The sequence below is a fragment of the Dyella marensis genome, assembly GCF_049532885.1.
Lineage (GTDB): Bacteria > Pseudomonadota > Gammaproteobacteria > Xanthomonadales > Rhodanobacteraceae > Dyella_D > Dyella_D marensis.
In genome coordinates this window covers 2,502,864-2,733,549 of record NZ_CP064029.1, presented here as the reverse complement: position 1 = coordinate 2,733,549, position 230,686 = coordinate 2,502,864, and the positions used below count along the sequence as shown (strand labels likewise).

Below are 230,686 nucleotides of genomic sequence, written 5' to 3'. Positions count from 1 at the left end.
TGCAGGCCACCGGCAACGAGCTGCTGTCCTCGCTGTTCGCGGTGATCGATACTGCGCTGGGCACCTTTTTCGTGCTGTCCGCGCGCAACGCCACCGATTTCCGCTATTCGCTGCCGCACCACCAGAAGGTGCTGGAGGCGATCCGCCGCAAGCAGCCCAAGCTGGCGCACGCGGCCGTGCACGCCATGATCGGCGACTCCCTGGCCAATGTGCGGCGCAGCCGCGGCAAGGCGCGCAAGGCCGGAGCGTAAAGCGGCGGGTGCGGTGGCTGGTGATGTAGAGTCCCGGCCCATGCAGGTCTTCGAAACCATCCTGGTGCTTCTGCTCGGCGCGGCGGTTGTCTCCTCGTTCGCCAAGCGCATCAATATTCCCTATCCGGTGCTGCTGGCGGTGGGCGGCGCCTTGCTGGCCTGCCTGCCGGATCCGCCGAAGCTGGAATTCCCGCCCGACCTGGTGCTAGTGCTGTTCGTCGCACCGGTGCTGATGGACGCCGCCTTCGACACCTCGCTGCGCGACCTGCGCGCGATGTGGCTGCCGGTGCTGTCGCTGGTGCTGGTGGCGGTGGTGCTCACCACGGTGGCGGTGGCGCTGGCGGCCCGCTGGCTGTTTCTGGATATGCCGTGGGCGGCCGCCATCGCGCTGGGTGCGCTGCTGGCGCCGCCGGACGCGGTGGCCGCCACCGCGATCCTGCGCCGGCTGCCGGTGCCGCTGCGCATGCGCATGGTGCTGGAAGGCGAGAGCCTGCTGAACGACGCGTCGGCGCTGCTGATCTATCGCCTTGCCGTGAGTGCGGTGGCGGCGGGTGGCTTTCACGCGGCGGATGCCTTGCCGATGTTCGTCCTGGTGGTGTTCGGCAGCGTACTGTTCGGCCTGGCGCTGACCTGGCCGATCACCCGCTTCATGCGGCATTTCGAGGAAGCGCCCAGCGCGGTGATCTTCCAGTTCGGCCTGACCTTCGGCATCTGGCTGCTCAGCGAGCGCCTGCGGCTGTCGCCGATCGTGGCCGTGGTGACCTTCGCGCTGACCATGTCGCGGCTGAGCACGCGGCCGATGCAGACGCATATCCGCACCGCATCGTTCCCGATCTGGGAAACGGCGACCGTGGTGCTCAACGTGCTGGCGTTCACCCTGGTCGGCCTGCAGCTGGGTCCGATCCTGGAGAGGTCGAGCGCAGGCGAGCGGCTGCACTCGCTGGGCATGGCCATGGTGATCCTGGCGGTGGTGATCGGGGTGCGCCTGGCGTGGGTGTTCGTGCACCACCTGCTGGTGCGCCTCAACAGCCTGCGCCGCAGCCAGTCCGGCAAGCCCGGGCCGCCGGCCACCTTGAAGGGCGCGGCCGTGATCGGCTGGTCGGGCATGCGCGGCATCGTCACGCTCGCCGCGGCGATGGCGCTGCCGGTGGGATTTCCGTATCGCGATTTCATCCAGCTGACCGCCTTCGTGGTGGTGCTGGGCACGCTGGTGATCCAGGGCCTGACCTTGGGCCCGCTGCTGAAGCTGGTGCGCCTGCCGTCGGACGGCACCGTGCAGCGCGAACTGCAACTGGCGCGAGCCACCGCGATCCGCGCCGCGATGGACGAGCTGCCCGCGGACCCGACGCCGGCATCGATGCGCGTGCGCGCCGAACTTGCCGCGGCGCTGGAGAACGTGGAACGTGGCCGCGCCCCCGGCAGCCACGAAGACAACGTGCTGCGCCGCTGCCTGGTGGCGAAGTCCCGCCACGCGGTGCAGGACCTGCGCCTGTCCGGTGCGATCGGCGACGATGCGTTCCGGCAGGTCGAGGCCGAGCTCGACTGGGTCGAGCTGAGCACGGGCGAGCCGGAGCGTCCGGCCTGAAACGCCGCCGCGCCGGCGGGCTTCGTCACGCCGGTCGTGATTTTGCGTCATGCATGGCGCGCGATTGCTCTGCCTATGCAAAAGATCGGCGTGAAACGCGGGAATCCGGACCCGACCTCATCAGCGCGCCGCACCGGTCCCGATCGCTTGCCGCCAACCGCAAGTGCACTCACTGGCTGGGACATGGGCGCTCACATCGTCGCGTTCGCCATGCTTTGCATACGGCGCCAGGCGCACTGCCCGCGAAATCAACGTGAATAAGCGGATGCGTAAAGCAGTGACCTTACGCACACCTTACGCGGGTAATATTTTTCGTATGATGGTCCGACAAGGGACAGGGGTGTCTCGCCTTGCTGGCTACCGACACCGGCATCTGCCGGCCGCCGTCCGACGTGTTTGAAGACACTGGCGCTCGCATGGAGCAGCGCCGGAGGGGGATCGTGAGTTCTTCAACTGGCAGGGCCGATGTGTTCAGGCAACCCATGACGCACGCAGCGCGAGCGATCTGCTTCGCGGGCAGCTGTGCGAATCCGCAGCGCCGCTTCGCGCCCATGGCGCTGAGCCGCGTCGACCAGGCGCGGCCGCCGCCGCGCTGCTGAGCCGGCCGCTCCGGCTATCGCCAGGCGCGGCACGCCGCGCACTCCATTTTGTTTCCATCGTCGGTGGCCGTGCGCCGCCGTGCGGACGCTTGCTGCTCCTTACAGGGGAAAACCTATGAATCGTGTATTCCGCATCGTGTGGTCGCGGGCCTTGAACGCCTGGGTCGTTGCCTCCGAACTCACCGGGAAGCATGGCAAGGGGCGTGGCCGCTGCGGCGTTGCGGGTGTGGACGAGCGCGCAGCGCCGGCGCGCTCGAACCTTGGCGCATGGACGCTGCGCCTGGCGGTGCTCGCTGCGCTGGCCGTGCCGCAGGTACATGCCGCCGACCGCTACTGGGACGTCAACGGCGGCTCCAACGGCAGCGGCGGCACCGGCGACTGGGAGCTCGTCTCACCGTATTGGAATGCCGCCAACGATGGCGTGGCGGGACCGTTCTACAGCTGGAACAACACCGCGCTCGACAACGCGATCTTCGCCGGCACCGCGGGCATCGTCACGCTCAAGGCGCCGATCACGGTCAACACGCTCACCTTCAACGTGGCCGGCTACGGCATCAACGGCGGTACGCTGACCCTGGCCGGCACCACGCCGGGCGTGTCCGGCTCGGCCACCATCAACTCGGTGATCGCCGGCACCGCGGGGCTGGCCAAGAGCGGCAGTGGCGCGCTGGCACTGAACGGAGCGAACACCTTCAGTGGCGGCATCAACATCACCGGTGGTTCGATCTCGGTCACCAACGATGCCGCCCTCGGTGCGGCCAGCAATGGCATCACCATGGCCAATGGCGCGGGGCTTTCCGCCAGCGGCGGTCAACTCGCCTCGACTCGCGTGGTCACGCTGACCGGCGGCACCGTGGTGCTGACCGGCAACGGTGTCGGCTATGCCCGTTTCACCGGCACCGGCAACGTCAATGCCGGCAGCGGCGTGGTCATGGGCAATGCCGCCAGCAATTACGACGGGGTGACCAACTTCTATACCGGCGGAACCTATGGCATCACCTCCGTCGGCAATATTGGCGAGGCGAGCGCGGTCGGTGCGCCGACCACGGCGGCCAACGGCCTGATCGTGGTGCAGGCCGGCGGCGGCCTGGGCGGTACGCTCAATTACGGCGGCGCCGGCAATGTGTCCAACCGCGACTGGCGCTTCGCCAACACTTCCAGCGGCGGCAACGCGCTGCGCAACATCGGCACCGGCACGCTGACCCTGACCGGCAATATCGGACTGACCGGCGCATGGACGACCGGCCAGAACTTCCAGGCGGTATCGGGCGACATGCAACTGCTGGGCACGATCAGCAGCACGTCGGACCGCACGGTCTCGTATACCGGCAGCGCGGGCCGCACCATCACCCTCGGCGGCGCCAATACCTACACCGGCCCCTCCACCATCAACACCATCACGGTGGTCGCTTCCGTGCTGGCCGATGGCGGTACCGCCAGTTCGTTCGGCCTGAACAACGTCGGCAACCTCAACCTGCAGAGCGCCACCTTGCGCTATGTCGGCGCGGCCACCTCGACCAACCGCACGCTCACCTCGGACGGCCTCAGCGCGTTCTACAACGACGGCACGGGCGCGCTCTCCTATACCGGCCAGATCGCCTTCGTCAACGGCGGCACCGACACGCTCACCCTTGGCGGCAGCTACGCCGGCGCCAATACGGTAAGCGGCGTCATATCCAACACCGGCAACCTGGTGGTGAACGGCAGCGGCAGCTGGCTGCTGAGTGGCGCCAACACCTACGCGGGCACCACCACCGTGCAGGCCGGCACGCTCACCGCGGGCGGCGCCAATGCGTTCGGCAACTCGAAGGGCCTGGTCGTCAACGGCGGCACGCTGGATTTCAACAACTTCGACATCACCGCGCCTTCGCTCGCCGGCACCGGTGGCACGCTGCAGCTCGGCGGCGGCTCGCTCACGCTCAACGCCGCCAGCGGCACCACCGGTTATGGCGGCGCGATAGCCGGCAGCGGTGGCCTGACCAAGCTCGGCGCGGGCACGCAGACGCTCAGCGGCGCCAACACCTACAGCGGCGCCACTTCCATCGGCGGCGGTACGCTGGCGCTGGACTTCACCGTGGCCGGCGCGCCGGCAAGCCAGATCGTCAGCGCCAGCTCGTCGCTCAACCTGGCCGGCGGCACGCTCTCGATCAAGGGCAAGGCGGGCGCCAACAGCCAGAGCTTCAACGGCCTGAACGTCACTGCCGGCAGCAACCGCATCAGCGCCACCGCCGGCACCGGCGGCACGCTGACGCTGGGCCTGGGCGCGATCAACCGCAGCGGCGGCCTGGTCGATTTCGGCTTCAACACCGGCGGCACCATCACCACCACGCATGCCGACGGCGCGCTCGGCGGCTGGGCCACGGTCAACGGCACGGACTACGCGCAAGTCACCGGCGGCGTGATCACCGCCTTCACCGCGTATGCCAACAAGGACGACGCCAGCACCTGGCTCAACGGCGACATCGTCAGCGACGAAGGCGGCAATGCCAACACGCCGTACTTCGGCACAGTCAACGGCAGTGTCGCGCTGGGTGGCCTCAAGGTCACCGCGCCGTCCAACTCGGGGGTGACCATCGGCGCCGGCAATACGCTGAGCGTGGATGGCAGCATCATCGTCTCGCCGTTGTCGGGTACCGCGTCGCAGGTCTTCCAGGGCGGCAGTATGACCGGCGGAGCCGGTGGCAGTCCGCTGGGTGTGCTGCAGAACGGCGGGGGCGTATTCAGTATCAGCTCCACCATCGTCGATAACGGTGGCGCCACCAGCTTCGCCTCGGGGGGCTCGGGTGCCGGCTCGGTGGCGCTCACCGGCAGCAACACGTATACGGGTGCGACCACGGTCAGCGGCGGCACGCTGAGGATCAACAGCATCGCCGACGGCGGCACGGCGAGTGCGCTCGGCGCGTCGAGCAATGCGTCGTCCAACCTGATCATCGAGAACGGCACGCTGCGCTATATCGGCGCCACCGCCAGCAGCGACCGCGGCTTCACCCTGGTCAATGGCGGCCCGTCGCGCACCATCCAGGTGGACGGCACGGCCAACGTGACCCTCGGCGGCGTGGTCACCAGCCCCGACGACGCCGGCTTCAACAAGACCGGCACCGGCACGCTGACGCTGGCGAATGCGGCCAACGATTTCGTCGGCGTGCTGACGGTGAGCAACGGCACGCTGTCGGTCGGCACGCTGGCCAACGGCGGCACGGCCAGCGGCATCGGCGCCGGTAGCAGCGATCCGGCCAACCTGGTGCTGCAGACCGGCGGCAGCCTGCAATACAGCGGCGCCACCGCATCGACCGACCGCGGCTTTACGCTCGGTTCCGGTGGTGGGCATGTCGACGTCGCGCAGGTGTCCACCACGCTTACCGACAGCGGCACGGTGACCGGCGCGGGTTCGCTCACCAAGGACGGCGCGGGCGTGCTGGTGCTGTCCGGCACCAATACCTACAACGGCGGCAACACGGTCAATGCCGGCATCCTGCGCGCCGGTTCCAACCAGGCGTTCGGCGGCGCCGCCAATGGCTCGGGCGCGGGGCGCCTGACGGTCAATGCGGGTGCGACCGCGGATCTTGCCGGCCACAACGTATGGGTGGGCGGCCTGTACGGCGCCGGCAATGTCACGCTCGGCGCCGGCACGCTGCAGACCAACACCACCGGCAACTTCAGCGGCGCCATCAGCGGCACCGGCGGTGTGTCGATCAACGGCGCCACGCAGACGATGAGCGGCTGCGGCAACACGTATACCGGCGCCACCACGCTCAACTCCTCCACGCTCAGCACCGACTGCCTTGCCAACGGCGGCCAGCCCAGCGGCGTGGGCGCTTCCAGCAGCGCGCCCGCCAACCTCACGCTGTACGGCGGCACGCTGGTTTATACCGGCGCGAGCGTGGCGATCGACCGCGGCATCCTGCTCAGCGGCAACGGCGCTATCAATATCGGCAATGCGGCCACCACGCTCGGCGTCAGCGGCCCGATACAAGGCGGCGGGCAGTTCCAGAAGCAGGGCCCGGGCACCCTGGTGCTGAGCGGCGCCGACACCTACACCGGCGGCACCTACAATCGCGGCGGTATCCTGCGCGCTGCCGCGGCCAACGCGTTCGGCACCGGCTATCTGGCGCTGGACAACACCGCTGGCGTGCTGGTCGACCTCAATAGCTTCAACACCAACGTAAGCTACTTCTACGGCGGCGGCACTACGGGCGGCAATATCGACCTGGGCAGCGCCACGCTCACGGTGACCAACGGTGCCAGCAGCCAGGCGGCAGCCAATTACGCCGGTGCAATCACCGGCACCGGCGGCCTGGTCAAGAATGGCGGCGGCTTCGAATACCTTTCCGGCAGCATCAGCACCTACACCGGCACCAATACGGTCAACGCCGGCTTCTTGCAGGTGTTCAAGCTCGCCGATGGCGGCACCGCCAGCTCCATCGGCGCGTCCAGCGTCGGCGCCGGCAACCTGGTGCTCAATGGCGGCACGCTGATGTACGTGGGCGCCGGCGACAGTACCAATCGCCTGTTGACGCTTGGCGCATCCGCCAGCAGCGCGCTGGATGCCTCAGGTACTGGCGCCGTGCAGTTCACCAACACCGGCGCGCTCGCCTTCAGCAGCCCCAACACCGCGCAGACGGTCACGCTCACCGGCACCAGCACCGGCAACAACAGCCTGGCCCTGCAGCTGTCCGACAACGGCACGGGCAAGACCTCGGTGCGCAAGACCGGCACCGGCACCTGGATCCTGCGCAACCCGGCCAGCACCTATACCGGCATTACCACGATCATCGGTGGCGTGCTGGGCGTGGACAAGCTCGCCAACGGCGGCCAGGTCAGCAGCCTTGGCCAATCCTCCGGTGCCGCCGCCAACCTGGTAATCGGCAGCGGCGCGACGCTGCGCTATACCGGCGCGGGCGACACCACCGACCGCCTGTTCACGCTGTCCACCGGCTCGAGCGTGATCGAGTCCTCCGGCACCGGCGCCATCGTGTTCGCCAACACCGGTTCGGCGGCTTATGCCGGCGCCGGCAACCGCACGCTGGGCCTGGGCGGCACCAACACCGGCCTCAACGTGATGGGCGGCAGCATCATCGACGCCTCCGGCGGCATCACCACGGTGGCGAAGAACGATGCCGGCACCTGGGCGCTCACGGGCACGAATACCTATACCGGCAACACCGTGATCAACGGCGGCATCCTGCAGCTCGGCGCCGGCGGCACCACCGGTTCGATCGCCAGCGCCAACGTCATCGTCGCGGCTGGCACGCTGGCGTTCGACCGTGCCGACACTTCGACCGTGCCCGGCACCATCTCCGGCGCCGGCAACGTGGTGCAGCAAGGCAGCGGCGCCACCGTGCTCACCGCCGCCAACACCTACACCGGCGGCACCACGATTACCGCCGGCACGCTGCAGCTGGGCAATGGCGGCGCCAACGGCAGCATCCTCGGCGACGTGGTGGACAACGGTACGCTGGCCTTCAACCGTTCGGACATCTATACGTTCGGCGGCCTGGTCTCCGGCACCGGCGGCGTGACGCAGCTGGGCAACGGCACTACCGTGCTCACCGGCACCAACACCTATAAGGGCGCGACGACCGTGCAGGCCGGCACGCTGCTGGTCAATGGCGACCAGGCCGGTGCGACCGGCGCCACCACCGTGCAGAACGGCGGCACGCTGGGCGGCAAGGGCATCGTCGGCGGCGACGTGACGGTGGCCAGCGGCGGCGCGCTCAATCCCGGCGATGCCGGCGCGGCGGGCACGCTCACCGTCAACGGCAGCCTGGCCTTGAATGCCGGCGCCGCGATGAATTACCAGTTCGGCCAGGCCAACGTGGTGGGCGGCGCGCTCAACGACCTCACCGTGGTGCACGGCAACCTGAGCCTGGATGGCACGCTCAACGTGGCGGCGACGCCGGGCGGCAGCTTCGGCCCGGGCCTGTACCGCATCATCAGCTACGACGGTTTGCTTGCCGACAACGGCCTTGCACTGGGCACCACGCCGTCCGGCAGCTTCCAGGTGCAGACCTCGGTGGCGCACCAGGTGAACCTGCTCAACAGCGGCGGACTCACGCTCAACTTCTGGGACGGCCCCAGCGGCAATGCCAACAGCACCATCGACGGCGGCAGCGGCGTCTGGCAGAACTCGGCCGGCAATGCCAACTGGGCCGACCAGACCGGCCAGTACAATGCGCCGTATACCGATGGCGAGTTCGGCATCTTCATGGGCGCGCCGGGCACGGTCACGGTGGACAACGGCCTGGGTGCGGTGACCAGCTCGGGCATGCAGTTCGCGGTGAACGGCTACACCGTCGCTGGTGGCGCGCTCACCCTGAGCGGCGCGCCGAACATCATCCGCGTGGGCGACGGCACCGCCGCGGGCGCGGGCATGACGGCGACCATCGCCGCGGTGCTGGCCGGCACCGGCGGTGTGGTGAAGGACGATCTCGGCACCCTGGTGCTGAGCGGCGCCAACACCTATGCCGGCGGCACCACGGTCAACAGTGGCGTGCTGCAGGTGGCGGGCGATGCCAATCTCGGCAACGCGGCGGGCGGTCTGGCCTTCGACGGCGGCACGCTGCGCAATACCGCGGCGATCTCCACTGCGCGCGCGGTGACGATCAACCAGGGCGGCGCCACCTTCGAGACGCAGGCGAACCTGGAGCTGAGCGGCACCGTCACCGGCGCGGGCGGGCTCACCAAGACCGGCAGCGGCAGCCTCACCCTGGACGGCAGCAACACCTATACGGGCGGCACCACCATCAACGCAGGCGGCATCATCGTGTCCAGCGATGCCAACCTCGGCGACGCGAGCGGCGCGCTGACGTTCAACAACGGCGTGCTGGAGAACACCGCCGCCATCACTTCCGGCCGCGCGGTCACGCTTAACGGCGCGGGCGGGCGCTTCCTCAACGATGCCGACCTGACGCTCAACGGCGCCATCGCGGGCGCGGGTTCGCTGAACAAGGACGGCAGCGGCACGCTGATCGTGGGTGCCGACAACAGCTACACCGGCGGCACCCTGATCCAGGCCGGCACGCTGCAGGTAGGCAACGGCGGCGCCAGCGGTTCGCTCCTGGGGGCGGTGGCCAACAACGGCACGCTGGTCTTCAACCGCGCCGACACCCTGGCGTTCGCCGGCCAGATCTCCGGCACCGGCTCGCTGGAACAGCAGGGCGCGGGCACCACCGTGCTCAGCGGCAACAACAGCTACGGCGGCATCACCGCCGTTCGTGCGGGCGGCCTGTTCATCAATGGCGACCAGAGTGCAGCGACCGGCGCCACTTCGGTCGATGCCGGCGGCACGCTCGGCGGCAAGGGCATCGTCGGCGGCGACGTGGCGCTGGCCGACGGCGCCACGCTGAGCCCGGGCGACGTGGGCAGCGCGCCGGGCACGCTCACCGTCAAGGGCAACCTGGGCATGAGCAACGCCAGCAATCTCAACGTGAATCTGGGCCAGGCCAACGTGGTGGGCGGTCCGCTCAACGACCTGGTGCAGGTGAACGGCGACCTCGCGCTGGACGGCACGCTCAACGTGGCGGTGTCTTCCGGCGGCAACTTCGATCCGGGTATCTACCGCGTCGTCGGCTACAACGGCGCGCTTACCGACAACGGCATGAGCATCGGCTCGGTGCCGTCGCCGGATTACTTCCTGCAGACCTCGATCGCGCACCAGGTAAACCTGGTCAACACCGCCGGCCTCAACGTCAACTTCTGGGACGGCAACGGCGCGCGCGGCGATGGCCAGATCCAGGGCGGCGACGGCGTGTGGCAGAACAATGCCGGCAACGACAACTGGACGGTGACCGACGGCAGCATCAACGCGCCGTACCAGGACAACTCCTTCGCCATCTTCAGCGGCACCGGCGGCACGGTGACGGTGGACGGCAGCCTCGGCGCGGTGAACAGCGGCGGCATGCAGTTCGCGGTGGACGGCTATCGCGTGCAGGGCGACGGCATCGCGCTCGGTACATCGCCGACGGTTATCCGCGTCGGCGACGGCACCACGGCCGGCACCGCCATGACGGCGACCATTGCTTCGGTGCTGAGCGGCACTGGTGGCATGACCAAGTCCGATCTCGGCAGCCTGGTGCTGGCGGGCGACAACACCTACACCGGCGGCACCACCGTCACCGATGGCGTGCTGCAGCTGGGCGAGGGCGGCGCGGCCGGCTCGGTCCTGGGCGATGTGGCGAACAACGGCACGCTGGCATTCAACCGCTCGGACAGCTACGCGTTCGGCGGCGTGGTTTCCGGCACCGGCGCGCTGGTGCAGAAGGGCAGCGGCACCACCGTGCTCGGCGGCGCCAACACGTATACCGGCGCGACCACGGTGCAGTCGGGCAGCTTGCTGGTGAACGGCAACCAGTCCGGCGCCACCGGCGCCACCGCGGTACAGAGCGGCGCCACCCTGGGCGGCATGGGCACCATCGGCGGAAATGTAACGGTGGCCGACGGCGCCACGCTGAGTCCGGGCGATGCCGGCGCGGCGGGTACGCTCACCATCAACGGCAACCTCGCACTGGGCGCCAACAGCAAGCTTGCCTACCAGCTCGGCCAGGCCGGCACGCCCGGTGGCGCGCTCAACGACCTCACCGTGGTGCATGGCAACCTCACGCTGGACGGCGCGCTCGACGTGACCGCCACCACGGGCGGCAGCTTCGGCGCGGGCGTGTATCGGCTCTTCAGCTACGACGGCGCGCTGACCGACAACGGCCTCGCGCTCGGTGCGGTGCCGAGCGGCGATGCCTTCGTGCAGACCTCGATCGCCCACCAGGTCAATCTGGTGAACAGCGCCGGGCTGACGCTGAGCTTCTGGGACGGCCCGGGCCACGCCAACGACGGCGCCATCAACGGCGGCACCGGCACCTGGCGCCTGGCCGACAACGACTACTGGACCGACGCCAGCGGCGCGCTCAATGCGCCGTACACCAATGGCACGTTTGCGGTGTTCGGCGGCGCGGGCGGCACGGTCACGGTGGACAACGCCAACGGGCAGGTGAGCGCGTCGGGCATGCAGTTCCAGGTGGACGGCTACCGGGTGACGGGCGGTTCCGTCACCTTGGCCGGCGGCGCCGACACCATCCGCGTGGGCGACGGCACCGCGGCCGGTGCCGGCATGACGGCCACGATCGACGCGGCGCTGACCGGCAACGGCATGCTGGTGAAGGACGATCTCGGCACCCTGGTGCTGACCGGCGTCAACACCTATACCGGCGGCACCACGGTGCGTGCGGGCACACTGCAAGTATCGAACGACGGCAACCTCGGCGACTCCGCCGGCAACCTGTCGATCGACGACGGCACGCTGCACACCACCGGCAACATCCTCAGCAACCGCACGGTCGGCGTAGGCGGCGCCGCCACCATCGACACCGACGACGGCACCACGCTGCAGCTGGCCAACGGCATCGGCGGCAGCGGCAGCCTGACCAAGGCGGGCAACGGCACGCTGGTGCTGGCCGGCACGTCCAACTACGGCGGCGCCACCACGGTGGCGGCGGGCACGCTGGCGGCGGCGGTGGACAATGCGTTCAACGCCGCTTCCGCGTTCACCGTGCAGGGCAATGCCACGCTCGATCTCGCCGGCCACGCGCAAAGCATCGGCGCATTGAGCAACGCCGGCACGGTGCACTTCGGTGCGGCGCCGGGCGCTACGCTGACGGTGCGCGGCGATTACACCGGACAGGGCGGCACGCTGCTGTTCAACACCGTGCTTGGCGACGACAGTTCCGCCACCGACAAGCTGGTGGTCGCCGGCAACACCTCCGGCAACACCGCGGTGCGCGTCAACAACGTCGGCGGCGCGGGTGCGCAGACCGCGCAGGGCATCAAGCTGATCGATGTGCAGGGCACGTCCGGCGGCACATTCGCCTTGCAGGGCGATTACGTGTTCCAGGGCCAGCAGGCGGTGGTGGCCGGCGCATATGCGTATCGGCTGTACCAGGGCACGGCCAATGCGAACGACGGCGACTGGTATCTGCGCTCGGCGCTGGTGAATGGTTCCACCGGACCGACGGATCCGGGCAACCCCGGCAATCCGCAGCCGCTGTACCAGCCTGGCGTGCCGCTGTACGAGGCCTATGCCGGCATCCTGCAGCAGGTCAATACGCTGGGCACGCTGTTCCAGCGCACCGGCGACCGCCTGTGGACCGGCGTGCAGGCCGAGGACAACATGAAACCCGGCGAAGGCCTGTGGATGCGCGTCGAGGGCGGCGACCAGAGCTTCAAGCCCGAGACCAGCACCAGCGCCACGCGCTACGACCTGTCGACCTGGAAAGCCGAGGCCGGCATCGACACCACGCTGAGCGAAGGCGAGGGCGGCAAGCTGGTGGGCGGCGCCACGCTGCAATACGGCCGCTATCAGTCGAATGCGCAGTCGGTATACGGCCAGGGCCGCCTGAAGACGCGCAGCTACGGCATCGGCGGCACGCTTACCTGGTACGGCGAGAACGGTTTCTATGTCGACGGCCAGGCGCGCTGGTCCAGTCTCGATACCGATCTGCGTTCGACCACGCTGGCGCAGTTGCTGGAAGACGGCAACAAGGGCAGCGCGTACGCGCTGGGCGTGGAAGCCGGCCGGCGCTTCCGGCTGGGCGACCAGTGGTCGCTGGTTCCGCAGGCGCAGTTGACGTACGGCAAGGCCAGCTTCGACAGCTTCAACGATGCGTTCGGCGCGCACGTGGCGCAGCAGCAGGGCACCACGACCACCGCACGTGCCGGCGTGATGGCCGATTACCGCAGTGCGCGCCAGGGCGAGTCCGGCTCGGTCGCCACGCACGTCTACGCCATTGCCAACCTCTATCGCAACTTTGGCGGCGATGCGCGCGTGAACGTGGCAGGCACTGACTTCACCTCGCGCAACGAGCGCCTGTGGGGCGGCTTCGGCCTGGGCGCGTCGCTGGACTGGGCGGACGGACGCTATTCGGTCTACGGCGAAGTGCAGGCTTCGACCGGCTTGAAGCACTTCGGGGATTCGCATGCGCTCAACGGGACGTTGGGCTTCCGCATGCGGTGGTGACGGCCCCAAGTCCCTCTCCCGCATGGGAGAGGGACTTTTCTCCGGCTGATGCTTGCGCCAGGCATTCGATCGCGTCTGCTGGCCAGGCGCGACGATCCCCGCCTTTGCGATCCGCATCACGGTCGCTGGCGCGATAACGGCGCAACGATAGACAACGTTGTCATCGCCGTTCGACGGGCGCTGCTGTTCGTATTTTTGGCTTCTTTCATCCAGCCCGGTAAGGGGGTGGATGCGTGAGGCTGCGCGCGGCTGACGGGAAAGAGGGGAATCGTTGTCATACCGGCCGGCGGAGAGCGCGGCCTATCAGCAGCCTTCACTCGGAGACATGTCCATGCCCAGCAAGCAGCATCTGGCGAAGTGGTCCACCCTCGGCATGCGCGCGATCGCCACGGCGACTTTGACCGCGGTGTCCATCGGTGCGCATGCGCAATCGCAACCGGCTTGTTCGGCCGCCTGGAACGCTTCGGCCATTTACGTCGGCGGCGACCAGGCGAGCGAAAACGGCGTCAATTACGCCGCCAACTGGTGGACGCGCGGCGACGACCCGGCCACGCACAGCGGCGCTTCCGACAGCGGCCAGCCGTGGACGGTGGCCGCCAATTGCGGCGGCGGCACCAATCCGCCGCCGCCACCTCCGCCGCCGCCGCCGGTTGGCAGCACTTCCGGCACGATCAACTTCCATCTGCTGCTGGGCGTGGGCAATGCGCAGGACCAGCTGGTTCTCACCGGCGACAACTACACCGACCTGATCGTGTCCAACCTGATCGCCGGCGTGATGTACGGCCATCTGGTGCAGGAGTACTACCCCGGCCTGCAGTTCAACAAGGACTACGTCTACGGCTCGGTGCTGGCGCAGCTGCTGCAGGAAAATATCGCCACGCAGGATTATGTCGGCAGCGGTCCGCTGATCGATCCCTCGCCCGACCAGCAGGCGGTGATGGGCGTGGGGCAGGGCGGTCCGTACCAGATCAACAACTACGCCGCGGACATGGTGTCCGGCAGCTATGCGCCGGCCGGGCATTCGCTGATCAATTACATCGCGATCCAGAAGCATATCGGCTACACCATGGCCACCGCCGCCACGCAGTACAGCAAGCCGACGCCGGCCTCGTTCAACAACAAGTATTACGGGCCGATGCTGACGGCCTATTTCCACTACAACGATTTTGTCGCACTGATCGTGACCGGCACCGGCGAGGGCGGATGGGTCACGCCATGGCAGCCGGCCTTCAACAATGCGCTGGTCAATTTCAAGACGCTGCCGAACAACTTCTTCGACGTGCTGTTGAACGTGGCCTATAACCAGGGCTATTACGGCGGCCTGGTAGGAAGCTACAGCCGGCTGGGGGCGACGGCCACGCCGGCGACGGTGGCATCCGTGGATGCGTACAGCTCGATCTGGGGCGTGCAGGATACGTATCGGCAGTATCCGTACCAGGTGCGTTATTACCTGGACCAGCTGTACGGCAAGCCGATACCGACGACCAGCGCGACCACGCTGGTGGCGCCGGCCAATCACGTGTATGTCAGCGCGGGAACGCTGGGAAGCGTGTTCTCCAGCGTGTTCCAGACCTTGGCTTACGCGAACGCTTCCGGCACTTCGTCCAGCTATATCTCGGCGGCGCAGGCGCAGGCGGCGTTCAATGCGGCGCTGGGGCAGGCGGGTGTGGCCGGCACGGCGAGCCTGGATATCGGCAATGCCGCGGATCGGGCGAAGCTCTTCAGCGTGCTGGAGTTTGCGATCGGGAATCTCGAGAGCAACCTGGGCATGAAGTTCAATGCGACGACGCTTTCGCAGCTCTGACGTGTAGGTTGGGGTGAGCCTGCGGCGAACCCCAACGGGCGCCCGGCCGTGGCGTTCCTGTTGGAGTTCGCTGCGTTCACTCCAACCTACCTTGGGGTGCTGGCTTCGATGTAGGGGGTGGCTGAGAGTGCGGCGTTCACGCCGGCGAAGCCGCGTTCCATCACCCTCGCGAATGCCTCGCGCGCCTTCCGCTTCGCGCGGAAGGCGCGCAGCGCTTCGCCATATGCCACCACCAGCGTGCCGACCAGCATGGTCGCCGCAAGGCGCGCTTCGGGATCGGCGTGCGTGCGGCCGACGGCATCGGCGAGCATCGCCGCCAGATCGTCGGCCAGCGTGCCCTGCAGCTCGCGCGCACGCACGGTGAGTGCGGGGCTGTCGGCGACGGTGCTCCAGAACTGGATGGGGCGCTTGTTGATGCGGAACATCGGGTGCTGCTCATCCAGCAATGCACGCATCAAGGCCTGGAATACCAGCACAGGCGGCTGGTCTCCGTTGGCGGCGATGGCCTGGCGCACCAGCTCACGGCTTTCGTCCTCGCGGTCGAACACCATGTCTTCCTTGCGCGGGAAGTAATTGAACACGGTTTTGCGGGAGACGCCGGCTTCCTGTGCGATCTCGTCCACGGAGACGTTCTCGAAGCCGCGTTCGACGAAAAGCAGCGTCGCCACGTCCGAAATCATCTGGCGCGTGGCTGCCTTCTTGCTGTCCCGCAGACCGGGTGGATTTGACATGTCGATGCTCGTCCCGCAAAACTTACACTCAGTGTAACATTTTGGCCGGGCATCCGACACCTCCTTCAATCCGGCCTCCGCCCAAGGAAATCGCCTTGATCTACGACGTCGTTATCGCCGGAGCCGGCCCGGTCGGCCTGTTCCTCGCCTGCGAGCTGCGCCTGGCCCATGTCTCGGTGCTGGTGCTGGAGCAGGCCGAGGATCCGCATTCGCCGCTGAAGCGCCTGCCGTTCGGCATGCGCGGCCTGTCCGCGCCTACCATCGAAGCGTTCTATCGCCGCGGTCTGCTGGACGGGATTCCCGTGCCGAAACTTTCAAGGGATGGTGCCAACGGCACGGCAGCGGCGCATTGGCTGGGCCAGCCGCGCCAGCCGGCGGGGCATTTCGCCGGCATCCAGTTCTATCAGGACCAGGTCGACACTTCGAAGTGGCCGTACCGCCTGCCCACGCCGGCGGGCACCAGCATGATGATCGAGCTGGAATCCCTCGAAGCCGCTTTGGCCGCGCGTGCGAACGCGTTGGGAGCGGAGGTGCGGCGTGGCTTTGCCGTCGACGGCTTCGAGCAGTCGGATGACGGCGTGGCCATTCGCGCGGGAGGCGAAACTTTTCACGGACGCTGGCTGGTCGGCTGCGATGGTGGACGCAGCAAGGTGCGCAAGCTGGGCGGCTTCGAGTTTGCCGGCACCGATCCGGAATTCACCGGTTACTCGGTCGAAGTCGAACTCGCTAATCCGGACCAGCTCCGCTCCGGGCGCCATTACACCGCCACGGGCATGTACACCTACACGGCACCCGGAACGATCGCGATGGTCGACTTCGACGGCGGTGCTTATCACCGCACCCATCCGGTCGCGCACGAACACGTGCAGGCCGTGCTGCGCCGCGTCTCCGGCGTGGAGGTCACCGTCACCGCCCTGCGCCTGGCAACCACCTGGACGGATCGCGCCAGACAGGCGACGGCATATCGCAACGGACGCGTGCTGCTCGCCGGCGACGCCGCGCACATCCATTCGCCGCTGGGCGGGCAGGGCCTCAACCTCGGTATCGGCGACGCGATGAACCTCGGATGGAAACTCGCCGCCACCATCCACGGCCACGCACCCGAAGGTCTGCTCGATACCTACACCAGCGAACGCCATCCGATAGGCGCCAAGGTGCTGGACTGGTCGCGTGCGCAGGTGGCGCTGATGCGGCCGAGTGCCAGCTCGCGTGCGCTGGAGGCGATCATCCGCGACCTGATCGATACGCGCGACGGCGCGACGTATTTCGCCGAGCGCGTATGGGGCGTGGCGCTTCGCTATGACCTCGGCGAAAGCCACCCGCTGATGGGATATAGCGCGCCGGATTTCGAGCTTGCCGATGGAACCAGGCTTGGGGAATGGCTGAAAGCGGGCAAGGGCCTCGTCGTCGATTTCGATGCAAGCGCACCGCTTCAAGCGTTGGCGGAACGTTGGGGCGATCGGGTCGCCTATATCTCAAGCCATGCGAAAAACAGCCTGGGCGTGAGCGCTGTCCTGGTCCGGCCCGATGGTTTCGTCGCCTGGGCGAGCGAAGGCATGCCGCATTCTGGCGAAGCGGAGAACGCAGCCGCTCGATGGTTCGGTCAGCGCGTCGACTGACAGCCGGGCCAACTCACTTCCACGGCTGCGCTGCCCGCGGAGCCGAGAGGGTAGCGCCTGCCTGCGCTTCGTCATCGAACGCCTTTCGCGCCGCGGTGATGGTTTCCTTGTTCGTCTCCGCCCACATCACCAGGCCCATCACCGGCCCCAGCAAACCCTTCGCCAGTTCCGTCAACTCATAATCCACTCGCGGCGGGATCGTCGGATACATCGTCCGCGTCACCAGGCCATCGCGCTCCAGCGTGCGCAACGTCAGCGTCAGCATGCGCTGCGAAATCCCCGTTACATCCCTGCGCAGTTCATTGAAGCGCCGCGGCCCGTCGCGAAGCATCGCGATCACGAACAAGCTCCATTTGTCGGCGATGCGGTCGAGGATTTCGCGCGTGGCGCGGCAGTTGTCGACGGTGGGACGGGTCGCCTCGGTGATGCCGGTGTGCGTCGGTGACATGCATGTGCCTTCTTGTGGGACGGGGAACGGCGTCCATACCATCCCTGGTGTGGTTCGGTAACTCACGAATCATTAGTTACCTGGTTCCTATTCTACCCTTAAGGAATATTCAATGACTTACAAAAAGACTATCGCCATTTTCGGCGCCGGTCCGGGCCTCGGCGCGTCGCTGGCGGCCCGGTTCGGCAGAGATGGCTATCGGGTGGCGCTGGTGGCGCGCCGGGCAGCCCCGTTGCAGGAGCGCGTGGCCGAGTTGGCAAGCGCCGGCATCGAGGCGGCGGCGTTTACCGCGGACCTCGGCCAGCTCGACGGCATCCCCGCACTGGTCCAGGCAATCGAGCAGCGCTTCGGCGCAATCGACGTAGCCGTCTACGCGCCGGTGCCGTCGATCTTCGACTTCATTCCCGCGGCGGAGGTATCCGCATCGGTCCTGAAGTCGGCCGCCGACGTTTTCATGTATGGGCCTGTGGAAGTGGCGCGTGCGGTTCTGCCCGCGCAACTGAAGCGTGGCGAAGGCGCGGTGGTCATCGTCAGCGGTCTTTCCGCCGTGCTTCCCGTGCCGGGCTTGACCGCCTTCAGTCCCTTGATGGCGGCGGCGCGCAACTATGCGCTCGCGCTGAATGCCGAGGCGAAAGGCCAGGGCATCTATGCGGCCTCAGTGAGCATCGGCGCGATGATCGATCGTTCGGCAGGCAAGCTCGCACTGGAAGCGCAAGGGATCAAGCTCGAAGGCGACCTGCCCACCATGGATCCGGACGACATCGCGCAGGAGATCTGGACGCTGGTCGCCGAGCGCGGGCGCAACGAGGCGATCCTGCCGCCGCTGCCGCAGGCGTGATGTCCACGCGATGAGCATCGGCGCGCCGTGGCGGCCAGGTTGAAAATCTTCCACAAGCAGCGACCGGCCGATTGACCATGGCGCGCCAGCCGGGCGGATAATCTGCCGATTGTCCAGGCAGGAGATCCGCCTTGCTTTTCTATTGCGGCACGAAGAACGCATCGAGCTGGTCGTTGCGCGCATGGCTCGCGCTGAAGGAGGCGGGGCTGGCTTTCGACGAGGTGGACATCGATCTGCGCCAGCCGGCGCGCGGCGAAGCGCTGGCACGCGTCGGGCGCGTTTCCCCGACGGCGGCCGTGCCGGCTCTGATCGATGGCGACACGGCGATCTTCGACTCGCTGGCCATCATGGAATACGCCAACGAGCTCGGTGGTGGCCATCTCTGGCCCGCGGAGGCGAAGGCCAGGGCGGTGGCCCGTTCGCTGCTTGCCTGGCAGCACAGCGATGTCGGACGCATTTGCCCGGCGTTGTCGTTCGAGAGCGTCTTCTACCCGCAAAAAAGGCAGGCCTCCGAGGCTGAGAAAATCGCGGCGGAACGATTGCTCACGGTATGGGGCGATTATCTCGACCGCTCGGGCGGCCCGTTCTTGATGGGTGCGCCATGCCTGGCCGATCTCGGTTTCGTACCTACCGTCATGCGCATTTTCAGCCATGTGGAAGTGCCCGCGCGCTGGCGGCATGTGAAGGCGTGGATGGATGCGCTGCTGCAGCGGCCGGCGGTCGTCGAATGGATGGCGGCGGCCAGGATCTTGCCGCCGGTCCATTTGCCGGATTATCTCGGCGATACCGCGGGGCCGGCTTGAATCCGATGGCGCCCGTGCATCGGTGCTCAGCGCGTGCCGATGCCTCGGGCGAGCTTCGCCAGGGTACGCAGCAACGGCTGGTACAGATGTTCGGGCGTATTGCCGTACCCCAGCACCAGGCCGTTGTCGGCTGAGCCTGGCTTCCTGATGAACGAGGACAGCGCGAGTGCACCCACGCCGTGCGCTCGCGCTGCGCCGACCAGTTCGCGATCCGGATAACGTGCCGGCAGCCGCACCATCAGATGCAGGCCGCAGGGTCCGCCCTCGACCTGATGTTCGATGGAAAAAACGCGTTCCAGTGCCTGTAGCAGCGCCTGCCGCCGGTCGCGATACAAGCGCCGCATGCGCCCTAGGTGGCGCGCGTACTCGCCGCTGTCGATGAAATCGGCGAGCGCCAGTTGCGCATGGCGTTGCGCACCGCGCTGCAGTTCGCGCAGCGCATCGGCGACGACGGGCATCAAGGCACGCGGCAGTACGAGGAAGCCGATCCGCAGCGCGGGAAACATGGTCTTGCTGAAGGAGCCCAGGTACAGCACGGGTGCATCGGCCACGAGGCCTTGCATCGCGCCCACCGGTTCGCCGGTGTGGCGAAACTCGCTGTCGTAGTCGTCCTCGATCACCCAGGCGCCATGGCGGCGCGCCGTTTCAATCAGCGTGAGGCGGCGGGCGACCGAGAGCACCGCGCCGGTGGGATATTGATTGGACGGCGTCGTATAGATGATCCGCGGCGCCGGCGCGTTCGCCTCGGCAGCCTCCACGCACATGCCTTGCGCGTCGACGCGCACCGGTACCACCTCCAGGTCGCCGGCATGCATGGCCGTGCGGGCACCGCGATAGCCGGGTTCCTCGGTCCAGGCCACGTCGCCCGGATTGGTCAGCAACTGCATGCACAAGGCCAGCGCGTCCTGCGCGCCTTCGGTCACCACGATCTGGGCCGGTTCGCAGTGCACGCCGCGGGTGACGGCGAGATGCCGCGCGATCGCCGCGCGCAATGCGGGTTCGCCGGCCGGGTCGCCATAGCCCAGTGCGGCGGGGCCGCGGTCGCGCATGGCGCGATCGAGTGCGCGCCGCCATGTGCCGGTGGGGAATTGCGCGAGCGCCGGCACGCCGGGCCGGAAATGGCCGCCCTCGTGCGCGGGTGGCGTGGCTGCGCGTGGACGCAGGTTCGCCACCCTGCGCGCAACCACCGGCGGCGCCGCCGCCTGCCTGGTGCGCGCCGGCCGGGTCAGCTCGGTGACGCGCGTGCCGCGCCGGTCGGATTGCACGAATCCTTCGGCCAGCAGTTGCTCGTAGACGGCCATGACGGTGTTGCGCGAGATGCCGAGCGCCTCCGCCAGCGCGCGTGTTCCCGGCAAGGGACTGCCGGCCGGCAGCGTGCCGCCGAGCACGGCTTCGCGCAGCCGCAGCAGCAATTGGCGTTGCAGCGATGGAGCGCTGCGGGCGCGCGATAGCGGTGCATCCAATGGCTGCTGGCGGGTCGGACGGTGGGCACGGGGAAGCGTCATCGTGTGGCACCATAAAACTGCCATGATCTGGCGCTTTTCATGGTACCTAGGCCTGCCTACGATCTTCAAACACGCCGGCCCGCCGCCGGCTCCACCCAGCGAGACCGCGCCTTGTCCCACACCGCCAACACCTACGGACAACCCATCGGACTGCCCGTGCCCGGCTGGACCCCACGCCCGCGCCCCGGCCGCGTGACGCTCGACGGCCGCTACTGCCGCCTCGAACCGCTCGATGCGCAACGCCACGGGGCCGAGCTGTATGCCGCCTACGCCATGGCTCCCGACGGGCGCGACTGGACCTATATGTCCGTCGGTCCGTTCGAGGACGAAGCCAGTTACCTGGTCCACGCGCACAAAGTGGAAGCGAGCGCGGACCCGTTGCATTACGCGGTGATCGATCGCGCCAGCGGCCGCGCGGTCGGCACCCTTGCGCTGCTGCGCATCGACCCGGCCAACGGCTCGATCGAAGTCGGCTTCGTGGCGTTCTCGCCGGCACTGAAGCGCACGCCGGTATCGACGGAAGCGCAATACCTGCTGATGACTTATGTATTCGACGGGCTGGGTTACCGCCGCTACGAATGGAAATGCGACGACCTCAACGCGCCTTCGCGCGCGGCCGCCGCACGGCTCGGCTTCCAGTACGAAGGCACCTTCCGCCAGGCCGTCGTCTACAAGGGGCGCAACCGCGACACCGCATGGTTCGCCATGACGGACCGCGATTGGCCGGCGCTGTCGGCGGCTTTCGACGCCTGGCTGGCGCCTGCCAATTTCGACGAGCAAGGCAACCAGCGCCGCTCGCTGGCGGCGATTCGCGCCGAACAGGCGTAACGCAGGGGAGGGGGTGCCCTGCGGAACGGCAACCTTCCTGTGACAAAATCCGCCCACGCGTGCTTCATTCCGAAGCACCCAAGGGCCTGTGCACGCATGAAACACCCAAGCCACGCCTTGCTCGCGCGCTGCGTCGTGCTGGCTGCCCTGCTATGCCTGCACGGCTGCGCCATGGTCGGCGTCAGCCGCATCAATGCCCACGATTCGGTGAGCGAGCAGCGCGGCGACGTGATCAGCACCGGGCGCCTGAGCGACCAGACCGTGCAGTCGCTCAACGTGGTGGCGCTGGCGGCGCGCGATTGCGAGCGGGCCTTTCCGGCCTGCGTGGACACCGTGCTGCATTCGCCGGGCCTGGACGACGAGCAGCGGCTGTCCGCGCTGTCCGAACTGTGGCTGGGCCTGGCCATCCGCACCGACCGCAGCACGCGCGATACCCAGATGAGCGACCAGGCGCTCGATGCCTACCTGCAGGCGGGGCGCTACGCCTATGCCTACCTGTTCTATACGAAGCGCCAACCCTCCGAGCGCTCCTTCGAATTGCGCCAGGTGCGGGTGATCGGCTTCTACAACTTTGCCGTACAGCGCTCGATGACGCGCTTCTTCCAGGAGCTGCCACGGCTGGAGCGGCATGCCAGGCATGCCGAGCTGGCCGGCTGGCATGTCACCGGCAACGAGCCGGCGGTGCGCTGGGCAGGTGCGGCTACCGATCCGGCGGAGCTGATTCCCGCCTCGACGCTGCGCTTCAACGGCGTGCGCAATGTGTACCGGCGCGACGGTTTCGGTTCGGAATTCGTAGCGGTGGCGCCGCCGGACGCGCCATCCAGGGATGTGCCGTGGCGCGATCCCGATTATGTGTCGATGACCGGCGCCATCCTGTTCGACGGCGCCAACCTGGACGAAGTGCGCGCCACCAGGCGGGCGACGGTGCAGGTCGAGGATCCCTATCACGACGACACCATGACCGTGGCCGGGCACGAGGTGCCGCTGGCCGGCAACTTCACCGCGGCCTACGGTGTGTGGCTGGCGCGTTCGGGCTTCGCCACGCAGTCGATCCGTTCGCTGCTGGGCAGGGAAGGCGGCATCCAGACGCCGCGCGTGCTGCTGATGCAGCCTTACGATCCCAGCCGCATGACCGTCGTCATGCTGCACGGCCTGGCCAGCAGCCCGGAGGCATGGATCAACGTATCCAACGAGGTGATGGGCGACGAGGAGCTGCGCAGCAATTACCAGGTGTGGGAAATCTATTACCCGACCAATGCGCCGATCGCGGTGAACCTCGCCAATATCCGCAAGGCGCTCGACGCCACCTTCCAGCATTTCGATCCGGGCGGGCAGGCGAGGGCTTCCCATAACGTGGTGCTGATCGGCCACAGCATGGGCGGCGTGATCGCGCGCCTGCTGGTGTCCTCCAGCGGCGACAAGCTGTGGAGCCTGATGCCGGCGCGCGACAATCTCTCGAAGGCAAAGCAGGCGCGCCTGCGCGAGCGGCTGGCGCCGTATCTGCAGTTCACGCCGATGCCGCAGGTGACGCGCGCGGTATTCCTGGCCTCGCCGCAGCGCGGTACGCCGTATGCGCAGAACACGCTGGCGCGCTGGATGGCCAACCTGATCCGCCTGCCGGCCAATGTGCTGAAGGAAGTGGCGGGCGTGGCCGACCTGCTGAAGGACGGCGAGGGCGGCACGCCGGTGCGCATTCCCAACAGCGTCGACAACCTCAGCGATACCGATCCTTTCATCATGGCCGCGGCGGATCTGCCGATGTCGCCCGCGGTGCGCTACCACACCATCGTCGGCGTCTATACGCCGCCGGGGCCATTGGCTGACAGCAGCGACGGCGTGGTGCCGTACAAGAGCGCGCACCTGGAAGGTGCCGAGTCGGAGTTGGCAGTGCCTTCGTGGCATAGCGTGCAGGAGACGCCGGCGGCGATTCTGGAGTTGCGGCGGATCCTGCGCGTGCACATGGCGGCGACCGGAGCGCAGCGCTGAAGCCAGCGCGAACCCGCCTGGGCTGCCCGGCTTACGCATAGCTGTCTTTTAAGCGCTGTTCCCGGCCTTATGGACGATGGCGCCGATCGGCCGATGCGCCTATCGTCCCCGCACGCATATGCAACCTATGCGTACTTGCGCGAGCGCTGGTCGGCGCAGCCGATCTGGGCGTTCTACCGGGGGCGCGGTCACCTATCGATACGAACGGGAGACCCAGTGCTATGCAGACTCGATTGCTTTTCGCCATGGCTTCCATGGCGTTCGCCACGTGCGCCCTGGGCGCATCGCCAGCCACGCTGAAACTGCAACGCGGCGGTACCACGGTGCCGGTCACCACGCCGCTGGGCGGCGCACCGATCACCAGCCTGGAACTGGACCCGGCGACCAGCGCCGGCGATGCCGATTCGGGCGACGTGGGTGACGTCGGCTCGAAACCGGTGATCAACCGCGGCCTTCCGCACAGGAATGCCGGCAGCAACCGGCAGGCGAATGCGAAGCGGGCCAAATCCAGCCCCGAATTGCTCGGCGGCTTCGACGGCCTGAATTTCCACGATCAGCGCTATGCCAATGGCGGCAACCAGTTTTCGATCGAGCCGCCGGATCAGGGCCTGTGCGCGGGCAACGGCTTCGTCGTGGAAAGCGTCAACGACGTGATGGCCATCTACGGCAGCGCCGGCAACAAGCTGGTCGGGCCGGTCGATCTCAACACCTTCTATCACTATCCGGCGGCGATCAATCGCGCCACGGGCGCCTATGGACCGGAAATCACCGACCCCAGCTGCTACTACGATGCGGGCACGCGGCGCTGGTTCCATGTCGTGCTGACGCTGGACCGCTTCGGCACCACGTCGTCCTTCGCCGGCACCAATCACCTGGACATCGCGGTCAGCCAGACCGCCGACCCCACCGGCGCCTGGAACATCTACCGCTTGCCGGTGCAGAACAACGGCACGCAGGGCACGCCCGATCACGCCTGCGCGGGCGGCTTCTGCCTGGGCGACTATCCGCATATCGGCGCCGACGCCAACGCGATCTTCCTGACCACCAATGAGTTCGCGCTGTTCGCCGACGGCTTCTATGGCGCGCAGATCTACGTGCTTTCCAAGCAGGCGCTGGCGTCGGGCCAGCCGGCGAATGTGGCGATGTTCAACGGCGGCGATCCGGATATCCCGGCGCCCGCATTCACGGTATGGCCGGCCATCTCCTCCGGCGGGCAATACGCCGGCGGCCAAAACGGCACCGAATACCTGCTGAGTTCCGATGCCGTGTTCTACGACTCGGGTACGTCCAACACCTTGTGGCTGTGGACCGTGACGAATACGCGGGCGATCGACACCACGCCGTCAGCCGTGTCGCTGAACGTGGCACCGCTGACCGTGCAACCGTATGCCGTGCCGAGCAGTCTTGCGAAGCAGAAGCCAGGCAGTACGCCGTTGCGCGATTGCTTTGCGCTGACCGGTTGCGCACCGGCCTACCTCGGCTATCCGAACTTCGTCTATCCCGCGCCACGCGACCTGGCGGTGAACGACTCGCGCATGCAGCAGGTGAGCTATGCCAACGGCAAGCTGTGGGGCACATTGGATACCGACGTGCTGCTCGGCGATGGCAGCCATGGTTCGGGCATCAACTACTTCGTGATCAATCCGGATTCCGGCGGCATCTTCGCCAACGGCACCCTGGCCTTGCCCGATGCCAACCTCACCTACGGCGCGGCAGCCGTGACACAGAGCGGGCGGGGCGTGATCGCGTTCACCGTGGTCGGACCGAACGATTATCCGAGCGCGGGCTATGCCAGCCTGGATGCGAAGGCCGGCGCGGGCGACGTGCATATCGCCGCGGCGGGCGCGGGTCCGTGGGATGGCTTTACCGGCATTCCCTACCTGGGCGACAACCGTCCGCGCTGGGGCGATTACGGCGCGGCCGCGGCCGACGGCAATACGATCTGGCTGGCTTCGGAGTACATCGCGCAGACCTGCACGCTGGCGCAGTACCTGACGCCGCCGCTGTTCCAGTGCGGCGGCACGCGCGGCGCGCTGGGTAATTGGGCGACGCGGGTTTCGGCGATCGGGCTCTGAGTTCCAAGAGGAGAAAACAGCGGGCGCGGTGAAAATACTTCACCGCGCCTGTTCCATTTCCAAGCGCTGCTTATCGCAATTCAGTAAAAACGCGGCTCGTAGATAAGCAGATCGACCTGGTAAGTGCCGCCGAGCTGCTCGGGCCTGAGATCAGGGAAGCGCGCCCATAGCCCCTCCGCGAGTTCGAAGACCCCGGCCATCGCGCTGCCCACGGCCTGGCGATAAAGGTGCCACTCCGTCTTGTCGCTTTTTTCCTGCACAAAAGCCGCGGTTTCGTCCAGCCGGCCGACGATCTGCAGGAACACCACGTTCAAGCGCTCGGCGTCATCCCTGGTCATGGCGTTTCTTCTCCGTTTCAGGTTTCGATCCATGACCTCAAGCTTATGCTCTTTATCCCCGCCGCACCGCCAGAAAGCGGCTGTTGCGCAGCAACCCCGCCGAGACCAGCGACACCAGCACCCCGATCGGGAAGATCTCCGCGAAGGTCATCGGCAGGCGGTACATGGGGTTCGCGTACTGGACCTTGAACGCCTCCATCTCGGTGGTCAGTTTCGCCAGCGCCTCGGCGCTCGCGCCCTTGGCCTTCTGGCTGGCGATGATGGCCTGCGCGTAGGAGCTGGCGAAATCCATATGCATCATCGACTGCACCGCTTCCCACGCGGCCACGTAGAAGATGCCGGCGATGAAGCTGATGCCCAGCCCGACCCCGAGCGCGGGCCAGAAGCCGATCACCCCGCCGCGGTCCACGTCGCGGTGCCTCTTGATGCCGACGAACACCGCGCTCAGGGCGATCAGCATGGTGGTGTAGCCGACCACCATGCCGTACTTCAGCGGCGGCATGCCGGAGAACAGCACGAAGGTGGCGAGTTCGAAGCCGCCGACGACCAGGCCGGCGATCAGGCCGTACTTCAGGATGGTGCGCAACACGGTGCTGCTCCTCAGCGATGGATGGTGGCGCCATTGGCCGCGATCCGGCGTCCTGCGGCAATCGCCCGAATGGATGATTCGGGTGTTTTCACCTCAAAAGCAGCGGCCTCAGGGCACGATGCCCAGCTCGCGTGCCCGCCGGATGGCGTCGGTGCGACGCTTTGCCCCGAGTTTTTCGAACAGCCGCGCCACGTGGGTCTTCACCGTGTTCGGCGATACGTGCAGGTGCGCGGCGATCTCCTTGTTGGAGTGGCCGGCGGCCAGTTCGTGCAGCACTTCCAGCTCACGGCCGCTGAGGCCCAGCGCCGTCTGCGCCTTGGGGTTGCCGTCGAAGGCGGGGGCTTCGGCGGGCCTGGCGAATACCCGTACCCCCAGCACGATGCCGAGCACCAGGAAGGCCGCGGCGATCAGGAACACATAGATGTCGCCGGAGTGCAGGCGCGCCATGCGCTGGTAGTCCAGCCACTGCAGGGCCAGCGTTCCCGCCGCCAGCAGTGCGCCGTAACCTGCCACCCGCTTCCACATCGCTGCCCCCGGCTCCCCTTGAGAGGGGCATCTTAGCGCCGGGGCGCGAGCGGCAGCGGGGCGCCGCGCTTACTTCTCCAGCGCCAGCAGCAACTGCTGGCGTCCGGCTTCCAGGATCTCCTCGGCCAGCGCCGGATCCGCCTCGGCCACCGCGCGCGACAACACCAAGGCGCCCACCAGCTGGCTGAAAAGCGCCACCGCCAGCTGGCGTTTCGCTTGCGGGTCGCCGTTGTCGATCAGGCTTGCCAACTGCTCGATATTCCATTGCAGGCCGTGCGCATACGACTGCCGCGCCTCCGCGCCGAGGCGGCGCACGTCGCCGGCATACGCGGTGAGCGGACAGCCCTGCTCGATATTGGCCAGGTGCTCCTTCGACAGGTACCACTCCACGTGCCGCTTCACCGGCGCGGCCTTGGCGGCTTTGGCGGCCTGCAGGCCGCAGTTGAACAGGGTGGCGCCGTCTTCCATCGCCTTGTCGATCACGGCGGCGACCAGGGCGTCCTTGGATTTGAAGTGGTTGTAGAAGCCGCCCTGGGTAAAGCCGGCGGCCTTGGTGAGCTCGGCCAGGCCCACCGCGGCGACGCCGCGTTCGCGGAACAGCTTCTCCGCAGCTTCGACAATAGCCTTTTTGTTTTCAATGGCTTGCTGCTTGGTGACGCCCATGGGCGTGCTCCTTTCCGGTGGCCGTCTATCGGACCGATTAAAAAATACGATGGTGATCGCCATTGACAATCATCCGGGCGCGAGCGGATTCTACGCCCCGTCAATGGTGATCGCCATTGTGAATCCCCTCCTGCAAGGACACCTCTCATGAAACTCAGCGGCAACACCATCTTCATCACCGGCGGCGCCTCCGGCATCGGCCGCGGCCTGGCCGAAGCGCTGCACCGGCGCGGCAACAAGGTAATCATCGCCGGGCGCCGGCGCGGGCATCTCGATGCCGTGATCGCAGCCAACCCCGGCATGGAGGCGGTCGAACTGGACATCACCGATCCGGCCAGCATCGAGCGCGTCGCCGCGCAGCTGGTGCGCACGCATCCCGATCTGAACGTGCTGATCAATAACGCCGGCGTGATGCAGATCGACAGCGTGGGCGGCAAGGTCGACGACGCCATGCTCACCGCAACTGTCGACACCAATGTGCTCGGTCCGATCCGCATGACGTCCGCACTGATCGAGCATCTGAAGACCAAACAGAACGCGGTGGTTGCGTACACCAGCTCGGTGCTGGGCTTCGTGCCGCTGGCGGTGTCGGGTGTCTATTCGGCGACCAAGGCGGCCTTGCATTCCTATGTGCTGTCGCAGCGCTTCATGCTGCGCAACACTGGCGTGCGCGTGCTGGAGATCGCGCCGCCGTGGGTGCGCACCGAGCTGCTCAACAGCCAGGAGGCGGAGCAGGCGATGCCGCTGGACGAGTTCATCGCCGAGACCATCGAGGTGCTGGGCACCGATGTGGACGAAGTGCTGGTGGAGAACGCCAAGGCGTTCCGCGCCAACGTGGGGCCGAACGAGCATGGCTTCGTCAACGGCTTCAACGAGCAGGCCATGGCGCTGTTCGGCGCTGCCTGAAAGACATAAACGCTGAAGCAGGGAAGGGCCGGTTTCTCTTGCGGGAGGATCCGGCCCTTCGCCGTTTTATCCGGATGGCGATATGGCCAACCGGTTGCCGCCACTGACTTCTGGCCCATAGGCAGCGGCGGCGGGCGGGTAGTCCAATGCCGGCCTTGGCTTCCCCCGATTTCCGTTCCCGATTTTCCGGCTCGTCGTGCTCGTGAACATCCACTTGGGAGGGGATATGCGTACATCGCTCGTACTCGCATCGATCTGCGTCGCCTTGATCGCCACCGCGGCACAAGCCAAGGAAATCGGCGACTACAGCAAGCTGCCCAAAGACCTCGCCGCCGCGGCTACCGCTTACGACGTCGCGCAGTTCAAGGCCGACAAGGCCGAACTCGAACGCGTGCTCGCCGACGATTACACGCTGGCCGGCACCGCCGGAAAGAACCTGACCAAGGCGCAGTTCATCGCCGACCAGACCGCGCCCGGCAACAAGACCATCTCGGTCAATCTCTACGATCAGGTCAGCAAGGTGTGGAGCGATGGCGCGGTGCTCGCCGGCATGGTGGATGCGAAGGGCAGCAGCCAGGGCAAGGAGTTCACTTTCCGCGGACGCTTCGTCGATGTGTGGGCGAAACGCAACGGGCAGTGGCAGGTGATCTTTACGCAGATCCATCCGGTCAAATAAGCACGCTTGAAGCGGCATGCGCAGTGCGAAGGCCCGCGGCAGACGCGGGCCTTTTTTAATGCGCCGATGCCGTGGTTCCGGCGGCCCTTGCGTTTACATATACAGCATGTATAGTCAATGTATCCGCCACGCTGGGGCCATCCGATGTCATACGTATTAGTCGTCGCCATCTCTCTCCACGTTCTCGCCGCCGTGTTCTGGGCAGGCAGCACCGCCGCGCTGGCACGCACCGGCGGCAGTGAAACGAAGCGCCTGTTCCGGCCGCAGATGGGAGCTGCCGCGGTTGCCATTCTTACGGGCGGCTATCTGTGGCATACGATCCATCAAGGAGCCCTCGGACCGATGGAGCGCAGCCTGATGATCGGCGCGTTGAGCGCCTTCGCAGCGCTGATCGTGCAGGTGGCGGTGGTGGGCGGCGCCTTGCGCGAGGCGCGCGCCGAAGCTGGCGATGCCGTCTTGCCCGCGCGCGTCCTGATCGCGCATCGCGTCGCTGCCGGCCTGCTGATGATTGCGATCGTGACGATGGCAGCAGCGCGTTACGTCTGATCTGCCTGGCGCTGGTGACCGCGCCGGCTCTCGCATAAATGCGGATACGGCGCTTGGCGATCGGTTGACAACTGCGGCCTGGAAGACGCCATAAGCGGTGCCAGTCCGCCGCAAGAATTTGGATCGCTCCAATCGAAAAAGCAGGTTCTCTCGCCGATTCGTATGATTCACGACCCAGTTCGCACTTCTTTGCGTAAACCGTAGATTGTCACGTTTCATTGACCGCCCCGCGTGATAGCGTCCCCCCGCCGTCGAATAGGGGCTCGGCGGCTATTCCTGTTAACTCGTTTGCACAGAAGCGCATCGCCGGTGCGGCGTAGGTTCTTGCCTGTTTTCCGACAGGCAGGAATGGGGACGGCTTGCTTCTCACAATCGTATTTGCAAGCAAACGTTCCTGTTTTGGGGAGTGTTTCGCGCTGCCCGGTGGTTTCTCATAACCCTTTGGAGAACACCGCAAATGAATAGTGCAAAGATGGGGCAAAAGCGTGCATGTCTGTGGCTCGCCGTGATGGGGCTGATCGGCGTAACCAGCGTGCATGCAGCTGATATGAAGCATCTCCAGGCGCAAAACCTGGGTGCTGCGCCGGGCAATCAGCTCGCCGCGAAGCTGGGCCTGAGCGCCGACAACACCTTCGTCGCGGGCAGTGCGGTCAAGACCGTGCAAGGCACGCAGAAGGTGCGCATGCAGCAGTACTACAAGGGCGTGCCGGTCTACGGCCGCAGCATCGCGGTCGAGCAGGACGCGGCCGGCAACTCGCTGACCGCCGACGGCGCCGTACTGCAGAACGTGCAGGTGGACCTGAGCTCGGTCACGCCGCGCTTGAGCACGGCGCAGGCCTTGTCGGCGCTGCGCGCCACCAAGGGCTTCCTGCCGACCAGCGCGACGGCGCCGCGCAACGAGCGCGCCGACCTGTACGTGTATCCGGATGCCAGCGGCCGCGCGCGGCTGGTGTACCTGACCTCGTATGTGGTCGACAGCCCCAAGGCCTCGCGCCCGACGGCCATCGTCGACGCCAACACCGGGCAGGTGATCAAGCAGTGGGAAGGCCTGACCAATGCCAATGCCACCGGCCCTGGCGGCAACGCCAAGACCGGCATGTACCAGTACAACGGTACGCAGTATCCGTATCTCAATGTCACGCAGTCGGGCAGCACCTGCACGTTCCAGAACGCGAACGTGAAGACCTACAACATGAACCACTCCACCAGCGGCACCGGCACGCTGTGGAGCTTCACCTGCTCCAACAGCGACGAGCCGGACGTCAACGGCGCCTATGCACCGATCAACGACGCCCACCACTTCGGCGGCGTGGTGCATGACCTCTACCAGAGCTGGTTCGGCGCACCGCCGCTCAACCAGGTGCTGGTGATGAAGGTGCATTACGGCAGCAACTACGAGAATGCCTTCTGGGACGGCAGCTCGATGACCTTCGGCGACGGCGCCACCACGTTCTATCCGCTGGTGTCGCTGGACGTGACCGGCCATGAGATCAGCCACGGCTTCACCGAACAGCACTCCAACCTGGAGTACAGCGGCCAGTCCGGCGGCATGAACGAGGCGTTCTCGGACATGGCCGGCGAAGCGGCCGAGTATTTCGACCGCAACGGCAACAACGACTTCCTGGTCGGCGCCGAGATCTTCAAGTCCAGCAGCGGCGCGCTGCGCTATATGTGCAACCCGACTCAGGACGGCTCGTCGATCGACAACGCGGCCGATTACTACGACGGCCTGGACGTGCACTACTCCAGCGGCGTGTACAACAAGGCGTTCTGCGTGCTGGCCAAGACCAGCGGCTGGAACACCCGCAAGGCGTTCGAAGTGTTCGAAGGCGCCAATGCGGTGTACTGGACCGCGACGTCGGACTACAAGGACGGCGCCTGCGGCGTGGAGAAGGCCGCGGTGGACAAGGGCTACACCAAGGCCGACGTAACCGCGGCGTTCACCGCCGTGGGCGTGAGCTGCTCGGGCGGCGGCGGTGGCGGCACCGCGTTGCAGAACGGCGTGCCGGTCACCGGCCTGTCGGGCTCCACCGGTACGCAGCTGGCCTATACCGTGGCGATCCCGGCGGGTGCGCGCAACCTGAAGATCGCGATCTCGGGCGGCAGCGGCGACGGCGACCTGTACGTGAAGTTCGGCTCCGCGCCGACCACGTCCAGCTTCAACTGCCGTCCGTACCTCAACGGCAACAACGAGAGCTGCAGCTTCAGCACGCCGTCGACCGGCACGTACTACGTGATGATCCGCGGCTATACGTCCTTCTCGGGCGTGACGCTGAAGGCAACCTGGACTCCCTGACCAGCATGCCGAAACCACCGCTGCGGCGGTGGTGAATCGTGCAGGGAAGTGAGTGCGAAGCCGGTGGGCGCGATGCGTCCACCGGCTTTTTCATGAAGTGGCCGCCGCCACCGCGGCGGCGACATTGTCCAACCGGTGGTCATCCACGGCGATGGCGAGGCCGTCGAAGCTGCTCCCGGCCAAGCGGGTCAGCGTTCGGCCCGGCGGCATTTCGACGGCCAGCCGCGCGCCGCGCTCCCAGGCCGCGCGCATGCTGTCCAGCCATAGCACCGGACGCGCCATATTGGCGGCAAGGTCGGCGGCGATGTGTTCGGGACGGAACATCGGGCGGGCCAGGTTGCCGCTGAGACAGGCGATGCGCGGCCGCGCCAGCGGTACGCCGTCGAAGGCGCGCGCGAAGGCGGCGGCAGCCGCGTCGAGCAGGGCGCAATGCGACGGCACGGCCACGCGCAGGCGCTGGCTGCGCCGCGCGCCCAGCTTGCGCGCCTGTTCGGCGGCGATGGCCATCGCCTCGTCGCTGCCGGCGATGACCAGCTGGGTGTCGCTGTTGATATTGGCGAGGTGGACCGGCCATCCATCCGCACGCAGCCCGGCGAGCAGCGATTCCAAGGCGGGAGCGGCGAGGCCATCGATGGCCGTCATGCCGTAGCCGTGCGGATAGGCCTGCTCCATCAGGCGCCCGCGCAGCGCGACCAGGCGCAAGGCATCGCCAAAATCCAGCGCCCCCGCGGTGACGGCTGCGGGAAACGCGCCGACCGACAAACCGCACACCATGGTGGGCAGCGCCCCCAGGGTGGCGAGCAGGCGCGCGGCGGCAACGCCGGCGATCAGCAGGCACAGCTGCACGGCCTCGGTGGAGCGCAGGCTGGCTTCGTCGTCCAGCGCATCGATGGAGCGGCCCAGCACGTCGGCGGCCTGATCCAGCGTCTCCCGCACGCCCGGCGTATCCGGCAGGCGATGCAGCATGCCGGGCCGCTGCGCGCCCTGGCCGGGAAAGGTGAAGAGGACGCTCATGGCGCCGCCGCGCCCCAGGGATCGGCTACCAGCCGCGGGCCATCACCGGTCTTCAGCAGCACCGGGCCGCCGCGCAGCCACTCGGCCAGCGCGAAACCGCCGTGGCCGGTATCCACCTGCGCATCCACACGCATCGGCATTGCAGCGAAATGATGCGACAGCTTCTGCAGCGCTGCGGGATCCGGCTTCCGCGGGATGCGCAGCAGCAGATCCAGGTCGCTGCTTTCGCGCAGCACCGGCAGGCCGCTCGCGATCGCAAAGCCGGCTCCGCCGGTGATGCCCCAGGCCCAGGGCAGTTCGTCGAGCAGCGGTGCCAGCACGCGCAGGGCAAGGCGGCAGCGATGGCCGGCGGCATCGCCCCAAGGTTCCCACGCGCGCGTACGCGCCAGGATTTCCGGCGGCGTGCGCCTTGTCATCGCGCTCGCCGGCAGATAAGCGGCATGCCGTTGATGGCGCTGCTCGCCGCGCAGGCCCACCGGCACCAGGCCCGCTGGCGCACGTTCGCGGCGCACCACCAGCGGCGCGGCCGCAAACCAGGCCGCATCGACCCAGCCCGGAAGCGGCGAGGGCGAGCGCAGCACCTCGAGCGTGTCGCTTGCCCACAGCAGGTCGTGCGGACGCGGTGCTTCCCGTTCCGCCATCACCGCCAGTGGATTCGGCACGGCGGCCACGCGCTCAACCCACCAGGGCCTTGGTCGCCAGGAACAGCACCGACGGTCCAAGCAGGCAACCGAGGCCCGTATGGAACGTGGCGATCAGCGCGCCATACGGCACCAGCCGCCGGTCGGTCGCCGCCAGGCCGGCGCTGACGCCGCTTACCGTTCCCGCCAGGCCGCCGAAGATCATGGCCGAGCGCGGCGTCGACAAGCCCAGCGCACGCGCCGCCACGGGGGTAAAGACCATCACGATGATCGCCTTGACCAGCCCGGTGGCGATGCTCAGCGCCATCACGTCGGAACTGGCGCCGATCGCCGCACCGGTTACCGGCCCCACGATATAAGTGACCGCGCCGGCGCCGATCGTGGTCATGCTCACCGCGTCGCGATAGCCCATCGCATGCGCGATGGACGCACCGACGATGAACGGCAGCAAGGTGCCGAGCAGCAGCGAGATCGCGCCGATCAGGCCCGCCTTGCGCGCCTCGTCCACCTGCACCTCGAAGGCGGTGGCGACGATGGCGAAGTCGCGCAGCATGGCGCCGCCCATCAGCCCGATGCCGGCGAACTGGGTCAGGTCCGCCAGGCCGTGCTGGCCGCCGGTCTGCACGCCGCCCCAGTACGCCAGCAGCAGGCCGATCAGGATCGCGATGGCCGAGCCGTGCACGCGCCCGAAAGTGAGCTTGCGCGACAGCAGCACGGAGGCCCACATCACCAGCCCTACCATCGCGAATGCCGCGACCAGCCCGTTCTTGTTGAGCATCTTGTCCAGCATTTCGAGCATGGGTGCGTCCTCAGCTCAGCGCTTGTTCGGTGGTGGATTCGGGCAGCGAGGTGTCGTCGCGGCCCGTGCGGGTGAGCAAGGCGATGCAGCCGCCGCACACCAGCACCGCGCCCAGCGCGGCCATCAAGGCTACGGGACCGCCGCGCAAGGCGGCGACCACATCCTGCTGCGCGGCCATCGCCACTACCACGGGGATGTACATCGCGCCCCAGTAGCCGACGCCGGCCTCGGTTTCCCTGGGCAGCGCGCCGCGGCGGTGCAGATAGATGCGCGCGGCGATCAGCAGCAGCATGGCGATGCCGACGCCGCCGACATTGGTGCCCACGCCGATCAGTCGGCCTAGCCCCTCGCCCAGCAGCAGGCCGGCCAGATAGCACAGGGCGAGCAGGGTGGTTCCGTAGACGATCACAAGCACCTCCACGCGCCGCGGCGCGCCATGAGTGGAAGACGATGCGCTAGCGCCATTGCGCGCGCAGGCGTGCGCGCACGTCGGCCGAGGCCTTGCGCAGCGGGCCGTGCAGACGGCTTTCGAGGCCGCGGGAGGCGTCGCCGCGAATATCGGCGACCGCTTCGCGCAATACGTTCGCCACCTTGGCGATGGCATCGGCGCCGGGTGCCGCCGGGTTGTCGACGGCGAGCAGCCTCCACAGCAGGCCGAGCGAGGCATAGCTGTGGATGTCGTAAGCCATCGGGGGGATATCCGCGGCGAGCGCGTCGAGTTCGTCGACGCTGCGCAGGGTGATGCGCGCCGCCGCGTCGCGGCCCATGGCGTGCACCATGACCTGCGGGTCGTCGAACGCAATCAGCCGGTTGGCCTGATAGCCGTGCGCGAGGAAGGCGCCGGACATGGCCTTGCCGGCCAGCAGCGCGATCACCGGATGGCCATCCAGCCGTGCCGTGGCATAGGCGTCCGCGGCGGCGGCCAGCGCCTGGTGGATGCCATAGGCTTCCTCGTTGCGTCCGTAGGCCTGGCTGGGCGTGTCGACCACCGCGACGATCGGCCGGCGCAGGCCGCGGTCGCGGTCGGCTTCGATGGCGTCGCGCACTGCCCGCGCCAGCGACCAGCCTTCGATCAGGCCGGTTTCGCCGCGGCGGGCGCGCGGGAACGGATTGTGCGGATCGGGCACCACCGCGATGTAGCGCGCCATGTCGTCGCCGAGCTTTGCATCGGCCACGCGCAGCGAAGCCGCGTAGCCGGCCAGTGGCTCGGTGCCGCCAGTCAGTGCCTGCCACCACACGAGGCCGCGTTGGCTGGAGGTATTCATGCGCGCAACTCCTCGCCGAACGCGGCGATGACCTCGGCGGGCCCCGCCGGACGGGCGCCGTCGGCCTGCGACAGCGGCGGCAGGAACGCATCGTGGCGTTCGCTGCGGCAACGCCCGGGCCGGCCCGCGCGCATGCAGGCCAGCAAGGCCTGGCGGATCTGCGCCGCATCGTCTTCCACGTAGCGGTCGGCCAGGCCGCTGCGATAGCGCTGCTCGCCGCCGCTCAGGCCCCAGATGGTGGCGCGGTCGCGCGAGTCGAACTCGGCGATGCCGGCTTCCTGTTCGATCACCGCCGGGCCGTTGAGGCCGAGCCGCGCTTCGCGCGTGACCAGCAGATAGCTGCACAAGCCGGCGGCGATCGACATGCCGCCATAGCAGCCGACCGGCCCGGCAACGATGCCGGCCACGGGCTGGTAGCGGCGCAGATCGACGATGGCGGCCTGGATTTCCGCGATGCCCGCCAGCCCGAGGTTGGCTTCCTGCAGGCGCACGCCGCCGGTTTCGAACACGATCGCGGCGCGGGTAGGGATGCCCTGGCGGTTGTCCTCGGCCGCCAGTTCCAGGCTGCCGGCGATCTTCGCCGCGGACACTTCGCCCATGCTGCCGCCCTGGAACGCGCCCTCGATGGCAAGCACCACGGCCGGGTTGCCATCCAGGAGGCCGCGCGCCACCACCAGGCCATCGTCGGCCTGGGTGACGATGCCTTGGCGCGGCAGCCATGGCGACGCCAACCGTTCGAATGGATCGATCAGCTCGCGGAAGCTGCCGGGATCGAGCAAGGCCTGCGCGCGTGCGCGGGCATGGAGTTCGGTGAAGCTGCGGCGGGCCAGCAGGCGTTGTGCGTCCATCGTTCAGTGCTCCTGCGCCAGTGCGTCGAAGGCTTGCGCGATGCGCAGGCTCACCACGCCGGGCGTGGCGCCGGAATCGTTGATCTGCAGCCGCACCGCCGGCCGCGTCGGTTCGGCGAACAGGCGTGCGAACAGCGCCGCCCAGGTGCGCTCCATGCCCTCGACCGAGGTGGTGACTTCGATGCTGATGTGCCGGTCGGCCGCCGGTTCCAGCAGCACTTCGAGGTCGCCGGAGGCGACCACGCCGGCCAGCGCGCGGCCATGCGCCGGTGCGGCGGCAGGGAAGGTGAAGGCGAGGGTTTGCATCGGCAGTCCTCTTAAGCGCGGGAGATGCGGTCCAGCAGCAGGCTGGCGGCAAGAAGGTCGGCGGCGCCGCCGGGGGAGATGTGGCGGCTCAGCAGTTCGCGGTCCAGGCGGCGCAGTTCGCGGCGGCCGGCCAGCGTGGCGCAGCCATGCGTCAGCGTGCGGCGGGCGCCCGCCTGCAGTGCCTGCAGCGCTTCCGGCCCGCCGCGCGACAACACGCAGGTGTCGTCCAGCGTGGCCATGATGGCGAGCAGGGCATCCAGCCGCGCCGCGTGTTCGGTGGCGCCTTGCGCCCGCGCGCCGCGCAGGGTCGGCAGGCCCTGTCCGAGCACGTGCGGGAAGCCGGCTTGCGCCTGGCCGCGTGCGCCGCCGACACCGTAGCGGCGGCAGGCGCGTTCGCCCGGGTGGCCGGTGTGTTCCGGCGCAAGGCGATCGGGCATGCGCGCGAGCGAACCGGCGCGCGCGGCGATGGCCGCCGGTGTCAGCTCGTCCGGCGCTTGCGCCGCGGCCACGGCCAGCAGGCCCAGTGCCCAGATCGCGCCGCGATGCGTATTGATGCCGCCAGTCGCGGCCAGCATCGCGGCCTCGGCTTCGCGTCCCAGCGCGCCGATGCGCTCGCGCAGTGCGCTGCCGGCCGGTTGGCGATACGCGGCCAGCGCCATCGCCTGAAAGCCTGGGCGCAATGCATGCGCGGAGCGGCTCAGCAGTTGCCAGTGCATGTCGCTGTGCGCGCCGCGATGGCGCGGATCGACCAGCCCCGGCTTGGGCGCAAGCATCACTTCGTCCAGCAGCGCGCCGGTGACCTGGCCGGCCAGCCAGGCGGCGAACTGCGCCTGCTCCGTGACGGCTGCCGATGAGCGGACGGCGGTTTCCATTACCAGCTCCGGTAGCGCGCAGGCGGCTGATACAGCCCGTCGGACCAGGCCACCAGCTCCGCCATGTTCTTCGCGGCAAGCAGCGAACGGTCGGCTTCGCCGGGATGGATGCCCAGGTCCTCGGGCAGCGCGACCAGCCCGTCGCGGCGGAATTGCGCCAAGGCCTTCGGGTCGCGCTGCAGGCCGATCGGCGTGACGCCGGACACCGCGGCGATCATTGCCTTGCGCTGCTCCACCGACTCGGCCCTGTAGAGGTAGGCGATGCCTTCTTCGGTCAGCACGTGGGTGACGTCGTCGCCGTAGATCATCACCGGCGCCAGCGGCATGCCGGCCTCGCGCCCCACCGCCACCGCATCCAGCGATTCGACCACGCTGGGCTTGCCGCCGGCCTGGAACGTTTCCACTACTTGCACCACCAGCTTGCGGCCGCGTTGCAGCGGATCGTCGCCCTGGATCAGGTCCAGCCACGCCGGCGTGGCATGGCGGCGGCCGTGCGGATCGTGGCCCATGTTCGGCGCCCCGCCGAAGCCGGTGAGGCGGCCGCGCGTGACGGTGGACGAATTGCCCAGCCCATCCATCTGCAAGGTGGAGCCGATGAACAGGTCGACCGCATACTGCCCCGCCAATTGCGACAGCAGGCGGTTGGAGCGCAGCGAGCCGTCGCGTCCGGTGAAGAACACATCCGGACGCGCGGCCACATAAGCCTCCATGCCCAGCTCGCCGCCGAAGCAATGCACGCTGTCGACCCAGCCGCTCTCGATGGCCGGGATCAGGGTGGGATGCGGATTGAGCGCCCAGTGCCGGCAGATCTTGCCCTTCAGGCCCAGGCGCTCGCCGTAGGTGGGCAGGATCAATTCGATCGCCGCGGTATTGAAGCCGATGCCGTGGTTGAGCGATTGCACCTGGTGGCGTTCGTAGACGCCGCGGATCGCCATCATGGCCATCAGGATCTGGATCGGCGTGATCAGGCGCGGGTCGCGGGTGAACAGCGGCTCGATGAAGAACGGCTTGTCCGCCGGCACCACGAAATCCACCCAGGAGCCGGGAATATCCACGCGCGGCAGCTGGTCGACGATCTCGTTGACCTGGGCGATCACGATGCCGTCGCGGAAGGCGGCCGCTTCCACCAGGGCGGGCGTGTCCTCGGTGCTGGGGCCGGTATAGAGATTGCCTTCGCGGTCGGCGCTGTACGCGGCGACCAGCACCACGTTCGGCGAGAGATCGACGTAGAGCCGCGCGTACAGCTCGATATACGTGTGGATCGCGCCGATCTCCAGCAGCCCGTCTTCCAGGCATTGCGAGATGCGCAGGCTCTGCGTGCCGGCGAAAGCGAAATCCAGCTTGCGCGCGATGCCGCGCTCGAACAGGTCCAGATGCTCGGCGCGGCTGACGCTGGGAATGATCATGTGCAGGTCGTGCAGCCTGGCCGGGTCGGCCTGGGCCAATGCACGGGAGAGAAAATCCGCCTGCTTCTGGTTGTTGCCTTCCAGCACCACGCGGTCGCCGGGGCTGATCAGGCGTTCCAGCGCTTCGGTCAGCCGCGCGGCCGGCAGCTGGTTGCCGTGGGCCAGGCCGCTCACGGCGGCGAGGCGGCGCTGCTTCTCGGTGCGGCGGGTGGTCCAGCGCGCGGTGGCTGCGGAGGGGGCCGTCATCGGGTGGCTCTCGCGGAAAAGGCGAGGGCGACTCTAGGCGGCGCCCGGTTGCGCTTCAATCAAGCTAAGCGTAATTTCATTAGCTTCAGGCTAATGATTGCCGGTGGCTGGGAGCGTGGCATGGCCATCGACGATGGCTTCACCCTGAAGAAGCTGGAGGTGTTCCTGGCCTTCATGCAGCTGGGCAACATGCCCAAGGTGTCGGAGCGGCTTTCCTACAGCGTGGTCAGCGTGCACCGCGCGCTGCATTCGCTGGAGCAGGCGGTGGGCTGTCCGCTGTTCAAGCTCGACGGGCGCAAGCTGATCCCGCTGCAGACGGCCTATGCGCTGGCCGAACATGCGCAGCGCGCCCTGCATGAGGCGGAGGAGGGCGTGCGGCGGGTGCGGGAGATCGCCGGCTTGTCCGCGCCGCGCCTGAAGGTGGGGTCGCTGTATTCGCTGACCACGCGCACGATGCCGCCCTTGCTGGTGCGCATGAAGCTGCGCAACTCGGCCCTGGACATCGACCTGACGCTCGGCTCCAACCGGTTGTTGCTGGAGCAGCTGCGGGAAGGGCGGTTGGATGCCATCGTGATCGCGCTCAGCGAGCCGGTGGACGACGACCAGCTACTGGCCGTGCCTTTGTTCGAGGACAGCATCTTCTTCGCCGTGCCTGCCGATTCGCCTTACGCGCGGCGGAATTCGCTCGATCTGGCCGAGGTGCGCAACGAGAAGTTCGTCTGCCTGGAAGACGACTTCGCCACGGCGGCGAGTTTCCAGCAGGCGTTTCGGCGCGCGGGCTATCAGCCGCAGGTGGCGATGCGTGTAGGCGACATCTTCTCGCTGACCAACCTGATCAGCGGCGGCGTCGGCTACAGCCTGCTGCCGGGGCGGATGGAGTCGTTCAATGCACGCGTGCGGCTGATCCCGCTGGTGCCGCCGTATACGTCGCAGCAGACCATCACCTTGCTGATGCTGCGCAGGCGCGAGGGCGATCCATACCTGGTGACGTTGGCGGAAGAGTGCCGGCGCCTGGCCGCGCTCGGCGGGGCGTAAGTCCCTGCCTCAAACCTTTAAGGCAGTTGCTATGAAGGCTTGGCGTGCAAGGCCGGAATCTTGGTTGTTCCCCGCTATTTCCTGGTCTTTCCGACAAACCCGAGTGCGCGCACCCACTCCGCATCCCTCCGCGTCGTTTCCACCCGTTGCTTCCGGTAATGCCGCTCGGCCCGGTCCTGCACATAGGTGACCCAGCGCCGGAACCATCGCTCGCTGTGCTGCATATCGCGGATCAGCAGCGCCATCAGGCGGCGCCCGGCAGCAGGTGCGAAGCGCTTGAACAGGTCGTCGTCCACGCTGACGATCGCCTCGGTCGTGCCGGGATCGCCCTGGCGCGCACTGCGCCCGAACAGCTGCCGGTCCACCCGTGCCGATTCGTGGAACTCGGTGAGGATCACATGCAGGCCGCCGCCGGCTTCGACCTCCTTGGTGAGCTTGATGTCGGTGCCGCGGCCGGCCATGTTGGTGGCGACGGTGATGCGGCCGGGCTGGCCGGCGTCGCCGACGATCTCCGCCTCGCCCTTGTCCTGCCGCGCGTTGAGCACGATGTGCTCGACGCCTTCTTGCTCGAACAGGCGCCCGAGTATCTCGGAGGCCTCGACCGATCGCGTGCCCACCAGCACGGCGCGCCCGTTCGCGGCCAGCTCGATCGCCCGCCGCGCCACCTCGCGCCAGCGCTGCGCGCTGTCGGCGCAGATGCGGTCCGCCAGCCGCCGGCGCCGGCTCGGCTTGTGCGTGGGAATGCGCGTGACTGGCAGGCCGTAGGTCTGCTTCACCTCCAGCGCCACTTCCTGCGCGGTGCCGGTCATGCCGCTCAGCAGCAGATAGCGCCCGAAGAACCGCTGATAAGTGATCTGCGCCAGCGTCCGCCGCTGGCCGGTGATCTCGCAGCCTTCCTTGCACTCGATCATCTGGTGCAGGCCGCGCTCCCAGGTGCGGTCCGGCATCACGCGGCCGGTGGATTCGTCGACGATCTGCACCTTGTCCTCGGCCAGGATGTAGTCCTGGTCGCGGGTGAAGCAATGCACGGCCGACAAAGCCTTCTGCACGAACTCGTCGCGCCACAGCGGCGAGCGCCACAGGCCGCCGAACGTCGAGGTCAGTTCGCGCACGCGTTGCCGGCCGGTTTCGGTCAGCCAGATATCGCGGCGCGGGCCCTTGATGTAGTCCGTGCCTGCGAGCAGCGTCCGCGCCAGCTCCACCGACTGCGTATACACCGCCGGATCGAGATCGTCCGGCAGCGTCTCGGAAATAATCAGCGGCGTGCTGGCCTCGTCGATCAGCACGCTGTCGGCCTCGTCGATGATGGCGAAATGCAGGCCGCGCAGGATCGGCGGCTCCCCGCGCGCGCCGCCGGCCAGCTCGCGCAGGCGCTGCTGGGTTGCCGAGATTTCCCCCAGCGCAATGCAGTCCTTCAGATAGTCGAACGTCAACTCCTTGTTCGACACATAGGCGATGTCGCAGGCATAGGCCTTGCGCCGGTCCGCCACCGCCATGTCCTGCAGCACCACGCCGGCGCTCATGCCGAGGAAATCAAACAGCGCGCGGTTGTGCTCCGCATCGCGCTCGGCGAGATAGTCGTTCACTGTCACCACGTGCACCGCCGCGCCCGTCGCGGCCGCGGCGCAGGCGGCGAGGGTGGCGGCCAGGGTCTTGCCTTCGCCGGTGGACATCTCCGCCAGCCGCCCTTGCAGCAGCGCGCGGCCGGCGAGCAGCTGCACGTCGTGATGGCGCATTCCCAGGGTGCGGCGCGAGGCTTCGCGGATCAGCGCGAATGCCTCCGGCAGGATCGCATCGGTAAAGCCTTCCAGATGCATGCGGTGGGCGGCGGCACGCAGGCGTTCGCGCACCTGCTTGTCGCTGGCCGCACGCGCAGCCTCCTCGCGTGCCGCCGTCGCGGCCAGAAAACCGCGCACGCGCCGCCGGTCGAAGCGCGGCAGGCTGTCGAGCATCGCGCGCAGCCGGTCCTCCCAGCGCGAGCGCCTGGCATCCAGCCGTTCCAGATAAGGCCCATCGCCCAGCCGCAGATCCCGGTCCGCCAGCAGGGCGCGCACGTCAGACACCGAAATGCCCCAGGAACACCTGCCGCAGGCGCCGCAGGCCCTGGCGCGCCAGCGATTCGCTGCCATGGTCGAAACGCACGTGCACGCGCTCGCCGAACGGCGGCGCGATGCCGGCGGGCAGGGCGACGTCGACGATAAACACGCGCTGCAGCGTCTTCACGCCGTTGTTGTCGTTCGGGTTGGTGGGAATGGCGCCGCCGCCGTTGAGCCCCAGCGCCGCGGTGGGCAATTCGTCCACCGCGCCGGGGAAGCTGCGCACCACGCGGGAGGCGCGTTCCTCGCCCAGCGAATCGGCCAGGCGCAAGCGCACGCCGTGCAGGCGCTGGTGCACCAGGTCGATATCGTCCTGCTGCACCACCACCCGCACCATCAGGTCGCGCGGCGCCAGCACGTAGCCGAGCAGCTCGCCCTTCTTGTAGTAGTGGCCCGGCATGTCCTGCGGCGTGGCGGCGATCAGGCGGCCGTCGCCGCCGGCATGGCCGATCAGGCGCGCGGCGCGCAGTTCCGCCCGTTCGAGCACTTCGCGCGCTTCGGCCAACTGGCGCCCGCTGACCTGGGCTTTCACCGGGTCGATGAAGGCATCCGCGTCGTAGCGCGCCTGCGCTTCGTCCAGCTTGGCCCGGTCGACCGCGAGCTCCGCCTGCAGCTGCGGGTTGTCCATCAGGTAGACGGACTGGTCGCGCCGCACGGCCTGCTCCGGCGCCGCCATCCAGGCATGGAAGAAGCCGTTCTCCTGCGCGTGCAGCATGGAGCGGTCCGGCAGCCACACCACGCCTTCGGCGCGCGTATGCAACGGCACCGGCACGAACAGCAGCACGGCGAGCAGGACGCCAACCGCGACGGCGGTGCGGCGATAGGCACGGGCACGCACGCGATGCAGCGCACCGGCGGTGCGCAGATGCTTCAGCCCCTTGCGGATCGGCCCCACCAGCAGGCCATACGCGCTCCAGCACGCCATCAGCGCGCCGACGATGAAGTACTTGCCCGCCACCAGGAAGATCACCGACAGCGTCACCGTGGTGCGGTAGAACCACGCCAGCGGTGCATAGAAGAACAGCCAGCGCTGCTCGGCCGGCGTCTCGTCCGGCTTCACCGCGTCGGTGGAGCCGAAGGCATGGCGGTCCAGCAGCCAGGTCCACCAGGCGGTGCCGCGCTGGGCCAGGTTGGGCATCTCGATCAGGTCGGCCAGGATGTAATAGCCGTCGTAGCGCAGCAGCGGGTTGCCGTTGACCAGCAAGGTGGACACGCCGCCGATCACCATCACGTTGAACGCCACCGCGCGCAGCACGCCGGGTTCGGCCGCCAGCCACACGTAGAGCGCCACCGCGGCGAGAAACAGCTCCACCAGCATGCCGGCGGCGGCCACTAAGGCGCGCCGGTACTTCGACGGAAACGCCGCGGACGACGACGCCTCCACGTACGGCACCGGCGCGAAGATCAGGAACATCACGCCCAGCTCGCGCACCGCGCCGCCCCAGCGTTTCACCGCAAAGCCGTGCCCCAGCTCGTGCAGCAGCTTCACCACCGGATACACCGCCAGCATCACCAGCAGGTTGCTCGACGACAGCACGCGGTCGGAAAGGTTATGCGTCAGCTCGCCCCAATGCTGCGCCGCCAGCACCATGGCCGGCAGCATCACGGCCAGCCACAGCAGCGCGCCGACCGGGCCGAAGCACCACGAGAGGTAGGGCGACAGGCGGGTAAGGAAGCGGTCGGGATTGAGCAGCGGCAGCTTCACGCTCATCGGATTGAGCAGCCACTGGCGGATGGTCTCGGTGCGCTTGCGCTTGTGGCGGTCCAGTGCTTCGGCGGAATCCGGCGCCACGTCGGTCTGCAGCAGATCCGCGCCATGCAACTGCACCAGCAGGTCGACCACTTCCGGCTGCGTGCATGCATCGCGCGATTCGGAGGTGTTGGCGCGCTCCCACAAGGCCTGCACGGTCTGGCGCCCATCCATGCCCGCGATGAATGCATACGCCGCGGTGGACAGGCGATAGACGCGCCCGCCGGTCTGGTCCTGCACCACGTACCAAGGCTTGCCGCGGAACACCACGCGCTGCACCGTGGCATACGGCATCAGCCGCGGCCGCAGCTGCGCCACGCTATGCCAGGACGGACTGAACGGACTGCGCGCCATGGGCTACAGGCCCCAGCTCCACAGATTCAGCCGCAGCCAGTCGAACAGGCCATGCAGCAGCACCCAGCCCAGCTTGCGCCGGCCCGCGCCGATCTTGCCGACGCCTTCCATGCCCGGCAGCAGCAGCGGCGAATCCTGCTTCAGGCGCGCCTCGACGCGGTAGAAGTTGCGGCCGTCCTGCGCGGTGGCCACCGGCATGATCTTGGCGACGGTGAACGGCATCGGCGCGCCGGCCAGGCCGGTGATCACCAGCTGGCCGTCCTGGCCTTCGCGCACCTGGGCGATATCGCGCTCGTCCACTTGAAGAATGATGCGGTAGCTGTGCAGCGGCGCGATCTCGAACAGCTTCTTGCCGGCTTCCAGCGGCGTGCCGATCTGCTGGCTCAGGTCGCCGGTGACCACCACGCCGTCGTACGGCGCCAGCACCTTCACCCGCGACAGCTTGTCGTCCAGCAGGTCCAGCTGCGCCTGCGCCTCGCGCAACTGCGCGCCGACCACCTGCATGGCGGTGAGGTCGTGCCCGGCCATCGCCTCGCGCAGTTTGTTGTCGTACTGATCGCGCTCGCTGGCCCACTTGCTGCGTTCCACGCGCAGATCGTGGTCGTCGAGCTGGGCCAGCGGCTGGCCCTTGGCGACGGTGTCGCCGGCACGCACGAAGCTGGCGGCAAGAAAACCTTCGAACGGCGCGGCGGCGACGCGCTGGATCTCGCCTTCGGTGACGGTCTTGGCGGAGACGCGGTACGGCACCGGCAGGAACAACAGCACGGCCAGCAGCAGCGCCGCGGCCAGCGCGCCGGCCTTCCACAGCAGATAGCGCGGGCCGAGCAAGGCGGCCAGGAAACGGCGGCCTTCGTCGCGCAGGCGCTGCCACGAGCCGCGCTCCGCATCCACGCGCTGGGCGATCACCGGCGCCAGCAGCGCGCCGAAGGTGTCCATCCATTTGCGCTCCTCCTCGCCGAACGGCGTCGGCGCTTCGCGCTCGATCGTCACCACCGCCACGCACCTGGCCTGCTGCGCGATCGGCAGCGAGAGCAGGCGGCCGGCGCCGGTGCGCTGCAGCAGGGCGGTATGCGCGCGGAAGCTGTCCGGCGCATCGTGTTCGGGCGCCGCCGCTTCCACCGGTTGGGCCAGGTCGCAGCACTCGTTCATCGCGGCGGCATAGGCGTGCACCAGCGGCGAGGATTTCTCGAACGTGGCCGCTTCCGACAGCGCCGTGAGCCTGACTTCGCCATGGCGCATCAGGCCGATCGCCACGCGCGTGCCGCCGAAACGCCGGCGCAATTCGTTGCTGAGGTCGAACAGCGCCTGCTGGAAGCGTTCGTGGCGCAGCGCAATCGCTATGGCTTCGAGCACGCCCAGCGAGCGCACGCTCGAAGCGAGCGCGGCATCGTGCTCGCGCCGCGCGAACAGATTGCTGAGCCAGGCGCTGCCCCAATGCAGCTCGCGCAGCAGCAGCGGCAGGCTTTCGTCGTGCGCGCTCAGCTCCAGCACCACCGCGCCGGCCACGCGGTCGTGCACCGACAGCGGCGCCGCCACGTGCCACAGGCCGGCGGGTTCCGCACAGGGCTGCACCACCACGCGGCGCTCGGCCAGCGTGCGCTGCACCGCTTCGCCCATGCGCGCCATATCGCTGTTGGCCTGCGGAAACACCGCGATCGGCACGAAGTTCTGTCCGTCCGCGGATTCGACCAGGATCGCCGCCTGCGCGATCACCGCGAACTTGTCGCGCAGCACCGCCAGCCACGCGTCGCAGAATTCGGCCGAGGTGCGCGCGGTGATGAAGCGCGTCCAGCCGTCCAGCGGCAAGGGCGTGGGCGCGGAAGGATCGGGTGTGGCGGGCAGGGCGTTCATCGCGGCGCGCGCTCCGGCTTGAGCGAGGCGGTAGCGTTCATGCGCGCGGGCACGAAGCACTGATCCAGCTCGTCGATATCGGCGATGCTCAGGTCGCCCAGGGTGGCCCGCAGCTTGATGTATGCAGTGAGCTGCTGGTAGCGGCCCTTGCGCATGTCGCGCTGGGAGGCGGCGATCTGCTGTTTCGCGGCAAGGGTGTCGGCTTCGGTCTTCAGGCCGCGGTCCGTGCCGCGCTCGGCCACCGCCAGCGCGCGTTGCGCCGAGGCGATGGCGATGCGCGCGGCATGCGCCTTGGCCAGGCCCGCGCGCCAGGCGAGAAAGGAAGTTTTCACGTTGAGGACGGCCTGCCGCCGCGCGGCTTCCAGGTCGTCGCGCGCCTTGTCGCGCAGGGCCAGCGCTTCGGCGACCTTCGCCGACTGCGTGCCGCCGGAATAGATCGGCACGTTGAGCTGCAGGCCGACGGTAAAGGTGCGGATGCGATAGCCGGCCTGGCCGGGAAAGTTGCCGACGTTCTGGTCGGTGTTGCCGTAGCTGGCCACCATGTCCAGGGTCGGCTGGTGGCCGGCGCGCTGCTTGCTCACTTCGTCCTCCGCCGCGGCGACCGCGCGCGCGGCGGCGCGCAGGGAGGGGCTGCTGGCGTCGATCTGGCCCAGCCAGCTGTCGATGTCGTTGCCGATCAGGTCGGGCAGTTCGAGCTGGTCGTCCAGATACGGCTGCTGCAGGTCTTCCGCCGGACCCACCCACTGTTCGAGCGCGGCCAGCTTGGTGGCGTGGTCGGCCTGTGCCGACTCCGCATCGGCCGCGGCTTCCTCGTACTTGGCGTGCGCGTCCTCGGCCTGCGGTTCGCCTTGCGCGCCCAGTTCCACGGCGCGGCGCGCGATATCCCACTGCGCGCGCAAGGCGTCGCGCTGCGCGGCGGTGAACTCCACCGCGTCGCGCGCTTCCATCAGGTCGAACCAGGCGGAGGCCAGCTTCTGGTACAGCTGCTGCTCGGTGTCCTTGAGCTGGTATTCGCTCTGCCGCTCCACTTGTTCGGCCTGGTGCAGGCTGGCGGTGTTGGCGGGGCGCCACAGCGGCTGGGTCAGGCTGAGCTGGCCGGTGTCGCCGTGATAGCGGTCGTGCAAGGTGTGGGTGACGCGGTCCAGCGTGTCGTAGCGGCGGCGGTTGCCATTGCTGCTGGCGGTGGCGGAGATCTGCGGCAGCATCGCGCCGAAGGCCTGGCGCGTGCGCGCCTGCGAAGCATCGAGGCTGGCCTTGGCGGCGCGATAGCCGGGCTCGCTGTCGTGCGCGATGGAAAACAGTTCGCCGAGCGAGGTGACGGTGTCGGCGGCAAGCGCCGGCACCGCCACGAGCAGGCTGGCGCACAGCAGCGCCAGCGGCAGGGCGCGGCGGCGCACCGGCGATCCTCCGGGACGTACCGGAACCTGCTCCCTCGCGTAAAGACTTTCGCGTCGCACCTCAAATCCCTTCGTAGTGCCCGGAGGGAGAGGCCGGTCCGTCGTGGACCGCAACGACTGGACACGCACCGGAAACCGCACGGTGCGCGCTGGCGTCAGTTCCGACGATTTCCCCCTGAAGCGCAGGCATTCTGGCATCGGGCCGGGGGTGTGCCAAGGGCTGGCGCGTTCAGGTTTTCCGCAAGGTTTTGCGAGTGGCGCGGCGCCTCGCATTTCGTCATCCCGGCGCAGGCCGGGATCCAGTAGCGGCGATATCCGGTTGTCGCGAAAAGGCTTAAGAGCCTTGCTCTTGTCTGCTTTTGCATCGACAAACGTTTTCGCCACTGGATGATTCGCTTCGCTCACCCCTTCGGGGCCGCCCTGCGGGCGTTCTTCGCACTGCGCGCTCGTCCGGCCTACGCCGGGATGACGGCTCTGATGTGAGGCTTCGAAGCATCCAAACTTGCGCTACCATCCCGCCTCGTTCACCAGCGCGCGGCGCATCCAGCGCCAGTCTCAGGGGGAGTCATGAAGCGCATCATGGGAGCGGCCGTACTGGCGGCCGCCTTGCTGGCCGGCTGCCACACTACCGGCCAGAAAATCACCACGCTCGATCCGGGCAACAGCCGCGACCAGGTGGTCGCCACCCTGGGCCGTCCGGACGCCTTGAGCACGATGGGCGATTTCGAGGTCTACACCTATCTGGCGCGCCACCGCTCGCGCATGTCGGTGACGCACACCGACTACACCGTGGTGATGAAGGAAGGGCACGTGGTGCAGTTCGGGCCGGGGCTGGCTCGGCGCGAAGGGCTGCACAATGTGGTGATCGTGCCGCCGGAGTCGTAAGGGCGCGGCGCGGTCTCGCGCCGCGTTTCCTCAGGGCGTGGGTTGGGCAGGCGGCTGTGGCGAAGGCTGCGCGGATGCCTGTTCGGGCGGCTGCGCGGATGTCTGGTAGGTGGGAAAACCCTCCGGCACGCGGTTGTCCCGCGGCACCGCCTTGCCGATCAGCTTCTTGTCCGACAGGCCCCCCACCTGCGCGGGCGTCTGCCCGTCGCACAGATGGGTTTCGGTATGGCCGTGGTTGTCGACCAGCACACCGCTGCTTTCGTAACCGACCGCGCCCTCCGCGGGCGAGCTGGTTTCCGAGAACACCGTGAAGCTGGAGCGGCCGTCGCTGAGGCGCAGATAGGTCAGCGTGCCGCCAGCGCCATTGCTGGCCTGGTTGCCGCTGGCGAACAGGCGCGGCGGCACCGGTTCCGCTTCGTTGGGGAAATCCGCTTCCAGGTTGCGCTCGGTGCCGTAGCGGTAGCGCAGCTCGTCGTAGGTGTCATTGCCCGGCGTGCCGCACACGGCGATCTGCTTCTGGCCGGAAGAACACGCGAACAGCGTGGTCTGGTTGGCGGGGCAGAGGCTGCCTTGCGTGGGCGCTTCGGACGACGATGATTGCGCGCGCAAATCCGGGGCGGTTGCCGCGGCAAGGCAGGTGAGGGCGACGGCAAGCAGTGCGATGGGGCGATCCGGTGACATGGCGTTCGAACCTCTCCTTGGTGACCGGGCGAGCATACGCCGGTCGGCTGGCGGCCTTCGTGATCCAGGCGGCGGCGCCGCGGATCTATGGCGTATTCATCAGCTGATCGGCGGGGGTTCCATCGGCGGTCCGCATGCTTGCCGCGCAGCTGTAGAAATCGAAGGCGAAATCCTCCAGGTAGCACGCGGGACCACGCGCTACGGCCTCGGCGGGGCGGGTATCGCCCATGCGCTTGAACAACATCTTGCCGGTCGCCAGGTTGAAATCCGTGTCGACCACGGCCGTCGTATCGTGATCGGGCTCGCCGCTGTTGTCGGCACGATGCAGTTTGATCCCGATCAGGCGGAGCCGCCCGTCGACCTGGCGCTTGTACTGGTAAGTCCCCCAGGCGCCGCCCGTGGTCGAGTCCATGCGGATGAACAGGCTTCCGCGTTCGATACGGACGGACGCTTCGATGTCGCTTGCGCTCACGGTCTTGGACAAGGCCTGGACGATCGTCTGGCCATCGGTCCGGCGCGCGATGAGTACGACCTGGAGCCCAGCCGCCGGATGTCGATGCCGGATGATGGCAGCCTGTATCTCGCCGATGCCCGTGAGTTCGCCGGCGACGAGGCCGGTCATCTCATCTTCGCCGCCGGCCAGGGCCTTCTGGAATGCATCGAGGCTGGCGAAGACCCTCCCAGGTTGGACACTCACGGGAGCATTGTCCGCGAGGGCCGGGCAGCTCAAGGCCGCGGCGCCGATGAGCAGCATGGCGGCCAGGCAGGGAAGGGCGCGCTTGGCACGACTTGTCGGTGGCATGAATACGATTTCCTGCAAGGGATCTGGCGAGCCGACCGCACTCTTCGGCAAGCTCCGCTTTAGCTGGTGTGTGCCGCCCACTCGCGCCCGGACCGAAGGCGCGAGTGGGCGGGCTGCTCAATGGGGCTTGGGTACGCTCAGCCCCGTACGCTCCGCCAAATCGTCCTGCACCGGCAACGCTCCGTCCAGCAGGGCATTCCACCAGGTGCCGCCGACGTTGGCTGACGTACCGATGCCACCCTCCGCCGAACCTTGCCAATCGATGGCCGCCGCGCTGTCGTCGGCCGCGCTGCGCCGCACGATGATGTAGCCGCCGCTGCCTGCCGACCACCCGTACACCGCCGCATCGGCCGACACCATCACGCTTTGGCTGTTCCAGCAACCGCCGCCGGCCACCACGTTGAGGCTGATGGTGGCGGTGGCGCTGAGCTTGCCGTCGCTGACCATGTACACGAAGCCGTCGGTGCCGGTATAGCCATGCGCCGGACGGTAGGTGTAGCTGCCGTCGTAGTTGCGCGTCAGCGTGCCGTGCGCGGCCTTGCCCAGGGTGAGCGTCAGGCAGTCGCCGTCCACGTCGCCGATCAGGCAGCCGAAGTCGATGCACACGCTGCCATCCTTCTGCACCTGGAAGCTGGCGTTGCGCGCGGTGGGCGCGTGGTTCACCGGCGCCACCGTGATGCACACCATGGCGGTGTTGGAGTCGGCCGTGCCGTCGCTGTCGCGGTAGCTGAAGCTGTCGGTGCCGTACCAGCCCTTGTTCGGCGTGTAGGTGTAGCTGCCGTCCGGGTTGAGGCTGAGCGTGCCGTGGCAGGGGCCGCAGACGATGCGGGCGGCGAGCTTGTCGCCGTCGGCATCGCTGTCGTTGGCGAGCAGGTCGATGCGCACTGGCGTGCCGGCGTTCGTCGTGGCCTGGTCGTCGCGCGCCACCGGCGCATGGTTCGGCGCCAGCACCGTGATGGTCACGGTGGCCGGAGCCGACTTCAGCTGGCCGTCGTCGGCCACGTACACGAACGTGTCGGTGCCGACGAAGCCCGCCTGCGCGGTATAGCTGAAGCTGCCGTCCCAGTTACGCGTCAGCGTGCCGTGCTTCGGCGTGGCGGTGAGCGTGGCATGCAGGCTGTCGCCATCCACGTCGCTGTCGTTGGCCAGTACGTCGATGCGCGTGGCCTGGCCCGCGCGGGCGGTCACGGCATCGTTGTTGGCCACCGGTGCCTGGTTCACGTGCGCCACGTGGATCCACACCATCGCCGGGTTGGAATCGAACTGGCCGTCGTTGGCGGCGTAGGTGAAGCCGTCCAGGCCGTACCAGTTCGCATCCGGCGTGTAGGTGTAGGTGCCGTCGGCGTTGAGCGCCAGGCTGCCGTGGCTGGGGCCGCACAGGATGCGCGCGGTGAGCGGGTCGCCGTTGATGTCCCAGTCGTTGGCGACCGGATCGATCTTCACCGCTCCGTTCTCGTTGACCCAGGCGCCGTCGTCGAAGGCCAGCGGCGGCAGGTTCGGGCCGAGCACCGTGATGGTGACGGTGGCAAGGTTGGAATCGGCCTTGCCGTCGTTGGCCACGTAGGTGAACGTGTCGGTGCCGGTGTAGCCGCAGTCGGCGGTGTAGCTGAAGCTGCCGTCGGCGTTGTGCACCACGCTGCCGTGCTTCGGTCCCGCCACCATGCGCGAGCTCAGCGCGTCGCCGTCGGCATCCGTGTCGTTGGCAAGCACCCGGATGTTGGCGGTCTGGTTGTTGTGCACGCGTGCCGTATCGTTGGCCGCCACCGGCGCCTGGTTGGCGGAAGCCACCACCAGCCGCACCGTCGCCACGTTGGACAGCGACTTGCCGTCGCTGGCCTGGTAGGTGAGCGTGTCGGTGCCGGTCCAGCTGCCGCTGGAGATATAGCTCAGGCTGCCGTCCGCATTGCGCGTCAGTGTGCCGTGCGCGGGGCCGGACACCAGCACCAGCGACAGCGCATCGCCATCGGCGTCGGTGTCGTTGGACAGCGGGTTGAAGTTCAGCGGCTGGCCCTGCTTGCCGTTGAACGTGTCGTCGTTGGCGACCGGTGCATGGTTGGTGGCGCGCACCGTGATCGTTACCGAGGCAAGCGCCGAATCGACCACGCCATCGTTGGCGACGTAGCTGAAGCTGTCGGTGCCGCTGAAGGCCGCGTTCGGCTTGTAGGTCAGCGTGCCGTCCGCATTCACGGTAAGCGTGCCGTTGGCCGGCTGGCTGACGATGCGCGCGGTGAGGCCGGCGTTGGCGGCGCGGCCGGAACCGGCGTTGACGCCCGTGCTGTTGTCGATGTCGCTGTCGTTGGCCAGCACGTCGATGGTCACCGGCACGCCCTGGTCGGTGGCGGCGGTGTCGTTCACCGCCACCGGCGCGTGATTCACCGGCGTCACCGTCAGCACGATGGTGGCCACGTTGGAATCGGCCGTGCCGTCGTTCACCTTGTAGGTGAAGCTGTCGCCGCCGGCGTAGTACGCCGTGGGCGTGTAGGTGAAGCTGCCATCGGCATTGCGCACCAGCGCGCCGTGCGCCGGACCGCTGACGATCACCACCGACAGCGGATCGCCGTCGACATCCCTGGCGTTGCCGCGCGGGTCGAGCACGATGGCGCCGTCCTCGGCCACCGTGGCTCTGCCGTCCTGGGCCGTGGGCGCATGGTTCACCGGCGTCACGGTCAGGGTGATGGTGGCGACGTTGGAATCGGCGGTGCCGTCGTTGACCTTGTAGCTGAAGCTGTCGCTGCCGCGGTACAGCGCGTCCGGCACGTAGGTGAAGCTGCCGTCGGCGTTCTGCGTGAGCGTGCCATGGGCCGGGCCGCTGACGATGACGGCGGTGAGCGCATCGCCGTCGACGTCGCTGGCATCGCTGCGCGGATCCAGCGTCAGGCTGCCGTCCTCCGGCAAGGTGGCATCGGCATTGGCGGCGGTCGGCGCGTGGTTGATCGGCGTCACGGTGATCTTCACCGTGGCGACGTTCGAATCCACCGTGCCGTCGTTCACCTTGTAGCTGAAGCTGTCGTCGCCGCGGTACAGCGCATCCGGCACGTACTGGTAGCTGCCGTCGGCCAGGCGGGTAAGGGTGCCGTGCTGCGGGCCGCTGACGATCACCGTGCTCAATGCATCGCCGTCGACGTCGCTGGCGCCGCTGCGCGGATCGATCGCCAGCAGGCCTTCCTCGGCCACGACGGCGTTGAGGTCGGCCACCGTCGGCGCGTGGTTCACCGGATCCATGGTGAAGGTCAGCGTCGCCACGGCCGAGGTGAGCTGCCCGTCGCTCAGCTGGTAGCTGAAGCTGTCGGTGCCGCGGTACAGCGCGTCCGGCGTGTAGGTGAAGCTGCCGTCGGCGTTGAACTGCAGGCTGCCGTGCTGCGGGCCGCTGACCAGCACCGCGGTGAGCGGATCGCCGTCGACGTCGGTGCCGTAGCTCAGCACCTGGCCGCTGTAGGCCTGTTCCTCCGGCGTATGCACCTGCGCATTGATGGCGATCGGCGCGTGGTTGACGTGGATCACCACCAGGCTGACGGTGGCCACCGGCGAATCCGCGGTGCCGTCGTTGGCGACGTAGGTGAAGCTGTCGTCGCCGTAGAACAGCGCGCCCGGCGTGTAGGTGTAGGTGCCATCCGCGTTCTGCGTCAGCGAGCCGTGCTGCGGCTGGTTGACGATGCGGTAGGTGAGGGCGTCGCCATCCGCGTCCGAGCTCAACGGACGCAGGTCGACGATCGCCGTGCCGTCCTCCTGCAGCGTCACCGTCAGGTCGTTCGCACCCGGCGCATGGTTCACGTGCGCGATGGCGAGGTTGACCGTGGCGAGGTTGGACTGCGCCTTACCGTTGTCGAGCAGGTAGGTGAAGCTGTCGTTGCCGTAGTACAGCGCGTCGGGCACGTAGGTGAAGCTGCCGTCGGCGTTGAAGGTGAGCGTGCCATGCGCCGGGCCGGTGACCACGGTGGGCGTGGCGCCGGCGGCGTTGACGTCGTTGCCGAGCACGTTGAAGTTGACGGCGGTGTCTTCCTGGTCCTGCACCAGGTCGTCGTTGGCCTGCGGCAGGCCCATCAGGGCCACGTCGCTGACGGTGACGTGGCTGCCGGCGGGGCCGAAGCCGAGCAGGTCGAACGACAGGTTCACCGCGGTGCCGGCGGCGATGCCGCGCAGGTCGACCAGATACGTGCGGCTGCCGTCGGCATTCGTCACATAGCTGACGCCCTGCGCGACGTGCGCCCGACCGTCGCCCTGCAGGTTGAGCAGCGCGTCGGTGCGGCTCAAGTCGATGCTGCCGCCGAGCGAAGCGCCGGTGAGCGCATCGAGCAGGGCTGCCTCGAACGCGTCTTCCGGCATGTCGCCCGGGTTCTGCAGAGTGACGCCGCTGACGGTGAAGCGCAAGAACTGGTCGTTGGCGCTGACCACGAAGGCCTGGCTCAGGCGGGTCTGGCTCGTCGGGCTCTCTTCCAGCGTGGCGCCTGCGGTGTCCGCGTGTACGTTGCCGCCGCTGCTCCAGCCCTGCAGGCTGCCCATGCCGCCGTTCTCGAGCGTGGGATTGGCCACGATCGAGGCGGTTGTGTCGCCGGCTGGGCCTTGCGTCGCCGCGGCGATGCCCTGGGTGACGGTTACTGCCGTCGTGCCGGTCGCTTGCGCTTGCGTCGTGGTGGTGCCGGCCGCCTTCATTTGGCTGATGAGCTGCATCATCTGCGTCAGTTCGGCCGCCGTCGGCAGCCTGCGTTCACCGACCTTCAGCTCCGCGCCCATGAAGTCCGCGGCGTCGGCGCTGTGCTGCATGCCCAGCGCGTGGCCATATTCGTGCAGAAGGACGCTGAGCAGATCCATCTTGTTGGCCGCCGCGCTGCCTGCCTTGGCGATCCAGACGTTGGGATCGGCGGTCGGCAGGTAGTCGTCGTTGCTGCCGATATTGCCCAGGTACCAGCCGTTGCCCGCCGCACTCAGGTCGAGCGTGATGACGGCCTGCGCGTCCGTGCCCTGGGTCTGTCCGACGACGCCACCTGCGAGGTCGTCCAGCGATCCCAGAGCGCCGACCGCAGCCTGGACCACGCCGGCCAGGTCCGTGCCCGCCGCCGTCTGCGACCAGCTGCTGACGTCCGCCAGGGATGGCGTATTGACGATCGTGCCGCCGCCGGCGTCGGCGCTGTTCCCGGCGACCGAATCCTCGGTCAGCGGCGCGATCGTGACGATACTCTGCCGGGTCGGCGGGCGTAGCGAGATGCCGAACTGGTTCTCGTAACCCTTCTGGCTAGTGGCCTTGATGCCCAGGGCACTGAGGACGTCGGTCATGTTGCCGTAGGCGTTGCCGTTGAAGATCGCCTTCTGCGCATCGCGCCAGTCTTGTTCGCGCTTGTCCTCGTTCTTGGCCTTGGCGTTGATCGGCAGGGTGATGTCGCGCTTGAAGGCGGCGTTGTCGCCGAAATTCACCGAATCAGCAGCGACGGCGAGGTTGTGGCCGTTGTGCATGGTAAAGAACCATGCGGCCGACAGGACGGCCAGGCGTGGATCGCTGGCGATCGCCGACGGATCGCTGATCAGGGTGCTGCTGGCAGGGCGGACGAGGACGTCGGCCTGCGCCTGCGTGATGAGACCCGCGGTCACCAGGCCGTTCACGGCGGCCTGGTAGTTGTCTCGCCCGGTGAGCTGGATCAGGCCGCGTCCCCGGAATACCCAGGCGTCCTGGTCCTTGGCTGCGCGCGTGGGATTCCAGACGTTGCCGTTGGTGGTCTTGTACACGACGTTGGCGATGTCGATCTGGCCGGCTTCGTCCACCGCCGGTCCGGTGGACAGTTTGATCCGGTGTCCCTTCGCATCGCGCTTGATCGTGCCGTCGGCATTGCGCGAGTAGACATCGGTGCGACCATACGAGTCGCCCAGGGGCGGATTGCCGGCGGCCATGACCGAATAGGTGTCCTTCAGGCCCTCGTGGTCGTAGTTGAAACCTTCGGTCTGCGCGTGCAGTCCGCCGGATTCTTCCTTCACCTGGCCAAGGAAGGCCGCGATGCGCTTGGGCGTATTGATGCCGAAGGCCTTCATGGCCTCGTTCAGCGGATCGACGTAGGGGGTGACCTCGGCCTCCGAGCGCCCCATGATCGCGGCCAGCACTTTGGGGGTCATCTTGTAGCTAATGCCTTCGCCGCCCAGCAGCAGGCTGCTGGCATCGATCAGCCCGGTCGCCTGCTTGCCATCACCGAACAGGGCGGCGCGGATCAGGTCCTGGTTGCCCGAACCGGAGAGCTGGATGTTGTTCCATGCCCCCGCGCTGGTGCCCTGCTGCGTGGCCGTATAGACCGCGAGGAAGTCGCCCAGGGCATATTTCTGGTTATTGGCGCCCTGCGAGTTGTCGGTCGCGCCGTTGGTATTGGTGCGATTGGGGTTGACCAGCAGATTGGCCAGCGCCTGGGCGTTGTCCTCGTTCCATTTCTTGGTGTTGAGCGCGTCCGTGATGCCGCCGTTGTTCTGCATCAGGCCGAACAACAGCTCGTCCGGATCGACCTGTTGCTGGTTGCCCTTGTCGTTACCGGTCGGCTTGGACGACACGTACTGCGGATCGATGCCGAGGTTGAGCGCCATGCCCAACTCGCCGGCGCCGTTGAACAGCAGGGGTTGGCCGCCGTGCATCGCGCTGCCGGCCGCCGAACCGGTGGCCGCACCGGCCGAGGCGATCATCAGGTCGAAGGTCCAGCTGGTGCCATACACCGAGCCGGTCGCCGCCGTCTGCAGGTTCTTCCACTGGGTTGCCGTGCCTAGGCGCGCGTTGCTTTCCTGGAAGCCGCCGGCCGGATTACTGGCGAAGAACTGCATCCAGTGCGGGGCGTTGTAGGAGTTCAGCCACTGCACGTCATCGCCGTTGCTGTCCAGGGTCTTGAACGTGTAGTTGCCGAACTTGTTGTTGGTGGCGCTGTAGTGGACGATCTTGTCGAACAGCTGCAGGGCGCGGCCTTCCGCTTCGCCGAGCACGCCGTCTTCCACGAACTCCACCGGCTGATTGAGCGCGGTCCCGTTCATGCCCATGGCCGGTATGCCCAGATACTTCAGGCGCTGCTCGACCCTCCACACATCCAGCGCCTGGGCATCGGTGGTAGCGGGTGCGCCGACCTTGACGTCGGCGGACAGGGTGAAGGCCGAATAGCCCGGATTGTCCAGGTTGCGGTCGCCGGTCAGGGCATTGACGCCCACTCCCGGCGCATCCGTGGCGTTGACGGTGAGCTTGATGCTGTGACCGCCCTGCGCGATGCCTGCCAGATCCTTCTTCAGCGTGTAACTGATTTCGAAGGTGCCGGACTTCGCCGCCAGAGCCATGCCCAGGCGCAAGCTGGTTTCGTCGGCATCGGTGAGGTTGGGCGCGACATAGAACAGGCCGCTGCTGGCGAAGCCGCTGGCATCGCTGACGATGCTCTTAGCTGCGCCGCCGCCGCGAGTGACCAGGGTCACGCCGCGGGAGGCTGCGGTATCGGCGCCGCTGTAGCGGTCGATCTCGGCGGGCAGGAGCGAGAACTGGTCCAGGTTGACCATGAGCTCGGTGATCTGGCTTTGCTTGGCCGCGACCTGAGCCTGCTGTGCCGGGGTCAGCTTCGCATAAGGCGAGGGCAGGCCGAGGATGGCGTAGGCGATCACCTTCTTGGCGTCGATATTGATTACGTCACCCAGGCGGTCATAGTCGACCTTTGCCTCCGTAGGCGGCGGATCGAAGGTGGTGCTCGCCGGCGGCGCTGCCGTGCCGCCGGGCGGCGGGATCAGCTGTTCGGCGTCGCCGGGCAGGGTGATGTGCTTGGACTGGCGGTCCTGGTCGGGCAGGGCGAGCGCGGCCTGGATCAGTTCGTCCACGCTCCAGGCATGGTTCTGGTTCGGGTTCTGCTGGCTTTGCGTGATGTCGCTGCCGAAGCCGCCCTTGAGCTGGCCGAGCAGCACCTTGCCATCGGCCGATACGCTCAGATCGATGATGCCGTAGCCGTCGAGCGGCAGGGTTGCGCCGAGGAATTGCGGCGTACCGCCGATGCCAAAGGGGTCCTTGATGATGCCGAGCTTGCCGCCGACGTTGACCTTCTTGGCGCTCGCGCTGCCGCCGACCGCCACCGGCGGGCCGAACGGCGAGAAGATGAAGTCCGGTGCCTCGAACATCGCCTTCCAGTACGGATCGTTGAAGTTGTAGTTGTCGTCCGCGACGATCGCGTACTCCACGCCATCCACTTTCACCAGCACGGCGCTCTGCGCGCGCTGGATGTCCAGGCGGTCGATCTGGACGGCATTGTCCGGCTGCGACATCTGGATCGCGGTCATCGTCGCCGACAAGATATGGCCGTTGCCGTCGCGCGTGATGACCAGGGTGGACAGGCCACGGTTGTAGTCGGCGATATCGGTGACCAGATAGCGGTTCGGATCCGCCGTGGCGCTGACCGTCTGCGGCGACTTGCCGCTGATCCCGTCGCCGGGCAAGGCCGCGACGATGGGCGGCGCGATCTGGCCGGTGCGGAAGTTGAGAGTGGAAAGATCCAGCACCAGCACATTGCCGCGCTTGTTCGGATCGCCCAGCGAAACGCTGTTCGGATTGACCGGCACCGCAACCACCAGGGTCTTGCCATCCGGACCGATAGTCATGCCGCTGATGCCCAGCGGCGAGGACTCCACGCCGGTGCCCTGGATCGACACGCACTGGTTGTAGGTGGGGCTGGCCGGATCGATGTCCATCACGCGCAATTGGTTGCCCGCGGCGCCGCTGCCGAAGCTCTGGCCTTCGGCGATGAACAGCAGGTCGCCGGAAGAGATCAGGCTGGTGATGTTGTGGCCGCCAGGGATGGCGATCGTGCTGATCAACCGGAAGGTCACGGTGTCGATGACATAGACGACACCGTTGCCGCCGACGTAGCAGCGCGAAAGATCGCCGGAGAATGCGATGTCCTGGACTTTGTTGCCGGTGAGGTAGGTGCCGTCCAGGTCATTGGGCGAGCCGAGCAAGTCGAGCAGAGCTACCTGCGCGATCGTGCTCTGGTCGTGCTCGCGCACGAATTGCACGCCGGTGCGGGTGAGGATGGCCGCCATGTTGGGCTGTGGCCGGATCGACACGACGTTGCCGGCGAATTCCAGCGGAGCGCTGTCGGTGAGCGTGCCGGAGCCGCCCATGGTCTGCGTGGATATCTTGCGGACCAGCTGCCAGCGCACGCTGCCGACGGCAATGTCCTGCGGCGGCGTGATGCTGATGTCGCCCTGGGTGCCGCCGGGCAGGGTCTGCACGTCGCGATGCGAGCCGTCGGGGAACAGCACGCGCAGTACCAGATCGCCGGCGAAGGCGCCGGGATCGGCGCTGGCGATGGTGAACTTCAGCGTGCCCTGGTCGCTGTCCGCGCTGGCGCTGCTGATGTTCGGCACCACCACGTGACCATAGGGCGTCGTCGCCGGCGGCAGCGCATCGCTGACGTCTAGGTGGTAGGTATCGCCCGGGGCCACTTGCGGCAACGGAATGTCGGCGAATTGCGGCACGCCGAAGTGGTAGCTGCCGGCGGTGATCGTCGTGGCCGCGCTGGCGATGATGCCGATGATTTCCGAAGACACGTCGATGCCGGCCAGGCCGCCGGCGAGGCTGATGCCCAGGCCGCCGAACGTGGCCCAGTCGCCGATGCCGACGCCCAGGTCGAAGCTCGAACCCACCACGCCCGGCAGGCGGCGGCACACCACGTACTCGCCCGAGCTGTCCAGGCCGCTGTAGGGCGGGCTGGCGGTGCGCGCGATGCCGTCGCTGCCGACGTGGCCGTTGTCCACCAGCCACCAGGTGTCGTGATAAAGACCGTCCGCGCCAAGCACGCTGCCCTTGCGCAGGAAGATCACCTCTTCGCCCGGTTGAACCAGTGCGCTGTCCTGCACGGGGATCGCGAGCTGCAGCGGATACCTGGTGGCGGCGTCGCCGATGTCGAGGCGGAACGCACCCAGCGCCTGCAGCACGCCCGGTGCCGGCGGCGCGAGCCCCGTGCTCTGCTGGATCTGTCCGATGTCGATGCGACGGATCGCGACCGCTGCGTCGGCAGGCAGCACGCCGGCGCCGATCATCACGGTTTCGCCGCTGGCGGCGCTGACGTTGCCGCCCAGTGCGTGATCGACCACCACCTGTTGCGGTGCCGCCGTGCCATCGTCGTCGTCGGTGAGCTGCGCGGCTTCCACATGCAGGGTTACCGTGGCCTGGCCGATGCGTTGTGCGGCGATGGTGCCGTCGATATCGACGCTGCTGCCCAGGAAGATCACCGTGATGGTGACCGTGCCCGGCCGCAGGGCCGTGATCAAGCCCGTGGTGCTGACGGTGGCGATGCTTTCGTCGCTGGAGACGTAGCGCGTGCCGCTGCTGCTGTCCGGCCGGGCCTGGCTGATGTCCTGTACCGCGTGGCCGGTGACCGGGTCGGTCAGCTGCACCTTGAGCTGGCGGGTGCCGTCGGGCACCAGCGACAAGGTGTCGGGATAGACGTCCGGAGTAACCACCAGGTCGGCTCCGGGCACGTCGCCGTCTTCGTCCGGGAGCGCGATGCCATTGACGGCAAGCACGGCGCTGACCGTATGCCCGCTGGCATCGGTATGCGTGGCCACGATCAGGCCGGGGCCGGCGCCGCGGCATACGAGCAGATCGCGGTCGTCGCTGACGCTGAACGCGCCGGTGAAGATGCCACCCATGGCCGTGAGGTCTTGCGCGGCGAGCGACAGGTAGGCGGGATCGTCGCTTACGTCGACGCCAGCCTGGTCTTCGAAGTCCACTGTCATGCGCACCGGCACGGTCTGGCCGGGGGCCAGGTCGGGCAGGGGCTGGATGTGGATGGCGGTCAACCTGGCGCTGCTGATCGCCACGTGGATCTCGATCGGAGCGCTCGCGCCGTAGCCGTCGTCGGCCCGCACGAAGATGCTTGCATCGCCGCTATAGCCCGGCTCCGGCACGAAGATCAGGGTGTGGCCATCGGCGCCCAGCCGCGCCGTCCCGTGAGTGGCGCTGAGTACGGTCCAGAACAGCGCGTCGCCATCCTGGTCGCGCGCGACGTCGGCCAGCGAAATGCCGGCGGCCAGGCCGGTATGCGTGGACAGGATCGCTGTCGTGGCGGCGGGTGCCGGCGGCAGGTTGGCGTGGAAGCCGTAATTGGCATAGAGCAGCTGGCGGTCGGCCTGATCGACCACGCCATTGCCGTCCAGATCGCCGGCCAGGTTGCCGCTGGCGGCGTCCTGCGCCCACAGCGCACTGTCGGCGCCGTCGATCGTTCCATTGCCGTCGAGGTCGCCGGCGATCGTGACGCGCACGTTGGCGGCCCCGTCGCCGTGCAGGCGCAGCAGTTTCAGGCCTGCTTCGGTGATGCGTACGATCCAGGTGTGCACGCCATCGTGGATGGTGCTGCCAAGGACGTCGCCGCCTACCACGTCGAGCGTAGCCTGCGCGTCGCTCCATTGCGCGCTCACTGCCACCAGCACTGCGCCTTGCGCCCCAGGCGTCTTCACCGTGGAGGCGAGCTCGCTTTCGCGAACCTGGAACGCCAGCGTGGTCTGCGCGCCGGCCTGCAGGTTGCCGCTCCACTGATTGGCGCCGCTGTTGCCCATCCAACCTGCCGCGGTGCCGAGATTGGCGGCGATCGGATCCGCATACGGCAGGCCATCGGTGCCGTAGCCGTAGGGGACGCCGGTGCCGTTGCTGTTCACCTCGCGCACCAGGACCAGCTGGCCCTTGCTGTCGTAGCGATAGGCGGTGCTGCGAGTGCCGTCGACGCCGGGTCCGGTGACCAGGACCACGCGCCCCTGCGCATCGCGGATGAAGTCCACGCGGTCTTGCGCGTTGCCGTTTACCAGCGCGACGCCAGCGTCGGAAATCTGCCATTGCGTGCCGTCGGCGAATTGCGCGCCGGTCAGCCGTCCATCGCTGCCGAGCAGGTAGCGGGTACCGTCCGGCGCAACCAGGATAAAGCCACCGGGACGCCAAGGCAGTCCGCTGTCCTGGCCGAACAGCTGGCTACCGAGCTTCTGCAGTGGCGGTGCGTCCTGCACCAGCAGCTGCCAGCCCTGATCGCCCGTGAAGCTCGCCTGATAGGCGCGCGGTGCGCCCTGGCCGCCGGCGACGGCGACGGCGAGCGGAGCAGTGCCGAGGGTGAAGGACAAGTTGACGAGCGGCGCGGTTGGATTGGCCAGATCGGCCGGCATCTGCAGCCATACTCGCGCGCCGACCATCCAGGCCGCGGTGGCGCCGGTAGCCGTCTGCGCCAGTTGGTCGGTGCTCAGGTCGGACTGGAAGCCCTGCCATGTCCAGTTGCCGAAGTCGCCGGTGCTGGTGCCGTCGGTGCCACGCGTCAGCGCGAGCTGATGGCCGCCGAGCTGGTACACGCCATCGCTGACCTGCGTGTACGGGTACGACTTGGTCGCGCTGTCTACCACCAGGCGCGCATCGATCTCACTGCTGCGGCCGCTGAGATCCCACGCGGTGAGGCGCAGGCGATAGACGCCATTGCGGTAGAGGGCCGGGTCGAACATGGCCAGATCGAGCTGCTGGTGCATGGCGATGCCATCGGCATCCTGCGCCGCGATGGTCTGCCATGCGTCCGAGCCGTCGATGGCGATCTGCAGCCGATAACCCATGCTTTGCAGTTCGTCGATGCTCGCCTGCAACTGGGCTGCGGAGGAAAGCACCAGCGGCTGGCCGCTGGCCGCGGCGCCGGCCAGCGCGCCTGTCCAGGCCAGCGCAGGCGCCGCCGTATCGGCCGGATCGCGGATCAGGATGAGCTGCGATCCGGTGCCGACGAAGCCGTCGGCATCCGTCGCCACGGCGCGCACTTCGATCACGCCGGGCTGCGTCGCCTGGATGCGAAAGCGGCCGGAGGCATCGAGCGCCACCGTCTGCCACTGATCGTTGCCCAGGCCTGTGCCGCGCACCTGCACCGTGGTGTAGGCGATCGCGCTGAAGCCGCTGGCGCGCACGGTGACCAGCACCGACTGGCCGGGCAAGGCCGGCGTTCCCGGCACGACGTCGACCAGCACGTCGGGCGCATTGGCGCTGGCGTCGGCGGCTACCCGCAGGGTGAAGGTCTTGCGCACGGTGGCGTTAGCGTCGCTGGCCACGAAGGTGACCACGAAATCGCCGACCTGGCCGGGGCCGGGTGTCCATACCAGCTGTTGCAGAGGGGCGTCGTAGACGGCGCCTTCGGGCAGGCCGGTGAAGCTCACCGCGAGCGCCTGGCTCTGGGCAGCTCCATCCGGGTCGGTCGCCTGCAGGCCGCCGGCCACCGGTGCGCCGCCCAGCTGCACGGGAATGGTCAGTGTCTGGCCGACCGTCACGGCATGGCTGCTTACGCTTACCGTCGGCACGCGGTTGGTGTCGAACACGCGCACGCTGACGGTCTGGGTCGTGGCCAGCGTGCCGTCGGTGGCGCGGAAGGTGAAGGTGAAATCCTTGCTCTGGCCAAGCGCGTTGTCGACCGTGCCGAAGCCCGGCGACCATTCGAAGTAACCGGTGGTGCTGTTGAAGGCCACGCCGGCCGGCGTGGTGTCGTCATAGACCATGCTCAGATGGATCGGATCGCCGTCAGGATCGATGCTGCGCACGTTGAACGACAGCGTGCCGCCTTCGTTCACCAGCTGCAGCGGCAGCGGCAACAGGGCGGGGGCCTGATCGACGTCGGTCACGTGCAGCTCGAAGCTGCGGGTGAAGCTGGCGGCACCATCGCTGGCCGTCACGGTGAAGCGATAGGTGCCAGGGCTCGCGCCGTTGAGATTGTCGCTTTGCGCCGCGAACAGTCCGGGCGTCCAGCGCAGGACGGCGTGGGCGCCGCCGGAGGCGGCCGGCACGTCCAGGCTCATGCCCGGCGGCAGGCCGGCAACCGTCCAGTTGATCAGGTCCGCGTCGGCGTCGCGGGCGAACACGTCCAGCGTCAGCGGCGTTCCTTCGCTGGAAGACAGCTTGATCGGCGTATCCGCGCCGGCGTCCGCCACCGCCGTGCCGTTCAACTGCACTCCGAGTACCTGCGGCGGCGTGTCGGCCGCGCGCACGATGATGCGAATGGTGTGACTGACCACGTTGGGCACCGGATGGTCCGGCGTGGGATAGCCACCGTCGCGCGGGGGCAGGCCGCTGTCGGAAACGGTGATGGTGATGTCATGCGGACCGATGTCGTCGGCGTCCGGCGTCCAGCTCAGCAGCGCGTGGCCGTACTGCGCCTGCATGGTCAGCGACGCACCCAGCGGCAGGCCGCTGGCGGCCAGGCTGAGCTGGTCCTGGTCGGCGTCGCTGATGAGCACGGGCAGGCTGACCGGCTGGCCGGCAACGGCGACGATCTGGCTGGGCAGGACGAATACGGGCGGTTCGGTCTGGCTGCGCACCGTGACCACGAACTGCACCGAGGAAGCCAGCACGCGGGACGGATCGCCATTGCCGTCGTCGAGCGCAATGACGGTCAAGGTGTAATCGCCACGGTCATTGTCGCCGGGAGCGAAATGGATGGTTCCGGTGACGTGGCCATCCGTGCCGGTTGAGTTCTGCGTGAACGTGGCGAAGCGTGGCAGGCCGTTCACCGTGATCTGGAGGGCATTGCCGTCGACGTCGCTGATGTCGACGGGGAGGTCGAGCGTGGCGCCTTGGTTGATGATCGCCGCTGAGATCGGCGCGATGACCGGGGCGCGATTGGTATCCGCCACAACGATCGGAATGACGACCTGCGAGGTTGCCGGAGTACCGGTACCGTCGCCATCGTCGGTGGCGATCACGGTGATGTGGTACGTGCCGGCCTGCTGGTAGCCCGGAGTCCAATCGATCTCGAGCGTATCGGCATCGAAGCTCGCCCCATCGGGAAGGCCAAGCACGCGATAGCTCACCGTTGCCGCGGAAGACGAACCCTGGTCGGTGGCGGGCTTGTCGGTGCCCAGGCGCAGCTTGGGCGCGAAGCCCGGGTTGTCCGGATCGAAGGCGAACACACTGATGCGCAGCGGCTGCCCCTCCATGGTGTTCCACGGGCTGCCGAGGTTGTCGTCGAAGCGCGGTGCGCCATTGGCATTGAGCACGTGCAGCGCGATCGTCTGGGTGGTCGAACGGACCACGGTCGCGCCGCCGGGAAGGGCGAAGGTGGCGGTGAGCGTGACGGCCACACTGTAATCGCCGTGCTGGTCGTAGCCGGGAGTCCAGGCCAGCCAGCCGGTTTCGCTGTTGATGCTCATGCCGCCGGGAAGCGAGGCGGCGCTATACGACAGGGCGATCGTGGTGCCGTCCGCCTGAGTCAAGCCGCCGGGCATCGTGCCGGCCAGCTGGAAGCCGAACGCATCGCCTTCGCGCAGCGTCTGCGGTGCGGGAGGCAACAGCACCGGCGTGGCCCAGGCCTGCTTGACGATGATGTCGAAACGCTCGGTGACCGTGCTGATGCCGTCGCTTACCACGATGGTGACGTCGCGATAGGTGCCGGCCTGGTCGTAGGTCGGCGTCCAGCTCAGCAGGCCGGTGCGCGCGTCGAACGAGGCGCCGGGCGGCAGGTTGCGGATGCTCAGGGTGAGTGCGTCCGCGTCGGCATCGGCAGCGCTCACCGGCAGGGTGAGCGACTGGCCTTCATCCAGCGTGACCGTGCCCTGGTTAGCCAGGATCGGCGCGCGGTTGCCGTTGCTGACCGGAATATGCAGGGTGCGGAGCGCCACGCCGCCGCGGCTGTCCTGCACGCGGATGATCACCAGCGTATCGGCCAGGGCGCGTGTGCCGGGCGTCCAGGTGAGTGTGGCTGTCGAGTGGTAGACGCCGCCATCATCGCGCGCATAGCCGTCGGCTACCTGCAGGGTCATGCCCTCCGGCGCCTGCACCACCTGCCAGTAGAAGCGGGTGCCGTCGCTGTCCGCGGCGTCGAGTTGTGCCTGCCACGGCTGGCCGACGGTCGCCGGCGTATCGAAGCTGTCGGTGTCGTAATCGACTGCCGTCGTCGGGCTGGCCGCTTCGCCACTGTCGTCGCCGCTGTCCTCGGCATCGCCATTGGCGGGCGCCGCCGGGATCGTGACGACCACGCCCAGCCGTGGCGGCATGTTGGCTTCGGGCACGGCGTAGATGCCGTGGCCGAGATTGAACTTGGCCAGGTCGGCCAGGCCGCCGGTGAAGTGGCTCGCGGGCACCACGCTCACGGTGAGATCGGCCAGGGAAGCCCCGACCGCCAGCTTGCCGCCCAGCGCCTGCAGTGCGGCCGTGAGATCGATCACCCACAGGTCTGGGTTGTCGCTGGCGCCCTGCGTGGCGCCCACGATGGCGCCGCCGAAATAAGCGCCCGGATCCAGCAGCAGCATCAACGGACCATGCAGGTCGTCGCTGCCGATATTGGTGAGCTTGATGTCGTAGCTGACCTCGCCGGTAACGTGGTCGGCGCGCGTATTGCTGAAGGCGATCTGCAAATGGCTGCTCATGTCCAGCAGCGCCGTGAAGCCGCTGACGCTGTCCTGCCCAATGCGCAGCTGCGCGGCGCTGCGCATATTGCCGTTGATGGTGAGCTGGTAATGGCCGGCGGGCAGGCCGGTGACGTCCAGGTACGCGGTATGGGTGGCGGCATCCCAGCGCACGCTGTTCGGCGTGATGGTGGTGCCGCTGCCGATCAGCTGGAAGTTGTCCGCATCGAGCACGCTCGACGCGTCGCTCAGCGCCGACTGCGCATCCGTGCCCAGCCACATGTCCTGGTCGAACTGCACCGCGATCTGCCCCACCGGCAGCGGCACCAGTGCGCCGTCCGGCACGCTGGTGGCGATCACCTTCGGCGCGCGCGCCGGGGCGATCTCGTCGATGTGGTGCGTTTCGGCGACCAGGATGCGGCCGTCGGCGGTGGTGAGGATCGCCTCGCCCTGGGTGCCGCCGCCGGCCAGCTGCAGCACGCGGCGGGTGGCCAGTTCGATGGTCCACACCGAGGAGCCGCTGGTGGTGTCGGCCACGCCGGCCACCTGCACGTGCTGCGGCAGCGCGCCGGAAGCGACCAGCATGCCGTCGAGCAGCGAGCCGGGTGCGCCGAAGGCGATGCTGTCGACCACGCCCTTGATGCGGTATTCCAGCTCGGCGCGGCCGAGCGTGATGCCGCTCATCGGGAAGCTGACGATGTCGGTCGTGCCGTTGGGGTCCGCCGCGGTGATGTCACTGCCGGTCCAGCGCACGCCCCACAGGCGGCCGTCCGGACCGAACGCGAGGTCGCCCACGCGGGTGTTGCTGAAGTGCTGCCAGGCCTTGTTCGGGTCGGTCTGGTTCGGGTGGAACACCTCGATGCCGGCGCCGTCGGAGACGTAGATGTCGCCGGTGCCGGGCTGGATCGCCAGCGCATGCGTCAGCGGCTGCTGGCTGGGGCCCTGCATGCGGCGCACGATGGCGCCGCTGCCGGCATCCACCTGCAGCAGTTCGTTGCCGGTCATCACCCACAGCTGGCCGTACGCGTCCACCGCCATGTCGAGCACGGGCTGGTCGAGCACGAACAGCGGCGTGGTGCCGTGGCCGCCGTCCTTGCCGTAGCGGTACACCTCGTTGCGCTGCTGGCCGGCGCTGACCAGGATCGACTGATCCGGCAATTGCACCATGGCCATCGCGCCGATGTCGGCCGCGCCGGTGGCGAAGCCGTCGGCGAAACCGCGCACGGCGAACGGCGCCAGCACGTTCTTCAGATCGCCGGCATTCACGCCGGCCACCGCGCCCGGCAGCATCTGCGTGGCCTGCTGGAACAGCGGGTTGGCCGGGTAGTCGCGGTCCTGCGGCGCCTGCGGCACCTGCGCGGTCTGGTCCACGCCCGGGGTGACGCCCAGGCCGTCGAGCACCTGCTGGCGCGCGCCGTCGTCCGGCAGCACCGCATTGCTGACCGAAGCCGCCTCGCGGTTGCCGGCCAGATCCGTGGCCACGGCGAGGAACTCGTAGTGGTTGCCGGCTTCGCCGGTGAACACCGCCTCGTTCGTGCCCGCGGCGACCTGGCGCTGCCAGATCTTGAAGTCGCCGCCGTTGGTGGCGACGTAGACCGTGACGAAGCGGATGCCGCTGGCATCGTCCTGCGCGTTCCACTTCACGTCGTAGGTCGGCGCACCCTGGGCGTTGTTGCCCAGCGAGGTGACGGCGACCGTGGTGCCGGGCGCCTTGGCGTCCAGCGTGACGTTGAGCGTGGCGCTGTCGATCGGCGGCGTGTCGTCGAAGAACACGCGCGCCTGCATGGCGATCTTCGCGCCGGAAGCCGCACCCGGCGCGGCGGCCACGGTGAAGCTGACGAAGCCGCCGGCATTGCTGCCGGCGAGCAGGCCGCGACTGGCGTCCTGCATCGCTTCGCCGGTGATCGGATCGATCGCCTGCAGCAGCCAGGTGGCGATGCCGGTTTCGGCGTCGACGCCCGCGCTGACGCGCAGGATGTAGCCCTTGCTGCCGGTGAAGTCGAAGTCGCCCTGGAAGTTGGCGCGGTCGGCGGGGATATGGATGTTGATGTCGCCGATCTTCAGGTCGCCCAGGCGCACCGAACGCGGATCGAGGTCCGCATCCAGCGGCGACACGATGCGGATCTGGCCCACGCCCTGGCCGGTCGGATTGCTGAAGGCGAAGGTATACGGCAGCGGCGTGGCCGCGGGCACGTACACGCTGCCATCGGCGGCCACGGCCTGGCCCTGCGGACCCTGCACGCTGATCGCCGCATTGGTGGCGCCGGCCTGCTGCGCAACCAGCTGCAGGTACTGCGTGAGGTTGAGGCTCTTGCCCGGCAGCGGATTGAACTTGTCGTCGAGCAGGCCCTGCGCGCGCAGGTACTCCAGCTCGGCCTGGCTGCCGACGAAGATCTGGAAGTTCTCGAACTGCAGCGTGCGGCCGGCGTGCTGGTCGTAGTCGGCCGGATCGGCCAGCGCGGGCACCGGCACTTCGATCTCGTCGCCGTCGTCGTCGGTGCGCGTCTCGTAGTGGTCGATCGGCCCCTTGGCGGCATTCGGATCGCCGGCATAGGTGGACGTATCGCCGTACCACTGCTGCACCTTGGCGAAGAAGCCGAGGAGGTCCGCCTGGGTGCGGTAGCTGTCGCCGCCCTTGGACATCAGAATGCCGGCGGCGAGCGTGGCGTTGAGGCTGACCACCTGAGGGTTGGTGGTGATCGGCGGCGCCTGGTCGGCCGGCAGCAGCATGCCGGCGCTTTCCAGCGCGGCCAGCCAGCCGTTCACCCACTGCGAGGCGTCGGCGGCGAGCGTGGCCAGGTTGCTCGGTGCGCCGGGGTCGGCCAGCACGGCGGTGCGCAGCTTCAGTGCGTAGGCGGTCTGCTCGGCGATGAACTCGTCGCGGGTGAGCGCGGTGGCGGCGGCCACCACGTTCAACTGGAACGACTCGGACAGCGCTTCGATCTTGTAGATGATGTCTTCGGGGTCGGTGGACAGGAAGCGCGCGGTCAAGCCTTGCGAAATCTTGTCCAGCCCGCTGACGCCGGCATCGAGGATGCCCTGCGCCTTCCAGTCCGGATGAGTGGCGTACAGCGCGTCGCGCAGGCCGGCGAAGTCGCGGTTGATCCAGGCGGTGAGGCCCGGGTAGGTCTGCAGGCGGAAGCTCATGCCGACGAAGCCGTGCGCGGCCACGTCGAAGGCATAGCCCGGCGCCAGGTTGTAGCCGGCGGTGTTGAGCGTGCCGTCCAGCGCAGCCCACGGGATATCGGTGCGCGGCAGGGTGGAGCCGGTCTGGCCGTAGGCCTGGTTGTTGGCGGGCGAGCCGCCGACGTTGCCGAACGGCGAGCCGCCGACGTTGGAGCCGAAGATCGCGTAGGGCAGGTTGAGGCCGTCGAGCAGGTACTGGTTGTAGCCCATCTCCACCGCGCCGACGTCGAAGCGCACGTACGGGGTGTCGACGTTGGTCAGGCTCTGCAGCGAGACCGAGTAGGTCGCACCGTCGCCCGGGTTGAGATTGCGCGGGCCGCCGATGCCGATGGTGACGTCGTCCTCGATGCCGCGCTCGACCCGATAGCGGTTCGCCTCGGTGACGCTCTGGCCGTTCGGATTGATCACGCTGACGTCGTACAGGCCCAGCGGGAAGTTGCGCGTGTCGAAGATGGCCCGGATGTGCGTGGCGTCCAGCACCTGCCAGCGGTCCGGTTCGGCCTCATAGACGCCTGGACGGCTGAGTTTCACCAGCGCGCCGGCCTGGAAGGCCGAGCCGTAGATGTCCAGCGTCACCCAGCGGTGGTCGTCGTCGCTGACGCCGCCGTTGTCCGGCGTGATCCTGGTGATCGACAGCGGCAGCAGGTCGGCGCGCAGGGTCGCCGGCACCGCGTTGCCGCTGCGCGAGCGCACCAGGATGTAGTAGTCGCCGGCCAGGGTGCTGGGAATCAGCGCCTGCTGGTCGGCCGCGGACGGATTGCTGTAGGCCGCGTCGTAGGCATAGGTGGTCGGGATGTCGCCATAGCGGATGTACAGCTCGTTGTCGCCGCTGGCGGCCATCGCGTCGAGCATCACGCGCAGGGTCTGGCCGGCCGCGACGGTCACCTTGTACAGCTGCACGTCGCCGCTGGACAGCGTGGTCTGCAGCGGGCTGGCGATGGCCAGCGGCGGCACCTGGGTCTGGATGGTGGCGGCCGAGGCGGTGAGGTTGTTGGCCTCGCCCGGCGCCATCACCAGGCCGTTCGGGCCGTAGCTGATGCCGCCTTCGTAGACCTCGTTGTACAGGTCCGGACGCACGATGATGCGCCAGTGGCCGTCCTTCAGCGGCGGCAGCTGCGCGGTGAGCTTGCCGCTGTAGCTGGCGCCGCCGGCCAGGTCGCCGCTGTGCGTGACCTTGCCCAGCAGGATGTCGTCCAGGCCCCACACGTTGTCCATCGACAGATAGATCGCGTCGGTCCACTGGCCGTAGGCCGGATTGGTGGAGTCGTTGACGATGGTGTAGTTGACGGTGACGGTGTCGCCCACCTGCGCCTGCGGCGGCACGGTCACGTCGGTGACCTTCAGGTCCGCCGGCGGCGGCGTCTGCACCAGCATCGGCTGCGGCGCGGCGGTGGCGTTGTTCTGGTCGTTGCCGAATTCCAGCACCTGGCCGTACGGGCCGGCGCCGAACGCGCGCGCCGGATCGGTGATCACGAACACGTAGTACGGGCCGTCCAGGTCGCGCGGCGCGGTCACCGAGAAGTGGCCGTCGTAGCCGCCGCCCGCGGCGAGGCCGCCGCTGTGGCCGAGGTAGCCGAGGTAGCGGTCCTGGTTGACGTCCAGGAAGCGGTCGCGCGAGAGATAGATCAGGTCGTTCCACTGGCCTTGGTCGCTGGGCGTGTCGCCGCCCGCGTTGGTCACGTGGTAGTCGACGCTGAAGCTCTGGCCGGCCACCACCGAGGCCGGCGCGCTGACCAGGCTCACCTGCAGGTCCGGCGGCGTGGCCAGGGTGATCGGCAGCGCGATCGAGGAAACGTTGTTGCCTTCGTTCTGGAATTCCAGCACGGCGCCCGGGCCGTTGCCGGTGACCACGTCCAGGCCGTCGCGGATCGAGCTGGGCTCGCTGTAGTACCAGTCCTTGGTGGTGGCGGTGTCGGTCTTGACGATGACGTTGTAGTTGCCGCTGATCGACTGCGGCAGGTGGAACGTGGCCGACATCGTGTACGACTCGCCCGGCTGCAGGAAGCGCGGCTTGCCGTTGGCGTCGAGCAGGGAAACCGGCTGCACGCGGCCCGGGTTGCTATACAGCGAGCCTTCCACCAACGGGTAGTCGGTGGGATCGAGCGAGCTGTCGTTGGACAGGTACACGCCGTCGTTCCAGCTGCTCACGCGGGTGGCGCGATTGCCGCGGTTGGTCACCACCCAGGTGACGGTGATCTGGTCGCCGGACTTCGGCGCCGAGTTGGAGACCTGGATGCTGTCGATCTGCAGGTCGGCTTCGCGATAGGTGATGTCCAGCGGGCTGCTGCCCACGTTGTTGTTGTTGGCGCTGCCTTCATAGACCGAGCTGGCGTAGAGGTTGAGCCCCCAGGTGTTTTCGCCGCCGCCGAGCAGTTCGTCGGCGGCGCGCGGCGGCAGGCCGGAGCTGTCCGGACGCGCGCTGTCGGTGATGACGTAGATGTAGTAGCGCCCGTTGGTGCCCGGCGGCAGCGCCACGTTGGCCGTGGTGGTGTAGCTGGCGCCGGCGGCCAGGCCGTTGGTGTTCTGGTGTTCGAACTTGCCCAGGGCGATCGCGCGGCTGGGGATGAAGGTCGGGTCGGTGCTGATGAAGACCGAGTCCTGCCAGCTGACCGTGCCCGGCCATACGGACTGGCCGAAGTTGGTGACGGTCCAGCTGATCGGGGTCAGCTCGCCGGAGTAGTTCTGCGGCTGTACCTGCACCGCGGTCACCTGCAGGTCGGCCGGGTGCGGAATCACCGCCGCGGCGAAAGGCGTGGCGTTGTTGGCTTCGTTGAGTTCGCGCACCTGGCTGAGCGCGTCGGTCTTGACGATGATGTAGCTGCCGACGATGTCCGGCGCCAGCTGCACGGTCTGGTTGACCGTGTACTTCTCGCCGTTGTTGAGCGTGCGGCTCTGCGTGTAGCTGCCGATGGTCCAGATGCGGGTGGCCTTGCTCAGGTCCGCGTTGTCGGCCACGTAGATGGTGTCGGTCCAGCCGCCGGTGAACAGGTCGCCCTGGTTCTGCACGGTGTAGCTGAAGCTGACCGGGCCGCCGGCGTCGATGCTGGCCGGCGCGTTGACCTGGGTCACTACCAGGTCGGGCGGGGTGATGCCCAGCACGCTGATCGGGCGGCCCTTGTAGTCGTTGTTGTCGATCTGGGTGGCGTCGTCCTGGTTGATGTTGGACGCCAGCGTGTCTTCCAGGATGGTGCCGTAGGTGTTGGTCCAGACAGTGATGTAGTACTGGCCGCTGAGCGTGCTATCCGGGATGGCGACCTGCATGTCGCCGAGATAATCCTCGCCCACGGCGAGATTGCCGGTGTGCACCATCGAGCCCAGCAGCACGTCGCCCTTGTTGGCGCCCGGACGCTTGGGATCCTTGGCCAGCCACACGGTGTCGGTCCAGCTGTTGACGTCGGCGGTAAGGCCGCGCGTGGTGGCGCTGCCGAGGTTGCTGACCTTGTAGCGCACGTCGATGGTGCCGCCGTGCACGGCCTGGTCCGGCGCGGTCACGCCGCTGGTGACCAGGTCGGAGAACGGCACCGGGTCGATGTAGAAATGCACCGCCTTGGCGTTGTTGCCGTCGCTGGGGTACTCGTCGACGTTGTTGTCGGCGTCGGCCACCACGATCAGGTACGCATCGCCCGGGAAGCGGATCGGGATGCTGATGCTGCCGGTGATGTTGGAATAGCTCTGGGTCGGCGCCAGCGCGCTGCCGTTGTCGAAGGTGCCGACCAGCTGGTCGTCGCCGCTGAGCGTGCCGTCGTGCGACAGGTAGACCTTGTCGCGCCAGTGGCCGCTGGCGGGCACCGTGCCCAGGTTGGTGACGGTGTACTGGATGCCGACGGTGGTGCCGGCGGTGACGTGGTCGGGAATGCTGACCGCGCCCACCTGCAGGTCCGGACGCGGCTGCAGCGCGATGGGGGTCGGGTTGCTGGCCAGCAGCACGTCGTTGCCGGCGGCCGCGCCGTACTCGTAGACCTGCGCGCCGGCACCGCCGAAGTTGGCATTGGTGGTGATCTGCAGGCGGTACAGCCCTTCGATCTTCGCCGGCAGGCGGATCTGCTCGGTGCGCTTGTAGTTTTCGCCGGCCTTGAGCGGGCGGTCGTAGGTATAGCTGCCCAGCACGATGGCCGCGCCGGTGCCGCTGGCGGGCACCAGCTTGACGGTGTCGGTCCACGGGCCGAGCGCATCGGCCTGGCCCTGGTTGCTCACCGTCCAGGTCACGTCGGCCAGGCTGCCTTCGAGCAGGCTGGTGCCGTCCGCCGCGAGGCTGTCCGGCGCGGACGGCGCGATGCTGGCGGAGTTGACGATCAGGTCGGGCGAGGGCGCCAGCGTGACCGGCACGGCCGCGCTGTGGCCGGTGTCGTTGTCGCCGTAGATGAACTCGAACGGCCCGCCGGTGCGCACATTGACGTAGTAATTGCCCTGGATGCCGTTGGGCAGGGTGACGGTGATGCTGCGCGTGTAGCTGTCGTTCACCGCCAGCTGGCCGATATGGCTGGCGCTGCCGAACTGCGCGATCACGCCGGTGCCGTCCGGGTTGGCGCTGAGCCACACCTGGTCCGACCACTCCGAGCTGTCGGTGATGCCGATGCCCTGGTTGCTCACGGTCCAGGTCAGGGTCAGCGGCTGGCCGCTGACCGGGGTGCCCTGGGTGGAAACAGAGTTCACCTGCAGATCGGCGTACGGCTTGGGCATCACGTCGACGTTGTGGCCGAGCAGGGCCGTGTCGTTGGCGGTGTTGCCGTTCTCGAACACCTGGTGCGTGGCGTCGGTCACCACGAACAGCTTGTAGCGGCCGGTGGTGCCCGGCGGCAGCATCACGCTGAGCGCGCCGTTGTAGCTGGCGCCCGCGGCGAGCGCGCCGTTGTGCGCGACTTCGCCGATCACGCGGTCGTCGCCGTTGCCGAGCACGCCGTCGGTGGACAGGATCACCCGGTCCACCCACTGCGACGTGCTGCCCGCGCCGGTGCCGTTGTTGCTGACCGTCCAGCTCACGTCGATGGTGGCCGGGTCGGCGATCAGCGTGGACGGCGCCTGCACGGCGCTCACCGCAAGGTCGGCATAGGGCGCCAGCTGCACGGTGAGGTCCTGCTGCGCGGTGTTGTTGGCGCGGCTGTGGTCGTCGATGGCGCTGGCGGCGTCGGTGACCACCACGATCTCGTAGTCGCCATTGGCATCCAGCGGCAGCTGGATATCGGCCGCGGCGTCGTAGCTGCCGCCGGTGGCGAGCGGGCCGCTGTGCGCCAGCTCGGCGACCTGGGTCAGCGTGCCGTTGTGCGACAGGTAGACGCGGTCGAGCCAGTTGCCGCTGGCGTTGCCGCCGTTGTTGGTCACCGTCCACTGCACGTGCAGGTTGCTGCCGGACAGCACCAGGGTGGGGCCGCTGACCTTGCTGACCGAGAGATCCGGACGCGCCACCACCACCGGCGTGGCGGCGGAGGCGCTGTTGTCGTTCTCGCCGTCGCGTTCGTACACCGTGTTGTCGGTGTCGGTGCGCACCACGAAGGTGTAGGTGCCCTCGGTGAAGCCGGCGGGCAGGCTGAAGGCGATGCTGCGCGCCGCGCTGGCGCCGGCGGCGAGGCCGCCGGTGAAGAACTGGTTGGCCACTTCGATCTGGTGGCCCTGGCCGTCGTCCAGATACACGCGGTCGCGCCACACGCCGGTGGCGTCGCCGGTGCCGGTGTTGTGCGCGGTATAGCTCAGGCTCACCGCATCGCCCGGACGCACCGCGGCCGGGCCGCTGACGTCGCTGACGGTGAGGTTGGCCGAAGGCGCCAGGGTGATGTGCAGCGGCACCGTGGTGGCGCCGGCGTTGTTGCCGGTGTGGCCGTTCTCGGTGACGGTGTTGTTGAGGTTGGTGGTGACCAGGATGTAGTAGTCGCCCACCAGGTCGCGCGGCAGGGTCAGCGTCGCGGTGGCGGTATAGGTGGCGCCGCCGTTGGCGAGCACGCCGGCATGCGTGACCGAGCCGGCCAGCACGATGTCGTCGGCCGAGGGCACGCCGGTGCGCGACAGCACCACGCGGTCGTTCCACAGCGCCAGGTTGGTGGGCGCATTGCCGGTGTTGGACACCGTCCAGCTCACCTGCACGTTCTCGCCGCTGAGCGCGGTAGCGGGCGCGCTCACCGACACCACGCCCAGGTCCGCATACGCCGCGGCCACGGTGATCGGCTTGGCCACGCTGGCGTTGTTGCCGCGCGTATCCGGTTCCAGCACTTCGCCCTGGCTGTCGGCGCGCACGGCCAGGTAATAGTGGCCGTCGTTGAGCAGGGGCAGGTTGAGGGTGGCGCTCTGCGTATAGCTGCCGCCCACCGCCAGTGCGCCGTTGCGGCGCACCGTGCCGATCACGATGTCGTCGGCATTGCCGATGATGGCGTCGGAGCTCAGCACGATCTCGTCGGACCAGGCATCGCCGGTCGGCGCCTGGCCGTGGTTGGCCACGGTCCAGCTGATCGTCACCGGCTGGCCGCCGATCGCGTTCGGCGGCGTGGCGATGCTGTCCACGCGCAGATCCGCGTACGGCACGGCGGCGGAGACCACCGCGGTGGCGGCGCTGTTGTTGCTCTCGGCGTCGTGGGTGAGATTGGTTTCGTAGAGCACGCCCACGCCGGCCGCGTTCTGGTCGGCGGTGACGGTGATGCTTAAGTTGCCGGTGCCCTTGAGGCCGTCCGGCAGGCGGAAGGTGAAGCTGCGCAGACGATGCTCGCCGGGGCCGATCGGGCCGTTGACCTGGCCGTTGACCAGCGCGGTGGGGTCGTACACCAGGCTGGTGTCGAGCACGCTCATGCCGTTGTCGACGCGGCTGACCGTGATGCGGTCGTTGAACGCGGTGCCGGTGGCGCTGGCGCCCTGGTTCCAGTCTTCCCAGGTAATGGTGACCAGGCCGCCGGCCTGGACGGTGGTGCTGACCACCTGCAGGTTCTGCACCTGCAGGTCGGGGCCGACCGCCTGGTCGATCTCGGCGACGTTGTTGCTCTCGCCGGTGCCATTGGCATTGGCCTCGGGAATCTCGCCCAGGCTGTCGGCGATCACGCGGATGGCGAAGTTGCCGGAGGCATCCACGCCGGTCGGCCAGGTGAAGCTGGCCGTGCGCTGGCGCGTGGCGCCGGCGGCGAGCGGGCCGTTGTCGAGCAGGTCGCGCAGGGTGACGGTGGCCACCACCTTGCCGGTGGACAGGTTGCGCACCTCCAGCGTTTCGCTCCACGGCTGCGCCACGGCGACGTTGCCCTGGTTGCCGACGCTCCAGCTCACGTTGACGCTCTGGCCCGGCTGGAAGGCGCTCGACGGCTGCAGGCTCAGGTCCTGCACGGTGAGGTCGGCATACGGCGACAGCTGCACCGTGGCGGTGATGCTGGCGGCGTTGTTGCTTTCCGCGTTGCCGGCGCTGTTGCTCTCCTTGACCACGTTGTCCGCGTCGGTGAGCACGGTGATGCTGATGGTGCCGGCGGCGTAGGAGCCGTCCGGCAGGCGGATCTGCTGGTGGCGCGTGCGCGCATCGCCCACGCCGATCGGGCCGTTGGCCGCGTCGGAGGCGTCGTACGGCACGCTGATGTCGGCCAGGATCACGCCGGTGGCGACGTTGCGGATGACGATGCGGTCGTTCCAGCTGCCGCTGGCCGGCAGCACGCCCTGGTTGGCGACCACCCATTGCACGTCGACGGTCTGGCCCGTCTGCAGGGTGCCGGCGGGCGACACGTTCACCGAGGTGACGGTGAGGTCGGGCGCCGGGGTGACGACGAGCGTGTCCAGCACGGTGACCGGCGTGTCGGGCACGCGCACCACGTTGAACGAAACGTTCGGCGTGACATTGCCGCCGCTGTTGTAGCTGGAGTTGGCCAGCACCAGGGTGTAGCGGCCGCCGACCAGCAGGTGGCCCAGGTCGATGCCGCTGCCGTTGAACTGGTAGGTGTAGTTGCTGCCGTTCCAGCTGCCGTAATCGTTGCCCATGCTCTGCTGGTAGAACACGGTGCGGCCCTGCGGATCGAGCAGGGTCCAGGTCGGCACGTAGCCGCTGCTGGTGGCGCTCAGGCCCGGCAGCGCGTCGAGGAAGTAATGCGCGCCGGCCTCCACGTCGAAGCTGTACAGCTGCAGGCCGCCGGCGGTGTCCATGGTGGTGCTGACCGGCGTGCCGGGCGTCACCGCCGTGGCATGCGCGGCGTCGAGCATGCGGAAACTGAAGGGGTTGGCGCTGCTGTTGTTGCTCCACACCGTCAGCAGGTAGTCGCCGGCGGCGAGCAGGCCGTTGAAGTCGTAGCTGTAGTTGTAGGAGTAGGTGTAGCCCATCTGCTGGTAGAACACCTGCGAGCCGCTGGCGCTGGTCAGCTTCCAGTAGGCGCCGTTGGGCAGGTTGAGGGCGTCGAACGCCACCACCGAGTCGTGGTCAAGGTGCACCGTGTACTGCAGCGGCACGCCGGAGGCCGGCGCGGTGCCGCTGACGGCGGTGTTGGGCTGCAGCGCGGTATAGCCGGCCTTGATGGCGAAGCTGTAGTTGACCGAGCTCCACGGCACGTAGCCGGGGTTGTCGATCACCAGGTAGTAGTTGCCCGCCGCCAGCGGCAGCGCGCCGCTCTGGTAGTACATCGAACCGTAGGCGACCTCGCTGCCGTAGGGCGAGACCAGGTGCCAGTTCAGATAGCTCTGCTGGCCGGTGGTGTTGATCGGGTCGAACCAGAACTCGCTGGCCTGGGCCAGGTTGAGCTGGAACACCTGCGGGCCGTTGCTCGGCGTATAGGTGCCGGTGGTCAGCACGTCCGGCAGCAGCGCGGGCACGGTGGACAGGTCCAGCGCGTTGAAGTTGATCCAGCGCGTGCCGGCATTGCCGTTGAGATCGACGAAGCGGAAGGTGTAGTTGCCCGCGCCCGGCAGGATCACCGCGCGGTTGGCGCTGTGCGGATCGAAGGAGTAGAGCAGGGTGCCCTGGCCGTCGTAGACGTCCATGCGTACGTTCTGTTCGGACGGCATGGTGACCAGGAGCGACGTGCCCTGGCTGGCCTGCAGCTGATAAGCCAGGCTGCCGTTCTGCAGCAGGCCCTGCACGGCGCCGCCCACCGGCAGCGCCGGCAGCAGGTGCGAGGTGGTGAGGGTGAAGCTGTAGTTCTGCGCGGCGGCGCTGCCGTCGTCCTGGGTCTCGCGCACCAGGTAATAGCTGCCGGTGCGCGGCAGGTTGGCGATGCTGCCGGCGCCCTGCACCTGCTGCAGGTAGTGGCCGAACTCGTCGTACAGCGTCCAGCTGAAGTTGTCGCTGCTGTCCAGGGTGACGGTGTCGCCGCTGTTGGCGTCGAAGCGGAACAGCTCGGCATTGCCGGCGACGGTGTCGCCGGTGGTGGCAGCGCCTTTCGTCAGCGCGGTGGCGGTGCCCAGGTCCAGCAGGCGCAGGCGCGCGTTGTCGAAGCCGTACGGCATGCTGTCGATGACCAGCTGGTAGTCGCCGCCTTCCAGCTCGAAGGCGGCGTCGGGCTGGGCGGCGTCGTCCTGGCTGTCGAGCAGCGTCTGGCCGTGCCGCGCGATGTGCCAGTTGAGGTAGCCGTCGTAGTTGAGATAGCCCAGGTCCAGCAGCAGGTGGGTGGCGCGGTCGAGGTGGAAGCTGTACGTGGCCGGGCCGGTGGGGCGCAGCACGTCGCCGAGCTGCACCCGCACGTGGCTCAGCTCGAACTGGAACGCCACCGGCGTGGTGTCGCTGCCGGCATCGGCCTGGTAGAGCAGCACGTAGCGGCCGTTCGCATTCAGCGCCACGTCGGTGGCGCTGGTGAGGTCGCCGCTGGCGGCGATGCTGCCGTTCGGGTCGAGCAGGATCCACTGGCCGCTGAGCGTGCCGTGGTCCAGCGACGCCAGGTGCAAGGTGTCGCCCGCGTTGCCGTCGAACGCGTAGGCCTTGGCCTGGCCCGGGGCGATGCTGTCGTTGAGCGGTGCATCGAGCGGCAGCGGCGCCGCGGCGGCGGCGTCGAGCAGCGCCAGCGACAGGTGGCTGGCATCGGCGCCCTTGGCGCGCAGGGTCAGGCGGTAGCTGCCGGCGGCGAGGGTGATGCCTTGCACCGCGGCATTGCCGGGCATCCAGCTGCCCCAGCCGAGGTAGTTCTCGTTCTGGGTGAGCTGCCAGTCGTAGCCGGCGCCGGTGTTGGCGAGCGCGTCGAGCAGCAGGCGCGTGGGCGCCGCGACGTTGAGGTCGTAATAGACCGTGTCGGACGTACCTTGGGTGTCGACCTGCAAAGTGTCGCCGAGCTGCGCCGTGCCGTTGGCGGCCGGCTGCGTGCTGTCCAGCGCAAAGCCGTAGCTGGCCGGACCGGCGGCATCGCTGGCGGCCGACCACACCAGGTAATAGGTGCCGCTGCTGGCGAAGGCCGGCAGCGCGTCGTTGCTGGAGGAGCTGTCGCTCCACACGTTCTGGCCCTGCGCGTCGAAGATCTCCCACGCGCCGTCGCCGCTGCTGCCGGCCTGCGGCACGAAGTGCAGGCGCTGTCCGGCCTGCGCCTGGAAGGCGTAGGTCTGCAGCTGGCCGGGGTTGAGCGTCACGGTGGCCGGCGTATCCAGCGGCAGTGCGATGGCGTCGGCGAAGCTCTGGAACATCAGCGTGTAGCTGGCGTCGCCAGGGTTGGCGCCTTCGCTCGTCGCCGCGGCGAAGGATTCGCCGCCGCCACCGCCGTTGCCACGGCTGGTGACGGGGATGACGTAATGGCCCTTGCTCAGGAACAGCGTGTAGTAGCCGTTGCTGTTGAGCTGGTAGTTGCGGCCCGGCAGCTGGAATTCGGCGGAGACGCCGTCGCTGTAGCTGGGCATCCACAGGCTGATCACCTGGTCGTGGTCCAGGTCGAAGCTGTACAGCTTCACGCCGCCTTCGGCCGGCAGCGTGTCCGCCAGGCTCTGGCCCGACAGCAGCGGCGTGGGCGCCGCGATGCGCAGCGCGGTGGCCGTGTTGTCGTTCAAATAGGTGTTGGTGAGCGCGGCGTACCAGGTGCCGTCGCTGTCGGCGTGCACCACGTAGTAGCCGGTGTTGTCGTTGAACCAGTACGAGCCTTGCGTGTTGAGGCTGGCGTCGTAGAGCTGCACCTGGCTGCCGGGCGCGCCGGTGACGTAGTAGTCCTGTCCGGCCTTGACCTTGAAGCCGTACAGGCCGAGCACCGCCGGCGCCGCGAGTGCGCCGTCGGCGACGGTGGCCTGGGCTTGCGTGGCGACGCTGAAGTCGAGATCCGCCGAGCCGTCCAGCGAGGCGTCGATCTCCAGCGTGTAGTCGCCCGCCGCCAGCCGCACGGGCTGCATGAAGTTGCCTTCGTAGCCGGGGAAGTTGCCGGACAGCACCTGGCCGTTGGCATCGAGCAGGCGCCACTGGATGCCCCAGCTGGTGGCCCAGCCGTTGACCGAGACCAGCGCGGCCTGGTCCAGCGTGAAGGTGTAGGCGCGCGCGTCGTTGTTGGTCAGCGTGACGCTGCTGGCCTGGCCCAGCGTGAGCGGCGCGGTCGGCAGCACCGGCGGATCGATGTGGCCGGTGAGCGTGTTGCCGGCGGTGATCGTCAGCGGACCGTTGGCATGGGACAGCACCAGCGCATAGTTGCCGGTGGCCGACAGGTCGAGGCTGAGCTGGGCGAGGCCGGTGCCGACCCAGCCCGAGGAGATGACGCTGCCATCCGGCGCGAACAGGTACCACAGCGCCTGCGGCGAACCGATGCTGGTGCTGCTGGCCTGCAGCGACAGACCGATGCTGTCGCCCGCATGGCCGGTGAAATGCCACACCTGCGCGCCGGAGGTGTCGGCCAGGTCGGCGCTGGCGGTGGTGCCGGGCGACAGGTCCGCCGCGGCATCCACATCGATCAGGCGGAAGCTGGGCGACGAGCTGCTGTCGGTGCCGACCGGGCCGTAGCTGTACATGCGCAGCGTGTAAGTGCCCTTCGGCAACTGCAGCAGCGTGGTCTGGCCGTTCGACAGGTAGACGGTGCCGTTGCTCCACATCTGGCCGGTGGCGTCGACGACGTCGAAATAGATCGCTTGGTTGGGCAGGTTGGCGGCTACCGCGATGAAGCGGCCTGGCGCGTCCAGGCTGAAGCTGTAGCCGGCGTGGTAATTGCCTGCCTCGTCCAGCACGATCGGCTGGTCGGCGCCGGGCGTCAGCGCGTACACCGGTACTGCAACCGGTGCACCCTTGACCGTATAGGGAATCGGATCCGTGCCGCCGACGGTGTCGGGGTAGGCGAGCAGGGTGTAGGTGCCGGAGGACAGCTGCTGGCGATGGAAGCCGCTGCTGCCGGAGGTGACCGCGTAGCCGTTTTCGTCGTAGAGCACCCACTCGACGCCGACAGCCTCGTCGCCGCCGGCGACGCCGAAGTCGTAGGCGGACTGGCCGTCGCTGGTGAAGGTGTAGGCCGCGGTGGTGTGGCTGGCGTCGAACTGCGCCTGCGCGCTGCCGGCGCCATCGAGCGACGGCGCCTGCGACAGGTCGGTCAACGCGAAGGCGTAGCTCTCGCCGCTCCAGTTGCCGGTGACGCGGATGTCGTAGTCGCCCGGCGGAAGGAAATAGCGGTCGCCCTGGACCTGCGCGTCGTAGGGGTAACCGTTGTAGTAGATGCTGTACTGGATGTTGCCGCCGTCGACCAGCCGGCTCAGCAGGAGGCTGGCGGCGTGATCGAGGCTGAGGCGGTAACCCTGGGGGTTGTCCGGATTGCCGCTCAGCGTGCCGTTGACGTACTGGCCCGGCTGGATCTGCGGCAGCGTGGCGGCGCTCTGCGCCAGTGTGTAGGCGACGTCCGCGCCCTCCGGATCCTGGCCCTTCAGCACCAGCACGTAGTCGCCGCCGGGCAGGGTGGCCAGGTCGGTGTCGCTGCCGTCGACGGCCTGCGCGATCAGGTTGCCGTAGGTGTCGAACAGGCTCCAGCGCAGCGACGAGGCGTCGGCCACGCCGAACGCCAGGTGCAGTGCGCTGGGCGCGGCCAGCGTGAAGCGATAGGCCACGGCGGCCGCGCCGCCGGCGATGCTGCCCGGCACGCCGCCGGCCGGCAGCGCCGGCGCGTCGGACAGATCGAGCAGCTGCAGGGCGTAATGCGCGCCCGGACTGTCGCTGCGGATCCATAGCTCGTAGCTGCCGCCGGTGAGCTGCTGCAGCGAGGGCGCGCTGTTTTCCACATCCAGCGAACCCGGATTGTTGTTCTGCAGCCACGCCAGCGCAGGCTCGCCGCCGATCGGCGTCAGGCCCCACTGGATGTCGCCGTCGGAACCGAGGTTGTGCAGCAGCACGCGCATGTCGTGGTCGAGCGTGATGCGGTAGACCGCGAAGCCGGTGACCGGATCGGTGCTGCCGGCGAGGCTGTCGCCGGGTTGCGCGGCCGGCGGCGCCACGGCGTCGACGTGCAGCGCGAACGCGGCATCCGTATTGCCGGTGCGCGCGAGCAGCAGGCGGTAGGAGCCGGTGCCCAGCACAGGCGTATCCACCGCGGTGCCGGCCGCGCCATCGGCGACCAGGTTGCCGCCCAGGTCGTACAGCGACCAGGCCAGCGAGCTGTCGCCGCTGGCGTCCAGCGCGATATGCAGCGCGCCGGAGCCGTTCGCTTCGTAGCGGTAGACCACGGCCGCCTGGCCGGCGGCAAGCTGGCCGCTGCTGGTGCCCGTGGGCAAGGCAGCGGCGGCGGCGGTGTCGACGGTCTGGAACGCGTAGCTGGCCTGGTCCGCGGTGGCGGCGATGGTCAGCACGTAGTCGCCGGCATAGGGCAGCGCGGCGTAGGCGCTGGCGTCCTCGTCGGACCACGGGTTCTCGCTGGAAGCGCCGGCCGGCGTCAGGCGCCAGTGCACGCCGTGCGAACCGAGGTCGCGCAGCAGGTTGGCGATGGCAAGGGTCTGCGCGTAGCCGATCGTCACCCGGTAGCTTGCGCTGTCGCCGACGAAGTTGAAGCTGCCATTGACCGAGCCGCCCCAGGCCAGCGGCGGCGCCGGCGGCGCCTGCGTTTCGCTGGAGGTCACCGTGTAGTCGGCGGCGGCGCCATCGATCACCAGGTAGCGCTGCGTGCCGGCGGCGACGCTCTGCGCGATCGAGGTGGCGGCGAGCGCGCCGCTGCCGGAAGCGACCAGCCGGCCGCCGGCGTCGTACACGCGGATGCTGGCGCCGCTGCCCTGCGCGGTGCTCACCGCGAGCTGGATCGCCGACTGGTCCACGCCCGCGGTGAGGCGGTAGACCAGGGCGTGGCTGTCGGCAGCGCTGACGCTGGACGAACCGATGGCGAGATCGGTCGCGCTGGCGAAGTCGACGATACGCACGCCGTAGGCGCCGAGCTGCGACGCATCGTCGGCGAGCACTTCCAGCGTGTAGGTGCCCGGGCCGAGCAGGCAGGCGGATGCCGTGCCGGTGTGGCCGGTCTGCACCAGGCTGCCGTCGGCGGCGCGGATGTTCCAGCGCTGGCCGGCGTCGCCGAAGCCATCGACCAGCACGGTGGTCGGCGCGGCGATGGCGAAGGCATAGCTGTCCGGCACGCCGGCCACGCTGCTGTGGCCTTGCACGTCGGTGCCGAGCGTGAGACTGGCATGCGCAGGCGTGGTCAGCGCGGCGCTGTAGCCGATGTCGGTTTCGGCGCCATCGCCATTACCGCTCAGCTGCAGCTGGTAGCGGCCGTCGTGCGGCAGCTTGAACAGCAGGTCCTGGCCGGCGGCCACGTTGCCGAAGTTCAGCACCACGTTGCCGCTGGCATCGAGCACGCGCGCGGATGCGCCGCTGCCGGTGATGCTGTCGAAGTGGAACGTGAGGTAATCGCCGGCCGCACCCTGCACGGCGTACAGCACGCTGCTGCCGGACGGTGCGATGCGCGCCGTCTGCGCCGCGCCGAGGCTGAGCGCGGCCGTGCCGTTGAAGTCGAACAGGTTGAAGGCGAAGGCGCCGGTGGCCGCGCCATTGGGGATGACGGTGAGCCGGTAGTTGCCCGCGGCGGGCAGCTGCAGCAGCAGGTCGCCGCTGCCGTCCATCGCCGCGCTGCTGACCACGTTGCCGAGCGGGCCTTGCAATTGCCAGCTGAGGTCGCTGCGGTGGGCCAGGCTCTGGAACAGCACCGCGCCCGGCGCGCCGAGCGCGAAGTCGTATGCGTAGCGCTGGCCTGGCGTGGCGATGGCGGCCGTGGCCGGCGTGCCCGGCACCAGCGGCTGCACCGTGGTGACGACGTGGCGCAGCACGAAGTTCACCGCGGCGTCGGTGCTGGCGTTCCATGCGTTCTGCCAGCTGAGCACATAGCTGCCGGCGGCGAGGTGGAACGGCGTGGGGTTGTCGTAGTTGCTGTTGCCGCTGGCGATCACCTGGCCTTGCGCGTTCTGCACCTGCCACTGCTCGGAGTTGCCGTCCTGCGGCCCTTCCAGGCGGAAGTCGCCGTCGGCGGCCACGTCGAAGCGGTACGGCGCCGGCAGGCCGGCGGCCGGCAGCGTGGCGGTGGTCGGCGTGTCGGCCGCCAGCGCGGGCATGGCGGCCTGGTTGAGCAGGCTGAAATGGAAGTTGCCGGTGGAGAGATCGCCATAGGCCACGGTCAGCACGTAAGTGCCGGCGGGCAGGTCGAGCAGGTTCTGGCTCGAATAGCTGAAATCGCGCTGCGACACTTCCGGGCCGCGCGGGCCGGTGAGGCTCCAGCGCAGGTAGGAGCCGTTGTTGACCGGCGTGTTCATCAGCACCGAGGTCGGCGCGTCCAGGGTGAAGCTGTACTGGATGCTCTGGCCGGGCTGGGTGATCGCGCCGGCGGTATCGGCGCCGAGCGTGAGCGCGGCGTTCTGCGCGCTGCGCAGGCCCAGGGTGAAGTTCAGCGGCTGCGACTTCGGCGCGCTGTTGCCCACATAGGGCGAAACCACCAGCAGATACTCGCCGGTATAGGTCGCGGCGATGTCGGCGTTGTCGTAGCCGTTGTAGATCGAGCCCGACGCGATGACGGCGCCGCCCGGCGCCAGGATGCGCCAGTCGGCATTGTTGGTCTGCGCGCTGGGGTCGCTCTGCAGGTAGAAGTGGTCGCCCGCGCTGGCGTTGAAGCGGAAGAGCTGCGTCTGGTCGGTGACCAGGGTGGTCTGCACCGGCGTGCCGGGCTGCAGCTCCTGCGCGATGCCGCGGTCGAGCACGCGGAAGGACAGGTCGGTGGGCGTGTCGTTGCTGCTGCGGAACAGCAGCGTGTACTGCCCCGGCGGCAGCAGCTGCATGGTGCCCTGGTCGTAGCTGGCCCACTGCCAGCCGACGATGGTGCCGGCGGTGGAGCGCAGCATCCATTGCAGGTTGGACGGATTGCCGTTGGCGCCGGCGAGGAAGTCCGGCACCACGGTCTGCGCGTGATCCAGGGTGAAGCTGTACTGCGCGATCGACTGGCGGCCGGCCAGCGTGGCGTGGGCGACGTCGTTGAACGACAGCGGCGTGGTGCTGGTGTCCGTCGCGCTGAGGGTGAAGGTGTCGCGGTCGGTGGCGTAGCTGTCGTAGTAGTAGCCCAGGTCCAGCAGCGTGTAGGTGCCGTCGGCCGGAACGCGGAACAGCGTGCCGATGTTGTCGCCGGACTGCGCCGGCAGCACCTGTCCCTGCGGGCCGACCAGGCGCCAGGTCGGGCTGTAGCCGGAGATGTAGTCGGTGTTGAGCAGCAGGGTCTGCCCGGCGCTGGCCTGCACGCGGTAGCCCGCGGCGGCGCTGCCCGGCGAACGCTGGGCGATGGTCTGCTGGCCCAGCTGCAGGTTCGGCAGGGTGGACAGGTCCACCGCGCTGAAAGCGTAGGCGCCGGCGCTGTAGCCGCTGGACGGCGCGCCCTGCAGGGTCAGCGCATAGTCGCCGGCGGGCAGGGTGAGGATCTGGTCGCCGCTGGAAACCCAGGTGTTGAATTCGGTGCCGCGCGGACCTTGCAGGTTCCAGTAGGTGTTGCCGGACTGCTGCGCATCCAGCAGCAGCTGAGTAGTCGCACCGAGCGTGAAGCGGTAGGTCTGCGTGCTGTTCCACGCCGCCAAGGTGCCGGCGGTGACGCTGCCGAGCGTGAGCGGATCGCCTGCCGGCAGCGGCGCCGGGGCGGTGTTGCCGGTGTTGTCCAGGCGAGCCTGGAAATTCACCGGCGCGGTGTTGCCGGCATAGCCTTCGATCAGCAGCGTGTAGCTGCCCGCATTGGCCAGGCTCACCGCCGCGCTGTCGCCGGACAGATTGCCGGTGCCGATGGTGCGGCCGAACATGTCGACGATCCGCCACACCGCGCTGCCGCCGGTGGCGCTGGCCGCATGCACGGCGACGCTGTCGCCCGCCGCGGCGGTGAACTGGTACGCGCTGCTGCTGTTGCCCGGCGACAGCGTGCCGGACAGCGGCGCGCCCTGCGCCAGCGCCGCGGCGGTGGACAGGTCCAGCAGGTTGAATGCGAACGCACCGGTGGCATCGCCGGAACCCTGCACGGTGAGCGTGTAGTCGCCCGCCGGCAGCGCCAGTACGTTCTGCCCCGAGTTGCCGTCGGAGGAATTCAGCGAGCGGCTGTTGACTTCCTGGCCGCGCGGGCCGGCCAGCGACCACAGCATGTCGCCGCGGCTGGACAGCGCATCGAAGGCCAGCTGCGTGGCCGCGGCCAGATGGAAGGAGTACACCGCCGACTGGCCGGCCAGCGGGATCGAGCCGTTCACCGCGGTGCCGATGCTCAGCGCGGAAGTGAGATCCGGCACCTGGTTGAGCTGGAAGTTGTAGCCGATGGCCGCGGTGGGCGAGTTGTAGATATAGCCGTCCAGCATCAGCCAGTAGGTGCCGGTCGAGGCCACGGTGAACGGCGCCGTGCCCGAACCCAGATAGCTGCTCTGCACCGGGTTGCCGTAGGCATCGAGCAGCCGCCAGTAGACCGTGCCGCCGGTGGGCGACTGGCTGCCGAGGTACAGCTTCTGGCCCTGGGTCAGCGCCACCTTGTAGATGGTCGAGCCGGTGGGCTGGTCCAGCGTGCCGCTGATCGGCGTGTTGACGGCCAGCGTGTGCGCGGAGGCATCGGTGAGCATGCGGAAGGCATAGCTGCCCGCCTGGCCGTTGTAGCCGCGCACCGCCAGCGTGTAGGTGCCCGCCGACAGTTCGAAGGCGTTGCTGGTTTCGGACTGGTTATGCGGCGCGACGATGTCGCCGTTGGGGCCGCTCAGGCCCCAGTTGAAATTGTTGCTCAGCGCGTCGAACGCCATCTGGGTGTCGGCGTTGAGCGTGAAGCTGTAGTAGTTGGTCTGGCCGGGCTGGGTTACCGCGGTGGTGACCTGGTCCAGCGTCAGCGGCAGCTGCGGATTCACCACGGGGTTGAGCGTGAAGCTGTAGCTCACCGGCGCGGTGTTGTACGAGGCGCCTTCCACCAGCAGCAGGTATTCGCCGCTGCTGGGCACGCTGAAGGTGTCCGGGTCGCTGCCGATGCTGTAGTGCGGGCCGACCTGGCGGCCGTACGGATCGATCAGGCGCCAGTAGGCGGAGCCGCCGCTGACGCTGTTGCTCTTGAAGAAGAACTGCTGGCCGGCGCTGGCGTCGAAGCGGTAGACGCTGGTCTCGTTGCCCTGCACCAGAGTGTCGGACACCGCCGTGCCGGGCGTGAGATTGGCGGCCGCGGTGGCGTCGACGATGCGCATGGCATAGCTGCCGGTGGCATCGGCGGAGCCGGCCACGGTCAGCGTATAGGTGCCGCTGCCGAGGTCGAACGCCGGCATGCTGCTGCTGTTGCCGTCGTCGGAGAACTGGCGCCCGTTGACCACGGTGCCGTTCGGGCCGGTCAGCGTCCAGTTGAGATCGGAGCGGTTGGTCAGGCTGTCGAAGACGACGCGCTTGGTGTCCTGCACGGTGAACTGGTACTGCTTCTGCTGGCCGGGCGCATCGAGCGCGCCGTTGATCGACAGTGCGGCGGGATTGACGTCGCCGGACAGCAGCACGCGCGGTTCCAGCGCTTCGAAGCGGATGGCCGGTGTGTTCGAAGCAGGTGCGGTGTCGATCGCTTCCGCGGCGGAGGTTTCGTTGAGCTTGCCGTTGCTGTTGCCGTGCGACTGTTCCATGTTGCCCTCTTGGCAGGCCCTGCCGCGCATGCGCGGTGGCCGATCGACGTTGAGATGAATAGGGTGCGTGCGGTGCTGCATGCCGGCGCCGCGCTGGCGTCGCCGTTTCGAATCGGTGCTGGCTTACTTGGCCAGGGTGGCCTTGCACTTCACGCCCGACGGGATGTCGAGCTTGGGATTGGGCAGGTCCATGAAGACCACGAAGGTGCCGCTGGCGGCGTCCACCATGCGGTCGACGCTGGCCACCTTCGCGCTGTAATGGCTGCCGGCGGGAATCTCCGGTGCGATGCTGGCCTCCATGCCGGCCGCGGGTTCGCCGAACGCGCGCAGCGGCATCACCACGCGCACGCGCAGCGGATTGAGCTGCGCGACCTTGAGTACGGCGTGCTTGGTGGCGCCGGGTTCGAAGATTTCGCCGGGCCACATCATCTGGTCCACCACCACGCCGTCGAACGGGCTGCGGATGGTGCGCAGCGCGAGCTGGCTGCTTTGCTGGACGTATTCCAGGCGCGCCACCTCGCGGTTTTCCCTGGCGGTGACCAGTTCGGCCTGGGCTTGTTTCAGCTCTGCCTCGGCATCGTCGCTGTCCTGCCTGGACATGAGTTTTTCCGCCGCCATGTCGCGGCGGCGGGCGAACTTGCGCTGGGAAAATTCGATCTTGCTCTGCGCCTGCTGGCTGGGACCGGCAAGTTGCGACTTGTAATGCGCAAGATCTGCCGCCGCCTGTTCGGCATGCGATTCCAGCGTCGCCAGGACCTGGTTGTGCGCCACGCGGTCACCGCGCTTGACCAGCACGCGGTCGATCAGCCCGCTGACCGGCGCGCCCAGCTCGACGGTCTGGGTCGGCTCGATCAGGCAGTCGTAGGACGGCGGATTGGCGGCCTGCGCGGAACCCGCGGACCAGGCCAGCAGGGCGCACAGGGGCAGCGGATGGCGGTGGCGTTTCGCAGGCGCGCAAGCGCGCGCCATGCACGGGCGGTTCCATGCCCGGCGGCGGCCCGAAGGCCCAGCCGTAAGAGTCATTCCTTTGTCCCCCTTCAGTCGCGGACGCCGCCGACGAGCCCCCTGTGACCCGTCCAAGCGTGTCCGCGCTCACAAAAATTAGCGGCTCGTTCCTGCGCCGGCAAGGGCCTGATCGACGTAAGTTTTTGCGGCTTCCGGGGCGCCCGGGGATGTGCCTGAAAGGCTTGGATTTGTCGTTTCGGGCCAGCCGCGGGCGGCGCTTCGGCGGCTTGGCCAGCTGCTGACGGCCAGAAATATTCCTAGGCGCCGGGCGGCCCGGTTTCACGCCCGGCTATCGATTTCTGTGTTATTCGACCGCGGCCATTCCATCAGGGGGAATGCCTTGTTCAAGCTGCGCGACTGTCCGCGCCTTCGGGTGCGGGCCTGGGCCGTGCGCCTTGCCGTGCCTGCCGTATGCGTCGCGCTGGCGGCCTGCACCCAGGTGCGCGTGGTGCAAGGGGGCAAGACCACGGTGTCCTACCGGCTCGGCGTGCTGCGCCTGGAGCCCGATCCGGGCGCGTCCCTGCTGCTGGTCGAAACCTCGGGCTTCGGCATGGTGCCGGTGGCCTACGGCACCTCGCTGGGCTGGGCGCGGCAGCTGGTGGTCAGCAGCAAGGAGCCGGACCAGTGCCGGCTGATCGTGATCATCCGCAGCGCCGAAGAGGCGGCAGCGATCAGGGAGCAATTGCGCAAGGGCGGTGGTTCGTTGGAGCACGTCTGTGAGGTCAACACACATCAAGGGGGATGACATGGATCTTCGTGCAAGGACGGCAGTGGCATTGAGCCTGTTGGCGCTGGCGGCGTGCGCGCCGTTGCCGCAGGCGGCATTGGTGTATTCGTCGCGGGTGAGTTTCGGCGTCACCGTCACGTCCAATCCGGCGAGCGCGTCGGGGGCGACGCTGAGCATCGGCTACGACCAGCTGGATGCGGCCTACGTGCCGGTATCGGTGGCGGGCGCGAACAAGGCGGGCACCTCGGATCTCGTGCTGGAGCAGGTCCGCGCCAAGTATTCGAACTCCAACGACCTGGAACCGCAGAGCGCGGACGCGGCGAACCTGGCCAAGGTCAACGACTATCTAAATGCGGCCAAGGCAGCGGAGACCACCAAGGGTTCGATCCAGGCACTGAGCAGCCAGAAGACGCCGATCGAGCCGCTGAAAAGCCAGCTTGCCGCGGCGTCGTCGCGGCTGACGCAATTGAAGGCCTCGCGTCTGGATACCAAGGAGGCCGCCAGCCAGCTGCAGGAAGCCAAGGGCCAGCTGGCCAGCGCGCAGGCGACCAACCAGACCATCGACAGCAAGATCCAGCAGCTGACCCCGTCGCTCACCGCGGCCGAGCAGGCCGCTTCCGCCAAGCGGCCCGCCGCATTGGAAGCCGCCAAGCAGTTGGGGCTGGTGCGGGAGGACGCCTTGTCGGTGTACGGCCGTTTCGACGGCAAGAGCGATGCGGGTACGACCGCGGTGGGCCTGGCGATCGGCAAGGTGTTCTCCACCGGCATCGCGGCGCAGAGCCTGGCCGAAGGCGCGGGGCGCGCGGCGGCGACCGATGCATACACCAATTGCCTGGGTGCGGCGCTGGCGGCAGGCAGCGATGCCGACAAGCAGGCGCGTGCGAAGAAGTGCACGGAGTTGAGTTTTTCCCAGACGGGCGGGGCGCGCTGATACCGCCAGCGCCATCGGCGCAGCACGCGGGTCGGGGCGCAGCGAACCCCGGCCCGCGCGCCGGCGCGGGCCTGACTTCTGGGGGAGGGCGACCTTTGGCACGGGGCAGGCGGCGCTGCGCGTCTTTATCTTCGGCGCGTTGCCCGTCGACGCGAGTGCGCCATGGAAGTTCGCCACCTTTTGCTGCTGTCCGTTGCCGCGCTCGTGCTTGCGGGGTGTTCCGGCGCGGCCAGGCGCGATATGGAAGCGGACCGTATCAAGATGCACCAGGAGCCGCTGGAACTGCGCGGCGACAAGGACGTGCCGAAGGCCTATATCGACGTGACCGGCGGCGTGACCATCGACAAGCAGCCGCTGGCGCTGACCGCCGATCAGCGCGCGGCCGTTCTCGATTACCGCGAAGCCTCGCTGGAAGTGATCGACATCTCGTTCGATGCCGCTTCGCGCCTGACCAGGTATGCGGTGCCGCGGCTGCTGTTCGGCTCGATGATCCACGGCACCGATGGCGCATCGAAAGGCATCGAGGCCGATGCCGAGAAGATCCCGCATTCGCCGCAGTTCTGCGCCTCGCTGGAGAAGATGCGCCAGACGCAGGACGTGATGGTCGCCAAGGAGGAAAGCCTGCGTCCGTATGCGCGGCTGACGCAGGAGGACGTGCAGGATTGCCAGTCCGGGAAGCCTTACCGGCATTCCATCTGAGGGGCGAACGTCGTACCCCCTCTCCCCTCTGGGTGACCCGAAGGTAGTCCCCGTGGGAGAGAGGGTTGGGGTGAGCAACGGTCTTGCCTCATCGTCTCAACTTCGTCATCCCGGCGTAGGCCTCGCTCGTCATTCCAGCGAAAGCTGGAATCCAGGGACTTTGTCGCTCGGTTGTTGCGTTGACGGTTGGGTGTCTCGCCGTTGGCGAGGGTTTCGCCCCGCTGCCGCGGGGCGAGTTACTTCTTCTTTGCGTGCCCAAAGAAGAAGTAACCAAGAAGAAAGGGCACCCTGCTTGGCGCCCTCAGCAGCGCAGCTGCTGAGGGTCCGTGAGGGCTGGCCGGGCTTTTTGACAGGGCATCCTTGCCCTGATCAAAAAGGCGGGGACGTTCTGTCCCCGCCCCCCTGCGGGGGCCTTTTCGTCCAGCCCTCACCGCCGGCGCCAAGGGGACCCGGTGGATCAAGAGCAGAAGCGCGCAAGCGGAACGCTGCGGCTACGCCGCATGCTCTTCGTTCGATTGTCGCCCCGCCCGTCATCCCCCTCTCCCCGCTGGGGAGAGGGTTGGGGTGAGGGGCCGGGCGGAGCCGTGAGCTGAGGGCCGAGAAAGCCTATGCTTAGGTTCTATCGCCGCAGCGCCCGATCGCCTCGTGCCGAAGAAAATCCACCAGGTAGTGCAACTCCGCTCCGTCCTTCCCGGCGTGGAAGCGCTGTCCCTGCTCAGCGAGCACAGCTTCCCCCGCCATGCCCACGATCAATTCGGCCTCGGCGTGATCACCGTGGGCGCGCAGAAGTCCTGGAGCGTGGTCGGCGCGGTGCAGTCGGTGGCGGGCGACGTGATCATGGTCAATCCCGGCGAGGTGCATGACGGCGCGCCGATCGATGGGCCGCGCGGCTGGCGGATCGCCTATCTGGAGCCCGCGCTGGTGGCGCGGGAACTGGCAGCGGAATTCGGCGGCAGCGACGTCGTGCTCCAGCCGGTGGCGCACGACCGCGGCCTGGCGCAGCAAGTGACGCAGCTGCTGGAAGCGCTGCCATCGCCGGACGGCCACGCCGACGAACTCCTGCTGGCCTGCCTGGTGAGGGTGGTGAAGCAGCATCGCCTCAGCGGGCCACGGCTGGCCTGCGCCTCGCCCTCGGTGGCGCGTGCCTTGGCATGGATCGACGCCGAGCCCGCTGCTGCCGAGACCTCGCTGTCGGAGCTGGCGGCCGCGTGCGACGTGAGCCGCTTCCAGCTGATCCGCGGTTTTCTGCGCGACGTCGGCACCACGCCGCATGCTTACCGCATCCAGTGGCGCGTGCGCCTGGCGCGCCGCTACCTGCGCCAGGGCCATGCCTTGGCCGAAGCCGCGCAGCTCGCCGGCTTTGCCGATCAAAGCCATCTGACCCGCGCCTTCCTGCGCCAGTTCGGCATCACGCCGGGGCGCTACCGCGACGCGCTGCGCTGAGCGCGCAATTTTCTTCAAGACCGTCCGCGCTTCCTTTGCGATGGTCGCGCCTCCCTCATTCAAGGAGAGGCTGCATGAGCGTTGCATTCCTGCTCACTTCACTGCTGGTGGTGGTGTCGCCCGGTACCGGCGTGCTCTACACGGTGTCGACCGGACTGTCGCGCGGTACGCGGGCCAGCCTGCTGGCCGCGCTCGGCTGCACGCTGGGCATCGTGCCGCATATGGCGGCCGCGGTATGCGGCCTGGCGGTGGTGTTCAAGGCCAGCGCCGTGGCGTTCGAGCTGCTCAAGTACGCCGGCGCGGCTTATCTGCTGTACATGGCGTGGCGCACGTGGCGGGATCGCAGTGCGCTCGATCCTGATAACGCCACCGCCGCGCGCTCGCCATTGCGCATCGTGGCCTCGGCGATCCTGCTGAACCTGCTCAACCCGAAGCTGCCGATCTTCTTCCTGGCCTTCCTGCCGCAGTTCATAGCCAGGGACGATCCATCGCCGGTCGCCAGCCTGCTGCAACTCGGTGGCATCTTCATGCTGATGACCCTGATCGTGTTCGTGATCTATGGCGCGTTCGCGTCCTTCATGCGGGCGCACGTGCTCGAGCGCCCGCGAGTGACGACGTGGTTGCGACGCGTGTTTGCCCTGGGTTTCGCCGTCCTCGGATTGAAGCTGGCGCTTGCCACCACCCGGATGTAATCGACGGAAAAATGCGCTTCGCGGAATGTGTGAGCGCGTCGACAGCCAGGCCGCCCGGCCCCACATATACACTATGTATAGTCATTTTGACTCGGGCTTCACCAAGCCCGCGGGGGCCATCCATACCGCTCATATCGCCTTGCCTGTCACAGGCAAGGCCGCTGTCTCGTCCAGTCATCAGTTTCGCGGCAGCCGCTTGCCGCGAAGCGCCGTACATCCGTGGTTGGAAGTCTTCATCCAAGGCCGGCGGTTCGCCGCGCCGTGTTCCCATCTTGAAGTCCACAAGGAATCAGCCATGCATTCAGCGCGTACCGTTGCCTGTTCCCAGCTGTTCACCGCCGTTCTGCTGACGCAGATACCCTTCGCGGCGCATGCGGCGTCGCCCGGCTCCGATCCGCTGAGCCGCTACGCCACTGCCGCCACCGCGCTCACGGCGCGGCCCAACGACGGCTCCGGCTACTGGCCCGACTTCTCCAATACCGGCTATGCCAATACGCCCGCGAATACCGGCGGCCTGGGGCTGGGCGCGTATCCGGGACACCTCACCGACTACGCCGCGAGCATGAGCGCGAGCAAGCCGATCATCGTCACTTATCCGGATCACAGCGTGATCGCCTTCACCCGCTTCCTGGCCTCGAAAGTGGTGATCTACGGCGACGACCTCACCTTCGTCGGCTGCCTGTTCGAGGGCAAGAGCCCGAACGACAACCTGGTGCAGCTGTATGCGGCCAGCAGCGTCACCTTCCGCTATTCCACCTTCAAGCCCAGCGCCTATGCGCTGCCGCCGGGCAACGACGGCACGGTGTCCTCCTCGCACACCACGTCCGGCACGCCGTTCAAGCAGTCCTGGCAGCTGGTCACCACCATGAACGAAGCGGTGGCGACGATGGATCACAACGATATCTGGGGCAATGCGGGCCTGGAGATGACCACGGGCTTTCCGGACCGCCCGTCGACGTGGACCAACAACTACATCCACGACGCGGCCGACACCTCGCACAACGTCTACCACCACGACGGCATCGGGCCGCAGAGCGAGGGCGACGGCGGGCCGATGATCATCGACCACAACACCATCGCCTCGCTGGGCAATACCAATGCGCTGGCGCTGCAGGGCGATGGCGTCTACGACCGCATCAGCTTCACCAACAACTATGTGTCGGGCTATGGCTATGCGCTGAGCTTCGGCGTGAAAAACAATGCCACCAACCTCACGGTGACCGGCAATGTGTTCTCGGCGGAGCTGAAGGAACTGTGGGGTCCGGTGTACGGCGGGCTGTGGGGCGGCACGGCGCAGGGATCGGTGTGGCGCAACAACGTCTACCAGGCGCGGCCCGGCGACGGCAATACCAACCTGTCGCCGGCTGACAACGGCCGCTATTGGTGGCCGACCGACGACGTGAGCCACGCGGAAGACTACGCGGACTGAGACTCCCTCCGCCGCCCGTAGGTTGGGGTGAGCCAAAGGCGAACCCCAACAGGCACCACAGCTTGCCGCAGCGTTGGGGCCCAACCCTAGAGATGCTCGCCGGCCAGCGCGCGCTGCAGGAACTCGTAGCGCGCCGCATCGCGATCGACCTGCGTACGCGTGTCCGCGCCGATGGTCTGGCGCAGCAGGCCGCCATCCTTGTCCGCCGCGGCCGGCCAGTGCGGCAGGCCGGGACCGTTCGGCGTGCCGGTCTTGATGAACTGCGCCCAATAGCCCTGCATGGTTTCGGAGACCTGGCGATCGGTCTGCGTCCACGCATACACGGCATTGCCCGGCAGATTGCCCAGCGCGTATTCGATTTCGCCGCTGTGCACCGCGCCGGCATCCGGGCCGGCGCTGCCGTCGCGCTTGGCCGGGCGTGCCTGGTTGAAGAAGTAATAGAACACCGGCGCCTGTCCGGTCTGGCGATGGGCGCGCATCCACGCCCAGGTCGAGTAGGCGATGAACTTGTCGCCCGCGAGCGCCGTGCCATTGGCCTTGATCTGCGCCTCGTTCGTGCCGGGATAGAGCTTGAGCGCGGCATCGGCGTGTTCGCCGAACTGCTTCTGTACCGCGGCGCGGTAATGGGCCGGATCCGGCGCGGCCTTGTCGAGCAGGTTGACGTAGCTGCCTTCCTGCGAGTTGGCGCCGAGCAGCAGCGGGATATGCGCCTGCTCGCCGGCCGCATAGATGGCCGTGGGCGAGCGGGGGAAGAAATAGCCGTCGACGGTGGGGCCGAATTCCGGCACGTCCTTCTGGCCGGCGGCATCGAGCAGCGACTGTGCGCTGGCTTTGCGCAACTGCGGCAGCGAGCTTGCGTTGACGCGCCGCGCGAATGCGCTGCCTTCCTGCAGCGTCTGCGCCAGCGGGCGCGGTTCGAGATTGCCGAGCACGGAACCGCTTTCGCCGATCGCCCCGCGCATCAGGCCTTTCGACAACGGTGACGCCATCAGCGCCGACACCGACATGGAGCCGGCCGACTCGCCGCCGATGGTGACCTGGTCCGGATCGCCGCCGAACGCGGCGATGTTCTGGTTCACCCAGGCCAGCGCCGCGGCCTGGTCGAGCAGGCCATAGTTGCCGGCGGCGTGCTGCGGCGATTCGGCGGACAGCTCCGGCGTGGCAAGAAAGCCGAACACGTCCAGGCGGTAGTTGACCGTGACGGTCACGATGCCGCGCTGGGCCAGCGCCGCACCGTCGTAGCGCGGCTCCGAGCCGTCGCCGCCGACGAAGCCGCCGCCGTAGAAATACACCAGCACCGGCAGCTTCTTGCCGGCACCGTTCGCGGGCGCCCACACATTGAGGTACAGGCAGTCCTCGCTCATGCCGTCGGAGCGGAACACCATGTCGCTGAAGATCGGGCGCTGCATGCAGCGCGGGCCGAAGCGGTCGGCCTTGCGTGCGTCCTTCCATGCCAGCGCCGGTTGCGGCGGTTTCCAGCGCAGCGGGCCGACGGGCGGCGCGGCGTAGGGAATGCCCTTGAACTCGTTCAGGCCGGTTTTCGCGTCGTGGATGCCGGCAAGGCGGCCGGTGGCGACGGTCGCCACCGGCGGTGCATCCGCGGCAAGCAACGGGGAGCAGGTCAGGGTGAGTGCGAGCGCAAGGCCAAGGCGGCGCGGCAACGAGTAAGCATCGGGCATGTTCGAACCCCTCAGTGGGAAAGGCGAGGCGCCCGATCATCGCGCATCGCCGGCATCTGACGAAGCCCAAGGCTTATCAGATATCGGCCATGCCGCCTTATGTTTTTTCCGCCGGGGCGAGCGCGCGGGGCGCTCAGGCCGCCGAACTGACCAGCCCGCCGCTGCTGCTGCCGCTCTCGGCCATGATCGCCGCGGCCAGCCTGGCCACCGTCTCGGCGATCTGCCCCATGGTGGTGGCCACGGCGGACTGCAGCGCGGCGATGCGCGGCGCATTGGCCGGATCGTTGTCCTTGTCGCGCGCCACCGCCGAGCGCAGCTGGCGTTCCTGCTGCGCGAGCTGCTTCTGCAGGCGTTCGAGCTGCTTGCGCAGCGTCTGCACCGTGATGCTGCCGCTGTCCGAATCGCTGCTGCTCTTGCTGGCCGACGGGCGCGTGCCGGAGGTCGCGGCGCTGAGCGTGGCGGTGACGGAATGGCTCTTCGGGGAGCTGGCGGCCTGCGCCGTGGCGGCGCCGCCGGGTTTGACGGGGAAGGGCGCGATCGCGCCGGACAAACTGAAACTGACGTTCACTCGGGTTCCTGCTCAGGCTACACAGTCTGCATCGGCCGATGCGCGGCGGACTTGAGTACCGCCACGAACGGGCGGCGCGCATCCTTGCGCACGAGCGGTTGCACGACCAGGCTAAACTACATTCAATTATTATTGTAATTTATTGACTTTAAAGATTAAAAAATCCCGGAACTACATGCCGGCCGGCGGTTCCCACAACTCCACCTTGTTGCCCTCCGGATCGACGATCCAGCCGAACTTGCCGTAGTCCGATTCGTCCACCTTGTCCTCGACCTGCACGCCTTCGGCACGCAGCGCGGCGAGCAGCGCATGCAGGTCGTCGACGCGGTAATTGATCATGAAAGAGGACTGGCCCGGGGCGAAGTGATCGGTGTCCGCGGCGAACAGGCTCCACGCCGTGGTGCCGCCGCCATCGGGATTGTCCGGTCCCTTCCAGCGGAAGGCGGCGCCACCCCAGGCCTGCACGTCGATGCCCAGATGGGTCTTGTACCAGGCGCCGAGCGCCTTCGGATCCTTGGCTTTGAAGAAGATGCCGCCGATGCCGGTGACTCGCTTCATGGCTTGCTCCCATGCGGATGGGCAGGAAGGCGCCGCGCGCGTGCGGGCCTCGCTGCAAAGGGCGGCACGATAGCGCCGCCGCCGCGCGGTCCGCAACGCCGCGCACCGCGCGCAGCGGCGGCGCGTGGAGGGCTCAGCTTGCTTGTATGCAGGATTGGATCGTGACAAGTTAGCGTGCGATCGACGCCTGCGCCGTCACCGCCGAGGGGCTGCATGCTTGTCCTGGACTGGATCCGCCATCAGCTGGCCGATTTCTTCGGCCTGGGCGCCTGGCTGGACGTGATTGCGTCCGGCAACTACCGGAGCCTGCTCACCGTCGATGGCTTCGGCAAGCTGCTGGGTCCGATCATCCCGCTGCTGCTGGTGTTCGAGCTGGTGCGCGGCGTGATCCTGCGCCGCACCCGGCGCGAGGATTACCAGGTGCCGCTGCTGGTGATGGTGCTGAACCGTTTTATCGGCAGCTTTCTCACCATCGCCATGGTCGGTTTCTGCATCGGCCTGTTCAACCGGTTCGCGCCCTTCCAGGCGGGCTTGACCTGGTACGGACTGATTTACGGCTATGTGGTGTGGGAGCTGGCGCATTTCGTCTATCACTTCCTGGCGCACAAGGTGCGGCTGCTGTGGTGCCTGCATTCCACGCACCACGCGCCGGTGGCCATGAACCTGTCGGTGAATTACGCGCATATCTTTCTGGAAGGCCCGTACGCCGATTTCGTACGCACCAGCATCTGCATGCTGCTGGGGGTGAGCCCGCCGCTGCTGATCCTGATCATGATCATCGACAGCTTCTGGGGCCAGCTGATCCACCTGGGCGAGAACGTACTGCCCAAGGGCAAGCTGGGCCCGCTGCATCGCGTGCTGCTGACGCCTTCGCATCACCGTGTGCACCACGCGCGCAACGTGCTCTACATGGATACGAATTTCTGCAATCTGCTGCCGATCTGGGACCGCGTGTTCGGCACCTACATGGATGCGCGCGACGATATCCGGATCGAATACGGCATCACGCGGCCGGTGAAGCGCTACAGCGTGCTCGATGCCTATCTCGGCGAATTCTGGCTGCTGGGCCGCGACGTGTGGCGCGCGCCAGGGCTGCACAACAAGCTGCTGTACCTGATCATGCCGCCGGGCTGGAGCCACGATGGCGACCACCACACCGCGAAGGTGGCGAAGGCTGCGCTTTTGGCCAGGGGCGAGTGATCGACCGGCGCCCGCAGGGGCGCCGATCACCGGACGACTTACGCAGCCGGGCAGGGCGAACCGCCCGGCTTCAGCGCATGGAATTCCACCGACAAGCCCAGATCGTCCACGGTCGGCGCCAGCACCGACTCGCCAGACAAGCCGCGATACGTCGTCAGCTTCTGCTGATACCCCCGCTCCACCCACCGCTGCGCACGCCCAAGATCGGTCACCCCATAGCTGACGCCGAGAATGCGCGGCCCCGCAGCCATCGCCTGTGCCGCCAGTCCGGCGCCATCCGGCTGCAACGCCAGCAATGCCGTCGGCCCCACCGGCACGCAGAACCCCTTCGCACCCAGCTCCGGCAGCTTCACCGGCACCGCATGGCCGAAGCCCATGTTCTCCAGCTGCTTGCGATCGGCATCCGCATCCGCCGACACCAGCCAGATCGAGGAAAGCTCGCGCGCGCCGTTGGGGTGTTCGCGCGTTACCCGATAATCCGCGGTATTGGCGGGGTCGAACTGGTCCGGCGCGTAATCGGCCTTGTAATCGATAAAGAAGGTATTGCTCGACAGCGGCGCCTTGTCGAAGGCGAACAGCCGCCAGCCGGGCTTGGCGCTGTCGGGGCCGGAGAAGAACGGCGTCACCGCATATTGCTTGGCCTGCAGCGTGCTGCGGATGGCGTCGAGCCGGGAGCTGCGGAAACCGAAGGCGCGCGAACCGGGGCCGCCCTTCAGCGCTTCCTGGTCTTCCTTCATGCCCGGATCGAACTTGGGGTTCGGCCTGGTGATGCCGAGGATTTCGATAAAGCTGCTGTCCGCCAGGCGGATATAGCGGTTGGCGACGCCGTCGGGATCGCGTCCGGGGCGGACCTGGAAGCCCAGCTTCACCGCCATTACCGAGGTGATCTGGTCGATGCCGTGCCCCCACAGCAGGATATGGTCGAGCCGGGTCGGAGCCGGTGCGGGTGCGGCGTGGGCAAGGCCTGCCGACAGCAGGCAGGCCGAGGCGATCAGGGTCGGGCGCATGCGGAACCTCATGGCGAAGAATGGAGCGATGCTGCGGGCGCGCCGCCTTATCGGGGCCGCCCGGTGGCGCTCTTTATGGTCGGTCCGGCCGGCACCGGCAAGGACAATTTCCGGACAAAAACCGCCAGCGGCTTTCAGGCGCCCGCGCTGCGGCGCAGCGACTGCGGCGACATGCCGAAGCTGCGCACGAAGGCGCGGCGCATGCGGCTGGAATCGCCGAAGCCGGTGGAAGCGGCGATATGGTCCAGCTGCATATGGCTGGTCTCGACCGCGACGCGCGCGGCTTCCAGGCGCAGGCCTTCCACCACCTTGGCAGGCGTGGCGCCGATCTCCGCGGTAAAGGCGCGGGCGAAGTTGCGCGGGCTCATCGCGGCCCGCGCGGCCAGGCGTTCCACGGTCATCGGCTCGGCCAGGCGCTTGCGCATCCAGCCGATCAGGTCGCCGAAGCGGCCGGTCTTGCCGCCTTGTTCGACCAGCACCGAGTACTGCGATTGCCCTGCATGGCGCCGTTGATGCACCACCAGCTGCTGGGCGGCACGCCGCGCGATGCCGGGGCCGAGGTCGTCTTCCACCAGGGCCAGCGCCAGGTCGATGCCGGCGGCGATGCCCGCCGAGGTCCACACTTCGCCGTCGCGGACGAACATGCGGTCCGCATCCAGCTTCACCTGCGGATACAGCCGGCGGAAGCGCTCGGCGGCGGCCCAATGCGTGGTGGCGCGCCGGCCATCGAGCAGGCCGGCCTGGGCCAGGAAGAACGCGCCGGAACAGACGCCCGCCACGCGGCGCCAGGCTTCGGCGCCCAGGCAGGCGACGATGTCGGCGTGGCTTTCCTCCACCTGCGCCAGGTTGCCGCCGGAGACGATCACCGTGTCGAAATGCCGGGGCTCGATCGGCGTGGCCGCCAGGCTCACGCCGGACGAACTGCGCACCACGCCGCCGCCGGGAGAAAGCACGCTGATCGCATAGCTGTCCGGCCGGAAGCGTTCCGCCATCTCGAACACGGCCACCGGGCCGGCCGCGTCCAGCAGCTGGAATCCCGGAAAAACGACGATGGCGATCTCGCGGCGCATGGCGGCAGTGGCTTGGCTTCGATGCAATGGCCGGAAAGTGGCCCAAGGGTGCGGCGGGCGTCAAGTCGACGGCCCGCCGCGGCGGCTTATTTCCCGGCCTTGATCGCCACGCCGGTGATTTCGAAATGCGCGCCCAGCAGCAGCTGGGAACTGCCGGTGAAAGTACGCGCCGGGAAACCGTTCTTGAAGTAGGTGCGATAGACCGAATTGAATGGCGGGAACAGGCTCAGGTCGGTGCACAGCACGTCGATCTTCACGATGTCGTCCATGCTCATGCCGGCGGCTTCCACCGTGTGCTTGAGTTCTTCCATGGCCAGCCGGGTTTCCTCTTCCGCCGACTTGGGCACCTGGTTGTGCGCATCCACGCCGATATAGCCGGACAGATACAAGGTGTTGCCGACCAGCACCGCATCGCTCCATGGCGATTTGGCCACTTCCGCCGGCGTGCGGCCGATGACGATGTGCTTGCGGCCATCCTGCTGCGCCAGGGCGGGCAGGGTGGCCAGCAGCAGGATGGTCGAAGCGACAACGTGGGTAGCTAGCTTCATCGCAAACTCCTCGGGGGTGGGGTTGAAGCGCAGGCATCGAAACGCGGCACAGGTTGGGGTGAGCGCAGCGAACCCCAACGTGGCGCCGGCTGGCGATCCGGCGGGGTCCGTTGGGGTTTGCTGCGCTCACCCCAACCTGCGGCGGTGGCTTGAATTCGATGCTGCCGCAGGCGCTTCGCCGCCTTCAAGTCCCGGTCGGCCTGGTCTCCGGCGCCGGTCTCAATCCGTGAGACGCGAAGGCATTCGAATGCGGCGGCTTTCCCCGGAGACTATCCATGCGCGCCCCCTTGCCGGCCCCCATCGTGGACGAGGACGACCAGCGCCTGCTGCGGCTGAGCGGCGCGGAGCTGGCCGGGCGGCTGGTCCAGCGCTACGGCGACCGCGTCACCGGCCAGTTCGTGGTCGAGGGCAAGGAGGGCCGCTATGTGCCGCTGCCCGAGGACCTGCCCGCGCCGCTGGCCGCCGCGCTGCGCGCCCGCGGCGTGGCCCGGCTGTACGAGCACCAGGGCCGGGCCTGGGCGGCCGCCTCGCGCGGCGAAAACATCGTGGTGGCCACGCCCACTGCCTCCGGCAAATCGCTGTGCTTCACCCTGCCGGTGGTGACTTCGGTGATGACGGCGGGCAAGAAGGCGCTGTACCTGTTCCCGACCAAGGCGCTGGCCCAGGACCAGGTGGCCGAGCTGCTGGAACTCAATGCGGCCTGCGAGCTGGGCGTGCGCGCCTTCACCTTCGACGGCGACACGCCGGGCGATGCGCGCCAGGCCATCCGCCTGCATGGCGACGTGGTGGTGAGCAATCCGGACATGCTGCACCAGGCCATCCTGCCGCATCACACCAAGTGGGCGCAGTTCTTCGAGAACCTGCGCTATGTGGTGATCGACGAGGTGCACACCTATCGCGGCGTATTCGGCTCGCACGTGGCCAATGTGCTGCGGCGGCTGCGCCGGGTCTGTGCGTTCTACGGCGTGTCGCCGCAATTCATTCTGTGCTCGGCGACGATCGGCAACCCGGCCGAGCATGCGGCGGCGCTGATCGAGCAGCCGGTGGCGCCGATCCTGGAAAGCGGCGCGCCCACCGGCCCCAAGCATGTGCTGCTGTGGAATCCGCCGGTGCTCAATGCGGATCTCGGCCTGCGCGCCTCGGCGCGCAGCCAGACCAACCGCATCGCGCGCACGGCGATCCGCGCGGGGCTGAAGACCCTGGTGTTCGCACAGAGCCGGCTGATGGTCGAGGTGCTGACCAAGTACCTCAAGGACGTGTTCGACCACGACCCGCGCAAGCGGCCGCGCATCCGCGCCTACCGCGGCGGCTATCTGCCCACCGAGCGCCGCCAGGCCGAGCGCGACATGCGCGCGGGCGAAGTGGACGGCATCGTCAGCACCTCGGCGCTGGAGCTGGGCGTCGACATCGGTGCGCTGGACGTCACCGTGCTCAACGGCTATCCGGGTTCGGTGGCGGCGACGTGGCAACGCTTCGGCCGCGCCGGCCGCCGCCAGCAGCCTTCGCTGGGCATCCTGGTGGCATCGAGCGAGCCGCTGGACCAGTACCTGGTGCGCCATCCGGAATATTTCCGCGACGCCTCGCCGGAGCATGCGCGGATTGCCCAGGACCAGCCGCTGATCCTGCTCGACCATATCCGCTGCGCGGCGTTCGAGCTGCCGTTCCGCGCCGGCGATGCCTTCGGCGGCCAGTTGGTGGAACCCTGGCTGGAAGTGCTGGCCGAAGAAGGCGTGCTGCATCGCGAAGGCCAGCGCTTCGAGTGGATCGCCGACAGCTATCCGGCCAATGCGGTGTCGCTGCGCTCGGTGGCGGAAGGCAACTTCGTGGTGGTCAACCGCACGGGCGGACGCCAGACCATCATCGCCGAGGTCGACTACAGCGCGGCGCCGCTCACGCTGTACGAAGGCGCCATCCATATGGTGCAGTCGGTGCCGTACCAGGTGGAGCGCCTGGACTGGACCGGGCGCAAGGCCTATGTCACGCGCACCGAAGCCGACTACTACACGGATGCAATCGACTACACCAGGCTGAAGGTGCTGGACCGGTTCGACTCGTCTTCTTCCGGACGCGGCGAATGCCATCACGGCGAAGTGCACGTGGTGCGGCGCGTCGCCGGCTACAAGAAGATCCGCTACTACACGCACGAGAACATCGGCTACGGCAACGTCAACCTGCCGGACAGCGAACTGCACACGACTTCGGTGTGGTGGGCCTTGGCGCAGCGCACGCTGGACGATGCCTTCGAGCGGCGCCAGGACGCGCTCGACGGTTTTCTCGCCGCCTCCACCGCGCTGCATACCGTCGCCACCGTGGCGGTGATGGCCGAGGGGCGCGATCTGCAGAAGGCGGTGGGCAGCGGCGACGGCGCGTGGTTCGCGGTGCCGGACAGCTCGGGGCATGCACGCGTGCATACGGGGTGGGGCGAGGAAGTGCAGGACCCGCACGCGCCGTTTATCCCGACTCTCTATCTGTATGACGCTTTTCCCGGTGGCGTGGGACTCAGCGCGCCCTTGTTCGAGCGCCGCGCCGAGCTGGTGGAAAAAGCGCGCCAGCTGATCGAGCTGTGCGATTGCCGGCTCGGCTGTCCCGCCTGCGTCGGGCCGGTACTGGCTTCGGACGAAACCGCCGCGCGTTCCATGAAGGATCTCGGCGCGATGGTGCTCGCCCTGCTGGCCGACCTGTGACGGATCTCGCCGCACGTTTGCGGCGGCTGCGCGGGCAGGCGGGTATGGCCGGCGGCGCCGCTGCTCCGGCCCCGCGATTGCCCGCCGACCTGTCGCGCCTGCTGGCTGTTCGCCGTTCCACGCCGGCGCGGCAGCGGTCTGTCACGAATACGCCGACTGGTTTGGGCAGTGAGTTGGCACCAGGGCTATGGCTCGCCGAAGCAACGACGGACTGGCCTTCCGTGCCGCTGCCGTTCGATGCCTCGTTCGCCAAGATCCCCGAGCGGATCGACCCCGCGGACATGCTGTTCCTCGACACGGAAACCACCGGACTGGCCGGCGGCACCGGCACCCGCGCCTTCATGATCGGCGTGGCGCGCTGGCACGGCGCGCGGTTCGTGCTGAGCCAGCTCACCATCACCGCGCTGGCCGGCGAGGCCGCGATGCTGGAGCAGCTACGCGCATGGATCACGCCGGCAACGGTGCTCGGCACCTATAACGGCAAGAGCTACGACGCTCCCTTGTTGAATACGCGCTTTCGCCTCGAACGCATGAGCAGCCCGCTGCAAGGGCTGCGGCATATCGACCTGCTGCATCCCGTGCGCCGGCGCTGGCGCGCGCACTGGCCGAACTGCAAGCTCGCCACCATCGAGCGCCAGCTGCTCGGCGTCGTCCGCGAAGACGACCTGCCGGGATCGCAGGCGCCGGCCGCGTGGCTGCGCTTCCTGCGCGCAGGCGATCCCACCGATCTCTATCGCGTGCTGAAGCACAACGCACAAGACCTGCGCAGCCTCGCCGGTGTGCTCAGCCATATGGTGGCGCTCGATCAAACGGCGGGCGGTTTCACACCGTGCGGCGGCGCGCTTGGACATTTGTCCGACAATTAGTCATTCTCCCGTTCTCCAACGCAACCGATGAGGGAAGGGCGGATGACGAACAACCTCCTGGTACGGCGCGCGGGCGCCTGGGTCGGCACGATCGCGGCCATGAGCCTCGCTTCCGCGGCGATGGCGGCGGAGCAGCCGACGAAAGTGTGGAACGGCAAGCCGGCGCTGCTGGCCACGCCGTGGACGGCCGCGGTTTCGCCGAAGAACGCGCTGCCCGAATACCCGCGTCCGCAGCTCGCCCGCCCATCGCTGGAGCATCCGCAATGGATGAGCCTGAACGGGCTGTGGCAATACGCGGCGGATGACGGGCAGGACAAGCCGCCGTTCGGCCAGGCGCTGAAGGCGCAGGTGCTGGTGCCGTATCCGGTCGAGTCGGTGCTCTCGGGCGTGCAGCAGCATGCCGACTACATGTTCTATCGCCGCACGGTGGATATTCCGGCCGCCTATACGGCCAACGGCCAGCACGTGCGGCTGAACTTCGGCGCGGTGAGCCACGAGGCGACCGTGTACGTCAACGGCACGCAGGTGGCCAAGCATACGGGCGGCTATACGTCCTTCGGCGCGGACATCACCTCGGCGCTGCGCGCGAAAGGGCCGCAGGAGATCGTGGTCGCCGTGCATGCGCCGGTGGATGCCGCCAACATCATGGTCGGCAAGCAGCGGCTGAAGCCCGAAGGCATCTTCTACACCGCGGCCTCGGGCATCTGGCAATCGGTATGGCTGGAGCCGGTGCCTGCCACCAGCCTGGCGCAGCTCGAATTCACGCCCGCGCGCAGCCTCGATGCGTTCACCGTCAGCGCGAAGCTGCAAGGCGACGCGAAAGACGCCACGCTGCGCGTCACCGCCTACGCGGACGGCAAGGCCGTGGGCGAGGCGAGCGGCGCGGCCGGCCAGCCGCTGAAGCTGGCCATCGCGCATCCGCACCTGTGGAGCCCGCAGGATCCCTTCCTCTACACCTTCAAGGCCACGCTCACCCTGGGCGACCAGCATGACGAAGTCACCAGCTACGCCGGCCTGCGCACCGTCGCGGTCGAAAAGGTCGGTGGCCGCAACCGCATCGTGCTGAACGGCAAGCCGACCTTCCTGCTGGCCACGCTGGACCAGGGCTATTGGCCCGACGGCATCCACACCGCGCCCACCGACGCGGCGCTGAAGTTCGATATCCAGAAGACCAAGGACCTCGGCTTCAACACCATCCGCAAGCACATCAAGGTCGAGCCGGCGCGCTGGTACTACTGGACCGACCGCATCGGCCTGATGGTGTGGCAGGACATGCCGGCGCTGCCCACCGACCGCAACGACAAGCTCAGCGAAGCCGACAAGGCGAGCTTCCGCGCCGACGTCTCCGCCATCGTCGAACAGCTGCGCGGCGTCACCTCCATCATCGGCTGGATCCCGTTCAACGAAGGCTGGGGCCAGTGGAGCATCCCCGCCGCCGCCGAGCTGTCCGCGCAGATCAAGCAGCTCGATCCCTCGCGCCTGGTCGACGCGCGCAGCGGCGCCAACTGCTGCGACATGAAGGGCGACCCGCATGCGGGCGACGTCTACGACGTGCACGACTACCAAGGCCCCGGCCTGCCCAGCCCCGATGCGGAACGCGCCGCCATCGACGGCGAGCATGGCGGCCTCACCCTGGGCGTGCCCGGCCACGTGTGGCCCAACACCGCCATCAATCCGTACGGCGCGGTAAAGGACCGCGATGCGCTGAACGCCGGCTACGTCGCCAACACCGCGGTGCTGCGCGACAAAGGCGTGCCCAAGGGCATGTCCGGCAGCGTGTATACGCAGATCACCGACGTGGAGGGTGAGCACAACGGGCTGTACACCTACGACCGCAAGGTCGAGAAGGTGGACGAGGCCATGGTGCGCGCGATCAACGAAGAAACGATACGTGCGGGCGCCAGTCCCTGAAGCCTGGGGCTTGGCCGTCATCCCGGCCTGCGCCGGGATGACGGCCGCCGATGGCGGCCTTGGGCTTCATGCAACGTGCGCAAGGCGATTTGTGCGCTACTCTTCGCCGCCAAGAACTCAAAGGTCCCCACCTATGCAGCCCAAGGCCGCACTGCTGCTGGCACTTTCCGCTTCCCTCGCTACGCTTGCTCCCGTCGCCGCCAAGGCGGACGACAGCGCGAAAGTCATCGCGCCCTCCGAGCTGCCTTTCATCAAGGTCTCCGCAGGCGTCCGGCTGAAGGAACTCACCGGGCGCGCCGCACCGGCCGGTGCACGCTCCACGCTGGGCAGCGTCGCGCTGTTCGAACTCGATCCGGGCCATGCCAGCGCATGGAGCCACAACAAGGCCGGCGAGGAATCGTTCTTTATCCTCGAAGGACATGGCGAAGTGTGGACCGGCAGCGTCGCACACGCGGTAGGCCCCGGCGACTACATCCTGATCCCGCCCGCCGTCGTGCGCTCCATCCGCGCCAGCAAGGGCGAAGTGCTGAAGTTCTACGCCATCACCACGCCGGCGTGGAGCAAGGACGACGACGTGCTGGTGCCGGCACCCGAGGGTGCGCCCAAGTAAGCGGCGCGAAAGCGCCGGCATCGCTCCCGCCGCGCAAACGCCATATCGCTGCACTGCCGTCTTGACCCGGCGTGCACGGAACCGCGTTACATCGCCACAAAGCACTAGCAAACAAGGCCAGGGAGTAAATGCACACCAGCGCACACTCCTATAACTTTCTACCGATGGGAAACGCTGCGCGCCGCCATGCATACTCGCCGAGGTGGCCGCCCAAGCCCTTGATCTCCGGGGAGTAAAACTCATCGGGCGGCGCGACGTGTCGACGGCGATGGGATCCTAGGGAGAAGGGACGATGCCGGCCATGCTGGGGCAATCCAAGGCGTTCGAGCTGATGCGTGCGCAGCTGCATCGCTACGCCGGCTGCGATGTGCAAGTGCTGATCGAAGGCGAGACGGGTACCGGGAAGGAGCTCGCCGCGCGGGAAATCCATTACGCCAGCGCGCGCAGCGAGCGGCCGTTCGTGCCGGTCAACTGCGGCGCGCTGCCGGACAATCTGATCGAGAACGAACTGTTCGGGCACGAGCGCGGCGCCTATACCGACGCCAAGAGCGCGCAGCCCGGGCTGATCGACCATGCGCGCGGCGGCACCCTGTTCCTGGACGAAGTGGACTCGCTGTCGAGCAAGGCGCAGGTGACCCTGCTGCGCTTTCTGGAAAACAACGAATACCGTCCCGTCGGCGGCGGCGCGGCGCGCGTGTCGAGCGCGCGCGTGGTGGCGGCCACCAATGCCTGCCTCGAAACGCGCGTCGCGGCCGGCCTGTTCCGGCGCGATCTGCAATACCGGCTCAATGCGCTGCATGTATGCCTGCCGCCGCTGCGCGAGCGCGCCGGCGACATTCCGATGCTGGCGCAGCATTTCCTCGCCCAGCTGGCGCAGCGGCTGGATCGTCCGGCCAAGCGCTGGACGGACGAAGCCCTGCGCGTGCTCGACGCGCACGGCTGGCCGGGCAATGTGCGCGAGCTGGAGAACGTGGTGCTGCGCGCTTATCTCGGTACCGAGGGCGCGATGATCGGCGCCTCCATTCTCGACGGGCTGATCGCGCCCGCGGCTTATGTTTCATCCGAGGAGTCGGCGGACATCTTCCTCGAAGACGGTGACCTGCATTACCTGTCCGCGAAGAAGAACGCCATGTGCGCGTTCGAGCGCAGTTATCTGCTCGGGCTGATGAAGCGCACCGCCGGCAATATCAGCGCCGCGGCGCGTCTTTCCGGTACGGAGCGCAGGCAGCTCGGCAAGCTGCTGAAGAAGCACGGCATCGAGACCGGCGGCTTCCGCTAGCCCGCGGCATGCCGCGGAACTCGGGTGCGCTTTGACCCACCCGCGCCCGCGGACCGGGGCAAAGCTCACCCGGCTGGCATCCGGGTCCACGCGCAAATCCCTTGTTTCAAGCCATTTTCGAGCAGGGCGAACGCTGGCACGGCGCTTGCCTCAGTCCTCCTCGACGTGGAGGTGACGCATGAATCCTCGGCAGAACCCGGAGAACGGCTGGCGCGAAGTGGAAGGCGCGGTGCTGGCTTATCTCACGCAGCATCCCGATGCCGCCGACACGCTCGACGGCATCGTGAGCTGGTGGCTGCCGCAGCAGCGCTACGTCACCGAACGCCGACGCATCGAGCAAGCGCTGAGCCACCTGGTCGAGCGCGGCCAGCTGCGGCGCGACCGCCTTCCCGGCGGCGCCGTGCTGTACGCGCTGAACCGCGCGGACCCGGCGCCGCTGCATTGACCGACGCATCCCGCCAACCCTTGAGGAAACAGCCATGCCTGCCACCCTGAGTTATCCAGGCGTCTATATCGAGGAGATTCCCAGCGGTGTCCGCACCATCACCGGCGTGGCCACCTCGATCGCCGCCTTCGTCGGCCGCGCCGCGAAAGGACCGGTCGATGCCGACGCCGACGGCCCGGTCACCATCAACAGCTACGGCGACTACGAGCGCATCTTCGGCGCGCTCGATCCGGCGTATCCCATGGGCTACGCGGTGCGCGACTTCTTCCTCAACGGCGGTGCGCAGGCGGTGATCGTGCGCCTGTACAAGGCCGGCGCGGCCGGCGCCAAGGCGCAGATCACCGCGCCCGGCCTGACCCCGCCCGCCGTCGCGCTGCTGCTGGAAGCCGCCTCGCCGGGCGCCTGGGCCAACAAGCTGCGCGTGCGGGTGGACAACCACGTGTCGGCCGACGTGGCCGCCTTGTACGGCCTCACCCCGGCCGACCTGTTCAACCTCACCGTGCGCGACACGGCCAGCGGCGCGCAGGAAAGCTTCCTCAACGTCACCGTGGTGGAGAGCCCGCGCCGCGTCGACCGCGTGCTGAAGGCCAGCTCCGCGCTGATCCGCCTGCAGGCCGGCGCCACCCTGGGCGCGAAGCCGCCGTCGGCGATGTCGGACACCACCGACGCCGGCAAGACCATCTGGGACGACAACGGCAGCACGCCCGCCGCCGCCACCTCGGTAGCCGTGACCACCGTGGCGCAGGACAGCGAGAAGCTCTCCGCCGATGCCGATTACCTCGGCAACCAGGACGCCAAGACCGGCATCTATGCGCTGAAGAAGGTGGATCTGTTCAACCTGCTGTGCATCCCCGCCGACGTGCGCGGCGGCGATACCAGCAATGGCGTGTACCAGGCGGCGATGGCCTTGTGCGTCGACCGCCGCGCGCTGCTGATCGTGGATGCGCCCGGCGCATGGACCACGCCCAGCTCGATCAATGCCGGCACCGTGTCCGGCCTGGGCCTGACCGGCACCGCCGCGCGCAACGCGGCGCTGTTCTTCCCGCGGGTGATCCAGTCCGACCCGGCGCGGCAGGGCCAGCTCGACACCTTCGTGCCCTGCGGCATCGTGGCCGGCATCATGGCGCGCACCGACACGCAGCGCGGCGTGTGGAAGGCGCCGGCGGGGCTGGATGCATCCTTGAACGGCGTGCAGGGCCTGTCCACGGTGATGACCGATGCCGAGAACGGCATGCTCAATCCGCTGGGCGTCAACTGCCTGCGCAACTTCCCGAACGCGGGGCCGGTGGTGTGGGGTTCGCGCACCTTGCGCGGCGCCGACCTGCTGGCCGACGACTACAAGTACATCCCGGTGCGGCGCCTGGCGCTGTACATCGAGGAAAGCCTGTTCCGCGGCACGCAGTGGGTGGTGTTCGAACCCAACGACGAACCGCTGTGGGCGCAGATCCGCCTCAACGTCGGCGCCTTCATGCAGAACCTGTTCCGCCAGGGCGCGTTCCAGGGCAAGTCGCCGACCGACGCGTACTTCGTCAAATGCGATGGCGAAACCACCACGCAGAACGACATCAACCTGGGCATCGTCAACATCGTGGTCGGCTTCGCGCCGCTCAAGCCCGCCGAGTTCGTGGTCATCCAGCTGCAGCAGATGGCCGGCCAGATCCAGACCTGAGGACAACACCATGGCTCAGTTCAGCGTCAATGCCCAGCGCTTCGATCCGTACAAGAACTTCAAGTTCAGGCTGAAGTGGGACGGCCGCTACGTGGCCGGCATCAGCAAGGTCTCGGGCCTGAAGCGCACCACCGAAGTGGTGAAGCACCGCGAAGGCGGCGACCCCAGCAGCAGCCGCAAGTCGCCGGGGCGTACCGAATACGAGGCGATCACCATCGAACGCGGCGTCACCCACGATCTCGAATTCGAGAAGTGGGCGAACAAGGTCTGGCACTTCGGCGCCGGCCTGGGCGCCGAAGTGTCGCTCAAGGACTTCCGCAAGGACCTGATCCTGGAGGTCTACAACGAGGCCGGCCAGCTGGTGCTGTCCTATCACCTGTATCGCTGCTGGGTGTCGGAATACCAGGCGCTGCCGGACCTGGACGCCAATGCCAATGCCGTGGCCATCCAGCATCTGAAGCTGGAAAACGAAGGCTGGGACCGCGACGTCAGCGTGCAGGAACCGACCGAACCCAGCTTCACGGTGCCGGCGGGCTGAGGCCGTGCGCATGCCGACCGCCGCCGACTGGTTGCGCGCCTGGGAACGCGGCGGGGATGCCTCCGCCGCGGCGCGCAGCCTGTATCTGCTCGGCGCGGCCGACCAGGCCACGGACGAGGACGCGCTGCTGCAGTTGCCATTGGGGCGGCGCGATGCCTTGCTGCTGCGCCTGCACGCGAGGCTGTTCGGGCGGCGGCTGGATGGCGTGGCGCACTGCCCGGCGTGCAAGGCGGTGGTCGAGGTCAGCTTCGATGCGCATGCGCTGCTGACCGGGCCGGATGCCGGCGACGACACCTCCGCCGGTGTATTCGAACTGCAATCGGCGGCGCACGACCTGCGCGTGCGTTTTCGCCCGGTGAACTGCGCCGACCTGCTGGCACTGCAGGATTGCGCCGACCTGATCGATGCCCGCGGCCTGCTGCTGCAACGCTGCGTGATCGAAACGACGAAGCTGTCGAGCGCTGCCCCGGCCAGCCTGCCGGAATCGCTGCAGGCGGAACTGGCCCAGGCCATGGCCGCCGCCGATCCGCAGGCCGACCTGCAGCTGGCCTTCCATTGCCCCGAATGCGCGCACGACTGGGAACCGGCCTTCGATATCGCCCGCTTCCTGTGGCAGGAACTGCACGCCTGGGCGCTGCGCCTGCTGCGCGACGTGGACACGCTGGCACGCCACTACCACTGGAGCGAAGCGGACATCCTCGCGATGACGCCGCGCCGCCGCCAGGCCTACCTGGAGCAATGCGCGCCGTGAGCGACTTCCTCGACCGTGTGGCTACGCGCGCGCTCGGCAGCGAATCGATGCTGTCGCCGCGGCTGCCGTCGCTGTTCGAGCCGGCGGGACGGGGTGGGGCGGCCGTCACCGAGGAGTCGGTGCAGATCCAGGCGGCGCCGGCGGTCGAGCGAACGCAGGAGCAGGCCGTGCCGAACGTGCGCCGGATCGAGAGCAAAGTGCTCGCGCAGGCACCGGAACTGGCGCCGGCGCGCTCATCTGCGCACGCTTCTATGGCGCAGGCCGACAGGCACGAGCACAGCATCGTCACGGAAGAAGTGCGCTTGTTTTCTTCGAGCAAGCCGTCCGTGCGCGAAGCGGCCATCGAGCCGGCATCGCCGCGGACGGTTTCGCGCCAGGAGCCTGCCTCCACCGGCGAGCTTCAGCCGCTGAAAGAAACCCGCATCCTGCGCGAACGCACCACCATCGAGACCTCGCACGAAGAAGCACCCGGCGAACTGTTGCCGCCGGGCCAGCCCGTCTTCGCCACCCGGCCCGAAGCCGACGCGCGGCGCACGAACGCATCGTCGCCCGCACCGGCGAAAGCACTGGCCGGCACGGCGCAGCCGTCCAGCGAACCGGCCGTGCACGTCAGCATCGGCCGGCTGGAAGTGCGCGCCGCACCCACGAACGCCACGGCGCCGCGCGCTGCGGCGCCGTCACGTCCCAGCGCGCTCGACGACTACCTGCGCCAGCGCGGCGGAACCAAGCCATGAGCAATGTCCTCGCCATCGCCGCCGCCACCCGCACCCTGCGCAATGTGCTGCTGGCCCGCATGCCGCTGCTGGATACCGACCTGGGCGACCTGGAGGTGACCCTGCAGCCGCTGGACGTCGCGCGCAAAGGCATCACCAAGGCCCAGCTCAACCTGTTCCTGTACCAGGTCATCTACAACGCCGGCTGGCGCAATATGGACATGCCCGGCCGCGTGCGCCCCGGCGAAACGGCGCAGCCGGCGCTGGCGCTGAACCTGCATTACCTGATCACCGCCTGGGGCCGCGGCGACAGCGACAACGACGCGGTCAGCCACCGCGTGCTGGCGGCGGCGATGAGCACGCTGCACGACCGCCCGCTGCTCGACGCCGACGACATCCGCAACGCCTTGCTCGGCAACGACCTGGCCGACCAGATCGAACGCGTGCGCCTGACGCCGCTGCCGCAGAGTGTGGAAGAGCTCTCCAAGCTGTGGACCGCGTTCCAGACCAACTACCGCGTCTCCGCCGCCTACGAGGCGACCGTGCTGCTGATCGACAGCCAGGCGCCATCGCGCGCCAGCCTGCCGGTGCTGCGCCGCGGGCCGCAGGATCGCGGCGTGACCAGCACGGCATCCACGGCGCCGGCACTCAGCAGCGTGGCGCTGCCGAATGCGCAGGCGGCGGCCAGGCTCGGCGACGATCTGGTGCTCAGCGGCAGCCAGCTCAGCACCGCCAACGCGGTGGCGCGCTTCAACAGCCTGCGGCTCGATGCGCCGGTGGACGTGGTGCCGGCCGCGGGCCCGGCAGCGGGCAGCTTGCAGGTGCATCTGGCCGACAGCGCCGAGGATGCGCAGGCGCCGTCGCGCTGGGCGCCGGGCATCTACACGCTGTCGCTGCTGGTGCAGTCGCCGGGCCTGCCCGCGCTGCTCAGCAACGAACTGCCGCTGGCGCTGGCGCCGGCGATCACGCTGACGCCGCGCACCGGTTCGCCCGGCACGCAGCATCTGAATCTGACCTGCCTGCCGCGCATCCGCGACGGGCAGCGCGTGTTCCTGCTGTTCGGCGACCAGCTGGTGACGCCGACCAGCATCACCAACCCGGCCGATCCGGCCCAGCCCACCGCGCTGGTTTTCGATGTGCCCGGCGTGGCTGCCGGCACCTATACGGTGCGCCTGCGCGTCGACGGCGCCGACAGCATTCCGGTCGATTTCAGCGGCCCGTTGCCGGCCTTCGACAGCCTTCAGCAAGTGGTGGTGTCATGAGCGATTACGCGCAATGGCTCGCCGAGAACGATAAATACCTGGCCGATGCGCTGGCCGACCTGCGCGCGCGGCTGCAGCGCGCCGCGGGGCAGGAGGCGGCGCCGTCGAATGGCGCGCGCAACGTGCCGGCGATTCCCGCGACGGTGGCGCCGGCGCCCGAAGCCACTGCAGCTCGGCATACGTCATGGTTGTCCCGCGTGTTCGGCGAGCACCCGGCGGCGCAGGCTGCGCCATTGGCAACGACGGACACGGTGCCACCGGAGGTGCAGGCGGCCGAACCGCCGCCCGCGGCGATCGCCGTCGACACCGCGGCCGATCCCGCACAGGCGCCGGCCTTCGCCCCTGCGCTGCAACTGCTGGCCCAGCGCCTGGGCCTGTCCGACTTCGAACGCGATCTGCTGCTGCTGTGCATCGGCATGGAACTGGATACGCGCATGCCCGCGCTGTGCGCGCAGGCCCAGCACGATCCCGCCAAGCCCTGGCCGACCTTCGCGCTCGCCTTCGCCGTGCTGGACCAGCCGAGCTGGGACGCGCTCTCGCCCGAACGCCCGCTGCGCTACTGGCGCCTGCTGGAGATCCACCAGCCGGGGCCGCAGCCGCTGATCGGCGCCGCGCTGAGCGCGGACGAGCGCATCGTCAATTTCGCCAAGGGCCTGAACTACGTCGACGACCGCCTGATGCCGCTGCTGACGCCGTTGAACACGGACAGCCTGCCGCCTTCGCAGCAAGCCGTGGCCGACCGCCTGCTCGACAACCTGCGCCACATGCCGTTCGGCGAACCCTTGCCCACGGTGCAGCTGGTCGGCGTGGACAGCACCAGCAAGCAGGCGATCGCACAGACGGTGGCGGCCGGCTTCGGTGCGCAGGCGTTTCGTCTGTCGGCGCAGCTGCTGCCGCAGGGCATCGCCGAACAGGAGGCCCTGGTGCGCCTGTGGCGGCGCGAGAGCCTGCTGATGCCGGTGGCGCTGTATATCGACGCTTCCGCCATCGACGGCGCGGATGCGGCTTCCGGCCCGATCCGCCGTTTCCTGGCGCGCGCCGGCGGCCTGCTGTTCATCGATACGCGCGAGCCGTGGAACGACAACGGCACACATGCATTGAGTGCCGACGTGACCCGACCCACCTCGCTGGAACAGCGCAGCGTGTGGCAGCACCTGCTGGGCGAAGGCGCGGAGCAGCATTCGCGCCAGCTGGCCAGCCATTTCGATTTCAATCTCGGCAAGATCGGGCAGATCGCGCATACCGCGCTGGCCGCGACCGGACAGAAGGCCGAAGGCCTGGGCGAAGCGCTGTGGCAGGGCGCGCTGGCGCGCACGCGGCCGGCGCTGGACCAGCTGGCGCAGCGCATCGAGCCCAAGGCGGGCTGGGACGACCTCAAGCTGCCGGACAGCGAGAAGAACCTGCTGCGCGAAATCGCCGACCAGGTCGCGCAGCGCAGCGTGGTCTACGACGACTGGGGCTTCCGCGAACGCATGAACCGCGGGCTTTCCATCAGCGCGCTGTTCGCCGGCGAGAGCGGCACCGGCAAGACCATGGCGGCCGAAGTGATCGCCAACGAACTGGGCCTGCCGCTGTACCGCATCGATCTCTCGGCCGTGGTCAGCAAGTACATCGGCGACACCGAGAAGAACCTGCGCAAGCTGTTCGACGCGGCGGAAGAGGGCGGCGCGATCCTGTTCTTCGACGAGGCCGACGCGCTGTTCGGACGCCGCAGCGAAGTGAAGGACAGCCACGACCGCTACGCCAATATCGAAGTGAACTACCTGCTGCAGCGGCTGGAGAGCTTCCGCGGCCTGGCCATCCTGGCCACCAACATGAAGAGCGCGCTGGACACGGCTTTTCTGCGCCGCATCCGTTTCGTGGTGAACTTCCCGTTCCCCGGCGTGGCCGAGCGCAAGGCGATGTGGGCCTCGGCCTTTCCCGCCAAGGTGGCCACCGCCGCGCTGGACATCGAGCGCCTGGCCAAGCTGGCGCTGACCGGCGGCAGCATCCAGGGCATCGCCTTGAACGCAGCGTTCCTGGCCGCCAGGCACGGCGTGCAGGTGACCATGCCGCTGCTGCTGGACGCCGCGCGCAACGAGTTCCGCAAGCTGGAGAAGCCGGTCAACGAAGCGGACTTCCGCTGGCTGGGCAGTGCGGGAGGACAGCCGTGAGCATCGCCCTGCATATCGAGCGGCTGGTGATCGACGAGGCCGTGCTGGGCGGCGAACGCGCCGCCGACGTGCGGCTACTGCTTGAACGGGAACTGGCGCGGCAACTCGCGCAGCCGGGGGCGATGGATGCGCTGCGCCATGTCGGCGCCGTCAGCGCGCTGCCTTCCGCGGCGCTGCCCGCGCCGGTTCGAGGTCAGGAGCGGCTTGGTTCCCGCCTCGCCGCGGCAGTGGGGCAAAGCCTCGCCGCCGCCTTGCCGGCGGTGGAGCGGACATGAACCGGCCTCTTGCCAACGCAAAGCTCGCGCCGGCTCCATCCGCCGCTGTCGCCAGCCCCGTGCTGCGGCGCAAATGCGCCTGCGGCAGCCACGCGGCCGGCGGCGAATGCGAGAGCTGCAAGCAGCGTGTGCATCGCAAGGAGCGCGCCGGGGCATCCGCGCAGCAGGCGGCGGTGCCGGGGATCGTGCACGACGTGCTGGGCACGCCCGGGCGGCCGCTGGATGCCGCGGCGCGCGCCTGGATGGAGCCGCGCTTCGGCCACGATTTCAGCGGCGTGCGCGTGCATACGGATGGGCAGGCGGCGGCGTCCGCGCGTTCGGTCGGCGCACGGGCGTATGCCGTGGGCCAGCACCTAGTGTTCGACCACCGGCAGTACGCGCCGCATACGCCGGACGGCCGGCATCTGCTTGCGCACGAGCTGGCCCACACCATCCAGGACGCGGGCGGCGGCGGACTGCATCCGAAGCTGCAGCTGGGTGCGGCCGACGACGCCAGCGAGCGCGCCGCCGACCGCGCCGCGGATGCGGTGGCGCAGGGCCGGCGCGCCTACGTGGCGCCGGCGGCCGGCGGCGTGATCCGCCGGCAGATCGCCGAGTGCTATGCCAGCGCCGGCAAGGACGACATGCAGAAAGTGGTGCGCTGCCCGGACATGTCGGAAACCGAAGTGACCATGGTCGATTCCACCGACAAGCCCGAGCCCAAGGCCACGATTTCCGCGGTGCCCGGCTACGACTCGCAGAACGTCTTCGTCGACATCACTTACTGCCGCGGCAAGACCAGCGTCACCATCTCGCCCTCCGCCAGCCTGCCCGCCACCGTGGCGCAGGCGATCGGCAACGTGCTGTCGGGCAAGGATCCGGTCAAGAGCGGCCGGCTCACCGCGGGGCTCGGCATCGAGGTCGCGGTCAGCGACAAGGTCACCGTCACCATCGGCCCCACCATCACCGCCGGCGTATCCGGCAAGCCGACCTATGGCGGCGGCGTGCAGGTCAAGACGCCGTACGGCGGCTTCGGCGCGCAGGGCCAGTACGACGCGGAGCAGAAGCAGGGCGGCATCAGCTTCAGCTACACGCCTGGCGACAAGCCGAAGAACGTCGACTGCCACACCGTGCGCCACTACGTGACCCTGGCCTGCGCCAAGGTCACGCGCAAGCCGGCCGACCCCGGACAGCCCGAGCTCAAGGGTCCGGATCCTCAAGTGCGGCGCGTGTACTTCGACTATGCCAAGGACACCATCCGCCAGGATTTCCACCTGCCCGACGACATCGAGACACTGGCCGCCAAGGGCTACCGCGTCACCGCGGTGCAGGGCTTCACCTCGCCGGAAGGCCCGCGCGGGCGCGAGCACGAGCCGTCCTTTATCGGCAACGACCGACTGTCGGTGAAGCGCGCGGAAGCGGCGCTCCGCTGGCTGCAGGATCCGAAGGTATGCCCGCATTGCGATACCTCGGGCGTCAAGGCGGACGGCCAGAGCGAGCTGCCGCCGCTGCAGGGCAAGCAGAAGCCCGAGCCGGTGGGCCGCCCGATGGAAGAAGACGCGGTGAAGGAGTACCTGGGCGAGAAGCCCGGCAGCACGGCCGATCCGACGGCGCCCAAGGCCGGCCCCGAGCGCGATGCGTTCAAGGCGCAGCCGTTCAAGGCGCAGCGCGACCAGGCCTTCGATTTCATGCGGCGCGCCGACATCACCCTGGTCGGCAGCAAGGTGACCCAGGAGTTCAAGCCGGCAAAACCCGAAGAGGTCACGCGCGACCCGGTCGCGTGCGACGAGAAAGTGATCAATGCGGCGCGCAAGGCCTTCGGCATCGCGCCGTCCACCGTGGTCGAAACCACCAAGCCTTGAGAGGGCCGCCACGATGCCAAGCGCCGACAAATCAGCGATCGCCAGGCAGAGCTTTACGCCTGCGCTCACCCGCGCGCCGGTCGGTCTGCACCGCAAATGCGGCTGCGGCAAATCCACGCCGGGCGGCGGCCAGTGCAGCGAATGCGCGCAGAAGAAGGCCAGCCTGCAGCGGCGCGCGCAGCGCGACGTGGCCAGCGGCGTCGCCCCGGCCAGCGTGCATGCGGAACTGGCCCGCGGCGGACAGCCGCTGGATCGCGCCACGCGCAGCTTCATGGAGCCGCGCTTCGGCCACGACTTCAGCCACGTGCGCGTGCATGCGTCGCCGCAGGCCGCGGAAACGGCGGCCGACGTCGGCGCCTCCGCGTACACCGTGGGGCCGCATATCGTGTTCGGTCAGGGCGGCTATGCGCCGTCGACGCATACGGGCCGCCAGCTGCTTGCGCATGAACTGGCGCACGTGGTGCAGCAGGGCGGTGCGCAGAGCCTGCAGCGCTCCGGCGGGCAGGTGGGCGACACGCCGTCGATGGCTGGCGGCAACGGCCTGCGCATCGGCAGCGCGGACGATCCGCTGGAAGGCGAGGCGGATGCGGCGGCGCACCGGGTGATGAGCGGCGCGAATGCGGGTACCGGGTTTGCCGCGGCGCCGCTGAGCCTGGCGCGTGCGCCGATCCTGCGCCGGCGGCTGGTGGTCAATCCCGGCGATTCGATTCCGATGCCGGCGGGCGCGGCGGGGCCGGAGCAACCCTTGACCAATGCGGTGCAGAACCTGATGCATGAAGTCTGCCCCGACGGCCAGTTCGTGGTGGATCCGGCGACCGGCGTGGCCAGCGCGGGCGCGGCCAATTTCTGCGCCACGCCTGCGCCGGCCGCTCCGGCGAAATCGCCGGCCAATTCCAGCACGCCGGTGGGTTGCCGTTGTCTGTGCGACGTCATCAACAACACCGAAACCACCACGATTGCCTTTCAGGCCGGGCCGCCGGGCACCAGCCGCACGGTCGATCAGCAAGGGCGCGTGCAGGGTGAGGCGGGGCGCCGCACCAGTCCGACCGTCAATGTCGATCCGCGCTTCCAGGGCCAGTACAAGATCAACGGACGCTGGGTGGATATTCCGTTCCATCTGATCTTCGCCCACGAAGTCTGCGGGCACGCACTGCCGAAGATGCAGGGCACGCATGCGGCGCGCGGCCCGACGCCGCCGGGCGGCACGCCGCCGTCGGAACAGCACGCCGTCGACGTCGAACGCGATATCGCCGCCGAGCACTCGCCGGCCCTGCCGCGCCGCCCCGACGACTACGGCGGCGACGCGCGCGAGCGGCCCTGAGGCGCAGCCATGAACGCACCGTCATCCATGCAAGCCCGCCTGGAAGTCCTGCGACAGGACCTGCCGGATCCGTTCGCCCTGCGCACGGGCCTGGGTGCCTTCTTCGCGCTGCCCCGCGTGCGCGAGCTGCTCGCCGACGGCACGGCCGGCGAGCAACTGCTCGATTACCTGGAACACCAGCCCGAGCCCGCGCTCGCGCGCGTCGCGGTGATCCTGCTTTCGCGCTGCCTCACGGACGCGTTGTACCGGCGCCTGCTGGCCGTGCTGGAACGCGCGGACAAGGAACTGACCGAAGCCTGCGACGCCGGCCTGTGGCTGCTGCCGGTGGATCAGGCCGCGCTGGCGCGGGAGCTGGTGGGCATGACCAGCACCGGCCAGCCGTTTCCGCTGCTGCTGCTACAGCGTCCCATCGCCGCCGAAGTGCGCGCATCGCTGGAGCATTTCATCCGCCTCGGCAAGCTGCCGCTGAGCCTGTACGCGCTGTATGCGTATGCCTATGTGCCCAGGCCGCGCGACCAGGCGCTGCTGCTCCAGTGGAAGCAGTCCGGCCAGGCCGACGCCGCCACCGTGCGGCTGCTCGACCAGCTGCTGCACGAGGAGGGCCGGCCATGAGCGAGCGCGCCGCCAAGAGCCAGGCTGCGCAGGCCGTGAAGAGCACGGCGGCGAACGGCGCGGCGGCGGGCCACCTGCTGCAGCGCAAATGCGCTTGCGGCACGCATACCCCGGGCGGCGGCCAGTGCCGCGCCTGCAGCGAGCGCGAGGCCGGGCCGCATGCGGAACACGCGGCCGCCGAACCGGTGCCGGCTTCCGTCCACGATGCGCTGGCCAGCGGCGGCCGTCCGCTGGACGATCGCGCCCGCCGCTTCTTCGAGCCGCGCTTCGGCCGGAACCTCGGCGGCGTGCGCATCCATACCGACGGCAGCGCCGCGCGCTCGGCCAGGGACGTGGATGCGCAGGCCTATACCGCTGGCCGGCATATCGTGTTCGCCGACGGCAAGTACGCGCCGGAATCGCTGATGGGCAGCTTCCTGCTCGCGCACGAGCTCTCGCACGTGATGCAGCAGCGCCAGCAGGACGTGCGTCCGCAGGCGATCGGCAACCGCAACGATGCCTTCGAGCACGAGGCCGACCGCACGGCGATGGACGTGCTGACGCGGCCGGTCTCGTCGGTGGCGCCGATGGTCGGCACCGATCCGTCCGCCACCTTGCGCCGCGGCTGGCCGCTGGTGGCGGCCGGCGTGGTCGGCGTCGGCGCCGCGCTCTATGCGGCATGGGCCTATCACTGCCTGACGCCGCTGGAGCGTCCGATGTACGACGCCACCTTCGGCGATCCGGTGAACCGCACCGGCGGCTTCCGGCTCTGGTACTACAACCAGACCCACGCGCCGATTTCGAGCAATGTGTGGGACGCCTTCGGCCACTGCTGGATCGCCTGCGCCTCGACCAAGCGCTGCGGCGCCTTCACCGCCAGGCTGGCCGGCAGTTCGCGCGAGTTCTACCGCGAGTACATCGACAGCAGTCCGCACGACAGCTACGCGCAGGACATCAACAACCAGCGGCTGGGCCGCGGCTTCGGCAGCAATGGCGACGACTGCGATACCGCCTGCCGCAATGCGGCGCTGCCGGGCGGGGCGATGGACCTGAGCGCGCCGGCAGCGACGCATTGGGATCCGGTCAACGGAGATACCGCTTGAAACGCGATCAATCGTGCGCGCTCGCACGCGCCATCGGGATGGAGCATTGAGCATGGACACCTTGCGTAAAGGCGATCAGGGGCCACAGGTCAGCCAGCTGCAGCAGCTGCTGACCCGGCGCGGCTATGCGGCGCCGGGCACGGGCGTGTTCGATACGCGAACCTGGCAGGCCCTGCGCGCGTTCCAGATCCAGAACCTCGACCAGCACGGCCAGCCGCTGGTGGTGGATGGCGTGGCCGGGCCGCTGACCTGGTGGAGCCTGCAGAATCCCAAGCCGGCCATCGTTACGCCGAGCGCGGTGGATTACACCGTGCTGCCCGCCACCGGCGGCAGCGCGCGTGGCAGGGCGGCGCTCGGCTCGGCCATCGCGGAGCTCAAGGCCGGCGCCGGCGAGCAGGGCGGCGACAACCGCGGCCCGTTCGTGCGCAAGTACCTGGCGCCGGCAGGATTGCCGGAAGGCAATCCGTGGTGCGCTTCCTTCGTGAGCTATTGCTTCCTGCAGGGCGCGGGCGGCGACCGGGCGAAGATGCCGTTCCCCTACGTGGCCAGCGCGCGCAGCCTGCTGGCGGAGTTCAAGGACAAGGGCTGGGCCTCGACGCCGGGCGATGGCTACATGCCGCAGCCGGGCGACATCGTGGTGTGGTGGCGGGTGAGCCTGGCCGGCTGGCTGGGCCACACCGGCCTGGTGCACTCGGTGCGGGACGGCATGCTCTACACCATCGAGGGCAACCGCAGCCCCAACGTGCAGGGCTTCTCCTATGTGCTCAGCCGCATGGACAAGCTGCTCGGCTACGGACACGTGCCATGAGCGGATTCCCCGGCTCGCCGCGCATCCTCAAGGGTGGCCTGGTGCTGATCGACCCGGACAGCTCCGCCGTGCTGCGCGTGATCGCCCTGCAGTACAACCCCGACTCGATTACCCGCTCGCTGCAGGTGCAGGCGATCAGCGCCGACGGCGGCGACCGCTCCGAGGTGCTGCGCCTGAAAGGGCCGCCGGTGGAAACCATCAAGCTGGAGGCGGAGATCGACGCCACCGACCAGCTGGAATTTCCCGACCGCAACCGCGTCGCCACGCAGACCGGCGTGTTCGCCCAGCTGGCCGCGCTGGAAACCATGATCTATCCGACCAGCGCGCAGTTGAACGCCAACGATGCGATGTCCCAGGCCGGCACGCTGGAAATCATTCCGATGGAAACGCCGCTGGCCCTGTTCGTGTGGAGCCAGACGCGCATCCTGCCGGTGCGCGTCACGGAGCTGAGCATCACCGAGGAGGCCTTCGACACCGCGCTCAATCCGATCCGCGCCAAGGTCAGCCTGGGCCTGCGCGTGCTGTCGGTGAACGACGTGCCGCCGGGACACAAGGCGGCCAGCCTGTTCATGAGCTATCTGCAAAACAAGGAACGGCTGTCCGGCATGGCGCCGGCCATGCCCTTGTCCGCGCTCGGCATAACGGGAGTGCCCTGATGGCCATCGCCTTTCCTCCGACCAGCCGCTATGCGCTGACCCCAACCGGCACCTTCGTGCGCGCCGACGGCACGCCGATCACCTATCTCAAGCGCCGCTTCGTACCGGCGCCGGAGAAGTTCGCGCTGCTGCAGTGGCATCGCGTGGTGCAGGGCGAGCGGCTGGACAATATCGCCGCGCACTACCTGGGCGATCCCGAGCAGTTCTGGCGGCTGTGCGATGCCAATCGCGCGCTGCGCCCGGACGAGCTGACCGAAACCATCGGCCGCAAGCTCGCCATCACCTTGCCCGAGGGTATTCCGGGGGTGCCGCGTGCTTAAGGGCGTGCACCTGACATTGCTGGTCGGGCCCGTGGTGCCGGTGCCGGTGCCGCAGGTGGTGCTGGATGCGCTGACCCAGATCGAGGTGGTGCAGCCCGACGAGCAGGCCGGCGCTTTCACCTTGCAGTTCACCCTGAGCGTGCAGTCGCCGCTGCATACCTTGTTCCTGCTGAGCGGCGGCGACGTGGTGCCGCTGCTGCGGGTGATCGTGATCGTCACGGTGAACGGCACGCCGGAGGTGCTGATCGACGGCGTGGTGACCAAGACCGAAGTGATGCCCGGCGCCGACCAGCGCCACACCAGCTTGCAGGTGAGCGGCGACGATCTCACCACGGTGATGCAGAAGCTGGAGTTCTCCGGCCTGCCGGGGCTGCCGTATCCGGCCATGCCGGCCGAAGGCATCGTGGCGCTGCTGCTGGCCAAGTACGCATTTTTAGGCGTGGTGCCGCTGGTGATTCCCAGCATCGCCATCGACGTGCCGATTCCCACCGACCGCATTCCCACCCAGCAGGGCACGGACCTGGAATACATCCGCATGCTGGCCAGCCGCGTGGGCTACGTGTTCTATATCGAACCGGGCCCCGCGCCGGGCATGAGCACCGCGTACTGGGGGCCGAAGATTAAAGTAGGCGTGCCGCAGCCGCCGCTGAATGCCGACATGGATGCGGCCAGCAACGTGGAAAGCCTCAGCTTCAGCTACAACGGCAATGCGCGCAGCCTGCCGATCGTCTATATCCAGAATCCGCAGACCAAGATTCCGATCCCGATTCCGATCCCCGACGTCGGTCCGCTGAATCCGCCGCTGGGCCTGCTCGACCCGCCGCCGCAGCGCTTCAACCCGTTGACCGAAACGGCCAAGTATTCGCCGGTGCGCGCGCTGCTGCTGGGCATGGCGGAGGCGGCCAAGTCCGCCGACACTGTCACCGGCCGCGGCAACCTGGACGTGTCGCGCTACGGCCGCGTGCTGAAGGCGCGCCAGCTGGTCGGCGTGCGCGGCGTGGGGCCGGCCTTCGACGGCCTGCATTACGTGAGCGAGGTGCGCCACACCATCAAGCGCGGCGAGTACAAGCAAAGCTTCAGCCTGTCGCGCAAGGGCCTGATCTCCACCGTGCCGCGGGTGCCGTCATGACCAAGTACTACGGCAAATACCGCGGCACCGTGCTGCAGAACATCGACCCCGAACAGCTCGGGCGCATCCAGGCGACGGTGCCGGACGTGTCCGGCCTGCTGCCCTCGAGCTGGGCCATGCCGTGCGTGCCGTTCGCCGGCAAGCAGAACGGCGTGTACGTGGTGCCGCAGATCGGCGCGGGCGTGTGGATCGAATTCGAACAGGGCGATCCGGATTATCCGATCTGGACCGGCGGTTTCTGGGGCATCGCCGCAGAGGTGCCGGCCCTGGCACTGGCGGGCAATCCCGCCAGCCCCAGCGTGGTGCTGCAGTCGGGCCTGCAGAACACGATCTCGATCAGCGACCTGCCGGGTCCTACCGGCGGCATCCTGCTCAAGGCCGTGACGGGCGCCATGATCATGGTCAACGAGATCGGCATCACCATCTCCAACGGGCAGGGCGCCACCATCGTGCTGGCGGGACCCACCGTCACCATCAACAACGGCGCGCTGGTCGTGACCTGAGGAGGATGACGATGCCGGGCTTCCTTATCCATGTCGGCGCCAGCGTGCTCTGTTCGCACGGCGGACAGGCGCAGGCCACGGTGCCGAATCCGCGCGTGACGGTGAGCGGCCAGCCCACGGTCGCCATGCCCGGGCCGTGGGTGGTGGCCGGCTGCACCTTCCCGCCGCCGCCCGCGGCCAACGGCCCCTGCGTCAGCGCGCAGTTCATGACCAGCGCGACCCGGGTCACTTCCAACGGACAGCCGCTGCTGTGCTTCGACAGCCAGGCGCTGTGCGCGCCGACGGCGACGCCGCTGCTGATCGTCGCCAGCCAGATGCGCGTCACCGCCATGTGAGGACGTCATGGATCCCGCCATCAACATCGACTTTCCATTCGCCTTCGACCGCCGCGGCCGCACCGCGCTCACCGATGACGACGACCACGTGCGCGACATGATCGAGCAGTTGCTGTTCACCCGTCCGGGCGAACGGGTGAACCGGCCGGACTTCGGCAGCGGCCTGCTGCAGATGGTGTTCGCGCCGAACAGCCCGGAGATCGCCGCGGCCCTGCAGTTCACCTTGCAGGCGGCGCTGCAGCGCTATCTGGGCGACGTGATCAATGTGGGGTCGCTGGAGGTGACCAGCGACGACGCCACCTTGCAGGTGGATCTCAGCTACACCGTGCTGGCCACCGGCGACGTGCGCACCGCCAGCATCCGCGGGAGCGCGACATGAGCACCGACGCGACGCTGCTTCCCGTTCCCATCGGCTGCGGCCTGCCGCCGTCCTGTTCGCTGGATGCGCGGCGCGAGCGCCTGCGCCTCGGCGGGCAGCTCAATGGCATCGACTTCGTGGAAGTCGGCGATGACGGCGTCACGCTGTGCGTGCATCTGTTCGGGCCGATACCGGAAGGCATTGGCGTAGCCAACGTGCGGATCAGCGGTGGCGACCGCATCACCGGCCTGCGCGTGCTCGCGGTCAGCGAGGAGAACGAGCCGGAGATGCACGACGACGCCTGCCTGCGCGTGGTGCTGGACCGCGAAGGCGACCACTCGCCGTATTGCCTGTGCCTGGTCGACGCCGCGTCCGGCAACGATCCTGCCGGGTGGATGGCCTATCCCGGTTTCGATCCGCGCTATGCCTGCGTGGGCCTGCGCTTCCGCCTGGGCTGCGCCAAGGAGCTGGACTGCGCCGCCGTCGCGCCTTGCGTGGAAACGCCCGAGCCGCCGCCGGAGATCAACTATCTGGCGAAGGACTATGCGAGCTTCCGCCAGCTGTTCCTCGACCGCATGGCGCTGGATGCGCCGGCGTGGCAGGAACGCCACGTGCCGGATATCGGCATCGCCCTGGTCGAGACGCTGGCCTATACCGCCGATTACCTGAGCTATTACCAGGACGCCGTCGCGACCGAGGCGTATCTGGCCACCGCGCGCCGGCGCATTTCGGTGCGGCGGCATGCGCGGCTGGTCGACTACCGCATGCACGAAGGCTGCAATGCGCGCGCGCTGGTGGCCTTGCAGCTGCCGGCGGGCGAGGCGACGCTCGACCTCGACAATCTGCTGCTGCTGGTGCCGCCGCCGGCGCAAGCCGATGCCACGCCGGGCGGCTTGAATGCCGACCAGCTGGAGAAGGCGCGGGCGCAAGGGGCGCTGGTGTTCGAGCCGATGGCGCTGGACGGCGCCACCACGATCACGGTGAGCGCCGCCCATTGCGCGATCCGTTTCTACACCTGGGGCGACGAGCTGTGCTGCCTGCCGCGCGGAAGCACGCAGGCGGTGCTGGTGGATCCGCCGGCGGCGCCGTCGGGTCCCGCGACCACGCCAGGAACCGGCGATGGCGGCAATACGTCGGCGGTGGAGGTGGCACGCGCGGCGGTGGCCGCGCCGCAGCGCGCCTTGACGCTGCAGGTCGGCGATCTGCTGATCTTCGAGGAAGTGCTCGGCCCGGTCACCGGCAATCCGGCGGATGCCAACCCGGAGCATCGCCACGCCGTGCGGCTCACGTCCGTGCAGCCCATCGCCGATCCGCTCGACGGCACCTTGCTGCTGCAGGTGAGTTGGGATCCCTGCGATGCGCTGCCGTTCGACCTGTGCCTGTCGGTGCGCAAGCCATCGCCCGATTGCGCCTGGCTGCACGATGTCAGCCTGGCGCGCGGCAATGTGCTGCTGGTCGATCATGGCGACCACGTGCCCGGCAAGTGCGATTGCTCGGCGCTGTGCACGCCGCCCGGGCAGGGCGACGACGACTATCCGGGGCTGGCCACCGCGCGCGCCGCCATGCCCGATGCCTGCCAGCGCTGCGATGCCTTGGCCGAGGACTGCTGGCTGGTGCCCGGCAGCACCGGGTACGGCTGCTGCCGCTGCGATGGCGCGGTGCTGGACGTGCGGCGCCCGCCTGCGGAGACCGGCCATGTCGTGCCGGGTACGCCGCTGACCTGGGCCGAGCCTTTGCCGGCCACGCCGAATGCGCCGGTCTGCCAGCTGCTGGCGCGCGATCCGCGCGCGGCGCTGCCGCAGCTCGACGTCTACGGCGGTGCGCTCGGCGACATTCTGGTGGCCGGCACACCGGATGCGCAGTGGCGCTGGGATTCGCGCCAGGACCTGCTGGAAAGCGGCGCGGACGACCGCCACTTCGTGGTCGAAATGGACGACGACGGCGCGGCGCATCTGCGCTTCGGCGACGGCGTGCTCGGCCGCCAGCCGCAGGCCGGCGATTTCTTCCGCGCGCGCACGCGCATCGGCAACGGCACCGCCGGCAATGTCGGCCGCGAAAGCATCGTGTGGATAGCGCTGCGCAACGGGGTGGTGCCGGACGGGCTGGTGCCGCGCAACCCGCTGGCGGCCGGCGGCGGGCAGGCGGCGGAAACGCTGGCCGAGGTGAAGCTGTATGCGCCGGGTGCGTTTCGCGCCCACCCGCTGCGCGCGATCGTCGCCGACGACTACGCGCAGTTCGCGGCGCGCGAGCCGGCCGTGCAGGGCGCCGCCTGCGCCATGGCGTGGAACGGCAGCTGGTACGAGGCCGACGTGGTGATCGATCCGCTGGGCCGCGACACGCTGCCGCCCAGCCTCGCCGCGCGCGTGCTGGCCGACCTGCAGCCGTACCGCCGCATCGGCCACGACGTGGCGGTGCTGCCCGCGCGCTACGTGCCGCTGCGTATCGAACTGTTCGTCTGCGTGCTGCCGGATTTCCTGACGGCACACGTCGAGGCGGCGCTGATCGAGCGCTTCAGCGCCGGCCTGCGCAGCGACGGCACGCCGGGCTTTTTCCATCCGGACCGGCTGCGCCTGGGCGCCGCCGTCAGCGTCAGCGCGCTGATGGCCGAGGCGCAGGCGGTGGTCGGCGTGGCGCATGTCGAAGTGCGCACCTTGCTGCGCATGGACGATGACGCCGCCAGCGGCGCGCCGGACGATGGCCTGCTGCATCTGGCAGGCACCGAACTGGCCCAGGTCGACAACGATCCGGACCATCCCGACCACGGCAGCATCGCGTTCATCATGGGAGGTGGCCGATGAGTTGCTGCAGCGCCTGCGGCCAGCACGCCTGCGCCTGCGGATGCGGCGCCGGCGCGCGCACGCCGCGATCCCTCTACAACCGGCCCGGGCTGGACAGCCTGGTCTACCGCGTCGGCACCTATGCGGACTTCCGCGCCACCATGCAGCTGGATCTCAGCGATGCGGCGCTGCCTGCCTTGCAGGGCCTGCGCACGCGCGAGCTGGACGATCCCTCGATGGCCCTGCTCGATGCCTGGGCGATCGGCGCCGACGTGCTGAGCTTCTACCAGGAGCGCATCGCCAACGAAGGCTATCTGCGCACCGCCACGGAGCGCTGCTCCGTGCTGCAGCTGGGCCGGCTGGTGGATTACCGCCTGCGTCCCGGCGTGGCGGCCAGCGTCTACCTGGCCTACACCATCGACGACAACTCGACCGCGGTGACCATCCCGCCGGGCGCCAAGGCGCAGTCGGTGCCGGCGCCGGGCGAGCAGATGCAGACCTTCGAGACGGCCGAGGCGCTGGATGCGCGCCGCGAGTGGAACACCTTGCGGCCGCGCCTGACCCAGCCGCAGAACATCTCGCTGGCCACCATCGGCGGCCTCGGCGAGCTGTGGGTGGCCAGCGCCAACACGCAGCTGAAATTGAACGACCCGCTGCTGTTCCTGTTCGGCGAGCTGGGCACCGGCGTCAGCGCCGTACGGCGGGTGCAGTCGGTGGAGGTGCAGCAGCGCGACCCGGCCACCGGCGCCGTGCTGCCGCCGGAGCAGCAGCGCAGCCGCGTGGTGCTGCAGCCGGTGGATGCGGTGACCGTGCAGATACTGACGGCGGCGAACAAGGCGATCGGCCTGCTGGCCTATACCAACACCGGCTGGCTGGACAGCATCGAATCGGTGCGCCAGAAGCTGCTGCTCGAAGTGGGCAACACCGGAAGCTTCACCAGTTTCGCGCACGATTTCAGCGAACTGGAGGGCTACCAGACCGCGCCGCAGCCGGTGATCGATTTCATGCAGACCGTGCAGCAGGCCTTCGGCAACAGCGGCAACGGCGGTTCGGACTATGCGGATTTCGGTGCGCTGTTCGAGGCGCTGATCCAGCCGGTGACCGTGCAGCCGGCCAACAGCCTGCGCCTGCAGCGCAACCTGGCCACCGCGCTGGGCCTGGCCAGCGATGCGCGGCCGCAGCTGCTGCTGAACTTCGCCAGGCCGCTGATGGACAGCTTCTACAACGCCTGGACCCAGGTGCAGCACGGCGAGCATTCGCCCGCGCTCAAGGGCGTGTACGCCATGCGGGTGGCGGCGCCGCTGTTCGGCTACAACGCGCCGGCGCCGGTGAGCATCGTGCAGACCTACGACAGCGCCCACACCCAATGGACTTCCACACCGCAGCCCGGCGCGCTGACCATGGACGAGAAGGACAACGTGCTGTGGCTGGACAATGCCTACGACGGCGTCAGCGCCGGCGGCTACGTGATGATCCACACCACAGGCAAGGATCTGCCCGTGATCGGCCGGGTCCAGGCGGCGCACACGCTGCCGCACAGCGACTACGGCATGAGCGGCAAGAGCACGCAGATCGTGCTGGCCGGCTCCTCCAACGCCACCGGCGCGACCTGGCCGGCACCCAATGAAGCGACGCTGCGCGGCAGCCTGGTACATGCGCAGAGCGAGCTGCTGCCGCTGGCCGTGCTGTCGATTGCCGACGACATGGGCAACGTCGCCGCTACCAGCGCCGGCATTCCGAACGACGGCCCCACGCGGGTCACGCTGGAAGCGCCGGTGGATGGGCTGAAGCCCGGCCGCTGGGTGATCGTGCAGGGCCAGCGCACCGACGTGCCCGGCACCGATGCGGTCATCGCCTCCGAACTGGTGATGCTGCTGGCGGTGGAGCAGGGCGTGCCGCCGGACCTGCCGGGCGACACCGTGCACAGCACCCTGGTGTTCGCCAACCAGGGCCTGGCCTATACCTACAAGCGCGGCACCGTGTCGATCTTCGCCAACGTGGTGCGCGCCACCAACGGCGAGACGCGCAACGAGGTGCTGGGCAGCGGCGACGGCAGCGTGCCGATGCAGGTGTTCGCGCTCAAGCAGCCGCCGCTCACGTATGTGTCGGCCGCGACGGTGGACGGCGTGCTGAGCACGCTCTCCGTGCGGGTCAACCAGGTCGAATGGCACGAGGTGCGCAACCTGGCCTTTGTCGACGGCAATGCGCGCCGTTTCGTCACCGCCACCGACGACAGCGGCAAGACCAGCGTGAGCTTCGGCGACGGTGCGCATGGCGCGCGCCTGCCCACCGGGGTGGAGAACATTACCGCGGTGTACCGCAACGGCATCGGCGCCGCCGGCAATGTGCAGGCCGGGCAGATCAGCCTGCTCACCACCAAGCCGCTGGGCGTGAAGAACGTGATCAACCCGCTGCGCGCGTCCGGCGGCGCCGATCCGGAAACGCGCGACCAGGCCCGCGCCAACGTGCCGCTGGCGGTGCTTGCGCTGGACCGGCTGGTGTCGGTCACCGACTACGCCGACTTCGCCCGCACCTTCGGCGGCGTCGGCAAGGCCGCGGCGGCGAAGCTGGGCACCCAGGTGCGGGTGACCATTGCCGGCGCGGCGGACGTGGCGGTGGATGTCACCTCCGACGTGTACCGCAACCTGCTGCAGGCGCTGCGGCAGTACGGCGATCCGTCCTTGCCGGTGAGCCTGGACGTGCGCGAGCTGCTGGCGCTGACGCTGAGCGCGAAGATCGGCCTGGCGCCCGATTACCACTGGGAAGCGGTGGAGCCGCAGGTGCGCGCGGCCTTGCTGGAGCGCTTCGGCTTCGAGCGGCGTGGCCTGGCGCAGAACGTTTATCTCAGCGAGATCGTCGCCTGCATCCAGGAGGTACGCGGAGTGGCCTGGGTGGATGCGGATGCCTTCGGGTATCTGGACGAGGCGGCGGTGCTGGCCGGCTTCGGCGTCGGCGGCGACAAGAACGGCGACAAGGGCGAAGGCGTCGGCAAGCTGTCGTTCCTCCATACCAGCGGTTCGGCCCATGGCTCCTGCGGCCAGTCCCTGGTCAACCAGCGCGTGCAGGCGCTGCCGGCGCGCTACGACGATGACGGGCTGCCGCTGCCGGCGCAGATCGCCTGTTTCCTGCCCACCGTGCCCGACACGCTGCTGCTGCAGGAGGCCACGCCATGAGCGCCAATCCCGACCGCCTGTACGAACTGATGCCGGTGGTGTACCGCATGCGCGATGCGGACCAGGGCTATCCGCTGCGCGACCTGCTGCGCGTGCTGTCGACCCAGGCCAATGTGCTGGAGCGGGACATCGCGCGGCTGTACGACAACTGGTTTATCGAGACCTGCGACGACTGGGTGGTGCCGTATATCGGCGACCTGCTGGGCTACTCGCTGCTGCCGGAGGCGGCGACGCTGGCCGACGGCAGCGTGCATGGCGCCCGGCTGGGACGCGTGCTCGCGCCGCGCGCCGACGTGGCCAACACCATCGATGCGCGCCGCCGCAAGGGCACGCTGTCGCTGCTGGAAGACCTGGCGCGCGACGCCGCCGGCTGGCCGGCGCGCGCGGTGGAGTTCTACCGCCTGCTGGGCTGGACGCAGCATCTGGATCACCAGCATCCGCACCGCGGCGGCACGGCCGATCTGCGCGACCCTGGCGTGATGCAGCGCATCGGCTGGGCGGGCGGCGCTTTCGATCCGCTCGCGCACAGCGTGGACGTGCGCCGCTTCGGCAGCGCCCACCAGCGTGGCCGCTACGCCATTCCCGACGTCGGCCTGTTCGTGTTCCGCCTGCGCAGCTATGCGGTCACCACCACGCCGGCGTATTGCCTGGAAGAGCGCGGGCCGCAGTGCTTCAGCTTCAGCGTGCTCGGCAACGACACGCCGCTGTTCCAGCGGCCCGAGGCCGAAACGCAAGCCACGCATATCGCCCGCGAGCACAACCTGCCGGTGCCTTTGCGCCGCTACCGTTTTGCGCAGCGCGGCCCGCTGGCGGATTACGCCAATGTGTCGCCGGCCTTGTACGGCCCCGGCAAGAGCGTGCTGGTCTACGCGCCCGACTGGCCGGCGAAGGGGCAAGGCATGCCGGTGCCGATCGAGGCGCTGATCCCGGCCGACCTCTCCGCCTGGCGCTACCAGGTGCCGCGCGGACGCGTGGCGGTCGATCCGGAAACCGGGCGCCTGCTGTTCCCGGCGAACCAGCGGCCGAAGCGTGGCGTGTGGGTTTCCTACAGCTACGGCTTCGCCGCGGATCTTGGCGGCGGCGAGTATGCGCGGCCGGTGCCGGAGCTGGAGAACGCCACGCGCTACATCGTGCACGCCGTGCTGCCGGTGGCCGCCCCGGCGCCGCTGCCGCCAGGGCATTTCAACAGCATTACCGATGCGCTGGACGCATGGACGCAGGCCAAGGCGGCGGACCCGTCGCTGCGCGCCTTGATCATCGAGCTGGCCGAAAGCGGCATCTACGAAGGCGCGATCGATCTGCAGCTCGAAGCCGGCGAGGCGATCCAGCTGCGTGCGGCGGAACGCACGCGGCCGATCCTGCGCCTGCTCGACGTGCGGGCCAGCCAGCCGGATGCGCTGAATATCGGCGGCGCCAACGGCAGCCGCGTGCTGCTGGATGGCTTGCTGATCGTCGGCCGCGGCGTGGAAGTGCACGGGCCGGAGGACAGCGAAAGCAGCGAGCCGCAGCCGGACCTGTGCGAGCTGGTGATCCGCCATTGCACCCTGGTGCCCGGCTGGGCGCTGCAATGCGATTGCGATCCGAAGCGCCCGGGCGAGCCCAGCGTCACCCTGGACGGTACGCGTGCCTCGCTGCGCATCGAGCAGAGCATCGTCGGTGCGATCTCGGTGGTCAGCCCGGTGCGCCGTGGCGAGCCGCCGGCGCTGCAGATCTGCGACAGCGTGGTGGATGCCACCGGCATCGAGCGCGTTGCGCTGGGCGCGCCGGACGAGGCGGTGGCCTACGTGCAGGCGAGCTTCCAGCGCTGCACGGTGATCGGCGAGGTGCAGGCGCACACCATGTCGCTGGCCGAGGACTGCATCTTCGCCAGCAACGTGCGCGTGCTGCGCCGCCAGTCCGGCTGCGTGCGCTTCTGCTACGTGCCGCCGGGTTCGCGCACGCCGCAGCGCTTCCATTGCCAGCCGGACCTGGCGCTGGACGCCGTGCCGAAGGCGCAGCAGCCGCAGGAAACGCTGCGCGTGGTGCCGCAGTTCCGCAGCCTGCGCTACGGCACGCCCGACTACGCGCGGCTGGACGACGGCACCTGCGGGGAAATCCGCGCGGGCGCATCCGACCAGTCGGCGATGGGCGTGTACCACGACCTGTACGAGCCGCAGCGCGAGGCCAACCTGGCCTGGCGGCTGCAGGAATACACACCCGCCGATACCGATGCCGGAATTCTTTTCGCAAGTTAGGAGATCGACCATGAAAGGCGACTTTGCGCGGGTCACGTTCGACCCGGCACGACACTACAGCCAGGTCATGCAGCAGCAGGGCCGGGTGACGCTGGAGGCGGACTGGAACGAGCAGGCCGGCATCCAGCTGTTCCTGCTGCGCACGATGATCGCGGACCTGGTCGGCCCCTGCTGGGCGCCGGGCAGCGGCTTTGCGATCACCACCCAGCAGCATCTGGCGGATTGGCAACTGGCGCCCGGCCACTTCTACGTGGACGGCATCCTGTGCCAGAACGAGGCGATGTGCACGCTGGACAGCCAGCCCTATGCGCCCGCGCCGGCCGATACCGGCGACGACTGGAACAAGCCGCCGAATAATTTCGCGCTGTGGCTGGACGTGTGGGAACGGCACCTGAGCGCGATCGAGGCGCCGGAAATCGCCGACCTGGCGCTCGATGGCGTGGACACCGCCTCGCGTGCGCAGACGGTATGGCAGGTGCGCCTGCTCAACCTCGACCCGACGACACTTACCGCCCGGCTGGATGCGGTGACGGCGGCATTGAAAGTGCGCCTGGAAGCGGCGGTCAGCAGCAGCGACCAGGCGGCGATCAAGCAGCAGATCAACGACGTCGCCCAGCTGCGCAACAGCATCGCGGCCGGCGGCGGCGCCACCAATAACGGCGACCCATGCCCCTCGCTGCGCCAGCTGCTCGGGGCGCGCGCCGCCTATGCGTGGCCGCAGCTGCGCGCCCAGCTCGGCCCGATCCCTTCCGACAGCGATCCCTGCGTGATCGCCGCCGACGCGCGCTACCGCGGCTGCGAGAACCAGCTGTACCGCGTGGAGATCCACCAGGGCGGCGCCGCGGGTACGGCGGGTTCGCCTTCGGGCACCAATTTCAAATGGTCGCGCGAGAACGGTTCGGTGATCTTCCCGATCATCGGCGCCATCAGCACGCCGCAGAACGATGGCAGCGCGCAGCTGGCCGTATCGCTGGCCACGCTGGGCCGCGACCAGCGGCTGGGACTGGCGGTGAACGACTGGGTGGAACTGGTCGACGACGAGTACACGCTGGCGCAGCTGGCCGCGCCGCTGCTGCAGGTGATGGCGATCGACGTGGCCCAGGGCATCGTGACGCTGACCGTACCCAAGAACGTCACGCCGTATGCCGTCAGCAACGACCCGGCGAGGCATCCCTTGCTGCGACGTTGGGACCAGAGCGGGGACCTCGACGGCCAAGGCTGCGTGCCGCTCCTGGAAGGCCAGACCATCGAGCTGGAAGACGGCGTGCAGATCAGCTTCCAGGCCGGCGGCCTCTATGCCAACGGCGATTACTGGGTGATCCCCGCCCGCGTCGCCGGCAACGGCACCTTGGACTGGCCGCAGGCGCCGGATGGCACGGCCGCGCTGGTCCGTTCCAGCGGCATGCATCACCAGGCGGTGCTGGGCTGCCTTGGCGTGCAGGGCGCTTACAACGAATGCTGCTGCCGCTTCGATTCGCTGTGTTCGCTGATCATGGACAAGTCGGATCGGCGGGACACCAAGGCCGCCGATCTCAAGCCGATGGCGGTGGCCGCGCCGGCGGCGAAGAAGGCGGCGACGGCCAAGAAGAAAGGGACTTAGTCCATCGAGACACCGTCAGGCCGATGCGGCGGACGGTGTCTTCCATGCGGGTGCGCCGAGGGCCAGCCATGGCTGGCCTTTGTACGACTCGGCGATGAGCCACGCGCCGCAGGCGATGGCTGCGGAAATCACGAAGGCAGTGAGCGCTGTGCGATCAAGCGGCATCGCGAACAGCTTCGGCCCCCACACCAGCAGCGTGATCACGGCAAGCATGGCCGCTTCGAGCGTGGCCGCCAGCCGCGGAAAGATGCCGAACAAGACGCCGAGGCAGGCCGCGATACTTCCAGCGCCGGTGATGTATGCCCAGCTCAGCGGCGAAGGCAGCCAGGCGGGGACGAATTCCACGGTCTGCTGGCTATAGAAGAAGTGGGAGAGGCCGATCATCGGCAGCGAGAGGGCGAACAGCAGGCGCGCGTTGCGGAGGCCCTTGGGGCCGGCAAGGAAGGCCTTGTTGTTCGCCAGCCGGGCGTAGATCACCCAGGCCCCGGCAAGAATCACGGCAATCTCGCCGAAGCCCAGCCACGTCGCCTCCATCTGCGGCACCGCGATGACGGCAGGCAGTTTCAGCAGTACGGCCCAAAGCGCCATGTAGACGAACAACACGGCGGCTGCAGGCTTAGCGAAAGAGCGGATCAGCAGACCGATGCCGGCGAGCAGTTCGATCAGCGCAAACGCGTAGGCAAGCAGATGCTGTCCGGGCATGTTCTCGATGGGGATGCGTTGCCATACCAGGGCGACGTCGCCGTAGATCAGGCCGAGGATGCCGAGTGCCGCCATCACGATGGCGAACGCTATGTGTGCCGGACGCATGGGCATTGTGCTGGATACGTCGGAGGCAAAAGCGCCGCTGCCAGCTTGAATCGATCGTTCCATACCCTGTCTCCCTGGTGGCGCGCGGCAGTGTTGAAAGATGGATCGCTATCGAATGTGCGTGCATGCAGACAACATCCAAGGCTCAGCCCTTCTCCCACCGGGAGAAGGTGGCGGCAGCCGGATGAGGGTTCGGCCGGAGCGGTGCACATCACCCTAGCGCTCCGCCCGTACCCTCACCCCAACCCCTCTCTCCCAGTGGGAGAGGGGCTCAACGTTGTCGCGAATGTTGTAGCACTTGTCCCACAAAAGACTGCGCGAAGCGCGTTATAGGCGGATTCGCGGGATCGATGCAATACGCTTCGAGAGAAAGAAAGCTGCGGCGAAAACAAGCGGGAAGAACCCTGCGAAGTTGCGCTTCCACTTCGCAAAGTTCTTCCCGGTTTCTACATGCGAAACGGAAAAAGCTTGCCATTCGCTCAGTGCACGGTAAAGGACACCGGCCCCGCGATCACCGTATAGCCATCGTTATTGCAATACCACGCCGTGTAATTGCCCGGCGCCAGTCCCGAGGTATCGAACGTAGCCGTACCGCTCGCTGCCGGCGTGTACTGCCAACTGGTGGACGAGCCATGCCCCGGGCTGCCGCCCTGCGGATAGATGCCGATCCAGTTCTTCGCGCTGACCTGGGCGAACGGCGTGTCGAAGGCGAAGGCGATGAACTGGCCCTTGCTTATCGACGGCATGGTCGTCGACAACGACGCAGCGCCCGTACCGGAAGTCGCGACGAAGGCGTCGTTGATCGGCTGCCCATACTGGTCGTTGGCCGTCAGCGCACCGAGGCCTAATGCCGCTTCGATCGTGCGCCCGATGCTGTAGTGGTTGTAGCTGGCGTTACTGGTCTTGCCCGCACGTACCAGGCCCTGCGAACCGAGCAGCACGGTGGCGATATGGTTGCCGCTGCTCGATGCCGACTCGTCCCAGGTCAGCACCACCAGCGAACGCTGCGTCGTCCACGCCGGCGAGTTGAAGATCGGCTGCAGGGTCTGCTTCAACCAGCCGTCCTGTGTCTTCAGGCTGGTGGCGGAACCGTTGCCCGACGCTTCGCCGTCGTAGTAATCGTCCGCGGCGATCCAGGCAAAGTTGGGCGTGGTGGCGGCGGACTGCAGGTCGGCGCTCAGCTGGTTCGTGTCCACCAGATGGGCGGCGCAGCGCGTGGGATCGGAGGCGATATTGCTGAAGTTGATGAACGGCGCGTCGTCCGGCTCGTAGTAGCTGTCGTTGTTGTTGCTGGTGTTGCAGGGCGTGCCCATGCCTTGCTCGTAGGCTTTCCAGGTCTTGCCCTTGGCCTCGATTTCGTCGGCGATGCTGGGCGCCGTCACGTGGATGTTGGGGTAGTAGATGGCGCCCTTGACGAAGGTGTCGCCGCCGGCGATGGCCAGGTAGTTCTCGTCGCTGGGGTGATAGACGCCGCTGTGGTTGACCAGCAGTACGCCCTGGTTGGCGAGGCTGTTGATGTAGGGCGCGTTCGTGGTGTCGCCGATCACCTGCGCGTAGTCGGTGTTCTCCATCATGATCACGAAGACATGGTCGAAGGCCGGCACGTTGGACGAAGGCGGTCGCAGCGAAGGTGCATTGACCGGTGTGGACAAGGTCAGCGAGAGATTGTCCGCATAGCCGATGTTGTAGGAGGCCGAGGTGTCGGTGAACTGCAGCAGCACCGCGACCGAACGCGTGCCGGCCGGCACGGCGCCGGTGGCGGCTCGCGCAAGAAATCCGCTCTGGCTGCCGCGTGCCGAGGCGTTCACGCCGGACAACTGCGCCGGATTGCCCAGCGGCTTGCCCGCGGCATCGAGAAAGCTGGCCGTCAGCACGGCCTGGCCGTTATAGGCGCCGTAGCCGCCAAGCCAACCCGACAGATTGAAACTCACGCCGCCGCCATCGATCGCCGCAGCCGCCGACGACACGTCCACCACCTGGCGCAACGCCGAGTCGCCATACGGGCCATCCGCGATAAAGGCACGCCCCGGCGTTGCGCCAGCCGGCGTGCTGAAGCTGCCGATGCTGTAGCAGGCCACGGATGGATTGCCCTGGGTCACCGTCCAACCCGGCACCGTGGTGACCGCCGACCAATCGGTGGTGCAGGTGCCCGCCTCGCCGTCACCGCCCACGATCAGGTTGCCGCTGGTGGCGGCGAAGGCGGGGTTGGCCGCCAGCGCGAATAGCGCCGTCGCCGCAGGTAATTTCGCCAGAACACGTCGTCCACGCATGGATCTACTCCTGGTTGTTGGATGAAAAGCAGCGCAGGTTGGCGGCGCCTGGTGACTTTCCAGCAACAGCGGCGTGACAGCGCGCGAATGAAACCTTTTCAGTACGCGGCAAAGCGCGCGGACGTGAGTTGGGGCGTGATCGGCGGGTGAAGCGCCTTCAAGCGATGGGAGGCGCCATTCGCAAGAAATGGTGGCGATGGCGTGGCCGCATGGCCTGGCTCATCGTGCCTTGGTCGATGGCGTGGTCCATACGATCAGTACGGCCAGCAGCGGTATGGCGATGGCATAGACGTATTGCGTCAGCGTCACACCGATGCCGAACGGGAACCAGATGGTGGGCAGGCCGAGCGAGCCCAGTTCGCCGGCGTATTGCGAGACGAGGATGGCGGCGAGCGTGGCGATGGCCAGGCTGCGCATGGGACCATGGCGGATCATGCGCACGGCGATCACCGCGAACAGGGCGAGTACGCCGAGCCGGAAGATCTGCGTCATCGGGGTGATTTTCATCAGTGCGCCCGCGATGCCGACGAGAGTAAGCAGCAGGATCGCGCCATCGATGGCGCGCGACGCGCGCGCGTTCCAGCGGTTCCAGGCCAGCGCCCACGCGGCGAGGCTGAGTGGCATCCACAGCACCTTGGACAGCCATGCGTAAGTGGGCAGGCTCATCAGGTCGGTCCACGAGACGATCGCGTTGTCGAGGCGCTTCACTCCGGAAAGCGCGAGCGCGATGCAGGCGAATACGATGAAAGCCGGATGGCTGCTGCGCTTGCGGATCGCTAGCGCCAGACCGATCAGCGCGAACATCGCCAGCGGTTCGACCGCTTCGACGATGTAGCCGGCAATGCTGCGCCACCATTCCGCACGGTACAGCGCGTAGCTCTCGGGACGCGGCGCCAGCGTCGGCGCGACGTGGATGCCGCCGCTTTCGGCGCTGGCGTCGTTGCCCGGTTGCATGAAGGTGCGGATGGCGAGCACGCCCCGGGTGCCGGCGGCGTCGGCGGGTAGCGCGAAGATCAGCGGCCGTGTGCCGACCACCCTGGGCGATGCGCCGATCCGTCCCGATCCGCCCAGCAGCTTGCCGTTCCAGTACAGCTCGTAGCCATCCTCGACGAGAGTGGGGCCGACGATATCCCAGGCGCGATCGCCCGCCGGCACCGCCACCGTGCGCCGATACCAGGCATAGCCTTGATAGCCGGGGTGGCCGTGCGCCATCCAGCCGCGCACATAGTTGGGCAGGCCGACGTCGCCATCGATGCTGCTTGCCGGCGCGCTGAGATCCATGGTTTCCCAGGCGCTGTCGTCGACGCCGGCACCGGCCCAGCGGGGATCGTCGCCCGGATGGAATCGCCATGGGCCGCCGAGCAATGGCGAGGCGGCGCGCACCTCGGCAGGGTCGGCCCGGCCGCCGATGGCGATGACCGCCGTGGTGCCGATCAGTGCGAGCAGGCTGGCCATGACGATCCAGATCGCCAGCTTGCGGCGCAGCGCACCGGACGCTCCACGAGCGGTGGCGGTCTCGTTGGACGCGGTTGCGCTGCCCATCTGCACTCTCCGGATTGATTCCACGGCGGGCTACTGTCTAAACTAACTTTGACGGTAACGTCAAGTTCTTGCCGCCAGAGACAGCAGCGCTCCATGCCGATCGAAAACAGCATTCCGCAACCACGTCCGGTCACCACCGTCCGGCTGGACGGAGGGCGTCTGTGCCTGGACTTCGTCAATACCATCCACGACCGCTACGCCGTACCGGCCGAGGATTACATCGCCGATCCCGAGCGCTTTATCGAATGGTGCCGGCGTGCCGGCGCCATTCGCCCCGGAGAGAACATCGCCGCGCCTGCGGGCGCCGGGCCGCGCGCTGCCTTGATGCGCAAGCTGCGGCCGCTGCGCGATCACCTGCATGCGCTGCTGGCGGCGCGGATCGATGGCGTGGTGCCGGCGGACGAGGCAGTGCAGGGCGTCGACCGGTGGCTGCATCGCGCCTGGGCCAATCAGGTGCTCGGCGCCGATGGCAGGATGCATTGGCGCAGCGATGCCCGCGGCGTGCTGCTGCCGCTGCAGCGGATCGCGCTGGATGCCTTGGATATGCTCAACGGGCCGTCGGTGGCACAGCTGCGTCGTTGCGATAACACCGCCACCTGTGGCTGGCTGTTCTTCGATACCAGCAAGAACCAGCGCAGGCGCTGGTGTGCGATGGAAACCTGCGGCACGGAATTCAAGATGGGGCGGTATCGCCGGAGCTAGCCGGGCGCGATTCGCCACGCCGGTGTATCGGGAAGTTTTGCGATTTTGACCGGCACGCCACCCTGGTTATCGGGTCGACCATATAAGAGGCTTTTCGCGATTCGATTATTTCGGGATGGGGTTTTATCTCCCGCTCGATTATTCACGCTATTTGCACATACTTGCGTGATAGCGTCGCCGCCGCTTTTCGGGGAATCCAGGAACTTATTTTCATCGGCCAGGATCGGCCATTTTCTGCATTGCATCATGGCCGCCGGATCGTCCGGCGCCCATCTGGCATTTCCATTGGCTGGCCTGACTCTGGCTCTGCGCTGGCGTGTTTTCATCGTGCTTTTGCGGCGATCGGAGAAAAGTCCGATCGGCTGCGACTACCTGCTTTCCGCAAAACCCGGCAGGCGGGCAAATGAGACGGTCGGTGCACTGGGCCTGCGTTCGCTCGAATATCATCGAAATAGAGCCGACAACAGCATTTCAACAACAAGGAAATAGCCCATATGCGCATTAAACATAATCGCCTCGCTTATCTGCTGGCTTGCGGCGCGCTGTCGCTGGCTGCTGCGGGTGCTGCTTTCGCGGCGCCGGTCACCGGCACGGCCAAGGTCAAGCTGACGCACGTCTTCGCGACCCTGCAGAACGGACAGACCGATACGAAGCCGGAAGATATCGCCGCCTGCCGCAAGCAGGTCTCGTCGCCCAACTCCCGCTATCTGGGCATTACCGTCACCACGCGCTACTCGGTCGACCCGCAGTCGCTGATCATGAGTGCTTCGTCGATGCTGCCGTCGCCGGTGGCCACCAAGCCGGTGATGCTCACCATCAAGCTGGCGCCGCTGGGCATCGAAGGGCAGTACGCGTTCGGCGCGTTCCGTCCCACGGCGTTGCCCGATACCTATGTGCTGTACTCCATGGGCACGGACTTCAAGGGCGCGAAGTCCTCGATCCTGGTGCTCAATCAGGGCAAGGATTACAACTGCCTGGTCACCAGCGATCCGACGCCGTTCAACGGCGGCGTGAGCGCGAAGTTCGGGGCCGATCAGAAGTAAGCCTGATGGTTGGCGCGCCATGCCTGTGCATGGCGCGCCTTCAGCGCCGGATTACTGCGTGGTTACGACGTAGGTCAGGTTCACCGCCTGCCATTTTCCATGCACCCTGGCGAAGAGCGCGTTGTCCACCACCACGCGCTTGCCCATGCGATGGCTGAATCGCGCCCACGCCACATGGCCGCGCACGACCACACGGTCGATCGTCCGCACTACGCCTTGTGGAAACTCCTTGCGTGCCGCCGCTTCGTCGAAGCGGCCCACCCATTCGCCGATGGCCACCGCGACCAGCTCGCCGCGGGTGACGGAGTAGCTCAGTGCGCGAGGGTCGTACAGCGGCGCGAGGCGCTGGCCGTCCTGGCGATCCATGGCCTGGAACTGGGCTTCGATCAGCGCACGCACGGCCTGGACGTCAGGTGGATTTTCCGTCGCGGCGGTGCCGGCGGGCTCGCTCGCGTAAACCTTTCCCACGATGCGCCAGCGGCCCTGCACTTTGAGCAGGGATAGAAAATCGCGGAACTGATGGTCTTCAAAAACGCTCAGCGTTTCCGCGCTCGCGGCGTCGCCATGTACTTCAAGCCATTCGATGCTGCGCTTCTGCGCGGGCTTCACCGATGAAGCCTCGGCAAGCCTCGCCGCCCATCGCGCCAGATCCAGCCCGGTCAACGAGCCGTCCGGCTTAACGCTGTACATCACCAGGCTGGGTTGGAACGCCTGATAAAGCAGATCCGGACGTCTCTGGTCATTGGCGCGGAAATAATCGTCGACGGCGCCGCGGATCGCGGCTTCATCAGCGGATGGATTCGAAACCGCAGCGGCGGAAGAGCTGGCGACTGCCGCCCAGATAAAAAGCGAGACAAGGGACTGCATGAAGAGGCTCCGTGGCAATGCGGGGCAGTCTGCATTCGCCACGGCGCGCGGGTAAGTCGAATCTTTTTCGCGGATGGCCAAACAAATTTTGTGGCCGCGGCGGCACGTGCCTCACATCGTCCGACAAATAGGAAATTCTCCTATCGCAGCGCAACTTGCCTCGATCCAAGTAAATATGAACTATCCGTTCGCGAGTGAACATCCACGGCGCCAGCGGCTTCGCCCATCGGCGGCCCGGCAGGGAAAAAAAAGTAGCGGTACGCATGACCGGTCACGCCCACGCGGGCGTGATCGGCGCAGCTCTTGATTGCATGTCGTCAGGTCGCCCGCGGAGCGGGCGCAGCTCAGGGGAATGATCGTGCCGCGCTGTCGGCACCCGCATCGAGGGAAAACGAGATGGTCGTCAATCGCATGCCTGAAGTCCGTCGCTCCAAGCAAAGCGCCACGCACCGGCGCCTGCCATATCGCTATAGCCTGCTGGCGGTAGCCGCCGCCATGCTCTGGGTATCGTCCGCATCCTCGGCCTCAGCGGCCGACGTCAATCTCGCGCTCAATCATCTGGCCACGGGCTCGACTCCGTGCGGCAGTACCGAAGGTCCGCAGCGCGCGGTGAACGGCAGCACCAACCTCGGCAACTACGACAAGTTCTGCACGCAGGCCTCCAGCCGCTGGCTGCAGGTGGACCTGGGTGCGCTGGTTACCGTCGACAGCTTCACCATCGCCCATGCGGGGGCCGGCGGCGAATCGAGTACTTACAACACCAAGGCCTTCAATATCCAGCTGTCGCAGGATGGCCAGAACTGGTTCACTGTGGTCACGGTGAGCAACAACACCGCCAATACCAGTACGCATACGATCACGCCGTCCACCGCGCGCTACGCCAGGCTCAATATCACCACGCCGACGCAGACCACCGATACGGCCGCGCGCATCTACGAATTCCAGGTCAACGGCAATGGCGCGCAACCGGGCGGATCGATCGCGGTGTTCGATCGCATTCCGATGTACGGCATCTACACCAGCACCGACCCGGCCGGCTATACGCCGCCATCCGGCGTATTGATGTGGAACCGCGGCACCGAATTCGCGCGCAAGCTGAGCGATACGGAGAAGGCACTGATCGGCGACGACCTGCGCGCGCGGGTGACCTATCACGCGCAGTGCGACAACTACGACCGCATCGGCACCGTGTTCTATATCAGCATGCCCAAGGGCCAGGCGCCGGTCGCCACCACGCCGCGGATCACCCTGCAGGATTTCATCACGCCCTTCAGCGATTACTGGCGCGGCACCAAGGCCACCTATGTCTATAACGATGGCGACCTGTCTTCGTATGCCGACGCCATGTCGGATCCGGACCGCGATATCTGGGTGGGCATCGGCAGCGGCTCCAATCCGTATGGCGGCGACCCCTGCGATTCGCATAGCGGGCTGAGCACGGATTTCAAGGCGGTGGGCTTCACCTATTCGCTGGACCTGGTGTCGTCGCAGGTGCAGACGGTGCTGGACCGCCATATCGACACCATGCTGTCCGGCTCCAACCAGACCACGAACCAGGTCAATGCCAGCACCACCACGCAGAGCGTCGCGCACAAGAGCGGCGACGTGGCCCTGGTGATCGGCGCTTACGGCTCGTCCAGCGGCGGCGAGGAATACTCGAACACCACGGTCACCGTTTCCGTCAACGGCACCCAGGTCGGCAGCCTCAATACCGCGGTGAACTGCTCGGATCTGGCGCAGTACAGCCCCGATGGCAATCCGGGCATCTTCCAGAACAACACCAGCAGCAATCCGCGCAACTGGTGCCCGGGCGGGATTATCGCCACGCATTATTTCCCGCTAAGCAATCTGACGGCGGGACAGAATGTGTCGGTGTCGCTGGGGATCGGGCGCAAGTCGCCATACACCAGCGATTCGTATTACCGCACCAGCCTCAGCCTGATCGAGCATTGATCCGCTGAATAAGCGCCGGCCCGTGCGATGCGGGCCGGCGCGCTGAGTGCAGGGCCAGCCTGCTTCCGGCCATCAAGCTCCCACGCGTTCGAACACCACGCCCGCCGCTTGCAGATCGCCGCGGATTTTCAGCTCGATACCCTGGTTCATCCAATACGCGCCGCTGGCTTCGGCCGGCGTGCCTTCCACGGTTTCGCCGTGGATCAGGCGATAGCGATAGCGCGCCTTCGGATCCAGCCCGCGCAGGCGCAGGGCAGGGTAGGCCTCCGCTTCATGGCCTTGCCGCTGGAATGCGAACAGCACGGCTTGGCGGCCGTCGGCCGCCACCGACGCAGTGGCCGAGCGCGGCGAGTCGTCGCGCGGCGACAGCAGGCGGTACAGCAGGCCGCGCTGCACGGTGGCGCGGATACGCTTGTATTCGGCCACGTAGCGCTGCGCGGTGGCGTTTTCTTCCGGCGTCCATTCGAGGATATTCGCGCCGATGCCCAATCCGCCCTGCATCGATGACAGGAAGCGGAAGTCCAGCGAGCTGTTGCGCTGGTTCACCCAATTCGGCGAGCCGGTGACCCAGGCCATCATCACGCCGGGTGCATAGGCGTAGGTAAACCCGTCCTGGATCGACAGGCGGTCGGATGGGTCGGTGTTGTCCGACGGCCACACCTCGTCGGTCAGGCCCATGATGCCCAGGTCCACGCGCGCACCGCCGCCGGAGCAGGATTCGATTTCCACGCCGGGGTGCCGCGCGCGCAGGCGGCGGATGATGTCGTACAGGTTGTCGACGAAGGCGACATAGACCTTCTGCTGTTCCTCGGGCGCCACTTCCGGCCAGCCCGGCTCGGTCCAGTTGCGGTTGTAATCCCATTTGAGGAACTGGATGTCGTTTTCCGACAGCAGGCGATCGAGCACGCCGTAGACGTAGTCGGCCACGTCCTTGCGCGCCAGGTTGAGCACGAGCTGGTTGCGGCCTTCGCTGCGCGGGCGGCCGTCGAAATGCAGGGCCCAGTCCGGATGCGCGCGATACAGATCGCTGTCGGGGTTGATCATCTCCGGCTCCACCCACAGGCCGAAGCTCATGCCCAGGCCGTGCACCTTGCCGATCAGCGGCGTGAGGCCATGCGGAAACTTGTCGCGGTTGACGGTCCAGTCGCCCAGGCCGGCATGATCGCTGTTGCGCGCGCCGAACCAGCCGTCGTCGATCACGAAGCGTTCCACGCCGAGTTTGGCCGCAGCCTCGGCCAGTTTTTCCTGGCCGGCTTCGTCGACCTTGAACTCGGTGGCTTCCCAGGAGTTGTAAAGCACCGGCCGCAGCTTGGTGTCGGCGCGTGCGGGCAGTACCGAATCGATCTCGAAGCGGTGCATGAGCCGCGACGCTTCGCCGATACCGCCGGCCGTATAGCCGGCGTAGAACACCGGCGTCTGCAGTGATTGCCCGGGCGCCAGCCGATAAGCGAAGTCGAACGGATTGAAGCCGCCGGTGATACGCACCTGGTGCAGCACGTCCTGGTCGATGCGCATGCGCCAGGAGCCGCTCCAGCCGAGGGCGCCGAACCATACCTCGCCATGCTCTTCGTTCCACTGCCCGCCGCGCTCGATGGCGAACCACGGGTTGTTCTGGTCGCCGGTGCTGCCGCGGCGGCTGCCGATCTCGATGGCGCCCGGCACGATCGCGCGGGTCTGCAGGCGCCACTCGCGCGCCCAGGCGCCGGTGAGGTAGCGGAGCGAATAGTTGTCGCCGGCGGGCAGGTTCCAGCTTGCTGCCGATGCCTCGTCGACGGTCATGGCTTGCGCGGTATGGTTCTCGATGCGTGCGGAGCGGCCGATGATGCCCGTGGCTGGATCGGCGGTGTAGCGCAGTGTCACCGATACGTCGAGGCGGATATCGCGCAACTCCACTTCCAGTGCGTCGCCATCGATGCGATGGCTGGCGTAGTGCAGCACCAGGTCGCGGTTGCCATCGGCGAAATGCGCCTTGAGATCCGGCTGGATGGTGATGCGTCCGCCCCAGCCGGCGTATTCCTGCGGCGAGGTGCTGCCGGGTGAATCGAACGAAGCATGGCCAGGAGAAACGCGGGCCGGACCCAGTGGATCGTTGGCGGCGAGCCGCGAGCCCCAGTAGACCGTCTGCAGCATGCCGTCGGGGTCGACGCCGAAGGCGTAGGTGACTTGTGCCGCGTCAATGCGGAACAGCTTATGTGGGGCGTCGTAACGGATCGTCGGCGCGGTGTTTGCCGCCTTTGCCGCAGCGGGTGCGGCTGCGCCCAACAGCAAACCCAGCACCAGCGCCACGCTGTACGCCTTGCACATGGAATATCGCATCACCCGCCGTTCCCCGATTCGAGCCGAAGCGGGATGCAAGCATATTGTATGATAATTCTCAAGGCACTCCGCAGCACGCAAGCCCTGGAGTGCATTTGCATCCCGTCTACTTGTATGACAATTTACCGCGCGCCTCATCCGCGGAAGCGATGCCTCATGCATAGTGATTTCTCGACGCCGGGAGCGCAGCCCGAGCACGCCATCGCCGCACCCACCCGCTATCTGTGGCTGATCTGCCTGGTGGCGGCGCTCGGCGGCCTGCTGTTCGGCTACGACTGGGTGGTGATCGGTGGCGCCAAGCCGTTCTACGAGGCTTACTTCGGCGTGCACGATCCGGCGATGTCGGGATGGCTGATGAGTTCGGCCCTGGTCGGCTGCATTGCCGGCGCGATGTGCGCGGGCATGCTGGCCGACCGCCATGGCCGGCGTCCTGCCTTGATCGTGGCCTCGATCCTGTTCGTGGCCAGCGCGATCGGCGCCGCCATGGCGAACAGTGCATTCGCGTTCGCAGCGTTCCGCATCGTCGGCGGCATGGGCATCGGCCTGGCCTCGGGGCTGTCGCCGATGTACATCGCCGAAGTGAGTCCGGCGGCGAGCCGCGGCCGCCTGGTGGCGGTCAATCAGCTGACCATCGTGATCGGCGTGCTGCTCGCGCAGATGGTGAATCTGTGGATCGCGCGCCCGGTACCGCCGCAGATGGATGCCGCGGCGCTGCTGCAGTCGTGGAACGTGCAGCACGGCTGGCGCTGGATGTTCCTGTCCGGCGGCGTGCCCGCGGTGCTGTTCCTGCTGCTCGCGCTGACCATCCCCGAATCGCCGCGCTGGCTGAGCCGCCGCGGCCGCGACGCGCAGGCCGCATCGGTGCTGGAGCGCATCGGTGGTGCGGATTACGCACGCGACGTGCTGGCTGCGATTCGCGCGGCACACGATCATCGCAAGGTGGGTGGCGGCCGTGCCTCGCTGTGGGCGCCGGAACTGCGGCCGATCCTGGTGATCGGCGTGGTGCTGGCGGTGTTCCAGCAATGGTGCGGCATCAATGTGATCTTCAACTATGCGCAGGATATTTTCGCGTCGGCCGGCTTCGACGTGAACGATGCGCTGAAATCCATCGTCGCTACCGGCGCGGTGAACCTGGTGTTCACCGTGCTTGCCTTGCAGCTGGTCGACAGTTGGGGACGCCGCCGGCTGATGCTGGTTGGCGCGGGCGCGCTGGCGGTGATCTACGCGCTGATCGGCGGCACCTACGCCGCGCATGTGATGGGCTTGCCGGTGCTGCTGCTCGTGCTCGCGGCGATCGCGGTGTACGCGACCACGCTGGCGCCGGTGACCTGGGTCCTGCTGGCTGAGATCTTCCCGGACCGCATCCGCGCACAAGCCGTCTCGCTGGGCGTGTTCTCGCTGTGGACGGCCTGTTTCGTGCTGACCTACACCTTTCCCTGGCTCAATGCGCGCCTTGGGGCCGCGGGCAGTTTCTGGACCTATGGGCTGATCTGCGCGGCCGGCTTCGTATTTATTCTGCGGCGCGTGCCGGAAACCTCCGGCGTGGCGCTGGAGGCGATGGAGGCGCGATTGACGGGGCGCGGCGATTGAGCGGGTGCACGCTCAGTCGTGATAGATCTGGCTGCGTCCGCCATCGATCAGCAGGTCGGTGGCGTTGATGAAGCGGGCTTCGTCGCCGGCAAGGAACAGCGCCGCGTACGCGACCTCCTCCGGCCGGCCGATGCGCTTGCACGGCAGCAGTTCGGCCTGGCGGCGGCGCTCCGCTTCCGGATAGGCGCAGGACTGGAAATAGCGCTCGGCCGCGGGCGTCATGATCAGGCCCGGCGAAATCGAGTTCACGCGGATGCCGCGCGCGGCGTACTCGATGCCCAGTGAACGGGTCAGCCCGATCAAGCCGTGCTTGGCGACGGGGTAGGGGAAGGCGCCAGGGATGATCTTGTGTCCGTGAACGGAAGCGATATTGACGATGTGTCCATAGCCTGCTGCGAGCATCGACGGCAGTGCCGCGCGAATGCAGTGCCACGCACCCGCGAGGTTGGTATCGAGGCAGCGGCGCCAGTCCTGTTCGGTGGTGTGCAAAGGATCGCCGAAGACATTCACGCCGGCGCAGTTGATCAGGATGTCCAGTCCGCCCAAGGCGTCGAGCGCCCGGGCGAACGCGGCGTCCACTTGTTCTGATGAAGCGACGTCCGCGCCCACCGCGATCACGTGGCGCCCGGTGGCCTGCGCCAACTGCTCGCCAACCGCCCGGGCGGGGGCGGCGGTGAGGTCCAGCAGGGCGAGATCCGCGCCTTCGCGCGCGAACAGCTCGGCAATGGCGCTGCCGATGCCGCTGCCCGCGCCGGTGATCAGGGCACGCTTGCCGTGCAGGCGCGGCACGCCGGTCGCGGTGAAATCGTGGGCGGTGGCGTTCATGGATGGCGGCCTCATGGCATCAAGGGGAACGGCGTGGCAGCGGCGGCCAGCGGGCGCACGCGGAAGGCGAAATGCCGAGCCAGCCGTTCGCCTGGCGCCAACCGTGTCATGCCGTTGGCGAATGCGCCACCCGGGCGATGCACGGCGTCGATGGCATGGTCTACCGGCTCGAAACAAAAGAAGCCGGCAGCTGCCGGCGTGTAGAGAATGAAGGCATCCACGTCGGCAGCGATGTCCAGCGCCAGGCCCAGCCCTGGCCATTCGATTGTCCCATCGCCATCCCAGCCGACGAAGCAGTGGTTGAGTTCCGCTGGCGGCAACTCGCGGCTGTCGCGGAAATCCCAGGCGGGCGGCACCGCCGCGCGTTCGGTCGGGATGGGCGAATGGCCATCGTTGAGCCAGACCTGAGTCGCCGCGGCGCGCAGGCGCACGTCGCCGTGATGCAGGAAGAACGGATGCAGACCCAGTCCGAACGGCAATGCCGCCCCGCCGGTGTTGCGCACGGCCAGCGCCACGCGGAGAGTGTCGCCGCGCAGCGTATAGCGCTGCTGCGCTTCGTAGGCATAGGCGCCTGGTGTCGCGTCTTCCAGTGCAAGCAGCATGTCTTCCGGCGTCTGCCGTTCGATCCGCCACGCGCGCTGCCAGCCGGTGCCATGGATCGGCCAGGCGTCGTCATCGCGATTCCGCGGCAGCGCGATGCGCACGCCTTCCATCTCGAAACCGCCGTGATCGATGCGGTTGCTCCACGGCACCAGTGGATAGCAGGCCAGGCGGTTCGGCTCGAACGGCGTCGCCGGCATGGTGGGCGGCCGCAGCGGGCGCAGCAGCGGAATCCTGCTGCCGGCCATGCATGCGTCCAGATAAGCCATGCCGCCGCCGAACGATGGGCAGATACCTGCCGCCAGCGCCGTGCCGTTCAATTCGATCATGTCGTGTCTCTATGCGGCGGCTGGCGTGTAAGTCGCCAGTGCGTTGGTTATTTTGTATGATTATTAAATCAAGTTCCACGCATTGGAGGCTTTGCGATAAAGTTTCTTGTGTGACAATTAGCTCGACAGCCGCGCAGAGGCGCACCCCATGACCAAACGTTCCGCTCCGTCCCCGCGGATCCCGCTGCGCCGCCCCTCGGCCTCCATTACTTCCTCGCGCAGCCTGTATGGCCATGTAGTCCACGAACTCGGCCGGCGCATTATCGAAGGCGGCATCAAACCGGGTGAGCTGCTGCCGCGCGAGGAACTGCTGGCGGAAGAGCTGCGGGTAAGCCGCACCGCGCTGCGCGAGGGAATGAAAGTTCTGTCCGCGAAAGGGCTGGTGGAATCGCGGCCCAAGGTCGGCACCCGCGTGCGCGATGCGCGCGCCTGGCATCAGCTCGATGCCGACATCCTGGCCTGGCGCTGCGAATTGATGCCGACCGAGGACTTCGTGCGCAAGCTGGCCGATATGCGCGAGGTGATCGAACCGTCGGCCGCTGCCGCCGCCGCGAAATACCGCACGTACGAGCAGTTGCAGTCCATCGAGCAAGCCTATGCGGCGATGGAAGCGGCCGTCGACCTGGATGAGTGGACGGATGCCGACCTGGCCTTCCATGAGGCAGTGCTGAGCGCCACCAATAACGAGCTGATGGTGTCGCTGTTCTCGGTGATCGAGAGCGCGCTCGCCACGTTCTTCGCGCTGTCCGCGCGCACCGCCAGGAACTTCAAGGACGCACTGCCGCTGCACGGCGAAGTGCTGGATGCGATCCGCCGCAGCGAGCCCGATGCGGCCCGCCGCGCGATGCTGGCCATGGTCGAGGAATCGCGCACCAATATGCAGAAGGCCAGTTCGGCCCGCGGCTGATGCAGGAGCCGTGCGGCCGATGATCCCGGCGGCCGGGTTTTCATATTGCCCTCATTGTAAAGCGCTATTCGCGTTGCTAGCCTCGCCGGCATGGAGATCAGCACGAAGTTCGATCGCTCGCGCCGCGGCCGCCGCCTTACCCTGACGGAGCAGGTGCTGGAGCAATTGGGGCAGGCGATCGTGGCCGGGAAATTCGACGCCGGCAGCTTCCCCACGGAAGCCGAAATCTCGCAGCTGTTCCAGACCAGCCGCAGCGTCACGCGCGAAGCCGTGAAAATGCTCACCGCCAAGGGCATGCTGCAGGCCAGGCCGCGCAGCGGCATTACCGCGCAGCCGCCGGAGCGCTGGAGCCTGCTCGATCCGGACGTCCTGCGCTGGATGCTCGAGAAAAAGTTTTCGCACGATCTGCTGCGCCATTTCACCGAGATGCGCCTGGGCCTGGAGCCGGAGGCTGCCGCGCTCGCGGCCAGGCATGCCACGCCGGCTGCCTTGAAAGCCATCGAGCAGGGATTGCAGCGCATGGTGGATGCGGGGCAGGGCAAGGACGACCACCTGGAGGCCGACGTCGCCTTCCATGTGGCCGTGCTGTACGCGACGGACAATCCGTTCTATGCGCAGCTGGACGAGTTGATTACCACGGCGCTGAAAATATCCATCCGCGTCACCAATCGCATCAAGGGGCACACGGCGAGTATTCCGGCGCACCGGCGTGTATTCGACGCCATCAAGGACCGCGACGAAGCGCGCGCCAGCGCGGCGATGAAAGCCATCATCGCGGAGGCCGGCTCGCTGATTGCGCACGAGGTCGACGCGCAGAAGAAGGCGCGCGGCAGGCACCCTGGCGCCGCTGCGAAGCGCGCTCGATAAGTCACTGGCAAGACCCATAAAAGAAAACGCCAGCATCGCGCTGGCGTTTTCGTCGTGCAGATACTCGGAGCGGCAGGTCAGAACGTGCCGCGCACACCCACCGTGTACACCGTGCCATCCGCTTCGGCATAGAGGAACCGGTTCGAATAGACCGAGTAGTCGTAAAGGTGCTGATGGGTCAGGTTGGTGCCCGACAGGAACACCGACAGATGCTTGTTGAGCTCATAGCTCGCGCTCAGGTCCAGCTGGCCATACGAGGTGCGGGTCGCCGGCTGCGCGCCCGAACCATAGGAGATGCTCTCCAGATACGAGCCGCGCCAGTTGTAGGCCAGGCGCACCTGCACGGGGCCCTTTTCATAATACGTACTGAAGTTGGCCGAATTGCCGATGCCGGGCACGGCGAACCTGCCCGAGGTCGCGATCACACCCGGACTCAGCGAGGTGCTGCTGGAAACGTGGGTGTAGTTGAAAGCCACGCCCAGGCCGTCGAACGGATCCGGCAATACGTGGGTGAACTGGTAATTGACGGTGAGCTCTTCGCCATAGATGTTCGACGAATTCAGGTTGATCGGCTGGGTGAGCGACCAGATAAAGGGCTGCCCCGTATTCTGGTTGGTCAGGTACGGCACCGGCGTGCTCACCAGCGTGCTGAAGTTGCTGACCTTCTTGTAGAAGCCTTCCAGCGCGATATAGCTGGCGTCATCGATATACCACTCCAGGCCCATGTCGAAGTTGCGCGAGGTGTAGGGCTGGAGCTGCGGGTTGCCTTGCGAGATGGTCAGCGAGTTCGGCCGCGTGCCGAAGCTCTTGTTGTAGTAAAGATTGCTGAGCTCAGGCGGGGTCAGCGTCTTGGAGGCGGAGAAGCGGTAGACCAGGTTGTCGAGCAGGCTGAGCTTGAAGTTCAGCGACGGCAGCCACTTGTGATAGCCGCCCTTGGCCGACTGCGGCGCCAGCGGCCCGTAGGTGACCTGGCCGTTGCTGGTGTCGTTCGGGTCCACGTAATAGCTGATCGGCGGCTGGTTGACTGCCGTCGAAGTGGAATTGATGTCGAGGTAGCGCACGCCGACATCCAGCGCCCAGGGCTTCTCCCACATCGAGCCTTCGAACACCGCCTTGGCGAAGAACGACTTCGCGTTCTCGGTCACCTTGTTGTAGCTGCCCGGATTGGGGGCGGCATTGAAGGTGCCGCCATTGGCGGCCAGGCCGGCCAGCAGCGCGGCGCGCTTGGCGGGGTCGGTGATCTGGTTGTAGGCCGCCGGCGTGGCGAGCCAGGCCAGATAGGCGCGCGGGTCGTACTGGATCCACTGCGACGGCATGCCCGGCGAGGAAACGCCATGGATCTTGTCGGGCGCCGTATAGATATAAGCGCCCACCGCATCGGCCGGAACGTTGACGACATAGCCGCAATAGGCATTGCACAGGATGCCGTTCGGCGTGCCCCAGCTGATCGACTTCACCGAATTGTTGGTGACCTGGCCGCCGAACTCCAGCTGGGAGAGCACGCCGTCCTTGAAGCTCTTGCTCAGCTTGAGCTCGTAGTTATTGACCTGGTTGGTGACGTTGTTCCCGGCGCCCGCATTGCAGCAGTGGGCGCTCAAGGTGCCCATGTTGGTGGTGGAAAGAATGTTCGAATACGTCGGCGGCTGGCTGTCGCCGTTGTTGGTCCAGGTCGGATTGGTGCCGAAATTCTTGGTGCCGATCACCAGGAAGTAGCCATTCGGGCTTTGCTTGTTCCAGGCCTTGGAATTGGAGATATCGAGACTGAGCTTGGTCGACTCGTCAAAATCGAAACCGAGATTGAGGCCGTTCTGCGTGCTCTTTTCGTAGCTCGGGTTGTACGACATGACGTAGTCGTTCGCCATGACGTTCGGGCCGGAGCTGTTGCGCACGAAATTGAGCGCGGTGCCGTTGCCGTCGGTGGTGATCGACTTGATGTCGCCGGTATTGCCGTATTCGCCGAACTCGTGCTCCAGCGGGTCGACCTTGTAGCTGGAATACAGCGTGTCGAACTGCACCGTCAGCTGGTCGATCGGCTTCCAGTCGATGGCGCCGCTGAGGCCCTTGCGCGTGCGCGTTTCGTCGATGACGTTGCTGGCCAGCGTTTCCGGCACCGCGACGTGGGTGTCGTTGGCCCCGGTCGACGTGGAGATGTCCTGATTGACGTACCAGGAGCTGGCCTGGGTATTGAGCTGGGTGTCCTTGCGCTTGTAGTACGTGGCCGAGGCGACCCAGCCGAAGGTGTGGTCGGCATTGGTCCAGCCGAACACGCCCGACGCCTTGGGCGTGGTCTTGCCCTCCCAGTCGCCGGTCAGGTTGCTGTTGACGCCAGCGGCGCTCCAGGCGCCATGGAAACCGTGGAAATCCAGCGGGCGTGCGGTCTGGATATTGACCACGCCGCCGATGTCCAGCTCCGGAATATCCGCCGACGAGGTCTTGTTGACCTGGGCGACGCTGATGATTTCCGAAGGCAGCACGTCGAAATTGAAGGCGCGCGAACCAGAGGCGGTGGCCATCGGGCGGTTGTTGATCGTCACGGCCACGAACTCGGGGCCGAAGCCGCGCACGGCGATCTGGCTGGATTCGCCGCCGCTGCGATTGACCGATACGCCGGGCACGCGCTGCAGCGCGTCGGCCACGTTGGGATCGGGGAACTTGCCGGTTTCCTCCGCCGAGATGGAGTCGACGACATTGACCGCATCCTGCTTGATAGCCTGGGCGCGGCGGATCGCGGCTAGCTGGCCGGTGACGCTGACCGTGCCGAGCTGGGTGACGCTCTTCTTGCCGTCCGCGGGGGCGGCATCCGTGCCCTGCTGGGCCTGCGCCGGTGCGGGTGCCGCGGTGCCGGCAGGAGGTGCGGCGTCTTGCGCATGAACCGCGAATGCGGTGGCCAGGCAGGCGATGCCGGAAAGGGCGAACAAGGCTTGATGGATCGAGCTGGTCAGGATGTGTCGCTGCATTCCCTATCCCCAATAAGTAGATGAGTTGCTGGAGCGAGTGGTTTGCCGAGCCTGATTGCGCGTGATGCAGGGCGCGCCGCCATGACCGCGGCATTGCTCAAAACGGGGGCAGCGACGTGCACACCGGTTATCGATCGATCGGTTTCGTGCGTAAAAATCCGGCCCCAGAATCTTATTATCTTACAATAAGATTTATGGCGACTCTCCGGCAGGCGCGCCGCGAGATCAAGCTGCGATGCAGCATTGCTTGCGCGATGAGTTCAAGGCGAATCCGGCGTCACGCTGATCGACTCGCCGGCGCGCAGCGAAATCTCGCGGACGCGCGTGCCGATTTTCAGCTGCGTCCTTGTGCCCCCGACGCTGCGCACCGTGGCGTGAGTGACGGCGCCATCTTTCCAGCGCATGTCCACGACGAATCCATGGCGTGCACCGATGCCGGTGACTTCGCCCGCTGCCGACCATGCACGGGGCAGGGCAGGCAGCAACTCGATCCTGCCGGGGCGGGAATACAGCAGCATTTCGAGCATCGCCGTTGGCGTGCCGAAATTCGCGTCGATCTGAAAAATGTTCTTGTGCGGCGCCAGCTGGTAGATGTCGAACAGGTTCATCGCCGTGCCGTTCCCGCGGATCTGCCAGGGCGCCAGATTGTCGATCACCAGCTGATAAGCGCGTTCGGCATCTTTCAGGCGCGCCCAGCAGATGGCGCGCCAGGCGCAGGCCCAGCCGTAGCTGGTCATGCCGCGCGCATCGAGCAGGCGGGTCACTCCCTCGATCAAGGCGGGCGGACTCTCGTCCACGGTGATGCGATCGCCAGGAAAGAAACCGGCCAGCGGCGAAAGGTGGCGATGCCCGGGTTCGCCGAGACTATGCGGCGACATCCATTCTTCCAGCCAGCCATTCTCGCTGCTGACCTCGGGCAGATAAAGCTTTGCCTGCAAGCCGCCGATCGCTGCGCTGTACCGCGCATCCCTGTCGAGAATGGCGGCGGCTTCCCGATAGCTGGCGAACAGATCCCAGACCAGTTCCTGGGCATAGCTGATGCCTTTCGCATCCTTTGGCCCATGCTCCGGCGACCAGTCGCAGTCGTCGATCAATACCTCGCGCTCTTTCCCGGTGGCGGGATCGGGGATGCGCACGGTGAGCAGGCGTGCCTTCCAGAACTCACATGCGCCTTTGAGCAAGGGATAGATGCGGACCAGATAATCTCGCCGCAGCGTGTACTGATAGTGCTGCCACAGGCTGTTGCACAGCCAGGCGCTGCCGGCGGGATGCCACCACCAGCCGTTACCGCCGAAAATATTGGTGGATATGGCCACCGTCCATCCGGCCAGCTTGCCCGAGCTATTGCGGAAGCCGTTGCGCGGATCGTTGAAGTGCTGCCGGGTTATCGCACTCCACGATTCGTACTGCGACAGGCAATAGTTCGCCAGCGCATCGAAGCAGCCGGGCAGGCCGGCGCGATCGGGCAGCCAGTAGTTCATCTGGATATTGATGTCGTTGTGATAGTCGCTCATCCATTCGGGCGCGTTGTCGCTCAGCCATAGCCCCTGCAGGCTGGTGGGCAAGCGGTCGCGCGAGCCTGCGATGGTCAGATAGCGGCCGAATTGCAGGTACGCCGCTTCCAGTTCGGGGTCCGGAGCGGCGCCAGGTTTCGCGCGTGCCTGCAGCCGCGTCCAGGTGTCCGATGCGCGCTGAGCTGGCGTCGATGCGCCGAGGTCGACCTGCATGGTGCCGTACAGGGCGGCATAGTCGGCAATGTGCCTGTGCAGAAGAGCATCCGCCGTCTGCGAACCTGCCGCCTCGATGTTCTGCCTCACCCACGCCAGGCAGTCGATCGAGCTGTCGAGATAGCCTTTCGCGGCATCCGGCGTGTAATTGGTGCCTCCGCAATACAGGATGGTCAACGCATCGCAGCCGGCAAAATGCAGGGCGCCGTTTTCAGCCGATAATGAACCGGACGAGGCGATAGCTTTGACGCTGGCGGCATAAGCCAGGCCGTTGCGGAGCGTGCCGCTGAAATGGCTGCTTGCCCTCTCCGGCGACAACTGCGTGGCTTCACCATGCGTGCCCTGCAGACGGATGGCGCCCGACCAGGTGCCGCCACCGCTTTGCGAGAGGCGCACGGCGATGACGTCGTCCGGATGGCTGGCAAATATCTCGCGCAGATAGCGGATGCCGTCCTTGCGGTACGAAATCCGCAGATAGCCATTGGCGAGATCCAGTTCGCGCCGGTAGTCGCCAATGCCTGACAGTCCGTGATCGCGCACTTCGATAACGAGCTTGGACAGCATGGTGAAGCTGCCGAAGTTCTCCGCCTCGTAGGGGAATTGCCCCTCCGCATCGAGCGTGCCGTTCGATCCGCCCAGCCACATGGAGCTGTCGGTGAGGTACAGGAAGTCCCGTGCCGGGTCGCCGCCGACGAGCGCGCCCATGCGTCCATTGCCGATCGGAGTTCCCTCCTGAATGACGTTCTGTTCGGACGCGGGAGCGCCGTACCACAGCGTGGGGCCATGAAGCGAAGGCGTGCGCATGCGTCGTGGCTTGCCCGCCGAACTCACCGCGGTGGCCATGCCCGGCGCGCTCAATAGGGACAGCAGCGTGGCCATCGTGCCGCTCATCTTCAGGAAACGCCGGCGAGCCGCCTGCTCTGGGGCCGGATGCTGCGGATCGATATCGAGCTCGATGGTCATGAGTGATCGCGTCCCATGTCTCTGGTCATCCGTCCCCGCGTCATCGGGTTTGCGATGACGGCCCGTGTTTCAATCATCCGCCCTTGACGCCGGCGGCGAAGCGGGCATAGGTTATATTATATGACAATTGCCCGGATCCAGGGCTTTGCGGCTTGTTTCAGCGTTTGCACCGATGACGGCGCCGCCATCCGTCAGCCCTCATCGGTGGTGCTTGGCTGTTGATCGGCTCCAGAGAGTGCAGGGCATGCCTGGAAGGCGAGCTGCCGGCGCGCCTTCTATCCATGAGTACACCTAACTGTCCGCCCGGGCATGGCTTGCGCCTGCCCGTCAGGCGCGGCTGTCCTCCAACCCATGAAGGGAGCGTCGCCAGTTCATGAATACCTTTGTCTCCAACGGTACGAAGCATTCGCGATCCGGCCAGGCAACAACGGCAGATCGCCAGCAGGGACGCGGCCTGCTGTCGCTGTGGTCGCGCAGTGCGATTGCATTGGGCATGTTTGCCATGGCGGCCGGCGTCGGCGCGCAAGTCAACGGCGTGGCGCAGCGCCCCTATCTCGGCTGGAGCAGTTTCAGCCAGCAGACGCTCGACCCCAATTTTCTTACCCAGGCCAATGTCGTCATCCAATCCGACGCATTGCTCAGCTCAGGGCTGCAGGCGCACGGCTACAACTACATCAATATGGATTCGGGCTGGCATGGCGGCTTCGATGCGAACGGCAGGCCCACTCCCGATCCCGTCTTGTTTCCCGACATCAAGGCGCTGATCGACCATATCCACCAGAACGGGCAGAAAGCCGGCATTTACTGGATACCCGGTGTCGAGGAGCCCGCGGTCACGGCCAACGCTCCCATTCTCGGCACGCCTCATCACATCCAGGACATCCTCACGGTGCCATACACCGCCGGCAACGCCTTCGGCGGCCCCGGCACCTCGCCTTACCATTACAAGATCGATTTCACCAAGCCCGGCGCGCAGGCCTATATCGATTCCGTGGTTGCGCTGTTCGCTTCGTGGGGCGTCGATTTCATCAAGCTCGATGCGGTGACGCCAGGCTCGTACAGCGACGATCTGCATATCGACAACCGCGCCGATGTCGCCGCCTGGTCCAAGGCGATTGCGAACAGCGGCCGCCCCATGTGGCTGACGGTTTCCTGGGAAATCGACCAGGATTACCTCGGCGTATGGCAGCAGTTTTCCAACGCGCGCCGCATCGACGACGACGTGGAGTGCGAAAGCCGCTGCGCCACGCTGACGGACTGGTCGCGCATCTACAAGCGCTTCCGCGATCTGCCCGGCTGGCAGCATGCGGGCGGCCCCGCGCTGGGCTGGAACGACCTGGACTCGCTCGATATCGGCGATGGCGAACTCGATGGCCTGTCGCATGCCGAAAAGCGCTCTGCCATGACCTTGTGGGCCATGGCCAATGCGCCGATCTATCTCGGCGGCGACCTGACCCGGATCGATGCGTTCGGCAAGCAGCTGGCCACGGCGGATGAAGTGCTCGCCGTCGACCAGTCCGGCAAGCCGGCTACGCAGGTGCTCGGCGGCGACCTGCCCGTATGGATTTCCGATCTCGGCGATGGCAACTATTACGTCGCTTTGTTCAATATGAATGCGACGCCGGCGGTGGTCACCTTGCCGTGGCGGCAAATCGGGCTCGATGGCGTGCGGCAGGTGCGCGACCTGTGGGCCAGGGCCGAGCTTGGCGCACCCGCGGGCGCATTTTCCACCGTGCTGGACGGACATGGCGTGCGGTTGCTGAAAGTCTCGGCGCGGGTCGGCCATGCGCCGCCCACGCCCTCCACCAGTTACGCGGCCACATCGGCCACGCTCGCGGGCAGTGCGTCCGTGGCCGATTGTTCCGGCTGCTCCAACGGTAAAAAGGTCGGTGGTCTGGGCCTGGGCACGAACAACACGGTGACGTTCCAGAATGTCTATGTGCGCAAGGCAGGCATTTACCTGATGCAGGTCGATTCGATGACCTTCGCCCTGCGCTCCTATCTGTACACGGTTAACGGCGGCGCGTACCAGACGCTCAACTCCGGTGGCGGCAGCTTTTCCATTCCCTCCAGCACCACGCTGCCGGTTTGCCTGAAGGCGGGATACAACAGCATCCAGTTCGGCAACCCCACCAGCTATGCGCCCGACCTGGACCGTATCGTCATCAGCGGATCCGGCGACGCCGTGCTGCCGCAGGCAAGCACGTACGAAGCCGAGCAGGCCAGCCTGGGCGGAACGGTCACCGCGGGTTTCAGCAATTATGCGTCGGGCTTGTCCAAGGCCGGCAATGTCGGCCATGGGCCGGCCAATACGGTGACGTTCTCGAACGTCACCGTTCCCGCGGCAGGGAATTACCAGCTGGAAATCGATTATGCGACCAACGGGCCGCGCGGGCTGACGGTTACGGTCAATAACGCCGCGCCGGTTTCATTGACCGTGGATGGAAGCACGTTCGACGACCCGCGGCCGACGCTGCTTCGGGTGGCGTTGAAGGCCGGAACCAACACCATCCAGCTGGGCAATCCCACCGGCTACGGTCCGGATCTCGACCGCATCGTGGTGGCTCCGCTGATCGGCGCCGGTTTATCGGATGCCGCGGTGAGCCGCATGTGCCCGCGCTGATCGCTGATCGCGGACCGCATGACCATGGGCGAGGGCAGGCGCTATGGCGCAGGCCCTCGCCGCGTGTGCCTGGCGCATCTTCGATTATCCGGCGGGGCCGGAATGAATCCGCCTCAATCGAGTTTCCGCGGATCGATCACGACATGCCTGATCCGCTGCCGCTTCCAGGTATAGACGATATGAACAAGCCCATCGGCGGTTTGAATGACCGCCGGATAGGAGAACTCGGCGCCCGGCGTGTTTTCCAGGTCGAGCAGCTTGCGCCAACGCTCGCCGTCATCGGAAACCGCCACCGACAGCTGGCCGCGGCCATCCCACCACTGCGCGCCGTGCAAGGTGGGGTTGTAGACAATCAGCGAGCGCCCGTCGGCGAGAACCACCGCGTCGATGCCCGAGTTGGGATTGGGCAAGTCCAGCAGGCGCATCGGCGACCAGCTGCGGCCGCCGTCGCGGGACCGGGTGCTGAAGATCCTGTCCTGCTTGCTGCGCCCGATGGCCTGCAGCTCGCCGCCGCGATGCACCAGCAGCGCCGGCTGGATCGCTTCGATGGGTTGCGTGCCCATCGGGGGCGTGACGATGCGCCAGGTGGCGCCGTCGTCGGTGGAGCGCTCGAAATGCACAGTCCAATGATCGCCCTCCGTACTGGACGGGCTGACGATGGTGCCGTCGGCCAGTTGCACCGGCTTGTTCTTGATCGGCCCCAGCACGCCTTCGGGAAGCCGGCGTGGCGCCGACCAATGGACGCCGTCGTCGCGGGAAGTCTTGAGCATGCCCCACCAGTGCTGCGGGTCGGGACCCACCTTGTAGAACAGCATCAGCGTGCCGGTGCTGCTGCGGAACAGCACCGGATTCCAGCTTGGAAGGCGCGTTCCATCCGCCTGCACGCCATCGGCGACTTCAGCCGGCGCGGACCATCGCCCGGCTCGCTGCCGCGCCATCCAGATGCCTACGCCCGGGTCGCGCTCCTGCTTGCCGCCGAACCATGCGGCGATCAGCCCGGCGGGTGTCTCCACGATGGTCGCCGCATGGCTTTGCGGCGTCGCCTGGCCGGCCCCGGCGAATTCGATCTTGCGAATGGCTGCAGGCGCGTCGGCGCATGCCGCCGGCGCAGCTCCCGCAAGCAGCAAGGCCACGATGCAGGTCAAGGCCAAGCCGGCTCGTACAACGCGCTTGCTTTCCATCAGTAGCTCGATTCGGGCATGCACAGAACATCGAGTTTCGCATGCTCCCGGGCCGGAGCGCATCACGCTTGCGGCGCTTTCGCCGCCGGGGCCCATGCCGCGGGAAATGCCTGGGCGCGACAAGCGGCATGGAACGACAGCACGTCGGTGCGAACCAGCCCGTGCACGCGAAACGAATCGCGCTCCAGCATATCGTCCAGCTCGCTGCGGCTTTCGCAGTGCGCCAGGATCGCTCCGCCATCGCCGGTTTCCAGCGGACCGGCCGCGATGATGCGCCCGGCCCGCGCGTGTTCGATCAGCCAATCCCGGTGCGTGCCGAGATGCGCCTGGATGTCTTGCTGAGCACGCAGATAAGTAAGTGTGACGACATAAAGCATGGTGGACTCCTCAGGCGGCCGCGGCGGGATCGAACGTCAGGCCGATCGCTTCATGCGCGGCCTGCAGCGCGGCTGCGCGGATCTCGCCGCCCCTGGTAAGGCGCTCGGCACGCACGATGCGCACGTCGCCGACGCCCATGAAACCGAACATGGCCTGCAGGTATGCCTCCTGGAAATCCATGGCGGCCGCGGGGCCTTCGGAATACATGCCGCCGCGCGTGGAGGCGACCAGGACCGTCTTGCCGCTGGCGAGTCCCACGGGCCCATGCTCCGTGTACTTGAACGTGCGGCCCGGCTGTGTCACGCGATCGATCCACGCTTTCAGCTGGGTAGCCACCGAAAAGTTGTACATCGGCGCGCCGATGACGATCAGCTCGCTGGCGACGAATTCGCTCACCAGCGTTTCCGAGCGCGCGTGCTCGGCGAGCGTGGCGGCATCGAAGCGGTCGATGCCGGAGGGACGGAATCCCGCCGCCGTGGCGCCATCCAGATGCGGGATGCGCTCCTCCACCAGGTCCCTGTAGACCACGCGGGCCAAGGGATGCCGGCGCTGGATCGCCGCGACCAGCGCGGCGCTGAGAGTGCGCGAAGCGGATGCGTCGCCCAGGATGCTCGAATCGAGATGAAGTACTTGCATGGCGTTCTCCGGCTCAGGTGTGGCGTAAAGCTAATGGCCGGCGCCGTGCTCCATTAGTAGGGCAAATCGGTAAGCTTCGTTCCACGGGTGGAACGCCCTGGCGCAACCGTCATGGAGCACGTGGTGGAAGATCTGAATGACCTGGTCCTGTTTGCCGCCGTCGTCACGCATGGCGGCTTCTCCGGTGCGGCAAGAGCGCTGGGCATGCCCAAGTCGAGCCTGAGCCGCCGCGTGGCGGAGCTGGAACGCCGCCTGGGAGTCAGGCTGCTGCAGCGCTCGACCCGTGCCGTCGGGGTGACCGAGGTGGGCGCGGCGTTCCATGCCCAATGCGAAGCGGTGACGCAAGCCGCGCGCGCCGCCATGGAAGTGGCCGAGCGGGCGGGCGAGAAGCCGTCGGGTCGCTTGCGCGTCAGCTGTCCCGTCGGCGTGGCGCATCTTTTTCTTGCGCCGGTCCTCGGCGAATTTCTTCGCGCCCATCCGGACGTGCGCCTGGAACTGGACCTGACCAATCGGCGGGTCGATGTGATCGGCGAAGGCTACGACGTCGCGCTGCGCATCCGTACGGCGATGGACGATTCCAGCCTGGTCGTGCGCACGTTCGGCCTGAGCGAACAGGTCCTCGCGGCCAGTCCGTCCTTCGTGCGCGAGCGAGGCCCCTTTGCTTCCGCCGCCGCGCTGCAGGGCGTGGCCGGAGTGGGGCCGGGAGGCGCGGGAGCGGAGCGTCCGCGCTGGCGCATGGCGGCGCCGGACGGCGCCACGATCGAGATCGAGTATGCGCCGGCGCTGGTGACTGACGACGTCCATCTGCTGCAGCAGGCGGCCATGGCCGGCATCGGCGTGGCGCAGCTGCCGTTCAATCTTTGCGGCGAAGCGATCGCGGATGGACGGCTGATTCAGCTGCTGCCCGGCCATCGCATCGCCGCGCACCAGTTGCATGCCGTGTTCCCGTCGCGGCGCGGCATGGTGCCCGCCGTCCGGTCGTTTATCGAATTCCTCGCAACCGAGCTTCCGCGCATGACGGCGCGCGCGAACGAACACTTTCGGCAGATGGCCGGCAACGCGGATCGCGGCTGATCCGCGCGGGCGGCCGGGCGAGGCTGCGCGCTGCCGGGCCCGTGTCAGTCGCGGTGCAGCCGGCGCAGGGCAAACAAGGCGCTGCTATGTGCGGGCAGTTCGATATCCAGCTTGCCCGCGGTGTCGGCGCGCCGGCCGCTCCATAGCTCGCGCCCCTCATACCGCCCCGGCTCCAGCCCCAGTTCGTGCCAGTCCGCATGCAGCGCAAAAGGCCGCTCGCCCAGGTTGAACACGGCCAGATAGCGCTCGCCATCGCGGCCTTCGGCCACCCATGCGCGCAGCGATTGCAGGCGCGCGGGCAGAGGTTCGACCGGACGATTGCCGTGGCTGTCCTGATCGATCGCAATCACGTCCTTGTTGGTGAGCAACGCCCGCGTCGCCTCGTCCAGCCTGGTGAGGTTGGCGCCCAGGATGAGCGGCGAACGCGCCATGGCGAGCAGGCCCAGCAACGTGCGCTGTTCGTCCAGGCTCAGGCGCGAGCGGCGCGCCTCGCCCCAGCCCGGATGCGGGGCGAGCATGCCGAACGGCAGCATGTCGGCATCGGGCCAGCGGCCGTCGCCGGCGTGGCCGGCCCAGGCCGGCAGGCGCTCGAAGACGTCGCGCACGCCCATGGGAAAATCGTCCTGCGGGCGCTTGTGGGTGAACGACCAGCCATCCCAGACGTCGTTGGAAATGCGCCACATCTGTCCGTACTGGCGGATTTCCGCCGCATGCGCCAGCTGGGTGGGGCCGGGCGACAGGCTGAGCACGATCGGCCGGCCGGCTTTGCGGATGGCCGATGCGATCTGGCGGATCTCGCTGATCTTGTATGGGTGGTCGGCAATGCAGTCGACCTTGAGGAAATCCACGCCCCAGCCCGCATACAAGGCCAGCATGGAATCGTAGTAGGCCTGTCCGGCGGCGTTGTCCCGCACGCCGTAATTGCTGTCGTCCCAGGGGCAGGTATCCGCGGTGTCGGCGGCGTCGCCGGCGTGGAAAGCGGAGCCGGCGATGGGCAGCTGGTCCGCCACCGCCTGTTTCGGCATGCCGCGCACGATGTGGATGCCGAACTTCAGGCCTTGCGCATGCACCCAGTCCGCCAGCGGCTTGAAGCCCTGTCCATCGGCGGCGGAAGGGAAACGATTGAGCGCGGGAACCAGCAGGCCATGGGCATCCAGCGCGTAGTCGCGGTTCTGCAGGGTGTTGCCGAAGGGGCGGCGCATGTACCAGCCCTGGTCGATCACCGCATAGGTCCAGCCGTGGGCGCGCAGCCCGGCGAGCACGCTCGCATTGGCTTTGAAATCCGCTTCGTCGATGGTCAGGCCGTAAGAGTCCCAGCTGTTCCAGCCCATGGGCGGGGCGGGGCTGACCTCCTGTGCCGCCAGGGTGCCCGATAGCGCAAGCGAGAAAATCAGCAGCGCGGCTCGCATGGTGTGATGCATGAGGGGTGCTCCCGCCGTCCATTCGGCATCTCCCCATGAAACGCCACACGGGCTCGCGCTGCATTACGCAAAACCGCAGTTGCGGTTATGAAATCCGCAACTCAGTCTTCCAGTAGGCCAAGATCGATGGAGTCCGCCATGGCCTGGTAGCCCACGTCATTGGGATGCAGATGGTCGCCGCTGTCGAAAGCGGGCAGCAGCGTCGTGGGGTTGGCCGGATCGCGCACGATGCTGTCGAAATCGAGCACGCCGTCGGCGCCGTTCGCGGAGCGCACGAAGGCATTGACGGCCTCGCGTTTCATTTCTCCCGCGGCGTCGTAGTACGAGGCGCCGTTGTACGGCGTAATCGTCGCCAGGTAGATCTTGATATGGCTGGCCTTCGCCTGGGCGATGGTGGCCTGCATGGCGGCGATGATCTGGCCGGCGGATACGTTCTGCGGCGGATAGAGTTCGCCGATGCCGATGTCGTTGATGCCCAGCAGGATCATCACGTGCGTAGCGCCGGAAACGCCGGCCACGTCGTGGGCGAAGCGGGTCACCGCCGCGGGGCCGACGCCGTCGTAGATCCAGCGGTTGCCCGCGATGGCGGCATTGACCACGCTCGCGCGGCCCAGGCTATGTGCCGCGGCCTGCACGCGATTGTCGAGATCGTTGGGCCAGCGGCGGTTGGTGTCGGCGGTGGAGCCGTAGCCGTCGGTGATCGAATCGCCAAAGGCCACGACCACCTTGTACGGATGCGCCGCCAGGTCGGTGGCGCCGGAGTTGCCGGCCGTCGATGCGTCCACTTCGCTGAGCCAGTAGTACTTGCCCGTGGCCGTGGCACTGCCCATGGCCGCGGCGGACGCCTGATCGCCGGGGGCAAGGTAGTTGGTCTGCATGCCGATGGTGTGGGTGGTGACGACGGGCGTGTTCAGCGGCACGAACAGGCTGATCGCGAGATCCGCGTGCGTGGGAAACGGCAGGCTCACTGGATCGCTCCAGCGTTCTTCGCCCGGTGCGAGGGTCAGGCTGCGCCTGCCGTCGAAGCGGAGCGCCTGGTCGGTGGCAAGGTCGATGCCGCCATTGCCGGTGCTGCGGGCAACCCGCGCTTCGCCGAAGGTGACGGGCGTGGTTCCGAAGTAATTGGTCAGCTTGATGCGGATCAGGTTTCCGCCGTGCGAAGTGTGGACGATCTGGCGAATGGACTGGTTCGAAATCGTCAGGGGCGGGACGGTGGTGCCTGGAAACAGGATGTTGTAATCCTGCGGCGCCGCATACCAGGTCGCGAACCATGGCGGCTGCACGCAGGCGGCCGACAAGAGCATGACCAGCATGGCGCAGGCAAGGGTTTTTCCAAGCAGGTCGATGATGCGAACGCCTCTCTGAAATACGCGCTTATTCATGACCATTTCTCCCATGGTGATTTGCACGTGTGTTGATGAGGGCAGGGCGCGGACAGAAGCTTCCCATCCGTCCGGTCGAGGCGGGCGGTTGCGCGGAAAGCATGCTTTGTTGCTGGTGGGGCGCTGGCGTTCTATCGCCCGGCGCGTGGTTATTCTGTTATGGCGCGCGGCATTTATGCGCTAATGGCGCGCTCGCATTTTAATCCTGCGATGGCGATCACCTTTTATCGTCCATGCAAATAGCGGGCTTTTATGCGCGAGAAAAATATTTCCGCTGCAACTTGCGCCATGGAGAAAATCATTCCATTAATGCGGAAGATAATTTCAGCAACGCATTAACCACCATTGCGGCGAATGGATAATCGCCGCTGCTGCGATCAGGCTTTCTTCGCCAGCCTCGCCGGATCGACGTCCGCGGGCCGCGTGGCTTGTTCGCGCGTGGGCAGCGGCGTGACCGTCGCCTTGCGGGCAAAGGACCACTTGCCAAAGCGGCTGGCCAGCCGGATCGCCGGCAGATCGACCAGGCTTCTGAACGGCACCGACAACAGCAGCGACGCAGCCACGGTGATAAGCGAGGCAAGCAAGGCAGCCGCCTGATAACCCAGCGGCGCCAGCAGCACGCCGAACGAAGCCAGCCCGATGCTGGACAGCAGGATGCTGTGAATCAGGTAAAGCGAAAAAGAAATACCGCCCAGCCAGGCCAGCGGCTTGCTGGAAAGCGCGGCGGACATCGTCTTCGAATGGAGCACCAGCCAGACCAGCAGCAGGCCGCCCAGTGACGGAAACAGAAACGCGGGATCCGCCCGGATATGGTGCGCGGCCAGCCACGCCGCCAGCGCCTGCAGCGGCGCGTAGAACGTGCTCTGGGCATGGAAGCCGCCAAGCACCAGCGCAAGCGCCAGCAGCAGGTAGCGGATAACCGCGGAGGAGGGCGGCTTGGGCCAGGCATGCAGATAGGCGCCGCCGAAGAACAGCGCGCCGAGCAGATAAGGCGGCTCGCCTTCCCAGACCAGGGCGCCCGCGCACAGCAGCGCGCAGATGCCGGCGCAACGCGATCGGCCGAACAGCGCCATGAAGGCGAACAGGCCGATCGAACCGATCAATTCGACATTGATCGTCCACAGCACGTAGTTGTAGCCGTTATGGCCGAGCAGCAGCGAGCCGAACAGCGCGTCTTTGACGGCCAGGAAAATGCGCGCATGGATGTGATACCAATCGCCAAGAAAATGGCGGCCATTGGGCACGACGTCCGAAATCAGCCCGAGCTTGATCACCGCATAACCGAGCAGCACCGAAGCGAATACCGGCACGCCAAGGCGCGGAAACCGCTTGATGGCCGCTTCGTCCAGGCGGGCCGACTCCGGCTGTTCGAAATACCGGCGCGTCAGCACATACCCGCTCATGACGAAGAAAATGGCGACCGAGGCCGTGCCGTTATAGAGCACCGTCAACGGACTGTTCTGGACAAACGGCTCCCAGCCGGCGAGCAGGTGGGCGGGCAATCCGGATTGCAGATAGGGAAAGAACGCCCATGCGCAATGCGAGAACACCACGACCAACGCGGCGATACCGCGCAGCCCTTCCAGGGCCTGATTCTTGTTCTGAAAATTCATAGGTAAACAGTGGCCGGCAGTCATCCGCACGCCGGATTACCGGCCGCACGCAAGCCGGCCATGCTATCCGCGCGGCCGGCAGGCCGCGCGTGTAGTTCGTCACGATGCGGACGTCAGCGGCCGGATAGATCCATGGCGACTTCCGTGCGCTGGCGCTTGAACGTCAGCCAGAGCGCCGACAGCAGGAAATACAGGCCGCCGAACGCGGCATAGGGAGCCAGCTCCGCAATCGTAGGCGCCGTTCCGAATGACTTGACGGTAAAGATCACGCCCGCCAGTGCGGACTGCGTTCCGCTGATCATCATGAAGACCTGGCCGCCCAGCTTGCGCCGCCGGATACCGACCGCCAGCTGGAACAGGCCGGCGAGCAGCGCCCAGATGCCGAACACCAGCACGCCGCCCGCATTGCCATGCAGGGCGAAGGCCACGGCCATGCACGCGGCGGTGATGATGCTGGTAACCGCATTGAATTTCTGCCCGGGATTGACCTGGAGTCCTCCGCTGCGCCGGGCGTCGATCACATTGGCGAGCGCGTCCCAGGCAGGATAGATCACCAGCAGGGCGCCGACGACGAGTGCCGGAGTCGCGGCCGAAAGGAAAGCCAGCGCCACCCAGGCGAAGGCGGCGATGGCGCGGAGGAGATAGAAGTTGCGCAAGGAGTTCATGGAAGGGTGTCTGCGGGGGGATGGAGTGCATAACCTACTAGTAGGTAGGTGTAACTGTCAATAAGTATTCAAAAACGTCAAGTGGTGCATAAATGCCTACCTAGTGATAGGATGGCTTCCATGAATACCCAGCAGAAATTGATCGATTCGGCCCGCCACCTGATCCAGACCCGGGGCTACAACGGCTTCAGCTATGCCGACGTCGCCGACGAGGTGCAGATGCGCAAGGCCAGCATCCATCACCATTTCCCCGCCAAATCCGACCTGGCGAAAGCCGTGGTGGAGCAATCCCGCGCCGTCATCGTGGAGCAGACCCGGCTCCTGGATGACGGCGCCTTCGATCCCGATGCGCAGCTGCGCATGTACACCGGCTATTGGGAGAAGTGCATCGCCGATGCATCCGCGCCGTTCTGCGTGGCCGGCATGCTGGCCAGCGAATTGCCGACGCTGCCGGCGGACCTCGCGCAGGAAGTGCGGGCTCACTTCCACGACCTGTCCGGCTGGCTGGAACGGGTGATGACCCGCGGCGCGCAACTGGGCCGCTTCCAGCTGCAGGGATCGGCGCGCCAGGAGGCGGAGGCGTTCATGGCCATGGTGTATGGCGCCATGCTGGCGGCGCGAGCCTATGGCGATGCGAAAGTCTTCAGCGACATCGTGGCTGGCGCATTGAAGCGGCTGGCGGCGCCCGTCGTGCGTTAGGCGCCGCGCGGCCGGGATGCCTGCGCCATTCCCCATGAAGGCCGCGCCATCGCAGCGCGGCCTTCTTCGTTACCAGATCCGCACCTGGTCCTTCACCGGCCGCAGCATGGCATCGCCCGTCCTGCACTGAAACGCTTGCGCAAACGCCGGCACATTGCCCAGCGTGCCGACGATGCGTTCGTGCGGCGGCGCATGCGGATTGCTCGCCAGGTAGACCAGGGTCTGCTGTTCGCGCATGCGGGCGCGCCATATCCGCGCGAAAGCCAGGAAAAAGCGCTGGTCCTGGGTATAGCCGTCGATGCGGCGGTTCGCCTCCGCGGGGGCCGCCTTGAGCGCAGCCTGCAGTGCGTCGTAAGCGATATGTACGCCGCCGAGGTCCGCGATGTTCTCGCCCAGGGTGAGGCGTCCATTGACGTGCACGTCGGGATGGTCCGGCAAGGGCGCATAGGCGTTGAACTGGCGCACCAGCGCGTCGGCCCGGCTGTTGAAACGCGCGTTGTCCTCGGCGGTCCACCAGTCGGCCTGGTTGCCTTGTCCGTCGAACTGGCGGCCGGCGTCGTCGAAGCCATGCGTGGCTTCGTGGCCGATGGCGGCGCCGATGCCGCCGTAGTTGATGGCGTCATCGCCATTCGCATAAAAGAACGGCGGCTGCAGAATCGCCGCCGGGAAGGTGATGCTGTTGTCCTCCGCGCGGTAGAACGCATCCACCGTCTGCGGCAGGACGCTCCAGCGGGTGCGGTCGGTCGGCTGGCCGACCCGCGCCATCGCATCGCGATGGTTGAAGCGCGCCAGCGCACGCACATTGGCGTAGTAGCCGCCCGCGGACAGCTCAAGGCCGGACCAGTCGCGCCAGTGGTCGGGATAGCCGACCTTGGGCACGAAGTCCCGCCATTTGGCCAGCGCGCGCGCCTTGGTGGCGCCGCTCATCCAGTCCAGCGCCTCGATGCGGGCCTTGAGCGCCGCCAGCAGGCGCGTCACCAGTACCTGCGCACGCTGCCTGGCTTCGGGAGAAAACGTGCGCGCGACATAGAGCTGGCCCATCGCCTCGCCCATCTGCGCATTGACGGTGCCGAGCACGCGTTGCCAGCGCGGCTTGTCCTGCTGCTGGCCGGCAAGCGCGCGGCCGTGGAAGTCGAAAGACGCATCCTGGAATGCCTGCGCGAGATAGGGCGCCGCATCGTCCAGCAGATGGAAACGCAGATAGGCCCGCCATTGCGCCGGCGGCGCGGTGGCCAGCAGGCGGTCGAAGCCGGCAAAGAACGCCGGCGGCGCGAGCGAGAACTCGGCCGTCGCCGGCAGGCCTTGCGCGGTGAGGAACGGCGCCCAGCGGAAATGCGGGGTGAGGCGATCCGCTTCGGCCGCACGCACGGCGTGGAACTGATTCGCCGGCTGGCGGGCTGCTTCCGGCGAGAGCGTCACTTCGGCGAGCGAGGTTTCCAGTGCAAGCGCATCGTCGGCGGCCCGGTCGGGCGCGTCATCGCCCGCCAGTTGGAACAGGCGGATCATGTAGTCGCGATAGGCCCGACGCTCCCGCGCATAGCGTGCGTCGGCGTAATAGTCGCGGCTGGGCAGGCCCAGTGCCGCGGGCGCGGCGGCGCCGATCTGCCGCCGCGCATCGCGAAAATCGCCCTGCACGTCGAAGGCGAACACGAACGGCTGGCCGTCCGCCGCCGCACGCGCCAGGAAGGCCGCCGTGTCCTCAGGTGTTTTCAGCCTGGCGACGGCGTCGAGCGAGGACTGCAGCGGCGCCAGGCCGGCGCGCTCGATCGCCGCGGCATCCATGCCGGAGCGGTAGAGCAGGCCGATCTGATGCGTGGCCACGTCGCCACCCGCCGATGCCGGCGCGCCGGCCGCGTGCTCGGCGATGTCGCGCTGCACGCGCAGGCTCTCCTGCGTGAGCTGGTCGAACACGCCCCAGCGCACCTGGTCCGGCGGAATCGGGTGGGCCGCCAGCCAGCGCGCATTGACGAAGCGATCGAAATCCACGCAGGGCGCGGCCGAGCGGTCCAGTTCCGCCGTATCGAAAGGAGGTGTTTCAGCGGCGGATATCGATGCGGCGAAAAAAGTCCCGGCGATGGACAACAGGGCTGGGGCCAGGCGGCGCGGGCAGGGCATGCGTATTTCCTTGGATACAGGGATCGGTTCTGCGGCGGCCGGCCTCAGCCGCGCCGCGCGGCTTCGATGGCGGCGATATCGATCTTGCCCATCGCCATCATCGCGTCGAAGGCCCGCTTGGCTGCCGCGGCATCGGGATCGGTAATGGCGGCGATCAGCGCGCGCGGGGTGATCTGCCAGGAAAGGCCCCACTTGTCCTTGCACCAGCCGCAGGCGCTGGGGCTGCCGCCGTTATCGATGATCGCGTTCCACAGGCGGTCGGTTTCGGCCTGGTCGTCGGTAGCGACCTGGAACGAGAACGCCTCGTTGTGCTTGAACATCGGGCCGCCATTCAAGCCCAGGCAGGGGATGCCCATGACCGTGAATTCCACCGTCAGCACATGGCCCTGCTTGCCGTCGGGATAATCGCCCGGCGCATGGTGGACTGCGCCCACGGCGCTGTCCGGGAAGGTTTTCGCGTAGAAGCTGGCGGCCTCAAGGGCGGTGCCGTCATACCAAAGGCAAATGGTGTTCTTGCTGTTCATTGGAAATCTCCTGGTCCGGGTCGATGCGGGGCAAGGGTACGCGCTCCCGTGTATGCGACGAACGAAGGCCGCGCGAATCGACATCGCCCGATGACGGGCGATGTCGATGGCGGTCAGGAGATTTGAATCGACGTAGCCGGCTGATTCCAGCGCGTTCGCGGCATCAGCCTCCCGGAGGCGGCAGCGCCGCGCCACCGGTCAAGGCACGGGCATCATCGGGCCGGGTCAGCGTTCCGGTGGAACGGTTGAAAATCCCGAACGCATTATTGCCGGAGCCATTATCGCTATCGTCCCAATACACCGGACGGATGCCCAGGCTGTTGGCCTGGCTGACCACGTACTTGTCGAAATACGTGCGCGATGCGAGATGCAGATTGAGGTTGCTGCCCGACAAGCCCGCCGTGCCGGTGCGGCGGATGGCGCCGAACTCGCCCAGCAGCACGGGGATGCCCTTGCTGGTGAATTGCGAGTTCATCTTCTGCAGCTCCGCGTTCACGTAGGACTCCTCGTTGGCGGAGGTCGAGTTGCGCGTCGTCAGCGTCGAGGAATGATAGTTGCTGCCCCAGAAGTACCACATCGATCCCCAGGTGGCGTCGGCGGTCATCAGCGCATATTGATAAGGCGCGTAGTAATGCACTTCGAACACCAGGTGCTTGGCCGGGTCGGAGGGCAGCGTGGTGACCCAGTCATGGGTGTTGTCGATGTTCCCGCCGCCCGGCCCCTGCAGCACCAGCCAGCGCGTGCTGTTGTTGCCTCCGGTGGAACGCACCGCGTTGACGAAGTTCTGGTAGTACTGCATCAGCACGGCGGTCTGCGCCTGCGAGGACACCTGCGGCTCGTTGGCCACGGCGAACAGCAGCTTCGAGTTGTAGCCCCGGAAGTTGTTGGCGATCTGCGTCCAGTAGGAAACCAGCTTCGCATTGATGTTGGAGTCGAAGCTGTTGAAGTTCGAATTCTCGAACCAGCCGCCGTCCCAATGATCGTTGATGATCACGGTGAGATTGGCCGCCTGCGCCCATTGCACCACTTGCGTCACCGTGGCCATGTAGGAGGCATTGATCACGTGCGTATTCGGATCAGCGTTGTGATCCCACGCGCATGGGATGCGGATCGTGTTGAAACCGGCAGCCGCGACGTTGTTGATCAGCGTCTGCGTGGGCATCACCGCGCCCGACCAGGTAGCCTCCAGCGTGTTGCCGAGGTTCCAGCCGTAGGTGGGATTGGCCAGCTGCGCCTGTCCGCTGAGCGGGAGCAGCGACAATCCGGCGGCGAGCAGCAGCGCGGGCAGCATCCGTGGCCTGGGCCGGCTTGCGGCCGGCAGGCGGCGGACAGCTGGAAGGACTCGATTGCGGGCAACGAACCAATTGCGTCTGTGCATATTGGGAAACCCTCTCAGTAGTGGGGAACGGAACGGTTCCGTCCGGCGCACGGCGATGGCCGTGCTTGCCGGCATGCATGCTGAGAAGGCCGTCCGCGGCGCGCAATTACGAAATCGGCGGCGGTGCTTGATGTTTATTCGTTTGCAGTTGCCGCATGCCCGCGGCCATCAGCGCGTAGCGCTTGCACGTGCATGTCTTGCATGTGCATTCAATGTGAATCGCCGGCCACATCCGAGCCGCTGCCGCCGACCAGGATGTCCAGGTCGGCGCCGAGATGAGCCTGCTGCACATGGTCGACGTAGAGCTTCGCCCATCCGCGCTCAGGCGCCGGCGGCGCTTTCCACGCGGCACGCCGCTGCGCCAGTTCGTCGTCGCTCAGATCCAGATGCAGGCGCCGGCCGGGCACGTCCAGTTCGATGAAGTCGCCATCGCGCACCAGCGCCAGGTTGCCGCCCGTGGCGGCCTCGGGCGACACGTGCAGCACCACGGTGCCATAGGCGGTGCCGCTCATGCGCGCATCGGAAATGCGCACGATGTCGGTGACGCCGCGGCGCAGCAGCTTGGGCGGCAAGGGCATGTTGCCCACCTCGGCCATGCCGGGATAGCCGCGCGGGCCGCAGTTCTTCAGCACCATCACGCAGGTCTCGTCGATGTCCAGCGCCTCGTCGTCGATGCGCGCCTTGAAGTCGTCGATGTCCTCGAACACCACCGCGCGGCCGCGATGCCGCAACAGCTGTGGCGAGGCCGCGGAGGGCTTGATCACCGCACCGTGCGGCGCCAGGTTGCCGCGCAGCACGGCGATGCCGGCCTCGGGCTTGAGCGGCTCCTCGATCGGACGGATCACGTCGCGGTTCCAGCACGGGGCGTTGGCGATGTTCTCGCCCAGCGTGCGGCCGTTCGCGGTCGGCGCGCTCAGATCCAGATGCGGGGCGATCTCGCGCAGCACCGCGGGCAGGCCGCCGGCGTAATAGAAATCTTCCATCAGGTATTCGCCCGACGGCTTGAGGTTGAGCAGGCAGGGCAGGTGGGAGCCGAGCCGGTCCCAGTCGTCCAGGCTCAGCTCGACGCCGAGGCGGCCGGCCAGGGCCAGCAAATGAATCACCGCATTGGTCGAGCCGCCGATCGCGGCATTGGCGCGGATGGCGTTTTCGAAAGCGGTGCGGGTGAGGATCTTCGACATGCGCAGATCCTCGTGCACCATCTCCACGATGCGCCGGCCCGACAGATGCGCCAGGCGGTAGCGGCGCGAATCCACGGCGGGAATGGCCGCGTTTTCCGGCAGCGATAACCCTAAGGCTTCGACCATGCTGGCCATGGTCGAGGCGGTGCCCATGGTCATGCAGCTGCCCTTGGAGCGCTGCATGCAGGCTTCGGCCTCGACGAATTCTTCCTGCGCCAGCTCGCCGGCGCGCACCATTTCCGACATGCGGATCACGCCGGTGCCCGAGCCGATCGGCTGGCCGCGCCAGTGGCCCGACAGCGAGGGGCCGCCCGATACGCCGATGGTCGGCAGGTTCACGCTGGCCGCGCCCATCATCAGCGCGGGCGTGGTCTTGTCGCAGCCCATCAGCAGCACCACGCCATCGATGGGATTGGCGCGGATCGACTCTTCCACATCCATGCTGGCCAGGTTGCGGAACAGCATCGCGGTGGGGCGCATCTGGGTTTCGCCCAGCGACATCACCGGGAATTCCAGCGGAAAGCCGCCAGCCTCGTACACACCGCGCTTGACGTGTTCGGCCAGCTCGCGGAACGAGCTGTTGCAAGGCGTCAGTTCCGACCAGGTATTGCAGATGCCGATAACCGGCCGCCCGTCGAACATGTCGTTGGGCAGGCCCAGCCCCTTGAGCCAGCTGCGGTAATAGAAACCCTGCTTGCCTTCGCGCCCGAACCATTCCTGGCTGCGCCTGAGCGGTTTCTTGGGAGAGCCCATGGGTGGCGTGGGAATCCTTGGCGGTTGAGCGGGCGGCGGCGCGCGGCGGCGCGGGCCGGATGGCTTGACGGGCAGGATCGTAATGGGCGTAGCGATATTGCAAAAATAACAATATTCACTATTTCGATATGTGTATATGTATCGATATGCAGCGCCACATCACTTCTCCCTCTCCCCGCCGGGCGACCCGAAGGTAGTCCCTGTGGGAGAGAGGGCCGGGGTGAGCAACGGTCTGGCCTCATCGTCTCAACTTCGTCATCCCGGCGTAGGCCTCGCTCGTCATTCCAGCGAAAGCTGGAATCCAGTGCCTTTGTCGCTCGGTTGTTGCGTTGACGGTTGGGTGTCTCGCCTTTGGCGAGGGTTTCGCCCCGCTGCCGCGGGGCGAGTTACTTTTTCTCTGCGTGCCCAGAGAAAAAGTAACCAAAAAGAGAGGGCACCCTGCTTGGCGCCCTCCGCAGCTTCGCTGCTACGGGTCCGTGAGGGCTGGCCGGGCTTTTTGACAGGGCATCCATGCCCTGATCAAAAAGGCGAGGACTCCTGTCCTCGCCCCCTGCGGGGCCTGATCGTCCAGCCCTCACCGCCGGCGCCAAGGGGACCCTGGAGATCAAGAGCAAAAGCGCACCAGCGGAACGCCGCGGCTGCGCCGCGAGCTCTTTGCTCGATTTTCGCCTCGCCCGTCATCCCCCTCTCCCCGCCGGGGAGAGGGCCGGGGTGAGGGGCCCTACGGAGCGAAACCGCCAATCCGACGCCAGCCAGGCGCCTTCAACTTTCCATGCGAGCCGACACAAGCACTTTCGTCTCTATAAGCGCCGCCGCGAGCACCCACCCCTCACCCCCGCCCTCTCCCCAGCGGGGAGAGGGAGAAGTGAAGTGCTTCGCGAAAACCGGGAGCGCAACAGTGTCCCTCTCTCTCCCCAGCAGAGGGAGAAGTGCGGTGCTTCGCGACTAGCCATAAACCTCCGCCGCCACCTCACCCAACGCCTCCAGCACCGTCCTCGCCCCCGGCGACAGCAGCCAATCGGTGCGCGTGATGATGCCGAACGAATCCATCCGGCAGGACAGCTCCAGCGGCACGATCCGCACCATCCCGTGTTCGGCGTAATGCCGGGCGACGTCTTGCGGCACCACCGCCAGGTAGTCGCTTTCCTGCAGCATCTTGGTCAAGAACAGCACCGCGGCGGTGCCGATCACCCGCGCCGGCGCCGACAGGCCAGCGCTGCGGAACATCAGCTCGAAACGGTGGCGCAGCACGCTGCCTTCCGGCGGCACGATCCAGGCCGCCCGGGCCAGATCGTCCAGAGCGGGAGCGGGCAGCTCGAAGATCGGATGCTTCGGCCGCGCGATGGCGCAGACTTCTTCCTCGGCCAGCGCCTGGTAATGCAGGTTGCGATTGTCGTGGCCGGCGAACAGGCGCCCCACCATCAGGTCCAGCCGGTTCTGTTCCAGCCGCTCCAGCAGCACGTCGCTGCTCTCCACCAGCAGGGACACGCGCAGGTCCGGATGTGCCTGCGAGATCCGCGCCAGCGCCTTGGGCAGCAGGCTCACGGCCGCGCCGGCGATCGCGCCGATGGCGACGGCGCCGGCGCGGCCGGCCTTCAGCGACTCGATCTCGGTGCCGGCCGCGCTCAGGCCGGCGAGCGCGATGCGGGCGTGGCGGATCATGCTTTCGCCGTACCAGGTCGGCCGCATGCCGCGCGGCAGCCGTTCGAACAGCGGCACGCCCAGCATGTCTTCCAGGTCCTTGAGCAGCTTGGACGCCGCCGGCTGGGACATGTTCAGCACCTCGGCGGCGCGATGGATATTGCCTTCCTCCTCGATCGCGACCAGCAGCATCAGCTGGCGGGTCTTCAGGCGCGCGCGGACGAACCAGGGGGTGGGGCGCATGGAGGGCTTTCGATAATGGATTTCATATAGGTTACGACGAAATATCTATTTGTCGTATATCGATTCAGCATGCACGATCAGCAAGGTCAGGGTCCGGCACAGCGGGGAGCGTGCGGGTCCAAGGTTTATCGGGGCGGCTTTGCGCCTGCGGGGATGCGAAACGATGCGCTTGATCCAGTTGCTTGACGATGCCGGCGCCGCGCGAGTGGGCGTGGTCGATGTGCAGGGTTCGCAGGTTCGTCTGCTGGATGGCGTGGATTCGACCTATGCGCTGGCGACCCTCGCCATCCAGAGCGGGCGCAGCCTCGACGCGCAGGCCGCGACGCACCACGGCGAAACACGGCTCGAATACGCGGCGCTGCTGGCGCAGGAACGCGTGCTCACCCCGCTGCACCATCCGGACCCCGCGCATTGCCGCGTCACCGGCACCGGTCTCACCCACTTGGGCAGCGCCGCCGCGCGCGACGCGATGCACCAGAACCTCAAGCAGAAGGCCGAGGCCGGCGCGCTGACCGACTCGATGCGCATATTCCAGTGGGGCGTGGAAGGCGGCATGCCGCAAGGCGATACGCCGGGCGCGCAGCCGGAATGGTTCTACAAGGGCGACGGCAGCATCGTGGCCGCGCCGGGCCAGGCGCTGGCGTCGCCGGACTTCGCGCTCGACGGCGGCGAGGAGCCGGAACTGGTCGGGCTGTACCTGATCGGCCCGGACGGCACGCCGCATCGCCTGGGCTTTGCCATCGGCAACGAGTTCTCCGACCACGTCACCGAACGCCAGAACTACCTCTATCTGGCGCATTCCAAGCTGCGCGCCTGCGCGGTCGGGCCGGAGCTGCGCACCGGCGAACTGCCGGCCGACCTGCGCGGCTCCAGCCGCATCCGCCGCGGCGAGCGCGTGCTGTGGGAAAAACCTTTTCTCACCGGCGAGGCGAATATGTGCCACTCGCTGGCCAACCTCGAATACCACCACTTCAAGTACGCCGCGCACCGCCGTCCGGGCGACGTCCATCTGCATTTCTTCGGCACCGCCACATTGAGCTTTGCCGACGACGTGCGAGCCCAGCCCGGCGACGTCTTCGAGATCGAGTTGCCGGCGCTGGGCGCGCCGCTGCGCAATCCGCTGCGCAGCGTGGCGGGCGGTTTCGCGCTGCACGGGGTGCGCCCGCTGTGAGTCCGCGCGGCCGGCCCCGCGTTCCGGCCGACCATCCCGCCGATGCGGATATCGGCACAGCGCCACCCCCGTGCCGGCATCGGGAATGCCGCCGCGATGGCACATGGCGGCCGGCGCCGAAGGCCGCCCGATAGCACCGGAAACCACAGGTTTTTCGGGCAGGCCGCCTTGGCGCCGGCGACCATGCGCCGCAGTGCCCGCCATCCGCCGCGGCCGGTGCCGGCGAGCGCCGCGATGCGCAATAAGGTCAAGACGCCGCCGGCGATCCATTCGATAGTCCGCCCGTCCGTTTCACCGTATTCCGGAGTTGCCGCATGACCAGGAAGCCGCTTTCCGCTGGAGCACAGCATCGCGCCGCGCCATCGGCGACGGACCCGTCGCGCCGCCGCTTCATGCAATGGAGCGCGCTGGCCGTGGCCGCCGGCTTCCTGAAATTTCCGCTGGAAGCCGCGGCCTCCACGCCGGACCGGGTGACGGCGGTTCCCCTGCAGGCGGTGCGGCTGAAGCCGTCGCTGTTCCTGGATTCGCTGGCCGCCAACCGGCGCTATCTGTTCGAACTGGAGCCGGACCGCCTGCTGCACAACTTCCTGCAGTACGCCGGCCTGACGCCCAAGGGCGCGGTTTATGGCGGCTGGGAAGGCGACACCATCGCGGGCCACACGCTGGGCCATTACCTCAGCGCGCTGGCACTGCTGCATGGGCAGACCGGCGATACGGAAGCGAAGAAGCGCATCGACTACATCGTGTCCGAACTGGCGCGGGCCCAGGCGCAAGATAAGGACGGCTACGTCGGCGGCTTCACGCGCAAGGACGAGCATGGCCGGGTAGAGGGCGGCAAGATCGTGTTCGAGGAAGTGCGCCGCGGCGTCATCAAGGGCAGCGCCTTCAACCTCAACGGCAGCTGGTCGCCGCTCTATACCGAGCACAAGCTGTTCGCCGGCCTGCTCGATGCGCATGCGCTGGCGGGCAGCCGGCAGGCGCTGGAGGTGCTGGAGAAAGCGGCCGCCTATTTCGCCGGTGTCTTCGACGCACTCGACCACACGCAGCTCCAGCAGCTGCTGGACAGCGAGTTCGGCGGCTTCAACGAGTCGTACATCGAGCTGGGCGCGCGCACCGGCAACCCGCGCTGGATCGCGGTCGGCAAGCGGCTGCGCCACGAGAAGGTCGTCGACCCCGCCATCGCCGGCAAGGACGACCTGCCGCACCGGCACGCCAATACCCAGGTGCCCAAGTTCATCGGCGAGGCGCGCCGGTTCGAAGTTGCCGGCGACATCGATGCCGCCGCCGCGGCGCGCTTCTTCTGGGAAACCGTGGTCACGCACTACAGCTACGTGATCGGCGGCAATGCCGACCGCGAGTATTTCCAGCAGCCGGACACGATCTCCTCCTTCCTCACCGAGCAGACCTGCGAACACTGCAACAGCTACAACATGCTCAAGCTCACGCGGCACCTGTACCAGTGGACGCCGCAGGCCCGCTACTTCGATTACTACGAGCGCACCCTGCACAACCACACCATGGCGGCCCAGCATGCCGAGACCGGCATGTTCGCCTACATGATGCCGATGATCACTGGCGGCGAGCGCGCCTTCTCCGATAAGTTCGATTCGTTCTGGTGCTGCGTGGGCACCGGGCTGGAGGCGCATGCGCAGTTCGGCGATTCGATCTACTGGCACGACGAGCGCTCGCTCTACGTCAATCTGTATATCTCCTCCGCGCTGGACTGGCAGGAAGGCGGCATCGCGCTGCAGCTGGACAGCGGCGTGCCGGACAACGGCAAGGTGCGGCTGCAGATCGACCGGGCGGGTGCCGGCGCGCCCAGGCGCCTGCTGCTGCGCGTGCCGGCATGGAGCGAAGGGCGCTTCAAGCTGCGCGTGAACGGCCATGAGCAGGGCGCCAAGGCGGAGCAGGGCTATCTGGTGCTCGCGCGCAACTGGAAGGCCGGCGACGTGGTCGACGTCGAGTTCGACATGCCGCTGCGGCTGGAGCATGCCGCGGGCGATGAGAACAGCATCGTGGTGATGCGCGGCCCATTGGCGCTGGCGGCGGATCTGGGCCCGGTCAGCGAGGCTTACGACCAGCCCGATCCCGCGCTGGTGGCGGATGCATCGCCGCTGTCCGGCTTCACTCCCTTGCCGCAGCCGGGACGCTTTCTCGCCAGCACCACGCGCCCGCAAGGGCTGACCTTCGTGCCGTTCTTTGCGCAGTACGAGCGCCGCAGCGCGCTGTACTTCAAGCGCATGGACTCCGCGCAATGGACACAGGAAGCGGCGCGGCGGGAACGGGCCAAGGCGGACCAGGACGCCTTGCGGAGCCGGGCGGTGGACATGATCCAGTTCGGCAACGAGGCGTCCGAGAAGGCGCACAAGCTGGCCAGCGACACCTCCTTCGGCGGCGCCTACCGGCGCAAGGAGTGCCGCGACGTGCGCGGCAAGGGTTTCGTCGAGTTCGAGATGAAGGGCAGCGAGCGGCCGCTGGCGCTGCGCTTGCGTTTCTGGGGCAGCGACAAGGGCCGCTTCAATATCCTGGTCGACGGCAAGCTGGCGGTGGAGGTGAAGGTGGAGCGCGGCAACGTGATCGATTTCGTGGATCGCGATTACCCCTTGCCACCAGCGCTGACGCGCAACGGCACGTTGAAGTTCCGCATCGAGCCGCAGCATGGCGACACCGCCGGGCCGCTGTTCGGCGGATGGCTGATTCCGGCCTGAGCGGCACGCACAGGGCGCGCCTTGGCATTGGCGCTACATCGGCGCGACCTGGACCTCGGCGACACCCAGCAGGCCGGCCAGCGGCACCTGCGCGACTTTCTGCCGCGGACTCACGGTTACGCCTTGCTTGCGCAGCAGATCCAGAAACATTTCCGCCAGCGGCAGCACCATATGCTGCCCCCAGCAACGCTCGGACTTGTGGCCGAAGGGCAGGTAGCCGGGCAGGTCGTCGGGATTCAGGTGTTCCCAGCGCTCCGGCAGGAACTCGTCCGGATCGCTCCACAGGGCGGGAGCGCGGTGGCTGACCAGCGGCAGGATCAGCACGTCGTCAGCGGGGCCGATGCGCGCATCGATCGCCGGGTATTCGGGCGATGCGTTGCGCAGGATGTTCCACGACGGCGGCAGCAGCCGCAGCGTTTCGTACAGCACGTGCCGGTTCGATACCGCGTCGTCGAACGGCGCGCCCAGCCAGAGCGCGTTGGCGACCAGGGTCGAGATGGTGAAGCACACCGGGGCCGCGGTGCGCCGGTACATGCCCATGGCGTAGCGGCGTTCGCGATAACTGGCGGCCGCGGCCGTCGCCGCGGCGATGGCGGAGGCTTGCGGCCCCGCGCGCAGCGGCCATAGCGCGCCGGCCGTGATCACCGCCCAGGTCAGCTTGGGCGTCAGCTCCAGGATGCGATCCATCAGGAAGCGCAGGCGGCGCGGATCGCCGCCCAGGATCAGGTCGCGCAGATAGACATGCCCGACGTGCGGCCACGGACCACTGAGATCCACGTCGCCAGGCGAAGGTTTCTTCAATGCGGCGCGCACGTCGCGCCCGATCGCCTGCATCGACTTCAAGGCATCCGGACGCGCAATGGAACGACCCAGCAAAGGCTTGAAGGTCGGCCGCTCGGTTTCGGTCGCCGGCCTGGCCTTCAGGATGCGGTCCATCAGCTCCGGACCGGCGACGCCGACCGTGTTCGCATCCAGCCGGAACAGATCGTCGCCGGCGTGATCGCGCAGGAGCGCCTGGAGGCGGGGAGCGAAGACGGTGGGGCGGACGTGCCTGGCGGTCGATGACATGCGGTCGGGAGCCTCGAGGGTCGGCGGAGCATCCGGCGGCGCCCCGATCTTCCGAGGCGACGCCGGACGCGGATGGATCAAATGACGCTGCGCTCTCTACGGCATCGAGGCAGCGCGGCCATTCAGAACCAGATGTACCAGGCGTAGTCCTTCAGGCTCTTCTCACGCTCGAACAGGTTCTTGATGGCAAAGAGGCTCTTCTTCATGTCAGCTACCTTTTCAGTGAGGATCCAGACGATAGGCATCCATTCGATGATGGCGTTCCCTGCGCGGCCGCAGATCGTGAAGATCGGAGGCCGTTGGCGAAGCTATGCCAGCCGGACGGAACAATGGAGTCGCTTAGGGCCGGAAATCTGGTCTTTCGAGGCCGGTTCGAAAAAACAGTGACCTCAGGGTGTCGGCGGCGTGAATAAATCGAATAGCGGGGCGGCCACGGCATGATCGGCAACGGCCGGCCGAGCTGATGCCGTTGCGGATTCGCCCAGGTCCGGTCATGGTGCGGCGATACACAGAGGACGTGTGCGTGGACGTTTTCGATCTAGCCCAGCATCCCGACCGGATCAGCCCGGCTTATTTCTTCTTCCTCCTCTTCGTGGTGCTCGGCATAGGCGGCAGCTGTTTCATGCTGTATCTGATCCGCAGCGGACGAAAAGGCGCGTGGTTCTATCTCCTGCTTACCCTGACCATCACGGTGGGCGCGTGCGGGGCGCTGCTGCACGAGGTGCGCCATGCCGCCGCGCTGAAGGAGCAGGTGCTCAGCGGACGCTTTGCCACTGTCGAAGGTTGCCTCGACCAGTTTCATCCAGGGCTCGCCTCGTCGAGCGAAGCCGATTCCGGCGTGGAGCAATGGTTCGTGGGCGGGCAACTGTTCGATTACGGGCCGGATGAAATCCGGCTGGGCTATCACGCGACCGAACCTGGCGGCGGCATCGTCCATGCCGATTCCAGGGTCAAGGTCGGCTATGTCCGCGACGAGGTGCTGGCACGCAACGATATCGTGCGGCTCGAGGTCGTCCAGCATGCATGTCCGGCGGCGGGGGATTACGCCAGGCAAGGCAGGTAATGGCCGAAGGGTGCGGTGCGTCCTTGATCCTCTGATCACGTTGCAGCCAGAATGCTGTGGATCGGATATCGATATCACGCGGGGTTGCAGCACCCATGACGGATGAATCGAAAGTCGCGAAAGAGCAGCAGGGCTCCCGCATCGGGGGAGCCTCCGGGGGTACGGAAGCAAGCGGCAAGATGTCCCGCCGCGAATTCCTTACCGGCACAGCCATGGCCGCGGCCGGGCTGATGATCGTGCCCCGCCACGTGCTGGGTGGGCCTGGCCATATGGCGCCCAGCGATCGATTGAACATCGCCGGCATCGGTGTCGGCGGCATGGGTCTGCACAATATGCGCGCCCTGGCCGGCGAGAACATCGTCGCGCTGTGCGATGTGGACTGGGCTTATACGGAGAAGTCCTTTCACGGGATGGTCGGCGGCCTGGGGAAAACGCAGGCACGCCTCGACAGGGCCCAGACCGCCAGGGAACGCCTGGAGCTGCAGAACGAGATCGAGCAGACCCGGCTGCTTGCCGGCAAGTTCAGTGCAGCCAGGCGCTATACCGACTACCGCCGGATGCTCGAACAGCAGAAGGATATCGACGCGGTCGTCATCGCAACACCGGATCACCTGCACGCGGTGATCGCCAGCGCGGCGATGAGTCATGGCAAGCACGTGTATCTGCAGAAGCCGCTCACCTGGTCGATTTACGAAGCCCGCGAGCTGTCCAGGAAGGCGAAGGAAAATCCCAGGCTCGTCACGCAGATGGGCAACCAGGGACACTCCAGCGACGATGCCCGCCTGATCAACGAGTACATCGCGGCCGGGGCGATCGGCGATGTCCGCGAAGTCCACGCCTGGACCAATCGCCCGCTGGCCTACTGGCCGCAGGGCATTCCGCGTCCGCGGACCAGGCCGCGGCCGGACGATGCAAGCTGGAACGAGGACGCGGTGATGGACCGGCTCGCCAACGCCATGGCCGGCAACTATCCGAAGCCCGAAGGGCTGGCATGGGACCTCTTCCTCGGCCCCGGCCCCGTCGTCGAATACCACCCGCTGTATCACCCGTTCAACTGGCGCGGCTGGGTGGACTGGGGCGTGGGCGCCATCGGCGACATGGGAGCGCACCTGATCGATTCCCCGTTCTGGTCGCTGGACCTGGGTTTTCCGAACTCGGTGGAAACCGTCTCGACGCCATTCAACGAGGCGTCGTATCCCATGGCGACGATGACGTATTACGACTTCCCCGCACGCGGCAGCCGGCCGCCGGTGAAGCTCACCTGGTACGACGGCGCCTTGCTGCCGCCGGCGGTGAAGGCCTTGGGGGCGGTGCAGATAAGCAAGGACGGCGGCGTACTGTACGTTGGCGACAAGGGTGCGCTTATCCACGAGACCTATGGCGCGAACCCGCGTTTATTGCCGCAGTCGTTGCATGATTCGGTGGGCACGCCACCGCAGAAGTACGCGCGCATCAAGACCTCGCACGAGATGAATTGGGTGGATGCGTGCAAGGGCAGGGCGGAGGCGTCGTCGCCATTCCCGTACGCTGCCCAGCTGACGGAGGTCATGCTGTTGGGTGTCGTGTCTCTTCGCGCGGGCGGCAGGATCGAGTACGACGGGGCGAACATGCGCATCACCAACCTGCCTGCTGCCAATGCGTTTCTGCGGCGTGAATACCGGGAAGGGTGGGTGCTCTGAAACAGCCGCCGCTCGCGTTACCCAATGCACGCGGGTTTCACCCGGCGAGATAAGGCCGCGCATGGACGGGTTTCATCCCACGCTTAATCGCTCTGTTCCCTTGACGGTGAAAGATGGCGGCGCACTGTGCAGCCAATCGCATTTCACTGGCGAAGGTTTGCGCGATAGTCGCGCCTCCCTTGGCGCCAGTCGCCATGACGTGTCGCCTCATCATCGCAAGGAGAGAACGCATGAGGATCCTTCGTGACGCCTTACGGAAGGCCGGCCATGTCGCCGCGCTGACAGCCGTCTTTCTGTCGGCATCCGCCATGGCGCAGCCTTACGTTGCAAGCACCGCAGCACCGCGCCTTTCACAGGCGGCCGCCGCCACGGCCGTTTGCGGGGACGCGTCCATTTTGAATGGACCGTCAACGCCACCGGCAGGGGCCATCACGGTGCCGGCCGGCGATAACAGTTCCTTCAATTTCCGCCAGGCCGGAAAGGTCTTCTGGTTTGCTCCTGGAGTCCACAAGCTCGGCACCGGCATTTACAGCCAGATCATTCCCGCCGACAACAGCGTTTTCATCGGTGCGCCGGGGGCGGTCCTGGATGGCCAGCACACCAATCTGTATGCCTTCACCGGCCAGGCCACCGGCGTCACCATCGAACATCTGACCATCCAGAACTTCGGCGCCGCGGACGCGAACAACAACGAAGGCGTCGTCAATCACGATGCCGGCCACGGCTGGACGATCCAGTACAACACCGTGCAAGGCAATGCCGGGGCCGGCGTGTTCGTCGGCAGCTCCAACACCCTGAAATACAATTGCCTGACCGGCAACGGGCAATACGGCTTCAGCGCCTACGAGCCGGACGGCGTCTCGAATGTCGTCATCGATCACAACGAGATTTCATACAACAACACCTATCGCTGGGAGACGGCCAGCCCGGGGTGCGGCTGCACCGGAGGGGGCAAGTTCTGGGCAACGAACAAGGCGGCCATCACCAACAACTGGTTTCACCACAACCATGAAGGCCCGGGGCTGTGGGCGGACACCAACAACAACGACTTCGATATCGAGAACAATGTTTTCAGCGATGAGGAGAACTCGGGCATTATTTATGAGACGTCCTACAACGCACTGATCAAGAACAATACGTTCCTGCGAACCGCCCATACGGCCGGACCGGACAATCCTGGCTTTCCGACGAGCGCCATTTACCTCTCCGAGAGCGGTGGAGACGCCCGTGTTCCGGCCCGTTACCAGACCATCGCGATCACGGGCAACACCTTCACCGACAACTGGTCGGGCGTCGTGATCTGGGAGAACGCGGACCGCTTCTGCAATTCGCCCGCCAATACCAGCAGCGGCGACTGCACGCTGGTCAATCCCGCCGTGGTGAATCTGTCGACCTGCGTGGCGGGCACGATCGACAAGGCCCCGTACTATTCGGATTGCCGCTGGAAGAGCCAGAACATCCAGGTGACGGGCAATACCTTCAGCTTCAATCCTTCGAATATCGGCTCGAATTGCACGGCGGATAACGGATGCGGCTGGCAGGGCCTGCTTTCGAACTGGGGAACCTATCCGTCATGGTCGCCGTACCAGGGCGATGTGATTGAGCAAGCCATCACCTTCAACCAGGCCAACGTATTCAGTGGCAACACGTACGTGGGTCCGTGGCAGTTCATGGTGGAGGACCAGGGCCAAAGCCTGACCCCGGCGGAATGGCAGGCTGCGCCTTATAACCAGGATGCCGGCAGCAGCTTTCACTGAGGAGCGCGCCGTCCAGTACCGGGCTCCGGCTTTGGCTCGGAATCGGTGAAGTAAAAGGTTTCGGTGCGAAGAACAGTGTTCCGCGCACCGAAACCTCGCCGCCTCCATGCTTACATCCGCATCGTCCGCGATCCGCACAGCCGTTCCGCCGCCAGTCCGGCTTCGCGGCAGCGGCCGATGAACTTGTCCGACTCGACCATCTGCTTGCTCTGCGGCGTGTATTCCAGTCCAGCCACGAATCGCAGCCATGGCTCCTGTCCCATCGCGTAGACATAAGCCGTCTTGCAGCCGATTTCCTCCACGATCCTCCAGGCGTTCTCGCTGCCGGATCCTGACAAACGCCGCGAATCATCGTCCTTGCGGCTGATCGGCTGGCTCAGGTAAGGACCGTACAGCCAGGTAAGCGGCGCGCCATCGCACTCCATGCCGATAAACAAGGTGTCGACCTTGCCCAGCCGCTGCACGATGCGCCGGTAAAGCGCCCGATCCTTGCCATCGGAGTCCGCCAGGAACATCAGCGTCCGGCCCTGCAGGTCCACATGCAGGCCGTGCTTGCTGGCGATGCTCAGGTCGGCGTGCTCGCCATAGAAGGGCAAGGCGGTAAGGTGGCCGCCGGGAATCGCCACGCGCTCCATCGCGTCGAGTACCTGCACGCGCGGCTGGCCGATGGCCTGCAGCGCGAGTTTCATCGATGGGTCGGCCAGGCTGTTGGTGTTGTTGCGTGGCACCAGGATCGTGCCGATGCGGCCGCGCAGCTGCAGCAGCGTCTCGACGCTGAAATGGTCCTGATGATTATGGGTAAGGAACACGTAGTCGATGCGGTCCGGCAGGTCGTGGAACGTAAGCCGGCCGTCGTCGCCATCGTCCCAGGCCAGGAACGGATCGATCAGCACCGACACCTCGGCACTCTGCACCAGCACGCAGGCGTGTCCGAAGTAGCGCACGCGCACGCCTTCGCCGGCGAAATCCGGTTCGTTGCGCGGCGGCGGCGTTTGCGCGAAATAGCCGCGCAGCCGCGTGCGCGCGGCATCGTCGGCGACACCCAGCGCATCGGCGATGGCGCCGAACGGAACCGGCGAGAGCCGGCTTCGGGAGACCAGATCGTACGAGGCGCTGTCGAACGGCAGCGGTACGACGAAGCGATCCTCGCCGTCCAGCCGCGGCGTGTTGATAAAGAAGTTGCGCTGCGCGTCCGGCGTCTTGCAGAAGGCGATTTCCTGCGCCGCGGTGCCGGCCAGTTCGCCCCGGTAGATCAATTCCTCGAACACGCGCAGCGAAGGATGGTGATTGAGGTCGTAGCTGGCCTCCACCAGGCCGGCGAGCGATGCGGGCAGCGCGTCGTAATGGTGGTCCAGGCTGAAACCGGTTTCGCTCTGCTGCAGCTGGCGATCCAGCTTGATCAGGTCTTCGGCGAAGCCGAGCAGGTCCGCGCCGCGCGCCAGGATGTCCTGCTGCAAGGCGCGCACGGCCGGTACGTCTCGCTGGCTCAGCTCCAGAAAGGAACCGCCGAGCATTTTCGGGTTCTTTCTCGCCGCCTCGTGCACCGCCGGATTGGCGATGAACGATTTCAGCATCGGCAGGTGGCGAAACGCCAGCGACAAAGCCAGTTGCACCGGCGCGACCAGATGGCCCCAGGCATACCAGCGGAAGACCAGCGGCTCGAGCTTGGTATCGGGTGCAAGGTAGACCAGGTCGTGGTCGGCAGCGGTGGCGTTCATGCTTTCTCCATGACAGAAATCGGATCGCAGGCAGGGGCGCGGCGAACGGCAGGCCGGGATCGGGTGCAGCGGATGGCGCGGCTCACAGCAGCGAGGTTCCTTCCGTATCGCGCACCGCCAGCACGATCTTGCCGATATTGCGGTTCTCCTCCATCTCGTGCTGGGCCAGTGCGAGATCGGCGAGCGGATAGGTGGCGTGGATGACGGGGCTTATCTCGCCCTGCTGCAGGGGCTTGAGCCAGCGCTCGCGGAAGCGCGCGTTCACGCCGCGCTTTTCGGCCATCGGGCGCAGCCGCAGCGACGAACCCTTGATCTGCAGGCGGCGCTCCACCAGCAGCAGCAGGTCGATGTCCGCCGACAGGCCGTCGAGCAGCCCCGCCGAGACCATGCACCCACCCAGGCGCAGCGCGCGCAGGTTGCGCTCCAGATACGCACCGCCGACGAAATCCAGCACCAGCGCAACACCCGCGCCGCCGGTGAGGCGCAGCACCTCGGCGAGGAAATCCTGTTTCCTGTATTCGATGACGTCCGCGGCGCCGAGCCCGCGCAGCGCCTCGGCCTTGGCCGGGGAGCCGACCGTGCAGATCGGCCGCGCGCCAATGTGCAGAGCCATCCGCAGCGCGGTGGTGCCGATGCCGCTGGCGCCGGCATGGATAAGCACACTGTCGCCCGGCGCCAGTCCGCCGAGTTCGAACAGGGTTTCGTTGCAGGTCAGAAAGGACTCGGCCGTCGCCGCGGCCTCTTCGAAGCCGATTCCGTCGGGAATCGGGTTGGCCATAAGGCGATCCAGCAGGCAGAACTCGGCGCAGCCGCCGCCTTCCACCACGCCGTAGACGCGCTGGCCGTGTGAGAAACCGGACACGTTCTCGCCCCAGGCTTCCACCGTGCCCGCAATTTCCACGCCCGGAATAGTCGATTGCCCGGCAGGTATCTCGTATTCGCCTTCGCGTTGCAGCACGTCGGCCCGGTTGAGGGCACTGGCATGTACCTTCACCAGCAGCATGTCCGGCCCGCATGCCGGCCTGGGCAGCTCGCGCCGCGCGATCACCTCCGGACCGCCGGCGCCTTCGTAGACCATCGCCAGCATCCGCTCAGTACCCCGCATGGTCTTCGGTCTCCTGGCCGCGCGTCGGCACCAGGAAGCTGCGCTCGAAGGTGAGGAAGACTTCGCCGGTGGACAGCAGCCCACGCGTCCGGCAGCTGACGATCCCCGCGCCCGGCCGCGTCTCCGAAAGCCGCTTGGCCAGGATCTCGCTCTCCGCATAAATGGTGTCGCCCGCGAACACCGGATGGGTGAGGCGCACCTTGTCCCAGCCCAGGTTGGCCAGCGCGCGGCCGCTGGTGCTGCGTACACTCATGCCGCAGACGATGCTGAAAGTGACCAGGCTGGACATCAGCGGCCGTTTCCACGGCGTATGCGCGCAATATTCGGCATCGATGTGCAGCGGCGAAGGATTCATGCTGAACCCGGCCATCAACAGATTGTCCGATTCGGCCAGCGTGCGTCCCGGACGGTGCTCGAATACATCGCCCGGGCGGAAGTCGTCGTAGCAGAAGCCGATGACCTCGCGATAACGGTTCTCGCCGACAGCCCGGTAACCCCACAAACGATCGTCTCGATCCATGTACGGCTGCGCTCCTGACGGCTGCTGTTCTGACGGTATGGCACTCATGCGCTGGCCATCAGCGATTCGACGGCGTCGCAGAAATGATCCAGGCGATCGGCTTCCAGATCGGCGCGCAGCATCACCCGCACGCCGGCCGCACCCCGCGCGACGATCGGGAAGAACACCGCCGAGCAGTAGTAGCCGGCGAGGTAAAGCTGTTCGGACAGGCGCACCGCCAGATCCTCGTCGCCCACGTCGATCAGGCGGATCGGCAGGCCGTTGCCCGCGAAGCGGGTAGGGAAGCGTTGATCGAACACATCGATGTTCCGCTGCAGCTTCGCCTGCAGCTGGCCGAGTTCCGCCGTGCGGTGCAGCTCGGCGCTGGCGAGGCAGGCGCCTACCGCCGCCACGTCCATATTCTGCGACCAGGTCACCGGACCCGCGTTGCGATACAGGAACTGGAAATCGCGCTCGCTGCCGAGCATGGCCACGCCGCCCGAGGCGCCGAACGCCTTGGCCAGGGAGCCCACGATCATGGTCAGGGGATTCATGTCCATCCTGGAACGGACATAGCCCTCGCCGCGCGGCCCCTCGATCGACAGCGCATGGGAGTCGTCGAAATAGAGGAACAGCCCGTAGCGGTCCTGCAAATCGAGCAAGCCCTCCAGCGCGGTGCGCCCGCCCATGGAATAGGCGCCGTCGGCGACATAGGCCACGCGCGGGTATTTCTTGCAGATGTCTTCCAGGTAGTTCAGGTCGTTGTGCGGGCAATTCAGCACCAGCGCTTCGTCGCCGCAGATCGGCTTGATGTAGGCCATCGAGAAGTGGCAGAAGCGGTCGAACACCATCACCCGCGGGCCGCTGCCGCCGCCGATGTGTCCGGAGGCGATCAGCGGCAGGATCCCGGCGGTGAGCACGCTGCAGCTCACGCCGGGCAGCGCGGGCGCGCCGTAGAGATCGCGCAGGCTTTCCTCCAGTTCGACCAGCAGCTTCAGCCGCACGCGCACTTCCGCGATCGACAGGCCCGTGGTCCCGGCCTTGCGCAGCGCGGACACCGCGCCCTCGATGATCTTCGGGTGGTGGTTCAGGCCCAGGTACGAGCAGGAGCACAGCAAGGTGAACTCGTGCCCGGTGTCGCGCACGATCAGGCGATCGTTGGACTCGTGGTCGACCTGGATATTGAGCAATCCGCTATCGGCCGCGCGCAGCCACACCCGCTCGCCATGCGCGAGCATGGCTTCGGCATTGCGATAATGATGCGGTCCGACGATGTCGTTCGACTCGCTCTGGTTCATGGCGGTTTCCTGGCTGATGGGGATCGGCGATACGCCGGTGCGAAGGGAAAGGGATGCACGGAGCGGCTCATCCGCGCTCCAGCGGCAAGGTCAGGCAGTGCGGCCCGCCCCACCACGGCCAGAGATCGCGGCCATCGAAGGTCTGCACGTCGACGCCGCGGGCTTGCAGCGCCGCATGGGTGCGCGGCGCATCGGCATACGCGAGCACCCGGCCGGGCGCGGTAGCCACCAGATTGGACGCTTGCTTGTCGTGCTCGGCGAGCACCACACGGAAGAAATGCTCCATGTCGAGAGCATCCGTGGCGGCGCCGCCGACGAAGTCCACCTGCCAGCCCCAGGTGCGGACCAGGTCGACCAGCTTCATCCCTTCGCAGCTGTCGTCCACATCGCCGCTGCCGGCGCGGTAGCGGCGCACCCATCCGATGCCCGCGAGGCTGGCGATGGCGGCGTCCGTCTGAGCGGCGTCGACGGTGGGCTCCACCAGCAGGCCTTTCAGAAACCGGGTGAGCGGATCGCGATCCGCATATGCAGCTTCGAGGAAATAGGGCAGCGCGACCGCGAGCCGGTTGTCCACGCGCGTGAAGCAGCTGTCCAGGTGCAGGAACATATGCGTCAGAACGCTGCTGTCCGGCTGCCAGCGCACCGTGCTGCTACCGCGCATGCGCACGGCGATCACGTCCATGTCGAGCCGCCTGGCCAGTAGCGGGGCAACGCGCGGATCCGTGCAATGGCCCACGCCTGCCAGCAAGGTCCGCTCGTCGACGACCTGCAGGTCGCCGCCCACCAGGCAAAGCCCCGCTTCGAGGGCGTCGAACAGCACGGGGTATGGGCGCAGCGAGGGCGCGAATTCCGCCGCGAACCGCATGAGCGCCGCCTCGCCCCGCCGCGACGGCGAGATGAAGTTGCCCAGTATCCATCCGCGCGGCGTCATCACCGCCAGGTCGCGGGTGAAGGCAAGCCCGAGGCGATGGTCGACGATATGCCGGTAGATGCCCTCGGCATCGGTCTGGAACTGCACCTGCCCGGCGCGGGCCAGCAGCGTGGCGCCGGTCGCCGAACCGGCCCAGGGCGCGAGGCGGGGCAGGGAGGCGCGCAGCCAGGTCGCGAATTGCCCTTTGCCGCGGGCTTCCTCGATCGCCTCGTCCAGCAGCCGCTCCATCGACAGCACTTCCGCGCCGGAGGCCGCCAGCAGGCGTTCGAGTTGCGCGTGCTGCCGCGCGGCCTCCACCGCCGGCGGGTTGTAGTGCAGGAAATTGCCGGTCGCGACCTCAAGGTGATAATCGGTGGGCGATGGCGCATTGACGATCACGCGCCGCAACGGCGCGATGTCGGAAACCACATACGGCGCCGCGGATGCGGCGGCTTCCTCCAACGGGATCCTGCGCGTCAGGCCATTCATGCCCGGCCCATGTTCGCTGGCTCCGCGTAACGGTCCTTGGCCATCGGCCGCGGCGCGTCGAACTCCTGCAGCAGGCGCCGGGCGGATTCGATGAATGGCGCGCCGACGGCGACCCCGTCGATCAGGCAGATGCCGCTGCCGTCGCTGGCGCTCGCGGCGACCAGGCGCCTCGCACGGTCGATGTCGTCCTGGCTCGGGGAGAAAATCTCGTTGATCACCGGCACCTGGCACGGGTGCACCGCGGCCATGCCGCCGTAGCCAAGCTCGCGCGCGCGTCTGGCCGCCGTCACCATGCCGTCCGTGTCGCGAACGTCGAACCAGGGCGATTCGAGGGGATGCAGGCCGGCGCCGCGCGTAGCGGTGACCAGGCGCGAGCGCGCGTAGTGCTGCGAGTGCCAATCGATCGACATGCCGGTGGTGAGCGCGAAATCGGCGGCGCCGAAGATCGTCGCGGTCAGACAGGCCCGCGTGGATACCGTGGCGGAGATGTTCTCGATGCCCAGCGGCGTCTCGATGATCGCCATCAGTTCGACGCCGCCGCCCAGCAGGCTGCCGGCGATCTCCAGATCGCGCGGCGACTCGACCTTGGGCACCATCACCACGTCGGGCTTGTACGGGCACCCGCACAGTGCCAGCAGATCGAGCAATCCATCGGGGCTGCCCAGATTGTTGATCCTTACCGCGCGCCGGCACGCCGTGATCGAGGGCCTGGAGAAGAACGCCACGGCGCGGTTCCTGGCCTCGGCCTTATGGATCGCGGCGACGGAGTCCTCGAGGTCGATCAGGGCGATATCGGCATCCGTCGCATCGGCCTTGACCGATCGCTCGGCCACCAGGGCGGGCGTGAAGAGGATCGATCGGCAATAACGGCTGAACTTTTTCATGTTCACCACCCATCGGCTGACACTCATTCCGGGTTGAAATGCCGGCACCGTGCTGCATGCGCAGAGCCGGGACGCATCCTGCGACCTCCGCCGCCAGGCCGCCGCTACCACAGCATGGAAGTCTCCTGCTCCAGGCGCGCTCCACGCACGGCGGACGGCTGCGGCGCCGTGATGACGAGGGTCGAGGCGACATAAGCCGGAAGCAGCCGGCTCACGCGGCCCCGAAGCTCATCCGCATCCACGGACTGGCCGGGCCCGGTGACGACGTACGACACCAGCTGCTTGCGTCCGGGCTCGTCCTCGCGCAGCACGCTCGACGCGTGCGCGATCGCCGGATGCGCGCACAGCAGGGCGTCGATCCGCTCGATGTCGATGGCTGAATCCGTGCCCGGCGCCGGGCGCCCGGCGGGTGCCTGTAGCACCGGCGAGCCGTCCGCCGACCAATAGGCAAGCTCCCCGGTCCGGTACAGGCGGCGGCCAGCGGCGAACGGATGGGCGATGAAGCGGCAAGCCGTCGCGGCGGGCGAACCGGCGTGATGGCTTTCGATGCCGTCTCCGGCGAGATACAGGGCGCCCGTCACGCCCGCCGGCACCGGCTGCAGCGTGCCGTCGAGGATATAGGCGCGAACCTTCTCCGCGCGCAGGCCCGCCGGCATCGATGCGCCGGGAACCGCACGCGTGGCGGCCGACCATGCGCCAAGGATGCGAGCAGTTTCCTCGTCGTCGAGCAGGCTGCGCGTCCCCACGGGCGCGTCCGGCGCCTCGGCCATCGTCTTCAGCACCCCGGCATAGCCATCCGCGTAGCGCTGCAGCGTGGCCAGGTCGTAGAGATGGCCATGGCCGGTGACCGTGGCGGTGATTCCGTTTGCGTCGCGCTGGAAATCCATGCCCAGCGGGAAGGCCGAATGCCCCTCGCCGCTGCCTACGTCGAGCTTCTTGCCCAGTTCGTTGAGCTGGTCGTAAACGTGGAAGTGGATGTAGTTGAAGATGACGCCGATCCCGTTCTTCAAGCCGCTGTCGCGCAGGATCGTGGGCAGCGGATAGCGCCGATGCGGGAACAGGCGGCTCTCCGCCTCCATCACGTCCCGGATCAGGCCGCGCCAGCTGGTGCTGCCGATGCGCATGCGCAGGAACACCGCATTGAGGAACAGGCCGATCAGCTTTTCGGCATCGACCGCCTCGGGGCGTCCATGGGTGACGATCGCCGTCGCCACGTCGCGGCTGCCGGTCAGCGCGCTCAGCGCGGCCATGTGGGCGGACAGCAAAATCGTCTTCAGCGGAACCTGGCTTTGCTGGGCCAGGTCGACCAGGCCCTCGAAGGTCCGGTTCGATATTTCGATCAAGGCGTAGTGTTCCGGCGGCGCGTGGGACGCGTCTTCCCCCACCGGCAGGACGCTGCGCTGCGCCTCCACCGGCCGATAGCCCGCCAGCATGTCGCGCCAGAAGCGCTGCGTGGTCTCCGCGGCGATCGCCTGCAGCTCCAGCGCGATGTAGTCGCGGTATTTGATGGGCAGAGGTACGGCGGGCACCGTGCGTTTCTCCAGCCTGGCCTGGTAGCGCTGCATGAACTCGGTCACCAGGCTGGCATCGCTCCACCCGTCCAGGACGGCGTGATTGAAGCTGAGGGTGAAGCGGAATTCCGCGTCGGTCATGCGATGCACGAACACACGCAGCAGGGGCGGCTCGTGGACGTCGAAAGGATTGCGCGATTCCTGTCCGCACCACCGGTCGAACGCCGCCTCCCGCTCCGCTTCATCCAGGCCGCGCAAGTCGTCGACGGCCAGCGGCACGCTGGCGGATCGATGCACCAGCTGCAGGGGCACGCTGTAGCGATCGAAGTCGTAGCTGGTGCGCAGCACCTCATGGCGCAGGGCCAGTTCATCGAGCACGCCGCGCATCGCCGCCGCGTCGAAAGGCAGGCGCATCGAGGCGCAGAAGACCACGTGATAGAGCGACGAAGCGGTGTCGTAGCGGTTGTAGAACACCATGCCCGCCTGCACCTGGCTGAGCGGGTAGGCGTCCTCGATGTGTTCGGGGACGAGCTGGCGATCCGCTTCGGCAATGAGTTCGAACGCCTCCACCGGGCGCGCCTGCCCGTCCACCGGGAAAGTGGCGATCGCCGCCAGCCTGGCGACGCTCTGATGATCGAACAGATGCGCCAGATCGAAGGCGACGCCCGCGTTCTGCGCACGCGCCTTCAGCTGTATCGCCAGGATCGAATCACCGCCCAGATCGAAGAAGCTTTCATCCATGCCGACCTGTTCCAGGCCCAGGATGTCGGCGAACAGCCGCGCCAGCAGAACCTCTTGCGCGGTGCGCGGTTCGCGGCGTCCGGCCGGGACGAAATCCGGTGCGGGCAGCGACTTGTGATCGAGCTTGCCGTTGTGGGTGAGCGGCAGCGCCTCCAGCAGCACGACCGCCGCCGGCACCATGTACTCGGGCAAGCGCGCGCCGAGCTGGCGGCGCAGCGCGGCAGGATCGGGCGCCTGGCCCGCGGCGGCCACCACATAGCCGACCAGGCGCTTGTGCCCGGGCTGGTCTTCGCGCGCCACGACCACCGCCTGAGCCACCCCGGCCTGCTCGCGCAACGCCGCTTCGATCTCGCCCGGCTCGATCCGGAAACCACGGATCTTCACCTGCGCATCGATACGGCCGACGAAAACGAGCTGGCCATCGGCGCGCCAGCGCACCAGATCGCCGGTGCGGTACAGGCGGCCGCCCGGCGGGCCATAGGGGTCGGCCACGAAGCGCTCGGCGGTCAAGGCGGGACGCCGCAGATAGCCGCGCGCGAGTCCCGAGCCGGCCAGGTAGAGCTCTCCGGGTACGCCGATCGGAACCGGGCGCAGCCGGCGATCCAGCACGTAGGCGCGCGTGTTGTCCATCGGCGCGCCGATGGGTACGCCACCATCGGCCTGCCAGAGCGGCGGCAGCGCATGGCAGGTGGCGAAGGTCGTGGTCTCGGTTGGACCGTAGACGTGCACGATCCTTGCGTGCGGGCAGGCCTTCCTCACTTTCTCGAAGGCTTGCGTCGATGCTGCCTCGCCCCCGCTCCATAGCGTGCGTACGCCAGCCAGGCAGTCCGGCAGGTCGGCGACAAGGCGAAACAGCGCCGTGGTCAGGAACAGCGCCGTGACCTGTCCGTCCACGATGGTGCGCGCCAAGGCGTCGATATCGGTCTTGCCGGGCGGGGCGATCACGATCTGGCGTCCGCTCAACAGCGGCACCCAGATTTCGTAGGTGGACGCGTCGAAGACCTGCGGCGAGTGCAGCAGCACGCGCTGCTGGCGATCGTCCTGCCAGCGCCGGTCCAGGGCCAGGTCCAGCACGTTGCGATGCGTGACCGCGATGCCCTTGGGCAGGCCGGTCGAGCCGGAGGTGTACATCGCATAGGCCAGATGGGCCGGCTGCAAGGTATGCATTGGAGCAGTCGGCGGCTGCTGCGCGATCGCTTCGGCTTCTTCCTCCAGCACGACCAGCGCACCCCAGTGCGTGGGCAGCCGGTCGACCAGATCCGCCTGCGTGACCAGCACCGGCGCCATGCTCTCGCTCAGCATCTGCGTCAGGCGCTCGGCGGGGTAATCCGGATCCAGCGGCAGATAGGCGGCGCCCGCCTTGACGATGGCCAGGGTGGCCGTCAGCAGTTCGGGCGAACGCTCCAGGCACAAACCCACCAGCACATCCGGCCCCACGCCCAGCGATTGCAGGTGGTGCGCGAGACGGTTGGCGTCCGCGTCGAGCTCGCCGTACGTCATCGTCCGATCGCCGGCACGCATCGCGACGGCATCGGGTGTGCGCGTGGCGACGGCGGCAAAGGCATCGGCCAGATTGTCCGCGGGCACGGCGTGCGCCGTCGCGTTCCAGTGCTCCAGCACATGCAGGCGCTCGGATGCCTCGAGCAGGTCGATCCGGTCCAGCGGCAGATCCGGTTGCGCGGTCGCTGCCGACAGCAGGCGCAGAAACCGGTCGACCAGGCGTTGCGCGGTATCCGGTTCGTACAGATCGAGCGCGTATTCCAGGTCGCAGCCCAGCCCCGCGGGCGCGCCATCGGCGTCGAACTCCTCGACGAAGCCGAAGCCCAGGTCGTATTTGGCGACGGCCACGTGCATGAAATCGAGGGTCAACTGCAAGTCCGCGAAAGCGCTGGCCGCGGCGGCATTGTTGTTGAGCACCAGCGCGACCTGGAACAACGGGTGCGCGCCCTGGGTGCGCTGCGGATTGACCAGCTCGACGACGCGCTCGAAGGGCAGCGCCTGATGGGAAAAGGCGGCGAGATCGACAGCGCGTACGCGGCGGATCAGTTCGCGCAAACCCGGCTGGCCCGAGGTGTCCGTGCGCAGCACCAGCAGGTTGACGAACAGGCCGACCATCGCCTCCATCGCTTCGTCGTCGCGGCCGGCGACGGACGTTCCGATCGGCAGATCCTCGCCAGCGCCATGCAAGGACAGCAGCGCCGCCACCGCGGAATGCAGCGCCATGAACAGGCTGGCCTGGGTTTCGCGGGCCAGCTCGCGCAGACGGCGGTGCACCGGCGCGGGGATTCTGAAAACCACGCTCGCCCCGCGGTGGCTGGCATGCGCGGGACGCGGCCTGTCGGCGGCGATCGTCAGCTGTTCCGGCAGGCCGGCCAGCGCCGATGTCCAATAGTCGATCTCGTGCGCCACGCTGCTGGCCGGATCGTGCGCCTCGTTCATCCATTCGCGTTGCCACAGGCTGTAATCCGCGTACTGCACCGGCAGCGGCGCCCAGGCCGGCGCCTGGCCGCGGCAGCGCGCCGCGTAGGCGGCCGCCAGGTCGCCGGTGAGCGGCGCGAGCGAGCTGCCATCGCTGGCGATGTGATGCAACAGCAGCAGCAAAACGTGCTCGTCCGGCCCCAGCCGGAACAAGGTCGCGCGGATGGGGATTTCCGTGGCCAGGTCGAAGACGTGCCCGGCCGCCTCGCATTGCGCCGCTTCCAGCGCGCCGGCATCGACCTCGCGCAGCTCGAACGGAACCCGGGCCTGTGCGGCTTCGCGCACGATCTGCCGGCCCACGCCTTCGACGTCGGCGAAGACGGTGCGCAGGCTTTCATGCCGGCTCGCCACGTCGTCCAGCGCCGCCTGCAGCGCATCCGCGCGCAGCGCGCCGCGCAGCTTCAGCAGCAGCGGCACGTTGAACAAGGTGTTCGGGCCTTGCAGCTGCTGCAGGAACCAGAGCCGTTGCTGGGCGTACGACAAGGGGATCATGAGGGGGATTCCGTGGCGCGCATGGGGCGCAGCGGCGCGCGGGCAGGACGGCGCGCCGTTTCCATGCGCGCGGCGAGCTGGGCGACCGTCGGCGCGTCGAAAATATCGGCCAGCGGGACCTCGGCGCTCATGACGCTGCGGATGCGCGAGATCAGGCGCGCCGCCAGCAGGGAATGGCCGCCCAGTTCGAAGAAGCTGTCGTCCACGCCGACCTGGTGCAGGCCCAGCACTTCGGCGAACAGGCCCGCCAGCGCCTGTTCCTGCGGCGTGCCCGGCGCGCGTGCCTGCGCGCGGTCGAAGTCCGGCGCGGGCAGGGCGCGGTGATCGAGCTTGCCGTTGGCGGTGAGCGGCAGCGCGGGCAGCGGCACGAGCGCAGCCGGCACCATGTAGGCGGGCAGGCGCTCGCCAAGCGCCCGGCGCAGGGCGGCGGTGTCCAGCGTGCGGTCCGGCGCGCCGACGAGGTAGGCCACCAATTGCTTCTGTCCGGGCCGGTCCTCGCGCACCACCACCGCCGCCTGCCGCACGCCAGGCTGGGCCAGCAGGGCCGCTTCGATCTCCACCGGTTCGATGCGGAAGCCGCGCAGCTTCACTTGGCGGTCCGCGCGCCCGACGAAATCCAGCGTGCCGTCCGCACGCCAGCGCACCAGATCGCCGGTGCGGTACAGGCGCTCGCCGGCATGGAACGGATCGGCCACGAAGCGCTCCGCGGTCAGCGCGGGACGCGACAGATAGCCGCGGGCCAGGCCGGACCCGCCGAGGTACAGCTCGCCCACCTGGCCGACCGATGCCAGCTGCAAGGCGCTGTCGAGCACGCAGGCGCGCATGTTGTCGAGCGGCGCGCCGATGGGCAGGCTGCCGGCCGGTTGCGATCTGGCGCGCATGGGGTGCAGGGTGGCGAACGTGGTCGTTTCGGTCGGGCCGTAGGCGTTGCACATGGTCAGCCGCGGACACGCCGCCAGCAGCCTGGCGACGTGCGGCGGCGACAAGACTTCGCCGCCGGAGATGACCCGCCGCAGGCCGGCGAAGGCTGCCACGTCCTCGTCGACCATGAGGTGGAACAGGCCCGCGGTGACCCATAGATCGGTGATCCCGCCCGCCACGACCGCGCGCGCCAGCTCCCGCGCGCCGAGCTTGCCGCGCGGAGCGACGACGATGCGCCAGCCGCGCAGCAGCGGCACCCAGATCTCGAAGGTGGAAGCGTCGAACGCCAGCGGCGCATGCAGCAGCAGGCGCCGCTCGCCGCCGTCCTGCCAGCGGTGATCGAACGCCAGGTCGATCACGTTGCGCTGCGTGACGACGATGCCCTTGGGGGCGCCGGTCGATCCCGAGGTGTAGGTGGCGTAAGCCAGATGCTCGTCCTGCAACCCGTGCGGCGGCGCCAGCTCCGGTTGCGCATCGATCTCCGCCGCTTGCTCCTCCAGGACCAGCATCAGGCCCCAGTGCGCCGGCAGCCGATCGCGCAACGCCGCCTCGGTGAGCACGATGGGCGCCATGCTTTCGTTGAGTATGGCGGCGAGCCGTTCGGCGGGATGCTCCGGGTCCAGCGACAGATAGGCGCCGCCGGCCTTGACGATGGCGAGCATGGCCACCAGCAGGTCCAGCGAACGCTCCATGCACAGCCCCACCAGCACGTCCGGGCCGACACCCAGGCCGCGCAGGTAATGCGCGAGCTGGTTGGCGCGGCGATCGAGCTGGCCGTAGCTGAGCGTGCGTTCGCCGTCGGATGCAACGACGGCGTCGGGATCGCGCGCTGCTTGCGCCGCGAACAGGTCGGGCAGGGTGCCTGGCGGCATCGGCCGGGCGGTGCGGTTCCACTGGTTCAGCAGGCGGTCGCGTTCTTCTTCGCCGAGCAGGTCGACACGGCTCAGGGGCAGGTCCGGCCGCTTCGTCACCGTGGCGATCAGGCGAGCCAGCTTTTCGGCGTAGCCCTCGATGGTGGCGCGGTCGTAAAGATCGACCATGTATTCGATGCTGCAGGACAGTCCGTGCGCGCTTCCATCCGCTTCCGACTGCTCGATGAACTCGAACGTCAGGTCGTACTTGGCGGTGCCCAGCGGCAGGAATTCCGTACGCACCGCCAGGTCCGGCATCGCAAGGCTGGCGTTGCGATTGTTCTGCAGCACCATCGCCACCTGGAACAAGGGATGCTGCGACGACTGGCGCAAGGGATTGACCATGTTGACCAGGCGCTCGAACGGCACCTCCTGGTGCGAATAGATCGCCAGGTCCGTTTCGCGCACCCGATCGAGCAGCTGATGGAAGGAGGGATCGCCGGAGGTATCGGTGCGCAATACCAGCAGGTTGACGAAGAAGCCCACCAGGTTGTTCAAGGCCTCGTCATGGCGCCCGGCCACCGAGGTGCCGATGGGCAGGTCGGTGCCGCCGCCGAGCCGGGTCAACAGCGCGGCGACCAGCGCGTGCAGCACCATGAACAGGCTGCAGCGGTGCCGGCTCGCCAGCTCGTGCAGGTCGCGCAGCACGGCGGGACCGAAGTCGACCTCGACGCTGTCGCCGGCATGGACGGTCCTGCCCGGGCGCGGGCGATCCGGCACCAGGCCGGTCTGCTCGGGAAGCCCGACCAGCTTGTCTTTCCAGAACGCCAGCTGCCGCGCGATGTCGCTGTCCGGATCGGATTCCTGCGCCATCCACTCCTGCTGCCACAGCGCGTAGTCGGCGTACTGCACCGGCAGCGGCGGCTGATCCGGTGCGGCGCCGCGGCGCCGGGCGGCGTAGGCGATGCTCAGGTCTTCCATCAAGGGCGCCCAGGACCAGCCGTCGCTGGCGATGTGCTGGACCAGCAGCACCAGCGTGTGGCGGCGCTGCGCCACCCGGAACAGCGCGGCGCGCAGCGGGATATCCCGGGTCAGGTCGAAGCGGTATTCGGAGAACGCCCTTGCCGACTGCGCCAGCGTTGCCTCAGTGGCATCGCTCCGCTCGAAGGTCAGTTCGACCGCGGCCGGATCGAGCACGACCTGCTCGCCCACGCCGTTTGCTTCGCGGAAGATGGTGCGCAGGACCTCGTGCCGGACGATCACGTCCCGCACCGCCGCCTGCAAGGCGTCCGCGTCCAGCTCGCCTTCCAGGTGCAAGGCCAGGGGCACGTTGAAGGTGGTGCTGGGGCCTTCGAGCTTGTGCAGGAACCACAGGCGCTGCTGGGCGAGGGACATGGGAATCATTGGGCGGACTCGCTTGGTTGCATGCGGCGCAGGCGCAGGCGGGTGGAATGGCGCGCATGGGCCAGCTGCTCGGCTTGCGCAGACAAGGTGGGGGCCTCGAACAGGGTGCGGATCGGAACATCCACGTTGAGCGTGTCGCGCATGCGGCTGGCGAGCTGGATCGCCAGCAGCGAATTGCCGCCCAGCTCGAAAAAGTGATCGCCGCGTCCGACCTGCCAGACGCCCAGCAGGTTTTCCCACAGCTCCGCCAGCAGCTGTTCGACACGGCCTTGCGGCGGCTCGTAGGCATGGCGCAGCACGGCGGCGCCGGTCGGCGCGGGCAAGGCCTGGCGATCGAGCTTGCCGTTGGCGGTAAGCGGCAGCTCGGCCAGCACGACGATCGAGGCGGGCAGCATGAAGGCGGGCAGATGTTCGGCGAGGCGCTCGCGCAGCGCCGCCACGTAGCCGCGATGGTCCTGCATGGCGCCGGGGTCGTGGCAGAGCGGCGAACCCGCGGCGACGGCCGGCGCCAGATACAGGCCGTCGAGCGCGGCGCCAGGCGCATCGGATACGGGCAGGAACACGGCATCGAAATGCCGGCCGGTGCGGTCCGGCGACCAGGTGGCGGCCACCTGGTAGCCGAGTTCGGCGCCGAGCGCTTTCAGGTCTTCGGGGTCCAGCGCGGGCGCCGATGCATCTTCGCGTTCGCCCCAGACCCGGCGCGAGATGTCGAACTCGCCGGTCAGCCGGGCGTTGACGATGGCGCTCACCCGCAGGCCTTCGGCACCGGCGTCCAGCAAACGCTGGCGCAACGATGCCATTGTGTCGACCTCGCGGCCCCACGCCAGCGTGGGCAGCGCGGCGGCGGAACGCAGGCGCGTGCCGCGCTTGTGCAGCACGACGTCGTAGCGATAGCGCGTCATTTCGTTGCGGGCGCGCCCGCGCTTGAGCTGGATGTCGACACCGGCCAGGTCTTCGACGTGTTGCGGCAGCGCCGAGAAATAGCCTGGATCGACCAGCATCTCGTTTTCCAGCCGCATTTCCTCTTCGGCCACGTGGCGAATGGCGCGCGCATCGCCGCCGCCGGCGCGGTGCCAGGCGACGGAGGTGGCGAAGCAGCGCATGAGGCGGAAATCGGGCACGTCGCCGATCAATATGCGTCCGCCGGGAGCCAGCAGCGCCGCGCACTGCCGCAGCACCGCCGTCAGGTAACCGGCGCCGGGAAAGTATTGCAGGACCGAATTGATCACGATGGTGTCGAAACCGCCCTGCGGCAGGCCGCCGATCTCATGCGCGGGCTGGCAGCGCAGATCCACGCGTTCGCGCAGCTGCGGATGGTCCGCCACCCTGGCTTGCAGGGACTCGATGACCGGCAGCGAAAAATCCGTGCCGCAATAAAACGCGCAATGCGGCGCCACTTTCCACAGGATCAGGCCGGTGCCGACGCCGATCTCCAGCAGCCGCCGCGGGCGCAGGTCCAGGATCCTGCCGACGATCGCATCCCGCCATTCGCGCATTTCTTCCAGCGGAATCGGAGCGCCGTCGTAGCTGCTGTTCCAGCCGCCGAAATCCTCGTCGTCCGCCAGCTCCGCGTGCTGGCTGTACAGGCCGTCATGCAGTACCTGCCATTGCTCGACCTGCTGCGCCTCGTAGTCCGCGTCCCGCATCGCCTCCTGCTGCCCATGCCTGGGCACGACGTAGCCGACCAGTTGCCGGTGGCCGGTGCGATCCTCGCGCATCAGCACGGCCGCCTGCGCCACGCTGGCGTCGCGCCTGAGCCAGGTTTCGATCTCGTCGAGTTCGATGCGCAGGCCGTGGAGCTTGACCTGCTGATCGGCGCGCCCGACGAAGCACAGGGAGCCGTCCGCCAGCTGCCGCGCGATATCGCCGGTGCGATACATGCGGCTGCCCGGCGGGCCGAACGGGTCGGGATGAAAGCGGGCCGCGGTCAAGCCAGGGCGATGCAGATAACCGCGCGCCAGGCCCGCGCCGGCCAGATACAGTTCGCCGGCGTGGCCTTCCGGCACACACCGCAAGGCGGCGTCCAGAACATAGGCAGCCGCGCCAGCCACGGGATTTCCGATCGGCACGGCGGCCTTCGCCTCCGTGCCGATCGGCGCTGACATCAGTGCATCGACGGTAGCTTCGGTCGGTCCATAAGCATTGACCAGGCGATGCATGCGAGCCCACCGGGCAGCAAGCTCCGCAGGACACGCCTCGCCGCCCACGACCAAGGTCTCCACGCCGGGCAGATCGCCCGGCGCCATCAAGGCCAGCAGGCTCGGCGGCAAGGCCAGGTGGGTGATGCGCTGCCGCTCGCACAGCGCCGCCAGGCTGGCGCCGGGAAGCAGCTCGTCGGACGGAGCCAGCACCAGGCATGCGCCGAGCGCGAGCGCCATGGCGATCTCGGCGAAAGAAGCGTCGAAAGACAGCGACGCAAACTGCAATACGCGGCTAGCCGGTCCGATGCGCAGCCGCTCGCGGTAGGTGGCTGCCAGCGCGGCGACGCCGGCATGGGTCACCACCACGCCTTTGGGCTGGCCGGTCGAGCCCGAGGTATAGATCACATAGGCGGCGCGCTGCGCGGCTTCCGCGTCGTGCGCGATCCCGATCCGCGCGGACGCCAGCGCCTCGATCCCGCTGTGGAGGTCCGCATCGTCCAGAAGATGGACGGGCAGTTCAGGCGGAGTCTTCAGGACCGTCTCGCGGAAACAGAGCACGCAAGCCGGAGCCGCCTCCTCGAGCATGTAGATCAGCCGCTGCTCGGGATAATCCGGATCGAGCGGCAGATAAGCCGCGCCGAGCTTGTGCAACGCCAGAATCGCCACGATCGATTCGAACGATCGCGGCAGCGCTATGGCGACGATATCCTCCGGTCGAATGCCTTTTGCGGACAACCATGTGGCCAGCTGGTTGGCGCGCGCATCCAGTTCGGCATAGCTCAGCCGGGCATCGCCAAAGACCAGCGCAGTGGCATGCGGAGTCAGGTCGACCTGCCGCTCGAACAGCGCGGCAAAACCGACGTCGGGAAGGCCCGCTTGCGTAGCCTCCGGCACGTCAATGTAAGCGCCATCGAGCGGGAACCCTTCCATGGCCCATGAACCTCTGGTCGCCCTTGAACGGGCAGGTTTGGTTCAATCGGTATGCCGACGCGTCGCTGGTGTCGGCGTCCAGTTGCGTTTGCCTAGGCGGTTGGATGTTCCATCGCCGCGATGAGGCTCCTGGGCCGCATGTCGGTCCAGCTCCGGTCTACATAATCCATGCAGTCTGCTCGCGCTGCCGGCCCGAAAGCCGTCGTCCAGCCCGCCGGAATCGCCGCGAAATCGGGCCAGAGCGAATGCTGGCCTTCGTCGTTGACGAGCACCAGGAAGATGCCCTTGTCGTCATCGAATGGGTTGCTCATGAGAATCCTTCTCCTCGCACCGTTTGCCGCGATCAAATCAAAAACGCTGTAGCCAGCGTGACGAAAATATGAAATCGGTGGGCGCTTCCAAAAACCCGGTTGTGCTCGGGTATAGCGATCGAATATCTACCGACAAGATGTGACTGTCAATCGATGCGCCGATTCAGAGAGACCGCTAAATAAAAATCTGTAGATCGCGTCGTACAACCGTCGTCGACTCATCAGTTGACCACTGCGGGAAACGCGCAGCTCCGCCGATATACATCCGTTTGAAAATGGCGATCAATGTGCTCGCAGCATGTAGCGCAGACGTGAACGCATTAATGGCCATGACGGCTAGTCGTGCGCAGATGAGAAAGCCAACCGATACCAGCCGCCATGGACAGGTATCGGCAGGGATATGTCACGACAAATACGCTCAAGGATCGGCATGCGCACTACCAATAGGCATCCGCTTGAAAATAGCGATCCATGCGCGAGCAAGCCGCGCAGGCGGCGGAATCAGCAGCACGGCCAGCCGATTGCAGCAAGCCCGGCGATGCGCAGCAGTCTCAGCCCCTGAATGGCTGGATGGGTGAGTCCTCCATGGCGCGCATGACGCGATTGCGGCCTCCTTGCTTGGCCGCATAGAGCGCCCGATCGGCCGCGACGACCACCGATCGCCAATTCGCCTCGGCGCCCCTGGCGATGCAGTAGCCGATGCTGACCGTGCACTGCAGCGGCTGGTCGTGCAGCAGCGCGATCGCCTGGCTCTCCACGGCGCGCCGCAAGCGTTCCGCGGCTTCCATCGCCGCCGGTTCCTCGGCCTGATGAAGCAGCACCATGAATTCCTCGCCGCCTACGCGGGCCAGGATGTCCTTCTCGCGGATGTTGCGCCTGAGCGCATCGGCGATGGCTACGAGCACCTGGTCGCCGCCGTCGTGGCCCCAGCGGTCGTTGATCGACTTGAACCGGTCCACGTCGATCATCAGCACGGCGATGGCAGTGTTGCGCTGCTGGGATTGCGCCATGCGCTGCTCGCCTTGTTCCCACATGACGCGCCGGTTGGCCACGCCAGTGAGGGGATCCTGGCTGGCGTGACGGATCAATTCCGCGTCGAGCTTGCGCGTCAGCATCCACAGCAGGCAGGGCGTAATGACCCAGGTAAGCACGACCCTGGAGAGCAAGCCGAAGGTCGAGGTGTGGTCGGGGCCGGCGAGGACCTGCGGGTGCGCCATCCACCATGACATCCGCATCAGCAGCATGGCTGCCCACAGGAAATGGAACAGGCCTGCGAGGCGCGCGACCGGCCGCTGCGCCGGGTCCTTGCATTGCCAGAACGCCACGCCGGTGGCGACCGTAACGACGCCGGTCAGGGCTCCGCCGAGAATGACCATGTGGCGAAGGTTTTCGCCTTCATGGATCACCAGTCCGGTTTCGATCAGCGCAAGCACCGCCACCGGGGCCAGCACCCACAATGCGCGCCTGGACAAGCCCAGGTAGAAGTTGGCCGCCAGCAGCGCCAGCACCGTGCCCGCATCGATCAGGAGGTTGCCGGCCAGGCCCAGGCCAGGAAAATCGAGATGGAAAGCGGGAGCGAAAAGGACCCCGAAACCGGCGGCGAATGCAGCGTAGCTGAGGCTCCATAACAGCACCCCAGGCTCGCGCCCGGCGCCGGGGCGGGCGATGTACAGGGCCAGGAACAGGGCCGAGGACAACGCGGCCAGCAAGGCATTGACCAGCAGCAGCGTGCCGGCATGCATCAAGCTCGCGATCCATTCCATAACCTCTCCGAACGATGGCGCTTCGGTGGCCGATGGTCCCTCGGCTCGCGCACAACTTATCTCGGATGGTATCGGCCGGCCATGGATGGCCTTGAGGCCCGGGATCCGCGCGACAAGACAAAGCAGGCCGCGCGGCGCGCACTAAGGCGAAACGACGCCGATGCGCACCTCCTGCGCCGGCAGTCCCGGCACCTCCACGTGCACGGTGGCGTCGCCCGCCAGCGCGGATGCCCGCACCGCCGCGACGATGCGGCCATGAAAACTGCGCCGCCGGCCGGACTGGAAGCTGGAGGCATCGTGCGGATCGCCATTGCCCACGCCGGCCAGTGTCGCGGCGCCGCCGACGAGCACGTTCATGGGCCGGTCCTGATCCGGTGCATAGACCGGCACGCCCTCGGCGTCGATCAATTCCGCCGTGACGTAGGCCAGATCCTGGCCGTCGGCGCGAAGGCGGGCGCGATCCACCGACAGCCGCAGCGCCGCAGGCTCGGCCGCGGTGCGCAATTCCCAGCGCCCGGCAGCGCGGCCGTCGCGATAGCCGACCGCCACCAGGCGGCCGGGCGCGTAGGGCACCCGGTAGGCCGCCTTGTATTCCGTCTGCACGCCGACCGGCTTGCGCCCCAGGCTTTTGCCGTTGAGGAAAAGTTCGACCTCCGGATACTCGGCATAAACCACCACGTCCAGCGGCTTGCCTTCCTGTCCCGGCCAGCTCCAGCTTGGATGGACGTCGTCCAGCGACCAGTCCAGATGCGGCGGCGTGATCGGAAACAGATGGCGGTCGGGCAGGTCTTCGGTGCCGGGCGGTTGCCTGACGAACGCCGAGATCGGATCGATGCCGGTCTTCCACAGCACTTCCCGGTAATACGCCGCCGGCCGCTTGCGCCCGGTGGCATCGATCTCGCCGCAATAGGCCAGGTGCCAAGGGTAAGGCCCGAGCTTCTGCCAGTCCTGGCTGTAGCCCATCCAGCCGATGCCCGTTTCGCCCAGATAGTCGACGGCGGTCCACACGAAGTCGCCCAGCACCCAGGGCATGGTCTCCACGCTGCGCCAATAGACGAACGCATCCTTCGAGATGGATTCGGAAGTGAACATCACGCGCGCGGGAAAGCGCCGGTGATCGTCGGCGAATTCATGGGCGTGATAGTTGTACCCCGCCACGTCGAGCACGGCGAACTGGCCGTCGCTCTGCGGGCCGCCGGTGCTGACGGCCTGGGTAACCGGGCGGGTGGCATCGAGCAGGCGCAAGCGGGCCACCATCCGGCGCGCGGTCTCGATGCCCGGTGCCGCGCCCTGTTCGGGAATTTCGTTGCCGATGCTCCAGAACAGCACGCTGGGATGATTGCGGCCGCTCAGCACCAGGCTGTCCAGGTCGGCGGGCCAGTCCTGCGCGAAGAAGCGGGCATAGTCCTGCGTTTTCTTCTGTCGGCTCCAGGCATCGAACGCCTCGTCGACGACCAGCATGCCCAGCTCGTCCGCGGCGTCGAGCGTGGCCTGGCTGGCGGGGTTATGCGCGCTGCGGATGGCGTTGTAGCCCGCGGCCTTCATCAGCGCGACCTTGCGCGCATCCGCGGCGGGCAGGCCGGCCGCGCCAAGCATGTAGTTGTCGTGGTGCATGTTGCCGCCGCGCAGCAGCACCTGCCTGCCATTGATGCGCAGCCCGTGCACCGCGTCGATGGCGATGCTGCGGATGCCGAAGCGCGTGCGCCGCACGTCGGAGCCGCCGTCGGCCGTGCGCACGGTCTGCTCCAGCACGTACAGGTTGGGCGAGTCGGGCGACCACAGCGCGGGCTGGCTCAGGTCGAACGCGCTTGCGTCGGCGACCTTCGCGCCCGGTGCAAGCGTCGTCTTGTGATCGTTCCGCGCCACCACGCTTCCATCCGGTGAAAGGATGCGCGTGCTCACCTCGACAGGCTGGCTTCGCCCGGAGCCATTGGCGACCTCCAGGTGCGCCTCCACCCTGGAGGCCGCGGCGCCGACCGACGGCGTGACGACCTGGACGCTGTCCGGTTCGATATGCACCGGCGGCAGCAATTCGAGAGTGGCGGGGCGGATCAGCCCCGAGCCGGCATACCAGCGCGACGAGGGATCGGCATGGTCGACGCGGATCGCCAGCACGTTGTCGCCAGCGTGCAGCTTGCCCGTCAGGTCGACGGTAAACGCGCTGTAGCCGTAGTGATGCTTGCTTACGTGCTGCCCGTTGATCCACACGTCGGCATCCATGTAGATCGCTTCGAAGCGGACCAGCACCGTGCGCGTTGCGTCTTGCGCACTCAAGGCCAGATGGCGCCGGTACCAGCCGACGCCGCCGGGCAGGTAGCCGGAGTCCTGTCCGCTGACCGCGTCGCGGTCGAACGGCGGGGAGCCGTCGGGCTTGTCCTCGATTGACCAGTCGTGCGGCACCAACACCTGGCGCCAGGAGCGATCGTCATAGGCAGCCACGTCGGCGCCCTTGACGTCGCCGCGCTGGAAGCGCCAGTCCTGCGACAGGCTGCGTTGCTCGGCCGCCGCATGCGGCGAGAGAACGGAGGCGGCGAGGGCTAAGCAGAAAGCCCATCCATGCTTGGCGGTCATAGGCGGCTCGGGAGTGGCGGGAAGCCGCGGCTGCAGCGCGGCGGCGGCCACGGTGCAGCAGTGCGTGCAGCCAGTCACTGGCGAAATAGCGCAGGCGCGGTTGCGAAATTCGCCGCTGCAATGCGGCATGGCATGCCGCATTGCAGGGTTGCGCGCAAAGGGGGCCGAGAATCCGTGGCGGAAACGCGGCCGTTCAAGCCCGGCCTGGCCGGCCGGATCAGCCGGCCGCCAGTACCGCCACCTCGGCGTCGGAGAGTGCGCCGCGGTAGAGGCGGAAGTCGCTTACCAGGCCATCGAGCGTCACGTCGTTGGCGAACTGCGAGCGGCCGATCCACAGGTTCGCCGCCTCCACCATCTGGCACGGGGGAAAGAACATCGCCTGGTTGCTTCCTACCACGCGGCCATTGACGTAGAGCTTGCCGGTCTGTCCGCCGAGGCTGACCGCCACGTGCACCCATTCGCCAGCGGCCAGCGGCGCCGGCGCGTTGATCACGCACTGGCCATTGTTCTGGTTCGGCGATATCACGAAGCTCAGCGTGCCGCTGCCGCCGTTCGGCGTCAGGAACATGTTCTTGTCGATGCTCGCGCCGAAGTCGAAGATGCGCGCCCAGGTCTGCCCTCCATGCCAGTACACCCAGGCGGCGATGGTGAAATCGCCGACCGTGTCCAGCAGCGAGGCGGGCAGGGCGACATAGGCGCCCTTGCCGTTCAAGGCGACGCCCGGGCGCTTCGTGCTGCCGGCGCTGCCCCAGCCCGCGCCGCCGAGCAGCTTGCCGGCGTGGCCGTGGCCGCTGCTGTCGCTGGCATTGCCGCCGGTGCCGTCGGTGAAAGCCAGATGCGTGTCCAGCAGCGTCCCGGCCACGGCCCAGGCCTCGTTCGAGGCGGCGCTTTCGCCGGTGGCGTTCTGCGCGGTGACTACGTAGTAGTACGTGCCGGCCTGGGCCGGATGGTCGCTCCAGGTCAGCAGGTCCGTGATGCCGTGGGCGACGGCGGTGTACGGGCCGCCCTTCGCCGTTGCGCGCTTGACGGTGTAGCTCTGCGCGTAGGCGCTGCCCCACCACGACAGCACGATGCGGCCGCCCAGCGTGATCGCGGTGAGGCCGCTCGGCGGGCTGCCGGCGGCGATCGGGTCGCGCTGGAAGGTCAGCGTGCCGTAGCCGAACTGGTCCGAGCCGCCGCCGCCCTCCGGTGCCGTGAGCGCGGCGAATTTCTGCGAATACGGCGCGGCGATGCCGCGGCGGTTCACGTAGTGATTGAAGATCATGGCCCACATCGGCCGGTTGTTGCCCTGGCCGCCGGTCGCGAACACCCGGTCGCTGAAGCCGGGGCCGTCGTAGGGCGCGAACGGCATCGCGTAATACGTGCTGCCCGACTGGATCAGATTGCCCTTGGCGACGTATTCGCACGCGGCCAGCACGCGGTTGTTGGCATAGCCGTACAGATCGACGCCCTGGTTCCAGGCCATTTCGCAGATGCTGGTCACCAGCGAGATGCTGAGCGTGTCGTGGCCCTGGTCGCGGCCGGATTCCTGGGTCTGGCCGAGGTAGCCCGGGTGCATGTAGTACACCATCTGCCCGATCGCGCCGTTGCCCAGGCCTTGCTTGAAGTAAGTCACCGCCGCATCGAACATCGCGCGGTTGTCGCACAGCACGCCGATGGCCATCACCGCGGCCGTCGCGCACAGGTCCCAGCTGGAATAGACGCTGAGGCTGCTGGGATGGGCGAGGTCGGCGATGCCGGCGTTCATCGGATAGAAGATCTGGCTCATCATGGACTGGAAACGCGCGAAGTCCGCCGCCTGCCAGCCCGTATACGAGCGCATGATTTCGCCCACGTTGGCAAATTGATAACCCTGGATGCCGGCGACCAGGAAGCCGTCGTAATGGCCGTCGGCCCACCAGATCTGCTTCAGCGTGGACGACCATGCGTTCATGATCCGCACGGCGCAGTCGGCGGCGTGCGTGTCGCCGGAGATCTTCCAGCGCAAGGCATTGAGGTAGGCGGCGCGGACGTCCTCGGTGAACAGCCACGAGTTGTCCTGGTCGCTGCCCCGATAGATCACCGCGCGCGGATTGGGCGTCCAGCTCGAACTTGCCTCCTGCTGCGCCAGGATGTTCAGCCAGGTAGTGCTCCATGGATAGGCCATGCTGCGCAGCTTGGCGCCCATGCGGTTGAAATCGGCCTGCGTGTGCAGCAGGCCGGGATGCACGAACGCCGCGGTTGCCGACGTCGCCGCCAGTGCATGGTCCGCGGCGATGGCGGCCAGCGAAGGCAGGCCGGCCGCGCGCAGCAGTCCGGCGGGCGCGAGCAGCGCCGCGGCGCCGACGCCGCCCAGGCCGCGCATGAAGGCCCGGCGCGACATCGCGGCCGCTTTCATCGGCGCGTCGTCCGCGTTCAGTTCCGTCCCCGGGTTTTGCTCCGGCATGTCCTCATGCGTGTCGATCGTCATCCGATTCTCCTGTTGCAATAAATGAGGGGCGATCCGCACGTATGCCGATGCGCCGAAGACGGAGTGTATGGAGGGCTCTGGTGATTCGATGTGTTGGATGCGCATGCAAATGTGATGCGAAGCGCAGGAACGGTGATCTGGCCCGGATTGACCGGCAACCGCCAGGTGCGGTTTCGTTCTTTGCGAAATTCACCGGCACAAGTTGTGTTTTACGCCAGTCGGCGTGCACGGTTGCCTGCCTCTCTGTGGCGCGCCGATACAATCCGGCGACACGTGATCACGGGGAGATGAGTCGTGCGGGGAAGGATCCATGCTTTTGCAGCAGGCTCGATCACGCTCCTGCTGGCACTGCAGGGCGCGGCGCGCGCCGGCGTACCCGACCGCACGATCTCCATCGACGTCGCCGCACCGGCGACGGCGCGCAGCGGCTTCGAAACGTTCTCGGTGGGCTCGGACTATCCAGGCACCTTGCTGCGCGAAGACAGCCTCGCCCAGCTCAGGACGGTTCGTGAGGAACTGGGTTTCCGCTACATCCGCTTCCACGCCATCTTCCACGATGTGCTCGGCACCTATCGCGAGGAGCACGGCAAGCCGGTCTACGACTGGACGAAGATCGATGCGCTGTACGACAGGCTCCTGGGCATGGGCATCCGGCCCTTCGTCGAACTCGGTTTCACGCCGGAGGCGATGAAGAGTTCCGATCAGCGCATTTTCTACTGGAAGGGCAATACCTCGCATCCGGACCTGGCCAAGTGGGCCGCGCTGATCGAGGCCTTCGCGCGCCACCTGGAGCAACGCTACGGCCGCGCGGAAATCCGCCGCTGGTACTACGAAGTCTGGAACGAACCCAATCTCGCCGGCTTCTGGGAGGGCGCGGACCGGGACGCCTACTTCGCGCTGTACGACGTGACCGCGCGCGCGCTGAAACGCGTCGACCCGCAATTGAAGGTCGGCGGCCCCGCCACGGCCGGAGCGGCCTGGGTGCCCGAGTTCATCGCGCATGCGGCGAAAGCGGATGTGCCGCTCGATTTCATCACCACGCACACCTATGGCGTCGATGGCGGCTTTCTCGACGAGAACGGCAAGGAGGACACCAAGCTGTCGGCGTCGCCCGACGCCATCGTCGGCGACGTGCGCAGGGTGCGGCAGCAGATCCAGGCCTCGGCCCGTCCCGGCCTGCCGCTGTACTTCACCGAGTGGAGCACCAGCTACACCCCGCGCGATGCCGTGCACGATGCCTACCTCAGCGCGGCCTACATCCTGAGCAAGCTCAAGGCGGTGGACGGGATGGCGCAGGGCATGAGCTACTGGACCTTCAGCGATCTGTTCGAAGAGCCCGGACCGCCGACGGCGCCGTTCCAGGGCGGGTTCGGCCTGCTCAATCCGCAGGGCATCCGCAAGCCCGCCTACTTCGCCTACAAATATCTCAACCAGCTCGGCAAGCAGCAGCTGGCCACCGCGGACGCGGAAAGCATCGCCACCTGGGACGGCCGTGCATTCAAATTGCTGGTCTGGCATTTCCAGCAGCCCCGGCAGGCACAGAGCAACCGTTCCTTCTATACGAAGGTCACCCCCGCGGCGCCGGCGGCCAGCGTGCGGCTCAGCATCAAGGGCCTGCCGGCAGGGCATTACCGGATCACCACGCATCGCACGGGCTACGACGCCAACGATGCGTACACCGCGTATCTGCGGATGGGAGCGCCCGCGTCGCTGGACGCGGCCCAGCTGCAGAAGCTGCGCGAGCTTACCGAGGATCGTGCCGATACGGCCCGGCTGACTGTCGCCAGCTCCGGTGCCGGCGATGCGGTGATCTCCATGCACGACAACGACGTGGTGCTGTTCGAGCTTTCGCCGGAAGACACGCCCTGATCCTGCGCGCGCGGGCAGGCCGGCTTTCAGCCCGCCGCGAAGGGCGCTCTTCTCCGCCCGTGGCGGAGAAGAGCGTCGCAGCCGATCACTGCTGGGACGTGCCGTAGATGACGCCGCGCGCCTCGTCCGGTCCGAGGTACACCGTGCCGAAGGTGCGCGGATCGCCGATCACGAGGGCGACGCCGCCCCACTGGTGAAGCGCGTCGTTGATCTGCACCCAGGTCGCGCCGGCATTGACGGAGCGGAACAGGCCGGTGACGCCGTTGACGGTGCCGGACAGATAGACCGTGGGGTAGCGCGATCCGCTTACCGCCTTGCCGAAGCCGACCGAGGTCGCCGACGTCACGGCGGAAGCGTCGACGCGCGCCCAGCTGGCACCGTAGTTGGTGCTGCGATACAGGCCCGACGGCGTGGCGATCCAGACGTCGCCCGCCTTGGCTTCACCGGGCACGCCGGTCACGGCGGCGGCCTGGCTTCTGAGCCAGGACGGTACGGAAGGCAGTCCCGTGTTGCTGGACGCATGCCAGCTCACGCCCTTGTCGGTGCTGCTGTAGAAGCTGCCATTGGCGCTGTTCCAGGCATAGAACACATTGGTGCTGGCGCCGTCCGAAAGCATCTGCACGCCCACCGGCAGCGAAGCCAGTCCGCTGCCGCTGGCGCGCGTCCAGCTGGCGCCGCCATCGTTCGAAACCACCGGCGCGATATCGCTCGGCGCCCACGCGATGGTCTTGCCGTCGCCGGAAATGGCGACGGTGCCGCCGCCATTGGGGGAGCCGGCCTGGTTGGGGAAGCCGGTCCAGGTGGACCCGCCGTCGCGCGAAATGGAACCGTACGAGGTGAGGTTGCTGTTGCCGTGCTGGACGATGCGCACGATGGTCGACGGCGAATTCTTGGCGAAGTCCAGCCCGGTGCCGACGCTGTCGCCGCAGGTGGGGTTGTCGGGCTGCGCCAGCGGCGCCGCGGTCAGGCTGGTGTGCACGAAGCCGCAGACATCGCCGAGGCCGCTGAGCAGGTGCGGACCGGAGGTGGGCGACAGCAGCGTGATCACCGCGGTTTCCTCGATACCGCTGGCGCCGACCGACCAGTGCGTCGGCTTGCCCGCGTCGGCGGCGGTCAGGTCGAAAGTGGTCCACACGATGCCGCCCGTGCCGTACATGGCATGCGCCGGGTTGAAGGGATCGAGCGCCACCTGGCCCCAGTTGCCGAAACCTGCCTGCTTCTGGCCCGGCTCGACCTGCCAGGGCGCTACGCTGGCATCGCGGATCGCATAGGTGCCGGAAGTGGGCGTGCTGCCGTCCCAGGTGGCGCCGCCCACGTCGATCCAGCTGTTGCCGCCGTCGGTGCTGCGGTACATGGTGTCCATCGGCCACCAGTGGTCCATGGTCATCACCACCAGGGTGCCGGGATGCGTGGGATCGACCGACAGGCCGCTGTAGCCGGAGGCGTAGTTGAAGCGGTCGACCGGCGTGATGTTCTTCCACGTGTGCTGCACGGTGTCGTATTTCCACACCGCGCCGGAAGTCATGCCGCCGGGCCCGATCGCATACGTGTAGTTGCCGTTGCTGTCGGTGCCGTTGCCGTAGGTGACGTAGAGATTGCCGTCCGGCCCGATCTGGCCGCGCTGCGGCAGCTGGTTGGCGGGGCCGCCGGAAACCGGATTCCAGGTGGCGCCGGCATCGTTGCTCACGTAGAGCGTGACGCCGCTGCTCGCCGCGGCGCGCGTCGACACGCCGGCGTAGATGGTCCGGGTCGGCGTGCCCGCCGCTTCGCCGGCGGGCGCGAAGGCGATGAACACCACGCCGGCGCCGGTGCCGTCGCTGGTCAGCGCGGTGAAGCCGCTCACCTGCGACCACGTCGCCCCCTTGTCCTTGCTGGTCCACAAGCCGTTCTGTCCGGCGACCTGCACCGGCACATTGGAGTTGGCGGTGCTGTAGACGGCGTTGGAAGTGCCGTAGAAAAGCACCGAGCCGTCATTCGGGTCGACCTGCAGGCGTTCGCCGGCATTGCGTCCGTCTTCATTGCCGCCGACGCGGAAGCTCAGCGGGTGGGCGGTGAAACTCCTGCCCTGGTCGGTCGATACCAGCACGGCGCCATTGGCGGCCCAGGTCTTGACGTACAGGCCCGCCACCATGAAGAGCATGTTGGGATCGTGCGGATCGACGGCGATGCTCTCGATGCCGGTCCAGGATTGATTGGACGGCGCCGTCGAATCGTTCAGCGCCACCCATTTGCTGGATGTCGCATCCAGGCGATAGGCGCCGCCCACGTCGGTGCGCGCGTAGAACAGGCCCTGTTGTCCAGGGTGCGCGACGATGCCGTCGACATAGCCGCCGGCGACGATGCGCACATTGTTCCAGGTGTAAGGAATCTGTGCGGTCTGCGCGGAAAGCATCGCCGCATGCGACAGCGAAAGCATGGCGGCGCCACAGGTCAGCCCCCGGGCGATGGCTCGGTGTAAGCGCTTGTTCATTACCCCTCCAGATAGGTGTCAGATCAGGCCGCACCGTGCGTCGCAGGTATTTGCCGCCGGCGGATCGAATGCTTGTGCCGGCGCGATCGCGATGAGGATGTTCGGTGCGCGCTCGTTCGAGCGACGAGCAATGTACTTCGAAATGTTTCCGGAACACCGCGTGTCGAAGTCGATCGCGCGATGCGTTCCGGCATTCGTGATGCGCGGCACACAGTGCACTTGCGTGACGCTGACGAGATTTTCGATCACTAGTCATTTGGGGCCAAATTCGCGCTCTGGCTCACCGTTTGAAAAATTCGCGCGCATGCATCGTTGCGCGATCAAGTACTTTTTAATGCACGGAAACACCGCATTTTGCTGCGATGCCTGAAGCGGGCAACCAGCGTGCGGACGACTGATTCCGCAGGGGGAATCGCCACTGCCTACCGCATCGATGCACGCCGCCGATGCGCGCCGCGCGTTGGCTGCCTTGCCTGCGGGAAGGGCACTCCATCTCTCGCAAGGCATACTCATGAAGCATGCAGCAACGCGCATCATCGCCTCGTCCGTGGTCATCGCCAGCCCGTTCGGCTTCATCAATACGGCGCTGGCCAACTGCACCAGTCCCGGCGGATCGAACGCGACGGTGAGCTGCGACAGCACCGCGCCCAATCCCTATACCGCGCAGATCGGCGCCGGCAGCAGCGAAACCACCGTCACCACGGTCGACGTGCAGAATGGCGCCACCATCAATGTGGGCGCCACGCAGAACGCGATCAGCCTGGGCGACGATGCGCTGATCACGCTCCACGGCGGCGCGCTGGTCACCAACAGCCCGAGCGGCGGCAGCGGCAATGGCGGCGGCTACAACCTCGGCTACAACACGGTGGAGTTCCGCAACAACGGCAGCCTGGTCGTCAACGCCAATGCGCAGCTGACCCAGACCGGCAGCGCCGCCGCCAAGGCGGTCAACGCGGTCGGCTACGGCAACACCATCACCAATTACGGCACCATCAGCTCCCAGGGCGCGCCGGCGGTCTGGTTCCAGGACCAGGTGACGCAGGCCGGCGCAGTCAATACCGTGGACAACTACGGCACCATCCAGACCGGCGCGAACGGCGGCAACGCCAGCGCGATCGGCAACGCCGGCAACGGCGACGTGGCCGTGTTCAACCGCAGCGGCGCCGTGGTGACCGGCAATATCGCCTTCGCCGGCGGCAACAACGAGGTGACGCTGTATACCGGATCCAGCGTCACCGGCACGATCGACGGCGGCAGCGGCAGCGGCAGCAGCAGCCTGACCCTGGCGGGTGCGGATACCGGCACGCAGCAAGGCGCGCTGCTCAACTTCAGCACGCTCACCAAGGTGGACGCCGGAACCTGGACACTGGCCGGCGACATGAAGAACACCAGCGCGAATCCCGATGCGCAGCTGGGCATCTATGTGCAGGAGGGCACCCTGGTGCTGGCCTCCGACAACGCGGCGTTCAGCGGTTCGGTCGCGGTGTACGGCGATGCCATCTTGCAGCTGGGCGATGGCGGCGCGGCCGGCGGCATCAACGGCGACATCGCCAATGACGGCACGGTGGCGTTCGATCGCACCGGCACCTATGTGTTCGGCGGCAGCATTTCCGGCGCGGGCGGCGTCAACCAGCTCGGCAGCGGCACGGTGATCCTCAACGCCGACAATCCGTACACCGGCAATACCCAGGTGAGCGCCGGCACGCTGGCGGTGGGCGACAGCAGCCATGCGAGTGCCGCATTGAGCGGGGGCGGCGCCATCAGCGTAGCGGCCGGCGCGACGCTCGGCGGCTATGGCAGCGTCAGCGGCAGCGTGACCAGCGCCGGTACCATCGCGGTGGCCGATGCGTTGTCGGCACTGGGCAGCGCCAAGGGCAGCTTCACCGTCAATGGCAGCTTGAACAATAACGGCCTGGCGCAGGTGGGCGGCACCGGCACCGGCAACCGGCTGGTGGCATCGAGCTACGTCGGCGGCGCGGGCAGCGTGGTGGCGCTCAATACCTATCTGGGCGGCGACGGCTCGGCCTCGGACCAACTGGTCATCAATGGCGGCACCGCCACCGGCAGCACCGCCTTGCGCATCGCCAATGCGGGCGGCCCGGGCGCGCTGACCTCGGCCAACGGCATCCAGGTGGTGGATGCGATCAATGGCGGTACGACTGCCGTCAATGCCTTCACGCTGGCGAATTCGGTCGCGGCGGGCCCCTACGAGTATTCGCTTTATCGCGGCAGCACCGATGGCAGCAGTGCGCAGAACTGGTATTTGCGCTCGCAGCTGGATTGTTCGCTGATGCCGCAGGCGCCCGTGTGTGCGGCGCCGGCACCGGCACCGGCACCAGCGCCTGCGCCGGCACCAGCACCTGCACCGGTACCAGCGCCGGCACCAGCGCCGGCACCTGCACCTGCGCCTGCACCTGCACCTGCACCTGCGCCAGCACCTGCGCCAGCACCAGCGCCTGCGCCTGCGCCGGCACCAGCACCTGCACCTGCACCAGCGCCTGCACCTGCACCTGCACCAGCACCAGCGCCTGCACCAGCACCAGCGCCTGCACCAGCACCAGCACCTGCGCCTGCGCCGGCGCCAGCGCCAGCACCGGCACCGGCACCTGCACCAGCGCCTGCACCAGCACCGGCACCTGCACCAGCGCCTGCACCTGCACCAGCACCGGCACCAGCACCGGCACCGGCACCTGCACCAGCGCCTGCACCGGCACCAGCGCCCGCGCCAGCACCTGCACCTGCACCAAGCCAGGCAGCCGTTCCGCTCTATCGCCAGGAGGTGTCGCTCTATGCGGCCATTCCGTCGATGGCGCTGTCCTACGACCTGCACCTGGTGGACAACCTGCGGGAACGCGTCGGCCGGGAAGCCACGGCCGACGACGGCGGCGGCTGGACGCGCGTCATCGCGCAGCACGACCATCGCGATGGCGGTACGGCCGGCATCTATGGCAGCAAGGGCCCTCAATACAGCGACGACATGTATGCCCTGCAGGCTGGCATGGATCTGTATCGCGATGAGCAGGGCGGCAGCGGCGACGTTGCCGGCGTCTATGTCGCGCTCGGCCAGATCGCCGGCGACGTCAAGAACTTCACCGGCCTCAGCGCCGGCCGCGACCGCCTGCAGAACTACACGCTCGGCGGTTACTGGACTCATAGGGATCCCTCGGGGTGGTACACCGACGCGGTAGCGCAAGGCAGCAGCTACAAGGTCAAGGCCAGCTCCACCCGCATGGCGCCGCTGAAGACCGAAGGCCGCGGCCTTGCCGCCTCGTTCGAAGGCGGCTACCGGGTGCGGCTGCACGACGGCTGGGTGTTCGAGCCGCAGGCACAGCTGGTCTATCGCCATGCATCCTTCAACGACGCCGACGACGCCGCATCCAGCGTGTACTTCAGGAATGCCCGCGCGCTCGCCGGCCGCGTCGGCAGCGAAGTCGACAAGAGCTGGTCGATCGGCGGCACGCCGGCACATCCCAGGGCCTTGACCGCGTGGCTGCGCGCCGATCTATGGCGCGAATTCAGCGGCGATACGCAGGTGGCCTTCTCGACACCCGCGGCACCGATGAATTTCCGCACCGACCTGAAGCGCTCGTGGGTGAGCCTGCGCGCCGGCATGAGCGCGCAGCTGACGCGCAGCGTCTTCGTGTACGCCAGCGCCGGGCATGACTTCGGCGTCAACGATCACGGCAAGGGTTATAGCGGCAAGGCGGGGCTGCGCATCGACTGGTGACGACTTCCGCACGGCATGGATTTGCGCTGGCATCGATATCGATTTGGATATCTGCGAATGCCGATTCCGCATAGCTCTTCGGCCCGGTCGGCGACAGAGCGCAAAGAAAGCGCATGCCGTTTCTCAAAAACTACCATCTGCCCCTGAATGACATGGCGCTGTCCGGGCAGCTGGTGCACAACTGTTGCCGATTACTTCCCCCATCGTGCCGCTGACTGCATGTCCGGCGGCGATCAAGGTGAAAACTCATGAAGCAAACCAACCATCCCGAGCCCACTCCCCAGCTCGGTGCCGATACGCACGACCTCATCGATGACAGCTCTCGCCGCCGCTTCATCGGCGGCCTGGGTGCCGGCGCCTTGCTGCTCGGATTCGGATTCGGCGTGGGCGAAAGCCGCGCCCGCAGCCTTCCGCCATCGGGTTCCGCACCCGCGGGCAGCCCGCTGATCACCGGGCGCTTCAAGCATCCGGGCCTGCTGGCCGACGAAGACGATTTCGCGCGCATCAGGAACAAGATCAAGAACGGCGAGCAGCCGTGGACCAAGTGGTGGCAGAAACTGTGCGCCTCCGGCGACACCTCATTGACGGCCAAGCCCAATCCCCAGCCGGCGTGCTATCGCCAGGACGGAACGAAGTGGGCCCTGTACAGGGATACCCAGCGGGCATTCTGCCTTGCCTTGCGCTGGAAGATTTCCGGTGAGGAGGCTTACGCCAAGTCGGCCGTGGAAACGCTCGATGCGTGGTCATCGACCTTGAAGATCATCGGGACCGTTCCGCCAGGTTCCACCGCGCACGACGACCACACGTTCTATTTGATGTGCGGCATGCAAGGCCGCCAGTTTGCCAACGCCGCGGAAATCATGCGCACCTACTCGGGCTGGTCGGCGGCGGGCGTGGCGCGCTTCCAGGACATGCTGCGCAACGTATTCGTGGGCCCGATTTCCAAGGGACTGCACGGGCACCTGACCGACGGCGGCCTGTGGAGCTTCGCCAACTGGGACTATGCCGCGCTCGTCGGCACGCTGGCCATCGGCGTGTTCTGCGACGACATCGACCTGTACCGGCAGGCGATCGACTACTACACCGGCAACAATCACGGTGACGTGCACACGCAGTTCGGCAATGGCATGGCCATGCACAGCGTGTATTTCATGCATCCGGGCCACCTCGGCCAGTGGCAGGAAAGCGGGCGCGATCAGGGCCATTCCACGCTCGGCATGTCGCTGGGCGGCGACTTTCTCGAAATGGCGTGGAAGCAGGGCGACGATCTGTATTCCGCCTTCAACAACCGCTTCCTGGCCGGCGCGGAATACGTGGCAAAGTCCAATGTGCTGGACAAGAACGGCAAGCAATACGTAATGCCGTTCGCGCGCCAGTCCAGTCCCACCGGCCTGTTCACCGCCGCGGCCAACCAGTCCGGCCCTTCGTTGCGTGGTTGCTGGGAAACCATCTACAACCATTACGTCAACCGCATGGGCATCGACGCGCCTTACATCGCGCAGATGACGCACGACACCGAGTTCAGGAACCCCGATGGCGGCAGCGACGACATGCCGTACACCACGCTGTGGAGCCGGCTGGACGACTACGCCGGATCGCTGCGCGCGCCGTTCGGCGTATCGGGTTTCTGCAGCGAAGGCAAGGTGACGCTTTCGTGGTGGGGCGGCAAGGGCACGTTGTCCTATCTGGTCCAGCGCGGCAGCAGCGCGAACGGGCCGTTCAGCGTGATCGGCTCGGTCCCTGGGGATGCAACGCGCACCTTCAGCGACACGCCTGCACCAGGCGTGTGGTACTACCGGATCCAGGCCAGCAACGGCCTCAACCTCGTATCGCGTGCGGTACGCGTCGCGGTTCCCGGTGAATTGCGCTGCTCGATCGAGCTTACCGACGGCAGCGGCAACACGGCCATGGGCTGGGTCACCTCGCCCGAAGGCGAGCGGCTGCGCGGCGACGGCACGCTGATGAACGGTGCGAGCTGGGGCGCGGGCCGCCTGCCGGGCAGTGCTTCGCTGCTGTTCGACGGCAAGCAGTCGTACGTGCAGCTTCCGGCTGGAATGATGACGGACGTCGCCGATTTCACGCTGTCGATGTGGACCTTCGCCAATGCGCCGCTGCATTGGGATACCTGCCTGCTGTTCATGGGACTGGATGGCGGCGCCTGCATGTTTCTTGCGCCGCTGTCGGGCCGCAACGGCGGCAGGTTGCGCTTTGGCATCACCGCCTCGGGCGTCAACGGGACTCAGGCGGTCGAAGCCGATCAGGCCTTGCCATTCCGCCGCTGGGTGCACGTTGCGGTGACCTTGCGTGGCGGCACGGCCAAGATCTATATCGATGGCCGGCTTGCTGGCCGTGACGATTCCTTCGAGTTGTCGCCGCGCCAGCTGATCGATCAGAAAAGGCTGCTCGGCTGGGATGGGGGACATGCGTCCTTCGATGGACGCATCGAGGATTTCCGTTTCTATTCCATGGCCTTGAGCGACGCCCAGATCGCGGCGCTGGCCAAGTAACCGCACGCAACAGGCACAGGCGATCCCAGGGATCGCCTCTCCGCCCGGCAACGCGCCGGGCGGAGCAGGGGAGAGCATGAGCAAGTTGAAGCATTCGCCGATCTGGTGCGCCCTGGCGTGCCTGTTCGGGCACGGCCACGCAGCGGCATCGGATATTCCGCTGGACCTCGTCCAGCAGCCTGGCGGCGGCACCGCGCCGGCCTATCGCCTGGGCATCCAGGTCGGGCTCAATGGCGGCGCGCCGCGGGAATACCTGTTCGACACGGGCTCCGATTCGTTCAATATCGCCGTCGGTCACGATGGCGGCGCGGTGTCATGGTTCCCCGGCTGGAAGGCGTCCGCGAGCAACTCGCCCTACGTCTTCAGCTATGGCGACGGCACCACCGGCTATTGGCAGCAGAACACCACGGCCGCAAGCGTCCAGTTCTACAACCCGGGCACGGGAAAGCAGGTGTTCGGTGCGGCGCCGCCACAGGGATTGCCGGTGGCGGCGGTGCTCGATGCGGTGATGACCTCCGACCACTTCGCGCCGAACGTGCCCGGCGGTGACACCCAGGGCGTGCCCATCGCCACCGGCATGAACGCATCGGGCCAGCCGGTGACGATGTACCAGGACCTGACCTGGCAGCAGCAACTCGACCGGGACGCGGCACCGGAACAAGGACGCTTCCACGGCAGGTTCGGCGCGGGCGACTTCCTGTATGCGGGAGACAACGGCGGCGTGCCGGGCATGCTCACCACCACGGGCTACATCGTCGAGGCCAACGGCAAACCCGGCGCGCCCGGCGGCTGCGGGCAGGCATGCTTCGTGGTTGGCCTCACGCCCGCCTTGCGTGCGCAGTTCCTGAGCGTGGTGCCATGGGTGCCGGGGACGCAGCAGGGCACGTACCAGGAAACGTTCAATGTCTCCGGCGCGCACGCGGCGCAGCAGTTCGATACCTATTTCACGTACAGCTTGAACCATGGCGCCTACACGGCGAAGTTGCAGACGGTGCTCGATTCCGGCACGTCCGGGATCTACCTCAATGACAGCGGGCTGATCGCCAGCGAAACCGCGGCAGGGCATATCAACGCCAACGGCAACGAGGTCGCCGGAGTGGCGCTCGGCGCGGCCGGCGCGGCGCCCGGCGCCAAGACGGTGGCGATCACCACCGCGGATGACGGCAACGGCAATCCGCTCCATGTGGTGGGCACGGGCAACGCGGGCGCGCAGATTCCGTCCGGCACGGCGCTGTATGGCGTGTCGTTCTTCATGAACAACGCCGTGATGTACGACCTGGAGAACCAGGCCACGGCCTATACGCCGTTCTATGTGACGGATGCGCCGCTCTCGACCGGGCTGACGGTGACGCAGGCCATGGGGCCGCTCGGACTCGCCGGCGTGATCTCCGGCTCCGGCGCGCTCACGGTGGCCAATGGCGGCATCGCCAACCTGAGCGGCGCCAACACCTATACCGGCAACACGGTGATCGAGCAGGGCGGATGGCTGGGGCTGGCCGGGCCCGTGAGCATCGCCGCGTCGGCGGGCGTGCAGGCCGATGGCGCGTTCGACGTGTCGCGCGCTGCCGGCAGCGTCAATGTCCGATCGCTCTCCGGCAACGGCACCGTCTATCTGGGCGGCAATACGCTGGTACTGACCCAGGCCGGCGGCACGTTCGGTGGCCAACTCGCGGATGGCGGCCTCGGCGGCGGCACGGGAGCGGCGCTGAGCATCGTGAGCGGCGAGGAAGTGCTGGCCGGCGACAATCTCTACAGCGGCCCCACCAGCATCGGGCCGCAGGCCTTGCTCCATCTGCAGGGCGCCGTCAGCGGCTCGGTGCTCGATGCGGGCACGCTGATCGGCCATGGCCTGGTGCGCGGCGACCTGCGGGTCTCCGGCACGGTGGCGCCGGGCAACGCCGGCGGGACGTACCAATTGCTGACGGTCGGCGGCGCTTACACGCAGGCAGCAGGGGCCACCTATGTCGCGCAGTGGAACATGGCGCAGGATGGCGTATCCAGCCAGCTGCGCATCGGCGGCAGCGCGCTGCTGCAGCCCGGCGCAGTGCTCAGCCTGGTGCCTTCGGCGACATCGGTCGCGGCGTTTCAGGGTGTCAGGCGCTATACCTTGCTGACGGCCAATGGCGGCTTGAGCGGCACCTATACGGTTGTGGGCAATGCCGGCCTGAACGCGAATCTGAAAGTGGTGCCGGTCTATGACGGCGAGCACGTCTATCTGGATGTGTCGTACGCGGATGCCGCTGCACCGGCTCCCGCTCCTGCGCCCGCACCGCCACCGCCACCGCCCGCCTTCGCCGCGGCGGCGCATACACCCAATCAGGCGGCCGTGCTGGCGGCCATCCAGGACATGCCGACCGGCAGTGCGCCGTTCATGGCGCTGAGCAGCCTGCAGGGCGATGCGCCGTTGCGCATGGCCGCGGACCGGCTCTCCGGCGAGATCTACGCCAGCGCGCAAAGCGCCTATCTGGACGACACGCGCATCATGCGCGATGCCGTGAGCCATCGGCTTGGCCAGGCCGATCCGGACGCCGATGTCGCAGGCGCCGTTTCCGGCCAGCGGGTCAGAACCCAATCGAATGGCCTGGCCTGGTGGGGGCAGTCCGTTGGCTCGTGGGGGCGCATGGACGGGACGGCCAACAGCGCGCCGATGTCGCGCACGACCGGCGGTCTCCTTGTCGGCGCGGACATGCCGCTGGGCGAGGGCGGTCGCTTGGGGATCGTCGGCGGCCGTACGCGAACCGCGCTCGGCGTGCCGCAGCGCGGCTCCTCGCTGTCCAGCAATGACGACTACGCCGGTCTTTACGCGGGCGGCTCGGTCGGCGCGCTGGCCTTGGGCGCCGGCGCCGATTACACGCGGCATCGCGCGGACACCACCCGTCGCGTGGCGGTGGCCGATGCCGGCGGCAGCCTGTACAGCAGGGCGGCAGCGCATACCGCGGAGTTCTATGGCAATGCCGCTTATCGGATAGCCGTGAACGACACGGTCGTCGAGCCGTTCGCCCAGGCGGCCTATGTCAAGCTGGCCACGGATTCGTTCCGGGAGCGCGGCGGCTCCGTGGCGCTGGCGGTCAGGAGCAATCAGCGCGCAGTGGTCTACACCACGCTGGGTACGCGCGCGGCCACGCACTTCGTGTTCCAGGGCGATGCGTTCAACGCCTATGCCAGTGCCGGATGGCGCCATGTCTCCGGTGACCTGAAGGCGCGCAGCTCGCTGGCTTTTGCCGATACCGGTGCGTTTGCCGTGTATGGATTGCCGATCGCGCGCAACGCTCTTGCGTTGAGCGCAGGCGTCGACGTGGCGGTAAACAGGAGCGTCAGGCTTGGCGTTTCGTACGATGCGCAGCTCGCCTCGCATACGAAGGATGCGTCGCTCAGGGCACAGTTGAGCTGGCGATTCTAGAGCCGGCGCGCAGCCGCAGCACACCGAGGAGCCGCGGAGCGCGGACGAAGCCCGCACTCCGCGGCCTGGTCAGTCAGGCCGGGTCAGATCAGTTGCACAGATCGCGCTGGAAATCCGAGAGCGAACTGCTCCACTGCGAGTGGTTCATGTCGCCCATGATGTCGATGATGACGTAGTCGGGATTGGCGCTGTTGACGAAGTTCTGCTTGGCCTGGCGTGCGTTGAAGTTGAATCCGGCAGCGCGCGGATCGGTGGACTGCCAGGTGTAGTACTTGCAGGAGCCGCCCTCGCGCCGGCCCGCATCGGGGTTCGGCACGATGGACATGGTCTGGCGGCCGTTGTGCCGCGCCCAGTTGATCGCTTCCCACGCGGCCTTGGTGGCGTTGGAATCGTTCCACGGCACGCTGGCGCTGACGATCGGCATCTGGGCGGCGTTGTCGTTGTGCTGCGCCTGGGCGCCGGCCCAGCAGCCCAGGAAGTCCGGGATGCTCAGCCAGGTCTGGAACGCGGCGATACCGCGGTCGTCGTTTTCGGCCTCGGGGTCGTTCGAGTAAGCGGTCAGCTCGCCATCGTTGATCTGCGGAATGATCTTCAGCCCGTTCAGATGGTTATGCCAGGCGTATTGGTAGCAGGTGTCCGCGCCGTTATAGCGAGTATCGTTGAACAGCGCCTTGCTGGCGAAGAACTTCAGGTAGACCGAATTCCTGGCGCCGCGGGATGCCCAGTTCTGGACGATCTGGCCGGCCTTTTTCAGGATGTTCGGGTCCTGGATGTCGAGGATGATCATGAAGTCCCTGCTGCGCAGGATGTCGCCTCGATTGGCATTCAAGTAGCCCAGCAGGCCGTCCAGCGTCTGCATGTACGAGCTGAAGTCGCCGTCCGCGCCCCAGTTCACGATCTGGCCGTTCTTGCCGTAGACCTTGAGCTTGGTGTTCTGCCAATGATGCGCGTTGTCCTTGTCCACCCAGTGGGCGCCCGGCGGCCTGCCGCTCAGCGCGCCGTCGATCGGGTTGTAGTTGCCGCCGGCGAAATCGTCGCGGGTGGTGCGATTGGCGATCTGGTCGTGCGTCACCATGACCTGGCCATCGGAGGAAAGCCGCAGATCGAGCTCGACGCCCTTGAGCCCCATGTCGTAGGCGCGCTGAATGGCGAAAAAGGAGTTTTCCGGCAGATTCCAGCGATCGGTGGCGTCGTGAAAGATGCCGCGATGGGCCACCAGATGCGAGGCCGAGGCCAGGCTGGGCGCGAGCAGCGCCGTGGCAACGGCGGCCATCAGGCATTTGCTGAACTTATTGAGCGAAAGCTTCATAAACGAACGAACTCCAGTCGGTGGATAACGGTTGAAGGTTGGTTTTCGGTCGGGCATCGGTAAAACCAGGCACGCGGACGCCCGCAACGGCGCGAAGCGTCGAAGTTCGATTTCGATAAGCGGGTGGACATCCTTGTCCTAATGTTTTGTGGCGGCCGCCATGCCCGTTCGGGCCGCTTTGCGGTACTCGATTTACGTGAGGCGGCTAGAAGCCTCGCGATTAATTCGGGTGGCGATTCCTTTAATTGTGACGAGCTTTACTGCGCAGCTATTGAGCGTTTGGAAGGTGGCCTAATTACGCGGCCGGCGACATGTCCAATCAGGTCAATATCTGCTTTGAAGCGGAAATTGCGGAGGGATGCTCAAGCGCTGTTTCTGATCCGCGCTGTCGCTGGAAAATGTCATAATCGCGCCGCGTTGAATTCCTGGTGCAATGTCTTCTTTCGAGCCATCAATGGCCTGATGGAATAGCGGTAAAACAAAAAACCTCAAGCCCGTCATTCCGGCCTGCGCCGGAATGACGCCTTGTAGCAAGTGGCCGGCCACCGCGCCATGCGCGATGGCAGCCATCGGCTCTACGTATTCACTCGAACAGCCGCTCCTTCAGCGGCACCAGCGCGGCACCGATCGCCGACGCATCGCCATTGGTTTCGGCCAGCACCAGCCTGGGGCGGTCGGGCCCCATGCCATAGCGATGGATCTCCAGAAAACAGGCGCGTTCGATCAGCATGCGGCCCAGCGGCAACGGCAACTGGCCGCCGAACACGATGGCTTCCGGATCGAACAGGCCGGCCAGCGCATTGATGGTGCGGTTGAGCGCGGGCAGGCTGCGCTGGATCCAGCGCTCCACGCCGGGCCAGGTGGGATCGAAGCGCTGGCGCAGATCCTCCACCGAATCCACCATCACGCCGTGGGCCCGCAGCTCGTCCATCAGCGAGCGCAGGGTGGGGCGGTGCATGGCTTCCTCGGTGGTGAACAAGGTGAGCTCGCCGGCATTGCCATGCGTGCCGAACAGGGGCTTGCCGTCGAGCACGATGCCCGCGCCGAAACCGTAGTTGAAGGCGAGGTAGGCGAAGTTGCGCGCCCACAAGCCGGCACCCAGCAGGCTTTCGCCGATGGCGGCGGTGGTGGCGTTGTTTTCCAGCCATACCGGCAGGCGCAAGGCCTCTTCCAGGATCGGCGCCAGCTCGATCAGCGACCAGTCCTGCAGCGGCTCGGAGGCATTGACCTGGCTGCGGCCGGCGATAAAGAAACCGGCGATCGCCACACCGGCGCCGATCAGGCGCTCGCGCGCCACGCCGTTGCGCGCCAGCATGCGCTCCAGCGCATCGACGATGGCGGCCAGCGAGGCCTTGCGATGCGTGGGCGGCGTGCGGATATGCACCTCTTCCAGCACGCGGCAGCCCAGGTCGGCCAGGCACAGCGTGATCGAATCGGTATTGATCGAAATGCCCACGCTGCAGGCCGCCTCGCGCACCAGTTCGATGCGCGGGCTGGGCTGGCCGCGCCCGTTGGGGATGGCGGCGCCGGCGCGCAGCAGGCCGCGCTCGATCAGCTGTTCGACCAGGCGATGCACCGATTGCTGGGCCAGATCGGTCTCGGCGGCGATGGCCGCGCGCGCGATCGCGTCATGGCGGCGCACGATGTTCAGGATCATGCGTTCGCTCGGCGACAGCGCCAGTTCGCCCGGAGGTTTCGCGCGCGGCGCCTTCGCCGCGGTGCCTGCCGATTTTTTCCTGGTGGTGCTCATGGCCTCAACCGACCTCCGGATGCGATAAACGTGGCGCGCCCTGGGCATGGCCGCCGGCCAGCAGGATAGACCAGCAGGGCATGGCTGCCTGCATCAAGGCCGGCGTGCCCGCGGCGACACTCACCGTGTCCGCCTCGGCGGAAACGGTGGATTCGACCAGCAGCCCGGCTTCGCGGCACAGCGCCATGCCGGCGGCG

The 230,686-nt window shown here is 67.4% G+C and carries 142 protein-coding genes (2 of these 142 only partly in view); 69 read left to right on the top strand and 73 right to left on the bottom strand.

What is annotated here, in order from left to right; all coding sequences use genetic code 11:
• From ISN75_RS11745 to ISN75_RS11730, 4 genes are all read left to right on the top strand, one after another.
• Positions 1-251: the 3' end of a FadR/GntR family transcriptional regulator gene (locus tag ISN75_RS11745; RefSeq protein ID WP_168648704.1), read on the top strand. Its footprint begins 472 nt before the window's first position; the window shows 251 of its 723 coding nt (coding positions 473-723); its start codon lies beyond the left edge, outside the window; its stop codon occupies positions 249-251.
• 40 nt (positions 252-291) lie between these two features.
• Positions 292-1,836 carry a sodium:proton antiporter gene (locus ISN75_RS11740; protein WP_343820233.1) on the top strand — a complete coding sequence of 515 codons (1,545 nt, stop codon included), beginning with the start codon at positions 292-294 and terminating at the stop codon, positions 1,834-1,836.
• Between the two features lie 714 nt (positions 1,837-2,550).
• On the top strand, positions 2,551-13,437 hold the full coding sequence (locus ISN75_RS11735) for an autotransporter-associated beta strand repeat-containing protein (protein WP_343820232.1): 10,887 nt from the start codon (positions 2,551-2,553) through the stop codon (positions 13,435-13,437).
• A gap of 331 nt (positions 13,438-13,768) precedes the next feature.
• Positions 13,769-15,241 (top strand): carbohydrate-binding protein, encoded by a 1,473-nt coding sequence (locus ISN75_RS11730; protein ID WP_343820230.1) that lies wholly within the window; start codon positions 13,769-13,771, stop codon positions 15,239-15,241.
• 86 nt (positions 15,242-15,327) lie between these two features.
• Here ISN75_RS11730 and ISN75_RS11725 read toward each other — a convergent pair whose 3' ends face one another.
• On the bottom strand, positions 15,328-15,972 hold the full coding sequence (locus ISN75_RS11725) for a TetR/AcrR family transcriptional regulator (RefSeq protein WP_343820228.1): 645 nt from the start codon (positions 15,970-15,972) through the stop codon (positions 15,328-15,330).
• A 95-nt stretch (positions 15,973-16,067) separates the two neighbouring features.
• Between ISN75_RS11725 and ISN75_RS11720 the strand changes: the two genes are divergently transcribed.
• Positions 16,068-17,591: an FAD-dependent monooxygenase gene (locus tag ISN75_RS11720; protein WP_343820316.1), complete on the top strand. Its 1,524-nt coding sequence runs from the start codon at positions 16,068-16,070 to the stop codon at positions 17,589-17,591.
• A 13-nt stretch (positions 17,592-17,604) separates the two neighbouring features.
• On the opposite strand, the gene ISN75_RS11715 is transcribed toward ISN75_RS11720, so the two are convergent.
• Positions 17,605-18,039, bottom strand: coding sequence for a helix-turn-helix domain-containing protein (locus ISN75_RS11715; RefSeq protein ID WP_343820226.1), 435 nt, complete (start codon positions 18,037-18,039; stop codon positions 17,605-17,607).
• Between the two features lie 112 nt (positions 18,040-18,151).
• On the opposite strand from ISN75_RS11715, the gene ISN75_RS11710 reads away from it, so the two are divergent.
• On the top strand, positions 18,152-18,877 hold the full coding sequence (locus ISN75_RS11710) for an SDR family NAD(P)-dependent oxidoreductase (RefSeq protein ID WP_343820225.1): 726 nt from the start codon (positions 18,152-18,154) through the stop codon (positions 18,875-18,877).
• A 131-nt stretch (positions 18,878-19,008) separates the two neighbouring features.
• Complete coding sequence (locus tag ISN75_RS11705; RefSeq protein ID WP_343820223.1) at positions 19,009-19,680, top strand: glutathione S-transferase family protein; 672 nt, start codon at positions 19,009-19,011, stop codon at positions 19,678-19,680.
• 26 nt (positions 19,681-19,706) lie between these two features.
• On the opposite strand, the gene ISN75_RS11700 is transcribed toward ISN75_RS11705, so the two are convergent.
• A complete protein-coding gene (locus tag ISN75_RS11700) occupies positions 19,707-21,185 on the bottom strand; it encodes a PLP-dependent aminotransferase family protein (RefSeq protein ID WP_343820222.1) in 1,479 nt (492 codons plus the stop codon).
• A 111-nt stretch (positions 21,186-21,296) separates the two neighbouring features.
• Between ISN75_RS11700 and ISN75_RS11695 the strand changes: the two genes are divergently transcribed.
• The 3 genes from ISN75_RS11695 (at position 21,297) to ISN75_RS11685 (ending at position 26,074) form a co-directional block, all read left to right on the top strand.
• Positions 21,297-22,013 carry a GNAT family protein gene (locus ISN75_RS11695; RefSeq protein ID WP_343820220.1) on the top strand — a complete coding sequence of 239 codons (717 nt, stop codon included), beginning with the start codon at positions 21,297-21,299 and terminating at the stop codon, positions 22,011-22,013.
• A 96-nt stretch (positions 22,014-22,109) separates the two neighbouring features.
• Positions 22,110-23,999 (top strand): esterase/lipase family protein, encoded by a 1,890-nt coding sequence (locus tag ISN75_RS11690; protein ID WP_343820219.1) that lies wholly within the window; start codon positions 22,110-22,112, stop codon positions 23,997-23,999.
• Between the two features lie 254 nt (positions 24,000-24,253).
• Positions 24,254-26,074 carry a hypothetical protein gene (locus tag ISN75_RS11685; RefSeq protein WP_343820217.1) on the top strand — a complete coding sequence of 607 codons (1,821 nt, stop codon included), beginning with the start codon at positions 24,254-24,256 and terminating at the stop codon, positions 26,072-26,074.
• Positions 26,075-26,154: 80 nt separating this feature from the next.
• On the opposite strand, the gene ISN75_RS11680 is transcribed toward ISN75_RS11685, so the two are convergent.
• The 4 genes from ISN75_RS11680 to ISN75_RS11665 all read right to left on the bottom strand — a co-directional run bounded on the left by ISN75_RS11680 (position 26,155) and on the right by ISN75_RS11665 (position 28,189).
• Positions 26,155-26,412 (bottom strand): hypothetical protein, encoded by a 258-nt coding sequence (locus tag ISN75_RS11680; protein WP_167256147.1) that lies wholly within the window; start codon positions 26,410-26,412, stop codon positions 26,155-26,157.
• A 52-nt stretch (positions 26,413-26,464) separates the two neighbouring features.
• Positions 26,465-27,001, bottom strand: coding sequence for a DUF4199 domain-containing protein (locus ISN75_RS11675; RefSeq protein WP_168648696.1), 537 nt, complete (start codon positions 26,999-27,001; stop codon positions 26,465-26,467).
• 108 nt (positions 27,002-27,109) lie between these two features.
• Positions 27,110-27,526, bottom strand: coding sequence for a LuxR C-terminal-related transcriptional regulator (locus tag ISN75_RS11670; RefSeq protein WP_167256143.1), 417 nt, complete (start codon positions 27,524-27,526; stop codon positions 27,110-27,112).
• 69 nt (positions 27,527-27,595) lie between these two features.
• Complete coding sequence (locus ISN75_RS11665) at positions 27,596-28,189, bottom strand: TetR/AcrR family transcriptional regulator (RefSeq protein ID WP_168648694.1); 594 nt, start codon at positions 28,187-28,189, stop codon at positions 27,596-27,598.
• Between the two features lie 147 nt (positions 28,190-28,336).
• Between ISN75_RS11665 and ISN75_RS11660 the strand changes: the two genes are divergently transcribed.
• The 4 genes from ISN75_RS11660 to ISN75_RS11645 all read left to right on the top strand — a co-directional run bounded on the left by ISN75_RS11660 (position 28,337) and on the right by ISN75_RS11645 (position 32,613).
• Positions 28,337-29,095, top strand: coding sequence for an SDR family oxidoreductase (locus ISN75_RS11660; protein WP_343820214.1), 759 nt, complete (start codon positions 28,337-28,339; stop codon positions 29,093-29,095).
• A 226-nt stretch (positions 29,096-29,321) separates the two neighbouring features.
• On the top strand, positions 29,322-29,771 hold the full coding sequence (locus ISN75_RS11655; protein WP_167256138.1) for a nuclear transport factor 2 family protein: 450 nt from the start codon (positions 29,322-29,324) through the stop codon (positions 29,769-29,771).
• A 144-nt stretch (positions 29,772-29,915) separates the two neighbouring features.
• Positions 29,916-30,317: a hypothetical protein gene (locus ISN75_RS11650; RefSeq protein WP_167256136.1), complete on the top strand. Its 402-nt coding sequence runs from the start codon at positions 29,916-29,918 to the stop codon at positions 30,315-30,317.
• 547 nt (positions 30,318-30,864) lie between these two features.
• On the top strand, positions 30,865-32,613 hold the full coding sequence (locus ISN75_RS11645) for a M4 family metallopeptidase (RefSeq protein ID WP_246866766.1): 1,749 nt from the start codon (positions 30,865-30,867) through the stop codon (positions 32,611-32,613).
• 90 nt (positions 32,614-32,703) lie between these two features.
• On the opposite strand, the gene mdcH is transcribed toward ISN75_RS11645, so the two are convergent.
• The 9 genes from mdcH to mdcA are packed head-to-tail and all read right to left on the bottom strand — an operon-like array spanning position 32,704 to position 40,010.
• A complete protein-coding gene (gene mdcH / locus ISN75_RS11640) occupies positions 32,704-33,627 on the bottom strand; it encodes a malonate decarboxylase subunit epsilon (protein ID WP_343820212.1) in 924 nt (307 codons plus the stop codon).
• Positions 33,624-34,298: a malonate decarboxylase holo-ACP synthase gene (locus ISN75_RS11635; protein ID WP_343820210.1), complete on the bottom strand. Its 675-nt coding sequence runs from the start codon at positions 34,296-34,298 to the stop codon at positions 33,624-33,626. The genes mdcH and ISN75_RS11635 overlap by 4 nt, the downstream gene beginning before the upstream one ends.
• A 4-nt stretch (positions 34,299-34,302) precedes the next feature.
• Entirely contained in the window at positions 34,303-35,067 is a 765-nt protein-coding gene (gene madM, locus ISN75_RS11630; RefSeq protein WP_167256130.1) for a malonate transporter subunit MadM, read from the bottom strand.
• A gap of 10 nt (positions 35,068-35,077) precedes the next feature.
• Positions 35,078-35,476, bottom strand: a complete 399-nt coding sequence (gene madL, locus ISN75_RS11625) for a malonate transporter subunit MadL (protein WP_167256128.1) — start codon at positions 35,474-35,476, stop codon at positions 35,078-35,080.
• 46 nt (positions 35,477-35,522) lie between these two features.
• The gene (mdcE, locus tag ISN75_RS11620; RefSeq protein WP_167256126.1) at positions 35,523-36,332 is read right to left on the bottom strand and encodes a biotin-independent malonate decarboxylase subunit gamma; all 810 of its coding nucleotides are present in this window, start codon (positions 36,330-36,332) and stop codon (positions 35,523-35,525) included.
• Complete coding sequence (locus tag ISN75_RS11615) at positions 36,329-37,180, bottom strand: biotin-independent malonate decarboxylase subunit beta (protein WP_167256125.1); 852 nt, start codon at positions 37,178-37,180, stop codon at positions 36,329-36,331. Before ISN75_RS11615 ends, mdcE begins: the two co-directional genes overlap by 4 nt.
• A gap of 3 nt (positions 37,181-37,183) precedes the next feature.
• Positions 37,184-37,486: a malonate decarboxylase subunit delta gene (locus tag ISN75_RS11610; protein ID WP_167256123.1), complete on the bottom strand. Its 303-nt coding sequence runs from the start codon at positions 37,484-37,486 to the stop codon at positions 37,184-37,186.
• An 11-nt stretch (positions 37,487-37,497) separates the two neighbouring features.
• Entirely contained in the window at positions 37,498-38,358 is an 861-nt protein-coding gene (locus tag ISN75_RS11605; RefSeq protein ID WP_343820206.1) for a triphosphoribosyl-dephospho-CoA synthase, read from the bottom strand.
• Complete coding sequence (mdcA, locus tag ISN75_RS11600; RefSeq protein WP_167256119.1) at positions 38,358-40,010, bottom strand: malonate decarboxylase subunit alpha; 1,653 nt, start codon at positions 40,008-40,010, stop codon at positions 38,358-38,360. The genes ISN75_RS11605 and mdcA overlap by 1 nt, the downstream gene beginning before the upstream one ends.
• 120 nt (positions 40,011-40,130) lie before the next feature.
• Between mdcA and ISN75_RS11595 the strand changes: the two genes are divergently transcribed.
• Positions 40,131-41,045 (top strand): LysR substrate-binding domain-containing protein, encoded by a 915-nt coding sequence (locus tag ISN75_RS11595; RefSeq protein WP_167256117.1) that lies wholly within the window; start codon positions 40,131-40,133, stop codon positions 41,043-41,045.
• A gap of 74 nt (positions 41,046-41,119) precedes the next feature.
• Here ISN75_RS11595 and ISN75_RS11590 read toward each other — a convergent pair whose 3' ends face one another.
• The 4 genes from ISN75_RS11590 to ISN75_RS11575 are packed head-to-tail and all read right to left on the bottom strand — an operon-like array spanning position 41,120 to position 48,493.
• Entirely contained in the window at positions 41,120-43,108 is a 1,989-nt protein-coding gene (locus ISN75_RS11590) for a hypothetical protein (protein WP_343820204.1), read from the bottom strand.
• Positions 43,101-45,245 carry a hypothetical protein gene (locus ISN75_RS11585; RefSeq protein WP_343820202.1) on the bottom strand — a complete coding sequence of 715 codons (2,145 nt, stop codon included), beginning with the start codon at positions 45,243-45,245 and terminating at the stop codon, positions 43,101-43,103. Before ISN75_RS11585 ends, ISN75_RS11590 begins: the two co-directional genes overlap by 8 nt.
• A 3-nt stretch (positions 45,246-45,248) precedes the next feature.
• Entirely contained in the window at positions 45,249-47,096 is a 1,848-nt protein-coding gene (locus ISN75_RS11580; protein WP_343820200.1) for an HlyD family efflux transporter periplasmic adaptor subunit, read from the bottom strand.
• Positions 47,093-48,493: a TolC family protein gene (locus tag ISN75_RS11575; protein WP_343820198.1), complete on the bottom strand. Its 1,401-nt coding sequence runs from the start codon at positions 48,491-48,493 to the stop codon at positions 47,093-47,095. Before ISN75_RS11575 ends, ISN75_RS11580 begins: the two co-directional genes overlap by 4 nt.
• Before the next feature lie 567 nt (positions 48,494-49,060).
• Between ISN75_RS11575 and bamE the strand changes: the two genes are divergently transcribed.
• Entirely contained in the window at positions 49,061-49,378 is a 318-nt protein-coding gene (gene bamE / locus ISN75_RS11570; RefSeq protein ID WP_168648680.1) for an outer membrane protein assembly factor BamE domain-containing protein, read from the top strand.
• A 30-nt stretch (positions 49,379-49,408) separates the two neighbouring features.
• On the opposite strand, the gene ISN75_RS11565 is transcribed toward bamE, so the two are convergent.
• From ISN75_RS11565 to ISN75_RS11550, 4 genes are all read right to left on the bottom strand, one after another.
• The gene (locus tag ISN75_RS11565) at positions 49,409-50,059 is read right to left on the bottom strand and encodes a hypothetical protein (protein ID WP_343820197.1); all 651 of its coding nucleotides are present in this window, start codon (positions 50,057-50,059) and stop codon (positions 49,409-49,411) included.
• Between the two features lie 85 nt (positions 50,060-50,144).
• Positions 50,145-50,861 carry a hypothetical protein gene (locus tag ISN75_RS11560; protein ID WP_343820196.1) on the bottom strand — a complete coding sequence of 239 codons (717 nt, stop codon included), beginning with the start codon at positions 50,859-50,861 and terminating at the stop codon, positions 50,145-50,147.
• Positions 50,862-50,978: 117 nt separating this feature from the next.
• Entirely contained in the window at positions 50,979-89,309 is a 38,331-nt protein-coding gene (locus tag ISN75_RS11555) for an Ig-like domain-containing protein (protein ID WP_343820194.1), read from the bottom strand.
• A gap of 123 nt (positions 89,310-89,432) precedes the next feature.
• Positions 89,433-90,278 carry an efflux RND transporter periplasmic adaptor subunit gene (locus tag ISN75_RS11550; protein ID WP_167256099.1) on the bottom strand — a complete coding sequence of 282 codons (846 nt, stop codon included), beginning with the start codon at positions 90,276-90,278 and terminating at the stop codon, positions 89,433-89,435.
• Between the two features lie 376 nt (positions 90,279-90,654).
• On the opposite strand from ISN75_RS11550, the gene ISN75_RS11545 reads away from it, so the two are divergent.
• The 6 genes from ISN75_RS11545 (at position 90,655) to ISN75_RS11520 (ending at position 96,235) form a co-directional block, all read left to right on the top strand.
• Positions 90,655-91,059, top strand: coding sequence for a hypothetical protein (locus ISN75_RS11545; protein WP_343820191.1), 405 nt, complete (start codon positions 90,655-90,657; stop codon positions 91,057-91,059).
• 1 nt (position 91,060) lies between these two features.
• On the top strand, positions 91,061-91,972 hold the full coding sequence (locus tag ISN75_RS11540) for a hypothetical protein (RefSeq protein ID WP_343820190.1): 912 nt from the start codon (positions 91,061-91,063) through the stop codon (positions 91,970-91,972).
• A 162-nt stretch (positions 91,973-92,134) separates the two neighbouring features.
• A complete protein-coding gene (locus ISN75_RS11535; RefSeq protein ID WP_343820189.1) occupies positions 92,135-92,671 on the top strand; it encodes a hypothetical protein in 537 nt (178 codons plus the stop codon).
• Positions 92,672-93,316: 645 nt separating this feature from the next.
• The gene (locus ISN75_RS11530) at positions 93,317-94,114 is read left to right on the top strand and encodes an AraC family transcriptional regulator (protein ID WP_343821946.1); all 798 of its coding nucleotides are present in this window, start codon (positions 93,317-93,319) and stop codon (positions 94,112-94,114) included.
• A 74-nt stretch (positions 94,115-94,188) separates the two neighbouring features.
• The gene (locus ISN75_RS11525) at positions 94,189-94,806 is read left to right on the top strand and encodes a LysE family translocator (protein WP_343821947.1); all 618 of its coding nucleotides are present in this window, start codon (positions 94,189-94,191) and stop codon (positions 94,804-94,806) included.
• 295 nt (positions 94,807-95,101) lie between these two features.
• Positions 95,102-96,235 (top strand): hypothetical protein, encoded by a 1,134-nt coding sequence (locus tag ISN75_RS11520; RefSeq protein ID WP_343821950.1) that lies wholly within the window; start codon positions 95,102-95,104, stop codon positions 96,233-96,235.
• An 86-nt stretch (positions 96,236-96,321) separates the two neighbouring features.
• Here ISN75_RS11520 and ISN75_RS11515 read toward each other — a convergent pair whose 3' ends face one another.
• The 3 genes from ISN75_RS11515 to ISN75_RS11505 form a co-directional block, all read right to left on the bottom strand.
• On the bottom strand, positions 96,322-97,914 hold the full coding sequence (locus tag ISN75_RS11515) for a carboxylesterase/lipase family protein (RefSeq protein ID WP_343821953.1): 1,593 nt from the start codon (positions 97,912-97,914) through the stop codon (positions 96,322-96,324).
• Positions 97,915-98,047: 133 nt separating this feature from the next.
• On the bottom strand, positions 98,048-98,482 hold the full coding sequence (locus tag ISN75_RS11510; RefSeq protein WP_167258269.1) for a hypothetical protein: 435 nt from the start codon (positions 98,480-98,482) through the stop codon (positions 98,048-98,050).
• A 171-nt stretch (positions 98,483-98,653) separates the two neighbouring features.
• Entirely contained in the window at positions 98,654-99,040 is a 387-nt protein-coding gene (locus ISN75_RS11505) for a VOC family protein (protein WP_167258266.1), read from the bottom strand.
• Positions 99,041-99,253: 213 nt separating this feature from the next.
• Between ISN75_RS11505 and ISN75_RS11500 the strand changes: the two genes are divergently transcribed.
• Positions 99,254-100,240, top strand: coding sequence for a sterol desaturase family protein (locus ISN75_RS11500; RefSeq protein ID WP_167258264.1), 987 nt, complete (start codon positions 99,254-99,256; stop codon positions 100,238-100,240).
• 38 nt (positions 100,241-100,278) lie between these two features.
• Here ISN75_RS11500 and ISN75_RS11495 read toward each other — a convergent pair whose 3' ends face one another.
• The 3 genes from ISN75_RS11495 to ISN75_RS11485 form a co-directional block, all read right to left on the bottom strand.
• Positions 100,279-101,247 (bottom strand): VOC family protein, encoded by a 969-nt coding sequence (locus ISN75_RS11495; protein WP_167258262.1) that lies wholly within the window; start codon positions 101,245-101,247, stop codon positions 100,279-100,281.
• A gap of 134 nt (positions 101,248-101,381) precedes the next feature.
• Entirely contained in the window at positions 101,382-102,317 is a 936-nt protein-coding gene (locus ISN75_RS11490; RefSeq protein WP_167258260.1) for a GlxA family transcriptional regulator, read from the bottom strand.
• Between the two features lie 86 nt (positions 102,318-102,403).
• Positions 102,404-102,865, bottom strand: coding sequence for a RidA family protein (locus ISN75_RS11485; protein ID WP_343821957.1), 462 nt, complete (start codon positions 102,863-102,865; stop codon positions 102,404-102,406).
• A gap of 275 nt (positions 102,866-103,140) precedes the next feature.
• Here ISN75_RS11485 and ISN75_RS11480 point away from each other — a divergent pair, with 275 nt between their 5' ends.
• From ISN75_RS11480 to ISN75_RS11345, 28 genes are all read left to right on the top strand, one after another.
• On the top strand, positions 103,141-105,549 hold the full coding sequence (locus ISN75_RS11480) for a DEAD/DEAH box helicase (RefSeq protein WP_423385161.1): 2,409 nt from the start codon (positions 103,141-103,143) through the stop codon (positions 105,547-105,549).
• Entirely contained in the window at positions 105,546-106,415 is an 870-nt protein-coding gene (locus tag ISN75_RS11475) for a ribonuclease H-like domain-containing protein (protein WP_343821960.1), read from the top strand. Before ISN75_RS11480 ends, ISN75_RS11475 begins: the two co-directional genes overlap by 4 nt.
• Positions 106,416-106,457: 42 nt before the next feature.
• Positions 106,458-108,326 carry a glycoside hydrolase family 2 protein gene (locus ISN75_RS11470; RefSeq protein WP_343821962.1) on the top strand — a complete coding sequence of 623 codons (1,869 nt, stop codon included), beginning with the start codon at positions 106,458-106,460 and terminating at the stop codon, positions 108,324-108,326.
• Positions 108,327-108,459: 133 nt separating this feature from the next.
• Complete coding sequence (locus ISN75_RS11465; protein ID WP_343821965.1) at positions 108,460-108,936, top strand: cupin domain-containing protein; 477 nt, start codon at positions 108,460-108,462, stop codon at positions 108,934-108,936.
• A 292-nt stretch (positions 108,937-109,228) separates the two neighbouring features.
• The gene (locus ISN75_RS11460; protein ID WP_343821967.1) at positions 109,229-110,215 is read left to right on the top strand and encodes a sigma-54 dependent transcriptional regulator; all 987 of its coding nucleotides are present in this window, start codon (positions 109,229-109,231) and stop codon (positions 110,213-110,215) included.
• A 178-nt stretch (positions 110,216-110,393) separates the two neighbouring features.
• A complete protein-coding gene (locus tag ISN75_RS11455) occupies positions 110,394-110,660 on the top strand; it encodes a hypothetical protein (protein WP_167258250.1) in 267 nt (88 codons plus the stop codon).
• A 34-nt stretch (positions 110,661-110,694) separates the two neighbouring features.
• Positions 110,695-112,329 carry a phage tail sheath family protein gene (locus ISN75_RS11450; RefSeq protein ID WP_167258248.1) on the top strand — a complete coding sequence of 545 codons (1,635 nt, stop codon included), beginning with the start codon at positions 110,695-110,697 and terminating at the stop codon, positions 112,327-112,329.
• Between the two features lie 10 nt (positions 112,330-112,339).
• Positions 112,340-112,867 carry a phage tail protein gene (locus ISN75_RS11445; RefSeq protein WP_167258246.1) on the top strand — a complete coding sequence of 176 codons (528 nt, stop codon included), beginning with the start codon at positions 112,340-112,342 and terminating at the stop codon, positions 112,865-112,867.
• A 10-nt stretch (positions 112,868-112,877) separates the two neighbouring features.
• On the top strand, positions 112,878-113,618 hold the full coding sequence (locus tag ISN75_RS11440) for a hypothetical protein (protein WP_343821969.1): 741 nt from the start codon (positions 112,878-112,880) through the stop codon (positions 113,616-113,618).
• The gene (locus ISN75_RS11435; protein WP_343821971.1) at positions 113,615-114,352 is read left to right on the top strand and encodes a hypothetical protein; all 738 of its coding nucleotides are present in this window, start codon (positions 113,615-113,617) and stop codon (positions 114,350-114,352) included. The genes ISN75_RS11440 and ISN75_RS11435 overlap by 4 nt, the downstream gene beginning before the upstream one ends.
• Positions 114,349-115,593 (top strand): DUF4255 domain-containing protein, encoded by a 1,245-nt coding sequence (locus ISN75_RS11430; protein WP_343821973.1) that lies wholly within the window; start codon positions 114,349-114,351, stop codon positions 115,591-115,593. The genes ISN75_RS11435 and ISN75_RS11430 overlap by 4 nt, the downstream gene beginning before the upstream one ends.
• Positions 115,590-117,746 carry an ATP-binding protein gene (locus ISN75_RS11425; protein WP_343821975.1) on the top strand — a complete coding sequence of 719 codons (2,157 nt, stop codon included), beginning with the start codon at positions 115,590-115,592 and terminating at the stop codon, positions 117,744-117,746. The genes ISN75_RS11430 and ISN75_RS11425 overlap by 4 nt, the downstream gene beginning before the upstream one ends.
• Positions 117,743-118,021, top strand: a complete 279-nt coding sequence (locus tag ISN75_RS11420) for a hypothetical protein (RefSeq protein ID WP_168648653.1) — start codon at positions 117,743-117,745, stop codon at positions 118,019-118,021. Before ISN75_RS11425 ends, ISN75_RS11420 begins: the two co-directional genes overlap by 4 nt.
• Positions 118,018-119,862, top strand: coding sequence for an eCIS core domain-containing protein (locus tag ISN75_RS11415; protein ID WP_343821978.1), 1,845 nt, complete (start codon positions 118,018-118,020; stop codon positions 119,860-119,862). Before ISN75_RS11420 ends, ISN75_RS11415 begins: the two co-directional genes overlap by 4 nt.
• 13 nt (positions 119,863-119,875) lie before the next feature.
• Positions 119,876-121,183, top strand: coding sequence for a DUF4157 domain-containing protein (locus tag ISN75_RS11410; RefSeq protein ID WP_343821981.1), 1,308 nt, complete (start codon positions 119,876-119,878; stop codon positions 121,181-121,183).
• Between the two features lie 9 nt (positions 121,184-121,192).
• Complete coding sequence (locus ISN75_RS11405) at positions 121,193-121,795, top strand: hypothetical protein (protein ID WP_343821984.1); 603 nt, start codon at positions 121,193-121,195, stop codon at positions 121,793-121,795.
• Positions 121,792-122,877 carry a DUF4157 domain-containing protein gene (locus ISN75_RS11400; protein WP_343821986.1) on the top strand — a complete coding sequence of 362 codons (1,086 nt, stop codon included), beginning with the start codon at positions 121,792-121,794 and terminating at the stop codon, positions 122,875-122,877. Before ISN75_RS11405 ends, ISN75_RS11400 begins: the two co-directional genes overlap by 4 nt.
• Positions 122,878-122,929: 52 nt before the next feature.
• A complete protein-coding gene (locus ISN75_RS11395) occupies positions 122,930-123,685 on the top strand; it encodes a CHAP domain-containing protein (protein ID WP_343821989.1) in 756 nt (251 codons plus the stop codon).
• Positions 123,682-124,341, top strand: a complete 660-nt coding sequence (locus ISN75_RS11390) for a hypothetical protein (RefSeq protein WP_343821992.1) — start codon at positions 123,682-123,684, stop codon at positions 124,339-124,341. Before ISN75_RS11395 ends, ISN75_RS11390 begins: the two co-directional genes overlap by 4 nt.
• A complete protein-coding gene (locus tag ISN75_RS11385; RefSeq protein WP_214570605.1) occupies positions 124,341-124,661 on the top strand; it encodes a LysM peptidoglycan-binding domain-containing protein in 321 nt (106 codons plus the stop codon). Before ISN75_RS11390 ends, ISN75_RS11385 begins: the two co-directional genes overlap by 1 nt.
• Before the next feature lie 4 nt (positions 124,662-124,665).
• Complete coding sequence (locus ISN75_RS11380) at positions 124,666-125,790, top strand: hypothetical protein (RefSeq protein WP_343821997.1); 1,125 nt, start codon at positions 124,666-124,668, stop codon at positions 125,788-125,790.
• The gene (locus ISN75_RS11375) at positions 125,787-126,293 is read left to right on the top strand and encodes a phage baseplate assembly protein V (protein ID WP_167258217.1); all 507 of its coding nucleotides are present in this window, start codon (positions 125,787-125,789) and stop codon (positions 126,291-126,293) included. The genes ISN75_RS11380 and ISN75_RS11375 overlap by 4 nt, the downstream gene beginning before the upstream one ends.
• Positions 126,294-126,304: 11 nt before the next feature.
• Positions 126,305-126,628: a hypothetical protein gene (locus tag ISN75_RS11370; protein ID WP_167258215.1), complete on the top strand. Its 324-nt coding sequence runs from the start codon at positions 126,305-126,307 to the stop codon at positions 126,626-126,628.
• Positions 126,629-126,635: 7 nt separating this feature from the next.
• Positions 126,636-127,007: a GPW/gp25 family protein gene (locus ISN75_RS11365; protein ID WP_208399911.1), complete on the top strand. Its 372-nt coding sequence runs from the start codon at positions 126,636-126,638 to the stop codon at positions 127,005-127,007.
• Entirely contained in the window at positions 127,004-129,784 is a 2,781-nt protein-coding gene (locus ISN75_RS11360) for a putative baseplate assembly protein (protein WP_343822000.1), read from the top strand. The genes ISN75_RS11365 and ISN75_RS11360 overlap by 4 nt, the downstream gene beginning before the upstream one ends.
• Positions 129,781-132,936, top strand: a complete 3,156-nt coding sequence (locus ISN75_RS11355; protein WP_343822002.1) for a putative baseplate assembly protein — start codon at positions 129,781-129,783, stop codon at positions 132,934-132,936. The genes ISN75_RS11360 and ISN75_RS11355 overlap by 4 nt, the downstream gene beginning before the upstream one ends.
• A complete protein-coding gene (locus ISN75_RS11350; RefSeq protein ID WP_343822003.1) occupies positions 132,933-135,170 on the top strand; it encodes a hypothetical protein in 2,238 nt (745 codons plus the stop codon). The genes ISN75_RS11355 and ISN75_RS11350 overlap by 4 nt, the downstream gene beginning before the upstream one ends.
• A 10-nt stretch (positions 135,171-135,180) precedes the next feature.
• A complete protein-coding gene (locus ISN75_RS11345) occupies positions 135,181-136,770 on the top strand; it encodes a DUF6519 domain-containing protein (protein WP_168648643.1) in 1,590 nt (529 codons plus the stop codon).
• Between the two features lie 15 nt (positions 136,771-136,785).
• Here the strand turns inward: ISN75_RS11345 and ISN75_RS11340 are convergent, their stop codons facing one another.
• The 3 genes from ISN75_RS11340 to ISN75_RS11330 all read right to left on the bottom strand — a co-directional run bounded on the left by ISN75_RS11340 (position 136,786) and on the right by ISN75_RS11330 (position 141,392).
• A complete protein-coding gene (locus ISN75_RS11340; protein WP_343822007.1) occupies positions 136,786-137,643 on the bottom strand; it encodes a DoxX family membrane protein in 858 nt (285 codons plus the stop codon).
• Positions 137,644-138,059: 416 nt separating this feature from the next.
• Positions 138,060-139,850, bottom strand: a complete 1,791-nt coding sequence (locus tag ISN75_RS11335) for an alkaline phosphatase family protein (protein WP_343822008.1) — start codon at positions 139,848-139,850, stop codon at positions 138,060-138,062.
• Positions 139,851-140,069: 219 nt separating this feature from the next.
• Entirely contained in the window at positions 140,070-141,392 is a 1,323-nt protein-coding gene (locus ISN75_RS11330) for a glycoside hydrolase family 2 (RefSeq protein ID WP_343822010.1), read from the bottom strand.
• Positions 141,393-141,485: 93 nt separating this feature from the next.
• Here ISN75_RS11330 and ISN75_RS11325 point away from each other — a divergent pair, with 93 nt between their 5' ends.
• Positions 141,486-142,094 carry a CGNR zinc finger domain-containing protein gene (locus ISN75_RS11325; protein ID WP_343822012.1) on the top strand — a complete coding sequence of 203 codons (609 nt, stop codon included), beginning with the start codon at positions 141,486-141,488 and terminating at the stop codon, positions 142,092-142,094.
• Here ISN75_RS11325 and ISN75_RS11320 read toward each other — a convergent pair.
• Positions 142,091-142,420, bottom strand: coding sequence for a hypothetical protein (locus ISN75_RS11320; protein ID WP_343822014.1), 330 nt, complete (start codon positions 142,418-142,420; stop codon positions 142,091-142,093). The genes ISN75_RS11325 and ISN75_RS11320 overlap by 4 nt on opposite strands.
• Before the next feature lie 168 nt (positions 142,421-142,588).
• On the opposite strand from ISN75_RS11320, the gene ISN75_RS11315 reads away from it, so the two are divergent.
• Positions 142,589-143,137 (top strand): hypothetical protein, encoded by a 549-nt coding sequence (locus tag ISN75_RS11315; RefSeq protein ID WP_243868237.1) that lies wholly within the window; start codon positions 142,589-142,591, stop codon positions 143,135-143,137.
• Positions 143,138-143,188: 51 nt separating this feature from the next.
• On the opposite strand, the gene ISN75_RS11310 is transcribed toward ISN75_RS11315, so the two are convergent.
• Positions 143,189-144,004 (bottom strand): nuclear transport factor 2 family protein, encoded by an 816-nt coding sequence (locus ISN75_RS11310; RefSeq protein WP_343822016.1) that lies wholly within the window; start codon positions 144,002-144,004, stop codon positions 143,189-143,191.
• A 411-nt stretch (positions 144,005-144,415) separates the two neighbouring features.
• Between ISN75_RS11310 and ISN75_RS11305 the strand changes: the two genes are divergently transcribed.
• Positions 144,416-145,957, top strand: coding sequence for a discoidin domain-containing protein (locus ISN75_RS11305; RefSeq protein ID WP_343822019.1), 1,542 nt, complete (start codon positions 144,416-144,418; stop codon positions 145,955-145,957).
• Between the two features lie 72 nt (positions 145,958-146,029).
• Here the strand turns inward: ISN75_RS11305 and ISN75_RS11300 are convergent, their stop codons facing one another.
• Positions 146,030-148,273 carry an alpha-galactosidase gene (locus ISN75_RS11300; RefSeq protein WP_343822022.1) on the bottom strand — a complete coding sequence of 748 codons (2,244 nt, stop codon included), beginning with the start codon at positions 148,271-148,273 and terminating at the stop codon, positions 146,030-146,032.
• A gap of 156 nt (positions 148,274-148,429) precedes the next feature.
• On the opposite strand from ISN75_RS11300, the gene ISN75_RS11295 reads away from it, so the two are divergent.
• Positions 148,430-149,863: a sugar porter family MFS transporter gene (locus ISN75_RS11295; RefSeq protein WP_343822024.1), complete on the top strand. Its 1,434-nt coding sequence runs from the start codon at positions 148,430-148,432 to the stop codon at positions 149,861-149,863.
• Between the two features lie 12 nt (positions 149,864-149,875).
• Here the strand turns inward: ISN75_RS11295 and ISN75_RS11290 are convergent, their stop codons facing one another.
• Entirely contained in the window at positions 149,876-150,688 is an 813-nt protein-coding gene (locus ISN75_RS11290; protein WP_343822027.1) for an SDR family oxidoreductase, read from the bottom strand.
• Between the two features lie 11 nt (positions 150,689-150,699).
• Positions 150,700-151,617: an aldose 1-epimerase gene (locus tag ISN75_RS11285; RefSeq protein ID WP_343822029.1), complete on the bottom strand. Its 918-nt coding sequence runs from the start codon at positions 151,615-151,617 to the stop codon at positions 150,700-150,702.
• A 148-nt stretch (positions 151,618-151,765) separates the two neighbouring features.
• On the opposite strand from ISN75_RS11285, the gene ISN75_RS11280 reads away from it, so the two are divergent.
• Positions 151,766-152,524: a FadR/GntR family transcriptional regulator gene (locus ISN75_RS11280; protein ID WP_167258190.1), complete on the top strand. Its 759-nt coding sequence runs from the start codon at positions 151,766-151,768 to the stop codon at positions 152,522-152,524.
• Between the two features lie 90 nt (positions 152,525-152,614).
• The gene (locus tag ISN75_RS11275; RefSeq protein WP_343822034.1) at positions 152,615-153,391 is read left to right on the top strand and encodes a FadR/GntR family transcriptional regulator; all 777 of its coding nucleotides are present in this window, start codon (positions 152,615-152,617) and stop codon (positions 153,389-153,391) included.
• A 77-nt stretch (positions 153,392-153,468) separates the two neighbouring features.
• Here ISN75_RS11275 and ISN75_RS11270 read toward each other — a convergent pair whose 3' ends face one another.
• Together ISN75_RS11270 and ISN75_RS11265 are read right to left on the bottom strand one after the other, a co-directional pair.
• A complete protein-coding gene (locus ISN75_RS11270) occupies positions 153,469-156,348 on the bottom strand; it encodes a TonB-dependent receptor (protein WP_343822037.1) in 2,880 nt (959 codons plus the stop codon).
• A 260-nt stretch (positions 156,349-156,608) separates the two neighbouring features.
• Positions 156,609-159,038 carry a glycosyl hydrolase family 95 catalytic domain-containing protein gene (locus ISN75_RS11265; protein ID WP_343822040.1) on the bottom strand — a complete coding sequence of 810 codons (2,430 nt, stop codon included), beginning with the start codon at positions 159,036-159,038 and terminating at the stop codon, positions 156,609-156,611.
• A gap of 373 nt (positions 159,039-159,411) precedes the next feature.
• Here ISN75_RS11265 and ISN75_RS11260 point away from each other — a divergent pair, with 373 nt between their 5' ends.
• Complete coding sequence (locus ISN75_RS11260; RefSeq protein ID WP_343822042.1) at positions 159,412-161,661, top strand: alpha-galactosidase D; 2,250 nt, start codon at positions 159,412-159,414, stop codon at positions 161,659-161,661.
• A 113-nt stretch (positions 161,662-161,774) separates the two neighbouring features.
• Here the strand turns inward: ISN75_RS11260 and ISN75_RS11255 are convergent, their stop codons facing one another.
• The 3 genes from ISN75_RS11255 to ISN75_RS11245 all read right to left on the bottom strand — a co-directional run bounded on the left by ISN75_RS11255 (position 161,775) and on the right by ISN75_RS11245 (position 163,856).
• Positions 161,775-162,842, bottom strand: a complete 1,068-nt coding sequence (locus tag ISN75_RS11255; protein WP_423385171.1) for a sialidase family protein — start codon at positions 162,840-162,842, stop codon at positions 161,775-161,777.
• Between the two features lie 62 nt (positions 162,843-162,904).
• Positions 162,905-163,219: a YciI family protein gene (locus ISN75_RS11250; RefSeq protein ID WP_343822046.1), complete on the bottom strand. Its 315-nt coding sequence runs from the start codon at positions 163,217-163,219 to the stop codon at positions 162,905-162,907.
• Between the two features lie 10 nt (positions 163,220-163,229).
• On the bottom strand, positions 163,230-163,856 hold the full coding sequence (locus ISN75_RS11245) for an FMN-dependent NADH-azoreductase (RefSeq protein ID WP_423385160.1): 627 nt from the start codon (positions 163,854-163,856) through the stop codon (positions 163,230-163,232).
• A gap of 123 nt (positions 163,857-163,979) precedes the next feature.
• Here ISN75_RS11245 and ISN75_RS11240 point away from each other — a divergent pair, with 123 nt between their 5' ends.
• Entirely contained in the window at positions 163,980-164,930 is a 951-nt protein-coding gene (locus ISN75_RS11240) for a LysR substrate-binding domain-containing protein (protein ID WP_423385159.1), read from the top strand.
• Positions 164,931-164,974: 44 nt separating this feature from the next.
• On the opposite strand, the gene ISN75_RS11235 is transcribed toward ISN75_RS11240, so the two are convergent.
• The 4 genes from ISN75_RS11235 to ISN75_RS11220 form a co-directional block, all read right to left on the bottom strand.
• Positions 164,975-166,351 carry a glycoside hydrolase family 27 protein gene (locus ISN75_RS11235; protein ID WP_343821453.1) on the bottom strand — a complete coding sequence of 459 codons (1,377 nt, stop codon included), beginning with the start codon at positions 166,349-166,351 and terminating at the stop codon, positions 164,975-164,977.
• Between the two features lie 101 nt (positions 166,352-166,452).
• Positions 166,453-167,733, bottom strand: a complete 1,281-nt coding sequence (locus ISN75_RS11230; RefSeq protein WP_423385158.1) for an SGNH/GDSL hydrolase family protein — start codon at positions 167,731-167,733, stop codon at positions 166,453-166,455.
• A 377-nt stretch (positions 167,734-168,110) separates the two neighbouring features.
• Positions 168,111-169,346: an acyltransferase gene (locus tag ISN75_RS11225; protein ID WP_343821455.1), complete on the bottom strand. Its 1,236-nt coding sequence runs from the start codon at positions 169,344-169,346 to the stop codon at positions 168,111-168,113.
• Between the two features lie 113 nt (positions 169,347-169,459).
• A complete protein-coding gene (locus ISN75_RS11220; RefSeq protein ID WP_343821456.1) occupies positions 169,460-170,002 on the bottom strand; it encodes a hypothetical protein in 543 nt (180 codons plus the stop codon).
• A 129-nt stretch (positions 170,003-170,131) separates the two neighbouring features.
• On the opposite strand from ISN75_RS11220, the gene ISN75_RS11215 reads away from it, so the two are divergent.
• Complete coding sequence (locus ISN75_RS11215; protein WP_343821458.1) at positions 170,132-170,710, top strand: TetR/AcrR family transcriptional regulator; 579 nt, start codon at positions 170,132-170,134, stop codon at positions 170,708-170,710.
• A 69-nt stretch (positions 170,711-170,779) separates the two neighbouring features.
• On the opposite strand, the gene ISN75_RS11210 is transcribed toward ISN75_RS11215, so the two are convergent.
• From ISN75_RS11210 to ISN75_RS11190, 5 genes are all read right to left on the bottom strand, one after another.
• Positions 170,780-172,825, bottom strand: coding sequence for a M13 family metallopeptidase (locus tag ISN75_RS11210; protein ID WP_343821460.1), 2,046 nt, complete (start codon positions 172,823-172,825; stop codon positions 170,780-170,782).
• A gap of 44 nt (positions 172,826-172,869) precedes the next feature.
• Entirely contained in the window at positions 172,870-173,349 is a 480-nt protein-coding gene (locus ISN75_RS11205) for a VOC family protein (protein WP_343821462.1), read from the bottom strand.
• A gap of 163 nt (positions 173,350-173,512) precedes the next feature.
• A complete protein-coding gene (locus ISN75_RS11200; RefSeq protein WP_167258168.1) occupies positions 173,513-174,640 on the bottom strand; it encodes a glycoside hydrolase family 5 protein in 1,128 nt (375 codons plus the stop codon).
• A 296-nt stretch (positions 174,641-174,936) separates the two neighbouring features.
• Positions 174,937-176,661: an IlvD/Edd family dehydratase gene (locus ISN75_RS11195; protein WP_343821464.1), complete on the bottom strand. Its 1,725-nt coding sequence runs from the start codon at positions 176,659-176,661 to the stop codon at positions 174,937-174,939.
• Positions 176,662-177,606: 945 nt separating this feature from the next.
• On the bottom strand, positions 177,607-178,545 hold the full coding sequence (locus ISN75_RS11190; protein WP_343821465.1) for a LysR family transcriptional regulator: 939 nt from the start codon (positions 178,543-178,545) through the stop codon (positions 177,607-177,609).
• A gap of 163 nt (positions 178,546-178,708) precedes the next feature.
• Between ISN75_RS11190 and araD1 the strand changes: the two genes are divergently transcribed.
• On the top strand, positions 178,709-179,716 hold the full coding sequence (araD1, locus tag ISN75_RS11185; RefSeq protein WP_343821467.1) for an AraD1 family protein: 1,008 nt from the start codon (positions 178,709-178,711) through the stop codon (positions 179,714-179,716).
• Positions 179,717-180,030: 314 nt separating this feature from the next.
• Entirely contained in the window at positions 180,031-182,424 is a 2,394-nt protein-coding gene (locus ISN75_RS11180; RefSeq protein WP_343821468.1) for a glycoside hydrolase family 127 protein, read from the top strand.
• A 33-nt stretch (positions 182,425-182,457) separates the two neighbouring features.
• Here ISN75_RS11180 and ISN75_RS11175 read toward each other — a convergent pair whose 3' ends face one another.
• Positions 182,458-183,492, bottom strand: a complete 1,035-nt coding sequence (locus tag ISN75_RS11175; protein WP_168647358.1) for a cytochrome P450 — start codon at positions 183,490-183,492, stop codon at positions 182,458-182,460.
• 122 nt (positions 183,493-183,614) lie between these two features.
• Entirely contained in the window at positions 183,615-183,737 is a 123-nt protein-coding gene (locus ISN75_RS11170) for a tryptorubin family RiPP precursor (RefSeq protein WP_214570649.1), read from the bottom strand.
• A 278-nt stretch (positions 183,738-184,015) separates the two neighbouring features.
• Here ISN75_RS11170 and ISN75_RS11165 point away from each other — a divergent pair, with 278 nt between their 5' ends.
• The 3 genes from ISN75_RS11165 to ISN75_RS11155 all read left to right on the top strand — a co-directional run bounded on the left by ISN75_RS11165 (position 184,016) and on the right by ISN75_RS11155 (position 187,991).
• Positions 184,016-184,555, top strand: coding sequence for a hypothetical protein (locus tag ISN75_RS11165; RefSeq protein ID WP_168647359.1), 540 nt, complete (start codon positions 184,016-184,018; stop codon positions 184,553-184,555).
• A gap of 95 nt (positions 184,556-184,650) precedes the next feature.
• Positions 184,651-186,234, top strand: a complete 1,584-nt coding sequence (locus tag ISN75_RS11160) for a Gfo/Idh/MocA family protein (protein ID WP_343821472.1) — start codon at positions 184,651-184,653, stop codon at positions 186,232-186,234.
• 230 nt (positions 186,235-186,464) lie between these two features.
• Positions 186,465-187,991: a right-handed parallel beta-helix repeat-containing protein gene (locus ISN75_RS11155; RefSeq protein WP_343821473.1), complete on the top strand. Its 1,527-nt coding sequence runs from the start codon at positions 186,465-186,467 to the stop codon at positions 187,989-187,991.
• Between the two features lie 110 nt (positions 187,992-188,101).
• Here the strand turns inward: ISN75_RS11155 and ISN75_RS11150 are convergent, their stop codons facing one another.
• From ISN75_RS11150 to ISN75_RS11090, 13 genes are all read right to left on the bottom strand, one after another.
• Complete coding sequence (locus ISN75_RS11150) at positions 188,102-189,709, bottom strand: MBL fold metallo-hydrolase (RefSeq protein WP_343821475.1); 1,608 nt, start codon at positions 189,707-189,709, stop codon at positions 188,102-188,104.
• Positions 189,710-189,791: 82 nt separating this feature from the next.
• The gene (locus ISN75_RS11145) at positions 189,792-190,814 is read right to left on the bottom strand and encodes an NAD(P)H-quinone oxidoreductase (protein ID WP_343821477.1); all 1,023 of its coding nucleotides are present in this window, start codon (positions 190,812-190,814) and stop codon (positions 189,792-189,794) included.
• Positions 190,801-191,334 (bottom strand): MaoC family dehydratase, encoded by a 534-nt coding sequence (locus tag ISN75_RS11140; protein ID WP_167257352.1) that lies wholly within the window; start codon positions 191,332-191,334, stop codon positions 190,801-190,803. Before ISN75_RS11140 ends, ISN75_RS11145 begins: the two co-directional genes overlap by 14 nt.
• A gap of 44 nt (positions 191,335-191,378) precedes the next feature.
• Entirely contained in the window at positions 191,379-192,611 is a 1,233-nt protein-coding gene (locus ISN75_RS11135) for an aminotransferase class I/II-fold pyridoxal phosphate-dependent enzyme (RefSeq protein WP_168647363.1), read from the bottom strand.
• A 67-nt stretch (positions 192,612-192,678) separates the two neighbouring features.
• The gene (locus ISN75_RS11130; protein WP_343821479.1) at positions 192,679-194,010 is read right to left on the bottom strand and encodes an arginine deiminase family protein; all 1,332 of its coding nucleotides are present in this window, start codon (positions 194,008-194,010) and stop codon (positions 192,679-192,681) included.
• On the bottom strand, positions 194,007-194,894 hold the full coding sequence (locus ISN75_RS11125; RefSeq protein WP_343821480.1) for a CoA ester lyase: 888 nt from the start codon (positions 194,892-194,894) through the stop codon (positions 194,007-194,009). Before ISN75_RS11125 ends, ISN75_RS11130 begins: the two co-directional genes overlap by 4 nt.
• A gap of 104 nt (positions 194,895-194,998) precedes the next feature.
• Positions 194,999-200,116 (bottom strand): amino acid adenylation domain-containing protein, encoded by a 5,118-nt coding sequence (locus ISN75_RS11120; protein WP_343821481.1) that lies wholly within the window; start codon positions 200,114-200,116, stop codon positions 194,999-195,001.
• Positions 200,113-203,283, bottom strand: coding sequence for an amino acid adenylation domain-containing protein (locus ISN75_RS11115; protein ID WP_343821482.1), 3,171 nt, complete (start codon positions 203,281-203,283; stop codon positions 200,113-200,115). Before ISN75_RS11115 ends, ISN75_RS11120 begins: the two co-directional genes overlap by 4 nt.
• Positions 203,284-203,288: 5 nt before the next feature.
• Positions 203,289-206,363, bottom strand: coding sequence for an amino acid adenylation domain-containing protein (locus ISN75_RS11110; protein WP_343821484.1), 3,075 nt, complete (start codon positions 206,361-206,363; stop codon positions 203,289-203,291).
• A gap of 92 nt (positions 206,364-206,455) precedes the next feature.
• A complete protein-coding gene (locus ISN75_RS11105; protein WP_168647368.1) occupies positions 206,456-206,674 on the bottom strand; it encodes an MbtH family protein in 219 nt (72 codons plus the stop codon).
• Between the two features lie 551 nt (positions 206,675-207,225).
• Positions 207,226-208,437: a GGDEF domain-containing protein gene (locus tag ISN75_RS11100; protein ID WP_168647369.1), complete on the bottom strand. Its 1,212-nt coding sequence runs from the start codon at positions 208,435-208,437 to the stop codon at positions 207,226-207,228.
• A 141-nt stretch (positions 208,438-208,578) separates the two neighbouring features.
• Positions 208,579-211,008 (bottom strand): DUF4982 domain-containing protein, encoded by a 2,430-nt coding sequence (locus ISN75_RS11095; protein WP_343821487.1) that lies wholly within the window; start codon positions 211,006-211,008, stop codon positions 208,579-208,581.
• 217 nt (positions 211,009-211,225) lie between these two features.
• On the bottom strand, positions 211,226-213,457 hold the full coding sequence (locus tag ISN75_RS11090) for a LamG-like jellyroll fold domain-containing protein (RefSeq protein WP_208399854.1): 2,232 nt from the start codon (positions 213,455-213,457) through the stop codon (positions 211,226-211,228).
• A 294-nt stretch (positions 213,458-213,751) separates the two neighbouring features.
• Here ISN75_RS11090 and ISN75_RS11085 point away from each other — a divergent pair, with 294 nt between their 5' ends.
• Positions 213,752-215,326 (top strand): GH39 family glycosyl hydrolase, encoded by a 1,575-nt coding sequence (locus ISN75_RS11085; protein ID WP_423385157.1) that lies wholly within the window; start codon positions 213,752-213,754, stop codon positions 215,324-215,326.
• An 85-nt stretch (positions 215,327-215,411) separates the two neighbouring features.
• On the opposite strand, the gene ISN75_RS11080 is transcribed toward ISN75_RS11085, so the two are convergent.
• Together ISN75_RS11080 and ISN75_RS11075 are read right to left on the bottom strand one after the other, a co-directional pair.
• Complete coding sequence (locus ISN75_RS11080) at positions 215,412-217,796, bottom strand: hypothetical protein (RefSeq protein WP_343821489.1); 2,385 nt, start codon at positions 217,794-217,796, stop codon at positions 215,412-215,414.
• Positions 217,797-217,814: 18 nt separating this feature from the next.
• Positions 217,815-218,045, bottom strand: a complete 231-nt coding sequence (locus tag ISN75_RS11075) for a hypothetical protein (RefSeq protein WP_167257340.1) — start codon at positions 218,043-218,045, stop codon at positions 217,815-217,817.
• A gap of 262 nt (positions 218,046-218,307) precedes the next feature.
• Here ISN75_RS11075 and ISN75_RS11070 point away from each other — a divergent pair, with 262 nt between their 5' ends.
• The 3 genes from ISN75_RS11070 to ISN75_RS11060 all read left to right on the top strand — a co-directional run bounded on the left by ISN75_RS11070 (position 218,308) and on the right by ISN75_RS11060 (position 227,430).
• Complete coding sequence (locus tag ISN75_RS11070; protein WP_343821491.1) at positions 218,308-221,523, top strand: autotransporter outer membrane beta-barrel domain-containing protein; 3,216 nt, start codon at positions 218,308-218,310, stop codon at positions 221,521-221,523.
• A gap of 248 nt (positions 221,524-221,771) precedes the next feature.
• Positions 221,772-224,030 (top strand): LamG-like jellyroll fold domain-containing protein, encoded by a 2,259-nt coding sequence (locus tag ISN75_RS11065; protein ID WP_343821493.1) that lies wholly within the window; start codon positions 221,772-221,774, stop codon positions 224,028-224,030.
• A gap of 76 nt (positions 224,031-224,106) precedes the next feature.
• On the top strand, positions 224,107-227,430 hold the full coding sequence (locus ISN75_RS11060) for an autotransporter outer membrane beta-barrel domain-containing protein (protein ID WP_343821495.1): 3,324 nt from the start codon (positions 224,107-224,109) through the stop codon (positions 227,428-227,430).
• Between the two features lie 88 nt (positions 227,431-227,518).
• On the opposite strand, the gene ISN75_RS11055 is transcribed toward ISN75_RS11060, so the two are convergent.
• The 4 genes from ISN75_RS11055 to ISN75_RS11040 all read right to left on the bottom strand — a co-directional run.
• Complete coding sequence (locus ISN75_RS11055; protein ID WP_343821497.1) at positions 227,519-228,739, bottom strand: glycerophosphodiester phosphodiesterase; 1,221 nt, start codon at positions 228,737-228,739, stop codon at positions 227,519-227,521.
• Positions 228,740-229,063: 324 nt separating this feature from the next.
• Positions 229,064-229,309 carry a hypothetical protein gene (locus tag ISN75_RS11050; protein WP_343821498.1) on the bottom strand — a complete coding sequence of 82 codons (246 nt, stop codon included), beginning with the start codon at positions 229,307-229,309 and terminating at the stop codon, positions 229,064-229,066.
• Positions 229,310-229,322: 13 nt separating this feature from the next.
• Complete coding sequence (locus ISN75_RS11045) at positions 229,323-230,489, bottom strand: ROK family transcriptional regulator (RefSeq protein WP_167257334.1); 1,167 nt, start codon at positions 230,487-230,489, stop codon at positions 229,323-229,325.
• 4 nt (positions 230,490-230,493) lie between these two features.
• Positions 230,494-230,686, bottom strand: partial view of an inositol monophosphatase family protein gene (locus ISN75_RS11040; RefSeq protein WP_343821499.1) — the end only. Its footprint extends 629 nt past the window's final position; only the last 193 of its 822 coding nucleotides appear in the window; its start codon lies beyond the right edge, outside the window — the gene reads right to left on this strand; its stop codon occupies positions 230,494-230,496.

What these genes read in the sequence shown, in the direction of transcription:
- ISN75_RS11385 (WP_214570605.1), top strand. Translation starts at nt 124,341, where the DNA reads ATGGCCATCGCCTTTCCTCCGACCAGCCGCTATGCGCTGACCCCAACC.
- ISN75_RS11470 (WP_343821962.1), top strand. Translation starts at nt 106,458, where the DNA reads ATGACGAACAACCTCCTGGTACGGCGCGCGGGCGCCTGGGTCGGCACG.
- ISN75_RS11405 (WP_343821984.1), top strand. Translation starts at nt 121,193, where the DNA reads ATGAACGCACCGTCATCCATGCAAGCCCGCCTGGAAGTCCTGCGACAG.
- ISN75_RS11535 (WP_343820189.1), top strand. Translation starts at nt 92,135, where the DNA reads ATGGAAGTTCGCCACCTTTTGCTGCTGTCCGTTGCCGCGCTCGTGCTT.
- ISN75_RS11270 (WP_343822037.1), bottom strand. Translation starts at nt 156,348, where the DNA reads ATGCAGCGACACATCCTGACCAGCTCGATCCATCAAGCCTTGTTCGCC.
- ISN75_RS11260 (WP_343822042.1), top strand. Translation starts at nt 159,412, where the DNA reads ATGAATACCTTTGTCTCCAACGGTACGAAGCATTCGCGATCCGGCCAG.
- ISN75_RS11200 (WP_167258168.1), bottom strand. Translation starts at nt 174,640, where the DNA reads ATGCTGCCCGCGCTGCTGCTCGCCGCCGGATTGTCGCTGCTCCCGCTC.
- ISN75_RS11710 (WP_343820225.1), top strand. Translation starts at nt 18,152, where the DNA reads ATGACTTACAAAAAGACTATCGCCATTTTCGGCGCCGGTCCGGGCCTC.
- ISN75_RS11495 (WP_167258262.1), bottom strand. Translation starts at nt 101,247, where the DNA reads ATGCGCCCGACCCTGATCGCCTCGGCCTGCCTGCTGTCGGCAGGCCTT.
- ISN75_RS11090 (WP_208399854.1), bottom strand. Translation starts at nt 213,457, where the DNA reads ATGACGATCGACACGCATGAGGACATGCCGGAGCAAAACCCGGGGACG.
- ISN75_RS11140 (WP_167257352.1), bottom strand. Translation starts at nt 191,334, where the DNA reads ATGGATCGAGACGATCGTTTGTGGGGTTACCGGGCTGTCGGCGAGAAC.
- ISN75_RS11250 (WP_343822046.1), bottom strand. Translation starts at nt 163,219, where the DNA reads ATGCTTTATGTCGTCACACTTACTTATCTGCGTGCTCAGCAAGACATC.
- ISN75_RS11285 (WP_343822029.1), bottom strand. Translation starts at nt 151,617, where the DNA reads ATGATCGAATTGAACGGCACGGCGCTGGCGGCAGGTATCTGCCCATCG.
- araD1 (WP_343821467.1), top strand. Translation starts at nt 178,709, where the DNA reads ATGCGCTTGATCCAGTTGCTTGACGATGCCGGCGCCGCGCGAGTGGGC.
- ISN75_RS11515 (WP_343821953.1), bottom strand. Translation starts at nt 97,914, where the DNA reads ATGCCCGATGCTTACTCGTTGCCGCGCCGCCTTGGCCTTGCGCTCGCA.
- ISN75_RS11700 (WP_343820222.1), bottom strand. Translation starts at nt 21,185, where the DNA reads ATGACGCTTCCCCGTGCCCACCGTCCGACCCGCCAGCAGCCATTGGAT.
- ISN75_RS11060 (WP_343821495.1), top strand. Translation starts at nt 224,107, where the DNA reads ATGAGCAAGTTGAAGCATTCGCCGATCTGGTGCGCCCTGGCGTGCCTG.
- ISN75_RS11665 (WP_168648694.1), bottom strand. Translation starts at nt 28,189, where the DNA reads ATGGGCGTCACCAAGCAGCAAGCCATTGAAAACAAAAAGGCTATTGTC.
- ISN75_RS11585 (WP_343820202.1), bottom strand. Translation starts at nt 45,245, where the DNA reads ATGGCGCGCAGTCCGTTCAGTCCGTCCTGGCATAGCGTGGCGCAGCTG.
- ISN75_RS11055 (WP_343821497.1), bottom strand. Translation starts at nt 228,739, where the DNA reads ATGAAGCTTTCGCTCAATAAGTTCAGCAAATGCCTGATGGCCGCCGTT.
- ISN75_RS11690 (WP_343820219.1), top strand. Translation starts at nt 22,110, where the DNA reads ATGAAACACCCAAGCCACGCCTTGCTCGCGCGCTGCGTCGTGCTGGCT.
- ISN75_RS11505 (WP_167258266.1), bottom strand. Translation starts at nt 99,040, where the DNA reads ATGAAGCGAGTCACCGGCATCGGCGGCATCTTCTTCAAAGCCAAGGAT.
- mdcE (WP_167256126.1), bottom strand. Translation starts at nt 36,332, where the DNA reads ATGAATACCTCCAGCCAACGCGGCCTCGTGTGGTGGCAGGCACTGACT.
- ISN75_RS11255 (WP_423385171.1), bottom strand. Translation starts at nt 162,842, where the DNA reads ATGGAAAGCAAGCGCGTTGTACGAGCCGGCTTGGCCTTGACCTGCATC.
- ISN75_RS11445 (WP_167258246.1), top strand. Translation starts at nt 112,340, where the DNA reads ATGGCTCAGTTCAGCGTCAATGCCCAGCGCTTCGATCCGTACAAGAAC.
- mdcH (WP_343820212.1), bottom strand. Translation starts at nt 33,627, where the DNA reads ATGAGCGTCCTCTTCACCTTTCCCGGCCAGGGCGCGCAGCGGCCCGGC.
- ISN75_RS11115 (WP_343821482.1), bottom strand. Translation starts at nt 203,283, where the DNA reads ATGTCCCTCGCCCAGCAGCGCCTGTGGTTCCTGCACAAGCTCGAAGGC.
- ISN75_RS11170 (WP_214570649.1), bottom strand. Translation starts at nt 183,737, where the DNA reads ATGCCTATCGTCTGGATCCTCACTGAAAAGGTAGCTGACATGAAGAAG.
- ISN75_RS11175 (WP_168647358.1), bottom strand. Translation starts at nt 183,492, where the DNA reads ATGTCATCGACCGCCAGGCACGTCCGCCCCACCGTCTTCGCTCCCCGC.
- mdcA (WP_167256119.1), bottom strand. Translation starts at nt 40,010, where the DNA reads ATGACGGCCCCCTCCGCAGCCACCGCGCGCTGGACCACCCGCCGCACC.
- ISN75_RS11725 (WP_343820228.1), bottom strand. Translation starts at nt 15,972, where the DNA reads ATGTCAAATCCACCCGGTCTGCGGGACAGCAAGAAGGCAGCCACGCGC.
- ISN75_RS11730 (WP_343820230.1), top strand. Translation starts at nt 13,769, where the DNA reads ATGCCCAGCAAGCAGCATCTGGCGAAGTGGTCCACCCTCGGCATGCGC.
- ISN75_RS11395 (WP_343821989.1), top strand. Translation starts at nt 122,930, where the DNA reads ATGGACACCTTGCGTAAAGGCGATCAGGGGCCACAGGTCAGCCAGCTG.
- ISN75_RS11560 (WP_343820196.1), bottom strand. Translation starts at nt 50,861, where the DNA reads ATGCCACCGACAAGTCGTGCCAAGCGCGCCCTTCCCTGCCTGGCCGCC.
- ISN75_RS11120 (WP_343821481.1), bottom strand. Translation starts at nt 200,116, where the DNA reads ATGATCCCCTTGTCGTACGCCCAGCAACGGCTCTGGTTCCTGCAGCAG.
- ISN75_RS11105 (WP_168647368.1), bottom strand. Translation starts at nt 206,674, where the DNA reads ATGAGCAACCCATTCGATGACGACAAGGGCATCTTCCTGGTGCTCGTC.
- ISN75_RS11305 (WP_343822019.1), top strand. Translation starts at nt 144,416, where the DNA reads ATGCCTGAAGTCCGTCGCTCCAAGCAAAGCGCCACGCACCGGCGCCTG.
- ISN75_RS11190 (WP_343821465.1), bottom strand. Translation starts at nt 178,545, where the DNA reads ATGCGCCCCACCCCCTGGTTCGTCCGCGCGCGCCTGAAGACCCGCCAG.
- ISN75_RS11095 (WP_343821487.1), bottom strand. Translation starts at nt 211,008, where the DNA reads ATGACCGCCAAGCATGGATGGGCTTTCTGCTTAGCCCTCGCCGCCTCC.
- ISN75_RS11430 (WP_343821973.1), top strand. Translation starts at nt 114,349, where the DNA reads ATGAGCAATGTCCTCGCCATCGCCGCCGCCACCCGCACCCTGCGCAAT.
- ISN75_RS11490 (WP_167258260.1), bottom strand. Translation starts at nt 102,317, where the DNA reads ATGCGCCGCGAGATCGCCATCGTCGTTTTTCCGGGATTCCAGCTGCTG.
- ISN75_RS11210 (WP_343821460.1), bottom strand. Translation starts at nt 172,825, where the DNA reads ATGCCCTGCCCGCGCCGCCTGGCCCCAGCCCTGTTGTCCATCGCCGGG.
- ISN75_RS11390 (WP_343821992.1), top strand. Translation starts at nt 123,682, where the DNA reads ATGAGCGGATTCCCCGGCTCGCCGCGCATCCTCAAGGGTGGCCTGGTG.
- ISN75_RS11715 (WP_343820226.1), bottom strand. Translation starts at nt 18,039, where the DNA reads ATGTCACCGACGCACACCGGCATCACCGAGGCGACCCGTCCCACCGTC.
- ISN75_RS11520 (WP_343821950.1), top strand. Translation starts at nt 95,102, where the DNA reads ATGCATTCAGCGCGTACCGTTGCCTGTTCCCAGCTGTTCACCGCCGTT.
- ISN75_RS11740 (WP_343820233.1), top strand. Translation starts at nt 292, where the DNA reads ATGCAGGTCTTCGAAACCATCCTGGTGCTTCTGCTCGGCGCGGCGGTT.
- ISN75_RS11345 (WP_168648643.1), top strand. Translation starts at nt 135,181, where the DNA reads ATGAAAGGCGACTTTGCGCGGGTCACGTTCGACCCGGCACGACACTAC.
- ISN75_RS11480 (WP_423385161.1), top strand. Translation starts at nt 103,141, where the DNA reads ATGCGCGCCCCCTTGCCGGCCCCCATCGTGGACGAGGACGACCAGCGC.
- madM (WP_167256130.1), bottom strand. Translation starts at nt 35,067, where the DNA reads ATGCTCGAAATGCTGGACAAGATGCTCAACAAGAACGGGCTGGTCGCG.
- ISN75_RS11555 (WP_343820194.1), bottom strand. Translation starts at nt 89,309, where the DNA reads ATGGAACAGTCGCACGGCAACAGCAACGGCAAGCTCAACGAAACCTCC.
- ISN75_RS11330 (WP_343822010.1), bottom strand. Translation starts at nt 141,392, where the DNA reads ATGGGCAGCGCAACCGCGTCCAACGAGACCGCCACCGCTCGTGGAGCG.
- ISN75_RS11615 (WP_167256125.1), bottom strand. Translation starts at nt 37,180, where the DNA reads ATGGACGCACAACGCCTGCTGGCCCGCCGCAGCTTCACCGAACTCCAT.
- ISN75_RS11525 (WP_343821947.1), top strand. Translation starts at nt 94,189, where the DNA reads ATGAGCGTTGCATTCCTGCTCACTTCACTGCTGGTGGTGGTGTCGCCC.
- ISN75_RS11415 (WP_343821978.1), top strand. Translation starts at nt 118,018, where the DNA reads ATGAACCGGCCTCTTGCCAACGCAAAGCTCGCGCCGGCTCCATCCGCC.
- ISN75_RS11180 (WP_343821468.1), top strand. Translation starts at nt 180,031, where the DNA reads ATGACCAGGAAGCCGCTTTCCGCTGGAGCACAGCATCGCGCCGCGCCA.
- ISN75_RS11100 (WP_168647369.1), bottom strand. Translation starts at nt 208,437, where the DNA reads ATGGAATGGATCGCGAGCTTGATGCATGCCGGCACGCTGCTGCTGGTC.
- ISN75_RS11595 (WP_167256117.1), top strand. Translation starts at nt 40,131, where the DNA reads ATGGCCATCGACGATGGCTTCACCCTGAAGAAGCTGGAGGTGTTCCTG.
- ISN75_RS11320 (WP_343822014.1), bottom strand. Translation starts at nt 142,420, where the DNA reads ATGAAAACACGCCAGCGCAGAGCCAGAGTCAGGCCAGCCAATGGAAAT.
- ISN75_RS11680 (WP_167256147.1), bottom strand. Translation starts at nt 26,412, where the DNA reads ATGACCAGGGATGACGCCGAGCGCTTGAACGTGGTGTTCCTGCAGATC.
- ISN75_RS11215 (WP_343821458.1), top strand. Translation starts at nt 170,132, where the DNA reads ATGAATACCCAGCAGAAATTGATCGATTCGGCCCGCCACCTGATCCAG.
- ISN75_RS11455 (WP_167258250.1), top strand. Translation starts at nt 110,394, where the DNA reads ATGAATCCTCGGCAGAACCCGGAGAACGGCTGGCGCGAAGTGGAAGGC.
- ISN75_RS11125 (WP_343821480.1), bottom strand. Translation starts at nt 194,894, where the DNA reads ATGAAAAAGTTCAGCCGTTATTGCCGATCGATCCTCTTCACGCCCGCC.
- ISN75_RS11245 (WP_423385160.1), bottom strand. Translation starts at nt 163,856, where the DNA reads ATGCAAGTACTTCATCTCGATTCGAGCATCCTGGGCGACGCATCCGCT.
- ISN75_RS11280 (WP_167258190.1), top strand. Translation starts at nt 151,766, where the DNA reads ATGACCAAACGTTCCGCTCCGTCCCCGCGGATCCCGCTGCGCCGCCCC.
- ISN75_RS11400 (WP_343821986.1), top strand. Translation starts at nt 121,792, where the DNA reads ATGAGCGAGCGCGCCGCCAAGAGCCAGGCTGCGCAGGCCGTGAAGAGC.
- ISN75_RS11275 (WP_343822034.1), top strand. Translation starts at nt 152,615, where the DNA reads ATGGAGATCAGCACGAAGTTCGATCGCTCGCGCCGCGGCCGCCGCCTT.
- ISN75_RS11145 (WP_343821477.1), bottom strand. Translation starts at nt 190,814, where the DNA reads ATGCGGGGTACTGAGCGGATGCTGGCGATGGTCTACGAAGGCGCCGGC.
- ISN75_RS11265 (WP_343822040.1), bottom strand. Translation starts at nt 159,038, where the DNA reads ATGACCATCGAGCTCGATATCGATCCGCAGCATCCGGCCCCAGAGCAG.
- ISN75_RS11315 (WP_243868237.1), top strand. Translation starts at nt 142,589, where the DNA reads ATGCGCATTAAACATAATCGCCTCGCTTATCTGCTGGCTTGCGGCGCG.
- ISN75_RS11735 (WP_343820232.1), top strand. Translation starts at nt 2,551, where the DNA reads ATGAATCGTGTATTCCGCATCGTGTGGTCGCGGGCCTTGAACGCCTGG.
- ISN75_RS11670 (WP_167256143.1), bottom strand. Translation starts at nt 27,526, where the DNA reads ATGTGGAAGCGGGTGGCAGGTTACGGCGCACTGCTGGCGGCGGGAACG.
- ISN75_RS11110 (WP_343821484.1), bottom strand. Translation starts at nt 206,363, where the DNA reads ATGGAAGGGTTCCCGCTCGATGGCGCTTACATTGACGTGCCGGAGGCT.
- ISN75_RS11045 (WP_167257334.1), bottom strand. Translation starts at nt 230,489, where the DNA reads ATGAGCACCACCAGGAAAAAATCGGCAGGCACCGCGGCGAAGGCGCCG.
- ISN75_RS11150 (WP_343821475.1), bottom strand. Translation starts at nt 189,709, where the DNA reads ATGAACGCCACCGCTGCCGACCACGACCTGGTCTACCTTGCACCCGAT.
- ISN75_RS11605 (WP_343820206.1), bottom strand. Translation starts at nt 38,358, where the DNA reads ATGGAAACCGCCGTCCGCTCATCGGCAGCCGTCACGGAGCAGGCGCAG.
- ISN75_RS11300 (WP_343822022.1), bottom strand. Translation starts at nt 148,273, where the DNA reads ATGCGATATTCCATGTGCAAGGCGTACAGCGTGGCGCTGGTGCTGGGT.
- ISN75_RS11295 (WP_343822024.1), top strand. Translation starts at nt 148,430, where the DNA reads ATGCATAGTGATTTCTCGACGCCGGGAGCGCAGCCCGAGCACGCCATC.
- ISN75_RS11465 (WP_343821965.1), top strand. Translation starts at nt 108,460, where the DNA reads ATGCAGCCCAAGGCCGCACTGCTGCTGGCACTTTCCGCTTCCCTCGCT.
- ISN75_RS11350 (WP_343822003.1), top strand. Translation starts at nt 132,933, where the DNA reads ATGAGCGCCAATCCCGACCGCCTGTACGAACTGATGCCGGTGGTGTAC.
- ISN75_RS11335 (WP_343822008.1), bottom strand. Translation starts at nt 139,850, where the DNA reads ATGCGTGGACGACGTGTTCTGGCGAAATTACCTGCGGCGACGGCGCTA.
- ISN75_RS11440 (WP_343821969.1), top strand. Translation starts at nt 112,878, where the DNA reads ATGCCGACCGCCGCCGACTGGTTGCGCGCCTGGGAACGCGGCGGGGAT.
- ISN75_RS11610 (WP_167256123.1), bottom strand. Translation starts at nt 37,486, where the DNA reads ATGCAAACCCTCGCCTTCACCTTCCCTGCCGCCGCACCGGCGCATGGC.
- ISN75_RS11565 (WP_343820197.1), bottom strand. Translation starts at nt 50,059, where the DNA reads ATGTCACCGGATCGCCCCATCGCACTGCTTGCCGTCGCCCTCACCTGC.
- ISN75_RS11070 (WP_343821491.1), top strand. Translation starts at nt 218,308, where the DNA reads ATGAAGCATGCAGCAACGCGCATCATCGCCTCGTCCGTGGTCATCGCC.
- ISN75_RS11410 (WP_343821981.1), top strand. Translation starts at nt 119,876, where the DNA reads ATGCCAAGCGCCGACAAATCAGCGATCGCCAGGCAGAGCTTTACGCCT.
- ISN75_RS11155 (WP_343821473.1), top strand. Translation starts at nt 186,465, where the DNA reads ATGAGGATCCTTCGTGACGCCTTACGGAAGGCCGGCCATGTCGCCGCG.
- ISN75_RS11365 (WP_208399911.1), top strand. Translation starts at nt 126,636, where the DNA reads ATGGATCCCGCCATCAACATCGACTTTCCATTCGCCTTCGACCGCCGC.
- ISN75_RS11580 (WP_343820200.1), bottom strand. Translation starts at nt 47,096, where the DNA reads ATGAACGCCCTGCCCGCCACACCCGATCCTTCCGCGCCCACGCCCTTG.
- ISN75_RS11325 (WP_343822012.1), top strand. Translation starts at nt 141,486, where the DNA reads ATGCCGATCGAAAACAGCATTCCGCAACCACGTCCGGTCACCACCGTC.
- ISN75_RS11685 (WP_343820217.1), top strand. Translation starts at nt 24,254, where the DNA reads ATGGCGTTCGCCACGTGCGCCCTGGGCGCATCGCCAGCCACGCTGAAA.
- ISN75_RS11230 (WP_423385158.1), bottom strand. Translation starts at nt 167,733, where the DNA reads ATGAATAAGCGCGTATTTCAGAGAGGCGTTCGCATCATCGACCTGCTT.
- ISN75_RS11050 (WP_343821498.1), bottom strand. Translation starts at nt 229,309, where the DNA reads ATGGCTGCCATCGCGCATGGCGCGGTGGCCGGCCACTTGCTACAAGGC.
- ISN75_RS11135 (WP_168647363.1), bottom strand. Translation starts at nt 192,611, where the DNA reads ATGAACCAGAGCGAGTCGAACGACATCGTCGGACCGCATCATTATCGC.
- ISN75_RS11460 (WP_343821967.1), top strand. Translation starts at nt 109,229, where the DNA reads ATGCCGGCCATGCTGGGGCAATCCAAGGCGTTCGAGCTGATGCGTGCG.
- ISN75_RS11550 (WP_167256099.1), bottom strand. Translation starts at nt 90,278, where the DNA reads ATGGCGCGCGCTTGCGCGCCTGCGAAACGCCACCGCCATCCGCTGCCC.
- ISN75_RS11540 (WP_343820190.1), top strand. Translation starts at nt 91,061, where the DNA reads ATGGATCTTCGTGCAAGGACGGCAGTGGCATTGAGCCTGTTGGCGCTG.
- ISN75_RS11340 (WP_343822007.1), bottom strand. Translation starts at nt 137,643, where the DNA reads ATGGAACGATCGATTCAAGCTGGCAGCGGCGCTTTTGCCTCCGACGTA.
- ISN75_RS11650 (WP_167256136.1), top strand. Translation starts at nt 29,916, where the DNA reads ATGTCATACGTATTAGTCGTCGCCATCTCTCTCCACGTTCTCGCCGCC.
- ISN75_RS11205 (WP_343821462.1), bottom strand. Translation starts at nt 173,349, where the DNA reads ATGAACAGCAAGAACACCATTTGCCTTTGGTATGACGGCACCGCCCTT.
- ISN75_RS11655 (WP_167256138.1), top strand. Translation starts at nt 29,322, where the DNA reads ATGCGTACATCGCTCGTACTCGCATCGATCTGCGTCGCCTTGATCGCC.
- ISN75_RS11660 (WP_343820214.1), top strand. Translation starts at nt 28,337, where the DNA reads ATGAAACTCAGCGGCAACACCATCTTCATCACCGGCGGCGCCTCCGGC.
- ISN75_RS11355 (WP_343822002.1), top strand. Translation starts at nt 129,781, where the DNA reads ATGAGTTGCTGCAGCGCCTGCGGCCAGCACGCCTGCGCCTGCGGATGC.
- ISN75_RS11485 (WP_343821957.1), bottom strand. Translation starts at nt 102,865, where the DNA reads ATGAAGCTAGCTACCCACGTTGTCGCTTCGACCATCCTGCTGCTGGCC.
- ISN75_RS11065 (WP_343821493.1), top strand. Translation starts at nt 221,772, where the DNA reads ATGAAGCAAACCAACCATCCCGAGCCCACTCCCCAGCTCGGTGCCGAT.
- ISN75_RS11160 (WP_343821472.1), top strand. Translation starts at nt 184,651, where the DNA reads ATGACGGATGAATCGAAAGTCGCGAAAGAGCAGCAGGGCTCCCGCATC.
- ISN75_RS11645 (WP_246866766.1), top strand. Translation starts at nt 30,865, where the DNA reads ATGAAGCATCTCCAGGCGCAAAACCTGGGTGCTGCGCCGGGCAATCAG.
- ISN75_RS11375 (WP_167258217.1), top strand. Translation starts at nt 125,787, where the DNA reads ATGACCAAGTACTACGGCAAATACCGCGGCACCGTGCTGCAGAACATC.
- ISN75_RS11450 (WP_167258248.1), top strand. Translation starts at nt 110,695, where the DNA reads ATGCCTGCCACCCTGAGTTATCCAGGCGTCTATATCGAGGAGATTCCC.
- ISN75_RS11370 (WP_167258215.1), top strand. Translation starts at nt 126,305, where the DNA reads ATGCCGGGCTTCCTTATCCATGTCGGCGCCAGCGTGCTCTGTTCGCAC.
- ISN75_RS11235 (WP_343821453.1), bottom strand. Translation starts at nt 166,351, where the DNA reads ATGCATCACACCATGCGAGCCGCGCTGCTGATTTTCTCGCTTGCGCTA.
- ISN75_RS11225 (WP_343821455.1), bottom strand. Translation starts at nt 169,346, where the DNA reads ATGAATTTTCAGAACAAGAATCAGGCCCTGGAAGGGCTGCGCGGTATC.
- ISN75_RS11080 (WP_343821489.1), bottom strand. Translation starts at nt 217,796, where the DNA reads ATGAACAAGCGCTTACACCGAGCCATCGCCCGGGGGCTGACCTGTGGC.
- bamE (WP_168648680.1), top strand. Translation starts at nt 49,061, where the DNA reads ATGAAGCGCATCATGGGAGCGGCCGTACTGGCGGCCGCCTTGCTGGCC.
- ISN75_RS11290 (WP_343822027.1), bottom strand. Translation starts at nt 150,688, where the DNA reads ATGAACGCCACCGCCCACGATTTCACCGCGACCGGCGTGCCGCGCCTG.
- ISN75_RS11425 (WP_343821975.1), top strand. Translation starts at nt 115,590, where the DNA reads ATGAGCGATTACGCGCAATGGCTCGCCGAGAACGATAAATACCTGGCC.
- ISN75_RS11130 (WP_343821479.1), bottom strand. Translation starts at nt 194,010, where the DNA reads ATGAATGGCCTGACGCGCAGGATCCCGTTGGAGGAAGCCGCCGCATCC.
- ISN75_RS11500 (WP_167258264.1), top strand. Translation starts at nt 99,254, where the DNA reads ATGCTTGTCCTGGACTGGATCCGCCATCAGCTGGCCGATTTCTTCGGC.
- ISN75_RS11360 (WP_343822000.1), top strand. Translation starts at nt 127,004, where the DNA reads ATGAGCACCGACGCGACGCTGCTTCCCGTTCCCATCGGCTGCGGCCTG.
- ISN75_RS11195 (WP_343821464.1), bottom strand. Translation starts at nt 176,661, where the DNA reads ATGGGCTCTCCCAAGAAACCGCTCAGGCGCAGCCAGGAATGGTTCGGG.
- ISN75_RS11310 (WP_343822016.1), bottom strand. Translation starts at nt 144,004, where the DNA reads ATGCAGTCCCTTGTCTCGCTTTTTATCTGGGCGGCAGTCGCCAGCTCT.